This window comes from Phyllobacterium sp. K27, from assembly GCF_054796155.1.
The window spans coordinates 173,015-403,700 of sequence record NZ_JBTWND010000003.1 but is presented as its reverse complement, the minus strand read 5'-3'; the positions used below and the strand labels follow the sequence as shown (position 1 = coordinate 403,700).

198 protein-coding genes and 11 pseudogenes (1 of these 209 only partly in view) are annotated in these 230,686 nt (G+C 55.9%); 118 read left to right on the top strand and 91 right to left on the bottom strand.

All coding sequences use genetic code 11. The annotated features are described in order from the left end of the window. Positions 1–236 precede the first annotated feature (236 nt). From ACYJL1_RS19665 to ACYJL1_RS19635, 7 genes are all read right to left on the bottom strand, one after another. Positions 237–1,841 carry an ABC transporter ATP-binding protein gene (locus ACYJL1_RS19665; protein WP_460898615.1) on the bottom strand — a complete coding sequence of 535 codons (1,605 nt, stop codon included), beginning with the start codon at positions 1,839–1,841 and terminating at the stop codon, positions 237–239. 1 nt (position 1,842) lies between these two features. After that, on the bottom strand, positions 1,843–2,973 hold the full coding sequence (locus ACYJL1_RS19660) for an ABC transporter permease (RefSeq protein ID WP_460898613.1): 1,131 nt from the start codon (positions 2,971–2,973) through the stop codon (positions 1,843–1,845). Next, entirely contained in the window at positions 2,966–3,889 is a 924-nt protein-coding gene (gene oppB, locus ACYJL1_RS19655) for an oligopeptide ABC transporter permease OppB (protein ID WP_460898611.1), read from the bottom strand. Before oppB ends, ACYJL1_RS19660 begins: the two co-directional genes overlap by 8 nt. Before the next feature lie 552 nt (positions 3,890–4,441). Then, positions 4,442–6,040 (bottom strand): peptide ABC transporter substrate-binding protein, encoded by a 1,599-nt coding sequence (locus ACYJL1_RS19650; RefSeq protein ID WP_460898610.1) that lies wholly within the window; start codon positions 6,038–6,040, stop codon positions 4,442–4,444. A 233-nt stretch (positions 6,041–6,273) separates the two neighbouring features. Continuing rightward, a complete protein-coding gene (locus ACYJL1_RS19645) occupies positions 6,274–7,713 on the bottom strand; it encodes a cryptochrome/photolyase family protein (RefSeq protein WP_460898609.1) in 1,440 nt (479 codons plus the stop codon). Positions 7,714–7,718: 5 nt separating this feature from the next. Further along, entirely contained in the window at positions 7,719–9,347 is a 1,629-nt protein-coding gene (locus ACYJL1_RS19640; RefSeq protein WP_460898606.1) for a cisplatin damage response ATP-dependent DNA ligase, read from the bottom strand. After that, on the bottom strand, positions 9,347–10,387 hold the full coding sequence (locus ACYJL1_RS19635) for a ligase-associated DNA damage response exonuclease (RefSeq protein WP_460898604.1): 1,041 nt from the start codon (positions 10,385–10,387) through the stop codon (positions 9,347–9,349). Before ACYJL1_RS19635 ends, ACYJL1_RS19640 begins: the two co-directional genes overlap by 1 nt. A 452-nt stretch (positions 10,388–10,839) precedes the next feature. Here ACYJL1_RS19635 and ACYJL1_RS19630 point away from each other — a divergent pair, with 452 nt between their 5' ends. The 4 genes from ACYJL1_RS19630 (at position 10,840) to ACYJL1_RS19615 (ending at position 14,578) form a co-directional block, all read left to right on the top strand. Further along, positions 10,840–13,353: a ligase-associated DNA damage response DEXH box helicase gene (locus ACYJL1_RS19630; RefSeq protein ID WP_460898603.1), complete on the top strand. Its 2,514-nt coding sequence runs from the start codon at positions 10,840–10,842 to the stop codon at positions 13,351–13,353. Positions 13,354–13,376: 23 nt separating this feature from the next. Then, positions 13,377–13,523, top strand: coding sequence for a hypothetical protein (locus ACYJL1_RS19625; RefSeq protein ID WP_460898599.1), 147 nt, complete (start codon positions 13,377–13,379; stop codon positions 13,521–13,523). 117 nt (positions 13,524–13,640) lie between these two features. Next, positions 13,641–14,339 (top strand): ligase-associated DNA damage response endonuclease PdeM, encoded by a 699-nt coding sequence (pdeM, locus tag ACYJL1_RS19620; protein WP_460898598.1) that lies wholly within the window; start codon positions 13,641–13,643, stop codon positions 14,337–14,339. A 17-nt stretch (positions 14,340–14,356) separates the two neighbouring features. Continuing rightward, a complete protein-coding gene (locus ACYJL1_RS19615) occupies positions 14,357–14,578 on the top strand; it encodes a CopG family transcriptional regulator (protein WP_460898597.1) in 222 nt (73 codons plus the stop codon). Here ACYJL1_RS19615 and ACYJL1_RS19610 read toward each other — a convergent pair. The 3 genes and pseudogenes from ACYJL1_RS19610 to ACYJL1_RS19600 all read right to left on the bottom strand — a co-directional run bounded on the left by ACYJL1_RS19610 (position 14,575) and on the right by ACYJL1_RS19600 (position 17,670). Then, a complete protein-coding gene (locus ACYJL1_RS19610; protein WP_460898596.1) occupies positions 14,575–15,336 on the bottom strand; it encodes an ABC transporter permease in 762 nt (253 codons plus the stop codon). The two genes, ACYJL1_RS19615 and ACYJL1_RS19610, sit on opposite strands and share 4 nt — an antisense overlap. Then, positions 15,333–16,258, bottom strand: a pseudogene (locus ACYJL1_RS19605) (ABC transporter ATP-binding protein). The gene ACYJL1_RS19610 and the pseudogene ACYJL1_RS19605 overlap by 4 nt, the downstream one beginning before the upstream one ends. A gap of 191 nt (positions 16,259–16,449) precedes the next feature. Further along, on the bottom strand, positions 16,450–17,670 hold the full coding sequence (locus ACYJL1_RS19600) for an MFS transporter (protein WP_460898595.1): 1,221 nt from the start codon (positions 17,668–17,670) through the stop codon (positions 16,450–16,452). 275 nt (positions 17,671–17,945) lie between these two features. On the opposite strand from ACYJL1_RS19600, the gene ACYJL1_RS19595 reads away from it, so the two are divergent. After that, a complete protein-coding gene (locus tag ACYJL1_RS19595; protein ID WP_460898594.1) occupies positions 17,946–18,842 on the top strand; it encodes a bile acid:sodium symporter family protein in 897 nt (298 codons plus the stop codon). Between the two features lie 95 nt (positions 18,843–18,937). Beyond that, entirely contained in the window at positions 18,938–19,765 is an 828-nt protein-coding gene (locus tag ACYJL1_RS19590; RefSeq protein ID WP_460898593.1) for an AraC family transcriptional regulator, read from the top strand. An 8-nt stretch (positions 19,766–19,773) separates the two neighbouring features. On the opposite strand, the gene ACYJL1_RS19585 is transcribed toward ACYJL1_RS19590, so the two are convergent. The 7 genes from ACYJL1_RS19585 to hemP form a co-directional block, all read right to left on the bottom strand. Further along, a complete protein-coding gene (locus ACYJL1_RS19585; RefSeq protein WP_460898592.1) occupies positions 19,774–20,721 on the bottom strand; it encodes an NADP-dependent oxidoreductase in 948 nt (315 codons plus the stop codon). Positions 20,722–20,734: 13 nt separating this feature from the next. Further along, positions 20,735–24,511, bottom strand: a complete 3,777-nt coding sequence (gene metH / locus ACYJL1_RS19580) for a methionine synthase (protein ID WP_460898591.1) — start codon at positions 24,509–24,511, stop codon at positions 20,735–20,737. Between the two features lie 414 nt (positions 24,512–24,925). Beyond that, the gene (locus tag ACYJL1_RS19575; protein WP_460898590.1) at positions 24,926–25,717 is read right to left on the bottom strand and encodes a heme ABC transporter ATP-binding protein; all 792 of its coding nucleotides are present in this window, start codon (positions 25,715–25,717) and stop codon (positions 24,926–24,928) included. Between the two features lie 2 nt (positions 25,718–25,719). Then, positions 25,720–26,823: a FecCD family ABC transporter permease gene (locus tag ACYJL1_RS19570; protein WP_460898589.1), complete on the bottom strand. Its 1,104-nt coding sequence runs from the start codon at positions 26,821–26,823 to the stop codon at positions 25,720–25,722. A 14-nt stretch (positions 26,824–26,837) separates the two neighbouring features. After that, positions 26,838–27,725, bottom strand: a complete 888-nt coding sequence (locus ACYJL1_RS19565; protein WP_460898588.1) for a heme/hemin ABC transporter substrate-binding protein — start codon at positions 27,723–27,725, stop codon at positions 26,838–26,840. Position 27,726: 1 nt separating this feature from the next. Further along, positions 27,727–28,767, bottom strand: a complete 1,041-nt coding sequence (locus ACYJL1_RS19560) for a hemin-degrading factor (RefSeq protein WP_460898587.1) — start codon at positions 28,765–28,767, stop codon at positions 27,727–27,729. A 38-nt stretch (positions 28,768–28,805) separates the two neighbouring features. Continuing rightward, positions 28,806–28,961 carry a hemin uptake protein HemP gene (gene hemP / locus ACYJL1_RS19555; RefSeq protein ID WP_307276008.1) on the bottom strand — a complete coding sequence of 52 codons (156 nt, stop codon included), beginning with the start codon at positions 28,959–28,961 and terminating at the stop codon, positions 28,806–28,808. 213 nt (positions 28,962–29,174) lie between these two features. Between hemP and ACYJL1_RS19550 the strand changes: the two genes are divergently transcribed. Beyond that, entirely contained in the window at positions 29,175–29,651 is a 477-nt protein-coding gene (locus ACYJL1_RS19550; RefSeq protein ID WP_460898586.1) for a hypothetical protein, read from the top strand. A gap of 195 nt (positions 29,652–29,846) precedes the next feature. On the opposite strand, the gene ACYJL1_RS19545 is transcribed toward ACYJL1_RS19550, so the two are convergent. From ACYJL1_RS19545 to ACYJL1_RS19510, 8 genes are all read right to left on the bottom strand, one after another. Then, on the bottom strand, positions 29,847–30,800 hold the full coding sequence (locus tag ACYJL1_RS19545) for an IS110 family RNA-guided transposase (RefSeq protein WP_460896112.1): 954 nt from the start codon (positions 30,798–30,800) through the stop codon (positions 29,847–29,849). Between the two features lie 332 nt (positions 30,801–31,132). Next, positions 31,133–32,077: an ABC transporter substrate-binding protein gene (locus ACYJL1_RS19540; protein WP_460898585.1), complete on the bottom strand. Its 945-nt coding sequence runs from the start codon at positions 32,075–32,077 to the stop codon at positions 31,133–31,135. Between the two features lie 103 nt (positions 32,078–32,180). Then, the gene (locus ACYJL1_RS19535; protein WP_460898584.1) at positions 32,181–33,191 is read right to left on the bottom strand and encodes an ABC transporter permease; all 1,011 of its coding nucleotides are present in this window, start codon (positions 33,189–33,191) and stop codon (positions 32,181–32,183) included. Next, a complete protein-coding gene (locus ACYJL1_RS19530) occupies positions 33,188–34,738 on the bottom strand; it encodes a sugar ABC transporter ATP-binding protein (protein WP_460898583.1) in 1,551 nt (516 codons plus the stop codon). Before ACYJL1_RS19530 ends, ACYJL1_RS19535 begins: the two co-directional genes overlap by 4 nt. Beyond that, the gene (locus ACYJL1_RS19525; protein ID WP_460898582.1) at positions 34,738–35,910 is read right to left on the bottom strand and encodes a Gfo/Idh/MocA family protein; all 1,173 of its coding nucleotides are present in this window, start codon (positions 35,908–35,910) and stop codon (positions 34,738–34,740) included. Before ACYJL1_RS19525 ends, ACYJL1_RS19530 begins: the two co-directional genes overlap by 1 nt. A 12-nt stretch (positions 35,911–35,922) precedes the next feature. Beyond that, entirely contained in the window at positions 35,923–36,978 is a 1,056-nt protein-coding gene (locus ACYJL1_RS19520) for a sugar phosphate isomerase/epimerase family protein (protein ID WP_460898581.1), read from the bottom strand. Positions 36,979–37,008: 30 nt separating this feature from the next. Continuing rightward, complete coding sequence (locus ACYJL1_RS19515; protein WP_460899168.1) at positions 37,009–38,025, bottom strand: LacI family DNA-binding transcriptional regulator; 1,017 nt, start codon at positions 38,023–38,025, stop codon at positions 37,009–37,011. A gap of 194 nt (positions 38,026–38,219) precedes the next feature. Continuing rightward, positions 38,220–38,816, bottom strand: a complete 597-nt coding sequence (locus ACYJL1_RS19510) for a TetR/AcrR family transcriptional regulator (RefSeq protein ID WP_460898580.1) — start codon at positions 38,814–38,816, stop codon at positions 38,220–38,222. A gap of 141 nt (positions 38,817–38,957) precedes the next feature. Here ACYJL1_RS19510 and ACYJL1_RS19505 point away from each other — a divergent pair, with 141 nt between their 5' ends. After that, complete coding sequence (locus ACYJL1_RS19505) at positions 38,958–39,347, top strand: RidA family protein (RefSeq protein WP_460898579.1); 390 nt, start codon at positions 38,958–38,960, stop codon at positions 39,345–39,347. Between the two features lie 255 nt (positions 39,348–39,602). Here ACYJL1_RS19505 and ACYJL1_RS19500 read toward each other — a convergent pair whose 3' ends face one another. Then, positions 39,603–39,815 (bottom strand): hypothetical protein, encoded by a 213-nt coding sequence (locus ACYJL1_RS19500; protein WP_460898578.1) that lies wholly within the window; start codon positions 39,813–39,815, stop codon positions 39,603–39,605. A 252-nt stretch (positions 39,816–40,067) separates the two neighbouring features. Between ACYJL1_RS19500 and ACYJL1_RS19495 the strand changes: the two genes are divergently transcribed. Further along, the gene (locus ACYJL1_RS19495) at positions 40,068–41,051 is read left to right on the top strand and encodes a TerC family protein (protein WP_460898577.1); all 984 of its coding nucleotides are present in this window, start codon (positions 40,068–40,070) and stop codon (positions 41,049–41,051) included. 24 nt (positions 41,052–41,075) lie between these two features. Here the strand turns inward: ACYJL1_RS19495 and ACYJL1_RS19490 are convergent, their stop codons facing one another. Then, positions 41,076–44,768, bottom strand: coding sequence for a DUF4190 domain-containing protein (locus ACYJL1_RS19490; RefSeq protein ID WP_460898576.1), 3,693 nt, complete (start codon positions 44,766–44,768; stop codon positions 41,076–41,078). 147 nt (positions 44,769–44,915) lie between these two features. Then, positions 44,916–46,268, bottom strand: a complete 1,353-nt coding sequence (locus ACYJL1_RS19485) for a formimidoylglutamate deiminase (protein WP_460898575.1) — start codon at positions 46,266–46,268, stop codon at positions 44,916–44,918. A gap of 91 nt (positions 46,269–46,359) precedes the next feature. Between ACYJL1_RS19485 and hutI the strand changes: the two genes are divergently transcribed. From hutI to ACYJL1_RS19425, 12 genes are all read left to right on the top strand, one after another. Continuing rightward, a complete protein-coding gene (gene hutI, locus ACYJL1_RS19480; protein ID WP_460898574.1) occupies positions 46,360–47,613 on the top strand; it encodes an imidazolonepropionase in 1,254 nt (417 codons plus the stop codon). Beyond that, entirely contained in the window at positions 47,610–49,151 is a 1,542-nt protein-coding gene (gene hutH / locus ACYJL1_RS19475) for a histidine ammonia-lyase (protein WP_460898573.1), read from the top strand. The genes hutI and hutH overlap by 4 nt, the downstream gene beginning before the upstream one ends. A gap of 10 nt (positions 49,152–49,161) precedes the next feature. Next, entirely contained in the window at positions 49,162–49,971 is an 810-nt protein-coding gene (gene hutG / locus ACYJL1_RS19470) for an N-formylglutamate deformylase (protein WP_460898572.1), read from the top strand. Then, on the top strand, positions 49,964–51,634 hold the full coding sequence (gene hutU / locus ACYJL1_RS19465) for a urocanate hydratase (RefSeq protein ID WP_460898571.1): 1,671 nt from the start codon (positions 49,964–49,966) through the stop codon (positions 51,632–51,634). Before hutG ends, hutU begins: the two co-directional genes overlap by 8 nt. Beyond that, positions 51,634–52,215, top strand: a complete 582-nt coding sequence (locus tag ACYJL1_RS19460) for a HutD/Ves family protein (RefSeq protein WP_460898570.1) — start codon at positions 51,634–51,636, stop codon at positions 52,213–52,215. The genes hutU and ACYJL1_RS19460 overlap by 1 nt, the downstream gene beginning before the upstream one ends. 10 nt (positions 52,216–52,225) lie before the next feature. Further along, complete coding sequence (hutC, locus tag ACYJL1_RS19455; protein ID WP_460898569.1) at positions 52,226–52,975, top strand: histidine utilization repressor; 750 nt, start codon at positions 52,226–52,228, stop codon at positions 52,973–52,975. A 133-nt stretch (positions 52,976–53,108) separates the two neighbouring features. Beyond that, a complete protein-coding gene (locus ACYJL1_RS19450; protein WP_460898568.1) occupies positions 53,109–54,212 on the top strand; it encodes an ABC transporter ATP-binding protein in 1,104 nt (367 codons plus the stop codon). A gap of 76 nt (positions 54,213–54,288) precedes the next feature. Beyond that, positions 54,289–55,425 carry an ABC transporter substrate-binding protein gene (locus ACYJL1_RS19445; protein ID WP_460898567.1) on the top strand — a complete coding sequence of 379 codons (1,137 nt, stop codon included), beginning with the start codon at positions 54,289–54,291 and terminating at the stop codon, positions 55,423–55,425. A gap of 56 nt (positions 55,426–55,481) precedes the next feature. Then, on the top strand, positions 55,482–56,303 hold the full coding sequence (locus tag ACYJL1_RS19440; RefSeq protein WP_460898566.1) for an ABC transporter permease: 822 nt from the start codon (positions 55,482–55,484) through the stop codon (positions 56,301–56,303). After that, positions 56,300–57,112 carry an ABC transporter permease gene (locus ACYJL1_RS19435; RefSeq protein WP_460898565.1) on the top strand — a complete coding sequence of 271 codons (813 nt, stop codon included), beginning with the start codon at positions 56,300–56,302 and terminating at the stop codon, positions 57,110–57,112. Before ACYJL1_RS19440 ends, ACYJL1_RS19435 begins: the two co-directional genes overlap by 4 nt. 2 nt (positions 57,113–57,114) lie before the next feature. After that, the gene (locus ACYJL1_RS19430; protein WP_460898564.1) at positions 57,115–58,161 is read left to right on the top strand and encodes a LacI family DNA-binding transcriptional regulator; all 1,047 of its coding nucleotides are present in this window, start codon (positions 57,115–57,117) and stop codon (positions 58,159–58,161) included. A gap of 21 nt (positions 58,162–58,182) precedes the next feature. Continuing rightward, positions 58,183–58,956: a phosphodiesterase gene (locus ACYJL1_RS19425; protein WP_460898563.1), complete on the top strand. Its 774-nt coding sequence runs from the start codon at positions 58,183–58,185 to the stop codon at positions 58,954–58,956. Here the strand turns inward: ACYJL1_RS19425 and ACYJL1_RS19420 are convergent. Next, on the bottom strand, positions 58,950–59,375 hold the full coding sequence (locus ACYJL1_RS19420; RefSeq protein WP_460898562.1) for a helix-turn-helix domain-containing protein: 426 nt from the start codon (positions 59,373–59,375) through the stop codon (positions 58,950–58,952). The two genes, ACYJL1_RS19425 and ACYJL1_RS19420, sit on opposite strands and share 7 nt — an antisense overlap. A gap of 362 nt (positions 59,376–59,737) precedes the next feature. On the opposite strand from ACYJL1_RS19420, the gene ACYJL1_RS19415 reads away from it, so the two are divergent. The 11 genes and pseudogenes from ACYJL1_RS19415 to ACYJL1_RS19365 all read left to right on the top strand — a co-directional run bounded on the left by ACYJL1_RS19415 (position 59,738) and on the right by ACYJL1_RS19365 (position 69,972). Continuing rightward, complete coding sequence (locus ACYJL1_RS19415; protein ID WP_460899167.1) at positions 59,738–60,394, top strand: L,D-transpeptidase; 657 nt, start codon at positions 59,738–59,740, stop codon at positions 60,392–60,394. A gap of 78 nt (positions 60,395–60,472) precedes the next feature. After that, positions 60,473–61,669 carry an RHE_PE00001 family protein gene (locus tag ACYJL1_RS19410; RefSeq protein WP_460898561.1) on the top strand — a complete coding sequence of 399 codons (1,197 nt, stop codon included), beginning with the start codon at positions 60,473–60,475 and terminating at the stop codon, positions 61,667–61,669. A gap of 277 nt (positions 61,670–61,946) precedes the next feature. Next, positions 61,947–62,960, top strand: a complete 1,014-nt coding sequence (exbB, locus tag ACYJL1_RS19405; RefSeq protein WP_460898560.1) for a tonB-system energizer ExbB — start codon at positions 61,947–61,949, stop codon at positions 62,958–62,960. Positions 62,961–62,969: 9 nt separating this feature from the next. Continuing rightward, a complete protein-coding gene (exbD, locus tag ACYJL1_RS19400; protein ID WP_460898559.1) occupies positions 62,970–63,422 on the top strand; it encodes a TonB system transport protein ExbD in 453 nt (150 codons plus the stop codon). Further along, positions 63,423–64,262: an energy transducer TonB family protein gene (locus ACYJL1_RS19395; RefSeq protein ID WP_460898558.1), complete on the top strand. Its 840-nt coding sequence runs from the start codon at positions 63,423–63,425 to the stop codon at positions 64,260–64,262. Between the two features lie 66 nt (positions 64,263–64,328). Next, positions 64,329–65,129 (top strand): ATP-binding cassette domain-containing protein, encoded by an 801-nt coding sequence (locus tag ACYJL1_RS19390; RefSeq protein ID WP_460898557.1) that lies wholly within the window; start codon positions 64,329–64,331, stop codon positions 65,127–65,129. 94 nt (positions 65,130–65,223) lie between these two features. Next, positions 65,224–65,936, top strand: a pseudogene (locus ACYJL1_RS19385) (IS6 family transposase). 88 nt (positions 65,937–66,024) lie between these two features. Beyond that, positions 66,025–66,162 (top strand): annotated as a pseudogene (locus ACYJL1_RS19380) (IS6 family transposase); the annotation flags it as partial. Between the two features lie 631 nt (positions 66,163–66,793). After that, a complete protein-coding gene (locus ACYJL1_RS19375; RefSeq protein ID WP_460898556.1) occupies positions 66,794–69,346 on the top strand; it encodes an NAD-dependent epimerase/dehydratase family protein in 2,553 nt (850 codons plus the stop codon). Continuing rightward, positions 69,346–69,654, top strand: a pseudogene (locus ACYJL1_RS19370) (transposase family protein); the annotation flags it as partial. The gene ACYJL1_RS19375 and the pseudogene ACYJL1_RS19370, both read left to right, overlap by 1 nt. Before the next feature lie 87 nt (positions 69,655–69,741). Next, positions 69,742–69,972 carry a hypothetical protein gene (locus ACYJL1_RS19365; RefSeq protein ID WP_460899193.1) on the top strand — a complete coding sequence of 77 codons (231 nt, stop codon included), beginning with the start codon at positions 69,742–69,744 and terminating at the stop codon, positions 69,970–69,972. 282 nt (positions 69,973–70,254) lie between these two features. On the opposite strand, the gene ACYJL1_RS19360 is transcribed toward ACYJL1_RS19365, so the two are convergent. The 4 genes from ACYJL1_RS19360 to ACYJL1_RS19345 form a co-directional block, all read right to left on the bottom strand. Continuing rightward, complete coding sequence (locus ACYJL1_RS19360) at positions 70,255–70,578, bottom strand: hypothetical protein (protein WP_460898555.1); 324 nt, start codon at positions 70,576–70,578, stop codon at positions 70,255–70,257. Next, on the bottom strand, positions 70,550–70,822 hold the full coding sequence (locus ACYJL1_RS19355) for a hypothetical protein (RefSeq protein WP_460898554.1): 273 nt from the start codon (positions 70,820–70,822) through the stop codon (positions 70,550–70,552). The genes ACYJL1_RS19360 and ACYJL1_RS19355 overlap by 29 nt, the downstream gene beginning before the upstream one ends. Positions 70,823–70,964: 142 nt before the next feature. Continuing rightward, entirely contained in the window at positions 70,965–71,954 is a 990-nt protein-coding gene (locus tag ACYJL1_RS19350) for a helix-turn-helix transcriptional regulator (RefSeq protein ID WP_460898553.1), read from the bottom strand. Positions 71,955–72,126: 172 nt separating this feature from the next. Further along, entirely contained in the window at positions 72,127–72,384 is a 258-nt protein-coding gene (locus ACYJL1_RS19345; protein ID WP_460898552.1) for a hypothetical protein, read from the bottom strand. A gap of 356 nt (positions 72,385–72,740) precedes the next feature. Between ACYJL1_RS19345 and ACYJL1_RS19340 the strand changes: the two genes are divergently transcribed. From ACYJL1_RS19340 to rsgA, 3 genes are all read left to right on the top strand, one after another. After that, positions 72,741–74,030, top strand: coding sequence for an HlyD family secretion protein (locus ACYJL1_RS19340; RefSeq protein WP_460898551.1), 1,290 nt, complete (start codon positions 72,741–72,743; stop codon positions 74,028–74,030). Continuing rightward, entirely contained in the window at positions 74,027–76,135 is a 2,109-nt protein-coding gene (locus ACYJL1_RS19335) for a peptidase domain-containing ABC transporter (RefSeq protein ID WP_460898550.1), read from the top strand. Before ACYJL1_RS19340 ends, ACYJL1_RS19335 begins: the two co-directional genes overlap by 4 nt. A 685-nt stretch (positions 76,136–76,820) precedes the next feature. After that, complete coding sequence (gene rsgA / locus ACYJL1_RS19330; RefSeq protein ID WP_460898549.1) at positions 76,821–77,744, top strand: ribosome small subunit-dependent GTPase A; 924 nt, start codon at positions 76,821–76,823, stop codon at positions 77,742–77,744. Between the two features lie 55 nt (positions 77,745–77,799). Here the strand turns inward: rsgA and ACYJL1_RS19325 are convergent. After that, positions 77,800–78,171: pseudogene (locus ACYJL1_RS19325) on the bottom strand (DUF6880 family protein); the annotation flags it as partial. 60 nt (positions 78,172–78,231) lie between these two features. Between ACYJL1_RS19325 and ACYJL1_RS19320 the strand changes: the two are divergent. Together ACYJL1_RS19320 and ACYJL1_RS19315 are read left to right on the top strand one after the other, a co-directional pair. Continuing rightward, on the top strand, positions 78,232–78,945 hold the full coding sequence (locus ACYJL1_RS19320) for an IS6 family transposase (RefSeq protein WP_460899166.1): 714 nt from the start codon (positions 78,232–78,234) through the stop codon (positions 78,943–78,945). Between the two features lie 36 nt (positions 78,946–78,981). Continuing rightward, positions 78,982–79,332 carry a cytochrome b gene (locus ACYJL1_RS19315; protein ID WP_460899165.1) on the top strand — a complete coding sequence of 117 codons (351 nt, stop codon included), beginning with the start codon at positions 78,982–78,984 and terminating at the stop codon, positions 79,330–79,332. A gap of 122 nt (positions 79,333–79,454) precedes the next feature. Here ACYJL1_RS19315 and ACYJL1_RS19310 read toward each other — a convergent pair whose 3' ends face one another. Then, on the bottom strand, positions 79,455–80,096 hold the full coding sequence (locus tag ACYJL1_RS19310; protein WP_460898548.1) for a LysE family translocator: 642 nt from the start codon (positions 80,094–80,096) through the stop codon (positions 79,455–79,457). A 91-nt stretch (positions 80,097–80,187) separates the two neighbouring features. Then, positions 80,188–81,315 carry an LCP family protein gene (locus tag ACYJL1_RS19305; RefSeq protein WP_460898547.1) on the bottom strand — a complete coding sequence of 376 codons (1,128 nt, stop codon included), beginning with the start codon at positions 81,313–81,315 and terminating at the stop codon, positions 80,188–80,190. 232 nt (positions 81,316–81,547) lie between these two features. On the opposite strand from ACYJL1_RS19305, the gene ACYJL1_RS19300 reads away from it, so the two are divergent. From ACYJL1_RS19300 to ACYJL1_RS19285, 4 genes are all read left to right on the top strand, one after another. Next, a complete protein-coding gene (locus ACYJL1_RS19300) occupies positions 81,548–82,162 on the top strand; it encodes a flavodoxin family protein (protein WP_460898546.1) in 615 nt (204 codons plus the stop codon). Positions 82,163–82,314: 152 nt separating this feature from the next. Further along, positions 82,315–83,325, top strand: a complete 1,011-nt coding sequence (locus ACYJL1_RS19295) for a PAS domain S-box protein (protein ID WP_460898545.1) — start codon at positions 82,315–82,317, stop codon at positions 83,323–83,325. Between the two features lie 549 nt (positions 83,326–83,874). Next, entirely contained in the window at positions 83,875–84,126 is a 252-nt protein-coding gene (locus tag ACYJL1_RS19290; RefSeq protein WP_460898544.1) for an AbrB/MazE/SpoVT family DNA-binding domain-containing protein, read from the top strand. Continuing rightward, positions 84,123–84,521 (top strand): type II toxin-antitoxin system VapC family toxin, encoded by a 399-nt coding sequence (locus ACYJL1_RS19285; protein ID WP_460898543.1) that lies wholly within the window; start codon positions 84,123–84,125, stop codon positions 84,519–84,521. The genes ACYJL1_RS19290 and ACYJL1_RS19285 overlap by 4 nt, the downstream gene beginning before the upstream one ends. Before the next feature lie 277 nt (positions 84,522–84,798). Here ACYJL1_RS19285 and ACYJL1_RS19280 read toward each other — a convergent pair whose 3' ends face one another. The 7 genes from ACYJL1_RS19280 to ACYJL1_RS19250 all read right to left on the bottom strand — a co-directional run bounded on the left by ACYJL1_RS19280 (position 84,799) and on the right by ACYJL1_RS19250 (position 93,526). Further along, a complete protein-coding gene (locus ACYJL1_RS19280; RefSeq protein ID WP_460898542.1) occupies positions 84,799–86,619 on the bottom strand; it encodes an ABC transporter ATP-binding protein in 1,821 nt (606 codons plus the stop codon). A gap of 21 nt (positions 86,620–86,640) precedes the next feature. Beyond that, complete coding sequence (locus tag ACYJL1_RS19275; RefSeq protein WP_460898541.1) at positions 86,641–87,492, bottom strand: sulfite exporter TauE/SafE family protein; 852 nt, start codon at positions 87,490–87,492, stop codon at positions 86,641–86,643. Positions 87,493–87,546: 54 nt separating this feature from the next. Then, complete coding sequence (locus tag ACYJL1_RS19270) at positions 87,547–89,343, bottom strand: gamma-glutamyltransferase family protein (RefSeq protein WP_460898540.1); 1,797 nt, start codon at positions 89,341–89,343, stop codon at positions 87,547–87,549. A gap of 28 nt (positions 89,344–89,371) precedes the next feature. Next, positions 89,372–90,232 carry an ABC transporter permease gene (locus ACYJL1_RS19265; RefSeq protein ID WP_460898539.1) on the bottom strand — a complete coding sequence of 287 codons (861 nt, stop codon included), beginning with the start codon at positions 90,230–90,232 and terminating at the stop codon, positions 89,372–89,374. Beyond that, positions 90,229–91,176: an ABC transporter permease gene (locus tag ACYJL1_RS19260; RefSeq protein ID WP_460898538.1), complete on the bottom strand. Its 948-nt coding sequence runs from the start codon at positions 91,174–91,176 to the stop codon at positions 90,229–90,231. The genes ACYJL1_RS19265 and ACYJL1_RS19260 overlap by 4 nt, the downstream gene beginning before the upstream one ends. 72 nt (positions 91,177–91,248) lie before the next feature. Beyond that, complete coding sequence (locus ACYJL1_RS19255) at positions 91,249–92,751, bottom strand: ABC transporter substrate-binding protein (RefSeq protein WP_460898537.1); 1,503 nt, start codon at positions 92,749–92,751, stop codon at positions 91,249–91,251. 1 nt (position 92,752) lies between these two features. Further along, a complete protein-coding gene (locus ACYJL1_RS19250) occupies positions 92,753–93,526 on the bottom strand; it encodes a FadR/GntR family transcriptional regulator (protein ID WP_460898536.1) in 774 nt (257 codons plus the stop codon). 444 nt (positions 93,527–93,970) lie between these two features. Here ACYJL1_RS19250 and ACYJL1_RS19245 point away from each other — a divergent pair, with 444 nt between their 5' ends. The 8 genes from ACYJL1_RS19245 (at position 93,971) to ACYJL1_RS19210 (ending at position 103,846) form a co-directional block, all read left to right on the top strand. After that, the gene (locus tag ACYJL1_RS19245) at positions 93,971–95,539 is read left to right on the top strand and encodes an ABC transporter substrate-binding protein (RefSeq protein WP_460898535.1); all 1,569 of its coding nucleotides are present in this window, start codon (positions 93,971–93,973) and stop codon (positions 95,537–95,539) included. 88 nt (positions 95,540–95,627) lie between these two features. After that, the gene (locus ACYJL1_RS19240) at positions 95,628–97,187 is read left to right on the top strand and encodes an ABC transporter substrate-binding protein (RefSeq protein WP_460898534.1); all 1,560 of its coding nucleotides are present in this window, start codon (positions 95,628–95,630) and stop codon (positions 97,185–97,187) included. Between the two features lie 52 nt (positions 97,188–97,239). Further along, positions 97,240–98,208: an ABC transporter permease gene (locus ACYJL1_RS19235; protein WP_460898533.1), complete on the top strand. Its 969-nt coding sequence runs from the start codon at positions 97,240–97,242 to the stop codon at positions 98,206–98,208. 16 nt (positions 98,209–98,224) lie between these two features. Then, positions 98,225–99,184 (top strand): ABC transporter permease, encoded by a 960-nt coding sequence (locus ACYJL1_RS19230; protein WP_460898532.1) that lies wholly within the window; start codon positions 98,225–98,227, stop codon positions 99,182–99,184. 7 nt (positions 99,185–99,191) lie between these two features. Next, positions 99,192–100,385 (top strand): amidohydrolase family protein, encoded by a 1,194-nt coding sequence (locus tag ACYJL1_RS19225; protein WP_460898531.1) that lies wholly within the window; start codon positions 99,192–99,194, stop codon positions 100,383–100,385. Then, the gene (locus ACYJL1_RS19220; protein WP_460898530.1) at positions 100,382–101,875 is read left to right on the top strand and encodes an amidohydrolase family protein; all 1,494 of its coding nucleotides are present in this window, start codon (positions 100,382–100,384) and stop codon (positions 101,873–101,875) included. The genes ACYJL1_RS19225 and ACYJL1_RS19220 overlap by 4 nt, the downstream gene beginning before the upstream one ends. Continuing rightward, positions 101,868–102,854 (top strand): ABC transporter ATP-binding protein, encoded by a 987-nt coding sequence (locus ACYJL1_RS19215; RefSeq protein ID WP_460898529.1) that lies wholly within the window; start codon positions 101,868–101,870, stop codon positions 102,852–102,854. The genes ACYJL1_RS19220 and ACYJL1_RS19215 overlap by 8 nt, the downstream gene beginning before the upstream one ends. Beyond that, positions 102,851–103,846 (top strand): ABC transporter ATP-binding protein, encoded by a 996-nt coding sequence (locus ACYJL1_RS19210; protein WP_460898528.1) that lies wholly within the window; start codon positions 102,851–102,853, stop codon positions 103,844–103,846. The genes ACYJL1_RS19215 and ACYJL1_RS19210 overlap by 4 nt, the downstream gene beginning before the upstream one ends. A gap of 10 nt (positions 103,847–103,856) precedes the next feature. Here ACYJL1_RS19210 and ACYJL1_RS19205 read toward each other — a convergent pair whose 3' ends face one another. Continuing rightward, positions 103,857–104,534: a GntR family transcriptional regulator gene (locus tag ACYJL1_RS19205; RefSeq protein WP_460898527.1), complete on the bottom strand. Its 678-nt coding sequence runs from the start codon at positions 104,532–104,534 to the stop codon at positions 103,857–103,859. Positions 104,535–104,661: 127 nt separating this feature from the next. Between ACYJL1_RS19205 and ACYJL1_RS19200 the strand changes: the two genes are divergently transcribed. The 4 genes from ACYJL1_RS19200 (at position 104,662) to ACYJL1_RS19185 (ending at position 108,333) form a co-directional block, all read left to right on the top strand. Beyond that, complete coding sequence (locus ACYJL1_RS19200; RefSeq protein WP_460898526.1) at positions 104,662–105,291, top strand: flavin reductase family protein; 630 nt, start codon at positions 104,662–104,664, stop codon at positions 105,289–105,291. A 19-nt stretch (positions 105,292–105,310) separates the two neighbouring features. Next, entirely contained in the window at positions 105,311–106,051 is a 741-nt protein-coding gene (locus ACYJL1_RS19195; RefSeq protein ID WP_460898525.1) for an aspartate/glutamate racemase family protein, read from the top strand. A 672-nt stretch (positions 106,052–106,723) separates the two neighbouring features. Further along, a complete protein-coding gene (locus ACYJL1_RS19190; protein ID WP_460898524.1) occupies positions 106,724–107,101 on the top strand; it encodes a helix-turn-helix domain-containing protein in 378 nt (125 codons plus the stop codon). Continuing rightward, positions 107,101–108,333 carry a type II toxin-antitoxin system HipA family toxin gene (locus ACYJL1_RS19185; protein WP_460898523.1) on the top strand — a complete coding sequence of 411 codons (1,233 nt, stop codon included), beginning with the start codon at positions 107,101–107,103 and terminating at the stop codon, positions 108,331–108,333. The genes ACYJL1_RS19190 and ACYJL1_RS19185 overlap by 1 nt, the downstream gene beginning before the upstream one ends. A gap of 499 nt (positions 108,334–108,832) precedes the next feature. Here the strand turns inward: ACYJL1_RS19185 and ACYJL1_RS19180 are convergent, their stop codons facing one another. From ACYJL1_RS19180 to ACYJL1_RS19140, 9 genes are all read right to left on the bottom strand, one after another. Next, positions 108,833–109,156, bottom strand: coding sequence for a hypothetical protein (locus ACYJL1_RS19180; RefSeq protein WP_460898522.1), 324 nt, complete (start codon positions 109,154–109,156; stop codon positions 108,833–108,835). A gap of 250 nt (positions 109,157–109,406) precedes the next feature. Continuing rightward, on the bottom strand, positions 109,407–110,918 hold the full coding sequence (locus tag ACYJL1_RS19175) for an amidohydrolase family protein (RefSeq protein WP_460898521.1): 1,512 nt from the start codon (positions 110,916–110,918) through the stop codon (positions 109,407–109,409). Between the two features lie 63 nt (positions 110,919–110,981). Then, complete coding sequence (locus tag ACYJL1_RS19170; RefSeq protein WP_460898520.1) at positions 110,982–111,875, bottom strand: ABC transporter permease; 894 nt, start codon at positions 111,873–111,875, stop codon at positions 110,982–110,984. Continuing rightward, a complete protein-coding gene (locus ACYJL1_RS19165; RefSeq protein WP_460898519.1) occupies positions 111,860–112,906 on the bottom strand; it encodes an ABC transporter permease in 1,047 nt (348 codons plus the stop codon). Before ACYJL1_RS19165 ends, ACYJL1_RS19170 begins: the two co-directional genes overlap by 16 nt. Further along, positions 112,903–114,462, bottom strand: a complete 1,560-nt coding sequence (locus ACYJL1_RS19160; RefSeq protein WP_460898518.1) for an ABC transporter ATP-binding protein — start codon at positions 114,460–114,462, stop codon at positions 112,903–112,905. Before ACYJL1_RS19160 ends, ACYJL1_RS19165 begins: the two co-directional genes overlap by 4 nt. A gap of 22 nt (positions 114,463–114,484) precedes the next feature. Next, a complete protein-coding gene (locus tag ACYJL1_RS19155) occupies positions 114,485–115,552 on the bottom strand; it encodes a BMP family ABC transporter substrate-binding protein (protein WP_460898517.1) in 1,068 nt (355 codons plus the stop codon). 124 nt (positions 115,553–115,676) lie between these two features. Next, positions 115,677–115,997 carry an NIPSNAP family protein gene (locus ACYJL1_RS19150; protein WP_460898516.1) on the bottom strand — a complete coding sequence of 107 codons (321 nt, stop codon included), beginning with the start codon at positions 115,995–115,997 and terminating at the stop codon, positions 115,677–115,679. Beyond that, the gene (locus tag ACYJL1_RS19145) at positions 115,994–117,625 is read right to left on the bottom strand and encodes a GMC family oxidoreductase (protein ID WP_460898515.1); all 1,632 of its coding nucleotides are present in this window, start codon (positions 117,623–117,625) and stop codon (positions 115,994–115,996) included. The genes ACYJL1_RS19150 and ACYJL1_RS19145 overlap by 4 nt, the downstream gene beginning before the upstream one ends. Positions 117,626–117,627: 2 nt before the next feature. Next, on the bottom strand, positions 117,628–118,479 hold the full coding sequence (locus tag ACYJL1_RS19140; RefSeq protein ID WP_460898514.1) for a uracil-DNA glycosylase family protein: 852 nt from the start codon (positions 118,477–118,479) through the stop codon (positions 117,628–117,630). A gap of 222 nt (positions 118,480–118,701) precedes the next feature. On the opposite strand from ACYJL1_RS19140, the gene ACYJL1_RS19135 reads away from it, so the two are divergent. The 3 genes from ACYJL1_RS19135 to ACYJL1_RS19125 all read left to right on the top strand — a co-directional run bounded on the left by ACYJL1_RS19135 (position 118,702) and on the right by ACYJL1_RS19125 (position 120,135). Further along, on the top strand, positions 118,702–119,379 hold the full coding sequence (locus ACYJL1_RS19135) for a TetR family transcriptional regulator C-terminal domain-containing protein (protein ID WP_460898513.1): 678 nt from the start codon (positions 118,702–118,704) through the stop codon (positions 119,377–119,379). A gap of 220 nt (positions 119,380–119,599) precedes the next feature. Then, positions 119,600–119,860: a CopG family ribbon-helix-helix protein gene (locus tag ACYJL1_RS19130; RefSeq protein ID WP_460898512.1), complete on the top strand. Its 261-nt coding sequence runs from the start codon at positions 119,600–119,602 to the stop codon at positions 119,858–119,860. Continuing rightward, positions 119,860–120,135: a type II toxin-antitoxin system RelE/ParE family toxin gene (locus ACYJL1_RS19125; RefSeq protein ID WP_460898511.1), complete on the top strand. Its 276-nt coding sequence runs from the start codon at positions 119,860–119,862 to the stop codon at positions 120,133–120,135. The genes ACYJL1_RS19130 and ACYJL1_RS19125 overlap by 1 nt, the downstream gene beginning before the upstream one ends. A gap of 437 nt (positions 120,136–120,572) precedes the next feature. Here the strand turns inward: ACYJL1_RS19125 and ACYJL1_RS19120 are convergent, their stop codons facing one another. Further along, positions 120,573–120,836, bottom strand: a complete 264-nt coding sequence (locus tag ACYJL1_RS19120) for a DMT family transporter (protein WP_460899164.1) — start codon at positions 120,834–120,836, stop codon at positions 120,573–120,575. Positions 120,837–121,189: 353 nt separating this feature from the next. On the opposite strand from ACYJL1_RS19120, the pseudogene ACYJL1_RS19115 reads away from it, so the two are divergent. The 8 genes and pseudogenes from ACYJL1_RS19115 to ACYJL1_RS19080 all read left to right on the top strand — a co-directional run. Next, positions 121,190–121,379, top strand: a pseudogene (locus tag ACYJL1_RS19115) (IS6 family transposase); the annotation flags it as partial. Between the two features lie 226 nt (positions 121,380–121,605). Continuing rightward, entirely contained in the window at positions 121,606–123,231 is a 1,626-nt protein-coding gene (locus tag ACYJL1_RS19110; RefSeq protein ID WP_460898510.1) for an amidohydrolase, read from the top strand. Between the two features lie 70 nt (positions 123,232–123,301). Continuing rightward, on the top strand, positions 123,302–124,894 hold the full coding sequence (locus ACYJL1_RS19105) for an ABC transporter substrate-binding protein (protein WP_460898509.1): 1,593 nt from the start codon (positions 123,302–123,304) through the stop codon (positions 124,892–124,894). A gap of 84 nt (positions 124,895–124,978) precedes the next feature. Next, positions 124,979–125,914, top strand: coding sequence for an ABC transporter permease (locus ACYJL1_RS19100; protein WP_460898508.1), 936 nt, complete (start codon positions 124,979–124,981; stop codon positions 125,912–125,914). Positions 125,915–125,917: 3 nt separating this feature from the next. Further along, positions 125,918–126,739, top strand: a complete 822-nt coding sequence (locus tag ACYJL1_RS19095; RefSeq protein ID WP_460898507.1) for an ABC transporter permease — start codon at positions 125,918–125,920, stop codon at positions 126,737–126,739. After that, entirely contained in the window at positions 126,736–127,653 is a 918-nt protein-coding gene (locus tag ACYJL1_RS19090; protein WP_460898506.1) for an ABC transporter ATP-binding protein, read from the top strand. The genes ACYJL1_RS19095 and ACYJL1_RS19090 overlap by 4 nt, the downstream gene beginning before the upstream one ends. Beyond that, on the top strand, positions 127,650–128,600 hold the full coding sequence (locus ACYJL1_RS19085) for an ABC transporter ATP-binding protein (RefSeq protein WP_460898505.1): 951 nt from the start codon (positions 127,650–127,652) through the stop codon (positions 128,598–128,600). The genes ACYJL1_RS19090 and ACYJL1_RS19085 overlap by 4 nt, the downstream gene beginning before the upstream one ends. Positions 128,601–128,609: 9 nt before the next feature. Further along, positions 128,610–130,127, top strand: coding sequence for a M81 family metallopeptidase (locus ACYJL1_RS19080; RefSeq protein ID WP_460898504.1), 1,518 nt, complete (start codon positions 128,610–128,612; stop codon positions 130,125–130,127). A 190-nt stretch (positions 130,128–130,317) separates the two neighbouring features. Here the strand turns inward: ACYJL1_RS19080 and ACYJL1_RS19075 are convergent, their stop codons facing one another. Beyond that, entirely contained in the window at positions 130,318–130,821 is a 504-nt protein-coding gene (locus tag ACYJL1_RS19075; protein WP_460898503.1) for a GNAT family N-acetyltransferase, read from the bottom strand. A 375-nt stretch (positions 130,822–131,196) separates the two neighbouring features. Here ACYJL1_RS19075 and ACYJL1_RS19070 point away from each other — a divergent pair, with 375 nt between their 5' ends. The 4 genes from ACYJL1_RS19070 (at position 131,197) to ACYJL1_RS19055 (ending at position 133,959) form a co-directional block, all read left to right on the top strand. Then, positions 131,197–131,679, top strand: a complete 483-nt coding sequence (locus tag ACYJL1_RS19070; protein WP_460898502.1) for a nuclear transport factor 2 family protein — start codon at positions 131,197–131,199, stop codon at positions 131,677–131,679. A gap of 1,097 nt (positions 131,680–132,776) precedes the next feature. Then, positions 132,777–132,947 (top strand): hypothetical protein, encoded by a 171-nt coding sequence (locus tag ACYJL1_RS19065; protein ID WP_460898501.1) that lies wholly within the window; start codon positions 132,777–132,779, stop codon positions 132,945–132,947. Next, a complete protein-coding gene (gene xth, locus ACYJL1_RS19060) occupies positions 132,944–133,744 on the top strand; it encodes an exodeoxyribonuclease III (protein ID WP_460898500.1) in 801 nt (266 codons plus the stop codon). Before ACYJL1_RS19065 ends, xth begins: the two co-directional genes overlap by 4 nt. Then, positions 133,741–133,959 carry a hypothetical protein gene (locus ACYJL1_RS19055; protein WP_460898499.1) on the top strand — a complete coding sequence of 73 codons (219 nt, stop codon included), beginning with the start codon at positions 133,741–133,743 and terminating at the stop codon, positions 133,957–133,959. The genes xth and ACYJL1_RS19055 overlap by 4 nt, the downstream gene beginning before the upstream one ends. Positions 133,960–134,340: 381 nt before the next feature. On the opposite strand, the gene ACYJL1_RS19050 is transcribed toward ACYJL1_RS19055, so the two are convergent. From ACYJL1_RS19050 to ACYJL1_RS19020, 7 genes are all read right to left on the bottom strand, one after another. Further along, positions 134,341–135,582, bottom strand: coding sequence for an MFS transporter (locus ACYJL1_RS19050; protein ID WP_460898498.1), 1,242 nt, complete (start codon positions 135,580–135,582; stop codon positions 134,341–134,343). Positions 135,583–136,036: 454 nt separating this feature from the next. After that, complete coding sequence (locus ACYJL1_RS19045; protein WP_460898497.1) at positions 136,037–137,098, bottom strand: TRAP transporter substrate-binding protein; 1,062 nt, start codon at positions 137,096–137,098, stop codon at positions 136,037–136,039. 37 nt (positions 137,099–137,135) lie between these two features. Next, positions 137,136–138,425 (bottom strand): TRAP transporter large permease, encoded by a 1,290-nt coding sequence (locus tag ACYJL1_RS19040; RefSeq protein WP_460899163.1) that lies wholly within the window; start codon positions 138,423–138,425, stop codon positions 137,136–137,138. Continuing rightward, positions 138,425–139,015, bottom strand: coding sequence for a TRAP transporter small permease (locus ACYJL1_RS19035; RefSeq protein ID WP_460898496.1), 591 nt, complete (start codon positions 139,013–139,015; stop codon positions 138,425–138,427). The genes ACYJL1_RS19040 and ACYJL1_RS19035 overlap by 1 nt, the downstream gene beginning before the upstream one ends. 52 nt (positions 139,016–139,067) lie before the next feature. After that, positions 139,068–139,595, bottom strand: coding sequence for an NADH-dependent FMN reductase SmoA (smoA, locus tag ACYJL1_RS19030; protein ID WP_460898495.1), 528 nt, complete (start codon positions 139,593–139,595; stop codon positions 139,068–139,070). Next, positions 139,595–140,488 (bottom strand): aldo/keto reductase, encoded by an 894-nt coding sequence (locus ACYJL1_RS19025; RefSeq protein ID WP_460898494.1) that lies wholly within the window; start codon positions 140,486–140,488, stop codon positions 139,595–139,597. Before ACYJL1_RS19025 ends, smoA begins: the two co-directional genes overlap by 1 nt. Continuing rightward, the gene (locus ACYJL1_RS19020; protein WP_460898493.1) at positions 140,488–141,645 is read right to left on the bottom strand and encodes an LLM class flavin-dependent oxidoreductase; all 1,158 of its coding nucleotides are present in this window, start codon (positions 141,643–141,645) and stop codon (positions 140,488–140,490) included. Before ACYJL1_RS19020 ends, ACYJL1_RS19025 begins: the two co-directional genes overlap by 1 nt. A 105-nt stretch (positions 141,646–141,750) precedes the next feature. Here ACYJL1_RS19020 and ACYJL1_RS19015 point away from each other — a divergent pair, with 105 nt between their 5' ends. Further along, positions 141,751–142,455 (top strand): GntR family transcriptional regulator, encoded by a 705-nt coding sequence (locus tag ACYJL1_RS19015; protein ID WP_460899162.1) that lies wholly within the window; start codon positions 141,751–141,753, stop codon positions 142,453–142,455. 21 nt (positions 142,456–142,476) lie between these two features. Further along, a complete protein-coding gene (locus ACYJL1_RS19010) occupies positions 142,477–143,589 on the top strand; it encodes a Gfo/Idh/MocA family protein (protein WP_460898492.1) in 1,113 nt (370 codons plus the stop codon). A 351-nt stretch (positions 143,590–143,940) separates the two neighbouring features. On the opposite strand, the gene ACYJL1_RS19005 is transcribed toward ACYJL1_RS19010, so the two are convergent. After that, the gene (locus ACYJL1_RS19005) at positions 143,941–144,510 is read right to left on the bottom strand and encodes an NAD(P)H-dependent oxidoreductase (RefSeq protein ID WP_460898491.1); all 570 of its coding nucleotides are present in this window, start codon (positions 144,508–144,510) and stop codon (positions 143,941–143,943) included. 90 nt (positions 144,511–144,600) lie between these two features. Between ACYJL1_RS19005 and ACYJL1_RS19000 the strand changes: the two genes are divergently transcribed. Next, on the top strand, positions 144,601–145,488 hold the full coding sequence (locus tag ACYJL1_RS19000) for a LysR family transcriptional regulator (RefSeq protein WP_460898490.1): 888 nt from the start codon (positions 144,601–144,603) through the stop codon (positions 145,486–145,488). Positions 145,489–145,749: 261 nt separating this feature from the next. Here the strand turns inward: ACYJL1_RS19000 and ACYJL1_RS18995 are convergent. Together ACYJL1_RS18995 and ACYJL1_RS18990 are read right to left on the bottom strand one after the other, a co-directional pair. Then, positions 145,750–145,974: pseudogene (locus ACYJL1_RS18995) on the bottom strand (aldehyde dehydrogenase family protein); the annotation flags it as partial. A gap of 540 nt (positions 145,975–146,514) precedes the next feature. Further along, positions 146,515–147,417 carry a LysR family transcriptional regulator gene (locus tag ACYJL1_RS18990; protein WP_460898489.1) on the bottom strand — a complete coding sequence of 301 codons (903 nt, stop codon included), beginning with the start codon at positions 147,415–147,417 and terminating at the stop codon, positions 146,515–146,517. An 89-nt stretch (positions 147,418–147,506) separates the two neighbouring features. Here ACYJL1_RS18990 and ACYJL1_RS18985 point away from each other — a divergent pair, with 89 nt between their 5' ends. Then, positions 147,507–148,580, top strand: a complete 1,074-nt coding sequence (locus tag ACYJL1_RS18985; RefSeq protein WP_460898488.1) for an aldo/keto reductase — start codon at positions 147,507–147,509, stop codon at positions 148,578–148,580. A 350-nt stretch (positions 148,581–148,930) separates the two neighbouring features. On the opposite strand, the gene ACYJL1_RS18980 is transcribed toward ACYJL1_RS18985, so the two are convergent. Next, on the bottom strand, positions 148,931–150,382 hold the full coding sequence (locus ACYJL1_RS18980) for an N-acyl-D-amino-acid deacylase family protein (RefSeq protein WP_460898487.1): 1,452 nt from the start codon (positions 150,380–150,382) through the stop codon (positions 148,931–148,933). A gap of 128 nt (positions 150,383–150,510) precedes the next feature. Between ACYJL1_RS18980 and ACYJL1_RS18975 the strand changes: the two genes are divergently transcribed. The 14 genes and pseudogenes from ACYJL1_RS18975 (at position 150,511) to ACYJL1_RS18910 (ending at position 165,014) form a co-directional block, all read left to right on the top strand. Next, positions 150,511–151,407 carry a MurR/RpiR family transcriptional regulator gene (locus tag ACYJL1_RS18975; RefSeq protein WP_460898486.1) on the top strand — a complete coding sequence of 299 codons (897 nt, stop codon included), beginning with the start codon at positions 150,511–150,513 and terminating at the stop codon, positions 151,405–151,407. Beyond that, positions 151,408–152,994 carry an ABC transporter substrate-binding protein gene (locus ACYJL1_RS18970; protein WP_460898485.1) on the top strand — a complete coding sequence of 529 codons (1,587 nt, stop codon included), beginning with the start codon at positions 151,408–151,410 and terminating at the stop codon, positions 152,992–152,994. It abuts the gene before it with no gap. Between the two features lie 28 nt (positions 152,995–153,022). Further along, positions 153,023–153,952: an ABC transporter permease gene (locus ACYJL1_RS18965; protein ID WP_460898484.1), complete on the top strand. Its 930-nt coding sequence runs from the start codon at positions 153,023–153,025 to the stop codon at positions 153,950–153,952. Further along, on the top strand, positions 153,949–154,800 hold the full coding sequence (locus ACYJL1_RS18960; protein WP_460898483.1) for an ABC transporter permease: 852 nt from the start codon (positions 153,949–153,951) through the stop codon (positions 154,798–154,800). The genes ACYJL1_RS18965 and ACYJL1_RS18960 overlap by 4 nt, the downstream gene beginning before the upstream one ends. A 1-nt stretch (position 154,801) precedes the next feature. Continuing rightward, positions 154,802–155,764 carry an ABC transporter ATP-binding protein gene (locus tag ACYJL1_RS18955; RefSeq protein ID WP_460898482.1) on the top strand — a complete coding sequence of 321 codons (963 nt, stop codon included), beginning with the start codon at positions 154,802–154,804 and terminating at the stop codon, positions 155,762–155,764. Further along, positions 155,761–156,789: an oligopeptide/dipeptide ABC transporter ATP-binding protein gene (locus ACYJL1_RS18950; protein WP_460898481.1), complete on the top strand. Its 1,029-nt coding sequence runs from the start codon at positions 155,761–155,763 to the stop codon at positions 156,787–156,789. The genes ACYJL1_RS18955 and ACYJL1_RS18950 overlap by 4 nt, the downstream gene beginning before the upstream one ends. A 9-nt stretch (positions 156,790–156,798) precedes the next feature. After that, positions 156,799–157,607, top strand: a pseudogene (locus tag ACYJL1_RS18945) (M81 family metallopeptidase); the annotation flags it as partial. A gap of 102 nt (positions 157,608–157,709) precedes the next feature. Continuing rightward, positions 157,710–158,303: an MlrC C-terminal domain-containing protein gene (locus ACYJL1_RS18940; RefSeq protein WP_460899161.1), complete on the top strand. Its 594-nt coding sequence runs from the start codon at positions 157,710–157,712 to the stop codon at positions 158,301–158,303. Positions 158,304–158,354: 51 nt separating this feature from the next. Further along, entirely contained in the window at positions 158,355–159,599 is a 1,245-nt protein-coding gene (locus tag ACYJL1_RS18935) for an NAD(P)/FAD-dependent oxidoreductase (protein ID WP_460898480.1), read from the top strand. 630 nt (positions 159,600–160,229) lie between these two features. Further along, a complete protein-coding gene (locus ACYJL1_RS18930) occupies positions 160,230–160,937 on the top strand; it encodes a GntR family transcriptional regulator (protein WP_460898479.1) in 708 nt (235 codons plus the stop codon). Next, the gene (locus ACYJL1_RS18925) at positions 160,934–162,187 is read left to right on the top strand and encodes an AGE family epimerase/isomerase (RefSeq protein WP_460898478.1); all 1,254 of its coding nucleotides are present in this window, start codon (positions 160,934–160,936) and stop codon (positions 162,185–162,187) included. Before ACYJL1_RS18930 ends, ACYJL1_RS18925 begins: the two co-directional genes overlap by 4 nt. A 3-nt stretch (positions 162,188–162,190) precedes the next feature. Then, entirely contained in the window at positions 162,191–163,171 is a 981-nt protein-coding gene (locus tag ACYJL1_RS18920; protein WP_460898477.1) for a C4-dicarboxylate TRAP transporter substrate-binding protein, read from the top strand. A gap of 62 nt (positions 163,172–163,233) precedes the next feature. Then, the gene (locus ACYJL1_RS18915) at positions 163,234–163,728 is read left to right on the top strand and encodes a TRAP transporter small permease (RefSeq protein ID WP_460898476.1); all 495 of its coding nucleotides are present in this window, start codon (positions 163,234–163,236) and stop codon (positions 163,726–163,728) included. Continuing rightward, complete coding sequence (locus ACYJL1_RS18910; protein ID WP_460898475.1) at positions 163,725–165,014, top strand: TRAP transporter large permease; 1,290 nt, start codon at positions 163,725–163,727, stop codon at positions 165,012–165,014. The genes ACYJL1_RS18915 and ACYJL1_RS18910 overlap by 4 nt, the downstream gene beginning before the upstream one ends. 385 nt (positions 165,015–165,399) lie before the next feature. Here the strand turns inward: ACYJL1_RS18910 and ACYJL1_RS18905 are convergent, their stop codons facing one another. Both ACYJL1_RS18905 and ACYJL1_RS18900 read right to left on the bottom strand, forming a co-directional pair. Further along, positions 165,400–166,605 carry an HPP family protein gene (locus ACYJL1_RS18905; protein ID WP_460898474.1) on the bottom strand — a complete coding sequence of 402 codons (1,206 nt, stop codon included), beginning with the start codon at positions 166,603–166,605 and terminating at the stop codon, positions 165,400–165,402. Positions 166,606–166,964: 359 nt separating this feature from the next. Then, positions 166,965–167,132, bottom strand: a pseudogene (locus ACYJL1_RS18900) (Tn3 family transposase); the annotation flags it as partial. Between the two features lie 187 nt (positions 167,133–167,319). Here ACYJL1_RS18900 and ACYJL1_RS18895 point away from each other — a divergent pair. From ACYJL1_RS18895 to ACYJL1_RS18885, 3 genes are all read left to right on the top strand, one after another. Beyond that, the gene (locus ACYJL1_RS18895) at positions 167,320–167,574 is read left to right on the top strand and encodes a hypothetical protein (RefSeq protein WP_460898473.1); all 255 of its coding nucleotides are present in this window, start codon (positions 167,320–167,322) and stop codon (positions 167,572–167,574) included. An 11-nt stretch (positions 167,575–167,585) separates the two neighbouring features. Continuing rightward, complete coding sequence (locus tag ACYJL1_RS18890; protein WP_460898472.1) at positions 167,586–167,930, top strand: hypothetical protein; 345 nt, start codon at positions 167,586–167,588, stop codon at positions 167,928–167,930. 208 nt (positions 167,931–168,138) lie between these two features. Beyond that, positions 168,139–168,351 (top strand): type II toxin-antitoxin system RelE/ParE family toxin, encoded by a 213-nt coding sequence (locus tag ACYJL1_RS18885; protein ID WP_460898471.1) that lies wholly within the window; start codon positions 168,139–168,141, stop codon positions 168,349–168,351. Positions 168,352–168,388: 37 nt separating this feature from the next. On the opposite strand, the pseudogene ACYJL1_RS18880 reads toward ACYJL1_RS18885, so the two are convergent. From ACYJL1_RS18880 to ACYJL1_RS18870, 3 genes and pseudogenes are all read right to left on the bottom strand, one after another. Then, positions 168,389–168,517: pseudogene (locus ACYJL1_RS18880) on the bottom strand (IS6 family transposase); the annotation flags it as partial. 72 nt (positions 168,518–168,589) lie between these two features. After that, complete coding sequence (locus tag ACYJL1_RS18875) at positions 168,590–169,417, bottom strand: transporter substrate-binding domain-containing protein (protein ID WP_460898470.1); 828 nt, start codon at positions 169,415–169,417, stop codon at positions 168,590–168,592. 163 nt (positions 169,418–169,580) lie between these two features. Then, positions 169,581–170,510, bottom strand: a complete 930-nt coding sequence (locus ACYJL1_RS18870) for a LysR family transcriptional regulator (RefSeq protein ID WP_460898469.1) — start codon at positions 170,508–170,510, stop codon at positions 169,581–169,583. Between the two features lie 152 nt (positions 170,511–170,662). Here ACYJL1_RS18870 and ACYJL1_RS18865 point away from each other — a divergent pair, with 152 nt between their 5' ends. The 17 genes and pseudogenes from ACYJL1_RS18865 (at position 170,663) to ACYJL1_RS18785 (ending at position 188,264) form a co-directional block, all read left to right on the top strand. Beyond that, positions 170,663–171,838 (top strand): NAD(P)/FAD-dependent oxidoreductase, encoded by a 1,176-nt coding sequence (locus tag ACYJL1_RS18865; RefSeq protein WP_460898468.1) that lies wholly within the window; start codon positions 170,663–170,665, stop codon positions 171,836–171,838. Continuing rightward, positions 171,835–172,089, top strand: coding sequence for a 2Fe-2S iron-sulfur cluster-binding protein (locus tag ACYJL1_RS18860; protein ID WP_460898467.1), 255 nt, complete (start codon positions 171,835–171,837; stop codon positions 172,087–172,089). The genes ACYJL1_RS18865 and ACYJL1_RS18860 overlap by 4 nt, the downstream gene beginning before the upstream one ends. Then, positions 172,082–173,422: an FAD-dependent oxidoreductase gene (locus ACYJL1_RS18855; protein WP_460898466.1), complete on the top strand. Its 1,341-nt coding sequence runs from the start codon at positions 172,082–172,084 to the stop codon at positions 173,420–173,422. Before ACYJL1_RS18860 ends, ACYJL1_RS18855 begins: the two co-directional genes overlap by 8 nt. A 14-nt stretch (positions 173,423–173,436) precedes the next feature. Further along, complete coding sequence (locus ACYJL1_RS18850) at positions 173,437–174,837, top strand: aldehyde dehydrogenase family protein (protein ID WP_460898465.1); 1,401 nt, start codon at positions 173,437–173,439, stop codon at positions 174,835–174,837. An 11-nt stretch (positions 174,838–174,848) separates the two neighbouring features. Further along, complete coding sequence (locus ACYJL1_RS18845) at positions 174,849–175,592, top strand: dihydrodipicolinate reductase C-terminal domain-containing protein (RefSeq protein ID WP_460898464.1); 744 nt, start codon at positions 174,849–174,851, stop codon at positions 175,590–175,592. A 17-nt stretch (positions 175,593–175,609) separates the two neighbouring features. Beyond that, positions 175,610–176,533 carry a 4-hydroxy-tetrahydrodipicolinate synthase gene (gene dapA / locus ACYJL1_RS18840; RefSeq protein WP_460898463.1) on the top strand — a complete coding sequence of 308 codons (924 nt, stop codon included), beginning with the start codon at positions 175,610–175,612 and terminating at the stop codon, positions 176,531–176,533. 189 nt (positions 176,534–176,722) lie between these two features. After that, a complete protein-coding gene (locus tag ACYJL1_RS18835; RefSeq protein WP_460898462.1) occupies positions 176,723–177,388 on the top strand; it encodes an amino acid ABC transporter permease in 666 nt (221 codons plus the stop codon). Between the two features lie 18 nt (positions 177,389–177,406). After that, positions 177,407–178,180: an amino acid ABC transporter ATP-binding protein gene (locus ACYJL1_RS18830; RefSeq protein ID WP_460898461.1), complete on the top strand. Its 774-nt coding sequence runs from the start codon at positions 177,407–177,409 to the stop codon at positions 178,178–178,180. Between the two features lie 8 nt (positions 178,181–178,188). Continuing rightward, positions 178,189–179,265 carry a saccharopine dehydrogenase family protein gene (locus ACYJL1_RS18825; RefSeq protein ID WP_460898460.1) on the top strand — a complete coding sequence of 359 codons (1,077 nt, stop codon included), beginning with the start codon at positions 178,189–178,191 and terminating at the stop codon, positions 179,263–179,265. A 263-nt stretch (positions 179,266–179,528) separates the two neighbouring features. Then, positions 179,529–180,002 carry a trehalose-6-phosphate synthase gene (locus tag ACYJL1_RS18820; protein ID WP_460899160.1) on the top strand — a complete coding sequence of 158 codons (474 nt, stop codon included), beginning with the start codon at positions 179,529–179,531 and terminating at the stop codon, positions 180,000–180,002. An 88-nt stretch (positions 180,003–180,090) separates the two neighbouring features. Continuing rightward, positions 180,091–180,411 (top strand): annotated as a pseudogene (locus ACYJL1_RS18815) (HipA domain-containing protein); the annotation flags it as partial. 240 nt (positions 180,412–180,651) lie between these two features. Then, positions 180,652–181,239: a winged helix DNA-binding protein gene (locus tag ACYJL1_RS18810; RefSeq protein ID WP_460898459.1), complete on the top strand. Its 588-nt coding sequence runs from the start codon at positions 180,652–180,654 to the stop codon at positions 181,237–181,239. A gap of 10 nt (positions 181,240–181,249) precedes the next feature. Next, complete coding sequence (locus tag ACYJL1_RS18805) at positions 181,250–183,082, top strand: ABC transporter ATP-binding protein (protein WP_460898458.1); 1,833 nt, start codon at positions 181,250–181,252, stop codon at positions 183,080–183,082. Positions 183,083–183,123: 41 nt separating this feature from the next. Beyond that, the gene (locus ACYJL1_RS18800) at positions 183,124–184,659 is read left to right on the top strand and encodes an ABC transporter substrate-binding protein (RefSeq protein ID WP_460898457.1); all 1,536 of its coding nucleotides are present in this window, start codon (positions 183,124–183,126) and stop codon (positions 184,657–184,659) included. Positions 184,660–184,716: 57 nt separating this feature from the next. Beyond that, complete coding sequence (locus ACYJL1_RS18795) at positions 184,717–185,640, top strand: ABC transporter permease (protein ID WP_460898456.1); 924 nt, start codon at positions 184,717–184,719, stop codon at positions 185,638–185,640. Between the two features lie 4 nt (positions 185,641–185,644). Next, entirely contained in the window at positions 185,645–186,502 is an 858-nt protein-coding gene (locus ACYJL1_RS18790; protein WP_460898455.1) for an ABC transporter permease, read from the top strand. Between the two features lie 10 nt (positions 186,503–186,512). Further along, entirely contained in the window at positions 186,513–188,264 is a 1,752-nt protein-coding gene (locus tag ACYJL1_RS18785) for a M14 family metallopeptidase (RefSeq protein WP_460899159.1), read from the top strand. Positions 188,265–188,292: 28 nt separating this feature from the next. On the opposite strand, the gene ACYJL1_RS18780 is transcribed toward ACYJL1_RS18785, so the two are convergent. From ACYJL1_RS18780 to ACYJL1_RS18730, 11 genes are all read right to left on the bottom strand, one after another. Continuing rightward, on the bottom strand, positions 188,293–188,598 hold the full coding sequence (locus tag ACYJL1_RS18780) for a hypothetical protein (RefSeq protein ID WP_460898454.1): 306 nt from the start codon (positions 188,596–188,598) through the stop codon (positions 188,293–188,295). Positions 188,599–188,652: 54 nt separating this feature from the next. Next, positions 188,653–192,018: a type III effector HrpK domain-containing protein gene (locus tag ACYJL1_RS18775; RefSeq protein WP_460898453.1), complete on the bottom strand. Its 3,366-nt coding sequence runs from the start codon at positions 192,016–192,018 to the stop codon at positions 188,653–188,655. Positions 192,019–192,166: 148 nt separating this feature from the next. Further along, positions 192,167–193,033 carry a D-amino-acid transaminase gene (locus tag ACYJL1_RS18770; RefSeq protein ID WP_460898452.1) on the bottom strand — a complete coding sequence of 289 codons (867 nt, stop codon included), beginning with the start codon at positions 193,031–193,033 and terminating at the stop codon, positions 192,167–192,169. 47 nt (positions 193,034–193,080) lie between these two features. After that, the gene (locus ACYJL1_RS18765; RefSeq protein WP_460898451.1) at positions 193,081–193,899 is read right to left on the bottom strand and encodes a M55 family metallopeptidase; all 819 of its coding nucleotides are present in this window, start codon (positions 193,897–193,899) and stop codon (positions 193,081–193,083) included. Further along, positions 193,896–194,978: a DmpA family aminopeptidase gene (locus ACYJL1_RS18760; protein WP_460898450.1), complete on the bottom strand. Its 1,083-nt coding sequence runs from the start codon at positions 194,976–194,978 to the stop codon at positions 193,896–193,898. The genes ACYJL1_RS18765 and ACYJL1_RS18760 overlap by 4 nt, the downstream gene beginning before the upstream one ends. Positions 194,979–194,986: 8 nt before the next feature. Continuing rightward, entirely contained in the window at positions 194,987–195,886 is a 900-nt protein-coding gene (gene gsiD / locus ACYJL1_RS18755; RefSeq protein WP_460898449.1) for a glutathione ABC transporter permease GsiD, read from the bottom strand. A gap of 7 nt (positions 195,887–195,893) precedes the next feature. Next, on the bottom strand, positions 195,894–196,814 hold the full coding sequence (gene gsiC / locus ACYJL1_RS18750) for a glutathione ABC transporter permease GsiC (RefSeq protein ID WP_460898448.1): 921 nt from the start codon (positions 196,812–196,814) through the stop codon (positions 195,894–195,896). 84 nt (positions 196,815–196,898) lie between these two features. Next, positions 196,899–198,452, bottom strand: coding sequence for a glutathione ABC transporter substrate-binding protein GsiB (gsiB, locus tag ACYJL1_RS18745; protein WP_460898447.1), 1,554 nt, complete (start codon positions 198,450–198,452; stop codon positions 196,899–196,901). Between the two features lie 37 nt (positions 198,453–198,489). Further along, positions 198,490–200,391: a dipeptide ABC transporter ATP-binding protein gene (locus tag ACYJL1_RS18740; protein WP_460898446.1), complete on the bottom strand. Its 1,902-nt coding sequence runs from the start codon at positions 200,389–200,391 to the stop codon at positions 198,490–198,492. 16 nt (positions 200,392–200,407) lie between these two features. Next, complete coding sequence (locus ACYJL1_RS18735) at positions 200,408–201,379, bottom strand: isoaspartyl peptidase/L-asparaginase family protein (RefSeq protein WP_460898445.1); 972 nt, start codon at positions 201,377–201,379, stop codon at positions 200,408–200,410. Beyond that, positions 201,376–202,323, bottom strand: coding sequence for a MurR/RpiR family transcriptional regulator (locus tag ACYJL1_RS18730; protein WP_460898444.1), 948 nt, complete (start codon positions 202,321–202,323; stop codon positions 201,376–201,378). Before ACYJL1_RS18730 ends, ACYJL1_RS18735 begins: the two co-directional genes overlap by 4 nt. 378 nt (positions 202,324–202,701) lie before the next feature. Between ACYJL1_RS18730 and ACYJL1_RS18725 the strand changes: the two genes are divergently transcribed. Then, the gene (locus ACYJL1_RS18725; protein WP_460898443.1) at positions 202,702–204,315 is read left to right on the top strand and encodes an NTP transferase domain-containing protein; all 1,614 of its coding nucleotides are present in this window, start codon (positions 202,702–202,704) and stop codon (positions 204,313–204,315) included. Here the strand turns inward: ACYJL1_RS18725 and ACYJL1_RS18720 are convergent. Genes ACYJL1_RS18720 through ACYJL1_RS18710 form a run of 3 tightly spaced genes read right to left on the bottom strand, consistent with a single transcriptional unit; the run spans position 204,310 to position 207,588 of the window. Next, complete coding sequence (locus ACYJL1_RS18720; RefSeq protein WP_460898442.1) at positions 204,310–204,957, bottom strand: Isoquinoline 1-oxidoreductase subunit; 648 nt, start codon at positions 204,955–204,957, stop codon at positions 204,310–204,312. The genes ACYJL1_RS18725 and ACYJL1_RS18720 overlap by 6 nt on opposite strands. Positions 204,958–204,968: 11 nt before the next feature. Beyond that, complete coding sequence (locus ACYJL1_RS18715; protein ID WP_460898441.1) at positions 204,969–207,125, bottom strand: xanthine dehydrogenase family protein molybdopterin-binding subunit; 2,157 nt, start codon at positions 207,123–207,125, stop codon at positions 204,969–204,971. Positions 207,126–207,129: 4 nt separating this feature from the next. Further along, positions 207,130–207,588: a (2Fe-2S)-binding protein gene (locus ACYJL1_RS18710; RefSeq protein WP_460898440.1), complete on the bottom strand. Its 459-nt coding sequence runs from the start codon at positions 207,586–207,588 to the stop codon at positions 207,130–207,132. A 259-nt stretch (positions 207,589–207,847) separates the two neighbouring features. Here ACYJL1_RS18710 and ACYJL1_RS18705 point away from each other — a divergent pair, with 259 nt between their 5' ends. From ACYJL1_RS18705 to ACYJL1_RS18655, 11 genes are all read left to right on the top strand, one after another. Further along, on the top strand, positions 207,848–208,900 hold the full coding sequence (locus tag ACYJL1_RS18705) for a helix-turn-helix domain-containing protein (protein WP_460898439.1): 1,053 nt from the start codon (positions 207,848–207,850) through the stop codon (positions 208,898–208,900). Positions 208,901–209,338: 438 nt separating this feature from the next. Continuing rightward, a complete protein-coding gene (locus ACYJL1_RS18700) occupies positions 209,339–209,920 on the top strand; it encodes an outer membrane protein (RefSeq protein WP_460898438.1) in 582 nt (193 codons plus the stop codon). Between the two features lie 20 nt (positions 209,921–209,940). Next, on the top strand, positions 209,941–215,238 hold the full coding sequence (locus ACYJL1_RS18695; protein ID WP_460898437.1) for an autotransporter domain-containing protein: 5,298 nt from the start codon (positions 209,941–209,943) through the stop codon (positions 215,236–215,238). Positions 215,239–215,477: 239 nt separating this feature from the next. Next, positions 215,478–216,272 carry a DUF3100 domain-containing protein gene (locus tag ACYJL1_RS18690; protein WP_460899158.1) on the top strand — a complete coding sequence of 265 codons (795 nt, stop codon included), beginning with the start codon at positions 215,478–215,480 and terminating at the stop codon, positions 216,270–216,272. Between the two features lie 15 nt (positions 216,273–216,287). Further along, a complete protein-coding gene (locus ACYJL1_RS18685) occupies positions 216,288–216,803 on the top strand; it encodes a hypothetical protein (protein WP_460898436.1) in 516 nt (171 codons plus the stop codon). A gap of 61 nt (positions 216,804–216,864) precedes the next feature. Then, on the top strand, positions 216,865–218,025 hold the full coding sequence (locus ACYJL1_RS18680) for a M20 aminoacylase family protein (RefSeq protein ID WP_460898435.1): 1,161 nt from the start codon (positions 216,865–216,867) through the stop codon (positions 218,023–218,025). Positions 218,026–218,098: 73 nt separating this feature from the next. Next, positions 218,099–219,004, top strand: coding sequence for a LysR family transcriptional regulator (locus tag ACYJL1_RS18675; protein WP_460898434.1), 906 nt, complete (start codon positions 218,099–218,101; stop codon positions 219,002–219,004). 137 nt (positions 219,005–219,141) lie between these two features. Continuing rightward, complete coding sequence (locus ACYJL1_RS18670) at positions 219,142–220,032, top strand: NAD(P)-dependent oxidoreductase (RefSeq protein WP_460898433.1); 891 nt, start codon at positions 219,142–219,144, stop codon at positions 220,030–220,032. Between the two features lie 12 nt (positions 220,033–220,044). After that, positions 220,045–221,589, top strand: a complete 1,545-nt coding sequence (locus ACYJL1_RS18665) for an aldehyde dehydrogenase family protein (RefSeq protein ID WP_460898432.1) — start codon at positions 220,045–220,047, stop codon at positions 221,587–221,589. A 190-nt stretch (positions 221,590–221,779) separates the two neighbouring features. Next, complete coding sequence (locus ACYJL1_RS18660; RefSeq protein ID WP_460898431.1) at positions 221,780–223,927, top strand: TonB-dependent siderophore receptor; 2,148 nt, start codon at positions 221,780–221,782, stop codon at positions 223,925–223,927. Next, positions 223,927–225,189, top strand: coding sequence for an MFS transporter (locus tag ACYJL1_RS18655; protein ID WP_460898430.1), 1,263 nt, complete (start codon positions 223,927–223,929; stop codon positions 225,187–225,189). The genes ACYJL1_RS18660 and ACYJL1_RS18655 overlap by 1 nt, the downstream gene beginning before the upstream one ends. Here the strand turns inward: ACYJL1_RS18655 and ACYJL1_RS18650 are convergent. From ACYJL1_RS18650 to ACYJL1_RS18625, 6 genes are all read right to left on the bottom strand, one after another. Further along, positions 225,167–226,252, bottom strand: a complete 1,086-nt coding sequence (locus tag ACYJL1_RS18650) for an ABC transporter ATP-binding protein (RefSeq protein WP_460898429.1) — start codon at positions 226,250–226,252, stop codon at positions 225,167–225,169. The two genes, ACYJL1_RS18655 and ACYJL1_RS18650, sit on opposite strands and share 23 nt — an antisense overlap. Positions 226,253–226,263: 11 nt before the next feature. Then, a complete protein-coding gene (locus tag ACYJL1_RS18645) occupies positions 226,264–227,076 on the bottom strand; it encodes a carbohydrate ABC transporter permease (protein WP_460898428.1) in 813 nt (270 codons plus the stop codon). 10 nt (positions 227,077–227,086) lie between these two features. After that, the gene (locus ACYJL1_RS18640) at positions 227,087–227,989 is read right to left on the bottom strand and encodes a carbohydrate ABC transporter permease (RefSeq protein ID WP_460898427.1); all 903 of its coding nucleotides are present in this window, start codon (positions 227,987–227,989) and stop codon (positions 227,087–227,089) included. Between the two features lie 69 nt (positions 227,990–228,058). Further along, positions 228,059–229,267 (bottom strand): ABC transporter substrate-binding protein, encoded by a 1,209-nt coding sequence (locus ACYJL1_RS18635; protein ID WP_460898426.1) that lies wholly within the window; start codon positions 229,265–229,267, stop codon positions 228,059–228,061. 66 nt (positions 229,268–229,333) lie between these two features. After that, positions 229,334–230,230 (bottom strand): sugar phosphate isomerase/epimerase family protein, encoded by an 897-nt coding sequence (locus ACYJL1_RS18630; protein ID WP_460898425.1) that lies wholly within the window; start codon positions 230,228–230,230, stop codon positions 229,334–229,336. Between the two features lie 13 nt (positions 230,231–230,243). After that, positions 230,244–230,686 carry the 3' end of a Gfo/Idh/MocA family protein gene (locus tag ACYJL1_RS18625; RefSeq protein WP_460898424.1) on the bottom strand. 580 nt of this gene lie beyond the right edge of the window, so only the last 443 of its 1,023 coding nucleotides appear in the window; its start codon lies off the right edge, out of view; it ends in the stop codon at positions 230,244–230,246.

The window sequence follows — 230,686 nt, the reverse complement described above, 5'->3', positions numbered from 1 at the left end:
CAAACGAAGACTTGCCAAGTTCGAGCAACGTGCCAGATGCAGATCATGAATTTTCCGCATAACTCATGCCAAAAATGCAAAGCGCCCGCTTGCAGATACAAGCGGGCGCTTCAAAAGGGCTGACATCTGGAAATTGGGATTCACACAACTGCCAGCAACTGAAACACATGCGGCGGTTGCATTATTTCGGTAAAATTCGGCGGTTCTTCCGCCAAATTCCGGCCACTTGGTTTAAATCAATCGAGATCGAACGCAGCCCCTATGAGTGTTTTTGTATATTCGTGATGCGGGCTTTCGAAGATGTCGTCGGTGTGACCCTCCTCGACGATCTTGCCGTTCTTCATGACCACCACATAATCGGACATGGCTTTGATGACCGCCAGATCATGGCTGATGAAGATATAGGACAGGCCATGCTTTGCCTGAAGATCACGCAGCAGTTCGATGACTTGCCCCTGCACCGAGCGATCCAATGCGGATGTCGGCTCATCAAGGATGACGACTTTCGGCTTCAAAATGATGGCGCGGGCAATGGCGATGCGCTGGCGCTGTCCGCCGGAAAACTCGTGCGGATAGCGATTGCGCGCTGCGGGGTCCAATCCCACTTCCGTCAAGGCGGCAATTGCCCGTTTGTCGCGATCCGACCGGCTTAGTTGCGGCTCATGGATGAGCAGGCCTTCGGTGATGATTTCGCCAACAGTCTGCCTTGGTGAAAGTGAACCATAGGGATCCTGGAACACCAGCTGCAACTGTTTGCGCAATGGTCGCATCGCAGACCGGCCAAAGCTTGAAATGTTCTTGTCGGCGAAATGATAGTGACCACTGCTTGGCAAAAGACGCAACAGGGCCCGGCCCAAGGTAGACTTGCCCGAACCTGACTCGCCCACAACGCCAATAGTCTGACCTTCCTGCAAACGGATCGTGACACCATCGACGGCACGGAAAAGCGTATGAGCACTGGAGAGAAACCCTCCGCCTATTGCGAAGTCGACAGAAACATTTCGCCCTTCAAGAACGACAGGTGCAGTGTCTGCCGGTGGTTCCTTGCTGCCGCTGGGAACGGCAGCCAGAAGCATTTTGGTATAGTCTTCCTGCGGGCGTTCGAAGATATCCTCTACGGAACCATTTTCGACAACTTCACCTCTGCGCATCACGACCACACGTTCGGCAAAATGTTTCACAATGCCAAGATCATGGGTGATGAGCACGATAGCCATTCCGAACCGCTTTTGCAGATCGCGCAGCAGGTCCAGTATCTGAGCCTGAATTGTCACGTCGAGTGCAGTGGTGGGTTCGTCAGCGATCAAAAGGTCTGGCTCATTGGCAAGCGCCATAGCAATCATGACGCGCTGACGCTGACCTCCCGACATCTCGTGAGGATAAGAGTTGATGCGCCGCTCAGGATCAGGAATGCCGACGAGCTTGAGCAATTCCATGACGCGCACTTTTGCCTGCTTGAAGCTGATCCCTCTGTGATGAACGATAGGCTCCGCAATCTGCCGGCCAATCGTATAGAGGGGATCAAGCGAGGTCATGGGCTCCTGAAAGATCATCGTGATCTTCGAACCGCGGACCGTATTGAGCTCCTTGATCGGAAGCCCGATCAACTGCTTGCCGCGATATTCCGCCGAGCCGGTAACTTTGCCATTGGCAGCAAGCAATCCCATGATCCCCATCATGGTCTGACTTTTGCCGGAACCGGACTCGCCAACGACGGCAAGCGTTTCTCCAGCTTTGACGTCGAGGTCAATGCCCTTGACGGCATTCACATCGCCATCAGGTGTGGTGAAGTCTACTTTCAGTCCGCGAACGGACAATATGGTCTCATTCTTGTCCGTCATCTCAGCGGTCCTTCGGATCGAGTGCATCGCGCAGTCCATCGCCAATGAAGTTCAGCGAGAACAGTGTGACGACAAAGAAGATGGCGGGGAAAATCAGTAGCCAGGGTGCAGACTGCATCTTGTTGGCACCTTCGGAAATCAGCGCCCCCCAACTTGTCAAAGGCGCTTGTACGCCAAGACCGAGGAACGACAGAAAACTTTCCAGAAGGATAACTTTGGGTACCACTACTGTGACGAAAACGACGACGGGACCAATTGTATTGGGAATGATGTGACGGCGAATAATCTGCCAGTCAGTCAAGCCCAATGCCTGAGCCGCGCCTATGAATTCCCGGCGTTTCAAGGCCAGCGTCTGGCCCCGCACGATACGCGCCATGTCCAGCCACTCGACGGCACCAATGACGAGAAAGATTAGAATGAAACTTCGCCCGAAGAACACAACGAGCACAACGACAAGAAATACAAATGGCAGTGAATAGAGGATCTCGACAAGGCGCATCATAACATTGTCGACACGTCCGCCGAGATAACCGGATATTGCACCGTAAGTCACGCCGACTGCCAATGAGACCAAGCTCGCCAGAAAGCCTACGGCAAGAGATATCTGGCCGCCAAGCATGACACGGGCAAGCATGTCACGCCCGTTATTATCGGTACCGAACGGGAAATATTCGCGGTTGACATCGCCCGTCAATTTCAGCGTTGCGCCATCGTCTTCTGTGGCTGTGACCTGTGTATTTTCGAACTCATTGGCGCGGTCGAAATAGCGCGTTGAACGTGGGTCAATCGGCTTGTCGGAATGGATTGTTGCGGTGAATGTGTTGCCGTCTACAGCAAATTCGCGCAGCTCAACCCGGGCGCGACTTGCCACGCCCTTCATCACGTCCCCAAGACTGTCGGCCTTGGGAAGCGGTTCAATGCTTGGCGGCACCGCAACATAGGAGGAGAACACCTGATCATAGGTGTGGCTGATGACATAGGGTCCAAGGAACGAGAACACAGTAATCAGAAACAGCAGAACGGTGCCTGTCATCGCCGCTTTATTGCGACGGAAGCGCATGGCGGCGAGCTGAAACAGGCTGCGCCCTTTGGAATCTTCCGGTGGAATGATCGTTGCAGGAATATCAGTCATGACGAACCCTCGGATCGAGAAGGCCGTAGAGAATATCGACCACTAGGTTGAAGACGATGACAAAAATGGCAACGAGAACGACAGTTCCCATCACCAATGTGTAGTCACGATTAATGGCGCCGAGGACGAAGTAGCGTCCGACGCCGGGAATGGTGAAGATGCTTTCAACGACCGCAGACCCCGTAAGAAGTGCGGCAGCGCAAGGTGCCAGATATGAAACCACGGGAAGAAGAGCCCCGCGCATGGCATGGGTGATGACAACTGTTCGCGAGGGTAATCCATAAGCCTTGGCGGTTCGAATATGATCGGCATGCAACGCTTCAATCATGGAGCCGCGCGTCAATCGTGCGAAAACAGCAAGCTGGGGAAGCCCGAGCGTTATGACGGGCAATATCAGGAACGGCCAAGAGCCATCGCCCCACCCGCCTCCGGGCAGAAGCGAAAAGGTCAGTGAAAAAATCAGCAAAAGAACCGGACCGACAACAAAGTTCGGGACAGTAACGCCGGTTGTTGCAACCGACATGGTGAGAAAGTCAAAAAATGAATTCTGGCGCAAGGCTGCAAGGGTGCCGACGAGCACACCGCCAATGAGTGCGAAGAGAAGGGCAAAGCTCCCGAGCTTGATCGAATAGGGCAAGCCCTTGCCGATGAGTTCGGCAATCGTATTGTCCTTGTAGATATAGCTCGGTCCAAAATCGCCGGTCACGGCATTCTTCAGATAGTTGAGATACTGGTTCCATAATGGTTGATCCAGATGATAGGCCTTCATCAGGTTTTCCATCGTTGCCGGTGGCAATGGCCGCTCGAGATTGAATGGCCCTCCTGGTGCAAAGCGCATCAGGAAAAACGAAATGGTGACGACAATGAACAATGTCGGCACGGCACTCGCCAAACGGCGAAGGATGAAATGGAACATGGGGTTGCTCTCCAATCATGGACGCCATCCGTAAGCCGGATTGCGCACCAAGCTCTTATTCCGTGACGCTGAAATATTTGCTGAGGTGGTCGTTTGATCCGTTATCCACCCAGCCCTTGACCTTGTTTGACACCAGCCAAAGCTGTCCAAAATTCATCATGGCGTTGGAGCCGCTCCCAGCAACAGCGATCCAACAATGGCGGTTGTCAAAGTGAGTTTGGAAATGAACATAATGGGATAACTCCTGGTTCTGGTCGATCCATGCCCGTTTATCGATACGCTAAATCCCGTCGCATTGACGCAGTGCGTGGTTCGACAACTCACCATGAGGGAGGTGGTTGGTTGCAAAGCCTTTGCAGCGGCTCAAACCGGGCTCTCTGCAATCTTCAACCGTCCTCATGGTGAGCTTGTCGAACCACGCACTGCATCCTTGCCAATCCCCATATGAAATGAGGTGGCGGTCAAAGATATGCGGATTTAGGTTTTGTGGATTTGGCACGGACATCGGTAAGCGGATGTGGGTGACCGATGAGCCACCCACATTCAAGCTTCCTATTCGGCGATGCTCAGATATTTGCTCAAATGTTCGTTATTGGCGTTGTCACCCCAGCCCTTGACCTTATCTGACACGAGCCAGAGATAGGCATAGTTCATCAAGGGAGCAGTCGGTTGATCACGCGCGAGTAACGCTTCAGCTTCATGCAGGATTTTGGAACGTGCTGCCGGATCACGCTCTTGATAGGACTTCTTCATCAACGCATCAAATTCCGGATTTTCATAATGTCCGTAATTGAAGGTCTTGTTGGTGCTGACATTGAGGTTGAGGAAATTTTCCGCATCCGCATAATCGGCGACCCAGCCTGCGCGGGCGACGTTGAATTTGCCGCCTTCCTGCAGATAGGCGTAATGCGATGAGATATCGAGATTCATCAGCGTGACATTTGCGCCGAAGGTCTTCTTCCACATATCGGCAACGGCTGTTGCAACACGCTCATGGTTCGGATTGGTGTTGTAGCGGATTTCGATGTTAAGCGGCTTGCCGCCTTCACCATAGCCTGCCTCTTTCATCAGCTCGATGGCCTTGTCTTCACGATCAAGCTGGGACAGGTCGGCAAAGTCCGGTTTTTCCGGTTCGCCATAATTTTCAAGGCCGGGTGGCACCAATGCGTAGACGGGCAACGTTGCGCCGTTAAAAATCTCTGATGCGAGGAAATCTCGATCAACAGACATGGAAAGCGCCCGCCGCACACGGACATCATTAAAAGGTTCTACTCTTGAATCAAACGGATAGTAATAGGTTGAAAGAGCAGGCGTTACATGCACCTGATTGGCATTTGCCGCGCGCAGTCGCTCAAGCTGATCGGATGAGAAATTATAAACGAGGTCGAGTTCGCCTGCCTCGAAGCGACGGACATTGGCTGCCTGATCGTCGATTGGATAGAAGATTACCTTGTCGAGCTTGACATTGGCGGCGTCCCAATAATGCTCATTCTTGATCACAGTCAGATGATCGTTGGGCACATGCTCTGCGAGCTTGAACGCGCCATTGCCGACCAGCTTGCCCGGTTTGACGAAGTCTGCACCATTCTTCTCGAAGCTGGCCTTGTTGATGGGCAGCGCTGTCTGGTGCGAGAGCAATTCGATGAAGAATGGGGTTGCCTGTTCGAGGGTGATTTCAAGCGTTTTTTCATCAATGGACTTGACGCCAAGCTCTTCCAGCTTTGCTTCGCCCTTATTGACCTTCTGGGCATTCTTGATCGGATAGAGAATATTGGCATAGCCAGCGGCGGTCTTGGGGTCTTCGACGCGGCGCATGGAGAACACGAAGTCTTCAGCCGTTACCGGCGAGCCATCGGACCATTTTGCATCGGCGCGAATCTTGAATGTGTAAACGAGGCCATCATCCGAAACGGTCCAGCTTTCTGCTGCACCGGGAACAATCTTGCCATGGGCATCATAGACTGTGAGACCTTCATAAAGGTCTTTCACGATGAAGGCTTCAATATCGATGGAGGTTTGTGATTGATCGAGTGTTTGCGGTTCACCACTATTGCCGCGATGCAGCACTGCTTCAGCCAAAGCCGGGCTTGCGGCGAGCATGAGTGATCCAAGCAAAAGCGCGGTGCGGAAATTAAACTTCATCAGGGTCATTTCTTGTTCCTTCCCCTCTAAGAGAATTGTGAAGAGCTGAACAAATGCCAAAATTTGCTCCAAGGCAAGGAGGCTCTAATGCTTTCGGTGTAATATTTTGATCGAGTATAAGTGACGGTGACGTCAAAAAATATTGCACGATATGGACCCAAGGGCCTTTTTACGCCACTTTTGCGTGCGGTTGCGGCAATATTGGCGTGGCAACATTTTTTTTCGTTTATGTGGAAAACTTTTCAACGCGTGCGGGAATAGGCCTCCATAGCGCGTTTGCGGGCCACTCCATGCTCAACTATTGGACCGGGATAGTCGTTGTCCAACTCAATACTCGTCGATTGAAGGACAGAGCTTGGAGCGGTCCATGGTTTGTGCAGATACTTATCCGGTAGGTCTTTAAGCTCCGGGACAAAATGCCGGACATAATTCCCGTCGGGATCGAACTTCTCCCCCTGGAGGATAGGATTGAATATACGGAAATAGGGGGCAGCGTCCGCGCCTGATCCGGCAACCCATTGCCAACTGGCAGCATTGCTGGCCGGGTCGGCATCGACAAGCGTATCCCAGAACCATTTTTCGCCTTCCCGCCAATCAATGAGCAGGTGCTTTATCAGAAACGACGCAACAATCATCCGAACCCGGTTGTGCATCCAGCCCGTCTGCCAAAGCTGGCGCATGCCGGCATCGACGATGGGATAGCCGGTATTGCCGGTTTTCCATGCATCAAAATTCTTTGCGCTCTTGCTCCACCCAAAGCTATCGAAGCTTTTATTGAAATTAGCCTGATGCAAGTTGGGGTTGTTGAAGAGGAGGTGATAGGAAAACTCCCGCCAGCCCACCTCTTTTCTGAACGTCTCCAATCCGGCGCTGTGATCCCTTATTGCTGGTGATTTCGATGCATGCCAGATCTGAAATGGCGTGATTTCGCCATGGGCAAGATGCGGCGACAGGCGCGAAGTGCCCTCAATTCCGGGAAAATCCCGCTCGTTCTTGTAGGACGTGCCCCTGTTTTCTAGAAAGTCCGCGAGCTTTTGCTTCGCTCCTTCCTCACCGGGCGTCCAGTCATGTTGAAATGCCTTTGCCCAATCCGGCCTGGTTGGAAGCAATGCCCATTCCTCAACTTTGTCAGAGGAGACATCGCCGGCCCATGGTTTCAGTTCTGTTGGTGCAGGAACGGGATTGCGCGGCTCCGGACCCTCCAGGAAAGCCCGCCAGAAGGGCGTGAAAACGCGGTAATATCCGCCCGCTCCTGTTTTGAGTAAATAGGGCTCGTGTAACAGATGTCCGTCAAAGCTCTCTGCCGTCACGTTTTTCTCGAGCAACGCCGCCTTGAGCGCCGTATCGGTCTCGATGCCCGCTGGATCATATCGGCGGTTCCACAGGACCATATCAGCCTTGGTATGGCTTATAAGCTCACCGATAATGGTCTGGGGCCGGCCTTTTCGCAGGATCAGCTTTGCACCGATTACTTCAAGGGATTTGGCCAGTGATGTGAGGGAATGATGCAGCCACCATTGCCGGGCACCACCCAAGGGCCTTGCAGAGCTGGCTGTCTCCTCGTCCAGGATGAAGACTGGAATGACGGGCTTTCCGCTCTGCGATGCAGCATAAAGCGCACGATTATCCGCCAGCCGCAAATCATGACGGAACAGGACAATCACGGGGTTTTCGATTGCCATATGGTTCATCCTTCAATAGCCTGCGTATTGCGCAACATCGCTTCAAGCGTTTCCAGCCGGTCGGCCTCAATGGGCGGCTTGTCCCAACGCAGGCGTGATATGCGCGGGAAGCGCATGGCGACTCCAGCTTTGTGCCGTTTGGAACGGTTGAGACCTTCAAACGCAACCTCCAGTACAAGACCATGTTGCGGCTCTGCCCGCACAGAACGCACGGGGCCAAACCGCTCGGTGGTGTTATTGCGCACAAAGGCATCGAGCTGTTTCAATTCTTCATCGGTAAAGCCGAAATAGGCCTTGCCGACCGGCACCAGATGCGGATCTGCTTCGGGTCCGGTCCAGACCGCAAATGTATAATCGGAGTAATAGCTTGAACGCTTGCCGTGGCCCCTTTGGGCATAGACGAGTACGGCATCAATGATGAACGGATCGCGTTTCCATTTGAACCACGGGCCTTTCGGGCGACCGGGCACATAGGTGGATGAGCACTGCTTTAGCATCAGCCCCTCTATGATCGGATGCGGCGGCGTTTTGCGCAGCTCGGTCAGCTCTTCAAAGCGCTCATAGGGGATCAGAGGGGACAGATCGAACCGCGTGGGTTCAAGCTGTTTTACAAAGGCTTCAAGCCGTCTGCGACGTTCTTCGAATGGCAGAGTGCGAATGTCGTCCTTGCCATCGAAAAGCAGGTCATAGAGCCTGACAAATGCAGGGTAGCTTTCGAGTTGTTTGGTCGAGACGGTTTTGCGATTGAGTCGTTGCTGGAGATCGCCAAACGCACCGATCTCGATTGCGTTATCGACGCTTCGGGCCACCAGCAATTCGCCGTCAAGCGTGCCTTCAAATGTCATATAGTCGGCAATATCGGGAAAGGCATGGGAGATGTCATCGCCGGTGCGTGAGTAAATGCGGTGATGCCCGGCTTCGGATGTCAGCTGAACCCTGATACCATCCCATTTCCACTCGGCAACATAGTCATCGGCATTGATGCGTGAATAATCAGGCTCCTCCAACGGCGTGGAAAGCATGACAGGCCGGAACGGAGCTGCGGCCAGGCTTTCCGGTTTCTCGGCTGTCTTTTCCAGCCATGCAAAGAGCGGTTGATAGGGTGGGGCCAGTCCATGCCATAATTCTTCAATTTCGGTAATATCGACTTCCCCGAACTGGGCCAAGGACTGCTTTGCCAAGCGGGCGGATACGCCGATACGCAAGCCGCCTGTTACCAGTTTCAACAATGCGTAGCGCGCCGATGCATCAAGCTGGTCCAGCCATTTTTCCACCAGCCTGACGGCATCGCTCCGCGAAGCCCGTTCAAGAGATGTAACCACATCGCCAAGTGTAGGCACGCTATTGCTGCGCAAAGGCTCGTCGGTGGACCAGACGAGCGAAATGGTTTCTGCCAGGTCACCGACATAATCATAGGAATAGGCGAAAAGCTGCCCGTCCATGCGCTCTGCGATGAGGGTGCGCAACATGGCCGGTTTGACATTGGCGATATTCAGATCGCCAGTGATGGCAGCAAGCGCCAAACCACGATCAGGGTCCGGCGTATCGCGGAAATAGTCGGAAAGCAGGGTCAGTTTTCCATTGCGTGATGGCGTCAAGACGAGGCGGTCGAGAAGCGCGGCAAACTCTTCCATTAGTCACCTTCATCTTCGTAGCCGACAAGGTGGAGTGGTCGTGCTGCATATCCATTCAGCTCGCACCAACGAACCAAGGCCTCCTCGCGTCCATGCGTGACCCAGACCTGCAATGGATCAATCTCGACGATCGTCTCTGTCAGCTCATCCCAATCGCAATGATCGGAAAGAATGATGGGCAGTTCAACGCCACCTTGACGCGCGCGCTGGCGAATGCGCATCCAGCCGGAGGCAAAACAGGAAACAGGATCAGGGAAACGCCTTGCCCACCTGTCCTGAAAGGCCGATGGCGGCCCCACCACAATGGCACCGGCAAAGTCGGTTTCGCTGTCTTTTTCTATCGTTGCGGGGGCGAGCGGCCCGAGTTTTATACCTTGGCTCTCGTAATAGTCACAAAGCTTGGCCAGCGCTCCATGGATATAGATCGTCCGGTCATATCCTGCATCACGCAGCAGGCGGATGACGCGCTGCGCCTTGCCGAGCGCATAGGCACCCACGAGATGCGAGCGTTCCGGAAATTGCTCGACCGATTTGAGCAGCTTGGCTATTTCATCGCGGCTGTCCGGATGGCGAAAGACGGGCAATGCGAATGTTGCTTCGGTGATGAAAACGTCGCAAGCAATGGGCTCAAAGCTTAGGCATGTGGGGTCGGCGGCTCGCTTGTAGTCACCCGATGCGACGATACGCATGCCTTCTTTTTCAACGGCGATTTGGGCCGAACCCAGCACATGCCCGGCTGGATGAAAGCTGATGGCAACGCCATTGAGTTCGGTGGTTCTGCCAAGCTCCGCCACTTGCGTTTCGCCCGCAAAGTCCGGCCCATACCGCAGCGCCATAATGTCGAGCGTTTGCTGTGTCGCCATGACCTTGCGATGACCGGAACGCGCATGATCGGAGTGACCATGGGTGATAAGGGCTCGCTCAACTGGACGGACCGGATCAATGTAGAAATCTCCAACAGGCGAATAGAGACCAGCAGGCGTGGATCGCAGAAGTTCCTCGGGGCGGTTTAACAAGCAGCTTTCTCCATTCCATACCATGTTGCATTGCTGTTATGCGTGGTTCGCCCACGCTTGCAGTGATGCTGTGCGTGGTTCGCCCTTCGACAAGCTCAGGATGAGCTCACCATGAGGAAGGGAAGTTGATTGCAGGGAGCCTCTTACTGAGGAGTTTCAGGTAGTCTTTGCAATTCACAACCTTCCTCATGGTGAGCCCCGTCGAACCACGCATAGCGCTTTTGCCAAAGCATAGAACGAACATAGGGTGGATTTAGCTCCATGCAATCTTTGTAAGTGACCCACGATCTTGCATTGCTTCTGTGCGTGGTTCGACAAGCTCACCATGAGGGAAGTGATTTGATTGCATTGCGACAGCGTAGCCTTGGCTCCCTGCCATTTACACCCTTCCTCATGGTGAGCTTGTCGAACCACGCACAGCTTTCTTGCCAAAAGAAAACTTGGCGCATTGATTCTACAGCACTACATTCGCTGCAGTGAATATCAGCAACGCACCCATCGCCGAAACCGGCTCTGCTCTTTTGCCGACGCTTTTCCTGAACTGGTTTCAGAGCAAGGGCTGGTCCCCGCGTGCCCATCAGTTGGAATTGCTGGAAGAAGCGCAGGCGGGGCGTTCGGCCTTACTGATCGCTCCCACGGGTGCGGGTAAAACGCTGGCGGGTTTTCTTCCCTCGCTGGTCGATCTTGCCTACCGAGGCAAAAGCAATACGGCGAGCCGTGGCATCCACACGCTCTATATTTCGCCTTTGAAGGCGCTGGCTGTCGATATTCAGCGCAATCTTGCTAAACCTATCGAAGAGATGGGGCTTGGCATAAGGCTCGAAACCCGCACCGGCGACACGCCTGCCCATAAGCGCCAGCGGCAGAAGCTGGCCCCGCCCGACATTTTGCTGACGACGCCGGAGCAATTGGCCCTGCTCATTGCCGCCAAGGATGCAGGGCGGTTTTTCGAAGATTTGCGCTACGTTATTTTTGATGAGCTGCATTCGCTGGTAACCTCGAAACGCGGGCATCTTCTATCGCTGGGGCTTGCACGACTGCGCCGCCTGCAACCGGGATTGCAGACCATCGGCCTGTCGGCGACCGTCGCCGACCCTGACGAATTGCGCGGATGGCTTGTGCCGCAAACAGGGGGCTCGCCTTTGGCAAGCCTCGTCAAGGTCGAAGGCGGGGCCAAGCCGCATATCACAATTCTTCAGACGGAAGATCGTGTTCCCTGGGCAGGACATTCGGCCGTCTATGCATTGCCGGGCATTTATGAAGCGATCAAACAGCATGCGACGACACTGATCTTTGTCAATACGCGCAGTCAGGCGGAGCGCCTGTTCCATGATTTGTGGATGGCGAATGAAGATAATCTGGCGATTGCGCTGCATCATGGCTCACTTGATGTGAGCAAGCGGCGCAAGGTGGAACAGGCCATGGCCGCAAATGCCTTGCGCGCCGTGGTTGCAACTTCCACGCTCGATCTTGGCATTGACTGGGGCGATGTTGACCTGGTCATTCACGTAGGCGCACCAAAAGGCGCCAGTCGTCTCGCACAGCGGATCGGCCGTTCCAACCACCGGATGGACGAGCCATCGCGGGCAATACTGGTTCCGGCCAACCGCTTCGAGGTCATGGAATGTCAGGCGGCGCTTGATGCCAATTATATCGGTGCACAGGATACACCGGCTTTGGGTGAAGGGTCGCTGGATGTATTGGCCCAGCATGTGCTTGGCATGGCTTGCGCGGAGCCGTTTCAGGCGGATGACCTTTACGCGGAAATTACCACCGCCCTACCCTATGCCGCCCTGCCGCGCGATACATTTGACCGGATTGTCGATTTCGTTACGACAGGTGGGTATGCACTGAAAAGCTATGAACGGTTCGCAAAAATCCGGCAGACGGCGGATGGATCATGGCGCGTTACGCATCCACGGGTTGCACAGCAATATCGCCTGAACGTAGGCACGATCATAGAGGCGCCTTCGCTCAATGTACGGATGACCAGGCAGCGCGGAAAAGGCGGCAATGTGCGCGGCGGGCCTGTGCTTGGAAAAGTTGAAGAGCATTTTATCGAGGCGCTCAGCCCCGGCGATACATTCTTCTTTTCCGGTCGCGTGCTGCGCTTTGAAGGCATTCGTGAAAACGAATGTATTGTCTCCAAGGCGGATGGTTTTGACGCAAAGATACCGATTTATGCGGGAGGCAAGTTTCCGCTGACAACCTATCTGGCAGATCAGGTGCGCAACATTCTGGCCGATCCCGATCGCTGGGGCGCGCTGCCTGATCAGGTGAGCGATTGGCTGCGTATTCAGAAGGAGAAATCGGTGCTGCCGCAACCGGGAAGCCTTTTGGTGGAAACATTTCCACGCGGCGAGCGATCCTATATGGTGATTTACGCCTTTGAAGGCAGGCTGGCACACCAGACGCTTGGGATGCTTCTGACGCGGAGGCTGGAGCGGGCAAAGGCGCGTCCACTCGGATTTATCGCCACGGATTATGCGCTGTCGATATGGGGTTTGCGCGATATGGGCCGCATGTTCAAAAAGGGCGAACTGCCGCTCTCCGAGCTGTTCGATGAAGACATGCTTGGCGATGATCTGGAAGCCTGGCTTTCCGAAAGCTTCATGTTGAAACGAACCTTCCGCAACTGCGCGCTGATTTCCGGTCTCGTTGAGAAACGGCATCCCGGACAGGAAAAGACCGGGCGGCAGGTGACGGTTTCGACCGATCTGATTTACGATGTGCTGCGGGAACACGAGCCTGATCACATTCTCATTCAGGCGACCCGCGCCGATGCTGCGACCGGACTTCTGGACATTCGCCGTCTCAGCGATATGCTAGCCCGAATCAAGGGCCATATCGTCCATAAGGATCTGGACCAGATTTCGCCGCTAGCCGTTCCTGTAATGATGGAAATCGGCAAGGAACGTGTTCCGGGCGAAGCGCATGAAACCCTTTTGGAAGAAATTGTCGAAGAATTAGAGCAAGTTTTACGTATATAGAGTCATTCTGCCGGAGGGAATTTGTGGACAAGATCAAGGGATTTAGTGAGGCCGATGTTTATCCATCGGACGAAACTGAAGCCCGATGGAATTGGCCCGAATTCACCCGGCCCTTCGGGTTTCCGGCTGACGGCCAACCACTTTGTCAGGAAGCTTCGTCCGATGGATAAACATCGACCTCGCTACCTTCCGCGTGGATTGTCTCGTCATCCGAGAAACAGAATTGGCTCTATATACGTAAAATTTGCTCTAACCCGGGAAATGTCGGAACATTCATGAACCCGCAAATGACCAGAACATTTCCGCACGGGGCGGCCGAAATGGTTGTCGCCGGGCATAGATGCGTTTGCGACCCTTCCGGCGCGATGTATCTCGAAGATGAACGGATTCTTGTCGTGTCGGATTTGCATTTCGAGAAGGGCTCGTCCTTTGCGCGGCGCGGCATGATGCTGCCACCCTATGACACGGCAACGACACTTGCTGCCTTGGGAAAGGTCATCGGGCGTTATAATCCGGCCAGTGTCATCAGCCTTGGTGACAGTTTCCACGATGGAGAGGCGGCTGCGCGCCTGCCGGAGCAATATGCTGCGCAGCTTGGCTTGCTGATGGCGGGGCGCGAATGGGTGTGGATCACCGGCAACCATGACCCGGACCATCCTGCAGACCTGTCGGGAGAGACTTTTACCGAACTGGCTTTCGGCAATCTGATCTTCCGGCATGAACCTTCCAAACACCCCTGCCCCGGCGAGATTGCCGGACATCTGCATCCGGCGGCCAAAGTGGTGCGCCGCGGGCAAGCGGTGCAAAGACGCTGTTTTGTGAGCGACCGCTCCCGCATGATCATGCCGGCTTTCGGCGCTTATACGGGCGGCATGAACATTCTCGGGCGTCCGTTTCACGGGATTTTCGATGCGCAGGCGATCGTCGCCTATATGCTTGGCAGCAAGCGGGTCTATCCCATGACCGCCAAGGCGCTTTATATTTGAGATATTTTAGGTGACACATGCGAATAACGCTGACAATTGATGATGATGTGCTTTCCATTGCCAAAGAGTTGGCTGCGAGGCACCACAAGACTGTCGGAGAAGTGATATCAGTGCTTGCGCGGCATTCATTGCCAGCAAGTAGCACGCGCAATGGCGTGCCTTTGCTTGACGTAAAGAACAACACGCCAGTGACGATGAAATTCGTCAATGAGCTTTACGATGAACCGTCCTGCTCCTAGCTCTTCAATCGGTATCCTGTCTTGAAAATCCAGCGCAGGATCAGCATGCAGGCGATGAGGAAGGCTGCCGTCATGGCAAGACTCGTGCCGATATGGACATCGGACAGGCCATAAAAACTCCAGCGGAAGCCGCTGATCAGATAAACAACCGGATTGAACAGTGTCACAGTTCGCCAGAAGGGTGGCAGCATATCGATGGAGTAGAAGCTGCCGCCGAGGAATGTCAGCGGTGTGATAATCATCAGCGGTACGAGCTGCAGCTTTTCAAAGCCATCCGCCCATATGCCGATGATGAAACCGAACATGCTGAATGTAACCGCCGTCAGGACGAGGAACAGCAGCATGATGAATGGATGTTCGATGCGCAGCGGAACGAAGAGCGCCGCTGTGGCGAGAATGATCAGCCCCAGAATAATCGATTTTGTGGCCGCTGCCCCGACATAGGCAATGATAATCTCTACATAGGAAACCGGGGCAGACAGAAGCTCATAGATCGTGCCGACAAACTTCGGGAAATAAATGCCGAACGAGGCATTGGATATGCTCTGTGTGAGCAGCGACAGCATGATTAGGCCCGGCACGATGAATGCGCCATAGCTGACACCGCCGATCTCCGGGATACGTCCGCCAATGGCCGAGCCAAAAACGACAAAGTACAGGCTGGTCGATACAACAGGCGAAATAACGCTCTGCATGATCGTGCGCCATGTACGGTGCATTTCGAACAAATATATTGCTTTGACCGCATAGAGGTTCATTTGCGTTCTCTCACTAGGCTCACGAAGATTTCTTCAAGCGAGCTTTCTTTGGTCTGAATGTCATTGAAGCGGACAGATGCCTTGTCGAGGTCCTTGAGCAAGACGTAATGCCGGTCCTCTCTTTCTGCGTGTCGTAGGTGTAGATCAACTCGCCGCCATCCTGCGACAGTTCCAGACCGTACTTGGCCAGAGCTTCCGGGATATCCTGACGCTTCTCTGACAATTGCAGCCGCAACTGCTTCTTGCCCAAAGACCGCATCAGTTCATCCTTCTCTTCGATCAGGATGATTTCGCCGTGATTGATGACGCCGATACGGTCAGCCATCTGCTGCGCTTCTTCGATATAATGCGTGGTCAGGATGATGGTCACGCCGGATTCCCGCAATGCCCGCACCACATTCCACATGTCGCGGCGAAGCTCGACATCCACGCCCGCCGTCGGCTCGTCCAGAAACAGGATTTCCGGTTCATGCGACAATGCCTTGGCGATCATGACGCGGCGTTTCATGCCGCCCGAAAGCGTCATGATCTTGGAGTCTTTCTTTTCCCAGAGAGACAGTTCTTTCAAAATCTTTTCGATATGCGCCGGATTGGCAGGCTTGCCGAAGAGACCCCGGCTGAAACTGACGGTTGCCCATACGGTCTCAAAGGAATCTGTCGTCAACTCCTGCGGAACAAGGCCAATCTTGGTGCGGGAGGCCCTGTATTCCTTGATGATATCGTGACCATCGGCGAGAATAGTTCCCGATGTCGGATTGACGATACCGCAGATGATACTGATGAGCGTCGTCTTGCCCGCGCCATTTGGCCCAAGCAGGGCAAAGATCTCGCCGTGACGGATATCGAGATTGATATTCTTCAGCGCCTGAAACCCGGATTCATAGGTCTTGTTGAGGCTGGAAACAGAAATAGCTGATGACATGATTTGTATCCGGAAGGAAACTTTATGCGATTTGAACACGAACGTATGAATCAGATCGCCTGATGTGAGGCATCTTGGGAACGATGTTCCTTATATGGTGATGGAACGGGAATTTCAAACCACCCTGCTGACAAATGGCGTCAGGAGCGCAAAAGTGGAAAAGGGAAGCCCGCGAAGGCTTCCCCGTTTTCTTAGGCTTTAGCGGTTTCGCCCCGGACTTCCCGCATGCTCGGCAGGAAGATGGTGAGCAGCCCAAGGAAGGGCAGATAAGAACAAACCTGATACACAAAGTCGATGCCTTTGATATCGGCAACGAAACCGAGAACCGCCGCAGCGATGCCGGCCATGCCGAAAGCAAAGCCGAAGAAAATACCGGCAATCATTCCGACGCGACCTGGAACCAATTCCTGCGCAAACACGACGATTGCAGGAAAGGCGGAAGAAAGGATGAACCCGATGATGATAGTCAGCAGACCCGTCCAGAAGAGACTGGCATAAGGCATCATAAGGGTGAATGGCAGGACGCCAAGAATAGAGAACCAGATAACAGCCTTGGTACCGATCTTGTCGCCAATAGGCCCGCCGAGGACCGTGCCGACAGCGGCAGCACCGAGGAACAGAAACAGCATCATCTGAGACTGCTGAACCGTGATGCCGAATTTATGGATAACATAGAAGGTATAATAGCTGGAGATGCTGGCCAGATAGATATTCTTGGTGAAGACCAGCAAGGTCAGAATGATCAGCGAGGTGATAAGTTTGCCACGTGGGAGCGTTAACACCCGGCTTGCGGCGGCCTTGTTGGCATTGGCTGCACGGTAGCGCTGATACCAGTTGCCGACCTGATAGAGAATGATCATCCCGACCAATGCGGCGAGCGAGAACCACGCAATGCTCTTCTGGCCTTGCGGCAGGACGATGAAAGCCGCAAGCAGAGGGCCAAGCGCTGTTCCGAAATTTCCACCAACCTGAAAGAAGGATTGGGCCAAGCCATGACGTCCACCCGACGCAAGGCGTGCGACGCGCGATGCTTCCGGATGGAATATGGACGAGCCAATGCCGATGAATGCAGCGCCTACGAGCAGCATGACGTAATGCGTGGCAATGGAAAGGATGCCAAGACCAACAAGTGAGAACGCCATGCCTACAGGCAGAGAATAGGGCATGGGGTGCTTGTCTGTATAGGTGCCGACAACCGGTTGCAGGAGCGAAGCCGTGACCTGAAATGTCAGTGTCAGGAAACCGATCTGCTTGAAGTTCAGGCCGTAATTGTCTTTCAGCATCGGATAGATGGCTGCAAGAAGCGACTGCATCATATCATTGAGCAGATGGCAGAAGCTGACTGCGAAAATAACCGCAAAGACGGTTGTTTCAGCAGACGAACGCTGCGCGGGCATAGCTGTGTCGGTCATTAGATGAATCCATTGAAAATCGAGCGAGTAAACGCAGGTGGCAACGCTCTCACTCATCCTCTTATAGAAATTGTAAGAAACCTGCTTTCGTGGTTTGGTCCACTTCTTTCGTAAGTGGGCCAAATGCATCAGGATTAAACATGAAAGCGTACCGGGAGATACCCGTTGAAATCCAATTGGATTTGACGTTGAGTGGCTGCAGCTCGTTGGGGGAGCAATGAGCGATCGTTCCTGAAGCACATAAATTGTGACGGGGGAAGCAATTGGGGGGAACTATGGAAGATAGTCTGGCACTAACGATATTCCTGCCTGTGTCGCTGGGCATAATCATGCTTGGCCTTGGGTTGGCTCTGACATTGAAAGATTTTCACAATGTGCTCAAAGCGCCGAAAGCGGTTCTTGTCGCACTTGGTTGCCAGACGATCATACTTCCTGTCGCCTGTCTGGGCATTGTCTATCTGTTCAACCTCGAGCCTGCGCTCGCTGTTGGAATGATGCTGCTGGCGGCAAGCCCTGGCGGCACTTCCGCCAATCTCTACAGCCATCTGGCGGATGGGGACGTTGCGCTGAATATCTCTCTTACTGCAATCAATTCCGCACTTTCAATCATCACTTTGCCGCTGATTGTAAATTGGTCGCTGGCGCATTTCTTCTCGGAAGGACAAGCAATTCCGCTGCAATTTTCCAAAGTGATGCAGGTATTCATTATTGTGCTCGGGCCGGTGATCATCGGCATGTGGATTCGCCATCGCTATCCGGCTTTTGCCGACAGTATGGCCCGTCCCGTCAAGATATTGTCTCTGATATTTCTGATGGCGGTCGTATTTGTAGCGCTTGTACAGGAATGGGAAACGCTCCGGATCTGGGCGCCGATAGTCGGGCTTGCCGCCTTGGCTTTCAATGTCGTCAGTCTCGCTGTTGGTTATTTCGTGCCAAGGGCAGTAGGTATCGATAATCGCCAAGCGACCGCAATCGGTATGGAGATCGGTATTCACAATGGCACGCTTGCCATCGCCATAGCGCTTAGCCCGTTTCTTCTCAACAATCCGACAATGGCCGTGCCCGCAGCAATTTACGGGCTGATCGCCTTTGTTACCGCTGCTCTCTTCGGCTATTGGCTGAAGACGAGACACAAGGCTGCCGGAAAGGCGACCCTTGTTGATCATAGGTGAGCACGGCGATGTTGCACGAATTGTGAGGCATTTAGCAGTTGAGTCAGCTTCGCTTTCGTGGTTTGGTCCACTTCTTTCGTAAGTGGGCCAAATCCATGCGTTACAATACTTTTCCGGGTACAAGCTCTATCGGACTGGAGCTGGAAAGCCTGCATCAGCTCCGGTTGACTTGGCTCGATCAGGCGGATGGCGATGTTCTTGCACTTGCAACCGCATATCCGGCGGGACATCAGATCGCCCGGCATTACCACAACCAATCACAACTACTGCATGCGGTGACTGGCGTGGCAATGGTAACGACAAAATTCGGGCGCTGGATGGTTCCCCCGCACCATGCTCTATGGTTGCCAGCCGGGATTGAGCATGCAGTGGATATGTTTGGCGACGTGACGATGCACTCGATTTATGTGCGGCCAGAGGCTGTCGTTGGACTAAAGGAGCACCTCCATGTGGTGGGGCTGACGCCACTGATGGACAGCCTGATCCGGGAAGCCGTCAACTTGCCAGCAAATGCGGCTGCCAACACGCGCGCCGCATTTATGATGGGCTTGCTTTTGCATGAGATACCAAACCAGCCCGAACGGCCGTTGGGCTTGCCCTTTCCGGCTGATCGCCGTCTGGCGGCACTGTGTCATGATTTTCTCAAAAGCCCCTCGCCGCACACGAACATAGATCATTGGGCTGACGAGCTTGGTATGAGCAGGCGCACTTTCACCCGCATATTCAGGCGGGAAACAGGGATAAGCCTCTCCACCTGGCGGCAGCAGGCATGTCTGCTAGCCGCCCTGCCCCGCCTGACTGAGGGTGAACAGGTCACAAGTGTCGCGCTTGATCTGGGCTATAATAGCGTCCCGGCATTCACCACCATGTTCAAGCGTATGCTGGGGACTGCGCCCCGCAGCTATCTCTACAAACAGAGTTGAGGTTGCAGTCAACCGAACTTGATGAGTGTTTTGCCGGCAGAGCGACCCGCGCGGCTTTTCTCGATATTTTCAGGCACATCCTCAAGAGAGACGATCTGATCAATCGGGACTGTCAAACGACCTGCGGTCACATGATCGACAAGGCGGCGCAGAAGATCATGATCGGCGGACACCTCAAAGTTGCCGCCTTTGAGAGAGAGCCTTTGTAACTCTGAATCATCTGCCACAAAGGCTGTTGTAAAGGCGGTTCTGCCTTGTTTGACCTGTGCTGCAAGCGCGGAAAATTCAGCGGCATCGCTCATCAGGTCGATCAGCCCATCAATGCCATCAGGATAGAGTTGGCGCAGCTGTTCGGAGACAGGAGAGGCGGTGTGATCAATCGTGGCAATGGCACCGAACTCACTCATTTTGCCAGCTTTTGCAGCGCGAGCGGTGGCGATGACTTTCAACCCACGGGCGGCCGCCAATTGTACGGCAAAGGACCCAACGCCGCCGGTAGCACCGACGATGAGAACGGTCGATCCTTTTGGCAGATCGAGATTTTCAACCATCTGAAGCCCCGTCATCCCGGCAGTTGGAAGGGCCGCCGCCTGCAGCACGTCCAATCCATCAGGCAATTTTATCAGGAGGTTCGATGCAGGGACGCGGGCATATTCCGCGTAGGGGCCTTCGCCGAGCGGCATATGCAGAAACTGGCCAAATATCATATCCCCCACGGAAAAGCCGGTGACGTCCTCGCCGCAGGATTCGACGACACCAGCCGCGTCATTGCCCAAGATCAAGGGAAAAACATGTGGTGCCTTGCCTTTGAGGATGCCGTCCGCCACTTTCCAATCAAATGGATTGATCGCCGCTGCTGATATTTTGACCAGAAGTTGATCATTCTTGGCCTGCGGCTTTGGAACATCGACGAGTTCCACATGTCCGCCAAAAGCCTGGACGGCTGCTGCCCGCATGATAATCTCCAAACTATTCTGCCGCTAAAGTGCGGGGCTGCGGAACGTAGTTGAGAATTGGCCCAAGCCAGCGCTCAACATCTTCAATGGGCATGGACTTGCGCTGCGAATAATCCTCGACCTGATCGCGCTCTACCTTTGCAACGCCGAAATAATAGGATTCGGGATGCGCAAGGTAAATGCCGGAAACGGAAGAACCCGGCCACATGGCATAGCTTTCCGTTAATCGCACATTGATCTTTGCTTCTGCATCGAGAATGCGGAACAAAGTCTCCTTTTCCGTGTGATCCGGTTGCGCGGGATAGCCCGGAGCCGGACGGATGCCGCGATAAGGCTCGCCGATCAGCTCATCAGGGGCAAGTGCTTCATCGGGCGCGTAGCCCCAATATTCCTTGCGGACATTCTCGTGCATCAGCTCGGCAAAAGCCTCGGCAAAACGGTCAGCCAAAGCTTTGACAAGGATTGACGAATAGTCATCATTGGCGCGTTCGAAGCGCTCGGCAATGGCAATTTCCTCAATGCCCGCAGTGACAACGAAGGCACCCATATAATCCTGTTTGCCGCTATCGAGAGGGGCGACGAAATCGCTCAAGGCGACATTCGGGCGGCCGTCGCGCTTGGATAGCTGCTGACGCAGCGTATAGAAGGTTGCCAGATCTTCGTTTCTGTTCTCATCGGTAAAGACGCGAATATCATCGCCGACGGCGCCCGCTGGCCACATGCCAATAACGGCCTTCGGATTGAACCATTTTTCAGCAATGATCTTCTTGAGCATTGCCTGCGCATCGTCGAACAATTGCCGGGCAGCGGCTCCCTGTTTTTCATCGTCCAGAATGGCCGGATAACGTCCTTTCAACTCCCATGTCTGGAAGAAGGGCGTCCAGTCTATGTAGCGGGCGATTTCGGCCAGATCGTAATTCTCAAATATGCGGGTGCCGATGAAAGCCGGTTTTGGCGGCGTGTAAGCCGACCAATCAATCTTGTGGGCATTGGCCCGGGCTTTGGCCAGGGGCAATCGCTGCTTGTCAGCTTCATTGCGGGCATGCGCATCGGCAACTTTGGCATATTCGGCACGAATGGTGTCGATATAACCCGGCTTGATATCCTTGGATAAAAGGTTCGAAACAACACCAACCGCACGGCTCGCATCGGTCACATAGATTGTCTGCCCTTGATTGTAGCGGGGATCAATTTTCACAGCCGTATGCACGCGGCTGGTGGTTGCGCCGCCGATCAGCAATGGAATGTCAAACCCCTCGCGCTCCATTTCGGAGGCGACATGCACCATCTCGTCCAGCGAGGGAGTGATCAGGCCGGACAGGCCAATAATATCAACATTCTGCTCGCGTGCCGTTTGCAGGATTTTGGTTGCCGGAACCATCACGCCCAGATCAATGATCTCGTAATTGTTGCAGGCAAGTACAACGCCGACAATATTCTTGCCGATATCATGCACATCCCCCTTCACCGTTGCCATCAGCACTTTACCGGCGCTCTCGCGCTCACCTGTGCCACCATTGGCGAGCTTTTCCGCTTCCATGTAAGGAAGGAGCAAAGCAACAGCCTGCTTCATCACGCGGGCAGATTTTACCACCTGGGGCAAGAACATTTTTCCCGCACCGAAGAGGTCGCCAACGACATTCATTCCGGCCATCAATGGCCCTTCAATGACATGCAGCGGGCGTTCTGCCTCAAGACGGGCTTCCTCCGTATCCACATCGATGAACTCGGTGATGCCGTTGACAAGCGCATGTTCAATACGCTTGCCGACACTCCATTCGCGCCATGCAAGATCGCGTTCGCGCGCCTCCTTGCCAGCCGCGCCCTTATAGCGCTCTGCCAGATCAAGCAGGCGTTCTGTTCCATCGTCGCGCCGGTTAAGAACAACATCTTCGCAAGCCTCACGCAGTTCCGGATCGATGGATTCATAGACCGCCAACTGACCTGCATTGACGATACCCATATCCATGCCGACCTGAATGGCATGATAGAGGAACACCGCATGCATCGCCTCGCGCACCGGCTCATTGCCGCGGAATGAGAAGGAAAGATTGGAAATGCCGCCGGAGATGTGAACATGCGGCAAGGTTTCGGTGATCTGTTTGGTCGCCTCGATGAAGGCAACGCCATACCCATTATGTTCTTCGATCCCGGTTGCCACAGCAAAGACATTGGGATCAAACACGATGTCTTCCGGCGGGAAGCCGGCCTCTTTGGTCAAAAGTTCGTAGGCGCGGGTGCAGATTTCCACCTTGCGCTCCAGCGTATCGGCCTGTCCTTCCGTATCGAAGGCCATGACCACGACGGCAGCGCCATAGGCGCGTACTTTTTTCGCATAGGAGAGGAAGGCTTCCTCACCTTCCTTCATGGAAATGGAATTGACGAGGGGCTTGCCCTGCACGCATTTCAAACCTGCTTCGATAACATCCCATTTGGATGAATCGATCATCACGGGAACACGGGCAATGTCCGGTTCTGCCGCGATCAGGTTAAGGAACTCGATCATCGCTTTTTCGCTGTCGATCAAGCCCTCATCCATATTGATGTCGATGATCTGTGCGCCATTTGCCACTTGGTCGCGGGCGACGTCCAGAGCCGTCGCATAGTCGCCAGCGGTGATGAGCTTGCGGAATTTCGCCGAGCCGGTGATGTTGGTGCGCTCGCCCACATTGACGAAGGGAATATCCTTGGTCAGCGTGAAGGGTTCGAGACCCGATAAGCGCATGTGGGTTTCAATCTCGGGTATCTTCCGCGGCGGATACTTGCCCACAGCCTCGGCAATGGCCTTGATGTGTTCCGGTGTCGATCCACAGCACCCGCCGACCACATTAAGCAGCCCCTCGCGGGCGAAGCCTTCAAGCTGCGCTGCCATCGCCTCCGGACTTTCATCATACTGACCGAATTCGTTCGGGAGACCAGCATTGGGATAGGCGCAGACAAACGTGTCGGCTACGTTTGAAATTTCGGCCAGATGGGCGCGCATGGCATTGGCGCCCAGAGCACAATTGAGGCCGATGGTGAAGGGCTGCGCATGACGCACCGAATTCCAGAAGGCGGTGGGCGTTTGCCCTGAAAGCGTGCGTCCGGACAGATCGGTGATCGTGCCGGAAATCATGACCGGCAGGGTAATGCCTTTTTCTTCGAAGACCTCTTGGGTGGCGAAGATTGCCGCCTTGGCATTGAGCGTATCAAAAATTGTCTCAATCAGGATGATGTCCGCACCACCATCGATCAGGCCGCGAACCTGATCGGCATAGGCAATACGAAGATCGTCGAAGGTGACAGCGCGATAGCCGGGATTATTCACATCCGGAGACATGGAGGCGGTGCGATTTGTTGGACCGAGGGCACCGGCAACAAAGCGCTTGCGCCCATCCGTCTGTTCGGCTTTGAGCGCAGCGCGGCGCGCAAGCCTTGCACCATCCCGGTTCAACTCATAGACGACTTCCTCCATGCTGTAATCAGCCTGGGCGATGGTGGTCGAAGAGAATGTGTTGGTTTCCAGAATATCCGCACCGGCCATTGCATAGGCATAGTGAATATCTTCGATGGCTTGCGGTTGGGTGAGAATCAGAAGGTCGTTATTGCCCTGCAAATGGCAGGAGCAATCGCCAAAACGGTCACCGCGAAAGTCGTCCTCGTTGAGGCTGAGGCCTTGAATCTGCGTGCCCATAGCGCCGTCGAGAATCAAGATGCGTTCTTTCGCAGCCTGTGTCAGAGCCGCGAAAACTTCTCTGCCGTCCCGAGGAGCGCCCATGGGACCGAAGAGATTGTCAACCGCATTATTCATAACTCGATACGCCTCAAAACCACATTTAGATGAGGCTTAAGGTTCACATAAAGATATGTTTATGTCAACAAATCAATTCCGCAAGCGGCATGGAATGTCGTAGTTGGGCAGGGTCGTTTTCACCCGGGCTATGGAGAGTTTTACGTGGTTCGCCCTTCGACAAGCTCAGGAGCGGAAGAGGGCATGGATGTAATGCGTGGTTCGACGGGGCTCACCATGAGGAAGGTTGAGTTTGGCAGCGAGCCTAGTTTTGAGACGTGGCAGATATGATTTGCAACCCACCCACTTTCCTCATGGTGAGCCCCGTCGAACCACGCACAGCTTAGGGGCAACCAGCCCATCCCTAACGGTGAGCCCTCCTGAGCTTGTCGAAGGGCGAACCACGCACAGCACCAGTGCAATGTCGGTTAACTGTCAAATAGCGGCAGATTGAGGCAATATGAATGGCATCTGTCCGGCGGGAAGAACACCCACTTTGAGCGCGCATTCATAGACACGTAAAATGCGCTCATCCGTCAAGATGTCCTGCGGCGCTCCTACGCAATCCACATGGCCCTTATGCATGACGATGACACGATCAGCATACATGGAAGTCAAATTGAGGTCGTGCAGAATTGCGATAACACCGCCACCGCGTTTGGCAAAGGATTGCGCTATTTGCATTATGATCAGCTGATGCTTGATATCGAGACTTGAGACCGGCTCATCGAGAAAAAGAAAGCGCGGCTGGTTATCCAGTACCGGCTGCCAAACCTGGCATAGAACGCGCGCAAGCTGGACGCGCTGCTGCTCGCCGCCGGAAAGTTCCTGATAGAAACGGGCGCCGAATCCGGCGAGGTCAACCATTTCCAGTGCTTCATCAGGCAGATGCTCGACGCTCTTGGCTGTGCCAAGAGAGCGTCCGCTTGTCAGCCCAAGCTTGATGATTTCACGCACCGTGAACGGGAAAGCCAGCGAAGTGGATTGCGGCAGGACAGCGCGCATTGCCGCCATTTGCCAGAGCTTCAAATGTTTCAGGGAATGCCCGTTGATGGTGGCTGTCCCGCTATAGGGCAAATCACCGGAAAGAGCGCGCATTAGCGTTGTTTTCCCCGATCCGTTGGGGCCAACAATAACGGTGATCTCACCCGCCAGAGCATCAAAGCTTGCATTGTGCACGATTTGGGTCTTGCCCAGATGAATAGCTAAGTCTGAGACATGAATCATTGTCATAGATCCAGAATGCCGCGTTTGCGCAGCAATATCCAAAGAAAGACCGGAGCACCGACAGCAGCCGTGACGATGCCTATCGGCAGTTCTGCGGGCGCAACGATTGTCCGGCTGACAGCATCGGCCAAGAGCAGGAGGCTTGCTCCGAACAGTGCAGATGCGGGAAGAAGATAGCGGTGATCCGGCCCGATGACGAGCCGCAGCAAATGGGGAACAACCACGCCGACAAAGCCGATAACACCGCTTACAGCAACTGAAGCGCCGGTTGCTGCCGCAACGGCAATAATCGCTATGATCTTGAAGCGCTGCACCGGAATGCCGAGATGGCTGGCGGTCGCCTCGCCCAACGCAAGGCCATTGAGGCCACGTGCCAGAAAGGGTGATACGAGCAATGCAACCACGATGAATGGCGCTGTTGCAGCAACCTTCATCCAGCTTGCTCCAGCCAGCGATCCGAGTAGCCAGAACGTCAGATCGCGAAGCTGCCGGTCGTCGGCAATATAGGTGAGAACGCCCATATAGGCTGTCGCCATGGCACCAAGGGCAATACCTGCCAGAAGCATGGTGGCGATGGAGGTTTGTCCCCGCCGCGTCGCAACCATGTAAAGAATGAATGTGAATGCCAAGGCACTGGTAAAGGCGGCAAGCGGCAGCGCATAGAGGCCCAAAAGTGCAAGGACAGGAGCGAACACCGTGTTGCCGAGCACGATCACACTGAGTGCCCCAAGCCCGGCCCCGGAGGATACGCCGACAATGCCGGGATCAGCGAGGGGATTGCGGAAAAGCCCCTGCATGACAGCGCCAGAGACAGCAAGCGATGCGCCGATCAGCGAGCCAAGAATGACGCGGGGAAGGCGAATATCATAAATGATGATGCTGTCGCGCGCAGACAGGGCATCGGTGCCGCTATTGTCCGCTTGAAACCATGATCCGATAACAGAAACCACGGAGGCATCCGAGGCCCCGGCTGTAAGGCTGAACAGGAAGGTGACAGCGAACGCCACGCCCAGCAATGTAATGACGACCCTGGCCAGAAAGGATCGATCGCCATCGGCCCGGCCTTTCCTGCTGCCCTGTTGTGAACGCAGGGATGCAGGCTTCATGAGAATGGCCTCGCTCATTGGCTTACGGTGTCGCCATAGAACCGCTTGGACAAGTCGCGAACCGCGCTTGCTGTGCGCGGTCCAAATCCAAGCAGATATTGCCCGCCCATGCGTATGATCGCCTTGTTTTCACCAGCAGGTGTTGCGGCGATTGCCTTATTGGCAAGCAGTTCCGTGTCTATCGTCGCGTGGTTGTCACCGCGATCCATAACCAGAATGACATCAGGTTTTGCAGTCAGAATGCTTTCGTCGCTCAAGGCCTTGTAGCCGGTAAAGCCTTCAACAGCGTTCTCGGCACCTGCAAGTTTGATAATACCATTGGCAGCTGTCTGATCGCCTGCGGCCAGAATCTTGCCCCCTTGAATGCTGAGCACAAATAAAACCCGTTTACGGATTTTGATGTCCTTTGTTTCTGCCTGAGCAGCAGCAAGATCAGCCTCAACGTCATCAGAAAGCTTTTTGGCCTTATCATCGACACTGAGTGCTTTGCCGACGATCCGGATTTTTTCCGAAACGCTTGCGGCTGTGTAGTTTTCAGGAACGAAAACGAAAGGCACGCTGGCTTTCTTCAGAAGGTCAACGGCTTGTTCCGGTCCGCTCCCCTCCACGGCAATGATCGCCGTGGGATTGATCGAGAGCACGCCCTCCGGTGACAAAGCCCGCATATAGCCAACATCAGGAAGCGCGAACGCTTCCCTTGGATAGACGCTGGTTGTATCGCGCCCGACGAGACGGCCCTCTTCTCCGAGTGCATAAATGATCTCGGTGATTGAGCCGCCAATGGATACAACCCGGCTGGTATCAGGCAGAGGGCCTGCTACTTCCTCGGCAAATGCGTGGCTGGAAAGCGCTAGAATGCCGACCATTCCGGCAAGAGTCGCGAGCTTGAGAGACTTGGACATTCTATGCAGCCGCGCGCATCAGACGAGGCAGACTTTCCACGAGATTGCGCCAGTCAGGACGCTCATGGGAACCTTCATGACGCTTGCCGAAGAACTGGATAATCATCTCGCCTTCGGTTCCATAGGCTTCAAGGGAGGTGACATGACCATCTTTGGTTGGTTTGCGCACAGCCCAAAGCTCGGCAATATGGTCGGTCCGCAGATGTAAATGGAAGGTCTCATCCATGACATTGATCCAAGGCCCCATAGGCTTGACGTTCTGGATCGGTCCGGAGTGAATCTGAATGCAGCCGCGATTGCCAACAAAGCACATGATTGGCAGTTCTTCCTGCGCCGCATGATGCATCATAGCTGTCAGAGCATCATTATCCAGCTGCCAGGCATAATCCTGACCAATGATCTGAACGGCCTGATGCCGGGTCATTTCCAGCGAATTCAGGATGCCGAAAAATTCGTGCACATCCTTCATCCGGGTCCAGCGTTCGCGCAAGCTGGATGTGTCAAGTTCTTCAAGCTCCCGCTTTTTCTGCTCGGGCTTTGGCAGCTCGGTGGTCTCGATAGTCTGGGACTGGTCTTCCAATTTCAGCTTTGCCACCAAAGCTCGATAGGCTTCCAGATTGGAGGCCGGGCGCAGGTGAATCTTGTGAATGGCTTCGCCCGCGGCATCGAAGAATTGCAGGCTGCGGCGAATGACTTCACCATCTTCTTTTTCAACGGCAAAACCGTGGAGCCAGGATTTGGGAAACAGGCGCAGATCAATCTGCTCGCCAAGCATCATTGATGCATGTTTGCCGACGATGGGCTTGTCGTAGACACCGATCTTTTCATGAACGGCACTTTCATTGCGGGTAAGTGCCATGACTTCGCCAAGTGCTTCGATTTCCGTCAGGAATGTTTCAATCTGTGGTGTGATGCGGGTTGCACTGATACCGCAATAGGCGGCGACGAAATCAGCTTCGGATATGTTCAGTTGCTGCGCCAGATCGCGCTCGCGCATTTTGGGGTTGTCTGATCTTGCCTGACGGATCGCTTCGGGTGTCATTTTATTACCATTCGTAACGTTGGTGATCGAATACTCGGTCATTTATTCAAGATAAGTTTGCCTTGGCGGGTGATTTTCAAACGATAGAGAGAGCCGGCGTGTTCAATGCCAACTTCACTTGATCCGTCGAATAAAAGATCACTGCCGAACACGCGGATATCTGATTGTACGGGGCGGCTATAGTCTGCCCGCATGGGCGTCACGTTGGGAAGGCGAACCTGCAGATCGATGATTTGGCGTCGCGACATGGCAATGGCCTTTTCGTGCCTTTCTCAAAGAGGGCATGGTTGATCCAGAACCCCCTCATTTAAACTTGACTGTAAGCTTCATCTTTATTACTCAATGTAAAGAAGAGTCAATAAGTCATGTTTCAAAATTTGACAAAATGTGATCGGGGAATGGATGTCATGGCGCACAATACACAGGGCAATTTGACAAGATTTCTAGCGCGGCATTACTTTGGACTGATTGCCGCTACGGCGCTGCTTGTTCTTGCTGCATCAGATATTGCACCCGCGCAGGAAGCTGGCACGCAACCCGCTTTAACACTGGAATTGAATGCACTCCAGCCTTCGGAAAAAGGCTGCCGCCTGACCTTCGTCGTTACCAACAATCTGAGCGCAGCTTTGGACAATGTTGGGTTCGAGATTGCACTGTTCAATCAAGCCCAAGTCGTTGATCGGATCACCCTGCTGAATTTCAAGGAGCTGCCGCAGGGTAAAACCAAGGTCCGCCGCTTTGATCTCGGTGAACTTGATTGCACGAAGGTAACGCGTGTTCTGGTGAATGATTCAACTGAATGCACGGGGGCTGGAGTCGATCCCAAAGCCTGCATCCGACAGCTTATTGCAACTACAAAATCAGGCGTTCAGTTCGGAACTTGATATTGCACTGATGTACTGCGTGGTTCGCCCTTCGGCAAGCTCGGGAGGCGGAAGAGGGCATTGATCTAGTGCGTGGTTCGACGGGGCTCACCATGAGGAAGGTGGGTGAATTGCAAAGTCTACTTGCAACGTCTCAAAACCAGCTCCCTGCCAAATCTCTATCTTCCTCATGGTGAGCAACTGTGTTTATCGTTGTCATGTTTTGGCCTTGTTGGTCCATGGCGTGTCGGTTTTGATGATTGCGTTCAGGGTGACGATGAGCTTTCGCATGATGGCGACCATTGCCACCTTGAATGGTTTTCCCGCGGCCCTGAGCTTTTGATAGAAGCATGCCAGCGGCTGGCTTTTGGCCCGGATGATGGAAAGCGAAGCCATGTAGAGGGTTTTCCTGATGTGCGAACGCCCGCCCTGACACCTGCCGCTTTTGCGCGTGAGGCCGGATTGGCGCGGATGGGGTGCTACACCTGCCAGACTTGCCGCCTCCCGGCTGGAAAGTGCTCCCAGTTCAGGCATGGAGCCGATCAGTTCGGCGGCAAGAACCGGGCCTGCTCCGGGGACGGAGCGGATGCGGCAGGCCTTGTGCCCGACCTGTTCATCTGCCTTGATGGCGCTGGCAATGGAAGCCTCCAGCTGTTTCTTGATCCTGGCCTGTGTTTCGACAAGCATGGCAATGGCCGCCTTTGCGTCCGGGCTGGCCATACGGCTCATGAAGCTCTTCAACTCACTTTGCATGACGATAAGCCGGCGGCGCAGTGCAGTTAACTCCTTGATTGTGCTTTGCTGTCTGGTGCGTGCCACCGGCATGCGGTGGGCAACGGCAAGTGCCAGCGCCTCGCCAATGGCCCGGGCGTCAAGCCGGTCTGTCTTGGCACGCTTGCCTTTGAGGCGGGCAAAAGCGCGAATGTCGGATGGATGCAGGCACCAGACAGGCAGGCCTGCCTCACTCAAACAGATCAGAAGACAGTCCTCATAACCGCCCGTCGCTTCGCAGCCAAAGGCAATGCCCTCAGCCGAACCGATCCGGTGCAGCAATTGGTCAATCCCTTCAGGGCTATTGACCACCCGCAGCTCCAACCCATCGGGCAAACAATGAATGTCGAGGTGATCCTTGCTCACATCGATGCCGACAAAACGATCAAAATGTGTCATGATGAAATTCCCTGGCTTGTCATACGGGGTCGATGCCCCTTGCAACTGTTCGGGTGTCATCGAAGGACAGGGCCTTGCTCACCATCGGACTTCACAGTCCTCCCGTCGAAACGGCATCCTGTCCAGCGGTCCACGTGGTATGTAAGACACGTGGACCGCTTCACTATAACACCATCACAACAGACAAGCCCCGTCGAACCACGCAAAACGCTATTGCAACAGGACAGCAACTGCCAAGCCCCACCAATTTGCCGCCCGGTTTTACGTCAGGAATTGCCATAAAGAAAAGGCCCATGAGGGCCTTTTCAAGTTTCACATTCATGTGCGTTTGATCAGAACGGTGAATCCGGGAAATAGAATTCAGCGGCATTGTCTTTGGTGACAAGCGTTGCATCGAGAATATAGCTGCCGCGCACGGGAACCTGATCGTAGAAATGGGCAACGGTTAGTTCCATTGCAGTTGCAACCATTGAAGGTGGATAAAGAACATTGATTGGTGTCATTTCGTCACCATCAGCAACGCGCTTGATCATTTCCTTCATACCGGCACCACCGATAACCATTTTAATGTCGGTACGCTTTGCCTGGCTGATGGCTTCAAGAACGCCAACGGCCATATCGTCATCCTGGCACCATACGGCGTCGATCTTCGGGAACTTGGTCAGATAGTCCTGCATCACCTTGAATGCATCGTCGCGCGACCAGTTGCCGAACTGCTTGTCGAGAACCTTGATGCCGCTTCCTGCAATGGCTTCGTCGAAGCCCTTCTGGCGCTCTTCATCAATGACGATTGGAAGACCGCGAATAACAACAACATCACCGGTGCCCAATGTGTCCTTGAGGTAGTTGCCTGCAACGCGGCCAAGCTCCGGATTGTTACCGGCAACATATAGATCCTGCACTGTTGGATCGGACAGCGCGCGGTCAACAACCGTGACGAAAATGCCCTTCTCCTTGACCTGGCGAAGTGGATCGGTCAGCTCATCGGAATTGTGCGGCAGGGTTACCAGAGCATCCATGCCTTGCGTGGTCAGATCTTCCAGTGCATTGGCCTGCGAAGCACCGTCTGGCGAGGTCTTCACAGTGATCTTCAGGCCAGGATGCGCCTTTTCAAGCAATTTGGCAGCACGTTCCGCGTGATAGACAACACCGCCCGTCCAGCCATGATCTGCCGCCGGAATTGACACGGCAATATTGACCTGTTTGTCTTGAGCGTAGGCGAAGGTCATTGTCGAAGCGAGTGCCGCTCCCACCAGACCTATCATGAGTTTACGCATTTGTTCTCTCCCAATTTTTCGTTCGGGCCTTGATTTCGGCTCGGTGGGTGGCCCCTTTTCCCCCGTCCCGTCTCAAGAGGCAGCCTCCCGCCCCTATTCTTAATTACTTCTTCTTTTGCAGCGTCCGTTGAACGAGCATTGCAATGATAATGATCGTGCCCTGAACAGCGCCGATCAGATATTCGCTGACGATGTTGGACAGCACCATGATATTGCCGACGATCTCGAGCATGAAAGCACCGCAAATCGTGCCCCAGATACGCCCGACGCCGCCGCGCAATGCCGTGCCGCCGATAACGACCGCCGTGATCGCCTGCAACTCCCACAACATGCCTGTCGTCGTCGTTGCCGCACCAAGGCGCGGAATATAGACGATAACGGCGATGGCCACGCAAATGCCTTGCAGCATATAGGTCAGGGCGCGCACACGGTTGACGTGGATGCCGGAATATTTCGCTACGTCCTCATTGGAGCCAACGGCGATGACGTGCCTGCCGAAGGATGTTTTGTAGAGAATGAAAGCGCCCAGAATTCCGACAATGGCGATGATCCAGACAGGAATGGGCAGCCCGAGAAATGAACCGGTGTAAACCGGCCTGAACAGGGCGCGCATTGAAGTGGACTTCATGGCGATGGAACCGCCATCGGCCAGCCAGACCGTGACTGACCGGAAAATCGCCATGGTTCCGAGCGTCACAATAAAGGGCTCGATCTTGCCAAGGGTAATGATGGTGCCATTGAGCAAGCCAGCCAATGCACCCACGCCGATTGCGACGACCACGCCCACGCAGAGCATCGCCATGTCGCCGTCAATCGCCGCTGAGTTGAGAAACAACAGCATGACACCGGCAACAAGCGCAGCCATGGAACCGACCGACAAGTCAAGGCCGCCAGCCGAGATGACAAAGGTTGCGCCGACGGCGATGATCGCGATGAAAGACGATCTGGTCAGCACGTTGAGCAGATTGTCTATCGATAGAAAGTTCGGATTGATGAACGCACCAAGGACGAACAGCGCAGCGAGCGCAAGGAAAGGGGCAACGGCTGTCATGTCGAGATCAGCCAGTTTGCGGAAAGCACCGCGTGTGTCGGTATTTGTTGATGTATCGCTCATGCGTTCCCCGCAGTATAAAGCTCTGCTTCGTTGATCTTGACGCCTGTGGCGTGGACGACGATTTCTTCTTCAGTCATTGCCTCCCCTGTCACCTCGCCGACAATGCGTGATGACCGCATGACAAGGATGCGATGGCAAATGCCGATCAATTCCTGCATCTCGGATGAAATGACGATGACGGATTTGCCTGCCTTGGCGAGCTCGGCAATGAACTTGTAAATCTGTTCCTTGGTGCCGATGTCGATGCCGCGTGTCGGCTCGTCGATGATGACAACACTCGGCTCCAGAAGCATCATCTTGGCCAGCAACAGTTTCTGCTGGTTGCCGCCTGAAAGCTGCCCGGCCAGAAGATCACGGCGGCGGGCGCGAATATCGAAATCGGTAATCGCCTTATCGAGGCTTTGGTCCTCGCGCGTGCGCTCGATCAGCGGGCCTTTTGTAAACTTGCCCAGCGTTGCCAATGTGAGATTGGTCCGCAAATCCTGCGCCAGCAAAAGACCTTTGCCTTTGCGATCTTCACTCAAATACACAATGCCCGCTGCCATGCTGTCGCGCACCGTGTGAAACTTGACGGGCTTGCCATTGAGTTCAACTGTGCCGCTGGCAGCGCGCAGCCCGACAACGCCTTCGAGCAGTTCCGTGCGGCCTGCGCCGATCAGACCGGCAAAGCCAAGAATTTCGCCTTTTCGCAGCGTAAAGGACGCATCATTGGCATAGCCCGGAACATTGAAATTCCTGACATCAAGCACAGTCTGGTGAGCAGCCGTGTCCTCGCGTTCGGGGTAAAGCTTTGACATATCGCGGCCGACCATCAAGCGCGCCATATCGACAGGCTGCAATTCAGAGGCGTTACGGGTTGCAATGAGCTTACCATCACGCAAGACCGTGATGCGATCTGCAATTGCCCCCACTTCGGGCAGTCGATGCGAGATGTACAAAATGGCAACGCCCTTGTCGCGCAGATCGCGAATAACTTTAAGCAGCGCTTCGGTTTCGATAGGGGTAAGCGAAGCTGTCGGCTCATCGAAAATGACAACCCGGTGCGGCACCTGCAAGGCCCGGGCGATCTGTACCAATTGGCGCCGCGCAATGGAAAGCCGGGAGATTGGCGTCGTAGGATCGATATCGGCGCCAAGGCTGCGGACTGCCTCCGCCGATTGCCGGTTCATTTCGCGGTCATTGACCATAAGGCCACGCTTCAGCTCACGCCCCATGAAGATGTTCTGGGCAACCGTCAGGTCCGGCGCGAGCAGGATTTCCTGATGCACCAGAACCAGCCCGCGATGCTCTGCATCAACAGGTCCGGCAAAGCTGACCGGCTCACCATCAATGGCAACTGTGCCACGCGTCGGCTTGAGATGTCCGCTGAGCAGTTTCATCAGCGTGGACTTGCCAGCACCATTTTCGCCGATGATCGCATGAACCTCGCCGGGCCTGATTGTCAGGCTGATATCGGTCAGCACTTCGACAGGTCCAAACGCCTTGGCAATGCCTCGCGCTTCCAGTACGGGCACGTTTGAGGCGTTCAAAGGTTTGTTTGTTTCCATCACACCTTCGTCCAAACGCCGCCAGCCTTTGAAGACTTGACTGCCGCCTCGATGAACTCCATGCCTGCCAGCCCGTCCTGAACGGTCGGATAAATCACATCCTTGGGCTGCTTCTTGCCGCTTCGCGCTGCGAGAATGGCCTGAGCTGCTTCCGTATAGATATTGGCGAAGCCCTCAAGATAACCTTCCGGGTGCCCGCCGGGAACACGGGTGACGCGGGCTGCTTCCGGCGATGCGCCTGCGCCGCCGCGCGTCAGCAATTGCTTGGGTTTGCCGAAGGGCGTGTACCAGAGGTAATTCGGATCGGCCTGCGTCCATTCCAGACCACCCTTGGTTCCATATACGCGCAGCTTCAAACCGTTCTCATTGCCCGGAGCAACCTGGCTTGCCCAGATCATGCCCTTGGCACCGCCATCAAAGCGCATAAGAATTTGCACGTCATCGTCAAGAACGCGCCCTTCGCCAAAGCTTGTCAATTCAGCGCAAAGCTGCTTGAGCTTCAAGCCGGATACGAAGCAGGCGAGATTATAGGCATGTGTGCCAATATCGCCGATAGCGCCGCCAGCACCGGAACGCTTGGGATCCACCCGCCACTCAGCCTGTTTCGAGCCGGAACTTTCCGTCTTCTCGGTCATCCAGTCTTGCGGATATTCGGCCTGCACAACGCGAATGGTGCCAAGAAGTCCCTTTTCCACCATGGCGCGCGCCTGCCGCATCATGGGGTAACCGGTGTAATTATGGGTAACCACGAAAAGCTTGCCGGTCTTGTCGACCAGAGAGACAAGTTCCTTCGCTTCCTTGACTGTTGTGGTCAGCGGCTTGTCACAGATGACGTGAATACCAGCTTTGAGAAAAGCCTTTGCCGCCGGCGCATGCATATGATTGGGCGTGACAATCGAAACGGCTTCAATGCCATCAGGACGCTTGGCTTCGGCCTTGGCCATTTCTTCAAAGGATGTGTAGGCACGATCATCGGCAATGCCGAGCTCGCGGGCTGACGCCTTGGCGCGTGCGGGGTCAGAGGAGAGTGCGCCTGCGACCAGCTCAAACTGGTCATCCATACGCAGCGCGATGCGGTGGACCGCGCCGATAAATGCGCCCTGCCCGCCGCCGACCATGCCGATGCGAATGCGCTTGTTTGAGGACTTTTCTTTTGATGCTCCAATGGCCATTGCTCTACCCTCTTACTTCAAGCCAAGAATACGGCGATTGGCCGCGTCGTCGGTACCGGATCCGGCAAAATCATCAAATGCCCGCTCGGTCACGCGGATCAGATGAGCGTCGATGAATTGGGCCCCTTCGCGTGCGCCATCTTCAGGATGTTTCAGGGCGCATTCCCACTCCAGAACTGCCCAGCCATCAAAATCATAGGCGGTCAGTTTTGAAAAGACTGCTCCGAAATCAACCTGTCCGTCACCAAGGGAGCGGAAGCGTCCGGCACGGTTTACCCAGGACTGGAAACCGCCATAGACGCCTTGCCGCCCTGTCGGGTTGAACTCGGCGTCCTTCACATGGAAGGCTTTGATGCGTTCATGATAGATGTCGATATAGTCAAGATAATCGAGCTGCTGCAGCACGAAATGAGAAGGATCATAAAGCAGATTGGCACGGGAATGGTTCTTCACCCGTTCAAGAAACATCTCATAGGTTATGCCATCATGCAGATCTTCGCCGGGATGAATCTCATAGGCGGCATCGACACCCTGTTCATCAAAGTAATCGAGGATAGGTGTCCAACGTTTCGCCAGCTCATCAAACGCCGCTTCAACCAGCCCTGCCGGGCGTTGTGGAAAGGGATAAAGGAACGGCCATGCCAGCGCGCCGGAAAATGTAGGTACGGTTTTGAGGCCCAGATGTTTCGACGCACGCGCCGCGCGCTTCAGCTGATCAACGGCCCATTCCTGACGTGCGGTTGGGTTGCCGTGCACTTCCGGCGCGGCAAAGCCATCCATGAGCTCATCATAAACAGGATGAACGGCAACAAGCTGGCCTTGGAGGTGCGTGGCAAGCTCGGTGATCGTCAGTCCGTGGGATGCCGCTGTGCCGGCGATCTCATCGCAATAGTCCTTGGAGTCGGACGCTTTTTTCAGATCAATGAGACGCCCGTCCCAGGCGGGAATCTGGATGCCCTGATAGCCATGGCCAGCAGCCCAGCCACACATTGCGTCCAGCGTGTTGAATGGTGCTTCGTCGCCCGCGAACTGTGCGAGAAAAATGGCTGGTCCTTTGATCGTCTTCATGTGCATTCCTCCAATTCCAAAATGTAGACTTCAGGGCATGTTATCCCTGAGAAAGATATCGATGCGGATATGCTCCTGTCCCGAAACAATGGGTCGGCCTTCTTTGAGGGCGGTCAGGATACGTGCGGCGCTGCGGGCCATGTGACCCACATCCTGATTCAGAATTGCGTCGATTGTGCCGCGCACAAGGTGGCGACGTGTTGAAGAGGTCAATTCGTGGGCGACAAAAATCATGTCAGATGCGCGGTTTGTTGCCTCCAGTGCGGCAATGACGCCAGCCTGCCCGCCCCCCGCATTATAGATCGCAACCAAATCTGGATGATCCTGCAACAATGACTTCGTGACCGCTTCTACCCGCGCATTTTCATCGCGCGCCTCACGAACAGGCAGAACTTCCAGATTGGGATATTCGCGTGACAGGACTTGTTCGAAACCAAACTGTCGCTCGACATGATCGCGCAATGCCAACGAACCGGCAATCATGCCGACCTTGCCCTTGCGCGGCCCCACGAAGCGGCCGATCAGCGATGCGGCGGTGCGACCGGCGGCAAAATTGTCGATGCCGACATAATGCGCCCGCCGTGAGTTGGGCACATCAGATACAAGCGTCAGGACAACGACGCCGGAGTCAGCCAGAGCATTGATTGCTTCGGTGACGGCGGGATGATCCAGCGCGACAACAGCCACCCCATCAATCCCCTTGGGAAGTTTCTCCAAGGCGGCGGCAAGTGCTTCGCCGTCGAAGGTATCGACATATTGGATGGTCAGGCGCACCCGCTCCTGCAATTGACGTTCGCGCGTGGCGCGAAACTCGGCAGCAAGGGCCTGCATGAACTCATTTTCGCCTGTGGGGAGAATGATGCGGAAATCATAGTCACGTCCACGAGCCAGCCGTGAAGCATGTTGATCGGGAAGAAAGCCAAGCTGTTTGATAGCCGCATTGACGCGCTGGATAGTGCGCGCGTGCACACCTATCCTCCCGTTTACCACGCGATCAACCGTTGCAAGACTGACACCGGCTTCTCGGGCGACGTCTTCAAGCGTCATTTTCACCACGAGAATTCTCCTCCAGCTGATATACTAGTTCAGCCAAATGAGGTGTGCAACTCTTTTTGAGCTTTTTTGATGGGAATTCCTCTGGGCGTGCTCCTGAAATGGATAGTGGCGGGCCCGATTGATTGGCATGTCATTACGGTAGTTGTGACAAGTTTGTTGAATTTCTCAGCCTGACAACGGAGAAATTATTTCATTGGCTGCATGAGCAAGCCCGTAGCCAATGAGCGAAAGGCCTCGACTGCTTTCGCAAGTATGTTTTCCTTTTCATTGCTGGCGGCAATCCAGAGGGCAGCATTCAGCGCGGCACCATTGAGAAGCCGTGCGACGGCTTCGGCGTCCAGAGGCTTCAGGATGCCCACAAGGATCAACTGCTCGACGGTTTCCCTTGTCGCCTGTAGGCAATTGCTTTGGCTGGGCCATTGAGAGGGATCGCCGAGCACTGCCGGTCCATCAAGGAGAACGATACGTTGCACCTCCGGATCAAGTGCCATTTCGATATAGGCCGTGCCCTCCGCCAATAATCCATGCCACGCATCGCTGGCTTGTGAACCGATAGCTTTGGCACGAGAGGCCATTTCGGAGTCGATTTGATTGACCACTGCCGCCAACAGGCCCCGCTTGTCACCGAAATTATGATATAGCGCACCCCTCGTGAGCCCCACTTCAGCAGTCAACTCGTCCATGGACGCAGCGACATAACCCTTTTCCGCAAAGGCTCGTCTGGCCGCTTCAATCAGTTTGATCCGATTTTCTTCCATGGATTCGACACGACGCTTGACCATTTTTCCTCCATTTTGAAATACGCGGCGTATATGAAATTGACATACGCAAAGTCTTCTGCTAACCCAGATACGTCACGTATATGAAAAATGGCGGCTTGTGAAGCATCGCTCTTGCCTGTCGCCTTGATGAAAGAGAGCATAATGACAAAGCGCGAAGCAATCTTCCCCGCCAGGCGGCAGGACCTTTACGAAAAGCACACCTATTCGGCTGCAATTCGATCCGGAGACCTGTTATTTGTATCAGGGCAAGTTGGGAGCCGCCCTGACGGAACCCCGGAACCTGATTTTGCAAAGCAGGTTCAACTCGCATTTGACAATTTGAAGGCAACGCTGGAAGCGGGTGGCTGCACTTTTGATGATATTGTGGACGTGACAACATTTCACACTGATTCTGAAAATCAGTTTGAAACCGTGATGGCGGTGAAGCAGAAAACCTTTGCCACCAAGCCATATCCGAACTGGACTGCGATTGGTGTAAACTGGCTGGCTGGCTTTGATTTTGAGATCAAAGTGATTGCCCGCATACCTTGAACCAGAGCGCCCCTCCGAACCAGTGGACTGGTGGAGGGGCAATCTCTGCGCACGAAACGCGGGTCTGCTCTGCGAGGATCATACCATTGAACAATCATGCCTCACGCGCGTTCTAGAACGGGACACCCCGCATATTGAGGTGAGCAGTGGAAGAGGCAGTTCAGGCGTTTGATCTGAAGCGAATACTGATAGGCGATTTGCCGCTGCCTTTTCTCGCGGAAATCTTCGTAAGAACAACGATAACTGGCTTACGTATCAGGCTTTCCGCTCGATCTGGCCGTCCTTCAATTCGAAAACGCCATTCTGGCCACCTTGGCGATCAAAATCACGCGATAGATCGCTCCAGTAGCCGAGAAACATTTTACAGCTTGTGCAGTGAATTGAACTTGCGCCAGTAAGATCATCTGGAAGATCGAGATAGATCGTGCCGCATTTCTTACAGTCGAGTTTATGATTCAAGCGTTCCATGATGCCCTCAAGACGACCAGCCGCCATAGTTTCAATATAGACCTGTCATATTGGAACGGAAAGGGCTGCGAGGAACTTATGGCCAAGTGCGGCAGAACCAAGGTAAAAAATCACAGCTTTACCCTTGAATCGAGAACTGCGGGCGCTTAAGTCTTGGCCAACCCGCTGGTCCGGGCCCCTCTGGCAAGTGCCCCGGCGAACTTGTGATGTCGGACCGTTTTCCGACAACGCACGCCGGTGGAGAAATCTATCTTGGAAATCCCCTTTTTATTCATCGATTGGCTGGGTAAGCCAGTCTGGATGTGGCTGGGCTTTTTTGCCCTGGTCCTTGCCATCCTCTCATTCGATCTTGGAGTATTGCACAAGGAAAACAAGGAGATAAGCATCTCCGGAAGTTTGAAGCTATCGGCTCTCTATGTTTCGCTCGGCCTCGCCTTTGGCGGTTGGATCTGGTGGTATATAGGCGCCGATGCCGGTATGGCCTACATAACGGGCTTCGTTGTTGAGAAGACCCTCGCGCTGGATAATGTTTTTGTCATCGCTTTGATTTTCTCCTTCTTCGCAGTCCCCCGTCTCTACCAGCACCGTGTTCTGTTCTGGGGTATTCTCGGTGTCATCGTGCTGCGTGCCATCATGATAGGTGTCGGCGCGACTTTGGTCGCCGAATTCGCGTGGGTGCTCTATATATTTGCGGCATTCCTGATTTTCACGGGCCTGAAAATGCTGGTCATGGAGGAATCCGAACCGGACATTGGCAATAATGCGCTGGTCCGCTTCATGCGCCGCCGTTTCAATGTGACCGAGACCCATCATGGCGAGCATTTCTTTGTGCGTCAGGCGGACCCAAAGACCGGCAAACTGGTCTGGTTCATAACGCCGCTGTTCATGGCCCTCGTCCTGATCGAGATTGCGGATGTGATCTTCGCCGTTGACTCGGTGCCGGCAATCTTTGCCATCACCACCGATCCATTCCTGGTCTACACCTCCAATATCTTTGCCATTCTCGGTCTTCGCGCGCTTTATTTCGCGCTCGCAGCGATGATTCATCGCTTCCGCTATCTCAAGCCTGCGCTCGCTCTGGTCCTGATTTTCATCGGCTCGAAGGTTTTCGTTGCCGATTTGCTTGGCCTCGAAAAGTTCCCTGCGGCCCTGTCGCTCGGCGTCACCTTTGCGATCATCGCCAGTGGCGTGGTCTGGAGTCTGGTCAAAACCCGCAAGGACGAAGTGGAAGCCTGACGGGCGACCAAATCCAGGTGGGGGCTATGCCCCCACTTCCTTACGGATATCATCCAGATCATTATAATCGTCAGTCCTGCCGAAGATCTCGTCCATTTTGTCGGCGATCTCCTTGCTGAACTTTCCTTCCGGGTGCGCAATTTCATAAAGACCCGTCAGATAGTCAATGATGGAATCGCGCGTTTTACGATCTGAGTCATCGCCGGCGGATGAATTTATAATCTGCTTCACGCCGTCTTTGACGAAGATCACGCGCCCGTCATCAAGCAATTCAATCGAGGCTACATCGACGCGGTCGACATCTTCCTTGAAATCTTTAAACGTGCCGGGGATGCCCCCATCGCCAAAGAGTGGCAGGCCTGAGGGATCACTGTCCAGTCCCAGCTCAATCCTGAGAGCGTCCAGATCATTATACTTATCTGATTTGTCGTGAAGGGACGTGATCTTGTCGATGAGATCCTTGTCGCGGCCACCATCTTTTTGGGTGATGATGTAAAGGTCTTTCAGATAATCGAAAATAGCAGATGCGTCCTTGTCAGAAAGGCTGCCATTGTCGTTCTTGTCCAATTGCCACCGCTTGCCATCCTTGACGAAGAATATGGCATCGCTGTTGGTGGGGTCCAGTTCGATTGAGCCTATGTCTACCCGGTCAATATCCTCCTTGAAGTCGGAGAATGTGCCTGCCTTGCCCTCCCTGCCAAGCAGCGGAGCCTTGGAACTGTCCAATGCGCGTTTCAGGTAATCAATGTCATTGTGACGATCGGACTCATCATGCAGCTTGGTAATCCTGTCGATGATTTCCTGATCGCGTTTGCCGCCCGGATGCGAGATTTCATAAAGGTCATTCAGATAATCGATGATCTTCAACCGTTCTTTTTCACTGGCCTTATCGCCAATGATCGGATCAATCACCTGCTTGACTCCATCCTTTGTGAAGATCACGCGGCCATCTTCAGCCAGTTCGATTGAACCGACATCCACCCGGTCGATATCTTCCTTGAAATCACCGAATTTTCCGGGTTTGCCATCATCGCCGAAGCGTGGCAGGCCCGATGGATCGGGACTTCCTTCGCCAATGCCGGACTTGTGATCCTTGTCCCAATCCCTGAACCAGTCATCGGATATCTTGCCGTGTTTATCGACATATTTGGTGAAATCTTCATACTGTTCCGGCCTTGCCTCCCACATTGGCTTGTCTTCCGGATAAAGGTCATAATATCGGTTGGAGCCGTGATAGTAATTGTAATTGTAGCGCGAATGGCTGGTGTAATTGAGCTTGTCGCCCCAATTGTCCTCCGTAACGCCCAATGTGCTCCAATCATTGAAGTCCTGGCGAACCTCATCGGCTTTTCGCTCCTGTTTCTGCCTGGCGATCACGCCTGTGACTATGGCGGCGATTGCGCCAAAGCCCACCCCTGCAATTCCCAGAACGCCAGAGGCTATGCCCAAAGCCGCAGCGGTCGCAGGTCCGGCGATCATGCTGGCCAAACTCGTGCCCGCCATACCGGCAATGCTTATGCCGCCCATGAGCTGCATCGTCGCAGCCGCATATTCACTGGGCAGAGCGTCAGGATTCTTGCGCAACTTGTCGATGGACATGCCGCCAAGCGCCAGATCGAGTACACCGCCAGCAACATCAGCCATGCCGCCGACCGTGCCTAAAATGGTTCCGACCAGTCTGAGCTTGCTGGGATTGTCAAGACTGTCGGGATCCAGTCCCATACTGCTCACACGGTCATCCACCATTCCCATGAGGCTTGACCGGCGTTCACCTTCGAAATTGTCAAGAATGTCCAAATAGTGGGCGTTGGACTCCGTTGTTACCTTTGTTATCCGCTCATTGGGATCGGACATGACCACTTCGACACTGATATCGGTCGTGTTCGGCGTCCGATCGCTGGTGCTGCCCTTACCCTCAGCAATATTATCGAAATATGTTTCGAAGCGGCCAGCCCAATCTCCGCTCGATTCGCCAAGATCCAGTTCCGGCAGGCGGCCAGAAATCGCACTGCGCTGTTCATCAAGCGAAGCCAGTTCAATATCCTGCGATCCGGCGACAGATGCAGGCTTGTCCGCATCAGGAAACAGCTCCAGATATTTTTCTCTCAGTTGGGTATTCTTTTCCAGACCCAACATGGTGGCCGTGCCAGGCTTGCCGAACAAGGTTGCGAGCGTTTGCGTCAAGGCAGGCATGGTTGCAACGCCGATCAGAAGTCCGCGTGCAGCGCCCATCCTCTCTTCAACCGTATCGCCCATATTCTTGTTGAGCGTGTAGATAGCCGCTGTTGTGGCCAGAATGCCGCCGATAGCCGGGAGGACACCATTCTTCATGCTGGCCTGCAGGAGTGCTGCTGCGCCATTGCGTGTTCCTGTCGGGATATCCGCATTATTGGCTTTCAGCACCTGAGATATGCGTGAAGACACATCCTTGATGTCAAAGCTGCCCTTCGACTTGAAGGAGTCGAGAATCGAATTGGTGGCAATCTTGACGGCAGCCTTGTAACTTTCGAGCCCTTTCTTGACATCGTCCGGCAGCTCGGCCTTGCCATCCTTCAGATAGTTTTGAACTGCCCTGTCGGCAAAGGTGATCCCGAAAATGCTGGAGAATGTGCCCTGCAGGCCCATCTGCACCTGATCACTGACGGCCGTTTTCAGAGCTTCATCGGAAAACTTGCCGCTCTCAACGATGCTGGTGATCTCATCGACCAGCCCCTTGTCAAGGATCTGGTTTCTGATCTGGGTGGCCTTTTCGGTGTCCAGATAATCCAGTGACTTCAGATCATTGGCGAATCTGGTCTTGGCACCATCGCTGTCCATCGATTTGAGCATATCCGTATATTCCGGGCTGCTCATGGTCTTGTAGATATTGTTTACCAGACTCTTCTTGTCTTCAATTTTGGCAACGGTGTCCTTCATGAGCTTGTCAACGCCGTCGACGACCTGCTCGTTCTTGGAAACTTCCGCAAGTTTTTTGGAAATCTCCTCCTCTTTCAGTAGGCCATAAATGCTGGCCTGATCCATGACGACGGTATCGGGAAGGTAGGAAGTGCTGGCCGTGCCGAATATTCCTTCGCCCGTTTCATTGGGCAGATATTGATAACCGCCGACCAGTGCTGCTTTGGCTTGCAGAAGTTCAAAATACTGGCGGCGTGGATCCTTGATATCCAGCTTGCCCCATTCCTTTTTCATCTTGTCATTGAACAACTCGCCTACTGTCTTGCCATCTTCAGTGGTCTTGGCGTTCATAAAGTCTGTCGCTTCTGAATCCGCGACCTTGATATCAATATTGTTATCGGTCTTGCTGATCTCTGTACCGGCGATTTTATTTTCAAGTACGGAGAATTTGAACGGGGTCAGATGCGCCGATACGGCATAGGTCTTCCCCTCATAGTCGTAGGTTATTGTGGTGGTATCGACCCGTTTTGGTTTCAGATTATTGATCGGCGGCAGGCCATTCTTCTCCTCAACGACTGTCCATTTTTTATCTTTGGCTGTTGCACGGAAGTCCTCTGCGCCTGTCGGATCGTCAGACTTTTCTTTCAAAATCTGCACCGGAGGCTTCCCATCGAAAGCATGCAATGTCAGCGGTGTCGGCTTTTCGGAATTTTTGGGAGGCGCAGCTTTGTTTGATGCTGCTGTTACTGCACGGTCGAATTCGTGCGATGAAGTGGGGACGGACTTGTCAGGATTTTTGGACGCAATACCTTGAACAGCCATATCGTAACCTCCCTTACGTTGAGCTCATTCAAGTGTAGTGAATATTTGCCCAGCAGCCAAGCAAATATTCACTGAGGGTTCAATCTATTGTTTTGGCAGATTTTTAAGCCGTAAATCATTCAGGAGGCGTAGCTGATTGCAGGCTTGCTACGGATGTTCCGAAACAAGCTCCGTCATGGCTTTGCGGAACTTATGCTCGATCTGAGCGCGATGCCTGTGGCGGCCATGTTCAACCTGCTTGACGCCCGCGACCCAGGTGGAGTTCACTTTCGCGCCATTGGCAAAGATCCAGGAGTCCAGCGCAAGGTCACCGGAAAAGATATCCGGCGTCAGCGGCTGGATGCTGGTGAAATCTGCGGGCTTGCCAATGGCAAGACCTGTCTCGACCCCGAGGGCAATTCCACCGCCACTGACAGCGTGGTCAAACAGGGCCCTGCCCGTTGACCCGCCCGCCGGTGCAAGCACGTTGCGCGATCGATGTGCCAGACGCTGCGAATATTCCAGCTGACGCAGCTCGTCGGCAATGCCTATGAGAACATTTGAATCAGAACCAATGCCGAAGCGCCCGCCCGCTTGCATAAACAATTCTGCTGAAAATGTTCCGTCGCCCAGATTGGCTTCCGTGATCGGGCACAGACCGGCAATCGCGCCACTGCGCGCCATGGCCTGTGTTTCATCATCTGTCATATGCGTTGCGTGAATAAGGCACCAGCTTTCATCAAGATCGGCATTTTGCAGCAGCCACTCGACCGGGCGGCTACCCGACCAGGCGATGCAATCTTCCACTTCCTTGACCTGTTCGGCGACATGAATGTGTTTCGGATTTCGTCCGGCGATGGCTGTCACGGCTGCGAGTTCGTCCGGGGTTACTGCCCGCAGACTGTGCGGCGCTACCCCGACTTTGCCATGAGGCAAGGCTTTGACCGCGCGCTGGCATCCGGCATGGAGCTTTTCATAAGCCTCCAGCGTGTTGATAAACCGGCGCTGTCCCTCTGAGGGAGCCGCACCACCAAATGTGGAATGCGCATAGAAAACGGGTAAGAGGGTGAGTCCGATGCCGGTCAAGCTTGCAGCAGCTGCTATACGCTCGGCCATCTCCGCGATGTTTGCGTAAGGCCGCCCGTCAATATCATGGTGGAGGTAGTGAAACTCACCAACGCGGGTGAAGCCCGCTTCCAGCATTTCCATGTATAGTTGTGCAGCCACCGCTTCCATCTGCTCAGGCGTCATTGTCAGGGCGAAGCGATACATGACATTGCGCCAGCTCCAGAAGCTGTCGGCACCGGGGCCGCGGCTTTCGGCGAGTCCCGCCATTCCGCGCTGAAAGGCGTGGCTGTGAAGATTTGGCATGCCGGGGAGAAGAATCGAATGGCGTTCATCGCCCGCAAGCGGGGTGCTGTCCGGCTGCATGTCGGTAATACCGGCCGCCTCAAAGCTTATGCGGACGTTCCGCTGCCAGCCGGAAGGCGTCAGTGCAGCCTGTGCAAAGATGTGCGTCAATGGTGAATCCTCCCGAAGCGACAGAAAAACCGTTTGCGTTGATCTCAATTATGTCTATACATATTGGCAGGAGAAGAAAAGGCGTAAGCTCATGGGTGGAAATTTTATTTCAGACGAAACGACAGCTCCGCATGCGGGTGCTGAGGTGTGGCGCAATATGCGGCTCGTTACCTGCCAGCATGATGCGACCACCATCATCGATCAAGCGGCAATCCTCGTAAAGCATGGGCGCGTTGTTTTTGCGGGTGCCGAAGCGGAACTTCCAGCTGAAGCGGAAGCGGCCACATCCTTTGACCTTGAGGGTAAATTGGTGACGCCATCGCTGGTCGATTGCCATACGCATCTTGTCTATGGCGGCAACCGCGCGCGGGAATTTGAGATGCGGCTTGAAGGGGCAAGCTACGAAGATGTGGCGCGAGCAGGCGGCGGCATTGTTTCCTCGGTCAAGGCAACCAATGCGTTAAGCGAAGAGGAGTTGATCGCGCAAAGCCTGCCGCGTCTGGATACGCTGCTGGCCGAGGGCATTTCGACCATTGAAATCAAATCAGGCTATGGGCTTAATATTGAAGCCGAGTTGAAAATGCTGCGTGTTGCGCGCCGTCTGGCGACCATGCGGCCGGTGCGCATCCACACCAGCTATCTTGCTGCCCATGCGGTGCCGCTTGAATATCGTGGCCGCGCCGATGATTATATTTCCGACATTGTATTGCCAGGTCTGGAAGCTGCAAAGGCTGAAGGGTTGGTCGATGCAGTTGATGGATTTTGCGAAGGCATTGCGTTTTCTCCGGCGCAGATAGCCCGTGTTTTTGACAAGGCAAAAGCGCTTGGCCTGCCTGTCAAACTCCATGCAGAGCAACTCTCCAATCTCGGCGGCGCCAAGCTTGCGGCGTCCTATGGCGCACTTTCCGCCGACCATCTCGAATATCTTGATGAAGAGGGCGCGAAGGCCATGGCCAGCGCCGGAACGGTCGCTGTCCTGTTGCCGGGGGCCTTCTACACTTTGCGCGAGGAGCAAGCCCCACCTGTCAAATTATTGCGTGAGGCGGGGGTCCACATTGCCGTAGCCACGGACTGCAATCCCGGCACATCGCCGCTCACTTCGTTGCTGATGACGATGAATATGGCGTGCACGCTTTTCCGCCTGACAGTCGATGAGGCACTTTGCGGTGCAACACGTGAGGCGGCGCGTGCGCTTGGCATATTGAATGAAACGGGCACGATCGAAGCGGGGAAGTCAGCGGATTTCGCGGTCTGGAATGCGACGACCCCGGCCGAGCTTGTCTATCGTATCGGATTCAACCCTCTCCATATGCGCATATTTCGGGGACAAAGGATTAGTCAATGACCATCATACTGCATCCGGGCAAAGTTTCGCTCAGCACACTTGAGACGATTTACTGGCAAGGCGTTCCGGTAAAGCTCGATCCTTCATACCATACCGGGATTGAGGCTGCCGCACAGCGTATTGCTGAAATTGCCGATGGCAATGTCCCTGTTTACGGGATCAATACGGGCTTCGGGAAACTGGCTTCCATCAGGATCGATGCCGCTGACGTCGGAACGCTCCAGCGCAATCTTATTCTTTCGCACTGCTGCGGTGTCGGCAATGCCCTGCCGGAGAATATTGTTCGCCTGATCATGGCTTTGAAGCTGATATCGCTTGGACGCGGCGCATCCGGCGTGCGTTTCGAGTTGATCATGCTCATTGAAGCAATGCTGGAAAAGGGCGTTATCCCAGTCATTCCGGAAAAGGGTTCTGTCGGCGCATCCGGCGATCTGGCACCCTTGGCGCATATGGCGGCGGCGATGATCGGTGAAGGCGATGTTGTCTTTGATGGCGCGCAAATGCCTGCTGGCGAGGGTCTTGCCAAGGCTGGTCTCAAGCCGGTTGTGCTTGCGGCCAAGGAAGGACTTGCCCTGATCAATGGCACGCAAGTCTCCACCGCGCTGGCTTTGGCGGGGTTGTTCCGCGCCCATCGGGCCGGACAATCGGCTCTGATTACAGGTGCCCTGTCGACTGATGCAGCGATGGGGTCTTCTGCGCCTTTCCATGCGGACATACATTCACTTCGGGGCCATCGCGGCCAGATCGACACGGGCGCGGCATTGCGGCGCCTGCTCGAAAATTCGCCTATCCGCGAGAGCCATATTGAGGGCGATGAGCGGGTTCAGGACCCCTATTGCATCCGCTGTCAGCCGCAGGTTGACGGTGCCTGTCTTGACCTGCTGCGAATGGCAGCGCGCACGCTGGAAATCGAAGCCAATGCGGTCACGGACAATCCACTGGTCTTAAGCGATGGCTCGGTTGTTTCAGGCGGTAATTTCCATGCCGAGCCTGTGGCTTTTGCCGCTGACCAGATTGCGCTTGCCATTTGTGAAATCGGATCGATTGCCCAGCGCCGCATCGCATTGCTGGTCGATCCCACATTGAGCTATGGCCTGCCGGCCTTTCTTGCCCGCAAGCCGGGTTTGAACTCCGGCCTGATGATTGCGGAAGTCACGTCTGCGGCCTTGATGTCGGAGAACAAGCAAATGTCCCATCCGGCCTCTGTCGACTCAACACCCACATCGGCCAATCAGGAAGACCATGTTTCGATGGCCTGCCATGGTGCACGGCGTTTGTTGCAGATGACGGATAATCTGTTTTCGATTATCGGGATTGAAGCCCTGACTGCCGCGCAGGGAATTGACCTGCGGGCCCCACTCCAGACCAGTCCGGAACTCACGCGCGCGCATAGCGTTATTCGAGCAGCGGTGCCTACATTGGACGAGGATCGCTATATGGCTCCCGATCTGAAGGCTGTTTCAGATGTGGTTGCTTCCGGCAAGCTGAACGCCGCGATCTCATCCGACATCCTGCCGCTGCTTGATACAAGCTTGTGAGGATCGGTCAATGAGCGCTGTTGAAGTAAAACAAGGGACATCCCCGATCATTCTCGGTTTTCCGCATACCGGCACGGACGTGCCCGCGGATATTCATGCGCGGCTTAACGAGAATGGCCAGATGCTGGCGGATACGGACTGGCATATTGATCGGCTTTACGATGGTCTGCTGCCGAATGTCACCACAGTTCGCGCGGCATTCCATCGATACGTCATCGACGCCAATCGCGATCCTGATGGGAACAGTCTTTATCCGGGCCAGAACACGACGTCTTTGGTTCCGGAAACGGACTTTGATGGTAAGCCGATCTGGCACGACGAACAACAACCCACGCCAGATGATATCAAGCTGAGGCTGGAGGCCTTTCATCGTCCCTATCATGATGCACTGGCAGCAGAAATCAAACGGGTTCATGAACTGCATGGGCTGTGCATTCTTTACGATTGTCATTCGATACGCTCGCACATTCCCTTTCTGTTTCAGGGCAAATTGCCGGATTTCAATATCGGTACAAATGAGGGCAAAAGCTGCTCACCGGAAATTGCTTCGGCAGTGGGACGTATAGCCTTTGCCGCTTCCGGTTATGACGCCGTTATCAATGGTCGCTTCAAGGGCGGCTGGACAACGCGGCACTATGGCGAGCCGGAGAAAAACACCCACGCCATACAGATGGAGCTGACGCAATCATCGCACCTTGCGAGCGAGGCCCTGCCCTTCGACTATGATGAAGCCAAGGCGGAGAAGCTGCGCAAGCATCTCAAAGAAATTCTCGAAATTCTTGAACAGACCGCAATCAAATTGGGAAGCAGATATGAATAATCCAAGGCATAATATCCGCGAAATCCGCAGCCCTCGCGGCAATGAACTCAATGCAAAATCGTGGATGACCGAAGCGCCCTTGCGCATGTTGATGAACAATCTGGACCCGGATGTTGCAGAAAATCCGAATGAGCTGGTTGTCTATGGTGGCATAGGCCGCGCTGCCCGCACATGGGATGATTTTGACAAGATTGTCGCCACCTTGAAAACGCTGAATGAAGACGAGACGCTGCTGGTGCAATCCGGCAAGCCCGTCGGTGTGTTCAAGACGCATTCAAATGCGCCGCGGGTACTGATTGCGAATTCCAATCTGGTGCCGCATTGGGCGACATGGGATCATTTCAATGAACTGGATAAGAAGGGTCTGGCCATGTATGGCCAGATGACTGCCGGTTCATGGATTTATATTGGCACGCAAGGCATCGTTCAGGGCACCTATGAAACCTTCGTCGAGGCAGGCCGCCAGCATTATGGCGGTAGCCTCAAGGGCAAATGGATATTGACCGGCGGGCTGGGCGGCATGGGCGGCGCACAGCCGCTTGCTGCTGTCATGGCAGGGGCTTGCTGCCTTGCTGTCGAATGCAACCCGGACTCAATCGATTTCCGCCTGCGCACCCGCTATGTCGATGCGAAAGCTGAAACGCTGGATGAAGCATTGGAAATGATTGAACGCTGGACCAAGGCTGGCGAAGCGAAATCAGTTGGCCTTCTTGGCAATGCCGCGGAAGTATTACCGGAGCTGGTTCGTCGCGGCGTGCGTCCGGATATCGTGACCGATCAGACCTCGGCGCATGACCCGATCAATGGTTATCTTCCCAAGGGTTGGACCATGGCTGAATGGCGGGCCAAGCGCGAGAGCGATCCGAAAGCCGTTGAAAAAGCCGCCCGCGCCTCCATGCGTGAGCATGTTGAAGCGATGATTGCTTTCTGGGAACAGGGCATTCCCACGCTCGACTATGGCAATAATATTCGTCAGGTGGCCAAGGATGAAGGGCTGGAAAATGCTTTCGCATTTCCTGGCTTTGTGCCTGCCTATATTCGCCCCTTGTTCTGCCGTGGTATTGGCCCCTTCCGCTGGGCCGCGCTTTCCGGCGATCCGGAGGATATTTACAAGACGGATGCCAAGGTCAAGGAACTGACACCCGGCAACACACATTTGCATAACTGGCTCGACATGGCGCGTGATCGTATCGCCTTCCAAGGCTTGCCAGCGCGTATCTGCTGGGTGGGTTTGGGGGATCGGGACCGGCTTGGTCTGGCTTTCAACGAGATGGTGCGCACGGGCGAGTTGAAAGCGCCGATCGTTATCGGTCGTGATCATCTTGACTCCGGCTCTGTTGCTTCTCCAAACCGGGAAACGGAAGCGATGAAGGACGGTTCGGATGCGGTGTCGGATTGGCCGCTGTTGAATGCGCTTCTTAACACCGCATCGGGTGCAACATGGGTGTCGCTGCACCATGGCGGCGGTGTGGGCATGGGCTTCTCGCAACATTCCGGCATGGTGATCTGCTGTGACGGTACGGACGACGCTGCGGAGCGCATCAAGCGGGTTCTGTGGAACGATCCGGCGACCGGCGTCATGCGTCATGCCGATGCGGGCTATGACATAGCGCTCGATTGCGCCAAGGAAAAAGGCCTCAATCTGCCGGGCATATTGGGCTGATGCATATTCTTCGGGCCAGTGATCACAAGCATATGCCGTGGAAAAACGGCGGCGGCGTTACGACAGAGCTTGCCGTCGCTCCCGCTGGGGCAGAGGTCAGTGAATTTCATTGGCGCGTCAGTATGGCCACTGTCGCTTCGGATGGACCGTTCTCCTCGTTTGAGAATATTGATCGCATCCTTACCGTTCTGGATGGTGCGGGCATGGATCTCGACGTGGCGGGAATGGCACCCGTTCGCCTGACGGATACCTCTGCGCCTTTTTCGTTTCCCGGCGATGTTGCCACATCCGCCAGACTTGTATCGGGCGCGATCACTGATCTCAATGTCATGACCCGGCGCGGTGAGTGGCATGCGACAGTGGAGCGACTGGGAGTAAATGAGCCGTGCTTTGTAAGAGCGGGTCCCGGTGTCGGCATTGTTTTTTGCACTGAAGGCAATCTGGAGCTTGCCGATCAATCGGTGCTCAACAAACATGATGCGTTGTTTGTCGGTGAAGCAGATGATAAGGCCACGATCGCTGTCACGGGTATTGCGGATATTGTGATAATCCGTCTATCGCAAAATCAGCCAGTTCTTTAACGAGGCCGTTTTGAACAAGGTCACCCTCCCCTCATCTGTTGAACCTGACCAATCCAAAGGTCAGCTGTCCGCGCGTATTCGCAGCGATATTGAGCGGCGCATACTTTCGGGGGAATGGGCGCCGGGATATCGCATTCCGATAGAGCGCGAACTGATGGACACTTATGGTTGTGCGCGCATGACCGTAAACAAGGCGCTTGTCGCGCTGGCGTCATCAGGATTGATAGAGCGCCGTCGTCGTGCCGGAAGCTTCGTTTCGCAGCCGCTCGTTCAATCCGCCGTCATTGAAATTTCCGACGTCAAAGCCGAGGTCGAAGCCATCGGTCAGGTCTACAGGCTGGAGGTTCTCTCGCGACGTCAGCGTACCAGCACGGCGGCGGATATGAAGCGTCTCGACGTCCAGACCCCTCGCCCGGTTCTCGCTGTGCTGTGCCGACATCTGGCAGGTCGCCGCGTGCATGCATTTGAGGACCGGCTTATTGATCTGGTGAGTGTGCCGCATGCCAGTGACATTGCCTTTGAAAATGTTCCGCCCGGAACCTGGCTTCGCGAGCATGTGCCGTGGTCGGAAGCGGAGAACCGCATTAACGCTTTGAATGCCGATGCGGCCTTGTCCTCTCATCTGGGGATCAAGGAAGGCGCTGCCTGTTTGCAGGTCGAGCGTTCGACATGGCGCGGGACGCAGCCCATTACAGCCGTGCGCATGTACTATCCCGGCGACAGCTATCGCTTGATCGCGCATTTTAGCCCCAAAGGTTAGGGTTCTGACCCTGACCTTTGAACCTGCTGTTTCACATTCATTTTTTAGCGTGTGAAAATTTTGCTTGTCATCCCGCTGTTATAAACAGACAGTACAAAGAAAAAATTGCGCAGCTGTGCAATAGGGGATGAAAATGGACGGGCAGGCTTTTCTGAAAGTGGCTGGAATGAGCGTCGGCTATGGTCCGACGACTGTTCTGGATAATCTTGATCTCGACATTGCGAAGGGCGAATTTGTTGCTCTGCTGGGTTCGTCCGGCTGCGGCAAGACAACTTTGCTGCGCACGATTGCCGGATTTGCAAAGCCGTTTTCCGGAAGGATCGAAGTTGCCGGACGTAACGTAACGGAGCTTCCGCCTGACAAACGCGGCATGGCTCTTGTGTTCCAGTCCTACGCGCTGTGGCCTCACATGACTGTGGCGCAGAATATCGGTTACGGCCTGAAGCTTCAAAAGCGCACGCGCGAAACCATTAACAGTCGCGTTGCCGAGATGCAGGAACTGCTGGGGCTGTCGGATCTGGGCAATCGCAAGCCGGGCCAACTTTCGGGCGGCCAGCGCCAGCGCGTCGCCCTTGGCAGAGCTTTGGCGATTGACCCGGAAATTCTCCTGCTTGATGAGCCATTGTCAAATCTCGACGCGCGCATTCGCCTGACTGTCCGCCATGAAATTCGCGTCCTGCAAAAGCGACTTGGCATCACTGCCGTCCATGTGACGCATGACCGTGAAGAAGCCATGGTCATGGCTGACCGTATCGTCATCATGAATGCAGGACAGATTGAACAGCAGGGGCCGCCCGAGGAAGTTTATAACAAACCGGCCTCACCCTTCGTTGCAGCCTTTATGGGGGCGGAGAATCTTCTGCCCATGCAGGCGCGCGTGCAAGGGGACGTGATCGAACTGGCGGAAGGCGCCTATAACCAGACCTCGGTTACGTCACGCTCCGGTCGCCCCTTGGCGACTGGTCCTGTGGAATTGCGGTTCCGTGCTGAAGCTGCCCGACTGGCGCGCATTCAGGACACCGCCATGCAAGGCACCGGCCATCTTGAACTGCGGGGGCAGATCGCGAGTGTGAGCTATCCTGGGGGGCATTGGCGCCATGCCGTGCAGCTTGGAGACCGCGAAATACTTGTCGATGCGGATACGCCCTTCAATCAGGGTGAAACGGTAAAAGTGCATATACCGGCAGACTCACTCTTTATCTTCAATACCTCAACAAATACGGCAAAAATATCATAAAAGCGAAGCCAAACCATGCTTAGCTTCTGCTGTGTCTTATACCGATAAATTAACCATCTTGCTCAGGGAGTTACATATGAAAACGATTATACAGGCTTCTCTCATTCTGGGACTGGCGACTGGCCCGGCTGTCGCTGCGGATCTGACCGTTTTGACAGCAGGCGACCAGAACATGGTCGACTATATTAATGATTATCTCGGGCCGCTCTTTGAAAAGGAAAACCCGGGTACGACAGTTCGGGTTGTGGGCACAGGTCCGGGCGATGCTGGCTCACAGAAGATCGTTGAGCGCTTCGATGCGCAATCAAAGGCCAATGTTGAAAAGTGGGACGCGGATGTTGCCGTTGTCCACGAAAAATTTGCCGGACCAATGGTGAAGGATGGCTATCTGGAATCTTACCGTTCCAAAATTCCTTCAGGCGAGATGGTGACAAGCGAAAAGGCAAAAATGGCGCTTGGCTCCAATGTCGATGGCTATGTCATGCCCATGTTCTCCAGCCAGACGGCAATCGCCTATAATCCAGCGCTCATCCCGACGCCGCCAAAGAGCTATGAGGAGCTTGTCACCTGGGCAAAGGAGAACCCGAAGCAGTTCGGTTATAACGGGATCAAGGGTGGCGCTTCCGGTGTCAGCTTTGTCATGGGCTGGATCTACGCCTTCGGCGACGGCGATGCGACCAAGCTGATGAATGGGCCGTTCGATGAGGCTGAAACCAAAAAATGGGACAAGGCGTTTGCCGGTCTGAAGGATTTCACGACGAACGCAACCCTTACGCCGGGTAATGCCGGTACTCTGGACATGCTGAGCCGCGGTGAAATAGCCATGGGGCCGGTATGGGTGGACATGTTCTATTCCTGGCAGGCAGATGGCAAATTGCCTCCGGAAATGAAGCTCTTCCTGCCTGCACCCGGCATGCCTGGCCAACCAATGCACTATGTCATTCCGGCAAAAAGCCCGAACACTGAATTGGCCGAAAAGTTCGTTGCGCTCGCAACCAGCCCGAAGGTGCAGGCAGAAGGCATTGTTAAGCGCTTCAACTGGTATCCGGGCATTGATGCCAAGTTTGTGCAGCCGGAGCTGGACAAGGCCAGCTGGGACAAGCTCTTTGTCGATATCTCACCGGAGGATCTTGCAACCAAAGCCAAGCCTTTCCCGATTGCCCCTTATAACTCGGCAATTCTTGAGGCCTATGAGAAGAACGTAGCCAACTGATCGAACTGGGGCCGTCGTTACGATGGCCCCTCCCCTTTCCTATGCAGGTAATAGCCATGCGGAAAAACCTCCTCGCCATACTTCTCGTCCTGCCAGCGCTGGTGATGATAGTGCTGTTCTTTATCGTGCCGCTGATTGCATCCATTTTTGGTGCGTTCGAGGTGGGCGATGCCTGGGGGTTGGGGAATTTCCGTAAATCGTTCGAGCTTTATTCGAGCGACATGATCTTCACGGTGGTTATTGTCACCGTTTCGACGGCTTTGATCGGTATGTTTTCCATAGCAATCGGCGGATATCTGACGCTTGGGGAGAACCCGCGCGCTGTCGCCATCCTGCGCTGGCTTTATCGTTGGCCCATGTTCATTCCCTTTATCGTTGTCGGGCAGATACTGCGCACGTTTCTCGCTAAAAATGGCCTGATGAATAACATTCTCGTCAGTCTTGGCTTGCTAACTCCGCTGCAAACGGTCGGTTACCTTGACTGGCGCGGAATTGTGATTGCTTTCGTCTGGAAGCAGACGCCTTTCGTTACGTTACTGGTGGCTGGAGCCATGGCCTCGTTGGATAGGAGCACCATCGAGGCAGCGCGCAACTTGGGTGCGTCACGCCTTCGCATACTCATTGAGATTGTTCTTCCCCAGATCGCCGGGACGCTGCTGGTCGGGCTGATCCTCTCCTTCGTCACCATGATGTCGGTGCTTTCCGTTCCTCTGATGATCAATGCGCAGTCTCCCACCATGCTGACCGCCGATATCGCGTTCCGGATCAATGCCCATGGTGATTATGGCGTGGCCAATGCGCTGGGCATGATATCACTGATCCTGACGATGGGCGTCGCTCTGATATATCTGAGGCAGACGATGAAGGAGCGTTCATGATGGCACGCTTTGATCTTTGGTGGCTGCCGCGCGCGGTAATTCTGGGGCTTTTGGCCTTCATCATTTTTGGTCCATTGAGCAATCTGCTGCTTTGGACGGTTGCCGAGAAATGGTACTTTCCTCACATGCTGCCGCTGGAATACGGCTTCAGCTTTTGGGAGCGAGTATTCTCGCCGCGCGGTAATGCCATGAGTTCTCTGGCCACCAGCATCCTCGTCGCTTCCCTTACAGTCGTTGTGTCACTGGCATTGGCTATCCCGGCAGCCTATGCCCTATCGCGCCTGAAACTGCCGTTTCGCGGCCTGATCCTGCTCGCTTTCCTCATTCCGCAAGCCTTCCCTAACCTTCCCGTCTACGTCAATATTGCCCGGTTCTTCTATCAGATCGGGTTGAATGGCACGATTGCCGGTGTGGTGATGGTGCATGTGACACATGGATTGGTGTATGCGGTGTGGATTGCGACTGCGGCATTTTCTGCGGTTCAAATTGATCTCGAAGAAGCCGCACGATCGATTGGCGCCGGACCATTGCGTGCTTTTCGTGACATAACGCTCCCCCTCGCCGCCCCGGGGCTTCTGGCGAGCGCAATCTTTGTATTCCTTGAATCTCTGGACGAGTTTACCGGCAGCTATTTTGTCGGCGCGCCTGATGTGAATACCCTGCCGCTTTTGCTTTATACTGCAAGCTCGGGAGGAAATTATCAGATTGCTTCCATAACAGCCTTGCTGTTGCTCATACCATCAATAGGTTTCATGCTGGTGGTAGAGCGATTCTTGCGCGCCGACGTGCTTTCGAAAGTTGGACATTGAAAATGACATCCAAAAAGAAAACCTTCGAGAAGGAAAGCAATCAGTATGTGAGTGCATTGCAGGTTGCAAAGCGCGCCGGTGTTTCGCGTTCTGCCGTCTCCAGAGCATTTACACCGGGAGCCAGCGTTTCCGCCAAGAAGCGTGAGAAGATTCTGGAAGCGGCGGAAGCCCTTGGCTATCAGGTCAATGATCTGGCGCGCGGTCTGCTGGCCCGTAAAAGCCGGCTTGTCGGCCTTGTCGTAACAAATCCTGAATTGGGTTATCGCTCCCATCTCGTTGCCGCATTGACCAAGGCTCTGATCCATCGTGGAAGCGTACCTATCGTCATCAATACCGGTCGTACAGAAGAAGAACTGACGGCGGCTCAAAAGACCTTGTTCGGCTATCGTGCCGAGGCAACCATCATATTGTCAGGATCGCCCCCCTCCTCCTTCGTTGAACTGGCCAGCCGCAACGGCCAGCCGCTTATCGTGCTCGGTCGGTCGGAAACAGGTGCCGACGATGTTAATATTGATAATGAAGGCGCTGGACGCGCCGCAGCCCGTTTCTTTCTGGATAGCGGCCTGAAGAACTTGGCTTTTGCGGCCACGCAAGTGCGGACACCCACTACGATCGAAAGGGAATTCGGATTTCGCGACGAGGCCGAGAAGCACGGCGCCACCGTACTGGCTGGGAACGGCAACAATTCAGACTATCAAGGCGGGCAGGATGCAGCACGACAATTGTTCGGTGGGAGTACACGGCCGGACGCCGTGTTTTGCGTGAATGATCTTGTTGCCTTCGGTTTGATTGATTACGTCCGCCACAACACCAAACTTTCCATACCAGACGATCTTTCAGTCATCGGATTTGATGATATTCCCGAAGCTGCCTGGGATGCCTATAACCTTACGACATTCCGACAGGACGCTGCCATCATGGCCCAGCATGCTGTTTCACTCTTGGAAAAGCGTGAAGCAGACCCCGATCGCCCGCCTGCGCATGAGCGGCTTGCCACGAACCTGATCTTGCGTGGAAGCGCGCGTTTGCCGGCCAAACATCGTTCGTAGAGATCCAAGGCAACAAAACCAATGAAAATCATTCAAGTGACCGACCTGCACCTCGTCAAGCCGGGTGAACTGCTTTGCGGTCTGGATCCTCTGAACAGGCTTGAAAGATGCATTGATAACATCAATGCGCATCACCCCAATGCGGATTTGGTAATTTTCACCGGTGACCTGAGCGATACCGGCGGGGAAGACACCTATCAAGCGCTTGCGCATGAACTGAAAAAACTGGTGGTTCCTTATCGCCTGATGCTGGGAAATCATGATGATCGGGAACTCTTCTTGAAGGCTTTCCCCTCCGTCGTTCCGCAAGATGGCTTTGTTCAAAGCGTGGTCGACACCCATGAGGGACGATTAATCCTGCTGGACACGCTGGAGACGGGAAAAACAGAAGGTCGGCTAGACGGTACACGGTTGGCTTGGCTGAAACAGCAATTGGATGCTGCGAAAGCTGAACCGGTTTATATTTTCACGCATCATCCACCCTTTCCTATCCATATGCCTCACCTCGACCCAATCGGCCTTATTGAAGCTGATGCAGTTTTTGCGCTTCTGAAGGAACATGGAAATGTCCGGCATGTTTTTGCCGGTCATGCCCATCGCCCTGTTGCTGGCAGTTGGCGGGGCATTCCTGTGAGTGTGTTACGTGGCACCAATCACCAAACAGCGCTTGGATTCGCACCAGACAGAGTTGCCGTGACGCACGAGCCGCCTGCATATGGGGTGATCTTTATTGATCGCGAGACAGTGATAGTCCACGCGCACGATTTCCTCGATACATCGGCAGCATATTACTGATTTGTTTCTGCTGGCGCGGTAGCATTGGCTCTGCCTTGCCGTATCTCCTGCGAAGGCGTGCGGGAGTGAAATCTGCGATACAATTTCGAAAAACGCGCCGGGTTGGAGAACTGAAACCGAGCCGCAACGTGCCTGACAGATAGCGCTTCACCATTCAGGATCATTTCGCGGGCAAGGGCGATGCGCTTTTGCTGCAAGACCTGCGTCGGCGTTGCGGCATAGGTCTTGCTGAAAAGGCGCTGCAATGCCCGCACATTAACCCCGGCAGCCTCTGCTATATCCGTTGCCGCAATGGGGTTCGACAGGTTTTCCAACATGAATGTTTCCGCCAGGGCGAGGGGGCTGTGTTCGGCCTTTTGCGCGCTTGCCGTATCGGCAACGACTATTTTGGCCTGTGAGAGAGCAACAGAAGAAGACATGATCGAAACTTTTAGAATATGGGTTGTGGGTGCAATCGGTAGTTGTTGTGCAAAAAAATGAACTCTTGAATAGCAGTATGTACTAGCGCAGTTGTTTTTGGATTGAAATTGGACCTTTGGCTAATGATTTGCGGGTGCGTTGACAGCTGACAACCGAAGCAACTTTCAAAGGTTGGCGTTGACAGCTGTCAACTGATCAGGGCGCGATGCGTTCACCCTTTGTAAACCACATTTCCTTACAATTTAAGAAATTGCATTCATTGTAAGCGAGTACGATCTTGTCCCAGCGTTCCAAGGCAATTCCATCCAATTTGTCTGTTCCAGCCATTTCACGGCGACACTTGCTGCTGGGTTTCGGCTCAATGGCCGCCCTCAGTGCTTCGGGTTGCACGCAAACATCGTTTGGTTTGTCGGAAATGAATATTGATCCCATCTCCACAAGCGGTGTGCGTCCGCAAATCAGCATCGATAAGACGGTTACTGTTCCGGATGTTATGTATGCGGCGGTGCAGGAGGGGCCGTATTACCTTCCTGCAGTGCCCTATCAAAAAGTGCCAGCCCAATTCCGCAGGCAAGTCGTTGTCGACCCCACCGGTGAACAGCCTGGAACAATCGTCGTGCATCTACAGCAACGGTTCCTCTATCTCGTTCAGCCTGGCGGTGATGCAATCCGTTATGGCGTAGGCATTGGCAAGGAGGGTTTCCTCTGGAATGGGCGCGCGAATATCCAGTACAAGAAGGAATGGCCGCGCTGGACGCCGCCCCGTGAAATGATCCAACGCAAGCCGGAGCTGATAAAATATCAGAATGGGCAGGAGCCGGGGCCGGATAATCCTCTGGGCGCGCGTGCTTTGTATATCTTCAAAGACGGAGCGGATACGGGCTATCGCATCCACGGCTCGCCGGAATGGTGGTCGATCGGACAGGCCATGTCTTCGGGTTGCGTCCGGCTTATCAATCAGGATATAATAGATTTGTACAATCGTGTACCCGGCAAGGCGACTGTCGTTGTTGTTTAATGCTGCTGGCACGATCAGATCGAAGAGAAGCTAAAGCCCTACTATCTTCCGCTTTACCAATCATCTACCATGATAACAATGGTTTATGATTCTACGCACTTATCCATCAATGATCTATTCCGCCCGGTCGTTGCTGCCGAGGATGCCTTGGCACGGCTCGACGAAAGGATTGCGCGAAAAAGCGATCTGAATGAATCCTCCCGTCGTTCCGGAGGCGGCCTGATGCGAGAGAACGAAGGCTGGATTGCGCGATCGCATTTCATGGAAGCGTGCAACGCCCTGTGGCTTGCCGGTGAACTTGTGCATGTGGAAGATCTGGTTCTTCACGATGCTCGCATGGATATAAGAACACCGACGCACGAGTTGACGCGGGCACATAACATCTTGCGCATCCGACGGCAGATTGCTTCAAACCCGCCTGCCTGGGCGTTAAGCGCCAAGGGCATTGCAAGTCTGAGAGGGCGTTGGTTCAACGATCCGGTCGCGCCCGGAATTGTTCCTGAGCCAGCCGAAAAGCCAGAAGTCTCGAGTGACACCAAAACAGAGGCCGAGAGTGCATTTGAGGATGAACTCGCGCGCTTTGATGCGCTGCTCGAGCGGACCAGCCATAGGTTGTTGGTTCCGGCAAGCGCTCCCGCCCGTGTGAGAGGGGAGGGGGCGCTGGAGAGACAATCTGTTTCCGAGGATGTAACTTCCGATGGCGATCCCCTGGTTTATGATCCCGATTGGGGCGAGGATGAACGGATTGGACGATGGCTGGCCGTGCACGACATGACACGCGATCTGCCACCGCTTTTGGCTGCGGCATTGTTATGGGATGCATGGGAGGACATTGAGCCGCTTCAGCACCAGCATTGGCTTGGGCCCATGCTGGTTTCTGCAATGCTACGGGAACGCAGTAAAACCAGATCGCACCTTGCGGCGTTTAATTCCGGCCTGCGCAACGTGCCGCGAGACCGTCGCCGCGCCAAAGATCGGGGAACCCGTCTCATCGCATTTCTTGGAGCAGTTGAGGCTGCCAGCATTGCGAACCTCAAGGAAATAGAGCGATTGGGGCTCGCCAGAATACAGATGGAACGCAAATTGAAGGATAGACGCTCAACATCCAGCTTGCCGGGAATGATTGACCTTGCACTGTCCCGGCCTATGATCTCCGCAGGTCTGGTCGCCAAGGAATTGAAGGTCTCGCAGCGCGGCGCTCTCAATCTTATCGCGGAACTCGACCTGCGGGAGATGACAGGTCGCGGACGCTATCGCGCCTGGGGCATTATCTGATTTCTACTCAGCGCAACCAAATTGCATCCTGAGCTTGCAATTTTTCCGCCAAATTTTGCGATTCTTCGGCATTTTCCTTGATGTTTGGTTCACATCGTCCCGGCTGATTGTTTTTTCAGATATGCAAGCAATCCTTTGCGGTGAGGATTGATTTTCGCCAGATAATACTTGATTATTAAAGTCATAAATATTAAGCCGCCCATGCGATTGCGCTCCGCGCATAAACCCGTTCGGCAATCGGGACGAGCCGCAGAGACAAAAACAAGGATACCCGGAGATGCGAGCAATGACCAAGATGCGTATACCATCAGGCTCAATATTGTATGGTCTGAGAGCCGTCGCTCTTGGTCTGGCAATGATCGGTCTCCTCCCATCGATCTCAACAGCTCAGGAAAATCCGGCACCGATAGAATCTCCCGCGCAGCAACAATCACAACAACCTGCTACAACTCAGCCCGCAACGCCGGCTGTCGTGCCTTCTCCGTCCATGCAGGCAACCCCACCGGCGGGCACTGCCGCACCAGCGGCCGCGTCAACCGCTCCGGCAACCGATGCCGAGGCGACATTGCCGCACAATCTTTCGCCATGGGGCATGTTCATGGCCGCCGACTGGGTGGTCAAGGGCGTCATGATCGGCCTGGCTTTTGCCTCGCTGGTCACATGGACAGTCTGGCTGGCAAAGTCCCTCGAACTCGCCGGAGCAAGAATGCGCGCCTATCGCGCTCTCGATGCCATTGGCAATGCGCGAACCCTTCAGGATGCCGAGCGTACGCTTGAGGGCCGGGGAGGGCCGGGTGCATTGCTGGTCAATGCCGCACGCGAGGAAGTCCGTCTTTCCCAGGAGACGCAAGCCCACACAAATGCCGATGGTTTGAAGGAGCGTGTCTCGTCGCGTCTGTCACGCATTGAGGCGCAAGCAGGCCGCCGCATGAGCCGCGGCACGGGCGTGCTTGCGACCATCGGTTCAACCGCGCCCTTCGTTGGCCTTTTCGGGACGGTGTGGGGTATTATGAACTCCTTCATCGGCATTTCCCAATCACAGACGACCAATCTTGCCATTGTTGCACCGGGCATTGCCGAGGCGCTTCTGGCAACCGCTATGGGTCTGGTTGCGGCTATTCCGGCGGTTGTCATCTATAACGTCTTTGCACGCTCGATCACCGGCTACCGGCAGCTGCTCGCAGACGCTTCGGCAGGCGTCGAGCGGCTGGTCAGCCGCGATGTTGACTTTGCCTGCGTGCCTTCGGCTGCCACAGCGGCAAGGCAACTTCGTCATGCAGCTGCCGAATAGGAGCGAAAAATGGCTGGCGGTATCAGGCACAATATTTCCGACGACGAATTGCAGGAAAATCACGAAATCAACGTGACACCGTTTATCGATGTCATGCTGGTCCTGCTCATTATTTTCATGGTCGCTGCGCCATTGGCGACGGTTGATATCAATGTTGATCTGCCAGCCTCGACCGCGACACCCGCGCCGCGGCCGGATCAGCAGATTTTTCTGACGCTCAAGCAAGACAAGACAATCGCTATCGGCAATGACACATTATCTGCGGATATGCTTGGCAGCTTTGTTGATCAGCAGACCAAGGGCGATAAGGAAACCCGCCTTTTTCTGAGAGCAGACAAGGCTGTCGACTACGGCTCGCTCATGGACCTGATGAACAATCTGCGCTCCAACGGCTATCTCAAGATCGCACTGGTCGGTCTTGAAAGCGCGCCGCTCGCTGCGCCCGGCGGAAACGCACAGTAAATGACTGGCCAGCCAAGCATCCTCCTGGGCGGACTGCTGCACCCCAATTGGCGTGAGGTCGGGCGCTGGACAATCGCCGGCATTGTTGTTGTCGGTGTCCATGCTGGTGCGGCTATGGCAATTCACACCTACCAACCGGAAGATGAGGGCGGCGACATTGCCGCTCCGATCATGATCAACATGGAGCCCATGCCGGCACCTGTTGTTGCTGAGCCGGTAAAGAATGAGCCCGCAATCGAGCCGGAGCCGATTGAACCGGAAGTTGTGGAACAGGAAGCGGCAACACCAGAAGTGGAGCCGGAGCCGCAGATTGAACCTGTCGAAGAGGTGGCTGAGGCTGAACCGGAACCCGAAGAGGTCGAGCCACTCGAAGAGCAGACGGAAGAGCTTGTTGAGCTGCCAAAGGTTGAAGTGCCTCTGCCGGTGGTGCGCCCTGTGCAGGAGAAACCGAAAAAGCCTGTAGAGAAAAAGATCGTCCGCAAGGTTGAAAAGCCTGTGGTTGCCAAGAAGGTGCGCGACAAGCCTGTTGAGGAGAAGCGGCAGGCTGCTCCAAGCGCGGCTTCGGCGCGTCAGGCGGAAAGATGGCAATCGCGGGTTCAAGCCTATCTCGCACGGCGCGCAAAACGCGCCAAAGCGGATGGAACCGGGACGGTAACTGTCAGGTTTGTCGTTTCACGTTCCGGCGACATTGTCGCATCAAGCGTCGTTGGAAGCTCCGGATCGAGTCAGCTGGACCAAAGTGTGCTCAATACCGTTCGCAATGCATCGCCGGTGCCCTCTGCTCCAGCTGAAGTAGCAGTCTCTCGGCAGAGCTTCACTGTGCCCTTCCGTATTCAATAGTGATGAGCCGCCGAATAAATATTTCCAAGGAATTTTCAATGATCGAAAATCGCCAGGCCAAACAAGATGCAGCTGGCCTCGCCTGACATGAGCGAGGCTTTGCTGGAGCTGGGCGATGTGAGCTTCGCCGTCGAGTCGCGAATATTGTTGCAGCCCCTTTCGCTCAAGTTGCAGTCACGCCGCGTCACGGGCCTTATCGGTCATAATGGTTCGGGGAAATCGACGCTGGTGAAGATTCTTGCCCGGCAGCAGCCACCGAGTTCCGGCACCGTCCTGTTTGAGGGCAAGGCCATTGAAGAGTGGGGCGCTCGACCCTTTGCGCGCAAGGTTGCTTATCTTCCGCAATATACGCCGCAGGCTGATGGCATGCTGGTCAAGGAACTGGTGGCCTTGGGTCGTTATCCTTGGCATGGCGCGCTCGGCCGCTTTGGCAAACAGGATCGCGAGAAGGTCGAGGAAGCCATTGAGCTGACCGATATTGGCGGCTTTGCCGATCGTCTGGTCGATACGCTTTCCGGCGGCGAACGCCAGCGCGTCTGGCTGGCAATGCTGGTTGCTCAGGATGCGGAATGGTTGCTGCTTGACGAGCCAATCTCCGCATTGGACGTTGCCCATCAGGTTGAAATCCTGTCGCTGGTGCATCGACTGTCACGCCAGAAGGGTCTTGGTGTTGTGGTCGTTCTGCACGATGTGAATATGGCCGCGCGTTATTGCGATGAAATCATCGCGCTGCATTCCGGCAAGTTGATCGCTCGCGGTACGCCTGATGAAATCATGACATCGGAAAGCCTTGGTGCAATTTATGGCATCGACATGGATGTCATCCGACACCCGTCGTCAGGCGTGCCGGTCAGCTTTGTAAGATAAGGTTCCTTACCAGCTTTATTGCAGCCCTCAAATGTAAGTCGCAGGTAGCGTCAGGTTAACGGAATAGTCTGGATCGATTTGATATTCGATGGCTATGACCGAACCCCAGCCTGCTCATTTTCGACGTCACCGCTTTCCCGCCGAGATAATCGCCCATGCGGTCTGGCTCTATTACCGGTTTCCGCTCAGCTTTCGCGACATCGAAGATCTACTGGCCGAGCGCGGTATTGAGGTTTCGTTCCAGACCGTCTCGGAATGGGCTGCAAAGTTTGGCCTAAATTCGCCCACCAACTCCGTCGGCGCTCGCGAGGCCACTTTGCTGACAAATGGCAGCTTGATGAAATGGTGGTGACGATCAAGGGAAAGAAATACTGGCTCTGGCGCGCCGTTGATGCCAATGGCTACGTCCTCGATGCCTTGTTGCAAAGCCGGAGAAACAAACGTGCAGCCCTGCGGCTGATGCGCAAGCTACTCAAAGGCCAGGGCATCTCGCCACGGGTCATGGTCACCGACAAGCTGCGGTCCTACGCTGCAGCGAAGGCGGAACTGCTGCCGGGCGTCGAGCATCGATCCCACAGGGGCATCAACAACCGAACAGAGAATTCACATCTTCCCGTGCGACGACGGGAGCGGCGGATGATGCGGTTCAAGTCGACCCGGCAATGCCAGCGTTTCGTCTCAGTCCATGGCCAGATCGCCAATCTCTTCCTTCTTCACCGCAAACATCTCTCCGCCGCAGATCATCGAAAACTTCGCTCCCACGCGATCGCAACATGGCAAGACATCGACATGGCGATCAGCGCATGAAAGACGGCCTACGGGAAGAAGTGCGCCCGGTCCCAGATTAAGGCGACGCCACCTGGCCCAATTCAAATCGCCCGGCCAAGCACAGCTCTTTTTGTCTGTCCACGATCAAGTCCAAACCGTATTTCGCCCTCGCCGCCACAAACTATCCGCCCCAGCATATCGGCAATCTCGCTCGGATGCTCACAGCATTTGGGACGGCATCACCTGTGAGTTGAAGGCCGTTTGACCAGACGTGTGGAGCTCCTTTTCGGCAAAAACCGATAAGTTGACGATTCCCCATATTTTTCCCTTACCTGCAAACATCAGGAATGCGGCTTGAACGTTCTGCACGGCGCGGCCGCCTTCTGGGCAAACCGCGGCGTGTTCCGATGCAGACCGGCAAGCATTGTAGCCTTCAGGCAAAATTGGCCAATGTCAATGAAGGCTGAGCATTCGATGTGGTAGTGATCATCCTCAATAAGAATTTGAAAACGTGCCAACGTCGAATTCGGAGTTTGCAAGGAGGCCAGCTTGGCTGGCCGACCTTGACACTTACGGTTATCATTGCTCTGTCTTTCTCCGCCATCTCCCTGCAATAAACTCATGCCAGCGAATTCTCCGACATGCAGACGGTCACGATTTCCGTCTACTCGCTTGATCCTGGAAGATCGAATGATGGCCTGTCGTGGAGCGGTCTACCAACGCCCCGACTATGCGGTTATGCGAAGGCAGGCGCGGGTCTGCAAGCCTCGCGACAAATGAAGCCGGGGTTGAGGTTGCATTTTGCGCATCACAGGAACCTAAAGTGATTCCGGGGGTTGTTCTGGTTGAGAACAAATCAGCCGGACGACAAGCGACCTTTACGCGCGGAGGATCCGATGGAGAGGCTTGAAAAACCCGTTATAGTCGTAACCGGGTCGAGCGGGTATTTGGGGTCTGCTGTGGTGCGGAGGCTGCATGAGCGCTACCGAGTCGTCGGACTTGACCGGCATTCGCCGCCCCACCCGCCGCACCAGGCCGAATGCGTCTGTTTCGATATCACCGATCAGGCGAGCGTCGACAAGGCGCTCGCCCGCGTGCGCCTTGCCTATGGCGACCGCATCGCCGCCTGCGTTCACCTCGCCGCCTACTTCGACCTGACGGGGGAGGAAAGCGGCGCCTATGATGCGGTGACGGTAGAGGGGACCAAGCGTCTCCTGGCGGGACTCCAAGAGTTCGAGCTGGAGCAGTTCGTCTTTGCCTCGACCATGCTCGCCCACGCCCCAACCGAGCCGGGGCGACCGATCGCGGAGGATCATCCCTTCGACGCGAAGCTGCCCTATCGCGCCTCGAAGATCCGCACTGAAGCCATGTTGCGCGCGGAGCGGGGCAAGGAGAAGCTTGTGCTGATGCGTCCCGCCGGCGTCTATGACGACGCCGGCCGTTCGACATTCCTCGCGCATCAGATCGCCCGCATCTACGAGCGGCGGTTCAGCGGCAAGGTCTATCCCGGAGACCTGGCACGAGGGCAGGCCTTCCTGCATCTCGAAGACCTGCTCGATGCGGTGGAGCGGATCGTCGACCGGCGCTCCGACCTCCCGGACGTTCTGCCGGTGCTGCTGGGCGAGGAGAAGCCCGTGCCCTTCGGCGAACTCCAGCGCCTGATCGGCCGGGAACTGCACGGCGAAGACTGGATCACCTGGAATGTTCCGCCCCGATTGGCCAAGTTGGGAGCCTGGATCGAGAACCGGGTTTTCGGGGAGAACGCGTTTATCCGCGCCTGGATGGTGGACATCTCCAGCGATCATTACGAGCTCGACCTCACGGCCGCCAAGGAGCACCTCGGATGGACGCCGCGGCACAGCCTGCCCGACGACGTACCCCGCATCCTTCAGCGGCTGAAGGACGACCCCTTCGGCTGGTATCGCAGCAACGGCCTGAATGCTGCCCGCGTCTCGGCAGCGAAGGTCGAGAAGGCCGCCGCCGGGAACGAGGCTGACGAGGCGCCGCCCCCGGCCGAGCAAGACGCAGCAAACCGTGAGCACGCGGCTCACATGCGGCAGATGCATTTCTCGATGCTCTGGGTGCACTGGCTGGTCATGGGGCTGGGGTTCTGGCTCGCCACCGCGCCGTCGGTTTTCGGCACCTTCGGCCAGACCGAATTCAGCGCTGCCGTCCTGCGCGTGACAGAAGATCGCGGCCTCTGGGCCGCCGAAACGCGCAGCTGGCTAACGGCTTGGAACAACGTCTTCACCGGACTGCTCATCATGGTCTTCGCCGCCCTTTCGCTCCGCCCGGGTATGGGCTGGGCGCAATGGGCGAATGCCGCGCTTGGCGTCTGGCTTTTGGCCGCACCGCTGGTCTTCTGGACGCCGGATGTGGCGGTATATGCCAACGACACGCTGATCGGCGCGCTGGTGATCGCGCTGGCTATCCTGATCCCGATGATGCCCGGTATGTCGCGCGAAGGGATGATAGACGACAGTGACATCCCGCCGGGCTGGACCTATTGCCCCTCGACCTATGTCCAGCGCCTACCGATCATCGCACTGGGTGCGGTGGGCTTTGTCCTGTCGCGCATCCTTACGGCCTATCAGCTTGGCCACACTGACGGGGTATGGGAGCCGTTCTTCTCCTCGCCCTCGGCACTCAACGGCACCGAATACATCATCACCTCCGAGGTTTCGAAGGCTTGGCCCGTGGCCGACGGAGGGCTTGGCGCCATGAGCTACATGTTCGAGATCCTAATGGGCGTCATGGGAAGCCGCCTGCGCTGGCGCACCATGCCATGGATGGTGGCGCTCTTCGGATTGGTGGTGGGGCCGCTCGGCGTCGTAAGCATCTATTTCATCATCATCCAGCCGATCGCCATCGGTACGTATTGCACGATCTGCCTCATGGCAGCGCTGGCGATGCTGATCATGATTCCCTTTTCGCTCGACGAAATTGTGGCGATGCTCCAGTTCATGGTCTGGAATACCAGGCGCGGCCGACCCTTCTGGCGCGCCTTCTTTCGAGGCGACGCGCTGCCCGGCAGCCGGACGGGTGGAGAGATGAGCTTCGACGCGGGACCCATGGAAAGCTTCCGGCAGAGCGCACGCGGCGTCACCGTGCCTTGGACCCTGGGGCTGAGCGCCGGGATCGGCGCTTTCCTGATGCTCGCGCGGGCGGTCCTCGGCAATGATGCGGTCCTCGCGAATAGCGATCACCTCATGGGTGCGCTGGTGCTGACCACTGCCGTTATCGCCTGGTCCGAGGTGGCGCGGCCGCTGAGATTTCTCAACGTTCTCTTCGGCTTGTGGCTGATCGTCGCGCCGTTCATTCTGGACGGCGGAACCATTGCGGGAAGCGTTGTCGGGATGGCTCTTGGAGTTGCCTTGATTCCGCTGAGCCTGCCGCTCGGACGCCGCAGCAAGGAGCACTATGGAAGTTGGGACAGATACATCGACTGATGAGGCATCTCCATGCTGAGCATGGTTCTTCCTCACTTTGTGTGGTTAATAGATCCTTAACGTCGCAGTTGCTATCCACGGTGATGCGCACGAAATCAAAATGGTCACCCGGCCCAAGCGTCAACGTTCTGGGCATCTCTCTCGAAAGCGAAGCAAGTTGGGTTGTTTCCGCGGTTGCCAAACCAATCGGAATTTGCCCAGATTGCAGAACGCGAAGCCGTCATAGGCACGGTTGGCGCAAGCGCACTCTTCAAGACTTGCCGGTTCAGGGCCAAGTTGTGAAAGTTCAGCTCGCACTGAATCGGTGGCAATGTAGAGACTTGGGATGTCAGCGTCGAACGTTCACCGATCGGCTTCCCGAGATTGCTTCACCCCATTCGCGGCGAACCGCACGGATGGCGGCGGTTGTAGACATGATCGGCCACAGCATGGGCGGCCGCCCCGCTGAATATCTGATGGGCCGGCTTGGAATGCCCATTAGCGATGACACGATCCTTCGCCAGATTAAACGAAGGGCTTCCACACATAGTACAGGATTGAAAGATGCCACCAGCAATATTCCTGATTTGATGCTTGCTGATCCGACCGAGGTGCGATCGGCGGCATCCGTGACCGTATCAGTTTAACGGAAAGTATCATAATATCAGTCGTTTTACGCAAACGATGAAGACTCATCCTTCGATGCATACTCACAATGAAGCACTTTAATGTCTGGATATATATGGCCTCCTTCCGGAGGGAAGAGACCATATAAGAAAGTGAATACGAGTCCCGGCAGGGTATTGCTTGGGGTGCCGGGACTCGCGGCCCGGAAAGGTATTCGGGCAACTTGATTGATAAAGTGAGTCGACCTGTCTTGCAGTTCAATTAGTGCAACCTTCGGACACATCGCGATAGCAACGATGTTTTTACGGATCGGGTTGATCGAATATTTCCTGCTTGATGCCGATCATGAGACGGAGCAGGCGTATTGTGTTGGCCGCTTCGAGCATTATCCCGTTAATTTCAATTGCATATTTGAATTCGATACCATCTGCGAATTGGTCGAGCTGACAGGCGATATCAAGATCATCGTCACTTGCCATTACTCCCGAAAAGGCGATGAGCGCGCGATAATAGCGGATAGCAGCGGCCGCCTCGCGAAGGAGTGCCTGCTTCTCACTGGTCGATAAAAACAGCGTATCGTTCGCCGATCTTACCAGATCACGGTTGAGGCCGTCCCGAACCTGCATGGCTACGCCCTGTTCGTCCGGTCAATTGAAATATGATCGTCGGTGGCCCGTCGCTCCACCCCTCGGCTTGAGCAGGTCTGCTCCAGGCAATCACGTCGGCATGTTCTTCCGCCAATTTCCGGGCACTGCGAAGGGCGCGTTCCTCGCACTCAAACTGCATGGGATCAAAGGCAGGGACGAATTCCCCGGTTTCCGTACGATTGAATGCCAGAACAACGACAAGATGGGTGGGTTTGGTCATCATAATTCTCTATCTCCACCGAGATGGCGCATCAACCCTTCGCAGTGCAATTGATCTCTGCTCTTCATAAACAATCTATGGCAGGGAGACTAGCTGGTTTTAACGTATTCGCTGCACGCTTCGGAACGGCATTCCTGGTAGAGTTTTACGTGCTCTTTTCATGAAACCGCATCATGGTGTAGGGCGTCATACCGTATGCCTGTCGATAGAGCGACGAGAAGCGGCCGGGACTGGAAAACCGGAAATGCATGGCAAGATCGGAAACATTGCGTATGCTGCCGCTCACAATGGCTTCATGGGCTGCGGATAGTCTATATTCGCACAGCACATGCATCGGGCTCTTGTCGGTGTATTCCTTGAACATGCGCTGGAGCGCGCGAACACTGCAACCGGCTACCTCGGCAACTTCATCAATGGTGATTGCATTATGAATGTTTTCGCGCACGAAGCTTTCGGCGCGCAGCACATAGCGCGGCTTGATACGGTGCTCCGGTGTCCTGTTCGCGCCGGTGGGATTATCGGGCTTTGTTATGATGAGCTTGGCCAAGAGCAGCCGCTCATAAACATTGGCAAGGGTCGGACGGTTGGCGTTCGTTGCGGTGCCGATGTCTTCGCTGACATGGCATAGGGTCTGGTAAAGGGCTGACGCGCTGCCGGTGCGGAAATCATAAAGTGGCGCAAAGCCGAGGTTTTGAAAATATGGCCGGCGCATAACGCGCTCGAAATAGTCACGCAACGTTGTTACAGGTACGCGATATGCGACCCAGGAGCTACCCGGCTGCAGCTTGATTCTCAGACCAGGATGATCGATGACGCTCGTCGCGGTGCCTGCCGTCACGCTTTGTATCTTGCGCTTCCTAGCGTCGATGAGATCAAGCGCACCCATGAGAACAAAGATGAAACTGAATGTCGAAGAGGCACCCTTCGAACTGATACTCAGGTGGCCATTCGCCTCGCCGTATAGAATGGAGGTCTGTTCGAATTCGCAAATGTCTCGTTTAAAGGCGTGTTGCCCGGTATCCATGGAGTGGGCCAACCAACGCCATTTTTCATCAATGGCTTCAGCATGCTCTATGGAATCATGCGTTAAAGGTGATGATCCGTTATTTGCCAGAGCTGCGCAATAATCGTCCATATTTGCCCCACGAAAACAACTGGTGATTATAAAATTCAAGAGAACCCTAATGGTTAGTTAAGGTGAGTATTTTCTGCCGCTGTTACGGGGTTCGATCCTGCTTTAAATAAGCCATCAACAAATACGATGGCCCAAAACGGGTTTGGGACATCGTTTGTTTTTTCAGTCCTGATCAACCCAATAGAGATCCCAGAACAAGGCCAGGTGTCGTTGCGATCCCTGTGTAGGCACCGGCAACCAGCTCGGCAGCTCCCTGGCCAAGATGAGCCCCGCCCTGGATGAACGTTGCAAAGGCTTCAGCGAATGACACGCCTCCATCGGTTCCGCCTGGCAGGCCAGGGATTCCTGGAAGCCCGGGTAGTCCAAGAAGGCCGCCGGCGACACTGTCGATTTCAACGTCGCTTAGAGCGCGAAGCGTAGTTTGTTCCATAGTAGTCATCCTCTCTCCATTGAGTATAAATTACTTGTACAACGTCAAAAAATTTATACGTCGGAATTCCATTGTCAATGTACTTCAAATTGTTTCAGAAAAAATTCACATTACTTTAGACAAAAAACGACATTTACTAGCAATTATTTATCAAAATATAATTCAAATATTTTAACAAGTAATATTATTCAATGTAATATTTTTGTGTATTGCCGATATGCGGCTGTTTAATGCAGTTATCAATATAATATTCCCATATTTTAGAAGAAAATCTTGCCGCGGCAGAGCTGATTTTTTGAAGAATGACGGAATGCAGATCTTGAATTCGAAGAATGTAATGTCCTCATGAGGCCTGGGTGAACAGTAATACTCCGTTGTTTCGACCTGAATCACTTGAAGCTAAACGTCTGGCCTGGCTGGGTAGACCAACCATCTTACAAAATATTCCAACAATCCTCACAGCTTTGGTATCCATCGTCATGGTAATCGCCACAGTGTTGTTTCTCGTGTTCGGACAGTACACAAGGCGTGTAAGGGTATCGGGCACCATCCTGCCGATCGAGGGCCTGACACGTATCGTAGCGCCGGGTTCGGGCTGGGTTACTGAACAACTCGCCAAGGAAGGAAGCCGGGTCCAGAAAGGCGATACTCTGTATGTCATAGGCCTCGACAGCACGACATCGGTTGGAAATACTCAAGGCGCGATCAATGAACTCCTTCGCAAAAAGCGTGACCAGTTTCGCACAGAAATCGAGCGCCGCCGGGCAATGGATGTCAAGGACAAGGATAATCTTGAGAGCCGGAAGAATGACCTCGATCGCGAACGCAGCCAGATCGACTTTCAAATTGATCTCCTTGAAGATCACGTGCGTACGTTGAAACAATATGCGGATAATCAGCGCGATCTTCTTTCACGTGGTGTTTCGGTTTCGATCGAATATGAAAGCCGAATGCAGGCCCATATGAGCCAGCAATCACAGCTCGAAAGCTTGAAACGGGAGCGCATCCAACTAGAAGCCCGGTGGCAGGAGACTGTCAACCAGATCATCGGATTCGACCTTCGTTCGGCATCTGCGATCGGAGATTTGCAACGTCAAATTACGGACGTCGAACAACAGATTGCAGAAGGGGAGGCGCGCCGCGAGCTTCGTACCATTGCCCCAAGAAGCGGGACGATAACGTCTGTCATCACTCAAGCTGGTCAGACAGTTTCTGCCGGAACGCCATTGCTTACCATTCTGCCCGACGATGCCAAGCTTGAAGCGCAACTATTGGCTCCAAACCACGCTATAGGCTTTCTTCGAAAAGGCGCGCGCGTGTTGCTACGGTATGAGGCATTTCCCTATCAGAAGTTTGGCCAATATCCGGGGATCGTTTCTGTGATCTCGCGAGCAGCTCTCAGGCAGGATGAAGCAGAGCTTCTGCTTGCCGGAAGTAGCCAGTCGCAGACCGCGTCCGCTCTCTACCGTGTTACCGTAACACCCGAAACGTCCAGCGTCCTGGCTTATGGGCGCAAGGAACCATTACAAGCCGGCATGCAGGTTGAAGCACATATTCTGGCAGAAACACGTCCACTTTATCAATGGATTCTCGAGCCTTTATATGGGCTTCGCGGAGCCTTCATTTCCACCAAGGCGGCTCAATGATGTCCTTGAATCTTCCCCAGCGTCTGCTTGGTGGTCTTGTCTCGCGCACCCCGATCATATTGCAGACCGAAGCTGCCGAATGCGGGCTGGCATGTCTTGCAATGATCGCAGGTCATCATGGGCATATTCTTGATATGCCCGCTGTGAGACGCCGATTTTCGACATCGCTCAAAGGCATGACGCTGCGTGATCTATTGGCGGTTGGCAATAAATTGGAACTGGCCACCAGGGCGTTGCGGCTTGAGCTTGCGGATCTGCGTCAATTACGGCTGCCTTGCATACTCCATTGGGATCACAATCACTTCGTTGTTCTCATCAAGGCCGGGGCCAATTCGATAACGATCCATGACCCTGCAGTCGGCCGGCGAAATCTGCCGCTGGCCGAGGTTTCACGGCGGTTTACCGGCGTTGCTCTTGAAGCGTGGCCCACAGAACGATTCACCGCGAAGAACGAGCGTGTAAGCATCCGCATATTTGAACTTGTAAAGAACACTATTGGTATCAGACGGGCCGCCACGCAGATTTTTGCTATTTCGCTCCTCCTGGAAGCGGCCACAATCGCCATGCCCATCGGATTTCAGCTGGTTATCGATGAAGTGGTCGTGGCAGCGGATTATGATCTTCTAACTCTCATTGCGCTCGGCTTTGCACTTATATTGATCCTGCAGGCTTTCGGCAGCTTTGTAAGATCGTGGTCGACAATGCTGATTGGTTCCAGCCTGGCATTACAGTGGAAGGCCAGCCTTTTCGACCATCTGATGCGCCTGCCGTTTCCCTTCTTTGAAAAACGTCACGTGGGCGATGTTGTATCTCGCTTCGGTTCGCTTGATTCTGTGCAGCGCACACTGACGACAAGCGCCATTGTCGCAATTCTCGACGGCCTTATGTCGATCGGGCTTATGGTGATGATGTGGTTCTATGGGGGCTGGCTATTGGCCATCTCTGCTGTTGCCACAGCGCTTTATGTCCTTTTGAGATTATTGGCATATTCGACCTATCGGGGACTGTCGGAAGAAGCCATCGTCTATTCTGCACAGGAGAGCTCCCATTTCATGGAAAGCGTACGCGGCATCGCCAGCCTCAAGGTGCTCAATCTTGAAGAACGCCGACGCAGCGTTTGGATCAACCACCTCGTTGATCGCATCAATGCAGAACTGCGTGTGCAAAAGTTCGATATTGTCTTTCAAACTGCCAGTCGGCTGCTTTTTGGGGCAGACCGTATTTTCATTGTTTATTTTGGAGCCCGGGCTGTCCTTGGAGGGGATATGTCGGTTGGAATGCTGCTTGCATTCCTGGCTTATAAAGATCAACTGACCGCCCGCATCGACAACTTCATCAATTCGACATTGCAACTCCGGATGCTTTCACTCCACGGAGAACGCATTGCCGACATTGCATTGGCTGCTCCGGAGGAACGCCCGCCAAATATTGTTCCATTGCAAAAAGAATCGCAACTCGAGAAAGCCGGTCGATTGAACGTTGAGAATGTCAGCTTTCGTTATTCGGACAATGAGCCAGAGGTCTTGTCCCATCTGAACATAAGAATAGAGGCTGGTGAGTGCGTTGGTATTGCCGGACCGTCCGGCTCCGGCAAAACCACTTTTCTCAAGATACTTGCCGGTCTCATTGTGCCGACGGAGGGGCGCGTTTCTATTGATGGCACTCCTCTATCCACAATAGGGCCTGCAGCATACCGGAATAGAATTGGTTGTGTTCTTCAGGATGATCGTATGTTTGCCGGCTCTATTGCAGAAAATATTTGTGGATTTGACCCGGCACCCGATGCTGCCCGACTACAGGCAAGTGCAGTGTTTGCGGCTGTTCATGCCGAAATTCTCGCCATGCCCATGGGCTATGAAACATTGGTTGGCGACATGGGAAACACTCTGTCCGGCGGCCAGCAACAACGTATCATCCTCGCGCGCGCGCTCTACCGGCAACCGTCTGTTCTTCTGCTGGATGAAGCGACCAGCCATCTTGACCCGGCAAACGAAGCCGTGATCAACGCCGCCATAGGTCAACTGCCCATTACACGCATCGTAATCGCCCACAGGCCTTCCACACTTGCGATGACAGATCGAATAATCGAGTTCGGGGCTTCTTAGCCGCCCCGGCAACCATAGATTAGCCGGGTTTACGCATTGGGGGTAATGCAATGAATGATAATGACAACGAGAAAGAATGGTCAGGTTACCGGGCTTTTGCGGTCTACAGTGCCGTATTCTTTATCGGCATCACTATTGCGGCTGTTATTCGCTGGCTCTTGCGTTAACAGTTTTGCCCTGCCACATAGTTTAGGCAGAAATCTGTGCCAACTGCGCAAAGTGGCGCGATGCGCGGATATGAAATCGAACGCACTCCGATCCCAGGTTTGTTGGTTATGCCTGCGATTGAAGACTTTTCGGGCAAGAGTTTAATGGGGCATTGTAGACATTATCGCTACAATCGAAAACGCTTCAGATTCGCCCATTATCGGCATTTTCAAACGAAGGTTTTCTCGTGCCTACAAATTTGTACAAGCGTGCTATGTTTCGAACGCACGGGCAAATTTCACGTCGCAAAGCTTGTGCATCGCGTCGGATTGTCGATCCTTTCAAGTCGAGCCCAACTTAACTGCGCGCGCCGTCTGTCGCAGTTCACTGAACTCATTTTTCAAAAGGTATATTCAATGTACGCCACACGTGCCCGCCGTGCAGAAACGTGATCAACGAAACAGATACACTGGAAGGTCTGGGATGGTCAGATTTCTTCCAAAGCCAACTCGAACCCCATGACATAGATTGCGTACCTATGCGCATTTCCAAAGTTCATCGCGCGCGTCTGGTTGCAATATCGCCCACCGGGTCGGTTAACCTCATTCCTTCGGCTCAAACCAACACTGCGGATTTTGCGGTGGGAGATTGGGTGCTGATTCGTCCGGAAGATAACTCAGTGCAACGCTTGCTGGTCCGAAAAACTTTGATCTCACGTCAAAGAGGAGAAGGTGGGCCCAATCAACTTGCTGCTGCCAATGTCGACACGCTTTTTATCGTCACCTCATGCAACGATGATTTCAACTCGGCCCGCCTTGAACGATACCTTGCTATGGCGAATGAATCCGGGGCTGATCCGGTTATCATCCTGACAAAAGCCGATACCGTGGCAGATGCCCGAAAATATGAGGAGCAAGCAGCTCTGTTACAGCGTGAGCTGCCTGTTGTAGTACTCGACGGGCGTTCGCCAGACTGTGTAGACACCTTGGCGGTTTGGTGCGGGCCGGGGCAGACAGTAGCACTGGTCGGTTCGTCAGGTGTCGGTAAATCAACGCTCGTAAATGCATTGATCGGCGGTAGTGCGCCCCAGCTGACCGGCGACATACGTGAACACGATGGAAAGGGCCGCCACACCACTACTTCGCGGTCTCTGCATTCCATTGAGGGGGGCGGTTGGGTAATTGATACGCCGGGAATTCGCACGCTCAATGTCAGCGATGTGAGCTACGGAATCGATATGCTCTTTGCTGAAATCACGGAGCTTGCCCCTCTTTGCCGGTTTCGAAATTGTACTCATTCTCATGAACCGGGTTGCGCGGTACAGGCGGGGGTGAATGCAGGCACTATCGATCCTGAACGTCTGACACGCTGGCGAAAACTCCAGGTAGAAAATGCTGCAAACACTCCTGCACCGAGTCAGTCAAGGGGCGGCGGTGAGAAACCGAACCGTAAAAATCGATGACACATTGAAACGTATGAAAATGTCGCGATACGTGCGTCTCACATCGGAATGATTGTCAGGACCTGCGTATTTTCCAAAATTTGCTTCTCGCCTGATACCGTGTTTTCAGTTTTGCAACGTAAGTGTGATGAGGTTCGATTGAGCCATAGTCGATAATACCCGCCGATATTGTCTGAAGGTCGCTCAATTGACGTGCTGCATTCCTGTATCGTGCTGCTCGACTCCAAACTAGGGCAAAGTTGATCATGGCCCGGAGCGCTATAGTTGCAGCCACTGGAAAACTGTTCCGGAGCGTGTCTGCGGCACGACTTAAAAGTTCATAGTCTTCACCGTTCAAATCTTTCTCTCTAGAAATTACGAGCCGCGCAGCTTTTTCCAGATTGGGCCAAGTCAAAAGAAAACGCAGCGCCTGATGGGCGTCGGGATAAGCCGCAACGGTAGCGTCGGGTTAACGGAATAGTCTGGATCGATTTGATATTCGATGGCTATGACCGAACCCCAGCCTGCTCATTTTCGACGTCACCGCTTTCCCGCCGAAATAATCGCCCATGCGGTCTGGCTCTATTACCGGTTTCCGCTCAGCTTTCGCGACATCGAAGATCTACTGGCCGAGCGCGGTATTGAGGTTTCGTTCCAGACCGTCTCGGAATGGGCTGCAAAGTTTGGCCTTAAATTCGCCCACCAACTCCGTCGGCGCTCGCGAGGCCACTTTGCTGACAAATGGCAGCTTGATGAAATGGTGGTGACGATCAAGGGAAAGAAATACTGGCTCTGGCGCGCCGTTGATGCCAATGGCTACGTCCTCGATGCCTTGTTGCAAAGCCGGAGAAACAAACGTGCAGCCCTGCGGCTGATGCGCAAGCTACTCAAAGGCCAGGGCATCTCGCCACGGGTCATGGTCACCGACAAGCTGCGGTCCTACGCTGCAGCGAAGGCGGAACTGCTGCCGGGCGTCGAGCATCGATCCCACAGGGGCATCAACAACCGAACAGAGAATTCACATCTTCCCGTGCGACGACGGGAGCGGCGGATGATGCGGTTCAAGTCGACCCGGCAATGCCAGCGTTTCGTCTCAGTCCATGGCCAGATCGCCAATCTCTTCCTTCTTCACCGCAAACATCTCTCCGCCGCAGATCATCGAAAACTTCGCTCCCACGCGATCGCAACATGGCAAGACATCGACATGGCGATCAGCGCATGAAAGACGGCCTACGGGAAGAAGTGCGCCCGGTCCCAGATTAAGGCGACGCCACCTGTAGCGCATTATTGGGTCGGTATCGCAATTCTATTTCTGGTCGCTACCCGCGTCGTGGTGCGCCTCATTCAAGGTGCTCCAACGCCTGCAGGATCTTACGGCGTCTTAACCTATCTAGCCAGAACAACACATTTTTTATTTTATCTTTTGCTTGTTGCGATACCTGTCACAGGGCTGTTGACAATTTATGTGTCAGATAGCTTTGGAGATATTCATGGGCTTGGCAAACCAGCTTTCATTGTGCTGATCGTCCTGCATGCGACCGGAGCGCTGTTCCACCAGTTCGTTCTGAAGGATGGCACGCTCCGGCGCATGTTCATTCCAGCACGATGATTGATGATAGTCCAGTTGTGTTGGGGGCTTCCCTCTCCGCCGAGAAATATTGTGTTCCATGACCGGCGCCATTCATGGCATTGAGGTGGATATTGTGCGCCACCCATCGTAAGGCGTGCCGCTCATATCTTGCGGTTAAAGGCCTCGATAATAAGTTTGATGCCCAGAAAGCCCATGACTGTTCCTGCCGTATAATCAAGCCATTTTTTCAGGCGGCCATATAGTGCGCGCATGCGGAAACCGGAAAACGCCAAGGCGACGATCGAATACCATCCTGCTTCGACAAGGAACAGAGAAACCGGAATTGCAAAAAGCAGCCATTTGACGGGATCGGCGGGCAGCACCGCAGCAAAGATACTGGCGTAGAAGATGGAGGTTTTCGGATTGCTGAGCTGGGTAAGCAATCCGACGAAAAACGCGCGTTGCACCGTTATTTCTTTGGTGCTGCGCACGGCTTTACCCGTATCCAAAGGCGCTGAGGCACTTCGGCAAATACGATAGGCCATATAGAGCAGATAGCTGCCGCCGATTATTTTAAACGCCAGGTAAAGCCATTCAAACTGCATCAGCAGCGCTGTAAGCCCCAGCACTGCCAATGAGGCGAAGATCAATCCCCCCACACCCATGCCCAACGCGGAGGCGAGACCATGGGCGCGCGAGCTGGAAAGAGCTATGCGCGAGACCAGCACGAAACTTGGGCCGGGACTCATGGCACCAACCGCCATTGCCGCGACGATACTGACGAGAACTGCAAGGGCGTCCATAAATCTCCTCCAAGCTTCTTGGCGCACACCATCATAACGCTGTGAGGCGGTGGCTTGTCAATTCAGAATTACCAGGCCCTAAGTCCTGCTCCTAGGGGCAGGGGAAATGCGCTGGCCGTGTGTTGGTCAGCGCTGGCGCTGCGACATTACTTTCCTGCCCGGGCTTTTGTTCCGAGGGAGGCGTTATTGCCGGTTGGGATTGTTTGAGGTCGTTCCGGTTGAACGGCTGTTCCTCGGCAATGGAACGGAACAGGCGTTTAGAGGGACCATCCAGCAGTTCAACCCGGCCGGGATAATTGGGGGAATCGCGCCATGGTGTTGTCAAAAAACGGATATTGTCGGACGATATCACGCGAACGGCGAGCGCCAGTTTTATCATCAGCGCGGGCGTAAATTCCGGGTCAGTGGTGACAGATTTGCTGACAATGTTCAGGAAGTTGATCACTCTGCCGGGATTCAACAACATGCCGCCGCCCATGACCTTATTGCCCAAGGCGGACAGAAAGTGTTGCTGGCGCTGGATGCGCCCTATATCGGTTCCGTTGCTCAGGCCATGACGCACCCGCACATATCCGAGTGCCTGTTCGCCACGCAGAACCTGTAAACCGGATGGCAGGTCGAGCGGAAGATAGGTGTCGTGGATTGGTTCGGGGATACAAACCTCCACCCCACCGGCAGCATCCACCAGCATTTTGAAGCCGGTGAAATCGACTATGGCAAAGTGATCGATATGGATGCCGGTAAGTGTCTCAATGGTTTTCCAGATGCAACCAATACCTCCGGCACTGAATGACGAATTGATGATGCCGCGCTGCGCCCTTTGTCCCGGCAAGCCGTTGCGCGGGATGCATCCGGGTAGCCGAACCCGCAAATCCCGCGGGAAGCTGATGATTGCCAGTTCATTCCGCTCAGCTGGCAGGTGCGCCAACATGATTGTATCGGAGCGCTCGCCAAAACGGGCGGCATCGCTTCCCTCTCGCCGGTCGGAGCCGACCAGAAGAATATTGATTGCGGACGGTGATGCTTTGGCGGGACGGTTGTCACCCAGTTCATCGGGGGTGACTTTGATGTGTCTGACGTTGGAGATCATTGTGAAATATGTGACGCCAACACCAAGGGCCATGAACAATGGAAGGGCAGCAGCAATCAGGATCGACCAGAAGATCCAGCGGGGCATCCGCTTCGGCGGTTTCTTTCCAGAGGGAGATTCATCGGTCAAATTGATTGCCCATGCAGTGGTATAGCCTTGAGCATTACGATACATCGGGATGTTGCAAGTGTAATCCCCAATCTAGCGCTTGGCCTCTCTTGATATTGTATAGCATAAATGCGGGTGGGTGATCGTTTTGCCAGCGAAGCTCTTGTTTTTGCCAAGGATAAATTGAACTAGTCCGGAACCTTGAACCGTGTGGGCGGTTTCTTTTCAAACAACCACCAAAAGGTTCTGAATTATGACGCTCAAAGCACTTGCCATTAATTGCACGCTGAAGGTCGATGGACAGTCATCGACGCAAAAGATGATTGATCTGATTGCTGAAGCCTTTGAGGCGTTTGGTGTTCAAACGTCCTCTATTCGTCTTGCCGAATTCAACGTTAAACCGGGGGTGAAATCCGATGAGGGCGAATTGGATGACTGGCCCTCCATAAGAAAAAGGCTTCTAGAATCCGACATACTTATTCTTGGTACACCGATCTGGATGGGGCAGCCCTCGAGTGTTTGCAAGCGTGCGCTCGAACGCATGGATGCCTTCCTCAACGAAACGGATGATCAGGGCCGTATGCTCACCTATGGCAAGGTTGCGACCGTGGCTGTGGTTGGAAATGAAGATGGCGCGCATCATGTTTCTGCCGAACTTTATCAGGCTTTGAATGATGTGGGTTTCTCTCTTGCGCCAAATGCCGTGGCTTACTGGGTGGGGGAAGCCATGGGCAGCGTGAACTTTGTGGATTTGACGAAGGTGCCCGATACCATTGTCAATACGGTAGCGATGATGGCACGAAACACCGCACATCTCGCCAATAATCTAAAGACCAATACCTATCCGGGCGAGAAATCCAGGACATAACCGGCTTGTCCCGTCTCGCGGGATACCAAGGGTTTCATGGTGGCTCACCATGAAACAATAAGTGCTGTTGCTAATGCAAGGGCAGTTGATAGTGTACCGCAGCCAACGCCACGCAGCGCCTATGCTGGCTAAATCTAATGGAGACCTACTACGTGAGTGCGGATGAAAATCACCAGCTGGTAGCCGCCAGGTTGGCTGCCATTGTCGATAGTTCGTTCGATGCAATTGTCAGCAAGGATTTGAACAGTATCATTACCAGCTGGAACCCGGCGGCCGAACACCTTTTCGGCTACAAGGCGGACGAGGTATTAGGCAAGAGTATTCGCATTCTGATTCCCGAGAGCCATCAGAGTGAAGAAGATGACATCATTTCCCGTGTCCGGGCCGGTGAGGTGGTTCAAAGCTTTGAAACTCTTCGTGTCAGAAAAGACGGTTCATTCGTTCCCGTCTCGCTGACTGTTTCACCCATCAAAGACGATCACGGCACGATTGTCGGCGCTTCGAAAATTGCGCGTGACATCACTGCTTCGCGCGATAATGAGCGGCGCATACGGCTCTTGCTTCGCGAAGTTAATCATCGCGTGAAAAACCAGTACGCGGTTATGATGTCCATCATCAGGGAAACCGCCAAGCGAACGCAGAGTGTGGAAGAGTTCCAACGCCAGATCAATGAACGCATAGCATCGCTTGCCAGCTCGCATGACGTGCTGGTTTCAACCGACTGGAAAGGCGGCGATCTGAAAACCTTGATAAACGATCAACTGCGACCGTTTAAGCATGATGGACTTATAACGGTTGCAGGACCTCCATTGGTGCTTGGAGCATCCGCCGTATTGCATATCGGCATGGCAATGCATGAGTTGGCGACGAACTCCGCAAAATATGGCGTGCTGGCGTCTTCGCTGGGAAAGATCACCATTTCCTGGACGATTGACAGCAGCGGGGACGAAGAACTTTTAAAACTCCGGTGGGACGAAACAAACAACGGGCCCGCTGTTAAAATAGATCACAAATCCGGCTTTGGATATGTCGTGTTGCAGCGCGCTACACCGCTGGCGCTGCGTGGCAGTGCCCACATTACCGTGACTGATGAACGTCGCATGTGGGAGCTTGTTGCCCCGTTGAAAGAATGCGTTTCCGATCTGGCGGATCATGATCTTTAGTCCGCCAGACCGGTTGTTAGACAGAAGGGGATAAGGATCAACCTATTGCTTCGCGAGCGAATCTATTATTAAAGGATAAGCTCTTTTCCTTGCGGCGAAACGTCCAACGCGGCAAATGTGGTCATGGCAGCCTCCAATAATGTTGCACATCGCAGTATGCACCAAAACGTGAAGAGAGCGCTGCCGCGATTACCTCATGTTTCCACCGAAGATCGGGCCTATGACGCTCAGCTCATCGAACTGAAAGCTGCGGGCTGTCATGCTATTACGAGGAACACGGATCTGGTGCATCTCGCACTCGCCCGGTTGGCACGGCTGACCGCATGCCAGTTGTAAGGTTCTGACACTGTCAGCCCGAGGCTGCGATCTAGAGCATTTTCGGCAAAACGGAGTCGCCTTCAATGCTCTATCTCTTTGTTTTTACGCAATTCCGGACGCAAAACCGGTTCCCACTTTTGCTGGAATTGCTCTAACATCACCGCATTCTTGATTCAGCTTGTAAGTAATGAGAATTTCAATTACTATCTATCCTACAAAAGGAGATCTCCCATGACTTTACTAGCGGTAACGATGAAAGGGCAGGTCACGCTAAAGCGGGACTTACTACAACACCTTGGCATCAAGCCGGGCGAACGGATCGAGTTTGACAAGCTGCCGGGCGGTGAGCTTCGGGTGAAGGCGGCGAGGCCAACGGGCACCATTGACAGTTTCATCGGTCGACACGCAGGTAAGGTCAAGAAGCTGATGACGATTGAAGAAATGAACGAGATTGCCGCCTCCGGTTGGGCAGGGGAAAAATGAAAATTTCTGTCGATACAAACGTATTGGCTCGAGCGGTTTTGCAGGATGATGCAAAGCAAGGCCGCGCTGCCCGCAAGCTGCTAAAAGGAGCTTCCCTGATCGCGGTGTCCTTGCCCTGCTTGTGTGAGTTGGTTTGGATATTGCGCCGGGGTGCGAAGCTGTCGAAAGAAGATGTATCCGTGACAATCCGCGATTTGCTGGATACTGAAAATGTCGTGATGAACCGACCCGCTGTTGAGGCTGGGCTTGCGGTCCACGAGGCTGGCGGCGATTTCGCGGACGGCATCATGGCCTATGAGGGCAATTGGTTGGGGGGCGAAACCTTCGTCTCATTCGATAAACAGGCGGTCGAACTGTTAACACAACAAGGCGAGGCGGCGAGGCTCTTGTCCTGAGCGACCAACCTTCACCACATTCCCCGCAGCAAATTCACATCATCAGCTCACCGCCAACTTCGCCAGGCTGTCATGCACGCATGGCCCGAAGTCGCATACCTCAAAAACGCTTATTCAAGAGATCAAAGACCGAAACGGATCTAAACGAAAGTTAAGGTAACTGTGCCAGCCGCTATCTGTCGCCGAAAATCCGCGTCTTCGTGGATTTTATGGCCGACAATTTATTCGCCGGTTAAGAGCCGGAAAACAGCACCGATATAAGCAATGGAGTGGGCAATCAACTCCACTCTGTTCCCCATTCCTGCACCATATGATCAGGCCCTATCTGTTTGAACTGGCGGATCGGAACCTGATAATCCACGGCACGGATCGGGCTCTTCAATTCGTCATTGACCAACCGTTTTTTTCCGGCGCGCCGGCTTGGATCGGCCATTGGCACCGCAGAGAGCAACCTGCGGGTATAGGGATGCTGCGGATTGCCAAACACGCTGGCACGCGTTCCAATCTCGACAATCTCGCCGAGATACATCACCGCCACCCTATGGCTGATCCGTTCGACTACCGCCATATCATGGGAAATGAAGAGGAAGGCCAGTTTCAGCCTTTCCTGTAGGTCCAGCATCAGATTCACCACCTGCGCCTTGATCGAAACATCGAGCGCGGAAACGGCCTCATCGGCAATGATGAGTTGCGGTCCCAATGACAGGGCGCGGGCGATGCATATGCGCTGGCGCTGGCCACCGGAGAACTCGTGCGGATAGCGGTCATAAACATCACCGCTCATACCGACACTATGCAAAAGTTCGCTCACGCGTTCGCGGGCACGTTTTGGCGTTTCCGTGCCATGGGCAATCATTGGTTCGGCTATGCTCTCGCCAATGCGCATGCGCGGGTTGAGGCTGGCATAGGGGTCCTGAAAGATCATCTGCATACGCTTGCGCATGTCTCGAAAGGAAGATTTTTCGATGCTCAGAATGTCGTCCCCGGCAAGCCGGATTGACCCGCTGGTCGGCGTGGTCAGCCGGACAATAGAGCGGCCTGTGGTTGACTTGCCGCAGCCGGACTCGCCAACCAGAGCAAGCGTTTCGCCGGGATATATATTGAACGAGACATTCTCGACCGCATGCACGCGGCCAGCCAGCCCACGCAAGACGCCTTTGCGGATGTCGAAATATTTGGTCAGGTTTTTTACTTCGAGAATTGGCTTTGTAGCCTCAACCGTATCAATGCCCTCTGGCGGCTCAGCTGCAATACCTGTCTGCTGATCGACCAGGGGAAAGCGAAGCGGCCGGACCTTGCCGATCATCGACCCGAGCTTTGGTACGGCAGACAAAAGCGAGCGCGTATAGGCATGCTGCGGATTGGCAAAAATATCGGCGGTATCGCCGGTTTCGACTACATCGCCGCGCAGCATGACAATGGTGCGGTCGGCAATTTCGGCGACCACGCCCATATCATGCGTAATAAAGAGAACGGCCATGCCTTCCTCTTCCTGCAAATCACGGATGAGCTCAAGAATTTGAGCCTGAATGGTCACATCCAGCGCAGTGGTGGGCTCGTCGGCGATCAGGAGCTTTGGCTTGCACGCCAGCGCCATGGCGATCATGACGCGCTGGCGCATGCCACCGGAAAGCCGGTGCGGATAGTCGTTGGTGCGCGATTTTGCTGAAGGGATGCGCACACGCTCCAGAAGCCGGATGACTTCAGCCTCGGCTTCGGTCAGGCTCATATTGCGATGGCGCATCAAGGCTTCAGCGATCTGAAATCCAATGGTCAGGCTCGGATTGAGACTGGTCATCGGCTCCTGAAAGATCATGGCAATTTCGTTGCCACGCACATTGCGCATTTCTTTCTCGGGCAAGTCGAGAAGCGAGCGCCCCGCCAATGCAATACTGCCTTCAACCTTGCTGTTGCCGCCAGGCAGCAATCGCATGATCGACAGTGCGGTCATGCTCTTGCCTGAACCGGATTCACCGACAATAGCCACTGTCGTCTTTGGTGCGATGTCGAACGAGATGTCGCGAATGACCGGCGTCCATACCCTGTCATTATAAAAGGAGGTGCGCAGCTTGGTGACAGAAAGAATGGGGGGCGTCATCTTGTATCTCTCATCTGAAACTTAAAACAGCACGCTGGCAAGGAAGCGAAGGCAGATCAGCAGAAGGAAAATGCCGAAGGCTATCTCCAGCTTTGATTTGGACCAGGAATGCGCAAGCCTGACCCCGAGCGGGGCAGTCAGGACCGTGGTTGGAATGAAAAGGGCAAGCCCCAGCAAGGAAACAAAGCCGATGGCGACCGGGAATTGCAGCGCGACGACATCTGGAAACTGCGACGCGCGGGGCCAGCCTGCATACATATAGCCAAGTGTTCCGGGGATTGAGATCAGTATGCCGAGACCCGACGAGGTAGCGACCGCCTGGTGGATCGGGCGGCCATAAAACGTCATGAACAGATTTGATAATTGCCCGCCGCCAATGCCCATCAGAGACGACAGAATGCCGATCAAAAGCCCGTAGCTGCGCATGAGCCAACCTGCCGGAAGGTCATCGGCAATACGCCACTGATCATTGCCGAACAGCAAGCGGATGGCGGAGACACCGGCGACCACGACAAACACAATCTTGAAGAGGTCAGCGGGCGCATAGCGGGCGACAAAACTGCCAAGAACGACGCCGAGGACCACGGGAACAGCCCATTGGCGGAGGATTGTCATATCAACTGCGCCCTTGGCCTTGTGCGCGTAAAAGGAACGCAGAGAGGTCGGAATGATGATGGCCAGAGAGGTGCCGATGCATAGTGGCATGCGCACTTCTTCCGGTACGTCCATGAAGCGGAACAGCTCGTAAAGAACCGGAACGGCGACAGCCCCGCCACCAACGCCAAACAGACCGGCAAGCAAGCCGGTCACCGCGCCCGCCACCAGCAGGCCGACCACCAAAAAGGACAACTCAAACAGAGGAATGCCAAACATATTCTATGCCTTTCACTAAAGGCCGCCCGGTTGCGATGGCCGGGCGGTAAATCCTCAACGTCCGATTGCGTAGGCCTGCATAAGGCGCGGCGTAGCGGCTGCCCGCAAAATGCCATCCGGTTCCCGCTCGGCGGCGGTCAACCGACCGACTGACCATTGCGGAACGATCTCAACATCATGGCCGCGTGCCTTGAGCGCATCGATGGTTTCACGGCCAAAGCTCTCTTCGACGACGAGGCGACCCGGGATCGCCTCTCGCGGATAGAAGGAGGAGGGGAAATGCATGGTGTGGAACAAAGGCAGGTCAATGCTTTCCTGCAAGTTGAGACCATGATGGACCCGGCGCAGGAACATCGCCAGTTGCCACTGGTCCTGCTGATCGCCGCCCGGCGTTCCGAAAACCAGACGCGGCTTTCCTTCATAGTGAGCCAGCGAAGGGGTCAATGTTGTGCGCGGGCGCTTGAGCGGCGCCATGCTGGCTGGAAGTCCCGGTTCCAGCCAGAACATTTGCGCGCGCGTGTTGAGCGCAAAGCCAAGCTCGGGAATGATCGGCGATGATTGCAGCCATCCGCCCGATGGCGTGGCGGAGACCATGTTGCCCCATTTGTCGATGACGTCGATATGAACCGTGTCGCCACGCTTTTCAGTGCGCAAATGCGCCATGGTCGGCTCACCTGCGCCCGGTCCAATATCGCCGCTGGCACCGGCATAACGCACCTGCGACATTGCCGTCTTGAGCTGTGTCTCAAAACCCGGAATCGTGCCGGGCCGTAACTCTATCGATGCTTCGTTTGTGATGAGCGCACGTCGCTGATCGCTATAAGCGTCAGACAGCAGCGCTTCCATCGGAACATCAACAAAATCCGGATCGCCGTAATAAACCTCACGGTCAGCGAAGGCGAGTTTCATGGCTTCCGTTACAGTGTGTATGAACTCGGCGCTGTCCGGCTTCATGGCAGCGATATCAAGCTTTTTGAGGAGCGCCAATGTTTGCAGGAATACCGGTCCTTGTCCCCAAGGCCCTGTCTTGGCAACAGTCCAGCCATGATAGTCATAGGTCAGAGGGGTTTCATATGTTGCGCTCCAACGCGCCATGTCGTCGCCGGTCAAGAGGCCCTTATGGCGACGCCCGCTGGTGTCCATGGCTTCGGTCTGGCGGCAGAAACGGTCAATCGCTTCTGCCACAAAGCCACGATAAAAGGCATCGCGTGCCTTTTCGATCATCGCTTCGCGATTGCCGCCTGCTGCCTCCGCCTCATCGACAATGCGCTGATAGCTATCGGCAAGGACAGGATTGCAAAACAGTTTTTTCGCTTCCGGAGCCTTGCCGCCGGGCAGCCAGGTCGCCGCCGATGTTGGCCACTCCTTGGCAAAGAATTCCGCATTGTCCTTGATCGTATTGGCAACACGCGGCAGCAGCGGATGCCCGTGCCGAGCATAATGGATCGCAGGTTCCATCACATCCCGCAGCTTCATGGAGCCGTGATCACGCAGAAGAACCATCCATGCGTCAAACGCGCCGGGCACAACGGCGGCCAGAAGCCCGGAACCGGGGACGAGATCAAGATCCAGCGCCTTGTAAGCGTCGATGGTTGCGGCTTGCGGGGTAACGCCTTGTCCGCACAGGACTTCGGTCTTTTGTGTCCGGGCCGAATAGAGAATGATCGGCACTTCGCCCGAAGGCCCGACTAGATGCGGCTCTACAATCTGCAGCACAAAGCCAGCGGCGACCGCAGCATCGAAGGCATTGCCGCCGCGTTCCAGCATGGCCATACCGGCAGCTGACGCGAGCCAGTGCGTGGAGGTCACAACACCAAAGGTGCCCAAAATTTCCGGTCTCGTTGTAAACATATTTGTCATTCCTGCTACGTATGGATGTTTAGTATTCACGCGGGTCGATTGCGTCGCGCAGGCCATCGCCAAGAAGGTTGAAACCCAAAACGGCGAGGAAGATCGCGGCCCCCGGCCACAGCGACATCCAGGGCGCCTGCGAGATGAAATTCTTGGCGGTGTTCAGCATGGAACCCCAGGAAGGGTTGGGTGGTTGTTGGCCAAGTCCGAGGAAAGACAGGCTGGCCTCTGCGATGATGGCCGCGGCTATCGTCAGCGTAGCCTGTACAATGACCGGAGGAATTGAGTTCGGCAGGATGTAGCGCAGGATAATGCGCGGGTGCCGCAGGCCAATGACCTGTGCTGCCTCGACATACTCTTCCGCCTTGACCGAGAGAACCTGTCCTCTTGTGAGGCGGGCAAAGATCGGCGCGGCTGACAGGCCAATGGCGATCATCGCATTGGTCAGGCTGGCACCCAGAAATGCCGCGAGCGAAATTGCGAAAATGAGGAAGGGAATGGCCAGCATTGCATCGACCAGACGCGAAATGATACCATCAATCCAGCCACCGAAATATCCCGCAAGCAGGCCAAATGGCACGCCGACGATGACGGCAATCACCACGGATACGCCGCCCGCCATCAAGGATGCGCGAGCGCCATAGATCATACGCGAGAAAATATCGCGCCCCAGCTCATCCGTTCCTAGCCAGAATTGGGCAGAAGGCGGCTTGCGTATCGTGGTGAAACTCGTCTGAAAAGGATCATAGGGCGCAATCAAGGGAGCAAAGACCGCGAGCACGACGAAGACACCGACAATGATAGCCCCGGCAACGGCCGCCTTGTTGCGTGTGAATTTAGATAATTGGCGGCCGAAAGGACTATGGCGAACGGAGGTGACGGCACTCATGTGGCATCTCTCAGGCGTGGATTGACGACGATATAGAGAATGTCGGCGAGGAGGTTCATCAGGATGAATCCGACGGCGGTGCAAAGCACCACACCCTGCACCACGGCATAATCACGGGTGAATACGGCATCGACGATCAATTTGCCAAAGCCGGGAATGGTAAATATCTGTTCGGTCAGGACAGCACCGGCGAGCAATTCGCCAAACAGCAGCGTCGAGAGCGTGATGATCGGAACCAACGCATTTTTCAGCGCATGGCGCAGAATTACGGTCTTTTCATTCAAGCCCTTGGCGCGGGCTGTTCGCACATAATCGGAGCGCAGCACGCCGAGCATGGCTGATCTGGTGTGGCGCATCAGAACGCCCGCCAGTCCCGTTCCCAGAACGAAAGCGGGCATTATCATCGTGCGCAGGTTCTGGCCGAGATCTTCAAGCGGGGAGGTGTAGCCGGAGGCGGGGAGCAATTGCCATTGCACCGAGACCAGCAGAATGAGCATAAGACCAAGCCAGAAATTGGGAATCGAAAGACCGGACAAGGCCACGACATTGATTGCGTAATCCGTGGCCGTGCCTTTGCGTATGGCAGAAATAATGCCGGCGGGCACGCCGATGATAAAGGCTATGACCATGGCGAACGCCGCCAGCTGGATGGTGACCGGCAGCTTCTGCGCAATCAGGCTGAGGACTGGCTGCTCGGTACGCAGCGAGATGCCCAGATCGCCCCGCAAAATTTGTCCGAGCCAGGCGAAATACTGAACCGGGATCGGATCATTGAGATGATACTTCTCCTGTAGATAGGCAATGGTCTGCGGATCGCGGTCCTCGCCAGCCATGGTGAGAATTGGATCGCCGGGAAGAAGTTTCTGCATACCGAATACGATAATGGAAACGAGAAGCAGCGTGGGCAGGACGACGATGCATCGTCTGAAAACAATCTCGATCATGGGGAAACACTTTAAAGCTGGAAACGGAAGGGCAAGGGAGCGCCACGGATTGGCCACTCCCCACCACGAAAATCAGCCCTCGGACGAAACGCCTTTGAGGCGGATCATGCCATCGGGATAAGCAGTGAAACCCTTCACATTGGCCCGCGCTGCAAATGGCCATGGCTGATAGTAGAGATAGACGATGGGCAGTTCGTCCTGGGTAATTTCCTGAACCTGATCATAAAGAGCCTTCCGCTTGGCCGGATCTGTCAGGCTGCGGGCCTCTTCAAGCAGGGCATCGGCCTTTTCACTGCAAAAATGCGCGTCGTTGAGATTGCCCTTGCAGCTGACAAATGGGTGAATATTGCCATCCGGATCGGCACGGCCTGACCAACCGCTCTGGCCCGCTTCAAAGGACCCATCCTTCAGCGCCGATTGCAGCGCGGCAAACTCTGTCGGGCGCAGCGAGATGTCAAAACCGGCCTCGGCGGACATTGCCTGGATCAGCTCATAGATTTGCTGGGAAGCGGTATTGTTGCCAAAGGCGATTTCGAGTTTGACGCGCTCATGGCCAGCTTCGGCCAATAGCGCCTTGGCCTTGGCGACATCACGCTGGCGGCTTTCGAACTTCTTGTCATAAGCAAAGCTGGTTGGTGGAAACGGCTGGTAGGCAGGCTGGAAGATGCCTTGGCCAACGACATCATTAATGACGTTGCGGTCGATGGACAGTTCAAACGCCTGACGGATGCGTTTGTCATGCCCGATCGGAAATGTATCCTTGTCGCCCTTCTTCATGTTGAAGGTCAAAGCCTGATAGCCGGTTCCGGTAACTGGATAGAATGCCAGATTGGAATCGCCCTTCACAGCTTCAATATCCGAGGGGGCGATACGCTCAATGAGATCAAGATCGCCCGAGCGCAGATTTGCCAGACGCACTGTCGAATCCGAGATCGGAATGAAGGTAAGCTTGTCGTAGTTGAAGTTCTCTGCATCCCAATAATCCGGGAATTTTTCCAGAACGATGCGGTCGTTCTGGATACGCTCGACAAATTTATACGGTCCGGAACAGACAGGGTTTTCGCCAAAGTCGCCACCCTCGAAAGCTTTGGGTGACAGGATCATGCCAGCACGATCCGAGAGCTGCGACAAGAGTGATGCGTCGGGCTTGACCAGCTTGATCACGAGCGTCGTTGCATCAACAACCTCTACGGAATCGATCGAGGCAACTTCGCTCTTGCGCAGCGATTCCGGCAATGTCTTGGCGCGCTCCAGATTGGCCTTCACCGCAGCAGCGTCAATCGTCGTGCCGTCATGAAATTTGCCGTTGTCGCGCAGTTTGACGGTAAGCGCCTTGCCATCTTCCGACCATGACCATTCCCTGGCCAGTTGCGGCTGGATTTCGAGCTTTTCATTGATGTCAAAAAGCTTGTCGCACAGGGAGGTGAAGACGATGCGTCCGACGAAAGTTCTGGCGCGATGCGGATCCAGAACATCCGCATCGTCCTGCAGACCTATGCGCAGGTCAGCGGCAAAGGCCGCGGAGGCCGAACCAACAATGGCGGCGGTTAAAAGGAGTTTCTTTATGCAGTTCATTTTATTCCCTCTTTAGTTGAACTTTTTTACTGCTGATTTCATCATCGGGCGCTGAGTCCCAAACTGGCGGCACACTGTCTGTAAGCTGCATGGCTTCGATCACCGCGCTGCGAATGGAAACCAGATGCCTGCGCATGGCAGCTTCTGCCTCGGCGGGATCGAAACGGCGAATAGCTTCGATCACGGCGTCGTGCTGCTCTACAGAAAGCGTGGTGCGACCAGAGGACCGCGTCCGTTCACGAAAGTGGCGCCAGGCATCGTTTTGGCGGATCTGGTCAATCATGCCCATGAAAAGGATAAAAAGCTGATTACCGGCCGACTCTGCGATCTTGCGATGAAAAGCCCCGTCCCAAAGCTCCCAGGAATCAATGTCTGTCGCATCCTTTGCCTTGGACGCCAATCTTTCCAGTTGTTGGATCAGAACGGGTGTGGCCTTGGTGGCAGCCATGCGAGCAAGCACCGGCTCGATTTCAATGCGCACCTCCATCACTTCAAGCGGATTGGTGAATTCTGCCAGATTGCTGACGCGGAGCGTGCTTGAGACCTGTTGTGAACCGGCAAAGGTTCCTTTCCCTTGCTGACGCCATATGAGGCCTTCATCTTCCAGAACTTCGAGCGCCCGGCGAAGAGCACGCCGCCCGACGCCGATTTCCTCAGCCAATTCCCGCTCAGGGGGGAGGCGGAGTTCCCCACCCAATGGAACAGAGCTCAACAGTGTGCGCAGCCGCTCAAGAGCGTGCCCGGAATTTGCAGCAGGTTTGGCACGAATGGACATGGAAACCCTAGAAAGCGGATCAATATTGGCAATGGTTCACTATGTGAGAGATAGAGCTTGGCGCTAAAACAAAAGTTTAGGGGAAGATTTTTGAAGCCAAGCGTAGTTTCGCACATTATTGAGCGTAATTAACAACAAAGCATGACGCAACCAATTTCTTTTATGGTTCACTTTATTAACAGCCCGCAAGGACGGTTTCATATGCCAGATTGTTGGATCGGAATTATCCTGCTCCCAACACGTTGCTTGGCGACCTGAGGCCTTTGCCTCGAAGGTTCGCCGCGTCCTGCTTTCAGAGGCGACAACCTCTTTGCTGAAATTGGTGCCAATCCTACGTAAAATTGTCGACAATATCGTTGACAAAGAGAAATCCTTATGGCCCTATGCTGTCAATAAAAGCGCGGTCAAGCTTGCAAAAGGCACTCGCGGAAGAGGGAAACATTGATGATGAGAATGCGAAAATCCGCCCTGGTGGCAATGACATCAATTCTGTTGTTTGGAGCGTCCGCAGAGGCGGCGACGCTTAAATGGGCGGGGCAGCGGGATATATTCTCCGTTGACCCATACTCCTACGGCTCGACCTCAAATCTCGCTTTTCTCAATCACATTTACGAAGGCCTGGTGCGCTACACGCCGGAATTTGAAGTTGTGCCGGCATTGGCCACAGAGTGGGAGCTGATGGACAATAAATATTGGCGCTTCAAGCTGCGCCAAGGCGTAAAGTTTCACGATGGATCAGATTTTGATGCCGACGACGTCATCGCTTCTCTGAAGCGGGTCAGCGCCCCGTCTTCTCCCTTGCGAGGGAATATTCCGCTTTATGTCGGCTCGAAGAAGGTCGATCAGTACACGGTCGATATCGAGGTTTCAGCGCCATCGCCGCTGTTTCTCAATGATATGACAAATATCTTCATGTTCGATGCGCAATGGCTCGTCGATAACAAGAGCGAACAACCCACCGATGTCGGTGCTCAGGTTGAGGGTTATACAACCTATCACGCCAATGGAACCGGGCCCTTCAAGCTGGAAAGCCGTGTGCCGGACAGCAAGACGACACTTGTCGTGAATGAAGGCTGGTGGGACGAGAAGAAGCATAATCTCGACCGTATTGAATTTACCCCAATTACATCGGCGGCAACGCGTGTTGCCGCTCTCCTGTCCGGCGAAGTTGATCTCGTCGATGCGGCACCTATTCAAGACATTAGCCGCCTTGAAGCAACGCAGGGCATAAAAGTCGACAAGCGTTCGGACTTGCGCACGATTTCCATCGCATTCAACCGCAAGGAAAGGCTGGCTGATGGCCGGGAAAACCCTTTCAATGATTTGCGGGTCCGGCAGGCATTTGACCACGCGATTGATCGGAACCTGATCAACAAGAAGGTGATGCGCGGACTGGCGCATCCAGCCGGGGCATTGGTTGCGCCTGAAATACCCGGTTATGACGCCAAACTTGATGAGCCAGCAAAGTATGATCCGGAACTGTCGCGCAAGCTGCTTGCTGAAGCCGGGCAGACTGATCTCGCCTTTACCTATCTTTGCATGAACGACGAAAGTGTAAACGAGGAGGACGTTTGCTCAGGTGTTGTCAACATGCTGAGCCGGGCCGGCTTCAAGCCGACGCTTGATATTGGGCCGCGTGCGGTGCAGACGCCCAAGCGCTCAAGCGGCAAGTCCGATGTCTATATGGTCGGCTGGGCAAATGAACCTACACTTGATGCCTATTCGATTCTGGTTCAGGTGCTGTCCACCCGCAATGGTGCTGATGGCGTGGCCAATTACGGCGGCTGGTCCTATCCCGAACTCGACAAAATGGTGAAAGACGCGGCCAAAGAGCAGGATCGCGAAAAGCGGTTGGCCATTGAAACCGCGGCGCTGAAGCTTGCCAAGGATGAGGCAATCATGATCCCGCTGCATCAGCAGCCCATGGCATGGGTCACCAACAACAAGATCGAGAGTGTCGTCATCCGGGCTGATAACAAGCCACGGCATTGGCTGACGCGCATGACCGAATGATCGGTAGCGCCTTGAGCGCTATCAGATAACCAAGGAAAGACCTCCGTTCAAGGAGGCGACCAACGTCCAGAAGCGGAGCACAACCAAAATGTTTAAGCGACTAGGCCTTGCGGCCACAGTGGCATTGGGTCTCATTTTACCCGCCCATGCCGAAACTCTCAAATGGGGCGCGCCCCGTGATATCTACTCGCTCGATCCCTATTCCTACGGGGATAGCTATACCATTGCCTTCCTGAACCATGTTTATGAAGGCCTCGTCAGATATGACGCGAAATTGCAGATCGAGCCTGCCCTGGCAACCTCATGGGAAGTTGTCTCGGACTCTATCTGGCGATTCCACCTGCGTCAGGGTGTCAAATTCCATAATGGCGCCGACTTTACATCCGCAGATGTACTGGCTTCACTCACGCGTGTCAGCGATCAGACATCGCCCCTGCGCGGCAATCTGCCAGCTTATAAATCGGCCAAGGTTGTTGATGATTACACGATTGATATCGAGTTGACTGGACCTTACCCGCTGCTCCTTAACGACCTTACCAATATTCACGTCTTTGACGAGACATGGCTGACCGAAAACAATTCGCTGAAGCCGACCGATGTAGGTGCAAAGCTTGAAGGTTATGCGACTTATCATGCCAATGGCACCGGCCCTTTCATTGTCGAGAGCCGGGTGCCTGACAGCAAGACCATTTTGGTGAAGAATGCGCAGTGGTGGGACAAGTCCGAAAGCAATGTTGACCGCATCGAGTTTACGCCCATCGTGTCGGCGGCAACCCGGGTAGCGGCATTGCTGTCAGAAGAGATAAATTTCACCGACAATGCGCCGTCGCAGGACATACCTCGTCTCGCGGCCCAGCCCGGCCTCAAGGTCATGGAGCGTACCGATCTGCGCACCGTGATGATCGGGTTCAACCGCAAGGAAAAACTCGATAACGGCGCTGAAAACAAGTTCAACGATCTACGCGTGCGGCAGGCATTCGCGCATGCGCTTGATCCGCAATTGATCCAGAAGCGCGTCATGCGGGGCAAGTCGCGAACCGCCGGGGCGATCATCGCGCCGGAGATTCCAGGCTATACCGAAGCGCTTGACAAGCCGGTGGCGTTCGATCCGGAACTATCCAAAAAGCTTCTGGCAGAAGCCGGTGCGACAGACCTGCCTTTCACGTTCGTCTGCACCACTGATGCTTATGTCAATGAGGAAGAACTGTGCCAGGGTATGATCAACATGCTCAGCCGTGGCGGTTTCAAACCCCAGCTCGATATTGCGCCAGCGGCCGCACAAACGCCAAAGCGCGCAAATGGCAAGGCGGACGTCTATCTGATCGGCTGGGCCAATGAGCCAATGCTCGACAGCTATTCCATCCTGCTCCAGATGATCCAGACCAAGACGGACAATGCCGGGGTCTTCAATTGGGGTGGATGGACTTATCCTGAAATAGACAAGCTTATTGTTCAGGCATCGACGCAAATGGACAGGAACAAGCGGCTGGAACTTCAGACCAAGGCCCTGCAAATGGTCAAGGACGAGATCATAATGCTTCCTCTCCATCAGCAGCCCATGGCTTGGGTCATGACGGACAATATTGATCGCATCGTCCAGCTGGCGGACAACAAGCCCCGTCATTGGCTGACACATATCGCCAAATAGGTTTGGCGGTCGGCTTCGTCAGCGGCGAGGCCGACAGACTTAGGAGCGCTACATGCTGGTTTTTATTGTGAGGCGTTTGGGAAACGCAATTCTGGTTATGCTCGCAGTAGCCATGCTGGCCTTCCTGATTTTCCGGCTCGCCGGTGACCCGGTGGAGTTGATGGCGAACGAACAGATGACGCAGGCAGACCGGAACGAGCTGCGCGAGCGGCTTGGTCTCAATGATGGTTTGCCAACGCAATATGTTCGCTTCGTCGTCAATGCGGCACAGGGAAATTTCGGGATTTCCTACCGCAATGGACAGGATGTCCTGACACTGATTGCCGACCGTTTTCCAGCAACGCTTGAGCTTGTGCTGGTGGCAACGCTGATCTCCCTCGTGCTGGGAATCCCGCTTGGCGTGCTGACAGCAATCAAGCGTGGTAAATGGTACACTGAAGGATTGCAGTTTCTGTCAATCGTCGGTGTATCATTGCCCAGTTTTGTTGTCGGTATTCTGCTTATCCTGGTCTTTTCCGTCAGCATGGGCTGGCTGCCCGCTTTCGGGCGCGGTGATGTGGTCAAGCTTGGCTGGTGGTCGACAGGGTTTTTGACTTCATCGGGGCGTTTGGCGCTTATCCTGCCATCAATCGCGTTGTCGCTTTATCAAATCACGCTCATCATGCGGCTGGTGCGTGCCGAAATGCTGGAAGTGCTTCGCTCTGACTTTGTGAAGTTTGCGCGGGCGAGGGGTATTCCGCGCTGGCGGATCTATTTCCGCCACGCATTGCGAAACTGCCTGATGCCCGTTGTCACGATGACCGCCATGAATATCGGCTCTTTGATTGCTTTCGCCTTGATCACCGAGACGGTATTCCAGTGGCCGGGCATGGGCATGTTGTTTATCCAGGCGGTGACATTCATCGATATACCGGTCATGGCCGCATATCTGTGCATTATTTCTTTCATTTTCGTTGTTCTGAACATGCTGGTGGATATTGCTTATGCAGTGATTGATCCCCGCTTGCGCAGTGCGCGCTAGAGCAAGGGCCGGATCAATGACTGTTGATGTATCCAAGCCACCCAAACTGCCAAGACCAGCACGGCCACCTCTGCTGCGGCGTATGCGTAATAGCGACCTGTGGTGGTCGTTCAAGCATAGCAAGGTTGCAATTGCCGGTGCGGTGATCTTGGCAATTCTCATCCTTACGGCCGTTTTTGCACCGCTTATCGCCATGCAAAATCCTTATGACGGCGCGCAACTCGATATGTGGAAAGCTGAACTTCCGCCCTATTGGCAGGAAGGTGGCGAATGGCCCTATCTGCTTGGAACCGATACGCAGGGCCGAGATATGCTTTCTGCGATTTTGTACGGGACACGCATTTCCATTTTTATCGGCATTGCCTCCGTCGCGCTGTCATTGCTGATCGGCATGAGCGCTGGACTGGTTGCCGGTTACTTTGAAGGGTTCATTGACAATCTTCTGATGCGCATTGGCGATATCACGCTGTCTATTCCCACGATTCTTGTTGCCATTCTGGTTTCTACGGTGGTGAGACAGATGCTGCCGGCAAATTTTCGTGAGATGGGCGCCTCAGCCGTTCTGGTCTTTGCTATCGCCCTGGCTGCGTGGGTCCAATATGCAAGAACAGTACGCGCCCAGACGATTGTGGAATGCGGCAAGGACTATGTGCATGCGGCGCGGCTGATCAAAGTTCCCGCCCGCCGGATCATGGCAAAACATATTCTCCCAAATACGCTGACGCCTGTCCTCGTCGCCGCAACCCTGAATTTCGGCATGGCTATTTTGACGGAAGCGACGCTCTCTTTTCTGGGTATCGGTATGCCGCCAAGCCAGCCATCGCTTGGCACACTGATCCGCATTGGCAACCAGTTCCTGTTTTCCGGTTCGTGGTGGATCGTGCTCTTCCCGGTGCTTCAGCTGTGCCTGCTTGTCGTTGCAGTTAATCTGATCGGCGACTGGTTGCGCGACGCCCTGAATCCAAAATTGAGGTAGATGATTTATGACCGACTTACTGCTGCGCAATGTGCGACCCATGGCTGGCGAGAATTGCGATATTCTGATCGAGAGTGGCAGGATTTCCGATTTCGGTCGCTTTGAGCCCAAACCCGGCATGCCGGTGGAAGACGGTGGCAATGCCATCGTGGTTCCTGGGCTGATTGATGCCCATACCCATCTCGACAAGACCACATGGGGCATGCCCTGGCATGTGAACAATCGGGCCGCGATCCTGCGCGAGCGTATCGACTTTGAACGGGAACATCGCAGCGATATCGGAATTGACCCGCATCGCCAATCCATGCGTCATGCGATCGGACTGGCGGCTCACGGTGCAACGCATATACGCAGCCATGTCGATATTGATCCCACGCACGGACTTTCCATCGTGGAAGGCGTTTGGGAAACACGCGAAAAACTACGCGATATTATCGACATCGAGATTGTCGCATTTCCGCAATCCGGCCTCATGGTTATGCCCGGCACCAAGGAACTGCTTGATGAAGCGCTTGCACAGGGCTGCGAGGTTCTCGGCGGGATTGATCCTTGCGGTATTGACCGCGATCCGAAGGGTCAGCTGGACACAATATTTGCACTGGCAGTCAAGCATCAGCGGCCGATCGACATCCACCTGCATGAAACCGGCGATCTTGGCGCCTTCACGATGGAGCTGATTTTCGAGCGCATTCGTGCCAATGGCATGCAAGGGAAGGTGGCGATAAGCCATGCTTTTGCGCTCGGCATGAATGATTATCTGCGCGTGGGCAAACTGATAGAGGAGCTTGCCGCTCTGGATGTGGCAATCCTTACGACCGGTGCACCGTCGGCGACCGTGCCCTCGGTCATGAGGCTCAAGGAAGCGGGCATTCGAGTTGGTGGCGGATGCGATGGCATTCGGGATACCTGGGGACCCTGGGGTCAGCCCGATATGCTTGACCGTGCCAAGATCATCGGCATGAAAAACGGAATGCGGAAGGATCACGAGCTGGAACATCTCCTGCACATTGTCTCGCAGGGTGGGGCCGATGTCATGCGGATCGAAGGGTATGGCCTGAAAGCCGGATGCAATGCGGACCTGACATTGCTGACGGGCGAAACGCTGGCCCACGCCGTTGTCGACGTTGCGCCGCGCCCATTGGTCATCAAACGCGGGCGCGTTACAGCCCGCGCGGGTCAAGCCATCATGGAAATGCCATGACAGGCAATCCGGAGAATTTGCAACTCGGTGTCAGATCCAGCGGCAGGACATTGCTGACTGCCGATTGGGTGCTTGGACACCGCGACGGAACACATCGCCTCTTCCGCAAGGGAGAAGTTGTGTTTGAAGACGGCCAAGTGGTGTTCGTTGGCCACGACTTTTCGGGCGAGGTGGCGCGCCGTGCTGATTTTGGCAAGGCGTTGATCAGTCCGGGCCTGATTGATCTGGATGCATTGTCTGATTTGGATACGACTATTCTGGGCATCGACAATCATCCCGGCTGGGCCAAAGGCCGTGTGTGGCCGCGCTCTTATGTCGAAGCCGGTCCCTATGAAATGTATACGCCGGAGGAATTGGCCTTTCAGAAGCGGTTTGCCTTCGGGCAATTGCTTTTGAACGGCATAACGACGGCGGCTCCCATCGCCTCGCTTTTTTATCGCGAATGGGGCGAAACAGTTGCCGAATTCGAAGCGGCGGCAGATGCGGCAGGCGAGATGGGTCTGCGCGTCTATCTCAGCCCTGCCTATCGTTCCGGTGGAATGGTGCTTGAAAGTCCCGGCCAGATCGTGCCCGTCTTTGATGAAGAACGCGGTCTGCGCGGTCTGGATGATGCAATCCGGTTCATCGCGGATCAGTCGGGGCGTCATGATGATCTCGTCAGGGGAATGCTGGCACCGGACCGGGTGGAGACCTGCACAATCGGATTGCTGGAACGCACGGACGCTGCCGCGCGGGAACTCGGCTGCAAGATACGCCTGCATATGGCGCAGGGCATAATGGAAGTCGATACGGTGCGGGCGCTGCACGCAATGACTGCACCCGCCTGGCTTGCCAAGCACAAGCTGCTCAGCGAGCGGCTGATTGCGCCGCATGCGACGAACGCAACCCTGGAAGATTTGCGCCTCTATGCCGAGAGCGGTGTTTCAATTGTTCACTGTCCGCTGGTATCGGCCCGAGGTGGAAACACGCTCAATTCTTTCTCGGCCTGTCGCAGCCGCGGCATCAATATCGCGATGGGCACCGACACGGCGCCAGCGGATATGCTGATGAACCTTTTGGCGGGTTTGATCACCTCCCGCATCAATGATGGCGTGCCGGACCGTGTGCGCTGTGCGGATCTTTTCGACGCGGCCACCCTTGGCGGCGCAAAGGCATTAGGCAGAACAGATATCGGCCAGCTATCGGCGGGTGCGCGCGCGGATATTGCCGTGTTTGCCCTTGATGATGTGATCATGACACCGGCAATTGACCCGATCACAACGCTTGTTACAGGCGGATCTGGCAAGGTGACACGCGCTACTTTCGTGGACGGACGGCTTTCAATGCTTGGCGGCAAGGTTGCGGGTATCGACATGAAGTCCGCCCAGCTACAGGCGCAGGAACAGTTTGACCGCCTTGTCGGGAAGTATCCCGAGCGAAGCTGGGCGCACCCGCCGCTATCTGAAATCTTCCCTTCCAGCTATCCAATGGAGAGCAGCGCAAATGGGTGAAGCAGCTAACCAACTCATTCTTGACGTACGCAACCTCAAGGTGGAATTTCCCGGTCGCCACGGCACTGTTACTGCGCTTTCGGATGTCAGCCTGAATATCCGGGCCGGCGAAATCCTTGGTGTGGTTGGCGAGTCCGGTGCAGGAAAGTCGATGACCGGTCTGGCAATATTGGGGCTGCTGGAGCGTCCCGGTCATATCAGCGGCGGCGAAATCTGGCTTGAACAACGGCGGATCGATACCCTCAACGATTATGAGATGGAGAAGATCAGGGGACGGAAGATCGGGGCGATCTTTCAGGATCCGCTGACCTCGCTCAACCCATTGTTCACCGTTGGCGCGCAATTGAGTGAAACAATCCGCCAACATCTGGATATGAACAAGGCACAGGCGAAAGCCCGGGCGATCGAGCTTCTGGGTGAGGTCGGTATTCCGTCACCTTCCGAGCGCGTCGATCATTATCCGCATCAGTTTTCCGGTGGCATGCGGCAAAGGGTGGTCATCGCCTTGGCGCTCGCTGCATCGCCCCGGCTGATCATCGCCGATGAGCCGACAACGGCGCTTGATGTTTCCATTCAGGCACAGATCATCTCTTTGTTGCGCAGGCTGTGCAAGGAAAAGCAAACCGCGATTATGCTTGTCACCCACGATATGGGCGTCATTGCAGAAGCGGCGGATCGGGTAGCTGTCATGTATGCCGGCAGACTGATCGAGGTCGGTCCGGTGGAACAAGTGCTGCACGCATCAAAACATCCCTATACGAGGGGTCTTATGGCTTCCATTCCAGCACTCGCTGCCAGGGTGGAGCGCCTCAACCAGATCGATGGCTCGATGCCCCGGCTTGATGCCATTCCTGATGGCTGCGCGTTTAATCCACGCTGCACATCTGCTGGGCCGCGTTGTGTTCACGAACAGCCTGAACTCATGCCGGTCGGCGCCGGGGCCAGCGCCTGTTGGCTTAACGCGGGAGGAGTCGCATGACAGATACTCAACAAAGAATGCCGGCTTTCACTGCCGAGCGTCTTATCAAGACATTCGATGTTTCAGCGCCTTGGCTCAGCCGTGTCCTGGATCGGAAGCCGCGCCAATATCTCCATGCCGTCAACGACATCAGTTTTACTGTCCCGTCCGGTGGATGTCTGAGCATTGTCGGCGAAAGTGGTTGCGGCAAATCCACAGTAGCACGCCTGGTGACGGGGCTGCACAAGCCCAGCAGCGGCGAACTGCGCTTTGCCCCAGGCGCAAAAGGGGCTCCGCTGTCCGTGCAGATGATTTTCCAGGACCCCTATGCATCACTCAATCCACGCTGGCGCGTCAAAAATATTGTCGCCGAACCAATACGTGAATTGAAACTGCTTAAGACACGGGGCGAGATTGCAGAACGTGTTGAGGAACTGCTTCAGACTGTTGGCCTGTCGATCTCGGATGGCGAAAAGTTTCCGCATGAGTTTTCCGGCGGGCAACGCCAGCGGATTTCCATCGCGCGTGCCCTCGCCAGCGAACCGGAATTTCTTGTTTGCGATGAACCGACCTCTGCGCTCGATGTGTCGGTACGGGCTCAGGTTCTCAACCTTATGCGGAAACTGCAGGACGAACTCGGCCTGACATACCTGTTCATCAGTCACGATATGAGTGTCGTCCGGCACATGTCGGACCGGATTGCTGTGATGTATCTCGGGCGGATCGTGGAAGAGGGCGATACGGAAAAGCTCTTTGCCGATCCGCGCCATCCTTACACCCAGCTTTTGTTGCAGACGATCCCGAATGTGCAGAACCCGAACCGAAATCGAGCGCCCGCCAGTGGAGAAGTGCCCAGCCCGCTCAAACCGCCATCAGGCTGCACGTTTCATCCCCGCTGCCCCATTGCAACAAAGCGATGCTCAGTGGAGATTCCGGAAGTCCGCATGTTGAACAATGGCACCCGCATCGCTTGTCATCTGGTTGATGAACGAGCAGCCAATGTAGCGGCATGAGAAAGATCGTTTATGCCAGTGCCGAGCGAAGGTCATGGGGCTGGTCGCGAATCTCGCTCAGATCAAGCTCGGTTTCAACATGTTCCAGATGATGCTCCATGAGCCTTGTCGCGGTTGCGGGGTCACCTTTGGCAATCGCTTCAACGATTTCCGCATGCTCGTCCGGACCGCAATTGAAGCGGTTGGTGTTGCGGTAGACCGCAGTGATCAACGAGCTTCTGGAAATCAGATCGCGCATGGTCGCAAAGAGGAAATCGGAACCGGCGACTTCGGCAAGCAGCAAGTGAAAGCCGCCGGACAGTTTGATGATATCGGTCGTAATATTGTGCGCGTTGGCAGTTCTTTCCTTGGCAACGTGGGTTCGTAGCCGTGTCACATTTACCTTGGAGATGGATTTGCAAAGCCGGTCCACGATGCACCGCTCGACAGCTCGCCGCACAAAGAATACGTCGCGCGCTTCCTCTACCGATGGCTGGCATACAAAGGCGCCGCGATTGGGAATGATCGTGACAAGACCGTCGCGCTCCAGCCCGGCAAGAGCCTGGCGAACGCGCGCGCGGCTGACATCAAAAATGGCTGCAAGTTGCCCTTCTTTAAGCTGTACGCCTGGCCGCAATCGCCGTTCGGCAATGGAAAGCCAAATCCGTTCAACGATATCCTGTGCAGAAACCCCTGTTTGTTCAGTCATTCGCGCGTCTCCCAATCGACACAGACAATCGCGATCAGACGAAAAATGTCAACTTATTTTGTCTGCATAATTGTAGACAATTACTACCAATAATTGTACACGATAATAGAATATGCGGGAGGTTGCAATGCAGTTTGATTTTACGAAGTTGGAACCGGACAGCCGGTATCGCCTCCTGACCAACTTTATCGGCCCGCGACCCATTGCGCTTGTGACCACCCGCTCGCAGGCTGGACACAGCAATGCGGCGCCCATGAGCTTTTTCAATGTTTTCTCCCATGATCCGCCGATTGTTGTTCTCGGGGTACAACCGCGTCAATCCGGTGAAGAAAAAGACACGATGGTCAATATCCGGCGCACGGGTGAATTCGTCATCAATATGGTCGACATGGCCATCGCCCGGCAAATGCTTGTTTGCGGTCTGGGCTTTGATAGCGAGATCGATGAACTGGAAATGGCAGGTCTGAAAGCGGCGAAGTGTGCCAAGATAGATGCCAATTATGTGGCGAATGCGCCATGTGCTCTGGAATGCCGCGTGGAACGCCTGATCGAATATCCGCGCCGGGTGCTCATTCTGGGCGAGGTCGTTCACATGCATGTTCGCCGCGATTGTCTCGACGCCGAAGGGCGTTACGTCAATCCTGAGGCCTATCAGCCTATCGCTCGCCTCCATGCTGACAACTATATTACATCTGATCGACAGTTCGTTCTCGAACCCCCGTCAATCTCCGATTTCATTAAATCCCGGCGCGGCTGACGCGATGAAGGACTCGATCATGCATATTTGTCTTGTTAATCCAAACTCTACAGCCTCGATGACTGCTCAGGTTCTTGACAGTGCAATGCGGGTCGCCAATCCAACCACGCATATTACTGCGGTTAACCCGCTGGATACGCCAGTCAGCATCGAAGGTGGCACTGACGAGGCAATGGCGGTTCCGAGCATGCTGTCGGAGATTCTTAAAGGTGAAGCACTGGGTGTCGACGCCTATGTTATTGCGTGTTTTGACGATCCGGGCCTGCATGCGGCGCGGGAAATAGCGCGCGGTCCCGTTATCGGTATCTGTCAGGCTGCTGTACAAGTCGCAATGACCATCAGCCGCAGGTTCACAGTCATTACAACTTTGCCCCGCTCCATTCCTATCATTGAAGATCTGGTGTCCGCTTACGGCGCGGATCGTCATTGCCGCAATGTTCGCGCGATCGATCTGCCCGTGCTCGGAGTGGACAGTGATCCTGCCGAAGCAGAGCGGCTTTTGATGATACAAATTCATAAGGCGAAGCTGGAGGATCGCGCCGAAGCGATTGTGCTTGGTTGTGCAGGCATGTCCGCATTATGCGAGCGGCTAAGCGCTGCGACCGGTGTGACAGTCATTGACGGTGTTACCGCTGCAGTCAAACTCGCCGAGGCGCTGGTGGGAGCAGGCTATGCAACCTCAAAGGTGAACGCCTACGACTTCCCCCGCGTCAAGGCGCCGTCGCAAGTCAAGGTCATCGAACAGGCCTTAAACAGGTAACCGGGCATTTCTTGGCATCGATCGCAGTATACCCTTGTCTCGCTGCCGGCCTTCTTGTTACGCAAAAACGGACCGCGTCAATTGTAGGGTGCCCAGCACTGTTCATGCGGACCGGAATGGGTTGGAAGGTATCGTCGCATGCACGGTGCGTTCGATACTGTGAGAAACACCATTCAAAATTTGCCGCAGTCAACCGATGGGTCATCAGCGCTGGATGAGACAAAATTCGATCGACAATCACGCCGGTGGCAAAGGCGGCGGGGACCAGATTCCCGGTAAAAGCGGCAACAACGACCTGACGATGCCACGATATCCGTTGAGTGGTGAACGTCACGAACCACGACAAAACCGTGGCGGTGGTGACTTCTTGTACGATGCCGGTTGCTGTCGGCATGCAAAAGACTATCAGGAACGAACTTGGCAAATACCGCCCTCGCAATTAGCTCGTCACCATTCGCATCCATTCGGCGCCTGATTACGCAAGCCTTCCACGGTTGCTCTTTGAAATCTTCCGCCCTCTCTCACACGTAGGAGGGCGGCCAACGCCCATGGAGTTTATCAGGCTCCAACATGCCCCTGTATCCGCTCTATTGCGCGAAGCTCTTGTCGATTCAGTAATTGGTCATATATAAAGCAATATAGGCTTATAATTGTCGTATCTGGATTATTGTTATGGGATCACCGAAATCAATCTCTGTCCTCAGAAGGCTTGGACACGACATCCGTGGCGCTCGTCTGCGGCGCGGTATCGCTGTGGCCGATCTGGCGGTGCGCGCGGGCACGTCGCCGAGCACAGTCGCGCGCTTGGAAAAGGGGGATACCGGTGTCGGGATCGGTACGCTGGCGGATATCCTGGTTGTGCTTGGTCTTGTCGACCGGCTGGCTGATCTGATTGACATCCGCAAAGACGATCTGGGTCTGGCATTAGTCGCTGAGCGGCAACCGCGCCGTGGACGATCATTTGCGACCACACTGCGCAGGCAGAAGGCCAAGGGTGAAAGGACACAGGATGATACGGATGTTGTCGATCCGGACGGTGCTTCATTCTGATGCCTGACTTCAACGCCCATGTCGTTCTCGGCGAGAGTCTGACACCGGTTGGTCAGCTGCGGTTCACGCAGGCCGGGCCGCGCCAGTTCTCGACCTTCGCCTATGACCCCGCCTGGATCGAGAACTCCCGCGCTTTTGCCGTACAGCCAGCCTTTCCCCTTGAAGCTGGGCCATTTTACACATCTGGTCAGCCCGGAAACATGCGAGACGCGCTGGCCGGGGTCTTCGCCGACGCCGCACCGGATAGCTGGGGCCGCAGGCTTCTCGAGCGGGCCTATGGTAATGGTCTTTCCGAATTCGAATATCTGACCCTGTCCGATGATACTTGCCGGCAGGGAGCTCTGCGATTTCTCGACGATGCAGGGCAAATCATCCGGGGCGGAGCGTCGGACGTAGTTCCGCGTCTGCTCGACCTGCAGGCGATCACCGCCATCGCGCGGGCGTATGAGCAGGGCAAAGATATTTCCTCCGATGAGATGCAGGTGCTCGCCGGAGCGGGCGGTTCCGGCGGTGCCCGCCCCAAAGCCAATGTCTACGATGGCGAGACGCTTTGGCTTGCCAAGTTCACCTCGGTTCACGACCAACAGCCAATCGAATGCGTCGAGGTTGCAACGCTCCGCCTGGCCCGAGCCTGTGGCATCCGCACACCGGAGGTCAGGCTGGAACTGGCCGATACGCCATATCCGGTCGCTCTGATCCAGCGCTTTGATCGGCGCGGAACTGCCCGTATTCCCTATATCTCGGCGCGTACTGCTTTGGGGAAGACTGGAACCGAGCTCGGTTCCTATACGGAGATCATCGACTTTATGCGGGCAAATGCTGCTAACCCACAGGCCGATTTCCGGGAACTCTTTCTGCGCCTGATCTTCACGATCCTCGTGTCAAACAAGGACGACCACCTGAAGAACCACGGCTTTCTCTATGTGGGAGCCGGCCGCTGGCGATTGTCTCCGGTTTTCGATGTGAATCCTGCGCCGGATCGCAATCCGCATCTTGAAACGGCGATCCTTGAGGGCGACGTGCATGATCGGTCTATCCGTTTGGCCCTCGAAGCGTGCGAGTTCTTTGATATCGCCGAAGCAGAAGCTCGTCGGATGATCCGCGAGACGGCGCTGCGCATTTCCAATGATTGGCGAGAGGGGCTTCGACGGGTGGGCGTCTCGGGTACTCTAGCGCGCGAATACGAAGCCGCCTTCGTCAATGAGCAAACTGACGTCGCTCTTGCAGTATAAGTGTCAGATATGCGTTATTTACTGAATTAATCAATCATATATGACATATTGGGTTTCTTGATTCAAGGCAGTGTTTGGCGCACACGCGCGCTGTCCAGGGCTTCTTTTTCAGGTGCTCGACGAAACGCGTATACATGGTAATTGGAAGTCAACAGTCTGCTCGTTGGGAGTCTATGTGTGGAAATCCGGAGCTTGCGGGCAGCCAAGGCGTCCTGCTGGATTACCAGGAAAGTGGCCAACCTCGCGTCGGTCTCGCGTATTGCGGCAAGTATGACAATGATCCACTGGCTGGTTGGGAAACAAACAAGTTCACATAATGGCGGCAGAACATGACACCGAGATTTGGTGCAGTTGAACGATTCAAGGAAACGTGAAACTGCTTCAGCCAATCGGCGTCACGCGTCGAATTCTCGCAGCAGTTTTTCGCTTTTCTCGACAGGTGTCTGGAAGCGGGAAATCGAAAATACCGCAAGATCGACGGACGGGGTCTGATCGCAGATCATTTGCGCCAGGCACTCGCCCACTGCAGGCGCGATCTGAAATCCGCCGCCACTTGCGCCAAACGCGTGAAAGAGACCCGGCGGGCCGGGCTGCGACCTATCATGGCAGATTGCGCGAGCTCCTCCTTGAAGAAGGATCGGACCACGCAAATGGTTTCGACCTCGCGGATCTGGAAAGCGTGTGCTCCGATCTGATGGAACTGCGCGATCGGCTTATGAAACTTCCCAGCGTGAAGTAGCAGCGCCGGCAGGGCATCAATGACCGCGACTCGCCGTCCAGCTTCAGTTGCTTGCCGCCAGAATAAATTTTCATGCAATTCCAATTAGTTAAATAATCTTAATAATAGAGTGGAAGTAGGGAGGCATCGGCTGCAATAGCGTAGTTTTAGGGGTGATTTGCGCGGCCAATCCCCTCCGGTTCTCACTTTCTCTGGACTGACGGTCTCCCACCAGCTGGCTTTTCGCGCTGCTTTGTTCTCATGAGATTCAGAAGACCAACCTGAACGCGGTTCCGAAGTGATGTAAAGTGCTTTTGGCATGCCGCCGGCAGAATGATGGCGTTGTAATGCAGACTCATGCGCCGGGATGTCCGGTATAGCGGTTCATGCCGATATCTATAGACGTGGCGCGTCGATGGATTTCGGCCATAGTGGAGTGGAAGACTGCGTTGCGTGCCTCCAGTTCAGCATGCGCGGCGAGGTGCGCCGGGACAAGTTCACGGATCTCGGCCAGTATCGCAGCTTCGTTGATTAGTTGCAGGTGGCCCGCATTGAAAACAACCTGTCCTGCAACCATCACCATTTCAATCGAAGAACCATTTTCTGTATAGACAAGCTGCTTCGCGATATCGTTGAGGGGCGTGAAGCCGAGTGTCGTGAGGTCAAGGATCAGCAGATCAGCGGCTTTGCCGATTTCGAGCGAACCGGTCACATTCTCCAGCATGGCACTGCGTGCCCCGCCGATCGTCGCCATGGTGAGAATCTCGTCAGCCCGGATCCACTGATCATGATCCGGGCCGGAGACGCTGTGGATCAGCCCGGCCACCCGCATGACGTCGAAGATGCGAGCAGTGTCATTCGACGAAACGCCATCGGTTCCAAGACCAATGGCTACGCCCGCATTCATCAGGCGGCGAATGGGAGCAATCCCTGCCCCAAGTTTTTGGTTAGAAATGGCATTATGGGCAATTGAGCATCCGGCATCGCCCATAATTTCCATGTCGTTCTGACTTACCCAAACAGAATGGGCGATTGTCGTGTTGCGCGACATCACGCCGAGATCACGCATATAGCCGATCAAGCTCTTGCCGTAGCTTTGATGCCCGGTTACGGCCTGTGTCTTGGTTTCCAGTATATGCGTGTGCAACGGCACGCCCATCTCGACAGCCAGCGCATGGCAAGCCTGCAGCAAGTCCGGGGTGCAGCGTTGCGGCGCCGAGGGTGCGATCATGAAGTTGAGCCGACCGGCCTTGCCATGCAGTGACGCAAATGCGGAACGGCAATAATCGATATAGGCCTCGGCTGACATGGGCGGGCCGAAGTCAAGCTTTTCCTGCAGATGGCGGGGCATGATCTCGCGGGCGAAGGGCAAGGCGTCCAATGTGTGCACGTTCATGGCCGCGCTCGACACATTGGCGCGAATACCTGCGTCCTCATAGGCCCTGAAGACTGTTGATAGCCGTGAGAGATCATGCACCGGCGGATCGAAGAAATCGTCGCAAATCGTTGTAACGCCATTGCGCAGCGAGTCCATGGCAAGAAGAAGGCTGCGCAGGTAAAGCAACCTGTCATTGATGACCGGCCCCATCAATAATGGGTAGGCGTAGAGCAACCAGATTTCCAACGGCATGCCTTCATAGCGCCCGCGAAAAAACGTTTCGCTCGAATGGGTATGCGCATTGATGAGACCCGGCATGACGAGACGGTTTTGGCCGTTGATAAGGGTGGCACTCGGATTGGCAACGAGATTTTGGCCGATGGCAGCGATGCGCCTATCCTCAATCAGAATGTCGCCTTCGAACGGCTTGCTTCCGTTCTGAGGACACATCGTCAAAAGGGTGGCATTCTTGATTAGCGTCTGGGGCATGGGCGTGTCCTATTCGTCGTGTCGTCGCGCCAGGTCCGATGTGGAGCGACGCGAAGCCGGTGTCTATTGATCGCGTAGCTCGCCGAAGCCGCTGGCAGCTTTGGTACCTCCACGCAGGTGCGTGCTGAGCCAGATGCCGAGAACAGTGGCCAAATAGGGCAAAGCGAGCAGCAGGTCATGGGGAACACGGTCGCCGAAAGCCAGCTGAGCCCTGATGCCGAGTGCGCCAACAATGGCAAAGAACATGGCTGCCAGAGCTGCTCCGACAGGATGCCCAGCCCCGAATATGACCGCAGCAAACCCCATGAAGCCCCGGCCGGCGGTCATGTTTTGAGCGAAAATCTGAAGGCTGCCTGCAGCAAGCTCTGCACCCGCCAGTGCACAAAGCACGCCGCCGACCATCAATGCAATGAGGCGCATGACGGCCGGATTGACACCGACACTGCGCGCGGCAAAAGGGTGCTCGCCAGCAGCGGCCAGACGCAGGCCGAAACGGGTACGGCGCAATATCACCCACATTGCCAAGACGATTGCAGGCATGATCAACACGAGGATCGACAAAGACCCGAATGATCCAAAAGCGGAGCCGATGCGTGGCAAGCCGAATGGCGCGCTCACGGCCGCCTGCGTGCCGAATATGGATTGCACGGCGAGTGCTGTGCCGCCCAGCCCCAAACCTGTCAGCCCCAGCCCCGCGATAATCTGGTTGGCCTTGAGCTTCTCCACTACAAACCAGAACAGGATTGATCCAAGCACGCAGACGATAATTGCCCCCAGAAGGGCGAGCCAGATCGATTGTGTTAGCACAATGCCAAGAATGGTCGTGCAGGCGCCAGCGATCATCAGACCTTCAAGGCCAAGATGCCAGACGCCTGTTCGTTGAGCAATCACACCGGCAAGTGTTACGTAAATCAAAGGAGTGCCTGAGCGCAGGATGGCGATTACGAAGTCTTCCATATCCGTCCTCCGATTTTCGCTATCCGGTCGACGGCACTGGATTTTGCGGTGATGAAAAGAGCGATGGCTGCGTTGATGATGTCAATTGCCGAAGAGGGCAGACCAGCCATAATGGGCAGGTAGAGAGCGGCAGACGCAAGCCCGCCAAAGAAAAGTGCCACGAAGGCCGTGCCGACAACCGAGAAGTTGGCAACGAGCGCGATAAGAATCGCGGTGAAACCGTGACCGGGCAGGAACCCCCCGGTCAGCCGTCCATTTGGCCCCATGAATTCGATAGTTCCCGCAAGACCGGCAAGCGCGCCACTGAGGAGAAAACTTGCGAGCCCTATGCGCCATGTTCTTGCGCCCTGCCACTCGACCATTGTCGGGTTGCGACCAGCGAGGCCTGAGAGTACGCCAAAGGCAGTTCGATTGACCAGAAACCACATCGCAAGACCGACGATAACAGCGATGATAATGATCGTCGGAGATAGTCCAAGTGAGTCACTGATCCGGTAGTCACTCGCAATTGGCCGACTTGATGCCTGCTGTCCGGTTCCTGATGGATCTTTAAGAGGGCCGGCCGTGACATAGAGCAGGATAAGACCTGCGATAAAATTTCCCATAAGGGTAGTGATCACTTCGTCAGCACCCGATTTCAGCCGCAGAAGTCCTGGCCAAAGTGCCCACAGCGCACCGCCTGTCATGCCTGCAAGGAAGCAGGCCGTGAGAAGGATAGGTGCCCATACGCCATTGAGCCATTCCGCCATGAAAGCGGCTGCGATGGCTCCCATGTAGAACTGGCCCTGAGCACCGATATTGAAATAGCCTGCTCGAAAGGAGACAGCGACGCCCACAGCGGTGATGAACAGCGGAAGTCCCCAGCGAAGTATCTGTTGCAGTGCGCCGGGTCTGAGGAAGGCGCCATCAGCGATAGACTGGAACATCAAGGAAGCTGAATAGCCAGCGGCCTGAAAGATGATGCCGCAAAGCGCAAGACCCAGCACGATGAAGATCAGCGCACGGAAAACGGTTGCGAACCGATCGATCATCTCAGCACTCCTGTCATGGCTGCGCCGACTGCGGCAAGATCATAGGGGGGACGGAATTCGGCGACGATGCGCCCGGACAGCATGACAATGATGCGATCCGAAATATCGAAGATTTCGTCAAGATCCGACGAGATGAACAATAAACCACAACCACGCGCTCGCGCATTGCGCATCGAGTCCCATACAAAGGAGGTCGCGCCGATATCCAGACCACGTGTGGGCTGCGCCGCGAGAATAAGACGAGCGTCTTCATCCATCTCGCGCGACAGGATGACCTTCTGGGCGTTTCCGCCCGATAAGGAACCCGCACGCTGACTGACGTCGGAATAGCGGACATCCCATTGCTTGAGGGCGCTATCGCATTGCTTGCGAATTGCAGAGGGGTTGATGGTGGATAAAAGCGGTGTCTGAAGAAGACTTCGTGCGGACCAATTTTCCCAAAGGGAACTTGTCATGCTAAGCCCTTCTACATTCCGCTCAAAGGGAATGACGCGCAGCCCGATCGCCCGTCTTGCGGCGAGCGGGGCTCCTGTCACATTCGTTCTGTCGATGGAAATGTCGCCGTTGACGACATCCGCCAATGCTGAAATTGCGCGCACCAGCGTCCTTTGTCCATTTCCCTCAATGCCCGCAACACCGATAATTTCTCCAGGATGAATGTCGAGGGTGATCCCATCGAGCGCAGGGCCTTCGGGGTCGGGTCGCGTGGAAACGTTACGCATCTTGAGGACCGGCGCCGCAATGATGTCCGCTTGCTTTCCGGCATGCGAGATCAGCGCTGTTCCGGTCAAAGCGGCTGTGTCTTCCGGGTTGAGATTGCGGGCAGCAGCTGGCCCGATGATAAGCTCTGCCAGCCGGTTCGCATCAATCCCATTGCTGGCAAGAGGTCCATCAACGAGCTTGCCGCCACGCAGAACCGTGACGGTATCTGCAATTGCCAGAACTTCTCGAATTTTGTGCAGGATAAGGATCACGGTCACGCCGCGCTCCTTGAGATGTCTCACTCGTTCGAAAAGCTTGTCGGCACCTTCGGGAGCCAGAACGGCGGTGGGTTCATCCAGAATGAGCAGCTTTGCGTCCGAAACGAGAGCTCTTGCGATTTCAACCCCTTGCTGGGTCTCAACCGGCAGGTCGCGAATGCGCTGCTTTGCACTCACCTTCACGTCCAGCGCGTCGAGGTGGAGCTGCCACCGCTTTTCAAGTTTTGCCTTTGTAAAGAACCTTCCACCTTCCGCGCCGAACTGCATTGCTTCAGCGACCGTGAAGGAAGGCGGTAGCGCGAAGCTCTGGTGGACGAGTTCAACACCTGAACGCCGGGCATCCCTGACGTTGCCGCCCGCAAGCGGGCAACCGTCGATCTCGATCTGACCCGATGCAGGGCGAACCAGACCGGCCAGGACGCGGGCAAACGTCGTCTTGCCCGCGCCATTTTGGCCGACTACGGCGTGGATCATACCACGTTCGAAAACGGCTCCGACATTAGACAGCGCGAGGACATGGCCGTAGCGAACGGTCACGTCGCGGCATTCAAATATTGGGGGGCTAAGTTTTGTCATCGCGGCATGATCCAGTCGAAGCTCAGAGCTTTGTATCGAACGGAACCTTCAACGATCCGTCGAGAATTGCTGCTCGTGCCGCTGCAATCTCAGGCTCTACTTCCTTTGCCTTGGCAACAATGTCAGCCGGCCCCTGTTCGGCGAAGAGCGGCGACGGGATGAAGTCAATAACGCCTGTTCCCAAACCGGTATGCTCATGGATTCCGCCAGCAAATTCGCTGCCAAATGCCTTCTTTACCTCGTTATAGAGCGAGGTTCCAAAGTCGAGGCCGACGATTGAAATCACGGATTTGGGACCCTGCGGGAATTGAGCAGGATCAAGGACACTCACCAAACGGCCTTCCGTCTCTTTTGCTGCGGCAATGATACCGAAATCTGTTGCTGCGGCATCAGTCTGGATGAAGTCAATGCCACTTGAATACATCTGTGTAGCAATCTCCTGACCCTTTGCCGGATCTTGAAAAGATCCTGCAAAGGCGATTTTGACCGATGCATCCGGACGCACGGACAAGGCACCTGACTTGAATGCATTATAGTCGGCATTGATTGGCGGAATGGATACGCCCCCGATGAAGCCAAGCTTGCCCGACTTGCTCACACGCGCGGCAAAAATGCCGGAGAGATAACAGCCGAGATAGTAATCATAGGACACTGTCACGACATTGGGGATTGCTGGCTCGAAAGGATCAGCGAAAAGTTGAATCCACTTTGTCTCGGGGTAGGAAGGAGCAAGCGCTTTGAAGGGTTCCGCCACCTCATTGAAGGTCGAAACAATCACTGCCGCGCCAGCATCGCCGAGAGTGCGGAAAATGGTCTCATAGGTCGCTGGGTCCTGAGCGTATACGGCGCGATATTGGAAGCCCAACTCTTTGGAGAGTTGTGTGAGCTTGGCAATCATGGAGTCCACTGGACCGGCATCACCCGCCGCTTGCGTGTGCACAAGCGCAACGAGACCGCTTGCAGCGCGTGCAGTGGCTATCAATTGACCACCTGTAATTGTAAGGGCGGCCAATCCTGCCGAGGCCTTGAGTAGTGTGCGACGGCCGACAGGCCGGTGCAGCATATTCATTTCATTTGAAGTCTTTGTCATGTTCCCATTTCCTTGCTCTGGAGGTTGTATATCAGCAACTTCTTATTGGGGCGGCTTCGTTTGCCGCCCGGTCGTCATCGGGGTCCAAGATTGTGGACCCTTCTCACTTCAGACATCCCCCGTCTCAGGCGCCGGGAGAAAATGGTGCCGGATTCATAATCATCACGTCCTGACTCTGAATGGCATCGAGAGACCAGACCCCGGAGATGAATGCCTGCCAGTCCGGGTCAGCATACATGGCTGCCCGCCTTGCCTCCCGGTCGGCAAGACTGTCATAACGCCACATCAGAACTGTTGTGTGCAGGTGGCCGATCTCGCTGACATAAAGGCCGAGGAATGTGTTGAGGTGCCGCCTCTGGATCGGCAGGCCCTCGGTCTCGTATTTTTTCAGCCAGCCGTCGACTGTTCCAGGGCGGAATGTATAGGTGCGATGTTCAACGATCATATGGATGGCTCCTTGAGAATGAATTCAGCGGCCCGCTCCCCGATCATGATCGCCGGGGCATTTGTGTTGCCGCTTGAAATGATTGGCATGATCGAAGCGTCAGCAACGCGCAGGCCCTTTATGCCGTGAACTTTCAATCGAGAGTCGACGACGGCCATTTGGTCACTGCCCATTTTGCAGGTGCCGACCGGGTGGAACGTCGTCATGGCATTGGCACGCAGCCACTTGATCATTTCCGCGTCGCTTTCGACGGCGGGACCTGGAGCAAGTTCTTTGCCGCGATATTTATCGAAAGCTGTCTGCCTGATGATGTCCCGCGTCATGCGGATCGCATTGATCATCGTTTGAATATCAAATTCTGTTTGCAGATAGTTCGCGGTGATGCGTGGCCTGTCCATAGGATCGGCCGAGCGCAGTCTGATCTCCCCGCGGCTCTCTGGATTGACTGGCCCGACGCGCAATGAAAAGCCGTGATTGGCCTCCACACGCTCTTTCTTGAATGGATTTGGAAAATGCAGGTTCGCGGTTTTTTCGAGAGCTGGCATGAAGTGAAGCTGGATGTCGGGTGCAACCAGGTCTTGACGCGATTTGACGAAGGCTCCGGCTTCATAGGGAAACGTCGTCGCGATTCCTTTCCCGAACAGCATGCCCTGGATCACCGACCAGGTAAGCTTGTCGGCGCGCAGGTCCGAATAGAGTGTGACCGGCTCCCGGCACTCATAGGACATGACACAATCGACATGATCCTGAAGGTTTTTGCCTACACCGGGAAGGTCTTGGACGACCGGAATATTGTGTTGTGCGAGTTCGTCTGCAGTGCCGATCCCAGAAAGCATGAGAATCTGCGGTGAGTTGACGACACCGGCAGACAGGATCACCTCACGGTCTGCAAAGACCTGCGAAATATTGCCCTTTCGATTGAACTCGACGCCGATAGCCCGGCCATTCTCGATCAGGACGCGCCGTGTATGAGCGCGTGAGATAATTGTCAGGTTCGGGCGTTTCTTTGCCGGGCGCAGGAAGGCATAGGCCGCCGAGCAGCGTTTGCCCTTGGCTATGGTGAAGTCATAGCGACCGAAACCTTCCTGTTCGTCGCCGTTGAAATCGTCATTGAGAGGAAATCCCGCTTGTCCGCCTGCCTCGTTGAAAACGTCCAGCAGGCTGTTCCAGCCGCGTGCCCGGCAGACCGTTAGTTCGCCTTTGGAATTGTGGTAAGCGCCATTGCGTTGCACGTGGCTCTCGGAACGGAGGAAGGCGGGCAATACTTCATCGTATGACCATCCCGTTGCGCCAATCTGCGCCCAGCGATCATAGTCGTGGCGGTTTCCGCGAACATATATCATGCCATTGATGGTGGATGTTCCGCCGAGCACCTTGCCGCGAGGCCAATAGAGGGAGCGTCCGTTCAGATGCGGCTCCGGTTCGGTGTGGTAGTGCCAGTTATAGATGCCCGAATGAAATAGCTTGCCCATAAGCATGGGCAGCCGAAACAACGGGTTGAGATCCCGTCCGCCCGCCTCAAGCAAAAGCACTTTGTTGGAGGGATCGGCGGATAAGCGGTTTGCCAGGACGCAGCCTGCCGAGCCGGCGCCTATGATTATGAAATCGAATGTTTTCGTTGCCGCCATGGTTACCACGCGATGGGACGGGCGCCCATCTCCTTCAGAGAGTCGTTGCAAAGAATGAATGGATTGGGTTTGGAAAGGACGGCTTCAGCATGGGCGGGATGATTGCGCAGAATGCAGCGAAGATTCCCACTGGCCGACTCGTCAATGCCAGCGTCTGCCAGCGCGTCCGCGGAGGCGCCACCGAACCCAATGAAAACCAGTGGCTTGCCCCGGGAGGCGAGCGCGCGCAGGGTTTCCACGATCAGTGGATGCCAGAGTCGCAGATGGCCCTTCGTCTGATGCTCATCCATATTCACTTTGAAACGGGTCAGTGTCAGCGAGGCATTCAGGAGCAGAACGCCATTTGAGACCCAGCGGTCCGCTATAGCGGATGGATGTTCGATGTCGATTGCACCGCTTTCCATGGCGGTAAGTGTCTTCGGCCAGTCTTCGAAGCTGCGGGCGTATGATAGATCGCCCGTTCGCGCTGCCACGATCATCTGCATATAGGCCCGAATGCTCTTGGAGAACATCTTGTTAAGTTCGTGCCAACCCGCAAGATTCCCAGCCTCAAAGGCCCGTCCGGTAGCAAAACCCGGTTCGGGGTAGGGGTCCTGACCCAGAATGACACAATGAATATCGTGCGGAGTAATACCGTCAAATGCCCTCAGGCAGTGCGCGCCGGGAGGCATTCCCGGAAAATGCTTGCCGAAACGAACGGGGAAAATCGGCTCCCAGACTTCAAGCTCGAGTTCGGGCGCTATCGCTTCAATGTCAGGCCCCGCATGCCCGATCAGCGCGCGCCATGGTGCAGTCAGATCGGCGGACCAATCTGACAGAAATTCCTCCATGGCGGCCTTTAACAATATTGGCATTCCCGCGTCCCCCGACTGGCCGACTCTGGCAGGTCTTTTCGAGAACCTGACCATTTTGTCAGCTTTTCATGAAAAAACTTGACCAAATTGTCAACTTCTTTTTTAGTGGCGCCACGATTCTTTACGGACCATTCAATGGGACAGACGTACCTCCGAAGCGAAAAGGAGTGTTGACGTGGGCGATTATTCAGACAAAACCTTATGGGAAATAACGGGATACCAATGGCAGAAGAACTTAGCGCAACTCATGCCGCCGCCGAAAAAGGGCTTACAGCGCAGGCCGCGTCGGATGAGCCGATCAGAGCACGTAATGTGCTCAAGATCTTGACTGCCGCTGTCGAGATATTCTCGCGCAAAGGTCTTGATGGGGCCCGCATCGTTGAAATCGCCAAGGCTTCGGGTCTGCCCAAGGGCAATGTCTATTATTATTTCTCGTCCAAAGAGGAAATCTACAACGCTGCCATAGATCACCTGATCCATAGTTGGGATGATGCGTTCCGGCATATTTCTGCCGATCGTGAGCCCGGCGATGCGATCGAGGCCTATGTGCGCGCAAAGCTGGACAATGCCAGGGAGAACGCCGCGGAGACGCGCCTTTTCGCAAATGAGATATTGCAGGGAGCTGAACACCTTTCGGTTGCAGCACGCGATCACATGCGAACTGTTACGTCCGAAAAGGCGAAGGTAATCGATGCATGGGCAGCGGCTGGAAAGATCAAGAAACTCGATGCGCGCCACCTGTTCATTCTGTTGTGGTCAGTGACGCAATTCTATGCCGAATTCGAGGCACTGGCCTGCGATGCGCTCAATGTCAGCGAACTAACAGCAGTGGACTATGACATGGCTGCAAAGACGATCACGCAGACGGTATTGGGGGGGCTTCTGACCCGACCGTCATGATGATTCAGTAAAGGCAAGATGGTCTGCCATCAGTTGACGCGGCCATTCTTTCCGGTTGCGCCGATTTTCCCTTTGAAATCAAAAGCGTAGCATTTTTACAGGCGCAGCGCCGAAACTTTCCCGCTGTCAAAGAATAAATTTGTAAGCAATTTCAATTGCATGTATTTTGCATAATCGCTGTTAATCAGTATGATTATATTTGATTAACAATGAGGCGTTTATGGAAACCAAAGTAATCACGGCACATGTGCCACTGCCTCTCGCTCAGAAGGTGGATGAATTGGCCGGTCGACTTGATCGTTCGCGTGGCTGGATTGTAAAGCAGGCCTTGTCAGCATGGATCGACCAAGAAGAAGAACGGCATCAACTGACGCTTGAAGCGCTTGCCGACGTGGATGCCCGCAACGTCATTGACCATCATGCAGTCCGGACCTGGGCAGCAAGCCTTGATACAGAAAAGCCGCTGCCCTTTCCGCGTTGATGCAAATCGACTGGACCATAGCAGCGTTGTCCGATCTGGCGCGGCTCTACGATTTCCTGCAGCCGCTCAATCCCAATGCGGCTGCCCGAACGGTGCAATTGCTTACTGCCGCGCCAGAGCAATTATTGCTCCATCCACGCCTCGGCGAGGAACTGGAAGAATTTCAACCTCGCGAAATTCGCCGTATCCTCGTTGGCCGGTATGAGATGCGCTATGAAATTCAAAGTAACTCGATTTATATCTTACGGATCTGGCACACGCGCGAGGATCGATAGCGGAGTCTCCACATTATTGGATCTGTCGCGTAGTCGCCTACGATCCTGGGCAGGTAGTTCGGGATAGGACTGGTTAGGACCTATCGCTCCCTTTGCGGACAAGCCTGGTCGCACTTCGGTGCTAGGTTAGCCTCTGCGTAGACTCAATCCCAATCTCAACCACCGCATTGCTGCTGCTGGAAACAGCTCGGCCTCGCCACGCCCCCATCCGCACGCATATGCCACCCTGCGACGAGGCGAGATCACTTGGCCGGACCCGTCACCGCCAAGCACATTGGACCGAGCGCACTGACGGAGGTGTAGCATCGCTTGCTCAAAGCCACGAGAACCGCGAAATCCCAAGGTAATCTCAGTTCCAACTAACGGCCATCATTGTCAAAATCTTCCTTGTGTTGACGTCTTCGCATTTTTAAAGACCCATAAGTGTCGAAGGGTTCTTACGCCGCACCACTGAGGCGCAGACCGACGACACCACCGACAACGAGAAGAATGCCGAGGGTCTTCTTCCAGTTGAGCGTTTGACCGAAGAACAGCACGCCCAGAACGACGATCCCGACGCCGGCCGCTGAGGTCCAGATGGCGTAACCCACGCCGACATCGAAGGTGAGAAGGGCAAGGCTGAGGAAGAACGTGGCGACAGCCCCGCTGAGCCTGATCCTACGAGCGGCCCGAGAGCACATTAAAAACCGCTGGCACGACATTGCGCGCCTCGTCCAGTTGTCTGCGGACGCTGGCATCGGGGCAGCCTTTCCCGCGTTTGCCGCCAGTATTTTTGAGAAGGGTATAGACGCCGGCTTCGGACCTGAGGAGCATTGCGCAATCGTAAAAATTCTCGGAGCGGCATAGCGTCATTGCAGATCGTCGAGGCTCTCCTCCGGAGACCTTAGGCCGATGCAACCGGCGCCGGGAAGGGCGATGCGAGCGTGGCTCCCCTTTGCCAGCGTTTCACTCGAAGGTGATCGGATTGCGGGTATCAGTCAATCTGGTTATTCGATTCTGCCGTATCGCTTCGCAATCTCTGCGACCGTATTCTTGCTGATAGCAAGATCATGGGCATCAGCTGATCCGACAGCGTGAGAGGATCATGAAACGCTTCAAGTCAGCGAGGCACCTTCAATGCTTCGTTTTCATCCACGACCCGATCACAATCTCATTCATATTCCCAGCCACGACATCCCAGCCATCATCGCGAGCTTCGAGCAATTGCCATGAGAAAATGGCACCAGGTCGCATGCCTGCGCTGAAGGTTGGCTTCGAAGCGTTAAGTTTACAATGCCGAATTTCCGCATACGATTGACACAAGCAAAACTATCTAGCTTACTGAGCAGACGTAACGGCGGGGATGGTGTGGAGGCCTCCATCGATGCGTTTGTGAGATATGCACGAGGACTCGCCTGCTCGGCGACCGATCAGCACTTTTCGTCAAACAAAGCTGAAGACTCTTTTCAGGCGTGGGGGAATAAAATCAATATGAGTTCCGTAGATAAGGCCGATCTCGTTTTGCATAGTGGCAAAATTTGGACTGGCTACGGCAATCCGATTGCGGAGGCAATTTCGGTCCTTGGCAACAAGGTGCTGGCCAGCGGGTCGAACACCGACATCAAGGCGTCGATCGGCCCGGATACCAGGGTAGTCGATCTGGCCGGGCGTTTTGCCATGCCCGGTCTGAATGATGCGCATCTGCACCTGATCTCGACGGGGCTCTTGCGCAGCAAGGTCGATGCGACACCGGATGCTGTGCCGACCCGCAGCATGCTGCTTGCCGCTCTTCAGGCGCGTGCCGCCGAAACGCCCAAGGGAGAATGGGTGACTGCGCGCGGATTTGACCAGACCCGTTATCCCGACGGCCGGATGCCCACGGCAAGGGAATTGGACGCGGCTTTGCCCGATCATCCGGTGTCGGTTACGCGTGCCTGCGGCCACGTCACGGTCGTCAATTCGCTGGCGCTGGCGCTGGCGAAGATCGATATTGATACCCCCGATCCGGATGGTGGGCTCATCGGGCGGGAAGCCGGAGAACTGACCGGAATGCTCGCGGAGAACGCCCAGAATCTCGTCTATAATATCCAGCCAACGCCTTCTCTTGCCGATATTGTCAGCGCTATCGAGACGGGCGGCCGTCACCTGCTGCAGTTCGGCATTACTTCCTGCATGGATGCGGCTGTCGGCCAGGTCGATGGGATGACCGAGATCGAGGCCTATCGGCAGGCCGAGGGTAGCGGCCGACTGCCCGTCCGGGTCTGGGCGACGCTGCTGGGTGATCCCGGTTCATCCATCGTTGAGCCATGCCATGCCATGGGACTCGTCACCGGCAGCGGTAGCGACATGTTCCGTATTGGCGGCGTGAAGATATTCACGGACGGCTCGGCGGGCGGGCGAACGGCCTGGATGCGCCGGCCCTATGTCGGCCAGCCCGACAATTTCGGTATTCAGATGCTGCCTGACGCCCAGTTGTTCGAACTGGTCGATCGCTATGCCGCGTTGGGCTACACGCTGGTCTGTCACGGCATCGGCGACGCGGCCATCGATCAGCTCGTACACGCCTATGAGCGCGTGCGTGCAGCTAATCCGCAACACACGAGCCGTCACCGGATCGAGCATTGCGGCTATGTCGATGATGCAATCAACAAGCGCATGTTGCAGGCGGGCGTTCTGCCCGCGCCGCAGCAGGCCTTCATCTACGATTTTGGCGACGCCTACGTCTCTGTTCTCGGAACCGAGCGCGGATTGGGCTCCTATCCGATTGGGACCTGGGATCGTCTGGGAATGAGGCCGTCCACCGGCAGCGATTCGCCGGTCTGTTCGCCCAATCCCTTCCCGGACCTTTATGCCATGCTGACGCGCAAGACGCACAAGGGCACGGTGATGGACGCGTCCGAAATACTGACGTACGAACAGGCTTTGCGCGTCTATACCGAAAATGGTGCCTATTCTCAGGGGGCGGAAAAGCTCAAAGGTCGGCTGGAGCCGGGTATGCTGGCAGACATCGCTGTGTTTTCGAGCGATCTCCTGACGGCCGAGCCTGAAAAAATACTGCGGCAGACCCACTGCGAGATCACGATCCTGGACGGGCGTATCGTCTATGACAGAGGTTGAGTCGTTCGTTAAGGCGAGTCCGGGTCCAACAGGAAGACAAGTAAAGAAACCACACAGGGAGGAAACTAGGATGTGGACACGATTTGGCCTGATAGCGGTGCTCGCGCTCGGAACGGCGAGCGCTGCGCTGGCGCAGAACACGCCTCCGAAAGACGGCGGGAGATTCGTTTACGTCGCGCCCTACGGCAATTCCATCACGTCGCTCGACATAACGGCGACACCGCATACGCAAGACGAGATCGTCGCAAAAGCGATCAATCGCTCGCTCTACGAATGGAACCCTGAAAGCGGCAAACCCGAACTTGCTCTGGCAGAATCGGTAGAGAAGTCGGCAGATGGCAAAACCTATACATACAAGCTCCGGGATGCGGCCTTTCACAACGGCGATAAATTCGACGCCGATGATTTGATCTGGTCCTACAACCGTCTGGCCAACCCCAAGAAGGCGCTGCCAGGTGCCGAGCAGATACTGCAGATCGCCGGCGTCGCCGAATTTCAGGCAGGCAAAGCCGATCATATTTCAGGGCTGAAGAAAATCGATGACAAAACGGTCCAGATCACCTTCATCAACCTGGCCGAGCCGGGCTGGAACCTGATGTCAAACTTTGCGCCGATCTATTCCAAGGACTATCCGGAAGATCAACTCCCTTCCAAGCCGAACGGCCTCGGCCCATTCAAGCTCGCCAACTACGTTCCAGGTTCGAAGATCGAGCTGGAAAAGTTCGACGACTATTACGAAGACGGCAAGCCCCATATAGACACGCTCGCCATCATGCTGATGGGGGAAGCGTCGGCTCGTGACGTCGCCTTCCGCAATGGCGAAATCGACACCAACGTTCTCGGACCTGTGCAATATGAAGCTTATGGCGAGGATCCGGCGCTAAAGGACCACGTCCTCGAAGTGGCGGAAGTCTATACCCGCAATATCGGCTTCAATCCGAACGTCGAAGCATTCAAAGACAAGCGCGTCCGGCAAGCGATCAACTATGCGATCAACAAGGATCTGATTGTCGAGAAGCTGCTGAAAAACAAGGCTTATCCCGCAGTCTCGTGGCTGCCGATTTCATCGCCTGCATTCGACAAGGATGCCGAACCCTATGCTTATGATCCGGAAAAGGCTAAGGAACTGCTGAAGGAAGCGGGATACGAAACCGGCCTGAAGTTCTCGGTCACCGCGACCTCGAATGAAAGCTGGGGCGTGCCGATCGTCGAGGCGGTCATCCCGATGCTGGCAAAGGTGGGCGTCGAAGTCACAACAGATCCTGTGGAAAGCTCGGTTCTGTCCGACAAGATCTTGTCCGACGCTTTTGAAGCCTATATCTGGTCGAACTCGTCAGGTCCTGATCCGCTGAAGTACTTGACCTGTTTTTATTCGAAAACCCCACAGACCGCCTGCAACTACGTCAAGTTTTCCAATGCCGATTTTGACAAGTTGATCGACCAGGCGGGCAACGAAACCGATCCGGCCAAGCAGAACGAATTGCTCAAGCAGGCAAACAACCTATTGCAGGAAGAGGCGCCGATCTGGTTCTTCAACTACAACAAGGCCGTGATGGCCTATCAACCGTGGGTTCACGGTTTAAAGGCCAACGCCATGGAACTGGCGATCCAGGACTACGAAGACATCTGGATCGACGACAGTGCACCCGCATCGCGCAAGTAGCGCGTAACTTGATTGGCGGGCGCGACCGACATATGCGGTCCCGCCCCCCTCACGGCGCCCGCCCATTGGAGACAGAACCCGCTTATGTTGCGCTTCATTTTTCGTCGCACGCTGCAGATGATACCGACCTTATTGGCGGTCGTCCTGATCATCTTTGTGATATTCAGCGTGGTTCCGGGCAGCTTCATATCAAGTTTAATGGCTGAAGGGCGCAACGCCACGAACGCGGATGTTATGGCGCATCTGAATGCACAGTTCGGGCTGGACAAACCTCTGCCTGTCCGTTTGTGGGACTATCTGTGGGGCCTGGCGCATTTCGACCTTGGAATTTCCTACCGGACCCGCGAGCCGGTGTGGAACGTGATCGAGCCACGGCTCTGGCCCTCAATGAAACTCGCACTGGCAGCCATGAGCTTTGCCGCAGGCATCGGTATTCCTCTGGGGTTTATCGCTGCGCTGAAGCCGGGCAGCTTGTTCGATACCGGCACGATGATGGTGGCGGTTTCGGGCCTGTCGGTTCCTGAATTCTGGCTTGGCTTGCTTCTGATGTATGTCTTCGCGCTGCAACTCGGCCTGTTGCCGAGCTTCGGCTATCAGGCCGGCAGCATCCTCTACGTCATATTGCCCGCCATCGCCCTCGGGGTATCGCCAATGGCACTTTTGGCGCGAACGACCCGCGCGGGCGTACTAGACGTGATGAACGCCGATTTCGTGCGCACTGCGCGCGCCAAGGGGTTGTCCGAACCGCGTCTGGTGCGCGCCCACGTGATCCGTAATGTGCTGGTCCTGATCCTGACCACGCTTGGCCTTCAGATCGGTTCGCTTATGGGGCAGGCGATCGTGATCGAGAAGCTGTTTTCCTGGCCAGGGGTTGGATCGCTTCTGGTCGATAGTGTATCGGCGCGTGACATTCCCGTGGTCCAAGGCACTGTCATCGTGATTGTGTTATGGTTCCTGGTCATCAACATGCTGGTCGATATCGCCTATGCGGTAATTGACCCGCGCATCAAGGTGGCTTGATCTATGAGGCTGCGCTTCAATTTAATCCTGGGACTAGTGCTGGCGTTACTCGTGGTCGTCGCGGCTATCAGCGCCAGCTGGATCGCCCCGTACGATCCCATATTCGACGCCGACCTGATGAATTCCGAGATGCCGCCGAGTTGGGATTATCTTTTAGGCACGGACGGACAGGGCCGCGATGTCTTTTCCCGCGTCCTCTATGGCGCAAGAGTATCGCTCACCGTGGGTCTTGTCTCTCAGTTGATCAATTCGTTCATCGGTACGGCACTCGGCGTTTCGGCCGGCTATTTCGGTGGCTGGTGGGACGATTTGGTGAACGGGCTGACCAATGTCATGCTGGCAATTCCGTCTCTGGTGTTCGCGCTCGCCATCATGGCAGTGCTGGGACCGGGCTTGCCAAGCCTTCTGATCGCGCTGGGCCTGACCAATTGGTCCTGGACCTGCCGCATCGCCCGCAGTGCCACGCTGTCGCTCAAGAACCAGGGCTTCGTGCAGGCCGCCAGGGCGGCGGGCTTCGGCGACATCAACATTATGCGCACGCAGATACTGCCGAACATCCTTGGTCCGGTCCTGGTCATCGCGACGCTCGGCATCGGCGGTGCGGTTCTGGCGGAGGCGGCGCTGTCCTTCCTCGGGGTCGGCATCCGTCCGCCGCAGCCGAGCTGGGGCAACATGCTGACTGATGCACGCGACCTGATCCGCACCGCCCCCTGGGCCTCAGTGTTCCCCGGCCTCGCGATCTTCGCCACGGTTCTTGGCTTCAATCTGCTCGGCGACGGGCTGCGCGACATGCTCGACCCCCATATGAGGACCCGGAAGGCATGAGCGTGATTCTTCCCGATCCGGTCCTGTCGGTGCGCGATCTGCGCATCGGCATCGGCATGCGGCACCAAATCCTGCATGGCGTCTCGTTCGACATCCTGCCTGGGGAAACCTACGGACTTGTCGGCGAGTCCGGCTCGGGAAAAAGCATCACCGGCCTGTCGGTAATGGGGCTGCTGAAGCGTCCACTTGGCGTAACCGGCGGCTCGATCCTCTTTCGGGACCACGACGTATTGAAGCTTGGCAGCCGCGCTAGGCGCCGCCTGCGCGGCGACCGTATGGCGATGGTCTTTCAAGAACCAATGACGGCGCTCAATCCGCTGATGACGATTGGCCGGCAGATCGCGGAAATGTTTGTCATTCACCGGGGCCTGGGGTGGCCGGATGCACGCAGGAAAGCCGTCGAGGCGCTGGAAAGCGTTCGCGTGCCGTCGCCCGCGGAGCGCGCCCGGTCCTACCCTCATCAACTTTCTGGAGGGATGCGCCAGCGCGTCATGGTTGCGATTGCGCTGGCCTGCCGTCCGGACCTTTTGATTGCAGACGAGCCGACGACTGCGCTTGATGTAACGGTACAGGCAGGCGTTCTGGAATTGATCGCTGAGCTTTGCACGGCCGAGGGAACAGCAGTGCTGTTGGTCAGCCACGATCTGGGTGTGATCGCCAATATGTGCCAACGCGTCGGCGTCATGGATCAAGGGCGGCTGGTTGAGGAACAGGATACCAGGGCCCTCTTTGAAAATCCGATGCATCCTTACACCAAGGGCCTGCTCGCAGCGCGCCCGCGTCTGGGCTCGCGAACGCTCGGCGAACGCGGTCGTTTGACCGAACTTGACCAGATCGTGACCGACGAGGAGCGTGGGCGAGACGTGCCGACGCTGACCACGCAGCGCGGCCTCCATCGGGAGGGGACCGCATGAGCACGCCCTTCCTGGAAATCCGCGATCTCAACGTCCATTTTTCACTGCCGCGCCAATCGCTTTTCGGACCGAAGCGGACACTGCGCGCCGTTCGGGGAGTTAACCTGACCCTGAACGAAGGAGAATGCCTGTCCATCGTCGGCGAATCCGGTTGCGGAAAATCCACCACCGCGCTGACCGTGATGGGCCTGCAAATGCAGACCTCGGGAGACATACTGTTCAAGGGAAATCCGTTGACGGGACCAGGCGCGCCCGGCAGAAAGGATCGAGCCCGTATCGCGCAGATGGTGTTCCAGGACCCCTATGCGTCCTTGAACCCGCGCCAGACCATCGGCGGTATGCTGTCCTCGCAGCTTGCCTTGCATGGTATCGCCAAGGGCCGCGAGGCCAGCCACCGCGTCGCCGAAATGCTGACGCGCGTTGGTCTGACACCGGATCATGCAAATCGTTATCCACACGAATTCTCGGGCGGGCAGCGCCAACGCATAGGGATTGCGCGGGCGTTGATGCTGGATCCGAAAATTCTGGTGTTGGACGAGCCGGTGTCGGCGCTGGATGTGTCCATCCAGGCGCAGATCATCAACCTGCTCATGGATCTGCAGGAAACGCTGGGTTTGAGCTATATCATGATTTCCCACGATCTGAGTGTGGTCGAGCATGTCAGCGACAGGGTCGCTGTGATGTATTTCGGCCAGGTGGTGGAGGAAGGCGACTGGCATTCGATTTTCAGCCACCCGACACACCCCTATACTCGTCGTCTTGTCGGCTCCGTTCCCGATCCGGATGCGGCCCTGACCGACAAGCGTGCCTTGCCGGAAGCTGCCTCCGTCCCCAACGCGACGCGCTTTTCGCCCGACATATCGCGTCGCCCGACGCCTGACGAAGATCCCGAGCCAAGCGAGCTTGTCCAGATTGGCAGCAACCACCGTGTCCGTCTTGCGCTATAGAGAGTTCCAATGAGGCTTACCGTCCTGACCGCCGAATTCATGCACGAGAGCAATACGTTCTCGCGCTGCCGAACCGACCTGCCGCAGTTCGAGGTAAACGCCCTGCACTACGGCGACGAGGCGATCCGCGTCCGACGTAACGCCAACACCGAACTAGCCGGGTTCATGGATGTGGCGGAGCGGGCGGGTTGGAACGTCGTTCACGCGATTTCGGCACACGCCGTACCCGGCGGCCGCGTAACGAAGGTGGCCTATTATCATATCGCCGGTGTTATTTTGGAGGCGGCGCGTTCGAACAAGAGCCGTCTCGACGGCGTGCTTCTCGGCCTTCACGGCTCGATGGTCCCGGATTTCTGCGATGACGGAGAAGGCTATCTACTGGGCCTCCTACGGACTGAGCTTGGCGCGGAGATTCCCATTGCGGTGACGCTCGACCTTCATGCCATGGTGTCCGAAGACATGGTCCGGGACGCGCAGATCCTTGTCTCATACAAGACCTATCCGCATGTGGACATGCGGAAGACCGGTGCGCATGCCGCCCGTATACTGGATCGCGCAATGAGGGGTGAAATCGCGCCGCGAACCGTCAGGGCGCATGTGCCGATGCTGGACGAAGCAAACTCCGGCCGCACCGACATTCCCGAAACGCTGGCGCTTTATGAACGTGCACGCGAGGCAGAGGCCGAGGGCTTGCTCGCGGTTTCCGTCAATTGCGGTTTCACGGGAGCGGATGTGGTTTGCGTCGGACCAACAGTGCTTGCGACCTATGACAGCCGAAATCCGGAAGCCGAGTCGTGCGCACGGCTTAGGGCGGAGGAACTTGCAGACCAGATCTGGAAAGGCCGGACCAAGAAGCGCACTCTTTTCATCGAAGTCGACGAGGCCGCCGCCGAGGCGCTTGCCTGGCGCGGCGACCAGCCGCTCGTTATCGCCGATTATGCAGATAATCCGGGCGCCGGCTCCTATGGCGACTCCACCGCGCTCTTGAAGGGCCTGCTTGATGTGGGGGTCAAAGGTGCCGTGTTCGCGCCGATGGTCGACGCCGAGGCAGCGGCGGAACTGCACCGTCACAGGCAAGGCGAAACCGTGAAGGTGACGTTGGGCGGCAAGGGTGACGCCAATTTCGGCGGTGGTCCGCTGACGGTGACAGGTGTGCTGTCCAGACTTTCGGACGGCGCCTATGTCGGCGACGGACCTATACAGGGCGGCCTTAGCCATAGTTTCGGACCCACCGCCGTAATCGAAGTTGACGGGATCGAAGTCCTGGTCGTTTCAGAAGCGCAACAGATGGTCGATCTTCAGCAATTGCGCGCTTTCGGAATAGAACCAACAGATCGCCGCGTGTTAGTTCTTAAGTCGATGCAGCATTTCAGAGCGGCATTTGAGCCGATAGCGGGCAGGATCATTATCTGCGATGCGGGCGCGCTGGCAACGCCGCGAGCGGAACGACGTCTCTATACCCGCACGCCGCGCCCACTCTGGCCGCTCGACAAGGACTTCGAGCGCGTCATACCTCTAGTCTCGTGACCCAATCTGTAGATGGCAAGTTTAAGGCACCAAGAACCATTCGGTGTACGGAAAAAATTCCTGTTCGCGGCAACGTCGGCGATATAGCATTGAAAATGTCACTACGTCCGTGACCGAGGTATTTACACGTGCAACCCGAAAACTGTCGACTGACGCAGCAACAACCCGCTCTGGCGCCCAGGTCTCTGCATCAGAAAACCAGGATCATGCCAACCCGTCTGTTGGGATCGAGACCTTTTTCAGCTTCGGAAGCGAGAATGTCCTGCAGGCGAGGCGAGCATTTCGACCTATCGAGGAGCTGGAACCCCAGCGATGCGTAAAATGGAGCATTGAACGGCGCAAACCGATCCGTCGTCAGCGTTGATCCAATCAGTCTCTTCGAGCGTCCCTCACAAAGCAGCGTCTCCATCAGCTTCCGACCCACTCCCTTCCTTTGCCAAAGAGGATGAACATCCATCTCGCCGATGTGTAGCCAGCCCTCTGTGACGTATCCGCCGCAGTAACCGACTGGCACATTATCCTGATCATAGGCTGAATAAAGTAAACCATCGTCAAGGTACTGCTTCAATTCATCCTGGCTGCTTGCCGAAGGTTCGCCGCTTACAGCATTTACGCTGCGCAGCGTCTCAAATGACGCCCGTTCGATCGCTTGCAGAGCAACGAAATCGTTATGGGTTGCCCGTCTGATTAACATTTCCGTTCGACCTCTTGCCAGTTTTTTAGATTGTGGCATCCCTTGTGCGGACAGGGAAGTCTCCCTTCGAGCCGACCGCACTGGGGATCTTCATAACGCCTCTACATGGGACCTTAGCTTTTGGTTGTAGGCGGTCTGCGTTAGAAAATCGTTCACGAACGCATCTTTGTCTACTTTGCCAAATCCGACCGAACGGCTCTTATTCTGCCCCTTACAAAAATGGCCGTTGCAACACTGTCGTACAAACTCGAGTTCTCATGACAGCAACGTGGATCCCCCCTCAGTCATCAGCATGATTGTTCGCTATGCGCGGTGCTCGGCTTGCTGCGATCACAGGCAATTGTGTGCAAATGCTGCTCGGTAAGTGTTCACGCTATGGTTTGGCATGATCTTGACGCTCGTTGGCACTTTCGCCCGTTGCCGTTTCAGATTGACGTACGGCATAACGCAGCCAACCAAACCGGAGCAGAAATGGCCATGTCGAATACAGAACTTCTAAGAGCAGTGCAAATCTATTTCGATGCCCTGTATACCTGCGACTTAGTTTTGTTTGACCAAGTTTTCGATAAACACTGCAGTCTTTTTGATGCCGACGAAGGGGTGATCGCGGTTGATACCATTGCCCGGTACCGCAACGTCATCGCCAAACGGATTCCACCATCAAGCAAGGGACAGATACGGGAAGACGAAATTATTATGATCGACTGGTTATCGAAAGTCTCTGCTCTCGTCAAAGTCAGGCTGCGCATCCATCAAAATGTTTTTCTCGATCATCTCTGTTTCGTCAAGGGAGTCGAGGGTTGGCGCATTGTCGCCAAAGTTTGGCATCTCGAAAGTGTCAGAGATCCAGCATTATAAGCGACGGCAAGGCTCAGCTGGGTCGGGCATTTGGTTCGACCCTGTCGTTGTACATCGCTGATTGTGAAAGGTCCAAATGAGCGATAGCTGGCGATATCGTGGTCACGCCGGCCAATGTGGCACACCGATTTAGAATCCCACTCCGGCCGCCGTTGGATCGACATTCGCGCCAATCCGTATTTAGGACGGCGTGGTTGTAGAACAATATTCGTTGGTCAGGCGTGACAACCTGACAGCGCTGCTGAAATCACTATTTGTTACCCCTCGATGCCCGAGGTGCGGGCGATGAAACACTCTGCTCTGATCCACAACATCTGGAGGAAGTTCAGGAGTTCAGGTCGACTCCCCACCTCGGGCTTCGCTCGGAAAGCAACTGGATTACTGCGGCTGATCAAACATCATGTCTCGTATAAAGATCCACTGTGAGCATAATGAGCAAGGCCTCCGCCGATAGTTATTGCACTCTATGGAAGAACTAAGAGGGTGTTTGGAATTAAGGTTTTTCCAGGCGATTGAGCACGAGCCGGTCGTTACTGCCTGAGAAGGAGCCAGACCAACGCCTGCGAAGGATATCAGCTCAACCAATAGGCAGAAGTGGCGGCGCTGCACCCGCTCAAAAAATGATTGGGCGAAATACTTGCGTCGAATTGCCTGGCCTCTTGATTCGTCAACGATTTTTGTTTTGGCAACTTATCTGCTCCTAAAACAACCCTTTCAAGTAAGCTTGACGCTCCGATACGATTTGAAACAAAAAGGGAACGTCAACAATTTTTGGAGGCATGAAGTCCTGTTTAACGCGAGCCGGAGAGGTCCGGGAACGATGTCACACGCCTTCAATCCTCGGGTTATTGAGGAGTTGAGCGACCGTATCGCTCACCTTGTAGGTAGCACTGAAAAAAGGCCATCGTGCTGTCCGTCGGTGTTCGCGAGATGGATGATCGTTTGCCAGGAGGCGGCCTGCCTTACGGAGCTCTCCATGAGATCGCTGGTGGCGGCCGGCACGGTTGTCGGAGCGGCAGCCGCAAGGCCCGTTGGCACCAATCTGAAACTTTTCGGGGTCTGGAGGGTTTTAGCTGCATAAATCTTTGGAGATCATCATGTCCACGTGCGAACTCATCGATACCGGCACCGACAAACGCTACCTCCGGCGCGACGAAGAGGGCAAGTTCAAGGAATCCGTTGACGTCGGCCGATCCCACTCTGCCGACAAGCGTCACCAGGCGAAGAACGACGCCAAGCCCGGCGAGAGCGACCAAAAGTCCAAGTGAAAATCGCGACCTACAACGTCAATGGCGTCAACGGCCGCCTCCACGTCCTGCTCCGGTGGCTGGACGAGACGAAGCCGAACGTTGTCGTTCTCCAGGAGCTGAAGGCGCCGGATGCGAAATTTCCTGCCAAAGCCATCGAAGCTGCCGGCTATGGTGCGGTCTGGCATGGACAACAATCCTGGAATGGCGTCGCCATCCTGGCGAGGGGCCAGAAGCCGCACCTCACACGGAAAGGTCTTCCGGGAGAGCCAGAGGATGAACAGAGCCGGTTTATCGAGGCCATCGTGGACGGCGTGGTGGTTGGCGGACTTTATCTTCCGAACGGCAATCCCTATCCCGGCCCGAAGTTCGACTACAAACTCCGTTGGTTTCGGCGTCTACATGAGTATGCCGCCGAATTGCTGGACCTTGAAGTACCCGTGGTCCTGGTCGGCGACTACAATGTCATGCCGACGGAATTGGACGTCTACAAGCCGGAACGCTGGACGGACGATGCCCTGTTCCGCATTGAAGTTCGAGAAGCCTTCCGAGATCTGGTTGATCAAGGCTGGACAGATGCACTGCGAGAGATGCATCCCGGAGCGCGCATCTACACGTTCTGGGACTATTTCAGGAATGCCTATGGACGGGACGCCGGCTTGAGGCTCGACCATTTCCTGCTCAGTCCCGACCTTGCCGAGCGACTGAAAAAGGCTGAGGTAGACAAGCATGTCCGCGGCTGGGAGCACACCAGCGATCACGCGCCAGTCTGGATCGAACTATCAGACAAACAGGTCAAACGGAGGAAAACGAAGTGATTGATGACTGGCGCGACGAATTTCGAAGCGGTCTGGCGAACCTGGTCGATCAGGCGGTCGTTTCCGGATTCAGGCAGGCCGATGTCTTCAAAGCCATGATCGAAGAAATAGAGCGTTCGCGGATTGCGAATGAACGTGATCCCGATCCTGCAGACGATGTGTCGGAAGAGGCAGTCGAAGAGCCGGCAAACGATTGGCCCGCCGCAGGTGCCTGAGTAAGCCGCGCTGCAGAATTGTCTTGAGAAACACCTTCGAATAACGGGGTCGGCGGTTCAATTTTGTTCAAGGCATTTGAAGTGAGATTTCCAATGCGTCAATTACTCGTCTTTGCGGCAGCTGAACTAACGCCATCAATGACGAGTTCCGACTGTCCGCTTCGGCGACACTCAACAGGAAAGCGGACATCGAAGTTTTTGCCAACGGAGTCTGAGTAGGGCTCACACGGGTTATTGATCATCGCAAAAGCACGCCGGAAAGGTCCAACTTTTGCAAAAGAGATTTGCGGCGAGAATCCTCGGACGCTTTCGGGAAAACCAACGTGCCGCAGAAGTCAGAATATTCGCGACGATCCGTCAAAGTCAGCCCTTGACGGCAGCTTATGCAATGGCCGGTTCACCTGGCAGAGCACGTAATCCCGGCACTGGTGAAACCAGGATGATGAGAAACTGGATCAAAAACCCACACGTTGCCACGAATAGACAAGCCGCAACGCCGAAATAGGTCGCCACCAGGGCGCCGATTGCGGCCCCAAGTGGTCTTGAACCATAAGTGGCTGTCATGATGAGGGCCGAAACGCGACCAAGCATAGCGTTGGGCGTAACCGCTTGGCGTAGCGTCATCGTCGTGATGGTCCACAGGATTGGTCCGATTCCAAACAGGAAAAAACTGACACATACCAACCAGAATGAGGGAAACCACAGAGTTAGCAGCATGATGCAGGCTCCACAAAATCCTCCGAGCGGCCCCAGAACAATCATGGCACCAATCGAGAGGCGCCGGGCGAGGATGGGCACGATCAAGGCTCCTACAATCATGCCGACGCCATCAACTCCCAACGCAATGCCAACCTGAGTTGCACTCATGCCCAGATTCTGGACAGCATAGGCAACATAGACAGCCATCAGAACCACCCACGCGGTATTGAAGAAAATCGCAGTCAACAGGATCGGAAGCAAGAACTTGTGATGTGCAACGAATGCTGCTCCTTCCTTCAGGTCTTGTAGCGGATTGCTGAAAGGGCGTGACGTTACATTGTCTTTTGGGATGTTTGCCAGGTACAGCGCCGCCAGAATGGAAAGTACGGTTGCAAGCACATAGGCAGTAGAGGCGCCGGTCCAACCGACCAATGCCCCGCCGAGAGCTGGGCCAGCGGCAAAAGCGGCGCTGCGCACCAACTCAAGCCAGCGATTCGCATCGCCAAGTCGTGCACGGGGTACAATTAAGGGAATAATCGCGGGAGCCGCCACGCTGTAACAAACCGTCCCGATAGCCCCGATGAAGCCGAGGACCGCGAGCAGCGGTACATTCAGCAGCCCAAATGTCAAAAGCAGCACAATTACCATAAGTGAAAGACTGCGCAGAACCTCCGATCCCAGCATCAACGTTCTGCGCGAGGCGCGATCAACTGCCAGCCCGGCCGGAATTGAGAGCAACAAAAAGGGAAGGGTTTGTGCCATTTGCAGCCAGCCTGTTTCAACCGGTCCCGCACCAAGCAACAAAACGGCAGCCAAGGGAGCGGTTGCCAATGCGATCTGTTCGGAAAACTGTGCAAAGAGATTCGACCAACCAATGCGTCTGAATGCAGAGGGTAGCGGAACAGTCTGAAAGGAGTGGGACATGGATATCCTCAAGTTGAATGCATGAGGACACATGACCTGATCTACAGAGCCGCAAGCCACCCGTTTCTTGCGGTTAAATTCTCTTTGTCGCAAATCTTCCACAAACTGTCTAAAAACCCGGAGTAGGCGTCGACGATATGCATGAGTTCGATGCGATGTCCAGGGTCGTTTACTTGCTTCCGTACATGTCCCTCCAGTGGCTGGTCGGAAACGACTGTGAACCCGGCGCTCTCTAATTGACAGAAGCATTGCCGGAGCGCCGTAGTGCTCGGACACGAGGGATGCCGCAAGCGATACCATCACAGCTATGGAGGGCCGGGAAAGATGGTGCGAAGGTATGCGGGAAAAATGGTCTTCACCATCTGGTCGCGGGCGGCAGGTTCGGTCGTGAGGTTCTGGGTGTCCTGATTATGGCGGGAGGGCGGCGCGGGTTTTTCCGTACCACCCCGGTTTCTCAGTTGAGATCGGCGGCGCGCTGGGTGTTGACCGTCTTCTGCGCTTCGCTGACGGCCGACCCGAAGAGGTCAAAGACTTCCTGTCCGCGCGTTACATTGCCCTTGAACCACTCGAAGACCGGTTCGACGGCTGCCTTGAACTCCGCCTTCTCGCCATCAGTGGGAACGTAGACCTCGCCGCCAGCCTTGGCGAATTCGGCATAGGCACCGATCTCCTTGCGCTTGGGGCTGGCGAACGTCGCCTGCTGGAGGGCTGCGAACCCGTCAATCACGATCTTGCGCTGGTCTTCGCTCAGTTCGAGGAAGCGGTTGTTGGACATCCACCAGAAGGCGCCCATGTAGCTGTGGCCGTCCAGTGTCAGGTACTTGAGGCCTGCATCCGGAAACTTCATGCTCATGATGTCGGTGATGCCGTTGGCGGTTCCTTCCACAACGCCGGTCTGCAGCGAGGTGAAGAGTTCCGGCCACGGAATGGGCGTCGGCGCGGCACCCACGGCGGTGGTGATCTTCTGCGGCAGGTCGGCCGGAACCGTGCGCATCTTCAATCCATTGAGGTCGGCAGACGTTTTGACGGTCCGTTGTGTATTGGCATAGTTGCGCCAGCCGCCGGTATTGCCGATCGTCATGAGACGGATCGTGTTGTCACTGTCTTCAAGCGCCATGTCCCGCAGCTTCCGGGTGAAGTCGCCTTCCAGAACTGCCTCGGCCACGCGGTCGTCGCTCATCAGGTAGGGCAGGTCGAGAACCTGGATATAGGGGAACAGACCGGCTGCGCCGCCGGAGGTTGAGATATAGATGTCGATGGAGCCGTCTCCAACGCCCTGAAGGCACTCCTCGCCGGTCGCGCAGAGCTGCGTTCCGATGAAGAGTTCGACCGCGATTGCGCCATTGGATGCGTTCTCGATGTAGTTCTTGAAGACCACGAGGCCATCGTAGTCCTCGTCGTTCTCGTTGGAATTGGCGCTCGCCCGCAGGGTGATGTCGGCGGCATGCGCCAGCGTCGTTGCAGCCATCACCAGCGAACTGGCGACCAGAAGTGTTTTCATCAGATGTTTGAGCATTTTGTTCCTCCCTTATGTCTCAATCTCTTGTTTCGGTTCAATCGATAAACCCTGCCAGACGGGGAACCGTCAGGCTTATTGCGGGGAAATAGGTAATCAGGAAAATGGCCACCACCTCGACCAGCAGGAACGGAAGCGTCGCGCGGGCGATCGTCTCGACCCTCAGGCCCGAGACGGAGGAGGTGACGAAAAGCACGAGCCCCATGGGTGGCGTCAAAAGACCGACGGTCAGGTTGACCGCCATGATGATGGCGAAATGGACCGGATCGACGCCGAGCGATGTGAAGATCGGCCCGAGGATGGGTCCGAGAATGATGATCGCCGGGCCGGCATCCAGAAACATGCCGACGATGAACAGCAGGAGGTTGATCAGCAGCAGCAGGATCAGCGGATTGTCCGACAGTGTCAGGATGAAGGCTGCCAGCATTTCCGGCGTGTGCGCGAGGCTGGCGACAGTCTTGAAGGCCATCGCCGCGCCGACGAGCAGCAGGACGACGGCCGACGTCATGCCGGCGCGGATCAGGATGTCGGGCATGTCGCCGGCGCGAAGGCTGCGCAGCACGAATACTCCGATCAGCGCCGCATAGCCCGCGGCGATCGCGGAGGCTTCGGTGGGGGTGAAAATGCCGCCGAGAATGCCGCCCATGATGATGACCGGGGTCATCAGCGGCCAGAAGGCCTTGAGGCTGGCATCGCCGCGCTCCTTCCAGCTTGAGCGCTGGGTGGCCGGCGGCAGGTTCTCCCGGTTTGCCAGCAGGCGTACGACCACCATCAGACTGACGCCGATGAGGATGCCCGGCACGATGCCGGCCAGGAAGAGGGCGGCGACGCTCTCGCCCATGACATAGGCGTAGATGATCATGATGCCCGACGGCGGAATGATCGGCCCGATGATCGAGGACGCGGCCGTGACGGCCGCGGCAAAGCGGCGCGAATATCCCTGCTTTTCCATGGCCGGGATGAGCATGGAGCCGAGCGCCGAGACATCGGCGACCGCGGAGCCCGAGAGGCCGGCAAAGAGCATCGACGACAGGATATTGACATGGGCAAGGCCGCCGCGCAGATGCCCGATGACGGCCTGCGAGAATTCGACCAGCCGGAGGGTGATGCCGGCCCTGTTCATCAGTTCGCCGGCCAGCATGAAGAACGGAATAGCCATCAGCGGGAAGCTGTCCATGCCGTTATAGACATTGCGGTAGAGCAGCACGATGTCGCGCTCCTGGCCGTTCAGCCAGAGCAGGATGGCGGGTGCGGCGATGAGGCCGAACATGACCGGCAGGCCGAGCATCAGGAAAACGAGGAAAAGCGGCAGGAACAGTCCCAGCATCATTCAGCCCCCAGGGTGGTGCTCATCGGAATCGGAAGCAGTCGCGATGCGGCGCCGAAGAGGCTTGCGACGCACCGCAGGATCAGTTCGATGTTCACGGCAAACATCACGGTCACGCCGGTTGCCAGCGATGCCATCATCCAGCTTCGCGGCACCTTCATCCATTGCGCTAGGTCGAGCGACACGGGGATGCTGAGGGACGGCATGGTGAAGCGTCCGCCAAGTCCTGTTACCTCGTTCCAGCCGATGCGCAGGCCCCACCACAGGACCACTGCGGATATGAGGAGAAGAACAAGGTTGAGGATGGCTGCAGGCAATCTCGGAAGAACGGAGACGATCAGCTCGATGCTGACGAAGCCGCCGCGGCGGAAGGCCGTCGGCGCCATCAGGCCCGTCATCCAGAGCATCAGGAAGCGGGAAAGCTCCTCCGTCCACGGCAGGGCGTTGCCCAGGGCGTAGCGGAAGAGAACCTGAACGAGGATGACGATGACCATGACGCCAAGGCAGGCGCCGCCGAGCCACCGGCCGATCGTCAACAGGGTGGCATTCACTCTGCCAAGAAGTCCGGCAGCCGCCAGAAGTATGTCCATATAGTCCTCCCGGGCGCATCCGGCTTCTCCTCCGAAGCTGGATGTGCCAGCCTCATGCCATCTGAGCGAAGCGTCCGAAGCTCCCCTTCGAAAAGCAGAGCGGTTCACCCTCCCGGTGTGCCGCCCGCAGGACACGTCCGAGAAGGATCGTGTGGTCGCCGGCATCATAGCGGTCGGCGCGCGCGCATTCGAAGCGGGCCAGCGTGCCCCTGATCACCGGCACGCCTTCGGAATTTTCCTGCCATTCGATGCCGTCGAAACCGCGTCCGCCGCGTGTGAAGCGAGCGCTGAGTTCGTTCTGGTCGGCGCTCAGGACGTGGATGACGAAATGGTCTGCGGCCGTGAACAGTCCATGACGGCTGGAACTCTTGGCCGGTGACCACAGGACCAGGGGCGGATCAAGGGAGACGGAGGCGAAACTGTTGACGGTCATGCCCGAGGGACCCTCCGGCCCGGACACGGTGACGACCGTGACACCTGTCGTGAAACTGCCGAGTGCGTTGCGCAGCGACCGGGCGTTGGTCGGTTCGGGTATGAAGAGATGTTCACTGTTCGAAGTGGCAATATTGGCAGCCATCATCACGCGACCTCCTGTCCTGTCGCCAGAGTGTAGAGTTCAAACCAGGTTTCCCGGTCCATCTCGATCCTCGCCGCCTCCGCGATCCGCGCGATGCGATCGAGCGTGTTGGTGCCGAGAACCGGTAGGATCCGCGCCGGATGACGCAGCAGCCAGGCAACTGCGGCCGCTCCCGCATCCGTTCCGAATGTGGCGCCGAGCCTTTCCAGCGCGGCGATCAATTCGCCGTTCGATGCCGAAAAGAGCGTTCCGCCGCCGAGTGGTGACCAGGCCATCGGCGGGACCTTCCGTTCCTGCAGAAAGGCCAGATCCCCGTTGGTGAAGGCTTCGGTGGCAACCAGGCTCATTTCGATCTGGTTGGTCGCAAGCCGCGTCTGCATGGCCGATTGCAGCAGCGAGAAATCGAAGGGCCGGAAATTCGAGACGCCGACGGCTCTGACCTTGCCGGAGGCGACCAGCGCATCGAGCGCCGAACCGGTCTCCTCGGCATCGATCAGCGGATCGGGGCGATGGATCAGGAGCAGATCGACATGATCGGTCGCCATGTCGCGCAGCGAAGCCTCGACGGAGGCCGTGATGTGGGTACGGGTCGTGTCGTAGTGCTTGACGCGCGCGCTCGCATGTCGGCCGGCCGGCGCGATGATCCCGCATTTGGTGACGATCTCGATCCGCTCGCGCAGATGCGGTGCCGCGCGAAGGGCGCCGCCGAGAATGGCCTCGGCGGTATAGCCACCGTAGATGTCCGCCTGGTCGATCGTGGTGATGCCCTGTTCGAGGCAGCGCTCGATCTTCGCCTGAACATGTGCCGGCGACGTGTCGGCATCATCGCCGATGCGCCACATGCCGTAGACGAGGCGGCTCAGACTCAGGTCGGGGGAAAGGGAAATGCGGTCCATCAGCGGCGAACTCCTTTGCCAAGCGGGGTTGCCGGCGTTTCATCGGGAACGCGGCCGTATTCGTGCGGGAGAGAGCAGGTCTTGAGCTGAGGCAGAACCTTCGTGCCAAAATGCCCAGCCTCGTCGAGATGTGGGTATCCGGACAGGATGAACGCGCGGATGCCCATTTTCCGGTAGGCTTCCAGCTCGCTGAGGATGCGATCGGTGGAGCCGACGAGGGCCGCGCCGCAGCCGGAACGGGCCCGGCCGACACCGGTCCACAAGTTCGGCTCGATATATCCGAACTGGTCGGCAAGTTCGCGGGCGCGGGCCTGATGCGCGACGCCGAGCGAAATGCTGTCATGGGCCCGGTCGCGAATGAGCTTGCCATATTCGTCGTCGAGCCGGGAGACGAGATGCTCGGCATATTCGCGGGCTTCCTGTTCCGTGTCGCGCACCACCATGTGGACGCGCAGGCCATAGTCGAGCGTGCGGCTATGGGCCTCGGCGCGCGCGTGGGCGGCCTTCATACGGCCGGCAAGGGCCTCGCGGGTTTCCGGCCACATCAGGTAGACGTCGCATTGCGCGCCGCACAGTTCGAGTGCGTCGGGAGAATAGCCGCCGAAATAGAGAAGCGGGCCGCCATTCTGCTGGTAGGGCCTTGCCGGGTCGGTGGAAACGCCCGTGAAATTGTAGATCTCGCCGTCGTGATCGATCGTGTCGCGGGTCCAGGCCTGACGCAGGATTTCCACCACTTCATGGCTGCGCCGGTAGCGATAGGCGCTGTCGGCGGTCTCGCCGGGAAAATCCGAACTGATGACGTTGAGCGTCAGGCGGCCCTTGAGCATGTGGTCGAGCGTGGCGACTGTGCGCGCCAGCATGATCGGCTGCATCTCGCCGCAGCGTATGGCGGCCAGGAAGTTGATGTCGCTGGTCAGCGGCGCGCAGCCGGCAACGAAGCTCAGCGTGTCCTGTCCGACCTGGTAGGAGGACGGGCAGAGAATGTTGCGGAAGCCATGCTTCTCCGCCGTTTTCACGATGTCGGAGCAATGCTCGAAGCTTGAGCGCAGCGCGCCGTCAGGGACGCCGAGATAGGCGTAGTCATCCGAGCAGAGCGCTGCGAACCACGAAACTTCCGCGGCGTCCAGGTCCGCCGATGTCACAGGGACGATGCTCATAAATCTCCTCCGGTGCTGCAATTTCCTCTTGCCTATCATTCGCATTGATGTAGATCAATGGTGTATCAATTTTTTCTGCGCAGCGTCGCGACGGTTTCGGAGCCCATGAATCAAACGAACGGAAGTCTGCCAATCTATCTCCAGATCACGGAGCTCCTGGTGCGCGATATTGCGGCCGGCCGGCTGATCGACGGGGAAAAGCTAGCGCCGGAGCGGGACATGGCGGAAAAACTGGGCATCGCTGTCGGGACATTGCGCAAGTCGCTTGCCGAATTGCAGGCGCGCGGGCTTCTGGAGCGGGTTCAGGGCTCGGGCAATTACGTGCGCGCGATCAGCGATCCGCAGAGCGTCTATTCGTTGTTCCGGCTGGAGCTTCTGGGCGGCGGCGGCCTGCCGACGGCGGAAGTCCTCGATGTCGCCCGGCTGGAAAAGCCGGCGGAGCTGCCGGAATTTGGCACGTCCGCACAGGGGCACCGGATCCGCCGTATCCGGCGGCTGAGCGGAAAGATCGCCGCGCTGGAGGAAATCTGGCTGGACGGTTCCTTTGCCGATGTAGTGACGCGCGAGGATCTTTCGGAATCGCTCTACCTTTACTACCGGACGCGGCTTGGCCTGTGGATCGCGCGGGCCGAAGACCAGGTCTATCTGGACAGCGTGCCCGACTGGGCGCCCGAGGTCTTCGCCAAGCGGCCGGGCGCCCCCATCACCCATGTCCTGCGCATCAGCTATTCTCAGGACGGAACGCGGGCCGAAGTATCCCGCACTTGGTTCGATCACGATGTCGCGCGCTATGTGACGCGGCTCAAGTAGAGAGCAGAGAGGAAGACGGTCTTGACACCCAGTTACGGCATTATCGGTTGCGGCATGATGGGGCAGGAGCACCTGCGCAACATCGCATTGCTGCCAGAGGCATCGGTCGCCGCGATTTTCGAGCCGGACCCCGCCATGCGGGCGCTGGCCGCCGAAAATGCGCCGGGTGCCCTGCTGGCGGACAGCATCGAGGCGCTTCTTTCGGTGCCGGAGGTGAACTGCCTGCTGATAGCCAGCCCCAACCATCTCCATGTGCCGCAGATGGAGGCGATTGCGCGGATCCGGCCGCTGCCGGTCCTGGTGGAAAAGCCGCTCTTCACGGCACCTGCCGATGCGGCGAAGCTGGAAGCATTGCGCCGCGTTTATCCGGCACCCATCTGGGTGGCGATGGAATACCGCTACATGCCGCCAGTGGCGCGCCTCATCAAAGAGGCGGATGCCGCGACCGGCGGCATCCGGATGCTGACCATCCGCGAGCATCGCTTTCCCTTCCTCAGCAAGGTCGGCGACTGGAACCGGTTCAACCGCAATACGGGCGGCACGCTGGTCGAGAAATGCTGCCACTTCTTCGACCTGATGCGCCATATCCTGCAATCGGATCCCGTCCGGGTCATGGCGTCCGGTGGCCAGGCGGTCAATCACCTCGACGAGCGCATCGGCAACGAGCGGCCGGACATCTGGGACAATGCCTATGTCATCATCGACTTCCAGTCAGGCGCCCGCGCAATGCTCGAACTGTGCATGTTTGCGGAAGGCGCGCGCTATCAGGAGGAAATTTCCGCGATCGGGCCGAAGGGCAAGATAGAGTGCCTGGTTCCGGGGCCGGGCCGCTTCTGGCCAGAGCACCTCGGAGAGCCGCCGGTCGCACAGGTGATTGTCTCGCCACGCGCGCCGAAGGGGCCCAAAATGGTGGAAATCCCCGTCGATCCGCGGCTGCTCGATGCGGGCGATCACAACGGATCGACCTTCTACCAGCAGCTCCGCTTCCAGCGCGTGGTCATGGGATTGCAGGACGTCGAGGTCACGCTCGACGACGGCTGGTGGGCCGCGGCAATCGGCATGGCAGCCCAGAAATCCGCCATGACCGGGCGCGCAGTGGACTTTGACAGTCAGTGTTACAAGATGGCTATCTGATCGTTAATTCAGTGTATTTAGGCCACCACCGATGGCCGAACGACACGGGTGACCTTCCGAAATTCTGGGAGGGGGAAACTGCCGGAAGAAGAGCCGCCCGAGGAGCTACAATTCTTGTGGCCGGTGCATCTGCAGGTTCTTCTTCTGGCCAGTGCTCAGGCGATGTTCCGCGGAACGGCGCTTTGCCAAAGTTATTCCGGGAATGATCAAGGTGCGCCTTATTGTTCCTGTCTTGGGACAGATACCTGAACTGTCCGAACAGCCCAGCAGGCAGCAGTCGAGAAGAGAAGGTGAACCACCCCGGCGTACCAAGGGGAAGGTCAACGAAGGTGTCATGTATCTTTTCCATGCTCAGGCCGCCTTCTCTGCGGAGGTGGTACGGATCCAGTCACGCAGGGCAGCATCGTAGTCGTTGGCTGCGGCCTCAAGCTCAGGAGGTGTCAGCTTGTCCGCCTTATAAAGCACAAACGGCTTTCCCCAGAGCAAACCGCATCGGTGCGCCGTGGCTTGCAACGGCGCGAAGAGTTCATTCATGGGGAACATGTTGCGGCCGCCAAAGCGATAGGCGTCGGGACTGTTACCTGCCGTTGCAGCGATCATGAGCTGCGTTCCCTGCAGACGGCGCCCCTCTGACTCGTAGACGAGGTAGAACATCCGTGTGAGGACGGCATCCTGCCAAGCCTTCAAAAGAGGCGGCGTCGAATACCATTGGACCGGGAATTGCAGCACGAGATGGTCTGCGGTCAGGAGTCTTGCCGCCTCTCCCTCGCCATCTCGAACCATGTCGATGCCCGTGGGGTAGGCGGCATACATGTCGACAACCTCTGTAGCAGGCCCGGCGGCGGCAGCACGAGCTAGCGCTGCATTGGCCTTGGAACCGGGCAAATTCGGGTGAAATAGAAGAACAAGGGTTTTGGACATGACCGTCTCCTGCATGGATGGATGCAGCTACGATAGGGCACACAAAAAGATCATTCCAATCGATATCTTATATAGTCTATTATCCGTACCATGAATTTACGGTCGGTCGATCTCAACCTTCTGGTGATCTTGGATGCTCTGCTGGATGAAGCCCATGTCAGCCGCGCTGCCGACAGGTTGGGGCTGTCGCAACCTGCAACGTCAGCGGCGCTACAACGCTGTCGTCATCTGCTCCAGGACGATCTCCTTGAACGCGGACGCGGCACGATGCGTTTGACGCCCAAAGCAGCGTCACTGCGTGCGCCTTTGAAGTCTCTGCTGGCGGGCGTGGCTGATTTAGTCGATCCCTCGGAGGTTTCTCTCCCCGACATCCGACAGACGCTTCGGATTGCCATGGCTGATTATCCGGCACTGTTCGTCATCGGCCCCCTGCTCAAGAACTTGCGAGATACTGCACCGGGTATCGATCTCGTGATTCAACCGTGGCAAGGAGCCGAAGCGATTAAAGCCGCTCTTCTCGACGGCATTAGCGACATCGCCATTTCTGTGTTTCCCGATATAGACGAGGATATCCACCGTGAGGAACTGTTGACGGAGCATTACGTCGTGGCGATGCGTCCGGGTCACCCTTGCGCCGGCAGCTTCAACCTCGAAAGGTGGCTCAACTATCCGCATATCCTTGTATCCGGGCGTGGAGATCAGCGCAGCCCCATAGATGCTGAACTTGCTAAAGTAGGTCGTTCGCGACGTGTAGGTCTCGTGGTGCCCACATTCCAGATGGTGCCTGACCTGCTGCGAACTTCAGACATGGTTGCCATGCTCCCCTCACGTGTCGTGCCTCCAAGCGGAGAATTGAAGACTTTCCCGACACCAATCCCCTTCAGCAGCTTCACTCTGCACCTCGCCTGGCACCGACGCCGGGTGAATGATGCAGGGCTACAGCATGTGGCCAAGTTGCTGACAAACCTGCTGCGATGATGGTGATCGCCCTTTCAGTGCGGCCAAGCCCGAATCTGGCTTATGGCGCTGGGCAAGTGCGAGCTTCCGCCTCAGAAGGCTCGCAAAGTTTAGGCCGTTACGCCTGCCGACAGCCGCCATGGCGAATTGATAGCGAGTAAGCCTCGGATGCTCAGCCGGGGTTATAAGTGAAACGTTACACGGGTCACTCGGCACTGGTTGTCTCTGATCTGGATCACAGACAACCAGTGCCGGGAAACCGCCAGCGATCTCGCGACTTCCTCAGCGTAAGGCAAAAGGGTTGCTCGGAACCTCGTTAGAGGTCGATATCCAAACGCTCTTTGTCTCCAGAAATTCGTAGATTGATTTCAAGCCGCTCTCACGGCCAATACCCGATTTCTTCATCCCGCCAAAAGGCATCATATAGCTGACTGCGCGGTATGTGTTGACCCATACCATTCCCGCTTTCAACGCTTTCGTCATCCGGATTGCCCGGCCTATATCCTTGTCCACACGAAAACCTCACCGGTATAGGGATTAAAGCTTTCAAACCATTCTCCGCCGTCAGAATCATAGTTGTTTCCGCCGATAAAGAGCTGACATTTTTGCATTTTGTCCTGTCAATTGCTGGCTGATCTGCTGTTGCCGGCCATCATCAGAATGCGGCCTCGTAGATCGCCAAGGCATCTTTTTCGGCCAGTTGCGAGCTTGACGCCAGTTCCATAAGTCCGGTCGTGATCGAGACTAGGTCCTATTGAATGATCGGGCGCCAGATACACAGTTCGATTCCCGTCAGGACAAGGAATACCAGGTTCAAACCACCGCTGCTCACACCGGATACCAGACGATAGCGACTGAAAAACCAGTTAAGGAGGGCGAGGTGGAGTACGCTAAAGACTTAGATTGCGGCTGGATCATCGTACACCTCAAGGACATCTAGGTCATTATTTCCATAATGGAGAGCACCAAAATTGAGTTAGCCTCTATCAACAACTCCTGTAGATGCCGACCACTTAGGTGCAGAGCGGACGCGATCAATATCTCACTTCAACGTGAGGCTATTTGCCGTTGTACGAGTTCGATCAGCGCGCGCAATGCTGGTGAAGCCTGACGCCTGCTCGGATAGTAGAGGTAAAAGCCGGGAAAACGCGGTGCCCAACCCTTGAGGATCAACTGGAGGCGACCCGCAGCCACCTCGTGCTTCACCTGGTCCTCCAATAGGTAAGCCACACCCAATCCAGCTACGGCGGTTTGAACCAGAACCTGCGTGTCGTTGACAACGATCGGTCCATCCACCGCGATCTCGAACTCTTTGCCATCTCGCTCGAATTCCCAACGGTAGATATTGTGGGTGGTCGGGCCGCGATAATTGAAACAGCGATGATGCCTTAAATCATACGGCGTTTCGGGTGTTCCCATCCGCTCAAGATAGGCGGGCGCTGCTACACACATCAGGCGTTGGGGTCCACTGATGGGCAGGGCGACCATATCTGCATGCAGTTTCTCGCCGAGGCGGACGCCTGCATCATATCCCCCCGACACAATATCGATGAGCCCTTCCTCAACCGTTATGTCCAGTATCAATTCCGGATGAGCATTCAGCAATGGCGCCAACAGCGGTGCCAGATAGTGGGAAAGGGCAATCTGAGTAGTGTTTATACGCAAGGTTCCCGCAATAACGCCGCGTGAAGACACGACATCACTGATGGTCGCATCAAGATCGGCAAGAATCGGACGCAGTTTCTGGATGAGGCTTTCACCCGGCGCGCTCAGGCTGACGCTACGCGTCGTCCGATTGACCAGTGTTACTCCCAAGCGGGCTTCAAGTTTTGCTATTGTCTGGCTCAGAGCAGATGCTGACATGCCAAGATGCGCGCTGGCGCGGCGAAAACTGCGGTGCTCTGAAAGCATGGCAAAGGCGCGCAATTCTGCATAATCCGATCCCCGCATTATATCTCCATTGCTTAATGACCTATAGAGATAATACACGATTATCAAATCAATGGAATGCGTCAGTATAGATCCGAAAGGAGACTGACATGACACTTGCACTTGATCATTATCGCCTGCTTGGCCGCTCTGGCCTGCGGGTTTCGCCTATAGCGCTGGGTACAATGACTTTTGGCACCGACTGGGGCTGGGGCACAGAAGAAGCCGACGCGCGCCGCATTTTCGATGCATACGTCGCTCGGGGTGGTAATTTCATCGACAGCGCCAATCGTTACACCGAAGGCACCTCTGAACGCTTTGTCGGGAACTTTGCCAAGGGACGCCGCGACCAGCTCGTTATAGCGACAAAGTACACTTTGCCCATGCGCCCAGGCGACCCAAACTCCGGCGGCAATCATCGCAAGTCTATGGTTCGCTCGGTGGAAGAGAGCCTGAAAAGGCTCGGTGCGGATTATATCGATCTTCTTTATTTGCACGCATGGGATTTCACTACGCCGGTTGAGGAGGTGTTGCGCGGCCTGGATGATCTCGTGAGATCCGGCAAGGTGCTTTATACCGGGGTTTCGGATATTCCCGCGTGGCAGGTATCACGCATGCAGGCTATTGCAGATCTGCGCGGGTGGACGCCACTTGTCGCATTGCAAGTGGAGTACAACCTGATCGAACGGACCTCCGAGAGTGATCTCACTCCGATGGCGCAGGAGATGGGCCTTGGCGTTATACCATGGTCACCATTGGCAAGCGGTGTTCTTGCCGGAAAATATTCAAAGGCCGACCTTGGCAGGATTCCGCGAGGGTCTGCGGCAGAAGGCACGCGCAGAGACGTTGCGGTGGGCAATGGTTCCCTGACCGAGCGGGGGCTTGCAATTGCCGATGTGGTAAAGAAGATTGCCGGAGAAACCGGTAACACACCATCACAGGTCGCACTTGCATGGACATTGCTCAATCCAGCAGTGACAGCACCTTTGATCGGTGCACGGACATTGCAGCAGCTTGAAGAAAATCTCGGCGCTTTGAATGTGGTTCTGGATGAGGAACATCGCCAAAAGTTGGAACAAACAAGTTCAATTGATCTCGGCTTTCCACATGAATTCCTTGCCCGCCCGATGACGCAAGCCATTATGACAGGCGGGTTAAAAATTGACCGCCGGATTAATAGCTAGGTGGTGTTTTCCGGCATGGATGGGGCATGTCTTATAATACAGACCTATCTGTTGCTACGATGATTTACGGGATTTGGATCGCCTCTGAACCGGTCGACCTTTCAATGCTGGCCCTTCGCCCATTACGAGGGCACCAGTATTCTGAGATGTGCGAAATGCTGTTTCAATATGCGCTTGACTGACCAGCGAACGGACAGTCATTCAGTGTTATCTTCAGTTAAGGAGGGAGGGAGAGATGCAATCCAGGCTGTTCGTTACCTCCTTAACTATTCCAAAAAAAGCGGCCGGGGACGCATTCCATGCGTTCTGTTTGGCGCCAGATACTCATCAATAATGATAAGAGACGGGCACTATATTTGACGGCGAATGACCTGGCCACTTCTGCCCGGGAAACCCTTGCCGATATTCGAGTAAGCAATCTTGCCATTGACGAAAACTGTTTCAAGGCCCATTGCAGCGGCGATCGGCTTTTCAAACGTAGCTACATCCGCGATCAGAGACGGGTCGAACACCACCAGGTCTGCAAAATAGCCTACCGCGAGCTGGCCTCGATCTTTCAGGCGGAATTTTGCCGCAGGCAAGCTCGTCATCTTGCGCACTGCTTCCTCCAGCGAAAACAGCCCGACATCCCGTGAATAGTGGCCGAGCACCCTGGGGAATGTGCCCCACAAACGCGGGTGCGGATGCTGGTCGTGGGGGATTCCGTCAGAACCGATCATCACCAAGGGGTTGCTAAGGATGCGCCGGACGTCGTCTTCATGCATATCAAAATAGACGGCGCCAGCCGGCATAAGCCGAGCGCTGGCCTCTTGCTGACTTATGCCCCACTCTTTGGCGATGTCGACAAGGTCGCGCGCTGCCATCTCGGGGTGGGTTGTGGACCACGTTACCATCACGCGAATGCTCTCATCCACCCATTCTGGGAGCAGGATCGTTGAGCAAGCTGCATAGGGATATACGTCCACCCCAACCTCTTGCCGGCTTGCTGCGGCTTCAATTGCCTGCAAGGTCTGGACACTTCGTCCCCAGTTCTTCCTGCCCGCGCATTTGTGATGCGACACAATAACCGGAACGTCGGCTCGACGACCGGTCTCAAACGTCTCTTCGAGCGATTCCATGACGAAATCATCTTCATCGCGCATATGGGTGGTATAGACGCCACCCGCCAACGCCACTTCGCGGGCCAGAGGTACCACTTCGTCGATCTCGGCTGCACGGGCCGGAGGATAGTAGAGGCCGGACGACAGTCCTATGGCCCCGTCTTCCAGGGCCAAAACCAAGGTCTTTCGCATTTGTTCGATTTCTGACTCATTCGCAGGTCGATCGAGATCGTCCATCACCGCTACGCGCAAGGACGAGTGGCCGACGAGGGCGGCGACATTGATCGCTGGCGACGCGGTCTCCACAGCGTTGAAATAGTCAGCCATGCGGTTGAAGCGAAAATCGCTAGTGCCGCCGAGCAGGTTCAAAGGCTGAGGTGGCTCCCGGCCACCCAGAAGTAACGGTGCAAGGCTGATGCCGCAATTACCGACAATCACCGTCGTGACACCCTGACTTACCTTGGGGGTCATCCGGGGATCGTCCAGAACCAGGCGATCATCATGTGTGTGAACGTCGATGAAACCCGGACTGATCGCCCGTCCGCCCAGGTCCAAGCTTTCGTTGCCCAGCAGGGTGTCTTTGTCACCGATGCCCGTAATTCTATCGCCCGTTATGCCGATTTCACCCTGGAAGCCGGGGGTCCCGGTGCCGTTAATGATCAATGCATTCCTCAGTACAAGGTCGTGTGTGGTGGTGAACATCGGTTGGGCACCTTCAATTGTATCGTTGCGTGGAAATGTAAGAAAATAAAAATCAATTGACAATAGTTTAATAAACTAACAAATTCTCCATACTCAAAATCGATGAAGGGTGCCAGTTGCAAAAGCGTTTGATTGAATATCTGGCCTCCTCGGAAGCCAGCAAATCCGAGAAAGCGATCGGCAGCTACATGCTTGCGAACATGAATGGCATCCCTTTCGAAACAGCGGCATCGCTGGCTGAAAAAGTGGGAGTCAGCGAGCCAATGATCGGGCGTTTCTGCCGTTCCTTGGGCTACCCACACTTCAAGGCGTTCAAGGAAGTCCTGAGGGAAGATATAGGTGATCGACCGTGGTTGATCGGGGACCGCCTTCAGCAGTTCCGCGAACGCAACAAAAACGGGCGCGACGAGCTCGCGCACAGCCTGGACCTCGAGATCGCGGGTTTGGTAGCAATCTATGAGATGGCACGATCCTCGTCATGGAAGCGGGCTGTTGAACTTTTGTCCCGTTCGTCTGAGGTTTATGCTGCGGGCTTTCAGACGGAACGTGGTGTTGCGCAAATATTTGTCAATCAACTGCAGTATCTGCGCCCGGGTGTTCGTCTCCTGGACCTCGCTGCCGGTAATTTTTCCGAGCTGCTCCTGGCCGATGCCGGAAAGTCCTGTGTCGTCATTTTTGAGATGCGGCGCTATTCGAGACTTGCCCCGCTATTGGCCCAGCATGCCAGAGCGGCCGGTATACCGGTCATACTGGTTACCGATGAGTTCTGTACCTGGGGGCGGGAAGTGGCTGACGAAATGTTCGTCGTGCCCACGCAGTTCAACCTGTTTTGGGATTCGAACTCCCTGATGGTCAGTCTCACCAATCTGCTCATCAACGGTGTGTTCGCGGCTCTGGGCACAACGGTCGAGGACCGGATGAACCGCACCTCCGAGTTGTACAGTAATTTTACCGGATATGTGGGCGACCCGAGCGGTCCGAAAAGCCTTTCAAACGCATTATCAAAAAGAAAAAAGGGGAAATAAATGAAACATATTCGCAATCTACTCACGGGCACGGCATTGCTCGCCTCAATGGGCGGCTTTTCCGGCGCGTTACTAACCACAGCGCAGGCGCAAGAAGCCACCTTCGTCATTGCCTCGTCCGCCGTTGGTGCGCCTAGCTACTATCCGCTTAAAGCAACGATGCTGAACGTTTCCAATTATCTCATTTATGACCGTCTGGTCGAGCAAGACGAAAAACAGCAGTTCCATCCCCATCTGGCCGAATCCTGGGAATCGGCCGCCGATGGGATGAGCTGGGTTTTCAAACTCAAGCAGGGCGTCAAATTTCATGACGGCGAACCCTTCAATGCCCAGACAATCGTGGATTGGCTGCCCCTTTTTCAGGGGACAGAAAACCAGTTCATGGTCAATGCCATCGAAAAAGTTGAAGTCATCGATGACCATACTGTCAAGTTGGTAATGAAACAGCCTGATCCGAATGTGCTGTTCAACTTCGCCAGCGTATTTATGGGAGTTCCGAGTCCCAAGGCAATCAAGGAACTGGGAGATAGTTACGGCATTACCGGCGCCGTCGGAACAGGGCCCTACAAGCTCGAGAGCTTTGCTGTCGGCCAAGAAACAGTCCTGAGTCGCAACGATGACTACACATGGGGATCCGATCTGTCGCAGAACAAGGGACCTGCCAAGATCAAAACTCTGACGATGCGGGAAATTCCCGAGCAATCAACGGCCTTCCTTGAGCTGAAGACCGGCGGCATAGATCTGCTTTACGACGTGCAAACCGATTTCTTGCCGCAGATCGGTGCCACAGCAAATCTGGCAACGCTCAACCTTCCTGGACTCGTCGTCATGTATATGCCGATAAACACCAGCGTCGAGCCGTTCACCGACGTGCGCGTCCGTGAGGCAACGGCACTGGCTGTCAATCAGAAGGAAATACTGGATAACATCTTCCACGGCGTCGGTACCGAGGCCCACAACTTCCTGATCAGCTCGTTGGCTGAAGCCAATGTCGATCCGAAATTCAATGTCTCCTATGATGTCGAGAAAGCCAAAGCCCTCCTGGACGAGGCGGGATGGAAAATGGCGTCCGACGGCATCAGGGTGAAGGATGGAAAGCCACTCTCCGTCACACTCTGGACCCAGGGCGATACCGAGTTCAAGCGGGTGTCAGAGGCTGTTCAGGCGCAGCTCAAAGCGATCGGTATGAAGGCCGAGATCACGATCTACGATTCTAGTACCATTCGCGATCTCTATAAAAAGAACGCACATCAGCTCGCGGTACGCAGCTACGACTGGACCAATGCCGACATCCTCGATTGGTTCTTCAGCGCCCAGCGTCTGGGTTATCCCAATATTTCGATGTGGAATGATGCACGATCAGAAGAACTGAACAAGAAGGCGATGACTCAATCCCGCACGTGGGAGGAACGAGTTGCAAATTTCACAACCTACCACGAGTACATCCTCTCCCAGTGGCTTTTTGCGCCGATTTATCAGCCGGTGCAGAACATTAGCTACAACAAGGAGCGGCTTTCCATGCCCGACCAAATTCGTGGTCCAGGCCTGAGAGGGCAAACCATCCTCGATATGAACATCGTTCAATAGAGTGTGATGGGAGCGGGGGAAGAAGTACATGTTTGCATTTACCGTGAAGCGCTTGCTACTGCTTCTCCCGGTGTTTTTCGCCGTCTCGCTGACGATTTTTCTCATCGTCCATCTCGTTCCGGGCGATCCGATCGACAACCTGTTACGCATAGGCGCGACGCCACAACAACGAGCGGAACTTGTGGCAAAATATGGACTTGATAAGCCGCTTCTCCAACAATATGGAATCTGGGTCGTCAAACTTTTCCGTGGCGATCTTGGCGAGGCGATCGTGCTTCGACGCCCGGTGGCGACCTTGATAGGTCAGAACCTGCCCTACAGCCTTACACTCGGAAGTCTGGCGCTGTTGTTTTCAACATTGGTCGGTATCACAGCAGGTGCTTTCGCTGCAGTCCACAGGGATAGTCTGGCCGACCGTGGCATTATGGGTTCCGTACTTCTGGGCTCTACAGTTCCAGGTTTCTGGATCGGCCTCCTTCTGATCCTTGTTTTTGCTGTTCAACTCGGGTGGTTTCCGGTTTCCGGCGCGCGCAGTTGGGATGCGCTCGTCCTGCCGGTGCTCACGATTGGGCTTGGCGGAACAGCCCTGATTGCCCGTGTGACGCGCGTCGCCATGATCGATATTTCACAAAAGGATTTCATTCTTCTGCTGCACGCCAAGGGCCTCCCGAATTGGCGCATACAGATATTCCATATCCTGCGGCATGCGCTGATTCCGGTCATTACAGTTCTGGCGCTGCGCATCGGCTGGGTTTTGGGTGGTGCAGTCACAGTTGAATTCGTCTTCGCCCGTCCGGGTCTGGGCACCCTTCTCATCAAAGCGTTGAACCAGCGTGATTACCCCCTCGTGCAGGGGTGCCTGCTCATGCTTGCAATTGCCGTAATGCTTGGAACGCTTGTTGGAGATTTGCTTCAGGCCGCGATGGATCCACGCTCAAGGGACGCAATGAAATCATGACATTCAACAAAGATAACACTCTTTGCCGCGTGGTATCTTCGCCAAGCGGTGCAATCTCTACACTGTTTCTTGGGGCAATCATATTCACAGCACTGTGCGCAGACTGGATCGCGCCCTATCCATACGATATCCAGAACCTTCCGATTGCAAATATGGCTCCATCGGCATCACACTGGCTTGGCACTGACGAGTTTGGACGGGATGTTTTCTCGCGCATTATTTACGGCGCCCGGACTTCGTTGAAAGTCAGCGTTGTGGCCATATCGGTTTCGGTTTGCGTGGGCATGTTTCTGGGTGCCATGAGCGGCTATCTGGGAGGCGCATTCGACCGCGTGGTTACCGCCGTTGTCGACCTGACATGGTCGTTTCCGGAAATACTGATTGCCCTGATCTTTGTTGCAATTGTCGGTGCAGGAACGTACTCCACAATGATGGCCATAGGCATAGCCTATCTTGCCCAATTCACCCGGCTTACGCGTGCACAAATACTCAGTTTGAAAAACGAGACCTATGTCGAGGCCACTGTCAGCCTTGGTGCGGGCCCGTGCCATGTCGTGTTTGGTCACCTGCTGCCCAATGCAATGCCCCCCATTATTGTCGCTGCAATGCTTGCTACGGGAGACGGTATTATCCTGGAAGCCACTCTGGGCTTTTTTGGCCTCGGCGCCCAGCCTCCGGTTCCCAGTTGGGGTGGCATGATGAGCAATGGTACGGCGCAGATGTTTACTGCGCCGTGGATCATCATTTTCCCCGGTTTGACGGTGGCGCTGGTGGTGATCGCGATCAATATGCTCGGAGACAGTCTGATTCGCGCGCTTGATATCCGCACTCAGGTAAGGTCAGCTTGATATGCCGCTCCTCTCGGTCGATAATCTGTCCATTTCCATTGGCGAAGTAAACCCTCTGAACGGCATCAGCTTTGCCATCGACAAGGGCGAAATTCTTGGCATCGTGGGCGAATCCGGTTCTGGCAAATCCCTTACCGCCCTGACTGTAATGGGACTTCTGCCGCTTAGCCGGGGGAGGGTTCGCAGCGGATCGATCGTCTTCGATGGCATCCAGTTGACCACGTTGCCCGAGCCTGCATACCGAAAGCTCCGGGGCTGCCGGATTGCCTTTATCGCGCAGAATCCGATGACATCGCTCGACCCGGTCATGTCAGTCGGCAACCAGATTGATCAGGTTCTGCGGCTCCATTTGAAAATGACGCGCAAAGCAGCCCGGCAGCGCAGTATCGAACTTCTTTCCCAGCTTCGTATCTCCGAAGCGGCTGAAGTCTGCAACCTGTACCCCCACCAGTTGTCAGGCGGCATGAAGCAGCGCATCGTCATAGCGATGGCGCTTGCTGCGGACCCTGACCTGATTATCGCCGACGAACCAACAACAGCCCTCGACGTAACCGTCCAGGCCCAGATCATTGAGTTGATGGTGCAGCTTGTGCGGCAACGCGGCATGGCTTTGATGCTCATTACGCACGATATGGGCGTCATTGCGCAGGCCTGCGATCACGTCGTCGTGCTCTATGCAGGTCGAGTGGCCGAAAGCAACGGCGTCCACGCCATATTCACCCAGCAAAATCATCCTTATACGCAAGCGTTGATTCAATGTATTCCACGTCCGGACATGGCGCGAGGCAGCCTCAAGGGCATTCCGGGAAGTGTCCCCAGCGTTGCTTCATATGACGCGGGATGTCGCTTTCACCCCCGTTGTGCGATAGCCGCTGACATTTGCCACACCACAACTCCTTCGCTGACAAAAACTTCTGGTGGAGGCCTCGTCGCCTGCCACTTCAGCCCGGGAGTACAGGGATGACTGACGCTCGCTCGCCCGCCTTGGTTTCGCTTGTCGGTCTCAACCGAATGTTTGGCGGCAGTCGCCGTCTTTTTAGCAAGCCGCGCACGATGTATGCCGTCAGCGATGTCTCGCTTCAGATCGAGCGTGGCAGTGTAACCGGCGTAGTGGGCGAATCCGGATGCGGAAAGTCTACTCTTGCGCGTCTGGCCCTGCGACTGATTGATCCGACCTCCGGCAGCGTGATGTTCGAGGGCATCGATGTCAGCACACTGCCGCCGAAGGCGATGCGGCGCATGCGGCAGCGCATGCAGATGGTTTTCCAGGATCCCTACTCGTCAATCGATCCCCGCTACCGGTTGCGCGATGCCCTCATCGAGCCATTTCGCCTGCAAGGTATCAAAATGTCCAAAGCAGAATCGGATGCCAAGGTTGCGGAACTTCTGTTGATGGTTGGCCTCAGCCCGGAGCTGGCTCACAGCTATCCGCACCAACTGTCCGGTGGTCAAAAGCAGCGGGCCGGCATTGCACGCGCCCTTGCCCTTCAGCCAGACTTTCTGGTTCTCGACGAGCCGACAGCTTCGCTGGATGTTTCGATACAGGCCCAGATCGTCGGCTTGCTGGAAAAACTGAAGGAAGATCTTGGTCTTACCTATCTCTTCATTTCCCATGATCTCGGGCTCGTCCGATATTTTTCGGACACGGTCGTGGTGATGTATCTTGGTCGCGTGGTTGAACAGATGCCGGACTCCAAGGCCATGCCACGCCATCCCTATACAAAAGCGCTTCTCGACAGCACATTCGAGCCGGATCCAAAGTTGCGACGGCTGGTCGCGCCTCCGGTGGGCGAAATTCCCAGTTCCTTCGATCTTCCGCCAGGATGCGCTTACTCTTCACGCTGTCCCTATGCTCAGGACCGCTGTACGCAAGAGCGCCCGCAACTCCTCCCACATGTTGAGCGCAGCGATGAACCCACCAATGCGGCTTTACCTGCGAAGGTGCATCCCGTCGCCTGTCATTTTCCGTTGTCGCCCAATGTCATCTAAGGAACAAACATGCCCTTCCAGGTTCTGACCGCAGAGTTCAAGCACGAGTCCAACACCTTCAACCGAAATCTGACGGGCTATCAAGCATTTAGCGACAAGTTCCTGTACTTCGGCGATGAAGCCATCGCCAGGCGTTGCGATGCCAACACAGAGCTGGCGGGGTTTCGTGACTGCGCACAAAAGTTCGGCTGGAAACTCGAGCATGTATTGAGCACCACGGCTGAGCCGTCCGGGCCTGTTACCAGGGAGGCTTTCGATCGGCTCGCAGGCCACATTATTGAAGCGCGAAAAAGAACAGGAACAGCATTTCAGGTGTGCTGCTGGGATTGCATGGCGCAATGGTGACTGAGTTTTGCGAGGACGGCGAGGGTGAGCTGCTTTCGCGGCTGCGTGCCGTGCTTGGCCCGGACATCCCGGTGGCAATTACACTCGATCTTCATGCAAATGTCACGCCGAGAATGTGCGAGCTCGCCAACATCATCGTGTCCTACAAGACCTATCCTCATGTCGACATGCGCGAGAGGGCAAGGCAGGCGGGACAGATCCTGCAAAGGACCATGCTGGGCGAAATCAGGCCTCACACCATCCGGGCACACCGTCCCATGCTTGACGAGGCAAGCACCGGTCGCACCGATGTCGGCCCGATGATCGGATGGGTAGCGCGGGCAGTAAAATATGAAGAGCAACCCGATGTCTTTGCCGTTAGCGTCAACGCGGGTTTCGGTAGCGCCGATATATCGGATGTCGGGCCCACGGTCTTGGTTACCTTTCAGGGTTCGGACCCCGCTCACCGGACGTTTGCAGAGGGTATCGCCGACGAAATTTGGGAGGGACGGCACCAGTCCTACAATACCTATTATTCCGTCGAACGCGCAGCAGCCATATGCAAGGAACATCGACATCCAGACAAGCCGATCATTGTGGCAGACTATGCCGATAATCCGGGCGGCGGCGGTTATGGAGATTCGACCGAACTGTTGCGCGCGCTTCTCCAAGCGAAGGTCGAGAACGCCTGCTTCGGTCCCCTGCTTGATGTGGAGGCAGCGCACGAACTTGCGGGATGCACAATCGGTGAGACGGTGACGATGAAGATCGGAGGAAAGACTGATCCTCGGTTCGGCGGTGGGCCACTGAGGCTGACCGGAACGTTGATGCTGGTCAGTGATGGCCTATTCACCGGCAGTGGCCCGATGATTGGTGGATTGCAGCTCAGTTTCGGTACGTCGGCCGTGTTACGTGTTGAAGGTATCGACATACTGATCGTTACTCGTGTGACGCAGATGCTGGACCTTCAGCAATTCGCCGCGTTCGGGATCGATCCGACACGAAAGTCGGTTGTTGCGCTCAAATCCATGCAGCATTTTCGGGCTGCCTTCGAGCCGATCGCCGATAAGGTGATCGTGTGTGACAGTGGTGCACTGTGCACATTACAGCTCGACAAGCTTCCCTATCGGAATGTGCCGCGACCCATCTTTCCGCTCGATAGAACCATGGAATATGTCGCTGGCTCGTGACGTGTAATTGGTGCTGTCAGCCGCTTTACTGGTTCTTTTTAGGAAACGATTTTGATTATTGATAGTGATGTTATCGTGCTCGGAGCCGGAATTGTGGGCGTTTCCACCGCCCTGCATCTACAGGCCAGGGGGCGTACGGTGACCCTCGTTGATCGCAGAGGTGTCGGCGAGGAAACCAGCTACGGAAATGCTGGTCTTATCGAACGTTCCAGCGTCATTCCATATGCATTTCCTCGCCATATACCGACCCTTTTACGTTTGGCTCTAAACCGCTCGTCGGACGTACGTTATCATTGGAATCATCTGCCGCGCATCGCACCCTGGCTGTTCCAATACTGGCGCAACTCTTCACCGAAACAATTGGCTGCCCTCGCACGGGACATGCTGCCCTTGATCGAGCAAAGCGTCAGCGAGCATCAATCCCTGTTAAAGGACGCGGGCGTTACTCATCTTGCCCGCGCGACAGGATGGCTGGAAATATGCCGCTTGCCGCGAAATCTTGCGGCATCGACACAGGAGGCTGAGCGCCTGGGCGAATATGGATTGCGCTACGACATTCTGGATAGCCGTCAGCTCCGGGAACTGGAACCTGAGCTGAGTCCAGACCTTGCGGGCGCTGTTCATTGGCGCGATCCAGTTACTGTCTCAAGCCCGGGCGATGTCACAAAAGCCTATGGTGCACTGTTCGTGAAGCGCGGAGGATTGGTGCTCAATGCCGACGCGCGAAATCTGCGACAGTCCAACGGACGATGGTGCCTTGCGACAGATCGCGGTGACGTCCAGGCGCAGCACGCTGTAGTCGCGCTCGGGGCGTGGTCGACGGATGTTGCGAAGCCGCTTGGATACTCTTTTCCAATGGCGGTAAAGCGCGGTTACCATATGCATTTCCGACCATCCCGGGAGGCTGCCCTTGCCATTCCTGTCGTGTGTGAGGAAGGAGGCTTCGTTCTTTCGCCGATGCGCGACGGAATTCGGCTGACGACGGGCGTCGAGCTGGCCGCTCGCGATTCCGCGCCTACGCCCGTTCAACTGCACAAAGCCGAGGCGATCGCAAGAACGATGTTCCCATTAGGCGAGCGCGTAGACGATCAGCCTTGGCTGGGCGTGCGGCCATGTCTGCCCGATATGAAGCCAGTTATAGGACCAGCCGGAAACCATGGAGGCTTGTGGTTCAACTTCGGCCATGCCCATCACGGATTTACCCTTGGACCCGTCAGTGGACGTTTGCTGGCCGAGCAGATGACGGGAGAAGTGCCTTTGACGGATCTTTCACCATACCGCTGGGATCGTTTTTGAGGGCCGCTACGGTGACACCGCGGCGACATGACGAAGCTTGCGCGCCTCGTTGGCGCTTTGATAAGCCAGTTCTCAATAAGAGCTTCATTCGTTCCACATGTAAATTTTTCGAAGCGGTTGCTCGAACTCACTTTTCAAGGCGTACTACTGAGTAGGTTGCCACAATAGGCTTTTAATCGGGGTTGTAGATCTTCAGGCTACAATCAAAAACGCTCCAGAATCGCCCCTTATCGGCATTTTCAAAGGAAGGATTTCTGGCAACTTCCGGTATCACACAAATGCCGAATTCCGATGAGGGCGTGGCAAGATTTCAGGTCACTCGCGTGTTCGTTTCGATTCGTCATGCGAGGAAAATGCATATCAGCGTGGAAACTATAGTGCGCTGAATGCTAGCGCCGGGCCGACTTTCCCAAGTGAAACGTCACTAACCGATGAGGACACCTCTTGCCGCAGTCAGCCAAGACGATCCCGTCAACCATAAAGCTGGCGCGATCGGATACGAGAAACGCCACAATCTCGGTAGCGTCAGCCCCGGCGATCGGCGCGCCCTTACCGTGCTAGGTCAAACGACGACTCATTGTTGACTAGTATGGAAGTGTGAAGGTATATAATTTAATGGGGGAGATCGTTATGTCGTCGTTTCTATCGCAAGGCCAAGAACTGGAGCGCAGTGCGGCTGTAGGGCCGCAACTGCACCGTCTGTTGCGCGAAAAGATCATTCGGGGCGACCTGCCGCCGGGAACTCGTGTCTCCGAAACAGAATTCGCTGCGGCCTTTTCCGTCTCGCGCCAGCCGGTGCGCGAAGCCTTCATCAAGCTTGCGAAAGAAGGTCTCGTAGCGGTTTTGCCCCAGCGCGGAACCTTTGTGACTCGTATTTCCGTTCCCGCCGTGATGACCGCCCGCTTCATCCGCGAGGCGGTGGAAGCCGATATCGTTCGCTGCGTCGCCGAAACGGCAGATGCCAGCGTCCTTGCCGCGCTCGATGCCCAGCTTTCCCTACAACGCGCCGTGCGGGACGGAGCCGACCCCTCGGTCTTCATGCGGCTCGACGAAGAGTTCCACCGCATGCTTGCCGAGTTCGCGGGCCAGCGCAACGTATGGGATTACCTCGAGGGACTGAAAACGCAGATGAATCGTGTGCGCCACATCAGTGCGCGCCAATTTGCGCTGGACAAGCTCATATCGCAGCACACGGCTGTCGTTGAAGCGATTCGAAACGGTGATGCCGCGCTAGCCGAGGATGGCATGCGTGTGCATCTGCGCGAAATTATCCTGGACCTGCCCGACATCGTTCGAGCCGTTCCGAGCTTTTTCGAAAATGCGGAGGGCATCCTTTGACGGCTTTATCCGATCCTCTTGAGCCGATTGCTTCCTCCCCTGCATACCCCTCGAATCATGGCGCGCAGGAGTGGGCGGCCTGGTTCTGGCAGGCATTCCTACCCGGATGGATTGCGCGTGCATCCGACCCAGCAAACGGTGGTTTCTTTGACACTCTCAATGCGCAGGGTGCACCGGTCGCAGATGCGCCCAAGACCGTGCTCGCCCAGGCTCGCCTGCTGTTCACGTTCTCCCATGTGGCTTTGCTGTCTGGTGACACTGCAATGCGGGCAGCGGCCCGATCTGCCCATGCGTTTTTGCGGCATTTTCGCAAGGCGTCAGGTCTCTATCGTCATGCTGTGACGAGGGACGGGCGTCCTACCGGCACGCCCCATGACACCGTCGCGCGCAGCTACGACCAAAGCTTCGTCATTTTGGCGCTCGCCACCTGGGGAAGACTGGCGCCCAGTGCTGAAACGGCAGCGGAAATGGAGGCCTGCTGGCAGGCAATTGAGGGCCACCTCCACGATCCTGCGTCCGGGCTGCTTCTGGAGAACGACAGCGTTGTTGAACCGTCGGCGCCCGAAGCGCCTCCGCGTGCGCAGAATCCGCACATGCATCTTTATGAGGCCGCGCTACAGGCTTTCGAGATGACGGGCGAGACCCGATGGATGGAGCGGGCGACACATGTCCGCGACACTGCCTTGCATTTCTTTCTCGACCGACAGAGTGGCACGATCGTCGAATTCCTGTCGCCCGACCTGCAGCCCCTACCGGAGCCGGACGGAAAGCGGCGTGAGATCGGCCATCAGTGCGAATGGGCCTGGCTTTTGGACCGGGAAGCCCATCTGGGCAGCGATGCGGCCATGCGCGCTACGGCGGCTTCACTTATGGCATTCGCGCTTCGGCACGGGTTTGCCGAAAACGGCTTGATGCACGGTGCCGCCTACGATGCGGCGGCAACTGACGGAACATGGCGGGAGGAACGCTTTCTCCTCTGGCCGCAGACGGAAGCAATCAAGGCATATGTCGCGCGCCACCTCAACGGCGACGCGCAAGCCGGCGCGAATGCGCAGGCGCTGCTGACTCTGATATTCGTCCGCTACTTCGCCGGGCGCCCGGCTTTCGTAAACCAGCTTGACGCAACCGGCGCAGTGCTCTGGCCCGATGCACTGAGCCGCCTGCTTTACCACCTTGTCCTTGCGCTGACCGAGGGCGCAGGCGCAGGCCTTTGGCCTGGACCAACCCGGATACCAAATGGAGGAGTATAATACATGTTCAATCTGAAGACACTTAGCCTTGCTGCTGCACTACTCGCCTCGACCGGTGCAGGCGCTTTCGCGGACGTGAAGTTTGCCTTGTCCACGTCGCAGAACGCGCTGGACCCGTTGGCGATGGCGATGGAAGTCGCGGCTACCCGCATCGAGGAGCGCTCCAAGGGCGCGATAACCGTTACCGTCTATCCGTCCTCGCAGCTCGGGTCGGACAACGACGTGCTCGAGCAGATCCGCAATGGCGCAGCCGTTGCCGTGCTGGTCGATGCGGGCCGCCTTGCACCCTTCAAGAAGGAACTCGGCATTCTCACCGCGCCCTATCTCGTCGACGATTACAAGCAGTATGCAGCAATTACAGCATCGCCGGTCTACGGTGAATGGATCGAGGATCTCGCGTCCTCGTCGGGTATCCGCCTGCTGAACTACAACTGGTTCCAGGGCACCCGCCAGATGTTCACCAAAAATCCCGTCACCAAGCCGGAAGACCTGAAAGGTGTTCGCGTCCGCACGATCGACGCGCCGGGCTGGCTGGCAACAATCAATGCACTTGGCGCTACAGCCGTTCCTCTACCCTGGTCCGAGGTTTACTCGGCTCTTCAGCTTGGAGCGATCGACGGTGCCGAAGCGCAGTTAACCGGTGCCTATGGCATCAAGCTTCATGAAGTCACCAAGAACCTTGCCTTCGTCGGCCACGTCCAACTTCTGACCGGGTTGGCAACCTCGGAAGCTTGGTTCAAGTCGCTCTCGCCGGAGCACCAGGCCATAATCACCGAGGAGTTGGCGAAGGCTGGTGAGGAAGCATCTGCCGGGACGGTCGCTAAAATCGACACCGTGTTGGCGGATATGAAGGCGGCGGGCGTGGTGATCAACGAGGTGAATGTTGATGACTTCAAGGCGCTCGTGCCGGGCGTTTATGCCGAACTCGACCTTGAGGAGGCCCGTGACGCACTGAAGCCCTTCATTGATGCGGCAAAGCCTTGAAAGTTTAAAGGAAGGCGCGGCCATGCTGCGCCTTCTTGTTAATGCGCCAAACGGAGCCGAACATGTGGAAAATTCTTGACCGAACTGAGGAGATGCTGGCCGTCGCCTTCCTCACCGGGACCGTTCTCGCGGTCCTTTTGGGAGCGATCGGCCGTGCAGCCGGCGTTCCAATACCTGCCGGCCCGGAGATCGCACAACTTCTTCTGATCTGGACGTGCATGTTCGGCGCAGATCTCATCATGAGACGTGGCGAACACATCCGCATTTCGGCGTTGCCCGACTTGTTGCCACCCCGCGGCCGCCGGGTGCTTCATCTCCTATGCGTCGTCAGTATGATCCTCTTCCTCAGCTATTCCGGCTGGCTGGGCTGGCATCTCGCCATATCCAACTGGGCGCGCGAGATGGGGGCGTCGGGGCTGTCCTATGGCTGGGTAACACTTGCTCTGCCGGTAGGCTGCGCCCTGATGATCGTCTCACTCTGCCGACGCATTGTCGAATATGGTCTCCTTCTTGCCATAGAACCTGAAACCGCTGAAGGCAGGGAGCAACTGTTGTGATTTCCTTTTTGCTCCTCTGCCTTGCACTCGGCTTCATGGTTGTCGGGATGCCGGTGGCCTTTTCCATCGGTGTGGCCAGCCTCATCTATTTCCTTCTGCCATCCACCTTCATGCCAGATACGACCGCGGTTCAGCGCATTGTCGCAGCAAGCCAGTCCTTCCCGCTGCTGGCCGTGCCACTCTTCATTCTCGTCGGCCACCTTATGAACGGTTCGGGAATAACGCCGCGGATGCTGATACTCGCCACCACACTGGCTGGCTGGATGCGCGGCGGGCTTGCGCAAACCAGCCTCCTGCTCTCCGCGCTCATGGGTGGCATCTCCGGCTCGGCTGTCGCCGACGCCGCGATGCAGTCCCGCGTGCTAGGCGAGCCGATGATCAAGCAAGGTTATTCGCGTGGCTTCACAGGGGCGCTTCTGTCTGTCGGCGGCCTGATCACCGCGACAATCCCTCCAAGCCTCGGCCTGATCCTCTACGGCTTCCTGGGCGAGGTTTCAATTGGCCGTCTCTTCATCGCAGGCATCGTGCCCGGCGTAATGCTGGCGATCGCCCTGATGATTGCTACGGCGTGGATTGCGCGGCGACGCGGCTACCAGCCTATCAATGAACGACTGCCGACATTCCGCGAGGTGATCGCCGCCGTTCGCGAAAGCTTCTGGGCTATTCTCTTCCCTATCTGGCTGATCGTCGGCATCCGCTTCGGCATCTTCACACCTTCCGAGGCTGGAGCATTTGCAGTGGCCTATGCGATCGTGGTCGGCGCGTTCATATATCGTCAGCTCAGTTGGGCCGCCATCATCGACGCTCTGCTTCTCAGCGTGCGCGACATCGGCATGATCATGCTGATCATCCTGTTTTCGGGCGCCTTCGGTTACGTTATTACCTTCGAGCGCGTTCCGCAGACACTTGCCGAATTGACGCTCGGGCTGTTCTCCAGCCAGGCCATGCTCCTGTTCGCCATCTCAGCCTTCCTGCTCGTCTTCGGCATGCTCGTCGAGGCGACTGTAATCGTGATGCTGCTAACACCCATCCTGGTGCCCGTCATCACCGCGGCAGGTATCGACCCGGTGCATTTCGGTCTCGTCATGATGACGCTGGTCACCTTTGGCGGAATGACACCGCCCGTCGGCGTTTCCATGTTCACCGTCTGCGGCATCCTCAAATGCTCATACAAGGAGTACACGATCGAGATGGTTCCGTTGGCGGTCGCGGTCCTTGCCGTCGTTGTTATCATGATCCTGTTTCCGGATGCTGTGATGTTCCTGCCACGCGCCATGATGGGGTGACGTGTAATGCCTCATCCCGATTGTCTGAGCGGCAGGCGCGATTGCAGCCGCCTTTACCGGCGAGGCCACATTTCTCTGAAGGGCGTCGGGCCATTTGATTTCCACTGACCGCCAGATTCCGCAACAAGCGTGCTCGGCAGGCGTGGCGCGACGGGAAGAAGGCTTCGGCGGTCGATGTTGTGTGGCAGGTTTTCTGCCGTGCCGTGCTCGGCCGGCTCTAATGATGCAAGACCTGCATATTCTGGTACCAAACACGGCGGATCAACTAAATTCGCCTGCAATAGGCGATTTTACAATGTTACCAGTTCAATGCCGGATGGCACGCGCAGCTCTTGGCCTCAAAATCGCGGAACTCGCAGAGCTGGCTTGCCGATAATCCAGCAAGCTAGGCCGCTCGGCTGTCATTGCTCAAATTCACGACCTGAACGTCCGCAGAACCCGTTTGCCGTTCCTGAAACAGTGCTGCAATCAGGTCTGATTGCGTGACGATCCCAACGACACGGTTGTCGGCATCAACGATGGGAATGTGATGCAGGCCCATGTCTGCCATTGACGGCACGAGCTTGGCTATCATGGTTTCGGGCGTGACGGACTGGACCTGGCTTGTCATTATTTCGGCCACCGTATGCTTGGTCTTGCGCGTCAGTCGAAACCTGTTCCCGCTCCGGACGCGCCGATCGAGGTGAGGGCGTCCGTCATCGGCGAGAAGCGATGCCTGCATGAAGTCGGTCTGGGTGATTATGCCGACCAGCTTGCCATCCGGCGCAGTGACGGGAAGTGCTTTGACCCGGTGATTGATCAGAAGCTTCCAGGCGTCACGAAGGTCTGTTTCGGGGCGTACGGTTGCAACGTCCCTTGACATGATCCGGCCGCAGGTGATTTCACCGGACCGCCTCTGGTAGGCGCGGATCTGGGCCCGATGCAACAGGACGTCGAGTTCGTCCGGGCTCACATTGACGATCTCGTCATACTGAGCCAGCACGTCCTGCAGATCGCCGGGGACAAATCCTAACCGGGCCGTAGGGGGCAAGTCTGCCGTTTTGTGAATATTGGCTGGGGTAGCCGGTGCAAGATGAGGGTAACGGCGCCCCGTCAAATTGTTGAACAAGAGCGCCGAGAGCAGCAACAGCAGGGAATTGAGGCCGACCGGCCACAGGATGAAGCTGTATCCCTCGGCGTGCAAGGCCGGACCACCGAGCACGGCTGTCAATGCGATGGCCCCGCTTGGGGGATGGAGACAACCCATCAGCAGCATCAGGCCTATGGCGACAGAAACCGCCAGCGCCGATGCAATGATCGGGTCTGGCACAACGAGTGCGAATGAAACGCCGACAAATGCGGATACGACATTGCCACCGAGTATCGACCAGGGCTGTGCCAATGGGCTTGTTGGAGCTGCAAAAAGCAGCACTGCCGATGCACCCATGGGAGCGATCAGGAGAGGAAGATTGACGTCTGGGCCCAGCGCAAGCTTGCTCACGATACCTGTTATTGTGATGCCGACCAGTGCACCAAAACATGCCCGGAAGCGTTCAAGGTTGCTGGTCGGCGCAATCGCAGGAATTAAGCGCTTGAGAGTGCTCCAGGGCATCGTGAAATTATCCGTCTGTTGAATTGATTGCAAACAGGTAGCGCCTGAAGCCTAACGTGTGCCTAAATGTGTAGCAGTTGGCTTATATTTTAGGCAACGAATAAGTTTTCTCATAAGGTATAAACTGCAGAACAGAGTTCCGCTTTTATCGGTATAGGAGGCAGCTTTTTCTGGCGAGGCGGCATCAGGCCAACAAAACCGATGCGGTAGCTCTGCTGAGACACCAGCATGGGATATGCGGGAAGCTGTTTGGTGTGTCTTGGAATTGGCGAGGCGACCAGGCTAGCGTACAGCTTTGGCTGCTGGCTCGGATTGGGAGACGCTCCCAATTTCTTGAGGATTGTCGATTGTGCAACTCATCTTGTGGTGATCGAGGCAGCGAGATGCAGTAATTCATCCCAGTATTTCAGAATGAGATCAATATTGAGGACCGCGCCAATATGCTCCTTGAGCACGGGATAGGTTTCAGGCTTTTCGAATGGGTAGCATTTCCGTCTTTTTAGGTCTCGTAGTCGCGGGGAGATTACATTAGAGATAACAATAGGGGCGATGATAGCTGGATTATAGTTGTGATTGGTGGATGTGTTGCACCCGCAGCAAGAGATTCTCGGTTTTTTTGGGTGAATGCAAGCACTGGGCAGTTGAGCCCATCAGCAGCTAACACCTACATACCGGTCCTCAGCGTAACCGACAGAGCCAGCGAATCTTTCCGACATGAGCGTCATTATGGTTTCCGCCATCGGCTCAGAAACGATGTGGGCGGCTTGGCACGCGAAATGCGGAGTCATCCTTGCCATTATCGGCCTTGGTTATTGGTTAAAAAGCTCTCCCAACACGAATATTGAAGCCGGAGGGGGCGAGAGGGAAACGGTGCGACTCGATTGCCGATTTGATTTGGAACAGAATCGAACTGATTTCCACGCCAGGATGCCATATTTATCTGATAATCGCGCAATGGTTTTGAGATAAATGAGCATAAAATGACTTCGTCCCCCAGACCGCCAGACATCATCGACGGCAAGGCCGTCAAAAGTCTTGTCGATGCACACGCGATACGGGGTGCTGTCGTGCTCGGCCAACCCGGAGGCTTTGCCATCCTCGTGAAATACGGCACCAATGAGCGAGCTATTGCAGCGCAACGCTCGCGGACCATGCGCATCTGGCGAAATTTGACCACCGCTGCCGCCTATGTGCGCGACGAATTGGGGGGTCCACGTTTTGAGATCGATATGGTTGACCATGATCCGGCCGCCGTGGAACGCAAGCGCCCCGATACCGCAGAACGGCAGCGTCAAATGCACGAAGCGATGGAGCACGACGCATAGTTCCGGGCTGAAGCGCAAAAGACGTTGGATGGCATCGCGGATGGTACCGTTGGCGTCCCCTCCGATGACGAACACCGAAGCCGCTGGCAGAAGAAACGTGATGAGTAGTTGGCTCGCACCGGACGTGCCGGATGACACGGCTGGTCTGGTCAGAGGACGCCGAAACTGATCTTGACGCCATCATAGATACATCACTCGCGATGAGGTAATGGCGGCGATCGATGTGTGTGATGAAATCGAGAGCCAGGTCGAGCGCTTGCGAGATCTCCCATTCTTCGGCCGTGAAGGTCGGTTGCAGGGTACGCGCGAGTTGGTCGTTACGGGCCCGCCGTTCATTGTCATCTATACTGTAGGCGAGGCTGTCGTTCTGGTGCGCGTGCTGCACGGGGCGCAGCAGTGGTCGAAGAAAGGCAAGGATTGATGCCAGATCCGGATGATTACAACGCGATTGATAAGGTCCCACACTCGAGGAGCATCTCTTCAACCGTGCGCAGGGGTAACGGAAACCGGAAGTACAACCACACCGCGTGAGCGATGATCAGGGGTGGGAAACGGTGACGTTTATAGCTGACGGCAGGCTGGCTCATCACTCCTGTCTATGCCAAGGACGATGATCAAGAGTTAACCTGACAAAGTCCTGTCGACTGCCCCCCGAGATACTAGCCGCCGAAGCCAAAGCCCACCGGCATGTCGGTGAGGGTAATGCCATAAGTCTCCAGGCTCTTCAGGATCCAGGTCTGGTTGTTGCCAATGCGGCGATTGTATTCGGCCCAGGCGGAAACAAAGCTCTTGAAGGTTTCGTCAGCACCGTAGTTCAGGGCAATGACCGAAGGTGTGGACAGGACCGGTGTCGGAACCTTGACGGCGCCGATCGTCGGCGCTTTCTTGGAAATCACCAGACCGTTTAGCATGGTGTTGACCAGAGCGTCGGCTTTGCCAGTCGTTACGGCAACAATCGCCTCGTCGCGGGTCTTGAAGCGCAGGATATTGGCCCTGGACAGGTATTGCTGGGTTATTAGGTCCTGAGCGGAGCCGAGGTCGACGGCAAATGTATATTTTGGGTCGTTGAGTTCAGTCCAACTCTTGCCCTCCAGCTCCGCCTTAGCCGAGATCAGTACGAAACTGTTGTAGTAGGTCGGGTCCGAGAAGGAGACAGATATGGCGCGGACCGGTGTCGCCGTAACCGCAAAGGCCATATCAACCTTGCCGCTCTGCACGTCGAGGATAGCGTTGGCCCAGCTGGATTCGACCACTTCGAGCTTCACATCGAGCGTCTTGGCGATATCATTCGCCATGTCGAGCACGAAACCCTCCCATTTGCCAGTGCGAGGATCCTTGCTGAAATACGGGGTCTCGTTGAGGATCGCTGGAATGCGTAGCACCCCGCTGGCGCGGATGTCATCGATGGTTCTGGCCAACGCCGCTGTGCCAGTCAGCAGCGAAAGCCCAACTGCCGCCACCCCGCAGATTTTCGAAAGCATATTCATCTTCTCGTTCTCCATTGTGCCCCGGAATCTCTTGATGGCCATCTCCCCGCATACCGAGGATCTCGCACGTGGGCATATCGGCCGAACACCAGCCTATCCGCGAATTGATCGGGAACAATGCTAGAGAGTCCGAGCCACTTATCGGCTTTTTTATATGTCTCGATCACAACGGTGGCACGGAGAGCTCGTTGCTGCGCGGCGGATCAAGCACGGGTCCGACCAGCTCGTGGCGACAGTCCTCAAACAATTGCTGCACCATGGGATGCTTTTGCAGGAAGCCCGCATTGCCAAAATACACACGCACTTCCGGCAGATTAGTAAGCTTGGCACTGCGGATCGACACATCTTCCGGGCCAACGCACCAGGAAGGAATGATCGAGAAGCCAAGACCTTCCTCCACGCAACGCTTGACGCTGGAACTGCCGGAGGTAGAAACAGCAGGCTGTATGACGGCACTGTCCCGGCCAAGGAAATCCACAGCCAGGTTTCGAAGCGTCTGCCCTGGCTCGTAGGTTATGAAGGGGCGGCCGTTGGCCCAGCTAGGGATATCCTGTTGCTCGGGCGGCTCACCCCAAGCCTGCGGATAGACCAGGCTCAAACGGTAGCTACCGAGCAATCGTTGTGGCACAACCGGGTCGCCGAAATAGCGTTCCGAAATGCAAACGTCGAGGCTGCCGTTCTTGACGAGTTCGGCCAACACAGTATCGCGCTCGCAGACGGCAAATTCCATTTCAGGAAATGTCTCGCGAAACCGCGAAAGAACCCTCGGGAACAGATAGAAGAAAATCGCCTGGGGCATGCCGACGCGCAGCGACGATCGCTGGTTCTCAATAAGCTTGGTCAGCCTCTCCAGCATGATGTCGAGTTCGGGATGGAGCAGGCTGTAAAGCGTCTGCCCGCGCGGGGTGAGCGATATCCGTTTGGCACCCTGCTCGGAATCAATTAGCTTTCCCTGCAGGATCTGCTCCAGCCGCCGGACATGGTTGGCAGCCGACTGATAGCTCAGGTTGAGATCGCGTGCCGCACCAGAAAACGAACCGTGTCGCGCCACCTGGTAGAAGGTCTGAATAAGTGTGAGGCTGATCTTGGCCATGTCGTTGGTCTCCCTCCATTCTGTGTTAAAGGGTCGGGGCTCTTTAGCGGATACAAATTTCGTGAACAAGCAAGGCCGTCATCTTGTATCGACGGTCAAGTCCCGCCGCCGTCATTATTGGTAGACAACCAACAAGACCGGCTTCGAAAATCATGCAGTCCCGCCCCCCGTCCAGCGCCATCGTCATAGGTTCCGGTATCGTCGGAGCCGCAACGGCCTATTTCCTGGCTGCGCGTCATATCGCCGTTCGACTGATCGACGCGTCGGCGCCGGCTGCCGAAGCAACGGGTGCCGCAGACGGTGCCGTCTCGGTTGCCAGCAAACGACCGGGGCCCATGATGACGGCGGCCCTCAAGGGTGTCAGGCTCTACGGAGAACTGGCGGATGCGGGTCTGTTTGCCGGTGCCTTCAAGCGTCGCTCGACGTTCATCGTTGCGGTATCAGATGAGGAGTGTACAGTCCTCGAAGCCCACTCGGCCGCACTCGGCAACGCTGGCGTCAGTGTCGAGATGCTGTCGCAAGCCGACCTGCGCCAGGCCTTCCCTGTCCTCTCGCCACAGGCGAAAATGGCGATCGAGGTGCACGGCGAGGGCCATGCCATTGGCTACCAAATCGTTCACAAACTGTTAACCGCAACCGGCATTGCAGTCGACCGGGATACGCGGGTTGAAGGACTTCGATTCGAAGAAGGTGGCAGACGCATCATCGGGGTAGTGACGAGCCGCGGTTGCCTGACCGCTGAGGCGGTGGTGATTGCTGCCGGCAACGGGTCGGGGGAACTACTTGGCCTCTCCGGTGTGCTTACGCCGCGCAAGGGCCAATTGCTGGTGACGGAACGGGCGCCGGCCCTTAACGCCGCCATGCCCGGCGCAATCATGTCTGGCCGCTACCTGCTCAGTAAGGGAAGCCAAAAAGCCGGTCATGCGCCGCCGCAACGCGGTCTGGGACTGGTCATCGACCCGCTCGTCACCGGCCAATTTCTGATCGGCGGCACGCGCGAGGATTTCGGCGATCGTGCGACCAACGACATTGATGCGATCTCGCGAATCCTCGTCGAAGCCGTGGCGCTCGTCCCGGGTCTTGCCGACTACAGACTGCTAAGGAGCTTTGCGGGGGTGCGTACCGCCGTCATTGACGGCCTGCCACTGGTCGGGCGTATCCCCTACCTCGAGAACGCCTATGTCGCAACCGGCTTTGAGGGCGACGGCATCTGCCTTGGCCCGGTAACCGGCAAGTCGATCGTCCAGCTGATCTGCGGCGAGGAACCGGAGATAGATCTGGCGCCTTTCGATCCGGCCCGTTTCGCTGGCTATGGAGCAGTCGTATGACAGCACAAATCTTCGATTGGATGGGGCATGGCATTCCCTTCCGCACAGGGGAAAGCATCGCAGCAGCCTTGGAGGCGGCCGGCATCAGGACCTTCGGCCCCGACGCTGTGGGCCAACAGACCCGCTATTTCTGCGGCATCGGCGCCTGCCAGTGCTGTCTGGTGCGCGTCGACGGGGTCCCTCGGGAAGCATGCATTACCCCAGCAAATGCTGGATTGCATGTCGAAGCACTGGAGCGAAACCATGATTAATCCCGATGTCATCATCATAGGCGGCGGACCGGCCGGGCTTGCGGCAGCAACCGAAGTTGCGCGTTCCGGCTATACGGTGGAGGTGGTCGAACAGCGTGAAACCCTCGGCGGCGCAGTACATCGCCAGCCGATCGAAGGCGTTTTACCCATCAACCAGGCAGCCGGCCCTACGGCGCGCTGGCGCACAATCGCAGAGGCCTTTTCGACGGCGCGCATCCCGGTGCGCTATGCATCTGTCTTCCTCGGCGTCGATGGCGACGGAAGGGTGCTGATCGAAGACCGCCGGGCAAAACGGGTCGAGCATATCAGGCCCAAGGCCGTCATCGTCGCAACCGGCGCAGTCGAGAACATCTATCCTCGGCCCGGCTGGCAGTTGGCCGGGGTTTCCACGGCAGGCGGATTGCAGGTGATGATGAAGGAAACCGGACGAGCACTTGAGGGCCGTGTCCTGCTCGTCGGCAGTGGGCCACTGCTGATCGCGGTTGCAGCGCAGATGGCGCGGCTCGGCAATCCGCCGGCAGCGATTGTCGAGGCGGGCGATCCGCTGCGACGCGTCAAACCAGGGATCGCGATGCTCGGCCATGCCGTACTCTTGCGCGAAGCTGTGAACTATCTCAAAGAAATCGTCCTCAGGCGTATTCCCTGGTTGCGCGGAACGCAGCTCGTCGCAATCGAGCAAGACGGCCCAAGCCTTCAGGCTCTCGTGCGGCGCAGCGACGGCCGCGAGCAGCTGATCGCGGTTGATCGCATCGGCCTGCATGACGGCATTCGTCCCAACGATTTCGGTCTGCCGAACGAAACGACCGAACTGACGTCATCAGGACCTTTGATCCTATGGGCTGGAGATTGCAGGCAGGCACTTGGCGCCTTCGCCGCCGAGGCGGACGGGCGACGCGCGGGCCGCCAGGTCGTTGATATCCTATCGGAGAATCGAGACCGTGCAGGCCATGACCAGGCGGTCGAGCGCGCCCGCATGGCGCAAGCGACCCTGGCGGCCCTGTTTGCTCCCGTCCTTGGAGCCCCTCAGCTCTCATCCTTGCCGGACGAAACCATCCTTTGCCGCTGCGAGGGCAAAACGGTCGGCGATCTGCGCCGGCTTTGCAACCGGGCGGACCGGCTGACGGGCCGGGAAATCAAGCACAACGGCCGCTTTGCCATGGGTGCCTGCCAGGGGCGATTTTGCGCAGCCAATACTGCGGCGCTGATGGCTGAGTTAAATCCCGGCGCTCCCCTGCCATCGACCGAGGACCTGACCGGCCGACGCTGGCCGCTACGTCCGGTTTCAATCGCGGCTCTGGCCGGCGCCATCCCAATAAACAGTGAAAACAAATGACGAGGTTTAACGCCATGACGCAACCCCAGCGCCTGACCCATGAGACGACAAACGCAATTTTGGTCTACAACCCCTTCGATGGCGCGCCGGTCGGAGAAGTAGCAACGAGCACATCCGCGGAAATCACTGCGGCCGTCATGCGCGCCAAGGTCGCCCAGCGGGAGTTTCGCTGCTCGACGCCGGCGGTGCGCCGCTCCATGCTGAATGGCCTGGCCGTGGAGATCGCCGCCGATGCCGAGAGCTTGGCGCGCCTCATTTCCAACGAGATGGGCAAGACGATTCGCGAGGCTCGCAACGAGGTGCGACGTGCCCAGAACACGCTGAAGCTCTCTGGTGACGCCGCGACCTTCCTCGACGGCGAGGCCCTGCACTGTGCAATCGTCGAGGACGGCGCAGATCGACTGGCGACGATCACCTATGAGCCGGTCGGTGTTGTCGGCGCCATCACGCCGTTCAACTATCCGCTCAACCTGCTCTGCCACAAGCTCGGCCCGGCGATCGCCGCCGGAAACGCCGTGGTCGCCAAACCGTCCCCAAAGGCACCTCTTGCCGCGGCGCGGCTGTGTCAACTGGCGCTGAAGGCCGGCTGGCCGGCCGACCTGTTCCAGGTTGTGCATGGCGCGGGGGAGGTTGCCCTGTCACTTGCCCGGTCAGCGATTGACCTTTTGTCCTTTACAGGCGGCCCGGGTGCCGGTCTCGCCCTCAAGAACGCCAGCGGGCTCATTCGCTGCCTCATGGAACTGGGGGGCAACGACCCGCTGTTCGTGCTTCCGGATGCAGACCTCGACAAGGCAGTCGCCACCACCATTGGCCACCGCTTCGAGATTGCCGGGCAAAGCTGTGCGGCGGTCAAGAAGCTTTATCTGCACCAGGACATAGAGAAAACCTTCACCGACAAGCTGCTCGTCGCCGTCGCTGCCGTCGCGTTCGGTGATCCATCGAAAGACTACACCGACATGGGGACGGTGATCGACCTTGCCGCGGCAAACACCGTCGCCGAGCGCGTCAATGCCAGCGTTTCCAGCCATGGCGGCAAGCTGTTGACCGGAGGCACCCATGACGGCACCGTCTTTGCTCCGACCGTCATCTCGCAGGTTGCGGTCGACGCGCCTGTCATCGCCGACGAGACGTTCGGCCCGATCATTGCGATCCGCAGTTTCACCGACCCCCGCGAGGCGATCGCAGAGGTCAATGCCGGAGCCTATGGGCTACAGGCAGGCGTCTTCACGAATGATCACGCGCTGATCAAGACCTTTTCACGCGACCTGCTCGTCGGGGGTGTGATGATCAACGAAGGTCCCGACTTCCGTGCCGAGCACGTACCCTTCGGTGGGGTCAAGCGTTCGGGCATCGGTCGCGAGGGCGTCCGCATCACGTTGCGCGAAATGTCCGAGACGAAGGTAGTGATCGATTGAGGAGTCAAGCCATGCGTATCGCCGTTGTGGGAGCGTCGGGCCGGGTGGGAACCCGGCTTGTCGAACTGATTCTTGCCAATCCGGGGCTGGAACTGGCAGCTGCCCTGGTCTCCCCCAGCTCCAGGCTCTCGGGAACGCCGGTCGCCGGTGGCAGCATTGAATACCGTCCAGCGGAGGCGGCGTTAAAGAACCGTTGCGACGTGATGATCGACTTTTCCACGCCGGCTGGAAGCCTGGCATTGCAGGAAGATATCGGCACGAAGACTATCCCGACGATAATCGGCACCACGGGCTTTACGCCTGAGGAGGACGAACGGCTCACCTCCTTCGGGGTCCATCGCCCTTTGCTGATCAGCAACAATTTCGCCCATGGGTTCGAGGCATTCCGGCGCGCGGCTGTTGAATTCGCCCAGCGCATGCCCGATGCCGATGCGATTGTCGGCGAAACCTACCATATCCGCAAGAAAGCGGAACCGTCCGGCACCTCACGCTTGCTGGCGCTTCAGGTGTTCGAGGCGCGAAGCCGCGCTATGGGTTTTGCGGCGCCTGAACCGGCGATCGTCGTCAAGCGCGAGGGAGACACGGTCGGCGCCAGCGAAGTCCGCTTCCACATGGACTCGGTCGAGGCCGTCTTCACCTACCGCGTCCACACGCTCGCAGCCTATGCCGAAGGGGCCATCGCCGCTGCCCAATGGCTGGTTGCTAAACCGCGTCCCGCCGGCCGCTACGCCTTGGCGGACAGCATGAACGACTGATGATAATAGAGAGGAACATGATCATGCAAAACATTAGTAACCGCTTCAACGGCGTATTCACCGCCCTCATCACACCCTTCAAGGACGGTGCTATCGATACCGCAGCATTTGACGCACTGGTGGAGCGCCAGATTGGCGCCGGCGTCGCCGGCCTTGTTCCGGTCGGCACAACGGGGGAAGCAGCGACGCTTTCGGACGAAGAGGCCGATGGGCTGATCGCGCGGACCGTGAAGCTTGCCGCAGGGCGCGTCCTGGTTATGGCGGGTGCCGGCGCGAACGACACGAAGAAGACGATCGAAAAAGTAAGGCGCGCCGAACAGGCCGGCGCCGACGCCGTGCTGATCGTCACGCCCTACTACAACAGACCAACGCAGGCAGGCATCATCGCGCACTACGGCGCAGCGGCGGGGTCAACCTCGCTGCCGGTCATGCTCTATTCGGTCCCCGCGCGCTGCGGTGTAGAGATAGCATCCGACACCTGCGCGATCCTGCTTGAGCGGCACGACAACATTATCGCGATCAAGGAGGCCGGCGGATCGGCCACCAGGGTCACCCAACTGCGCGCCGCCTGTGGCGATAAGCTGATCATCCATTCCGGCGACGACGGCCTGACCTTACCCTTCCTGTCACTCGGCGCTGTCGGCGTCACCAGCGTCGTTGCCAATGTCGCGCCGCGCGAAATGGTCCAACTGGTAGAAGCCTGGAACAGGGGCGACACGACCCGTGCTCTGGCACTGCATGAACTGATCGCCGAACTCACCGACGGCATGTTCATCGAATCCAATCCCGGGCCAGTCAAAGCAGCGCTGGCGCTGACCAACCTCGCCGGGCCGGAAATGCGCCTGCCGATGGTTCCGGTCTCGTCGGCCAACCGCGAGCGGCTCGCCGGTATTCTCGGACGCTTCACCTCAGCCTCAGCTGCCTTCCAAGAAATGCGGTAAGCGACGGCATCAGCTTTGCATTGTCCTTGACAAACGGGCGTAGGACTATCAGCCGTCGGCTCCCGGTCCGACTTGAAACCGACACAAGATCAGGGGAACAAAAATGAAAAACAGAACTGTCGGGAATCTGTGTCCAGGAAACGGGCATCATCCGTCTTGCCCAGCGGACAAGACCGCAAGAGGTGGGCGATGAGTTACAACTGGGACTTCCATTCCGTATGGCAATACTGGGACCTCTTTTTATGGGGCCTGTGGCTCACCGTCGTCTATACTTTTGGCTCCATTCTCTTCGGTGTGCTGATCGGCCTCCTTACTTGCGCTGCACGGCTTTCCGGCTGGCGGATCTTTTCCGCTATCGCCCGGGTCTACCAGGAGATCTTTCGCTGCACGCCTCTTTTGGTCCAGCTTTTGTGGTTCTATTATGCATTTCCGTTGCTCGTCGGCGGCTCGATTGACAATCGCGTCGCGGCAATGCTCACGCTGTCGCTTTACGTCGGTGCCTTCTATGCGGAGATCTTTCGCGGCGGTATCGTGTCGATTGACAAGGGGCAGCGAGAAGCAGCCGCGGCCATTGGCATGAGTTCCTGGCAGTCAATGACACGGATCATCCTGCCACAGGCGATGAAGCGCGTGCTGCCGTCTTTCATTAATCAGTCGGTTATCCAGTTCAAGAACACGTCGCTGGTCTCCGTCATCTCGGTCGCCGACCTTGCCTATATGGCGGCGGTGGTCAACGGCCAGACCTACCGGCCGCTCGAATCCTACACTCTTATGGCTGGCCTCTACATTGCCATACTGTTGCCTATCACCCAGGCAGCGGATTGGATCGAACGTCGCCTCAGGGTCAGTGACTAACTGAACGGATCCAATGACATGACACAGAACTTAAAAGCCAATGCACCCGTCATCGAAGCGGTCGGACTGCGCAAGAGCTACGGCTCGCTCGAAGTCCTCAATGGACTGGATCTAAGTCTCGAGCGCGGCGAGGTCGTGGCTCTGATCGGTCCTTCCGGATCGGGCAAATCGACCTTCATCCGCTGCCTCAATATGATGGAAATCCCAACTGCTGGTACGATCCGCTTTCGCCAAAAGACCGTCGTTGATCGGTTTTACGACAAGGGTGACGAGATCGGTATCGGCACGCTTCGCCGCCATGTTGGTATGGTGTTCCAACACTTCAACCTCTTCCCGCACAAGACGGTATTGCAGAATGTGACGGAAGGCCCGATCGTGGTGTGCAAGCGGCCCAAGCGGGAGGCGGAGGAATTTGCCATGGATTTGCTCGCCCAAGTGGGGCTGTCCGACAAGCACGCCGCCTATCCGAACCATCTTTCCGGCGGCCAGAAACAGCGCGTGGCGATCGCCCGTGCACTCGCCATGGAGCCCGAAGTGCTGCTGCTCGACGAGGTAACCAGCGCGCTCGATCCGGAGTTGGTAGGTGAGGTTCTGGCCGTCATCCGCGGTTTGGCCGACAAGGGCATGACGATGGCAATCGTTACCCATGAGATGGCCTTTGCTGCTGATGTTGCGAGCCGTGTCCTCTTCCTCGACCTGGGTGTGATCGCCGAAACGGGTACAGCCGAATCCGTGATCCTCAATCCGCAAAATCCCCGCCTTCAAGGGTTCGTTGCGCGGTTCAAAGGCTGAGCGTTGCCATGGACAAGCTAAAAGTCAGCATATTCGGCGCCGGCGAAATCGGCTCGGCGCTCGCCCTGGCCCTGTCGGCAAGCGATGACTTCGCCGTGCAGGTCATCGATCGTTCGGAGAATGCACTCGATCGCCTGCGATCAATGAATATCAGGGCAGATCTGCGAGCCTTTGGACACAGCCAGGACCTGTCCGGACTGCTGTCAGGACAGGATGTCGCGGTCGCAGCGGTGCCTGTCGTCTCCATCAACGAGATCGCAGGCGCGGCTGCGCGGAAAAATGTGCACTACCTCGACTTTTCCTGTCCCGGACCGCAGACGCGGGCTCTCCTCGCGCCACTCGCCGAACATCGCGCCGTCTTCAACGGATGTGGGGTCTCACCAGGGATAATCGGCAATGTCGCCTGCCGACTTCTGGAAGAATTCGCCCCGGTTACTGACCTTACCATCCGGGTCGGCGCCATACCCCGCTATCCGACCAACCGCCTTGGCTATGGCCAGATCTGGAATGTCGACGGACTTATCGATGAGTATACGCGTCCGAGCGCCGCCATTCGCGATGGGAGAGAAGTCAGCCTGTCTCCGCTCGAAAGCTATGGTCAGCTAAGTATCGATGGTGTGACCTATGAGGAATTTATCACATCGGGCGGGATCGTAGATCTTTCCATGTTTTCCGGATCGTCGCCGAAAAACGTCACTTTCAAGACGATCCGTTACCCCGGCCACCTCGACTATATACGGTTCCTTCTCGATGACCTTGGGCTTTGCACGCGTCGTGACATGCTGCGGTCACTGCTTTGCAACGGATTGCCGGTCATCGAGGACGACATCCTGCTCCTGGTTGTGACCGCACGGGGCCATCGCGGCCGTCAACCCACCGAACGCACGGTTTGCCATCGGTTCGCCCCGAATCGGCAACTGGGACCCTTCAACGCGCTTACCTCGGTTGCAACCGGCTATGCTGCCAGCCTGCTTTCGATGCTCCACAATGGGAAAATACCAGCAAAGGGATCTATCGCCCACCACCGCATCGATATCGAAGCGTTGCTGTCAGGCCCGTTCCTCAAGCCGCTCCTTGAGTCATAGCGAAACCGCGTCAATTCTTGCGCGAGACGGCCCATACTTCGCCCGCTAAATCACTCAGCCCGCATATCGGCCACGCTGTAGCAATGGCTCGCCTGATCGGCGTTCCGTATCGGGTCAGTCTTCGTTCTGATGGTGAAAAGGCTGCGCGAAAAGGGGCAAAACCATTGTGGGTTCTTATGTTGTTTATACTTTCGATAGCATAAGCAATATTATTTTGAAGCGTCGACCGAAAGGAGGAAGCCCATGTCGAGCAGCATGGATCAATTACCACGATCTCGCTTTCCCGGACCAAGAAGGGTTATTCCAAGTATTATCTCGGATACGCCAATGGTGTGCTGTGGCCGCTTCATTACCGGCTTGATCTCGTTCAGTATCGGTCTTCGCATTTTTCCGGTTGTAACCGCGTCAATCGCAAGTTTGCCGCCGCGTTGATGCCTTACCTGAAGCTCGATGACACCATTTGGGTTCAAGATTACCATCTCATCACATTTGCCAGAAGTCTGCGAAATCTTGGCTGTCGGCAGCGGATCGGATTTTTCCTGCATATCCCGTTTCCGCCGCCCGAAATTCTTGACAATGGAGACGTCCGTATCGGCCAGAACGATCAAGGACGAACGTTTCCCGATCGGCATGGACGTCGAAGCGTTCGCAGAAATGTCACAGCGCATAACAGAGGATGTCGCAGTCGACACCAAGCGCCGCGAGGTGTTGGGGCGAAAGCAGGTTATCGGTGTTGATCGTCTCGATTATTCCAAGGATTTGCCGTCACGCGTCAAAGCATTCGGCCGGGTGCTTGCCAAGTATCCGGAGAGCGCCACCGAAGGCTTCACCTATTGGTTCATGAAGTTCGATGGCATATCGAATAATCGCGACAAGGAACTGGCGGACCCGCAAGGGTTCGGCCTGATCGAATACGGTTTCTATCTTCTCGCCATCGATGCCGGTATCGACATGAGCGAATGCCGAATCCACGAGGAGGGTGGTCGGTCGCATTTCATGACGCGGCGGTTCGATCGTAATGCAGGTGGCGAGAAGCTGCAAGTGCAATCACTCGCAGCGTTACGTCATTACGACTTCAATGCGGCCGGTGCCTATTCCTGCGAACGCGCTCCTTTCCAGCCCCAACAGACAGAGGTCGGCATCGGTTGCGCCATTCTCAAGAGAATGCTGGCGTGTGGGTGCCCCGGAGTCCGTCCGCAGACCTCATCGCAGATTGACCTGCGCCAAATGTCCGATCGATGCACCGCGCCGTTTTCCACCACACTCACTATACGTCCTCTGCTGGCTTGCCACATTTGTAAGCATGCTCAAATGATAGACAAAACCGTCATTGACAATATATCGATAAAATGATGATATAAAATCGTTAAAGAGGAGGTGAGTGCAATGACGGCCGGGCCGAAGGATAAGGAAGCAGCAGAGGTCAAGCAGTTTGCGAAAGCGCTGCCAAAGCACCTCAAACCTGTTGCATCGATCGGGCCCATCGTGTCTTCAGCGCATCTTGCCGATGGCGGTTCGCCGGGACTTTCCGAAGTTGAGTATGGTTTGATCCTTGCCTCCCATGCCTTTTCACGCTGGATGGTTCGATGCATGGCTGCTGCAGGACTACCGGGGCTTTCAGCAACAGAAATTCTTATTCTGCACTCGGTGCGTCATCGTGATCGGGAAAAGAAGTTGGCAGATATCTGTCTGGTTCTTGATATTGAAGACACCCACATTGCCACTTACGCTATTCGCAAACTGGAAACTGCCGGATTGGTCACGACCGGCAAAATTGCCAAAGAAAAAACCATCAAAATTACGGACAAAGGCGCTGATGCCTGTGCGCGTTATGCCCAGATACGAGAGCGGTTGTTCGTAGCATCAACGATCAATGCGCGTCCTGCAGAAGAGACTCTTTCGCAGATCGCGGCAGTCTTGCGGTTCCTTTCAGGCGCCTATGACCAGGCGGCGCGCGCCGCCACCACGCTTTGAGGATTCTCGTTTGACCGCTTCCAGTTTTTCTCCGCTTCTGACTGTAGACAAGCTTTCAGTTGAGTTTGGTTCATCACGCGTCGTCAACGAGTTGAGTTTCTCAGTCAGTGCAGGACGCACGCTGACGATTGTCGGCGAATCCGGATCAGGCAAGTCGGTGACATCTCTGTCGGTGATGCGTTTGGCGGATATGATGGGCGGGACGTTTCCTACCGGCAAGATCATATTTGAGAGCGGCAATGGTCTGATCGATCTGACGACTGCCACACAGAAAGCCATGCGGAGCATTCGCGGCAAAGAGATCGCCATGATCTTTCAAGAGCCGATGACATCCCTCAACCCGGTTTTCACCATTGGTAATCAGATTGCCGAAGTGCTGATGTTGCACGAAGGCATGACCAAGACTGTAGCACTTGCTGAAGCGAAGCGATTACTGGACATGGTGCGGCTGCCAGATGCGGTTGAACTGCTTGGCCGTTACCCGCATCAATTGTCTGGCGGCATGCGCCAACGTGTGATGATAGCCATGGCGCTCGCTTGTCGGCCAAGGCTACTCATAGCTGACGAACCCACCACTGCTCTCGATGTGACGATTCAGGCGCAGATATTGACCATCATCCGTGAGCTGCAAAGCGAGCTTGGCATGGCGGTTATATTCATCACGCATGACATGGGTGTGGTTGCCGAGATGGCGGATGATGTCGTCGTCATGTGGAAGGGCAACAAGGTTGAGGAAGGGCCGGTTTCTCAGATATTTTCCAGCCCCAAACATCCTTATACACAAACACTTTTGGCCGCAGTCCCCAGGCTTGGCAGCATGACAGGGCATGATTTGCCCAAACGCTTGCCCTTGACTGTTATGGACGGCGAGACGCCGCGTTTGGTTGGAACGGAGCACTTGCAGGATACTGCCCGATATGATGCGCCGCCTGTCATATCAGTGCGCGATCTCGTAACCCGTTTCGATATCAAAAAGGGCATCTTTGGCGGTGTTACGCACAGAGTGCACGCAGTCGAAAAGGTCAGCTTCGATATTCACCCCGGTGAAACGCTCGCTCTCGTAGGCGAGTCTGGTTCGGGAAAATCGACGATAGGTCGGACGATCCAGCAGTTGCAACGGGAAACGTCGGGTACGATCCTGTTCAATGGGATTCCCGTTTCGGCCATGAATCGCGCTGAGAAGCAACGACTGCGACAGGAAATCCAGTATATTTTCCAAGACCCTTTTGCTTCGCTTGATCCACGCAAAACCGTTGGCTTCTCGATAGCAGAACCGATCTGCACTCATGGCCTGATTGATGGCAGCAAGGGCATTCACAAGCGGGTCGACGAATTGCTGGAGCGGGTTGGGCTGACCAGCGCCCACGCAACACGCTATCCCCACGAATTCTCAGGCGGACAACGGCAAAGAATCTGTATCGCCCGTGCTTTGGCCTCCAATCCGAAACTCATTGTTGCAGACGAGGCACTTTCGGCATTGGATGTTTCCATTCAAGCGCAAATTCTCAACCTCTTCATGGAATTGCAGGAGCAACAGGGCCTCGCCTATCTCTTCATCAGCCACGATATGGCGGTTGTCGAAAAGATGAGCCACCGGGTTGCTGTTCTTTATCTCGGACAGGTTGTGGAGATCGGCACAAGACGGCAGATTTTTGAGACGCCGGCGCATGCCTATACACAACGCCTTCTGTCTGCGGTTCCGGTGGCAGACCCTTCGCGCACCCGCAACCGCGCCATGCTGGAAGGTGAGATACCGAGCCCCATCCGGCGCGCCGATGAGGAACCATTGATTTTCACGCACAAAGAAATTGCGCCCGGCCATTTCGTTGCCGGGGCAATTTAAAGCCGTTTTGACCAAACTGATTTGCAAGAGGAGCAAACACAATGACAAAGAAAAAAAGGGGAATTCACGCAGCGTTTCTGGCGCTTGGCCTCGCCGGATTTGCGCTGGCTGCGACACCTTCCTGGGCCAATGGAACGCTGACGATTTCGTCGCCTCAGGACCCTGGAAGTTGGGATCCGATTGATACGTTTCTCGTCAACTGGGCGTCTGTCGGAACAAATATCTATGACGGCCTGACCTATCGCGGTCCCGATCTGAAACTGGTTCCCGGGCTTGCAACCGCATGGGAAGAACTGGACGAAGGCAAACGCATCCGGTTTACCTTGCGCGAAGGCGTGAAGTTTCACAATGGCGAGCCGTTCAATGCCGAAGCGGTGAAATTTACCTTTGATCGTCTGCTCGGTGAAGAGGGCAAAAAGGGTCCGCAGCGCTCCAATTACGTTGCAATAGAGAAGGTTGAGATTGTCGACGAGAAGACCGTTGATTTCCATCTTTCCGCTCCAGACCCCGTGCTTCTCACCAAACTTGCAGGATATGGCGCGATGATCGTGCCGCCCAAATATATTCAGGAAAAGGGCGATGATTATTTCAACGCTCACCCGGTCGGAACAGGACCTTTCAAGTTCGTTTCCTACGAACCGAAAATTGCTATCAAGCTGGAAGCTTTTGCTGATCACTGGGGAGGTGCGCCGAAAATTTCAAATCTGGATTATCGCTTCATTGCCGAACCCGCAACAGCGGTCGCGGAATTGCAGGCCGGACGTGTCGATCTGGTCATCCCGCCTACAATCCCCGTTGGCATGATCCCCACCATTCAGGCGGACTCGAAGCTTGAGGTGGTCAGCACTGCCGGTCCCACAGTCTATGCGCTGCGCTTCAACACGAAAAGCGGGCCGACGGCAGACGAAAGGGTGCGCAAGGCATTGATCCTCGGCATTGACCGCAATGCCATTATCCAGTCGATCCTTGGCGGAGAGGCGGAACCGATCGCCAGCTTTCAGGGTTCTTTGTCTTTCGGCAATGACCCGGAAATGAAGCCACTTCCTTATGATCCGGAGCAAGCCAAAGCGCTGTTGAAGGAAGCGGGTGTTGCTGCCGGTACGACGTTACAGATCGATGTGCGGGGTAATGACGCGACATTCAATGAAGTGTCGCAAGCGATTGCCAGTTACCTGCAGATCATCGGCATTAACGTTACAATTAAAGCTTATGAAACCAACGTTCTTCTGAACGACATTATTCCGGCCGGGAAGACGGGCGCCATGTTCCAACAGTCTTGGGGTGGCTGGACGCTCGATTACGACAATACCGCTTACTCAATGTACCATTCGGGTGAAAAGTGGAATCCCTATGACAGTGATCCAAAGCTCGATGCCATGCTGGAATCGCAGCGCTCCATCACGGACCGGGCGAAACGCGAAGAAATTCTCAAGTCGATTGCGCATTATACAGCCGACAGAGCGTTGGAAATCCCACTGTATAATTTCAACGCGATCTTTGGCGTGAGCAAACGCGTGAAGAACTTCACACCTGTCCCGGACAGCCGCTTGCGGCTCACGGATGTCACTGTCGAGTAACAACATTTGCCTGTCATCGCGTTTGTGATGGCAGGCAATCTACCTAAGGATTGAGACTTGGCTGCTTTCCTCGTCAAACGTCTGTTGCAGGCCGTGTTTGTCGTTATTGTTGTAACGCTGACCGTGGCCTTTGCAATCAGGCTCACCGGTGATCCCGCATTGATGCTGACCCAGGGCGCGGGGAGCGTGACTGAAGCAGATCTCGCACGCATTCGCGAGGCTTTGGGGCTGAATCAGCCATTTCTTGTGCAGTATTTCAACTTTCTCAAGGGGCTGTTTACGCTGGATTTTGGTCGCAGCTTTCTCGGTGGTACACAGGTTTCCACTTTGATCGCGGCAGCATTGCCGGCAACATTGCTACTCGCCTTCTCCTCATTGATTGTCTCAATCCTCATCTCGATACCGCTCGGTATCAAAGCTGCGACGTCGCGTGGAACTTGGCCCGATCAGCTCATTCGGATTGTTTCTCTTGTCGGCCTGTCATTTCCAAACTTCTGGCTGGCTTTGATGCTTGTGCTGCTCTTTGCGATCAATCTGAAATGGTTGCCGCCAAGCGGCATGAGTGGATTGGAAAGCTTCATCATGCCAGCTTTGACGATGGGAATTATTCTGACGGCAACGAATGTGCGGCTGGTGCGAACCACCATGCTCGAAACACTCAATTCACAGTATATTATGGTGGCCCGTGCCAAGGGGCTGAGCGAAAATGTTGTGCTTTACAAACATGCACTGCGCAATTGCGCAATTCCATTGATTACCTATTTCGGCCTGCAGTTCGGGGCTCTGCTTGGTGGTATTGTCGTCGTCGAACGGGTGTTCAACTGGCCGGGTCTCGGCACATTGGCTTTCGATGCAGTAGGTGGCCGCGACTATCCGGTTCTGCAAGCGGTTATTACTGTGCTGTCGCTGTTGATCATTGGTGTGAACTTAATCGTTGACATAGCTTATGGCCTTGTCGATCCGCGTATCAGGACGGAGTAGAGCCATGTCTTCAGTAACTGGTTCCAGCTCCCGCTTCTCTCGTTTCCGCAGCTTCGAGTTCATTCTCGGTGCTGTTCTGGCCGGCGGGATGTGTCTGGCCGTGATTTTCTCCAGCTACATCTTTCCAGGCGGCGCGGAGAAGATCGATTTGATGGCGCGTCTGCTGCCGCCATTTACCAAATGGGTTCACCCGCTGGGTACCGACCCGTTAGGGCGCGACGTCCTGGCTCGCGTGATTACGGGGGGGAAAATCTCGCTGCAAGTCGGCTTCATATCGGTTGCCGGTGCCGTTGTGATCGGGGTGATCATGGGATTGGTCGCGGGCTATTATCGCGGCTTCTGGGACATGATCCTGATGCGCTTTGCCGATGTTCAGCTGGCAATGCCCTTCATTTTGCTTGCAATCACATTCATCGCTATTGCGGGCGGCGGTCTCACCAATATGATCATTCTGCTGATTGTGTCGCAATGGGTCCAATATGCGCGTCTTGTTCGTGGCTCGGTCCTGTCACTTCGCGACAGGGAGTTTATTTTGTCAGCGCGGGCAATAGGTGTGCGAGACTACCGGATATTGTTGCAGCACTTGCTGCCCAACCTTCTTGGACCCGTCATCGTATTGATGACGCTCAATGTCGCCACCAATATCCTGCTTGAAAGCAGCCTGACCTTTCTCGGGCTTGGCGTTGATCCACTTATCCCAAGCTGGGGCGGTATGTTGGCCGATGGCCGCACCTATCTCCAGAATGCGTGGTGGGTGAGCGTTTTTCCCGGCCTTGCCATCCTGCTGACCGTGCTTGGTCTTAACCTCCTGGGTGACTGGTTGCGTGACAGCCTTGATCCCACGGGCCGAACATCGCGATAGTGAACAAGCCATGACATTGATTTACAACGGCAGCGTTGATCGTACTGTGGATCAGCTCCTGGCGACCTATGGCAAGGAAACCGCGCGGGGTATGCGACTGGAGGCATGGTCGTTTGACGATGCCCCAAACCGGCGGGCAACGGAGGCAAAACTTCGAGAATTTGGCGTGGATGCAAAATTGCGCTCTGCCTACAAGCCGCTCTTGCATTTCTTCCTTGAAGAAGTGGATCTGGTTGATGTGAAAAGCATTGTAATCGGCTATCCCGTGCATGAATTCTGCCCCCATAACCGCTTTTTACTTGAGAGCTACCCTCTCGCCGCTTTGACGGGAACGGCTGAAATCGCATTTGAAATCGGTAGAATCGATGACTTCGTCTACGACGTTACAATGGTCTACAAGGATGGTCGCAAAGTAGAACACGCGATATTTGCACCGAACCGCACTCATACTGATTTTATTGGAGAAACGCTGGTTTCTCCTACCGGCTGGGTCAGACTCAATGGTGAACCGGAAGGAACGCGCGTCGAGACTGATTATGAGGTGTTGTTCCATACAGCAATGCGAATGATTGCGGAATATGACTGGGGGAACAGCGAGCCTTACTTTGAGGAACTCAATATTCGCGCGTCCCTGCCAGTAGCAGATCAGACATTGCCTGTTGGCGAAGAAATTATCAGTCTGCGCGAGGCGCTGCACGAAGACCTCTATTTCTCGCTATTGGAAGTCTTTCAGAAGAAATCCGGCCGACCACTCGGCGACAGGGGATTGCAGCCGGGTCAGATCATTCCGGAAATTACCTTGAGTACAGATTCGCTCATTACGCTTGAAATCGAGACCGTTCCTTTGAACACGGTCCAGCGGGACGGTGAGTTGCAGCCAATGGCAACAGCATCGTCTCCCATTTCGTTTTCGCAAGTAAGCAGTGAACTGGCGAAAATCGGGGGAGATGCGTTCAAAGCCTATTCGCGTGCGGGAAGGGTGGTCGAAGCCCGATATCGCCGCGGTTCTGATGCCGCCATGATGATCAGCGGTGGCCAACATCCGAACGAAACAACCGGTATTGTTGGCGTGTTACGGGCAGCGCAGGAGCTTAGCCTTCGCCCCGGCGCTCATTTCACTGTCTCGCCCTTGGAAAACCCCGATGGCTACGCCGTTCATCGGCGCTTATGTTTAGACAATCCGCTTCATATGCATCACGCTGCCCGCTATACCGCGCTTGGTGATGATCTGGAGTACCGCACTGGCACTGATCTATATGAGAAGGCCATTCGCCTAGAAGCTGAGCGTATCAGTAAAGCACGGCTCCATGTTAATTTGCACGGCTATCCGGCCCATGAATGGACCCGCCCGATGTCTGGCTATGTGCCGCGCGGTTTTTCGATGTGGACTTTGCCGAAGGGTTTCTTCCTTATCATGCGTTACCGGGATGGATGGGAAGAACCGGCGGAGCGTCTGATCGATGCTGTGACACAGCGCCTGACGGCAGTTCCAGGACTAACGGAACTCAATGACAGGCAAATCAGGCTTTACGAAATTCATGCTGGCGAAACAGGTTTTCGAATTATCAACGGGTTTCCGTGTTTGATCTCCATGGACAATCGTCATGCCGTTCCACTGACACTGATCACTGAATATCCCGACGAAACCATTTATGATGAGGCTTTCATAGCTGGCCATACAGCACAGATGCAAACAGTTCTGGCAGCCTATGATGCGTTACAGACTTGTGTCCTGCCGAAAGCTGTTGCCCCGTCCGTTTAAGCGATAAAAGGCGGATTGCACCCTGGCGCTATCCGAATGAGCCGGAGCATTCCATACAGGGCTCACTTTGGGATCGGTCTGCACCTGTGAACTGTGATCTGGCCGTGTTGATAAAGAAGGTCGTGACCGGCCGCCCGCGCGCTTTGCCGGAATGAACGACCCGGCCCACGACCAGTTCTGCGTCGATCAATCTGCGAAGAAGCAAACTGATGGATACGGGGTGCAGCGACAATCGATCTGCCAATTGTTTGCGGGTAAGCCCATCGGTATTTTCCAGAGCTTCCAGGCATTCAAGGAACCGACCGCGATGCAGGGTATGTGCTACGCTCAACATTCTTCTCATTACATTGATAGAAATCACACTGGGGCGGCGGGATTTATTCTTTTCCTACGACCCGATTGTCGGGCCGTCGTCATAGCCGGGCCAATCCTCGTCTGGAATATCGGAGGTGTCGCCGTACGGGACGCCATCAATCTCGTATTTTGTTAGATAACTGCCGAGCAATGTGCCAAAATTATCGGCTCTCGTTTGCTGTTTGCCCTCTTCAATCAGGCCCGGCAACAGCATGGCTATGGCACCCACGCCAGCAGCGGCCAGCCCAAGCACACCGGCTGCTCCGGCAATTGGAAGTGTTCTCAGGACGCTTGGCGCGAATAATCCCAAACCGCCTTCTACAGCCGAAGCAAGACCGGCAAGCGCCCCGAGGGAGCCTGCGGTGATGCTGATACCGCCGCCAACCGTGTCACCCTTGCGGATCGACTGAACACCATCGAATATACCATAGGCACCGGCGACAATACTGGCGAGACCGCCAATGCCCTTGGCGGCATTTTCCGCACGGGTCCAATTGTCAGTCAGTTTTTTGAAGTTATCCTCGGACAGTTTGCCGATTCTCTTGCCGATGGCGGTGTCAGGATGTTTGTCGGCTACGTTATTCAGATATGTCTTCCACGCCTTGATGCCGCCTTCAGTCAGGAGCGTCGCGGTCAGCACCGAGCCGGTGGTTATGTCGACTTTCTGCCGGTCGGTCGGATTTCCGCCACTCTGAATGCCTTTGGAGATCGTGACACCGGCCATGAAAAGACCGCTGACACCATGCAGAACGCCCTTGTCGGCTGCCGCCTTGGCCGAGGGGTTCAACCAGGTCGGGCCAAGCTCGGCGAGCGATTTGGTTCCCTGACGCAGCACATCCCAACTGCCTCGGAAACCGGTCAGAATCTGGTCGGCTGTGGCAACCGTTCCATTCTCGTTGACCAATAATTCCGGATTATCCTTGCTGATCTGCTCGAGGTAGGACTTTACTTTCTCTTCGTCCAATTGATCGCCGCCATCCACGCCGAACGCTCGCTTCAGATCATCGAAAGAGGCATTCTTGAATGCATTGTCCTGCGCAATATTGGAGAAGTTTTCGTTCAGTTTGGTATCGAACGTCCCAGTAAATTCAGGGTCGAGCGCAGCATTGTAAAGCGCAATTTCCGTGCTGAATGCGCTTGCTGCTTCCTCAAACGTATTGTCCTTGAGCAGTTCCTTCAGGCGATCGCCGGATACGAGCGATTTCTCGTAGAAATTCTGGAAATCATCCTTATGTTTGGAATTGTTGACGGCTTTTTGAATCTCACCCGGCTTGTCGATCCCCAATGTTTCCTGGAACAGTTTTGCCGAGCCGTAGAATTCGGCGAGCGCTCCCTGCTGATCGGTTTTGCCGTCCTTGGTATTCGTTTCCCACAGCTTGTCGAGGGCCTTGCCGGACTTGATGTCGTCGTCATAGGTTTTCTGCAGGGCGTCCTTTAAACCCTTGTTCTCTTTCAGCAGCTCGGTCATTTGCTTGGCGCTGTTTTCGTTGAGGTATTTTACCACCTCGGGGTCCTTCTCAAGGATATTGATCCGCTCATTGAGGTCCTTGAGCACTTCCTGCGGGTCCGGATGAGTACGAGCCCGGTTGGCGATGCTGACCTTTGAATAGTCATCCTTCCACATGCCCGACTCGGCACCCTTTATGATCAGTTGCTGGGCGGTCAACAATTCCTGGAGGGCGGCGGCTTTTTCTTCCTTCGAATGCTTGTCGGGGTTTTCGAACAGGTCCTTGTTCAACTTGCTGGTGTCGGTGCCGTCCACCACATTTCCATTGGTGACACCGGACAGGAAGGTGATAGCCGATGCAGCATCCTTTGGAGCCTGTTTTGAAAGCCAGTTCTTCACATCATCCTTGCTGAGATCGCCATCAGGCTTGAACTTCAGCGGATCTTTGGCGGTCTCGATCTTATCGAATGCGCCCGGCTGCGACCAGAAATTGAGCGCCTCTTTGAAATCGTCGCTGATCTGCGGATTTTCATCCTTGTATTTCTTGAGGTCGTCAGCAGTCAGACGGTCGCCAGCGCCGGTTTTTCCCTTGATCGCATCGTAGTTTTGTTCAAGGAGAGCGGCATATTTGGCGATGGTCTTGGACGTATCGTCGGCGTCAGGATTTGCCTTCAGGAAGTCTTTATAACTGCCGATATCCTCGGGTTTCGTCACATCTTTTATAACGTCAAAACCATATTTGCCGAAATCCTGGAGACGTCCTGCCTCCGTACCATGCTTTGCTTCGCCGCTCTTGGTGAAACCGTCAATGCTGGTATTGGAGACGTCGCTTCCGGAGAGGGCGTTTCCCTTGTCGTCATACATTGTGACGCGATCAAGGATCTGGCTCGCTCTATATGCAGCATTGGCGTCTTTTTCAAAATCACCAACGCGTTCCTTCAGCATATCCTTGACGCCGCTCTGGTTTCCCAGATTGGCGAGCAGCGGCGAATCTCCAATGATGTCCTGCGCCGAACGCTTGTCGCTTTCGGGCAATTCCCATTTTATGCCGACTTTCTCGGCCTGCTCACGGGCTTCCTTGTTGTCGCCGACAGACGACAAGTCACTGAGTTCGCCCTTGAGGTTCGAAAAGCCGTATTTACCAAAATCCTGCAGGCGGCCGGCTTCAGTGCCATGCTTCGCTTCACCGCTCTTGGTAAAGCCGTCAATGCGTTCATTATTGACATCCTTGCCGGCGATCCTGTCTCCCGTCTGGTCAAACTGCTTGACGTGCTGAAGCACCTGCACGGCCCGGTATGCAGCATTGGCGTCTTTTTCAAAATCACCAACACGTTCCTTCAGCATATCCTTGACGCCGCTCTGGTTTCCCAGATTGGCGAGCAGCGGCGAATCTCCAATGATGTCCTGCGCCGAACGCTTGTCGCTTTCGGGCAATTCCCATTTTATACCGACTTTCTCGGCCTGCTCACGGGCTTCCTTGTTGTCGCCAACAGACGACACGTCATTGAGTTCGCCCTTGAGGTTCGAAAAGCCGTACTTACCAAAATCCTGCAGGCGCCCGGCTTCCGTGCCATGCTTCGCATCGCCGCCCTTGGTAAAGCCGTCAATGCGTCCATTATCGACATCCTTGCCGGCAACCCTGTCGCCGCTCTCGTCAAACCGCTCGACGTGTTCAAGCACTTGCACTGCCCGGAACGCAGCATCGGCATCTGTTTGGATATTGCCGCCAACCCGCTCCTCCAGCATATCCCTGACGCCACTCTGGTTGCCGAGATCGCGTAACAGACGCGTATCGTTGATAATGTCCTGCGCCGAGCGATTATCGCCCTTCGGCCGCTCCCAGATTATGCCCGCATCTTTGGCGGATTTCTGAGCCTGTTCCCACTTATCAACTGTTTCAGGATCTACGGTGGCCAAGTTTGAACGGTTAACCGGTGCGCCGACTTTCGACATATGACACGCCTTTCCTGTCTCTGTGACGGTTAGGGTCCTGCTACTGAGGGTTGTGTCTAGCTTAAACGCTCCTCTGTGAAGTGCATGTGACAGGCAGTGCGGATTATTGGCGGTCTCTGCCGATCATGGTCTTTGACCCGGGAAATGATCAGCGGGTTTCGAGCAGCGTTTCGATATAGAGTTCGCGCAATTGCATGGCCAGCGGGCCGGGCTTGCCATCACCAATGGGTTGACCGTCAATGGAGATCACGGGCATGACGATGGTGGAGGCGCTGGTAAAGAAGGCTTCGCGCGCCTGTAGCACTTCCTCCACCGTGAAAGTGCGTTCGACGAATGTCAGGTTCTTTTCCTTGACCAGACGCAAGATCGCACGGCGTGTCACACCGGGCAGAACCGCATGGGAGAGGGGACGTGAGACGATTTCGCCAGCTTGCGTAACGATGAAGGCTGTCGATGACGCTCCTTCGGTGACGAAGCCGTCAGCGACCATCCAGGCCTCATTGGCACCGGCTGCGGCTGCTTCCCGCTTGGCCAATACCTGTGCCAGCAGCGAGGTCGACTTGATATCGCACCTTGCCCAACGCATGTCGGGTACCGTGATGACCTCAGCGCCTTTGGAGAGGGCTGCATTGGTCCGCACCGACTTTGCCTGCGTAAACATCACGACAGTCGGTTTCAGATCAGCAGGGCTGAGGAAATCGCGCTCGGAGACGCCACGTGTCACCTCAATATAGATCAGCCCTTCGGTCAGGCCATTGCGCGTCACCAGTTCGTGCTGGATCGCCGTCCATTCCTCCAGTGAATGCGGATTGGGAATTTCGATCTCGCGCAGGGAGCGATCGAGACGCTGCAGATGCGCCTCATTGTCGGCCAGACGGCCTTCGATCAATGCCGTCACCTCATAGATGCCGTCACCAAACAGAAACCCGCGATCCATCACCGGAACGGATGCTGTCTCGATGGGAAGGAATGCGCCATTGATGTAGACGACGCGGGACGGGGATACATCTGCCATGGGAAAGACTTTCTTTTCGTTGGTGAGGTGAAGGAGCTGCCTTAGGATTATCGTAGCGCTGCGGACATTGCCGACAGGCAATTGATAATGCGTACCGCTGCCTCGACCGTCGGCGTGTGAAAACTGATCTCGTCGCCAGAAAGTCGGTTAAGATCAGGCCATTGGCAAAACAGATCAGCCAATGCTGGCGTCTGAACCCGGATATGCACCTGGATAGGCCCCGGTATGTTGAATGGCTGCGCTGCTTCCGGCCGGTTGAGCGCCTCTTTCATTCCGTTCCGGATCGCCTCGCGAGCATGAACCGGAGACAGGCTGGTTCCGCTGTTGCAGCCATGGGCGCGTTTGGTTTCCACGAAGACGGTGCGTGGGAAGAGGTCGCGATTTTCAGCAATGAATACGTCGTCGCCACTGGCCAGTATGACGGGAACGCCATACTCGCCGGCCAGAGCCCCGTAAATGCCTGCCTCGCCGAGTTCCATCCCGTTGAACGCGATACTGGCAAAGGCAAAGCTGTTGATGGTGTGGGCGAGAATGCCGCGACCATGCGCCCGCGAATGATATCCGATCAGGCACACGGCGCTCACGTCCTGTTCGATGCCCGCCATCATGCTCAGATAACGCGGCTTTCCCTGCACCACCAGGGCGCGGGGATCGAGCAGATCAGCAGGCATATTGCGGAAGGCTGAATGGGAATCATTGACCAGAACCTGTTTTGCACCCGCATCAAAGGCACCGGCAATGGCGGCATTGGCCTCCTGCGTCATTAAAAGGCGTGCGCGTTCATATTCACTATGGCCGGGGCGGGTCTGTTCGGTGTGATAGACGCCGGCAACGCCTTCTATATCGACGGAGATGAGAATTTTCACTGTGGTTGCTCCGGGTGAGTCGTTATGTAGTCGGACATCAGATCAAGAAATGCCTGCCTTCGGTGCCCCATGCGTCCAACCACCGTTTCAGCGTGCCACAGCGAATGAATGATCGCCTGTTCAACGCTATCGGCTACAGCCTGAAACAGCGGGTCAAGCAACGCCTCGTGCAGCATTGCGACATTCGGCATGGAACACGCTGGATCCTGCGGCAAGGTATAGGCGGTGGAGAAGGCAAGCGCGATATCCCCGCTGCCATGACCGAATACCGAGCCCGTGCGCGCCAATCCCGCGCCAGCGCGCATCGAAAGGCGGCGCAGCTGACGCGCGTCGAGGGGCGCATCGGTGGCGATGAGAAGAATGATGGAGCCCTTTTCCGGTTCGCCGGTTTCATTCGCGGAAGCGGCTGCCAACCTGTCAGCGAGGAGCGGACCGATTGGGCGGCCAGCGAGGATCAACTGTGACGGTCTTCCGAAATTCGACAAAACCAGCGCGCCGACAGTGTATTTTGAACCGTTTGCAATCAGCGCGTGGCGCGATGCACTGCCGATACCGCCCTTGAGGCCGAAACTCGACATGCCGCGTCCGGCACCTACCGAACCTTGTGAAAAAGCAGGGCCCGCTGCGGCACAGGCGCTGAGATAGTGCTCCTCGGTGACGGCCATCGCCTGAATGTCGTTCAGATAGAAGTCATTGCACTCGAAGACGAGCGGATTGACGGTCGGCAATTTTTGCCCGCATTGCGGATTGGCCGCAATGCATTGACGGATTTGCGCCTGCGCGACGCTCGGGACGCTAAAGGTGTTGGTAAGCGCGATGGGCGTTTCCAGAACGCCCAGCTCCGCCACCTGCATAAGACCGATGCTCTTACCAAAACCATTCAATATTGTAACCGCAGCCGGGACCCGATCGCGATAGATATCTCCCGAGTGTGGACGCACCACGGTTACACCGGTCTGGATCGGGCCTTCGGCCAGTGTCGCATGACCGACATGGATGCCCGCCACGTCTGTAATAGCATTGCGCGGGCCAGCGGCCAGCGCGCCAATATGTGGTGGAGTAATGGCGGACCCTTTCACATGGCCTCCTATGTACGGTCTATCTTGGGATCAAGCGCATCGCGCAGCCCGTCTCCGAGCAGATTGAAAGCCAACACGGTGAAGAAAATGGCGAGGCTGGGAAAGAGCGCCACATGCGGTGCATTGACCATGTCGGCACGGGCATCATTGAGCATGGCGCCCCATTCCGGCGTTGGAGGTTGCGCGCCCATGCCGAGGAAGGACAGGCTGGCAGCGGTGATGATGGAGGTGCCCAGACGCATTGTGAAATAGACAACAATAGAGGAGATCGTTCCAGGCAGGATGTGACGCACGAGAATGGTCCAGTCCGATGCGCCAATGCTCTTGACCGCCTCGATATAGGTCATGTGCTTGAGCACCAGCGTATTGCCGCGCACGAGGCGGGCAAAGGCCGGCACCGAGAACACCGACACAGCAACCACCACATTGATCATGGAACTGCCGAGAATGGCAACGACACCGATTGCCAGAAGAATGCCGGGAAAGGCGAACAATACGTCGGAAATCCGCATGACGATACGGTCCCACCAGCCCTCATAATAGCCTGCGAGCAATCCGAGCGTGGTGCCTATCAACCCGCCGAGAGCCACCGACAACAGGCCGGTTGCCAGCGAAATGCGCGCGCCCACCAGGATTCGGCTGAAGATATCGCGGCCGAGGGGGTCTACTCCGAGCCAATGCGACCAGGAAGGTCTGGCATTGATTTGATCGTAGTCGAAATAATTCTCTGCATCGTAAGGTGCAATCACCGGCGCGAACACCGCGACGACGACCAGCAACGCCACGAAGGCGAGTGCTCCGAGCGCCACCGGCTGTTTGCGGAACTTGCGCCAGAATTCGCTCCAGGGCGTGCGCACGGGTTCCGCTTCGGTTACGGCGGCGGGGTCGAGTGAAATGGTTTGCGTCATCGTCGGCTCACTTGTAGCGGATGGTTGGGTTGATGAGGCCGTAAAGCACATCCACGATGAGATTGATCAGGATGAATTCCAGCGAGAACAGAAGTACCAGCGCTTGGATCACGGGATAGTCACGCTGATTGACGGCATCGACGAGAAGGCGTCCGAGCCCTGGCCAGTTGAAGACAGCTTCGACAACGATTGACCCGCCAAGCAGGAAACCAAATTGCAGGCCCATCATGGTGACGACCGGGATCAACGCATTGCGCAGGCAATGCTTGGCGATGACGACGCGCTCGTTCAGACCTTTTGCCCGTGCGGTGCGTACGAAGTCTTCCTGGATCACATCGACAAAGGAGGCACGCGTGAAGCGCGCCATGACGGCAGCCACTGCCGCGCCTAGTGTCAGTGATGGCAGAATGTAGTTTTTCCAGCTATCGGCACCGACGGTGGGCAGCCAGCCGAGTTGAACAGAGAAAACCTGCATCAGAAGCATTCCCAGCGCAAAGGCTGGAAAAGAAATTCCCGATACCGCCAGCGTCATGCCGATCCGGTCCGGCCACTGGTTGCGATAGACTGCCGACATAATGCCGATACCCATACCGAAGGCTACAGCCCAGATCATGCTGGTCAAGGTGAGCAGCAGCGTCGGCATGAAACGCTCGGCGATCTCGGTTGAAACCGGACGGCGCGTGCGTATCGAATGGCCAAAATCGCCCTGCAACATATTGCCGAAATAGGTAATGAACTGTTCGGGCAAAGGCCGGTCCAGCCCCAATTCGCTGCGTACCAGCGCCACGGTCTGCTCGTCGGCGTCCTGTCCTGCCGCAAGCCGCGCCGGATCACCCGGAAGCATATGCACGAACAGGAATACGAGCACCGAAACAATCAACAGCGTGGGAAGCAAGCCAGTCAGCCGTTTCAGAAAATAATAGAGCATGGACCAACAACCGATCTGTACAATGAGTGGACAGGAGCCCGGCGCGCATCATCCAATCGATGCGCGCCAGGCAGTAGGATGACGTTACTCGGAAACGGCTATCTCGCTTGCCTCGATGTTGCCATCAGGCATTGCATAGACGCCGGACAGGCGCTTGGAGGTGGCGTAGAGATTTTTCTCTACAACCAGCGGGGCCCAAGGTGCGTCCTTCATGATTTCTTCCTGTGCCTTGCGGTACAAGTCAGTCTTCTCATCATCCTTGACCGATTTCAGCGCGTCGGCGATGTAACCATCGACGGTCTTGTTGCTGTAATAAGCCGTGTTGTTGAGCTTCGGCGGCCAGGCTTCAGTGGCCAGCAGCGGGCGCAGCGCCCAATCGGCCTCACCAGTCGAGGACGACCAGCCGGCATAGTACATGCGAACCTTGGCGGTCTGTGGGTCCGGCGCTGACTGAACCCATTCCGTCCGCTGGCCGGGCTCCAGGGCCTGAATCTGCACCTTGATGCCGACCTGAGCAAGCTGCTGCTGGAGGAACTGAATCGTTTTTTGCGAGGTTGTCGTGGTGTAGGCGCTCCAGATGAGGGATTCGAAACCATCGGGATAGCCAGCTTCCTTCAGAAGCTCCCGTGCCTTGGCCGGATCATAGGGCCAGGGGTCCATCTTATGGGCATAGAGAACGCCCTGCGGCACGATACCCTGCGCTGGCTCAGCAAAGCCATTAAAGGCCACTTTAGCAAGTGCTTCCTTGTTGATGGCGTAGTTGATCGCCTGGCGTACACGGATATCATCGAAAGGCTTGTGCAGCGTATTGAAGCTGAGATAGCGCTCGATAATCGAGGGGCCAACCGTCACGGTCAGCTTGTCATTGGCCTTCAATGCGTTGACCTGTTCATAGGGCAGGGGAAAGGCGAAATCGGCCTCTCCCGTCTGGAGCATGGCAGCGCGCGTATTGTTCTCAAGTACTGGCTTCCAGGTCACGTTGTCGACCTTCGGATAGCCTTCCTGCCAATAATCATCGAATTTCTTTACTTTGACAAAATCCGTCTGTTTCCATTCCACAAAGGTGAAGGGGCCGGTGCCGACGGGATGGAACGCGATATCCTTGTTGCCGTATTTGGCAAGTGCAGCCGGTGAGATAATTGCCGCTGAAGCGTGGGCCAACGAATTGATGAAGGGCCCGAAAGGCTCCTTCAGTGTGATGCGCAGTTCAAAGGGAGAAATCGCCTCCACCTTGTCAATGCGGTTGAACTGGTTGAAGCGGGCCAGCTTGTTTTCGGGGTTCATGACGCGTTCCAGCGTCACCTTGACGGCTTCCGCGTTGAAATGGGTACCGTCATGGAATTTGACGCCTTCCCGCAGCTTGAAGTTATAGACGAGGCCGTTATCGGAAACAGTGGAGCTTACGGCCAGGACCGGACGCACCTTCAGGTCTTTATCGAACTCGAACAGGCCCTGGTAGAACGACTTGGTGACAGCGGTGGTCAGGGTCGTATTGGTATTATAGGGATCAAGCGTTTCGGGTTGGCCGCCGATGGCCAAAACGACATTGCCCGCAGCAAGCGCCGGTCCGGCGCTGAGCGCTGTCAGGGCGAGAAGACCCAAGGCCAGTTTTCGGCCTCGGTAGAGTAGAGTTTTCATTGTATGGTTCCCTCTGTTGTTGATGGTTGAGTTTAGGTCAGAGTCCAAAGACGCCGACGGGGTGACGGGCGACGAAGTGGCCGGGGCCGATCTCCACGAGAGGCTCTACTCGCGGCTCGTCGCCAAGTGCACGCATTGGGCTGGGAAGCTCCTCCGCCATCAGCTCACGGCGCAGATGGCGGCGTGCCGGATCAGTAACCGGAACGGCTGCCATGAGCTTGCGCGTATAGGGATGCTGTGGATTTTCGAAGATCGCGCTGCGCGGCCCGATCTCGACGATCTGGCCAAGATACATGACCGCTACGCGATGGCTGATACGCTCGACGACCGCCATGTCGTGCGAAATAAACAGATAGGCGACGCCCAGTTCGCGCTGCAAATCGAGCATCAGATTGACAATCTGCGCCTGGATCGAGACATCCAGCGCCGAGACCGCCTCATCGGCAATCACCACTTTGGGATTGAGCGCCAGCGCGCGGGCAATGGCGATGCGCTGACGCTGGCCGCCGGAAAACTCATGGGGATAGCGTTGGGCATGGGAAGGCGGCAGGCCGACCTTCTCCAACAGCCATTCGACCCGCTCCCGGGCCTTGGAACCGCTGGCGATACCATGCACCAGAAGCGGCTCCATGATGGAGAAGCCAACCGTGACGCGCGGGTCGAGTGAAGCGAACGGGTCTTGAAAAATGAACTGGATGTTGCGTCGTAGTTCGCGCAATTGGTTTTTCGGCAAGTCGAGAACGTTGCGGCCGTCAAATTCAATCGCACCGCTCTGGCTGTTGACGAGACGAAGGAGCGAGCGGCCCGTGGTGGATTTGCCGCAGCCGGATTCTCCAACCAGCGACAGCGTTTCTCCGGGGTAAAGATCGAAACTGACACGTTCGACCGCATGAACCCGCCGCCTGACGCGATTGAAGAAACCGCCATGTATGTCAAAGCGCGTTACCAGATCTTTCACACGCAGGATCGGCGCTGCATCCGGCTTCACTGTATCTTGCGGTGACGCTTCCTCGGCGGGAGCATCGGTTTGCGTGTATAGTAGGTCGAACTTGCGCGGCAGGTCCATCCCTGTCATCGCGCCGAGCCGGGGCACAGCCGAAAGAAGTGCGCGGGTATAGGGGTGGTGCGGCGCTGAAAACACCGATTCAGAGGGACCTTCCTCCACTTTGTCGCCGCGGCGCATCACCAGAACGCGGTCCGCGACCTCGGCGACGACGCCCATATCGTGCGTGATAAACACCACGCCCATTTTCATCTCGTCCTGCAGGATGCGGATCAATTGCAGGATCTGCGCCTGAATGGTCACATCGAGCGCAGTCGTCGGTTCGTCGGCGATGAGCAGCGAAGGCTTGCAGGAGAGTGCCATTGCGATCATCACACGCTGGCGCATTCCACCCGAAAGCTGATGTGGATAACGACCGAGCACGTTGCGCGCCTCAGGAATGCGCACCAGGTCCAGCATGCGCAAGGCCTCGGCACGGGCCTGGCTGGTGTTCATGCCCTGATGCACCCGGATTGCCTCGGCGATCTGGTCGCCAGCGGTAAAAACCGGGTTGAGCGATGTCATCGGCTCCTGAAAGATCATGGCGATATCGGCACCGCGAATGGAACGCATCGTCGCATTCCCTGCCTGTGCCAAATCCAGAACTGCACCAGAACGACGGCGAAACAACATGCTTCCCGCATTGATGCGACCGCCGCCATGTTCCACGAGGCGCATCAGGGCGAGGGAGGTCACAGACTTGCCGGACCCGGATTCGCCGACGATCGCCAGGGTTTCGCCATGCGCGACGTTAAAGGAGAGATCCCGCACTGCGGTAACAGTGCGCTCCGATGTGGAAAAGCGCACCGACAGACCATTGACCTCCAGTACCTGTTCCGCAGCCAGAACAGACAGATTAACTGGAAGGGGGGCGGTTAAGCTTGCGGAAGACGACATGGATAATCCCACTCGATCAGGACGGGGAAGCATCGGAGGGATGCTCAAAGATTGCTGTATGGGGGACTTCGCCGACGCGGGCATAACCGCGATACATCCCCTCTGTGTTGAAGCGTAGCGAGACATTGCCTGCCGCATCGACCGCGACAAGGCCGCCACTCCCGCCGACGCCAGGCAGTCGCTCCATCACGATCTGACCCGCCGCTTCGTCCAGTGTCGCACCCCCATAGGCCATGCGTGCACAAAGATCATGGCTGGCAGCGATGCGGATGAACGCCTCGCCGGTGCCTGTGCACGATATCGCCGCAGTGCGATTATCGGCGTAGGTACCAGCACCGATCAGCGCCGAGTCACTGATGCGTCCCGGCCGTTTGTTGGTCATTCCGCCCGTGGAGGTGGCAGCTGCCAGATTGCCGTGAGCGTCGAGCGCGACAGCCCCCACCGTGCCGAACTTCTTGTCTTCATTGAGAGGCGCGCCGCCATCATGATCGAGAACGGTTGTTGTCGTGCCCTGGACACGGCGAAGCTGCTCGCGCCGGAACGCGGTGGAGAAATACTGTGGATCCACCATCTCCAGGCCTAATTCACGGGCGAGCTCTTCCGCGCCATTGCCGCTCATCAACACATGTTCGCCATGTTCCAACACCGCGCGCGCCGCAAGTATTGGGTTGCGTATATGGCTGACGCCAGCAACCGCGCCAGCGCGCAATGTTGCTCCGTCCATCACCGCAGCGTCGAGCTCATGGGTGGCGGTGCGTGTGAATACCGAACCGTGGCCGGCATTGAACAGCGGATTGTCCTCCAGCCGTCGGACCGCGATCCCGACCACGTCGAGAGCGGTCGCCCCATCGCTCAGCGCCTGCTGCGCTTCGACAAGAATTTGGGTGAGTGCTGCATGATAGGCCGCTTCCTGGGTCGGCTCGATAGCGGCGCGGGTGAGGGTGCCGGCGCCGCCATGAATGGCGATTACGGGTTGGATCAGGGTCATTTCAATTCCTCGCGGGATGGGGCAGCGCTGTCCCGCCCTTTGGCGGTCGGCCCTTCAGTGACGGGGCGCAATCTGCCGGAGTGGTTGCCATGAAACCAGGGAAGCACAGCTTCGGTGAGTTGCTCGGCAGCCTCGACCGATCGCCCCGAGGCGTGGGCAACGGCACTGCCAAGCGCCTCTATCAATGCCAGGGCGCAGGCATCTGAACTTGCGTGATACTGGCTGTCCGTATTTGCATAAAGCGCGATGCTCGACAGCGACGCGATGGGAGAATTGGCATTATCGGTCAGCGACAGAACGGCTGCACCTGCTTCATGGGCGCGCCGTGCCAGCAGCACTGTATCGGAAAAATAACGCGGAAAGGCGATCGGGATCACCAGATCATCGGGCCTCAAACGGTGAATGGCCCGCGCGGCATAGGACGATCCTTCCATACTGGCGAGCAATTGCACATTCTCGCAATGCAGTTCCAGACTACGCAAAAGCAGACCACCAAGCCAGCTGCTGCTGCCAAAGCCGAAGATGAACACGCGCCGCGCACCGAGAATGGCTTTGACGGCGCGCGCGCACTCCTGCTTGTCCAGCCCCTGACGTGTCCTTTCGATGTTGCCGGCCATATCGGCGAGCGCTGCGGTAAAGACATCACCCGCGTCGGCCGACTGGCCCAGCTTGCTGCGCAGCTTTTCTACCGGCGCCAGTGCAGTCTCGAACCCGAGTACAAGTGTCGAACGAAACTCCGCATACCCGTCAAAGTCGAGTGCCCGAGCAAAGCGGTTGGCGGTGGCAACCGAGACGCCGGTCACGGATGCCAGTTCATCGATGGGCATGGCGGCAACCCGCAACGGATGATCGAGTACATAATCGGCGATCTGGCGATGCGATGGCGAAAGCGCGGCGCGCGCAATGCGTTGCGCTATAGTGGGATTGCCGGGGAGCGTTGCCATCGATTTCCAGTTCCGCCTCGCATACGCCTGTTGTTCAAGCGTATGACCAATTATTTTCATTTTGAAAGTACAAACGATATTTTTTTATCATATGCAAGTGAGCTCGATCATTATCTGTGCATAAAGATTGGTATGATTACTATTTAGGCGGATAGTTTTGAGGTAGCTGAGGAGGCTGGCTTCGTCATTTTAAATGAATGGAATCAATGCCATATCGAGCGCCGGGCGGAGATGTATTGAAATCGCTCGGGTAAATTCCCTACGATGGCTCTGTCCCAGGATTCCCGGCAACCAGACATCGGTTTTTCGCTTGTCGTTTGGGTGTGTGCGGCGTACCTGATAGTCGTAACTTTCAGATGTAGCTTCGGAAACCGCTGGATGATTTTTGGTGAAACATCTCTTGATCATGCATTGGGAGCAATACTTGCCCACACTGTTCAGGCCGGGTCACTGAAGTTCCGAAAAGGCCATCTTCTTTGCAAGCAGGATATAGAGGACCTGCGCGCTGCGGGCATGGTCCATGTGACTGTTGCCCGTCTGGAAGAAGGCGATCTTGCCGAAAATGACGCTGCAAGCGAAATCTCGCAGGCTTTGCAATTTTCCGGCGCCTGTGCAGGACCGGCATCGATGGGGCGGGTGAACTTCTATGCGGATGAGCCAGGACTGGTTATCGTCAATGCGGATCTGATCAATGCCGTCAATTCGGTTGACAGCTCCGTGACGATAGCGACGGTCAAGCCATTCGAGCGCGTCAAAAAAGGCCAGATGATTGCGACCATCAAGATTATTCCTCTTGCCATCACCAAGGTGGTGATGGATGCGATCGCCGGTCTTGGTTCCGACGGAACTGCGTTCCGTGTGCAGAGCTTCACGGGCGGGCGCGTCGGTCTGATACAAACGACTCTGCCTTCACTCAAGATCACCGTGATGGACAAGACACGCCGAATGACGGAGCAACGCATCCTGGCAAATCGCGGCCTGCTGACCGATGAGCTGCGGCCGGCACATTTGGAGCGACCGCTTTCGCAAGCTATTCGCGAACTATATGAGTCCAACGATATTATACTTATTTTTGGAGCCTCGGCTGTGGCCGATAAAAGCGATGTCTTGCCATCGGCAATTATCGAGGCGGGTGGAACGGTTCACCACATCGGTATGCCGGTCGACCCCGGCAATTTGCTTGTTCTGGCAGAGCTTGGCGGAAAACCGGTTATTGGCGCTCCCGGATGTGCACGCAGCCCGAAAGAGAACGGCTTTGATTGGGTCCTTAACCGTCTCATGGCCGGTCTGCCGGTCGTCAGGCATGATATTGTCACCATGGGTGTCGGCGGCTTGCTGATGGAAATTCCGGCACGCCCGCAATTGCGCGATCCCCTTCCTGAAAAAGCACCCGCCCAGGTTGCTATCGCCCTGCTTGCCGCCGGCCAGTCGTCTCGCATGATGGGTGCAAACAAACTGCTCGCTACATTTGACGGCGTGCCGCTGATCCGCCGTTCTGCCATTGCTGCCATCGAAGCAGAGGGTAGTCCGGTGATTGCCGTGCTCGGTCATATGGCTGATCAATGCCGGGATGCACTGAAGGGGCTGGATGTCGTTATTGCCCACAATGGCGATTTTGCAAGCGGCCTTGCATCATCGCTGCAATGTGCAATTCGGCATGTGCCATCCATGGCCGAGGGAGTTCTGATCATGCTGGCTGATATGCCGGCTCTGTCGGCTGAACATCTGCAGCGATTGGTGCGGGAATTTCAAAATGCAGGCGGTCAATCCATTGTCAGGGCGACATTCGCTGGAAAGCGCGGCAACCCTGCCATTCTGCCGCGCGTTCTTTTTGACGAAGTATTCACATTGACGGGGGATGTCGGCGCGCGGCATCTGATCGAACGCGAAGACGTGCCAGTTATCGATGTGGAACTCGGCGAAGCCGCAGTTCTGGATGTCGATACGCGCGATGTGCTGCACGCTACAGGCGGGGTCCTCCCAACTCTATGACGGGCAGGCGGCGCCTGTGTTCGCCCACGCCTTTATCAACTCGCCGAATGCTTCCTGTGTTCCGGGGACCGGTTCACGACCATCGCCAGGCTTCCAGCCCCAACCAACCAGATCATCATGGGCCATGTGCTCCACTATTTCGTCGAGTGATTTGCCACCATTGCGTTGCGGATCCTTTATCTGCGCGCATATGGCTCCCAGAGATTTGCCTTCCCAGGCCATTTCGATCGGCGCCAGATGCCAGTTGGGATTGCCGGGAATGCTTTTGATGGTTTCCGCCTGACCGATGACCGGCGCATTTTCCAAGCCATGGCAGGTGGTGCACATCATTCCCGGCACGCCCATACCGGCTTCACCGCGGGTAACCGGCGGTTGATGCGGCTGCATGGAAGTGTTTTGCAGTGGTCGGTCAGTTGCCGGGTGGCAATTGACGCATCGCGGATGCTGAATGACCTTGCCAGCCTCTTCAAACAGTGCAACCGAGCGTTGCTTCTCGTCGGAGATTGATTGAAAGGACGATGCCGGTTTCAAATCGGCGGATGCGGGTGCCGGTTTATCCTGTGCAAATGAAATGGAAACAGCGATGACCGCATTGATAACAAGGCACACAGATATCGATGTGAACGTAAGATTGCGTATCATTCGGCGTCCCCTTAAGCGGAAAGAACATTGACGATTGGCAAACGCCGAACCGGGCTGTTGGTCAGCCGCCGCCATGCATTGGCGACTGCCGGACCCACAGGCGGAACGCCGGGTTCCCCGACGCCCGTCGGTGGCTCACCGGAGGGAATGATCGCAACGTCGACAGCCGGCATTTCATTGATGCGCAAGGAGCGGTAGTCGTGAAAGTTCGACTGGATGATCTTGCCACCCTGGCCGAGGGTAACGGCATCGAACAGGATGGCACCGAGGCCGTATCCAATGCCGCCCTCCATCTGAGCCTTGATGACATTGGGATTGATAGCAATACCGCAGTCAACGGCGCACCATACTTTGTGCACCCGGGGGGCACCCTCTTCTCCGACGGACACTTCGACGATCTGGGCCACATAGCTGCCGAAACTCTTGACGACGGCGACGCCGCGCTGGCGTCCGTCCGCAACAGGAGAGCCCCAATCGGCCATTTCCGCGACCTTCTTCAAGGTCGCCATGTGCCGGGGTTCCTTTTCAAGAAGTGCCAATCGCCCTTCGACAGGATCCTTGCCGATCCTCTCAAGCAATTCATCAACAAATGTTTCGACGGCAAACCCGGTATGGGTATGGCCGACCGAGCGCCACCAAAGCGGTGGCACCACCAGCGTGGTGTTATGCGACATGACACGCAGGTTGGGTATATCATAGGGCAGGTTGGATGCCCCCTCGACCGATGTCTCGTCGAGATCCGCTTTGGCCATGATTGATTGACCGACGATCGTCTGATCCCATCCGACAATTCTGCCGTCAGTATCCACAGCACCGCGCATCTTGTGGACATACATAGGTCGGTAGAAACCGCCGCGAATATCGTCTTCGCGTGTCCACATATGTTTGAGCGGGCGGCTGCCATCAGTGGCTCCGAAGACGGTTGCAGCCTCTTGCATATAAGGAGAGCCGAACTGGGCTTTCCGGCCGAAGCTGCCGCCGGTAATCTGGGTGTTTATCCGAACTTGTTCCGGGTCCAGTCCAAGAACCTTCGCAGCTGTAGTCTTGTCCATTCCCGGAAACTGCGCACCGGTATAGATATCGACAGAACCATCAGCAGCTTTGATGAATACGGCATCGAGCGGTTCCATCGGGGCATGTGCAAGGAAGGGGAAAGCAAGCACGGCTTCCATGCTTTGCACGCCTTGGTCGGCAAAGGCCTTATCGACATCACCATTATTGGTCGCCTGAAGACCCTTTTCGGCAAAAAGTTTTTCATAATCCGCAGTCAGCTGGTCACTGGAGCGGGTCTCTGCCTGGGTAAGGTCCCATTCGATCTTGAGCGCCGCACGGCCCTTGAGTGCCGCAAAGGTATTGTCCGCATAGACAGCAACACCCTGAGGAATCTGCTTGATGTCAACGACGCCCTGCACTTTCCGGGCTTGCGTATCATCAAATGATTTTACCGTTGCTCCGAAATGGTCCGGATGGGCCACTGTCGCATACAACATGTTGTCAGCACTTACATCCAGCGTAAAAACGGCCTTGCCGTTGGTCTTGCTGACTGTATCGAGCTTCGGAAGCTCCTGTCCGATAAGGACAAAGTCCTTCGGGTCCTTCAACCTGGGTTCGGCAGGCGGCGTTTGGGTTGCAGCTTTGCTGGCGAATGCGCCAAAACCACTTTCCCTGGACGAGGCTGCATGTTTGATCCGGCCTTTCTCGACCGTGATCTCGCCGGCAGGGACCTTCCATTCATCCGCTGCGGCGGCGACCAGCATGGCACGTGCCGTGGCGCCAGCCTTGCGAAGCTGCTCGTAGGAATTGGCAATTGACGTGGAACCACCTGTGCCCTGTATGCCAAACATGAGGTTGGCATAGACCTTGTCATCCGCCGGGGAGTGCACGGCCCGCATCTGGCTCCAATCGGCGTCGAGCTCTTCTGCCACTATGGTAGCAAGACCAGTGAACGGACCCTGACCGAACTCGATATGCTTGGACAAAACCGTCACTGTATCGTCGGTGCCGATTTTGACGAATGCATTCATTGGCGACAATGCGCCATCGCCGCCTGCCTGAACGCCTTGTGATGCATTGGCGGAGAAGATTCTCGGGGCAAGGACAAAGCCTATGATGAGGCCAGCGCCTGCCAGAAACGAGCGGCGTGTGCTTGTAATCGAGTGCAATGTCATGGCCTTAACCTTCCATCGTATCGGCGGCGTTGTGGATCGCCTGCCGGATGCGGTGATAGGTGGCGCAGCGACAGATATTGCCCGCCATAGCGCCGTCGATATCTTCATCAGTCGGCTTGGGTGTCATTTGCAGCAGCGACACGGCAGACATGATCTGCCCGGATTGACAGTAGCCGCACTGGGGCACATCGATTGCAACCCAGGCTTTCTGGATGGCCTCGGCCTCCTTGCCTTCGATGCCCTCGATTGTAACAACCTCTGATCCTTCAACGGTTGCAATCGGTGTAATGCAACTGCGGCGCGTCGTGCCGTCCAGATGAACAGTGCAGGCGCCGCATTGAGCTATGCCGCAACCATATTTTGTACCGGTGAGATTTTCGAAATCGCGCAGGACCCAAAGTAACGGAGTGTCGGGATCTCCGTCGAAAGTTCGTTCCTGGCCGTTCAGTTTGAAGGTGATCATTTGGATATTCCGCATCTGGCTGCGCACGCGAATGGTGCTGGCTTGATCAGGGAGCAATGATTGGGCGAGCCTAGCATAAAAAGTCGATCCGCCAATTCATTTCGGCGTGAACGGCCAATTTTTCCCGGCACAAATCCTTCCCATTTGCCTCCAAATCCTGTGTGCCTGACCCAGAATTAGCTGAAGTTTTCGCAACTGGTATAAATGGACAAGCCAGTCTACAAGTGAATCACTTATGACATTTTCGGTCGCGATAGGTATGAAAATTCAACTGGACGAAGCGGGCATGATGCGAACGAAGCCGGACCGGTCAGTCCTTCTGTTCAACATCGATACGCGTCCTCTCTCCCAGAAAAAGGCACTGGAATTCTGGGAAGAATCGGCCGGTTCCCTCTACGATTTTTACATTACTGAACCGAACAGATTCTTCACCCACGGTTGTACGTTCCGCTTCGGGGACATCCTGTTGACTTACTGCGCGAGTGTAGGGCAGAAGCTCAGCCGCTCCAGCTATCGCATTGGTACGGACGGTTTTGATCACTTCGAAGTGCAATTCTTTATGGAAGGCCTGTGGCGGCGACAGGATGGTCTTCTGGAAGCGCAGGCCGGAGCGGGAGATCTGATCGTTCACGATACAGCACAGGCTCATGCAGGGGCCGCGTCAGATTTTTCCAACATCACCCTCTTCGTGCCCCGCCCCTTGCTCGCACCATTATTGAACCGGCCGGACGAGCAGAACATGCGGGTTATAGATGGCCGTGATCCTCTGGTAAGCCTGCTTCGCAATCACATCAACAATCTGTTCCGCGCTCTGCCTGTGCTTGATGCGATGCAAGCTGCATCAATGGTTTCTCCCACGGTAGAACTCATTGCCGCCACTCTCAATGGCGCCCCGCGAGAAGATGTCTCACGCGGTATTGCCGCTGCGCAGTTCAATGACATCTGCCGGTATATCGATGCGCATGTCCTGGAGCCGGATATCTCGCCGGAACGGCTAGCCGGCTTGTTCGGCATATCGCTCCGCAAACTTGCATATCTTTTTTCCGCAGAAGGTGGGGTTGCTTCTTATATTCAAAGACGACGTCTTCATCTGGCCCGCCAGGCGCTCCGCGACAGGGGACAGGCCCACAAGTCGATTGCCGATATCAGTCAGCAGCATGGCTTTCCCTACGCACAGAATTTTACGCGTGCCTTCTATCGTGCCTATGGCATGACGCCTCGCGAAGCCCGTGCTGTCGCCCAGAGAAGCTGGCTCGCCGGAGCAAGCGAATCGCTCAGCTGGTTCCATCGAGCCTCTCGTTGGGGACTATGACAGGAATGGCTGGTTTGCGTGACGGGAGCATTCTGGCCGGTGAATTATGCGCATCCTGATAGATTGAATGATCGCGCTGCACCAAGCTCTATCTTCCTCTCGATATTTTGTTTTCCTTGCCCCACCAATAATACGGCTGGCGTTTCCGTCCCTGCCTTTCAGCAGGCCACGGTGATTGCTGTGTGACCAAAGAGCTTTTCGCAAAGTAGAGCAACGGGGATGAGTAGGTGGGAGCGGGGAGAAATACTGTCGGGACTGGTGGGAGGGGCGCATCTCGTGTGCATGGGTACATTTCTTCCCCCAGACGTCAGCACAGCCGAAACGACTTCGAGCTCTCGGAAAGACTATCACTTCATTCAATTCCCATTCACCTCGACATCGGAGTACGACACCGTGAGAACATTCCTCCTTTCCACCACTATTGTACTGAGCGCGTCGATGGCAATGGCCGCCGATGTAACCCTCGACAACTCTGCGCCGCCCCCGATTTCAGAAGCGTCCTTTACCTGGTCCGGCGCATATATCGGGGTTCAGGGCGGAGGTGGCTGGGCCAACGGTGAGTTCTCCGGTTTTGGCATCAACGGATCCGAAGACGCCAATGGGGGCACGCTCGGCGGCTTCGCTGGTTATAATTATCAGTTCGATAATCATCTGGTGGTCGGCATCGAAGCCGACCTGGAATACAATTGGAATGAGCAGCAAGTTTTCGGCGCTGATTTCGGTACCGATTGGGCTGGATCGGTGCGCGGCCGTGTCGGTTATGCCTTCGATCAGGCGCTGATCTATGCCGCGGCCGGCTGGGCAACAACACGCGGTTATGTGGAGGTGCCGGGCCTTGGCAAGGAGGAAAAGACCTTCAACGGCTACACGATCGGTGCCGGTCTGGACTACGCGTTCACCAACCAGATCTTTGGTCGTGTTGATTACCGTTATAATGACTATGGAGACAAGGATATTCAGGGCATCAATGTCGATGTCGACCAACACGCGGTCAAGGTTGGCCTGGGCGTCAAATTCTAGTTCCCGGCGGCACAAGCAAGATGATCAACCCTGTATTCAAATGTACCGCTGCGGCCAAGCGTTCCTGGCCGCTTCTGGCAACCACCGCTCTTGTGTCCTGCCTTGCCGGGTTGGCAACCACCGTTTCCGCACAGGCACAAAGTGTCATGACGTCGGGAGACGTAAATCCCTCGCCCGCGACATCACCCGTCTGGAATGTTGGGGGTGTTCTCAATGTCGGCGATTCCGGTGCCGGAGCGCTGACGGTGGAAGGCGGGGGGATTGTCACCAGCACGTACGGCCAGATTGGCGTCCAGGCCGGTGGCGAGGGTACGGTGACGGTGAGGGGCTCTGGCTCGGGCTGGTTGAGTAACAGCAGCATATATGTAGGCTTTTTCGGAACAGGCACGCTTAATATCGAGGATGGCGGCGTCGTCAGCAACGTCCAAAGCGGATATATCGGCAATAATCCAGGCTCAACTGGCGCGGTGACAGTGACCGGGGCCGGATCGACCTGGGAAAATACCAATTATCTCTCCGTAGGATATATGGGAAGTGGTGCACTCAATATTGCGAATGGCGGTAAGGTCACAAACAATTTTGGCTATATAGGTGCGAACCTAGGCTCCATCGGAAAGGTGTCCGTATCCGGTAGCGGCTCTCATTGGGAAAATAGTGGCGGGCTGGTTATCGGCCAAGTGGCTGAAGGTACATTATCAATTGAGGATGGCGGTGTTGTCAGCAACACGACAGGTGATATCGGCTTCAGCCCGGGCTCGATTGGCAAGGTAACGGTGACCGGCGACGATTCAGCGTGGACAAACGACAAATTTCTTGTTGTCGGCAATTACGGGACTGGCACACTGACCGTCGCGCAGGGCGGTACAGTCAGCAGTGAGGGCGGCAGCATCGGTGTTCAGGCCGGTTCCACTGGCACGGTGACGGTGAAGGATGCCGGCTCGGCATGGACCATGGTCGACGATCTCGTAATCGGCAGTGGTGGCATGGGCACGCTGTCTGTCGAGGCAGGTGGCACGGTCAATAATGGATTCGGTTATGTTGGTACAGGTGCCGGTGCCGAAGGGCATGTCAACGTCACTGGCGCTGGTTCACAATGGACCAGCGCGCATAGTCTTTTTGTTGGAGATGCTGGAGGCAGTGGCGCGCTTCTGATCGAAGATGGTGGCACAGTCACCAATGGCTACGGGGTCATCGGCAGCGGTACCGGCACTGGCACCAATGGTGCAGTCGTTGTGACTGGCGAAAACTCCATGTGGTCCAATTTGGGTGACCTCAATCTTGGCAACTCAGGCACGGGGACGCTATTAATCGAGCAGGGCGGAACAGTGGTTACCGGTAGAGCCGGTTTTGTCGGCTACGGTACTGATGGCTTTGGCAAAGTAACAGTTTCAGGAGAGGGAACATCGTGGTCCAGTTCTCTGGACGTTTTCGTCGGCGTTTTTGGCAAGGGTGAGCTGGAGATAAAGGGCGGCAGCAGTGTATCCAGCTTCGATGGGATTGTGGGCGACTTTGCCGGCTCAAACGGCACGGTGAATGTCAATGGTGTTGGTTCGTCCTGGACCATGAGAAATGTGCTCGAGGTCGGCAATACCGGAGAAGGTACACTGAACATTGAGGATGGCGGTGTGATCACCAGTGTGGTGGGCTGGATCGGGGACAATCCCGGCTCTTCCGGAACGGTGATGGTGATGGGTACAGGCTCCGCCTGGACGATCGGGCACAGCCTTGGTGTCGGTTATATGGGTGCTGCCAATCTGACCGTTGCCAATGGTGGCAGAGTCGGGAGTGGGGCTGGTTATATCGGAGCCAGTGCAGGCTCTGCCGGTACGGTAGCGGTGACAGGCGCGGGTTCGTTCTGGTCCAATTCCGGTAATCTCTATCTCGGTCTTTCAGGCGCCGGCACGCTCACCGTCTCGAACAGCGGTACGGTTTCGGCATCGCAGATTACGATCGCCGCCAATCCTGGCAGCACAGGTACATTGAATATCGGTGCCGCTGCTGGTCAGCCGGCGATTGCCGGTGGTACGCTGAACACGTCCGAAGTCCGGTTTGGAGCTGGCGACGGCACACTGCACTTCAATCATACCGGAACCGACTACGAATTTGCGCCTGCGATTATCGGTTCAGGCCCGGTCAGCGTGAGTGCTGGCACGACACGGCTTTTGGCAGATAGTTCGAGCTTTGCCGGACCTGTGTCGATTGCGGGCGGTCACCTGCTGGTCGATGGCAGCCTAGGTAATGATACCAGCGCGGTCAGCGTCACCCAGGGTGGTCGGCTGGGCGGTATGGGCGCAATTGGCGGGGCAGTGACAATCGCAGATGGCACCCTGATTGGCGTTCAGGGCCAGACTTTGTCGATGGACAGCCTGACGCTCAGCAACAACTCGACCGTCGATGTGACCCTCGGCACTTCGGGCGATAGCGGACTTTTCAATGTGACCGGCGACCTGACGCTGGATGGGACACTTACCATCACCGACGCTGGTGGCTTCGGGGCCGGCGTCTATCGGCTGATCGACTATGGCGGCGTGTTTGTAGATCGCGGCCTTTCCATTGGCGCAACGCCAGATGGTGTTAGTGCCAACGATGTTTTGATCCAGACTGCCGCTGCCGGCTCTGTCAATCTGGTCTCGACGGCGGGGGCAGAGCTTGGCTTCTGGGATGGCGGCAACACCGCGCTGCATGACAATGGCAGCGTCGATGGCGGTGCCGGAACCTGGCGTGAAGACGGGCGCAACTGGACGGGCATGGATGGAAGCTTGAATGGTTCGTTCCGGCCGAAGCCGACCTTTGCGATCTTTCAGGGCGCGACCGGCACGGTGACCGTGGACGCCAGTGCCGGGCCCATCAGCGCAACCGGCATGCAGTTCGTGACCGACGGATACCGCATCGAAGGAGATGCGATCGCACTGGCCGGGGCAGGCAGCGAAAGTATCATCCGTGTCGGCGATGGTACGCAGCAGGGTAATGGTGTCTCAGCCACGATCGCGGCGGGCCTTACTGGAAATGGCAGGCTTGTCAAAACAGATAACGGTACGCTGATCCTGTCGGGTGACAACAGCTATACCGGCGGCACGGAATTGCGCGGTGGAACGCTTGAGATTGCCTCAGATAGCGCGTTCGGGGCGGCACATAGCGATATTGTCTTTTCCGGGGGCGTTCTATCCAGCACCGCCGACCTGACAAGCGCCCGCAATATCTCGATCACGGGTTCATCCAATGCCGCCTTTGTTGTTTCGCAGGATACAAAGGCAAGTTTCTCGGGTTCGATCACGGGCATGACCGATCTGGTCAAATCGGGAAAGGGCACCCTGGTGCTCACCGGCACCAATGACTATCGCGAGACGATTGTTCGTGAAGGAACGCTCATCGGCAATGCAGGCTCGATCAGGGGCAATCTTGCCAATGCCGCGACAGCGGTCTTTAACCAAAGCTCTGATGCCCGTTTCGCCGGGGATATAGGCGGGCTTTTGGGCGCGAGCGGTCAAATGATCAAGCGTGGTTCCGGAACCCTGACGCTTGATGGGGTCTCGGCACTTGACTGGAGCATTGAAGAAGGCGGAATTGTTTCCGCCGCTGACCGCTTCGGCGGCGATCTGGATCTTGCCGCAGGCTCCCGCTTTACCTTCGACCAGAGCTATGACGGGGCCTACCATGGTACGATCTCGGGAACGGGCAATCTCAACCTTACTGGCGGTGGCAGGATAGAACTGAGCGGCGATAATTTCGGGTTTGCCGGGATGACGGAAGTCACCAATACAACACTGATCGTCAACGAAGACCTTGGTGGTTCGGCACTCATCGGCGCTGAGGGCCGGTTGCAGGGTTCCGGCAAGATCGGCTCGGGCGCAGGATCAAGGGTGACGCTGGCGTCCGGCTCCACATTGGCACCGGGCAATTCCATCGGTGCTATGACGGTTGATGGCGATCTCATTCTTGAGGCCGGGTCGCGCTACGAGGTGGAGGTTGCGCCCGGCGGACCGGAGAGCGATCTGATCAAGGTGACCGGATCGGCCACGCTGGAAGGCGGCACTGTCGCCCATATCGGAATGACCGGCACCTATGACCCAGCCAGGACCTATACAATCCTGAGTGCTGGTGATGGAGTGCGTGGCGTCTTTGGCGATGTTACATCTGACTTTGCCTTTCTTGACCCGACACTCGGCTACAGCGGGCAAGACGTGACACTGACGCTCGCCCGCAATGACATCGCCTTTGTGCAAGCCGCCGAGACACGCAACCAGAGGGCTGCTGCCCAAGGACTCGACAGCCTGAGCATCGGCAACGATCTTTATGACAAAGTCGTCCAACTCGATGAAATCACCGCCCGTTCGGCGTTCGACCAGCTTTCCGGCGAGATACATGCTTCAGTTATGACGGGCCTGATCGAGGATTCCCGTCACATCCGCAATACTGCCAATGATCGATTGCGCACGGTCTTCGAGGGTGTCGGCGTTTCAGCCACGTCACGCCCGGTGCTGGCCCCCAGCCTTCCCGCCGCAGCTTTTTGGGGAACCGGGTTCGGCTCTTGGGGAGCGACCGACAGTGACGGCAATGCTGCCGCTCTTGATCGTTCGACCGGCGGGTTTGTCGGTGGTCTTGACGGCATGATAACCGATACATGGCGGCTCGGACTTCTGGCGGGCTACAGCCATTCCTCCTTCACTGCCGATAATCGCGCCTCGTCCGCTTCCAGCGACAACTACCATGTCGGGCTTTACGCCGGTTCCAGATGGGCCGACTTAAGCTTCCGTTCCGGCCTCGCCTATAGCTGGCATGATATCGACACCAGCCGTGCCGTTGGCTTTACCGGATTTGCCGACCGCCCTTCTGCAACATATAGCGCTGACACCTTCCAGGCCTTCGGCGAACTCGCGTATGGCATTGATGCGCAGGTCGCCCGGCTGGAGCCATTCGTCAATCTAGCCCATGTGCGAGTTGATACTGACAACTATCGAGAAAAGGGTGGGGCAGCCGCTCTCACCGCGTCCGGGCAGGCAACCGATACGACCTTTACCACAATAGGCCTTCGTACCGAGAGGAATGTGAAGGTCGGCGATATGCGCATCAGCCTCACCGGCATGCTCGGCTGGCGGCATGCCTTTGGCGATAAAACGCCCACCGCCAGCCATGCCTTCGTCGGTTCCGACGCGTTCACTGTCGCAGGCAATCCCATCTCACGGGATGCTCTTGTCCTTGATGCTGGCGTCGGACTCGACCTCACATCTGAGGCGCGTCTTGCCATCTCCTACCAGGGGCAGTTCGGTAACGGCGCGCGCGATCACGGGTTCAATGCAAAATTCGGTATCAGATTCTAATCGTCCGGCATTGAGTATGCAGTCCAGATTCTTCCAACCATAAACAAGTGCACGTCGCTATCAGTTGCGCTTGCCGCAGTATAAGAAGCCTTTGAGTCGTGAGTCCTGTGTTGCGATGACAGCAACGCAGTGTTGCGTCATGGGTGGCTGGAAGAGGAAGGTAAACTCTTCATATTAGCGCAAAGAGTAAATGGGGCAGAAATTGGGAGAGCTACGTGACGGGGTATAATGTTTTTGCGATGCGACATATTTGGTTGCATGCGTTCGTACTGGGTATCATTCTTGTTTCGGAATTGATCGGGATCCAGAAAGTTTCAATCGGTATCGGTGCGGTTATTTTTCTGCCAATGCTCTATGCATTTACGCTGGGCGTGGTGCTCAATCCGAATATTCTGAAGGCAACCGGCAAAGTACTGAAGTCAGATTCGGTCAAACTGTCCGGCACGATGATCACCATTGCCATTATGCCATTCATCGCGAAATTCGGCACCACTGTCGGGCCGCAGATCGAAAAGATCATTGCCGCCGGTCCGGCGCTTATTTTGCAGGAACTGGGCAATCTGGGAACCATCGCGGTGGCGTTTCCCATAGCGGTATTTGTGTTGCGCATGGGCCGCGAGACGGTTGGCGCGACCTATTCAATTGACCGCGAGCCCAATCTGGCGCTGATCGCTGACAAATTTGGCCTTGATAGTCCGGAAGGCGCCGGAGCGATGGGCGTTTATGCAACCGGAACGCTGATCGGCACATTCATTTTCGCACTGCTGCCACCCATTGTGCACAGTTTTGGTCTGTTCGATTTCCGTGCGCTTGCCATGTCTTGCGGCGTTGGCTCGGGCAGTATGCTTGCTGCTTGTACCGGCGGTCTTGTCGGTGCGGTGCCTGAGCAGAAGGATCTGATCCTTGCACTGGCTGCGGCGAGTAACATTCTGACTTATGCAACGGGTCTTTATGTGGGCGTGTTCGTGGCATTGCCGCTGACGGAATGGCTCTACAAAAAATGCCGTCCCGAAGCCTATCGTGATGCGGCTTGAGGAAGGGGACAAAAGATGACTTCGAATACTGTTAAAAAGACGGTTGATAGCCTGACTCTGTCTGTCGATTCGACTGACGAACGCAAGGTCAAGATCGGCGAAAACGCCCTTCTTTTGATTATCGCCTGTTTTCTCGGGTTGATCGCCAATTGGGTTGCTACCGGCATTCATCCAGTGCAGGCACTGCCGGGCATGGCCATTCTCTATGCGGCGTCAATCGCCGGACTGATGCTTGCCCGCTTCATGCCTTTCTACCTGCCAAGCGTGGCATGGATTTCGCTGATCGCAATCATAATCACCATCCCTGGCGTTCCAGGTTCCGATTATGTGGTCGCCAAAGTTGGCGATCTGAATTTCCTGGCGCTGGCTACTCCGGCACTGGCTTATGGCGGTCTGGCATTGACGAGTAAGGAGTTCGCGATTGCGCGTCACTCCGGTTGGAAGATTGTGCTGATCGCCATTTGCGTAATGATTGGCACTTATCTTGGTTCTGTGATCGTGGCTGATTTGATACTGCGTATTACGGGCTAGAGTTCCGCATGGCGGGTGCTGGTTCAGCATCCGCCATGGGTTTTCCAGAAAGGACTTTCCGATGTCTGATTTTTTGAGCGAAGCGGATATTGCAGAAGCTCTTGCATGGCGCCATCACCTGCATCGCCATCCGGAACTGGGCTTTGAAGAACACGACACCGCTGCTTTCATCGCACACAAGCTTCAGGAATGGGGTTTTACAGTCAGGGCCGGTTATGCACGCACCGGCGTAGTGGGAAGCCTTTCGCGTGGGAGTTCCACGCGTTCTATTGGTATTCGCGCCGATATGGATGCATTGCCGATTTTGGAAAAAAGTGGTGTGACTTACGCATCGCAGACCGCTGGCAAGATGCATGCCTGCGGGCATGACGGCCATGTCAGCATGGCGCTTGCCGCAGCCAAAGCGGTGAGCAAAACTGATTTTGACGGTACAGTTCATTTCGTTTTCCAGCCTGCTGAGGAAAATGAAGGCGGAGGCCGTGAAATGGTGCGCGAGGGCCTGTTCAACGACTTCCCGATGGATGCGATTTACGGGCTTCACAACTGGCCAGCACTGGATGTCGGCACTTGCGTTGCGCGCGATGACGCGATGATGGCGGCTTTTGGGGTCTTCGAGATCGAAGTGACAGGTAAAGGCGCCCATGGCGCGATGCCGCATGAGGGCGTTGATCCTGTGGTGGCGGCAGCGCAAATCGTTTCAGCCTTGCAGACCATTGCCAGCCGAAATGTGTCGCCGCTGGAATCAGCAGTTGTTTCGGTTACGCAGATGCATGGCGGCGATGCCTGGAATGTCATTCCGGAAACCATGATCATTCGCGGCACCACGCGCTGGTTTCTGGCCGAAGTCGGCAAGACCATTGCGGAGCGTATGCAAACAATCGCCACATCTGTTGCCAATGCCTTTGGGTGTACGGCGAGCCTTCATTATGAGGAGCGCTATCCGTCCACGATCAACACGGCTGAAAACGCGGCGTTCATTCGCAAAATCGCGCAATCACCTGAGTTGGGCTTGAGCGTGGTCGATGTCGCGCCCAGCATGGCGGCGGAAGATTTTGCATTCATGCTTGAGGAAAAGCCCGGCTGTTATTTTTGGCTTGGGTCGCGTCGCGATGGGAAAAATCCGGGACTGCATTCGCCCTATTTCGACTTCAACGATGCGATCCTGCCGATCGGCGCAAACTTCTGGATCAAGCTGGTGAAAACGGCGCTTGCACCTGCCTAGAGCCCTAGGCTTTAGGTGTTGCCAAATTTGCATCGTTTCTTGACTGGTGATGCTGGCTAAGCAACATAGTCTCATGGAGACACTGGACGCTAAAGAGTTGCGCACATTCATGGCCGTCGTCCGGATCGGGTCGATCCGAGGCGGGGCAGAACATATGAATGTTGCACCATCCGTTGTCAGTCGGCAGATCGCCGATACGGAGCGATCCATTGGTTTGGCGCTGTTTGAGCGCACCGCGCGTGGAATGATCCTCACTGAAGCGGGCGAACTTGTGCTGGAGCACAGCAAGCGGGTGATTGAGGAAAGCAACCTGCTGGCCGAGCAGCTTGGCCTGCTCAAAGGTGTCCAGCAAAGACGGGTTCGCATCCGTTGCGGCGAGGGCTTTCTGGCCGACATTCTCCAATATGGTCTGGGGACGTTCGTTACTCTCCATCCTGAAGTTCAATATGAGCTGGAGCTTGATAGTAGTGAAGGCGTGCTCGACAGTATCGCAAATGGTGACGCTGATATCGGCGTTGCGTATAATCCCCTGATTGATACGCGCTTGCGTTCGCTTGCCATTTCACGCCAGCCGCTATGCGTGGTGACCAAGCCTGGCCATCCTCTCGTTGACAAGGACAATCTGTCTCTGGCCGATTGTGTTGGAATACCCAACGCGCTTTTGAGCAAAGGCCACGGCATCACGCAACTCGTCGCGCGGGTGGCCGCCGATAGCGGTTTTACCCTTGCCCCTCTTGTCGAAACATCGTCTGTCGATGTTCTGAGGCGATTTGTGATTGCCGGTCTTGGCATATCTTTCCTGCCACGATTTGCAGTTTCAACCGAACTGGAACGCGGTGTCGTTGTGGTTCGGGAATTGTCAGATCCTCTGCTTGCCGATGCCAGCGCTCACCTGATGGTGCGTGCGCGCCGCCGTTTGCCTTTATCGGTCGAGCGGCTTGGAAATTTTCTGGCCGCCAACATGGCTGCATTCCGCTAGACATTTTCGCATGTTGCTCCGGCGGTAACACTGTGTTGCCGCTAAACCAGCTATGCGTGATTCCACTTTGGTGCGAGCTTCCTTTTCAGCAAATTGCGATCCCATGTTCGCAGGGATTTGACGGAGGAGTGCCCATAATGGTGGAAGAAACCAAATTCACGGTTGGCGTGGTCGGTCTTGGCAGCATGGGCCTTGGCATGGCGCACACTTTGGCATCGAAGGGATTCACCACACTGGGTTTTGACCTTTCAGCAGAGCGCAAGACATTGGCTGAAAAAGCGAATGTTAAACCGACCGATACGCTCGACCCGCTTTTTGAAAAGGCCGATTTTCTCGTCTTTTCATTGCCGACCGCGCGCGATGTGGAAAACACGGTCAATCAATATAGTCATCTGCTGGATGCGGCGGGCGGTCGTCGCGTGATTATCGTCGATACCTCCACTTCGGAGCCAGATGTCAGCCGCGCTCTGGCTGCGAAACTCGATGCGATGGGGCATGGGTTTCTTGATGCGCCGGTGAGCGGAGGTCCCGCTGGTGCCGCTTCCGGTGCGCTTACCATGATGATTGGCGGCACCGATGCCGATCTCGCGCTTGCGCGCCCGGTGATCGAAGCCATGTCGGCCAAGGCTTTGCATGTTGGCCCAAGTGGAGCGGGCAATGTTGCCAAGCTCGTCAATAATATGCTTGCCGCTGCCCATATGGTAACAACCAGTGAAGCGCTCAAAATGGCATTGGCTGCTGGTATCAGCCCGGAATCAGCATTGCGCGTGTTGAATGCCGCATCGGGCAAGTCGATGATCAGCGAAGTGCATTTCCCCACATGGGTGATGAATGAACGCTTCGATAGCGGTTTTTCGATGGGGCTGATGCGCAAGGATGTGCGTCTGGCACAGGAAATGGCGACTCGGACCGGTGCTGAAAATCCGCTGACCTCGGTGGTGGCGAAGCTATGGGCGCAAGCCGATCATCTAAAAGATAGCGACGACTTTACCCGCATGGGTGCGTTCCGGCCTGAACCCTCGAACTAAAGAGATAGTGCGATGACAAATCCAGTTGATTCAAATGCGCGGGCAGCGCGTATCGCTGAAATTTACAAGACGTTTTTCACCGGTGGCGAAATCGGCAGTTTCGTCAATGGGGAGATAATGATTGGCAGCGGTCACGACCAAAACCTCACCGACCCGGCAACAGGCAAGGTTTTTGCTTCGTTCAAGGACGCCGATCAGTCGATCATCGATGCGGCGATGGATAGTGCCTCGCGCGCCCAGCGCCAATGGATGGCGCTGACCGCTTCCGGACGTGGCCGCGTGATGAACGAAATCGCCCGGCGTATTCGTGAACATGCGCCATTGATCGCCGAGATTGAAAGCCGTTCTGCGGGCCGTCCGATCCGCGATATCCGTGGTGAGGCTGTACGTGTTGCCGAGATGTTCGAATATTATGCCGGCTGGTGCGACAAGATTTATGGCGATGTCATTCCGGTACCGAGCAGCCATCTCAATTATACGCGTCATGAGCCGATTGGTGTGGTCTCGCAAATCACGCCATGGAACGCGCCACTGTTTACCGGCGGCTGGCAGATCGCACCGGCAATCTGTGCAGGCAATGCAGTTGTCATCAAACCATCGGAGCTGACACCGCTTTCGACATTGATCCTGGGCTTGATGTGCGAGCAGGGTGGCGCGCCGCGGGGCCTCGTCAATGTGATTGCGGGCCAGGGACTGACTGCCGGACAGGCGATGGTTTCGCATCCGCGCACCGGACTGGTGGTCTTTGTTGGCTCGGCACAGGCTGGTTCGGCCATCGCGGCCACAGCTGCAAAGAACGTCATTCCCTGCATTTTGGAACTGGGCGGCAAGTCGGGCAATATCGTGTTTCCTGATGCCAATATTGATCGCGCGATTATCGGTGCCCAGTCGGCGATCTTCAGCGGAGCAGGCCAGAGCTGTGTTTCAGGTTCGCGCCTGCTGGTGCATCGCTCCATTCATCAGCAGTTTGTCGAACGCTATGCAGATGCAGCAAGCCGTATTGTTGTGGGCGATCCTTACGACGACAATTCCCATATCGGTCCGATCAACAATGAACGGCAGTGGTCGAAGATTGACCAGATGGTGCGTGAAGGCGTGGCCGATGGTGCAATGCTAGCCACCGGCGGCAAGAAGCCGGAAGCTCTCGACGCCAGCGGTGGCTATTATTATGCGCCCACGATTCTGGATCAGGTCGATCCGGCAATGACAATCGCCAAGGAAGAAGTGTTTGGCCCGGTCGTCGCCGTTATGGCGTTTGAGGACGAAGACGAGGCAATCGCTCTTGCCAATGACAATCCATACGGCTTGGCCGGTGCTGTATGGACCGAGAATGTCGCGCGGGCGCATCGGATTGCTGCACAGGTGCGGGCAGGTACATTCTGGATCAATGGCTATAAGACAATTTCGGTGATGTCGCCATTCGGTGGCTTTGGGCGTAGCGGTTATGGCCGCTCCAGTGGCAAGGATGCCTTGATGGCTTACACTCAAGCCAAAAGTGTCTGGGTGGAAACCGCCGAGAGCCCCGCCGTCACATTCGGTTATTCGCCTGAGGCGTAGGGCAAGAATGCCCAACTGAGACATCTGAACCTAACCTTGAAAAAAGTATACAAATTTACTCCACTTATTGTTGCAAACTCATCCGGCTTGGCCTAACCAAAAGGTGAGTGTGAGGATCAAGATATGTGATCCTCTTACGTAGACAGGCGATGCGAAGCGCTCGTGAGACGTGAATGAGTGAAGGGTTCAGATGACAGAGACGAACGACAAGACGGGATGCGGCGGGTTTGCATCGGTCGCTCTCGGCAGCATGTTGCTGCTTGCCTATAATGGCATGGCGCAGGCACAGACAACGGGGGCAGCGCCCGGAACGAAACCTGCCGCCAATGGTTCCATCGTGCTTGAGACGATCGTGATTGATGGTGGAGCCGATGGTGTCAAAGGCATCGTCGAATCGGATGGTTATGTAGCCAAGTCTGGTCGAACCGCCACGAAAACCGATACACCTGTGGCGCAGGCACCGGTTTCGCTGTCAACGGTGACCCAGAAGCAATTGCAGGACATCAAGCCGCAAAATCTTGTTGAGGCTCTCAATTATACGCCGGGCGTACGTGGCGGCCTGTTTGGTGCCGAACCAAGATTCGATTCCTTCAAGATTCGCGGCATTGATCTCACCTATACGGGCGTGTTTCGCGATGGCTTGCGCCAGATCAGCAGCCCCAACGGGCTGTTTCGGCTTGAACCCTACGGCCTGGAGGCGATCACGACACTGAAGGGCCCGGCGGCTTCGATTTATGGGGCAAGCAGTTCGGGCGGTATTGTCGACGTCGTTTCAAAAAGGCCGACGGAGGAAAGACTGCGTGAGGTCGAGATTCAGTACGGTTCTTATGGCCGGGTTCAGGGCGCCTTTGATTTTTCCGGGCCCGTCAATGACGACAATACGCTTCTCTATCGCCTGACCGGCGTTGCCCGTGATGCGCGACGTGAGATTGATGCGATCAAGGACGACCGGCTGTTCATAGCGCCCGCCTTGACATGGCAGCCGGATGACGGCACCAAGCTGACCGTTCTCGGCGAATATATGGACAGCACCACCGGCGGGACATGGGGCTACGTGAACAAATACGGCCCCGGCGGCACATCGATAGGCGCGACACCCGAATATGGCGGCGATGGCCGGTTTAACGATTTCAGCCAGAAGCAATGGCGCATCGGTTATGAACTGGAACAGTCTCTTACCGATTCAGTGACACTCTACCACAAGCTGCGCTACTCCGACCTGTCCATGCGGCAGGAGTGGGTCTTCGAGGACTTTCCCGGTATCGGCTATGAGGACAATAGCGGCCTGGCGGCGGATACCTATCTGAAGAGCGATTTCGACACCGGAGCACTCCAGCATCAACTGGTTACCGGTATTGACTACAGCTATATGAAATATACCGCCCGGCAGGGGAGTGGGCCGGACAATTTTACCGACGATCACACCTACGTTCCGGAAATCACCTATGAGGAGATGCAGCGGCAGCGGTCCATCGGCGTTTATGCTCAGGACCAGATTGCCTATGATGCCTGGCGACTGACGGTTGGAGTGCGCCATGACTGGGTAGACAGCGAATATACGCCCGGCGACGCCAGCTATGCACGCGACGACAGCGAAACGACCGCACGCGTTGCGCTTGCCTATGTTACGCCGTTCGGATTGACGCCCTATGTCAGCTACGGCACATCATTTGTCTCCAACCCCGGCGTTATCCAGACCGTGGGCAGCGTTGCACAGCAGGCGCGGCCGACATTGGGCGAGCAGGTGGAAGCCGGTGTAAAATATGCCGTGCCTGACACCAATATCCTGCTGACCGCTGCGGTCTTCAACATCGACCAGAAAAATGCCTCGGTTTATGAAACCTCGTCGGGCACCAATCTCCTCAGGCAGCTCGATCTCAAATCCCGCGGTTTCGAGCTTGAAGCAACGGCGTCGCTGGACAATGGGCTGAGCTTTATTGCCTCTTATTCCTACAATGATGTCGAGATAACCCGGCTGACACCGGAAACGGAAGGCAAGACACTCAATTCCTCTCCTTATCACATGGCCTCGCTCTGGGTGAATTATGACTTCCAGGAGGGGTTGCTCGACGGGTTGGGGGTTGGTGCAGGTGTGCGCTACGTCGGCTCGAGTTTCGGAGATAATGTCCATACGCCTGTTCTCGACAACAAGGCTCGCACCTTCGTCGATGCATCCATCCGCTATGATTTCGGCAAGCTGGATCCCAGCTTTGAAAATGTGCGCTTGCAGGTCAATGCGACCAATCTGCTGAACGAGGTCAAACAGATCTGTACCACGGGCTTTTGCTATTTCGATGAAGGCAGGAAAGTCGTCGCCAGCATGCGGTATCGCTTCTGATGGGAGGGGATCGCGCGCCAGCCACCAATCCCTCGCCGATCCTGGTCTTTGTCGCAGTTGGCGGCCTCTATGTTGCCCAGAGCGTCATTGGCGGGTTGACGATGCTGGGGCTTCCCGCTGTGCTGCGGGATCAGGGCTTGCCGCTCGACCAGATCGGGCTTTTGTACCTGACGGTCCTGCCGTGGGCGGCGAAATTCCTCTGGTCGCCCTATGTGGAGCGTTTCAGGCTGCCGCCGGTTGGGCGCAATCGATCGCAATTGATCGTCCTTGTTGGCGGAATTCTGTGCGCTGCCGGTCTTGCTTCCATGGGTCTGACCGGACCGTCGCCTCTGGTGCCGGTGCTGTTCTGCCTGACATTCATCGCTTTCGTGACCTCTACGGTGGATATAGCCTGCGACGGCTATGCCGTGGAGTCGCTGGCAAAGAAACATCATGGCTGGGGAAACGCCGCGCAGGTAGGCGGCGCCTATCTCGGTTCCGCAATCGGAGCGGGATTGTTCCTCGTCCTTGTTGACAAGATGGGTTGGAGTCCTGCGGTCTATATCATGGCGCTCCTCGTGCTTGTTCTCGGCATGCCCTTTATTTTCGGCCCGCCTGCACGTGCGAGCGTCGAGATTCGCGATCATACGCCATCGCTGATGGTGGCGCTCAGGCGCTCCCGGGTCCGAAAAGGACTTCTGATCGCGGCGATTTACGTTGCAGCACAAAAATGGGGCCTGTCCATGCTCGGCCCGTTTCTCATAGACTATGGTTTCGATCTTGCGACGATAGGAGTTCTGAACGGGCTGGGAAGCATGCTGGTCGGTTTCGGCGGGGCTCTTCTTGGCGGCGCACTTGTGCGAGTATGGGGGGCGAGCTTTGTGCTGATCCTGACGATTCTTTTACAGGCCAGTCTGCTTTTCGCCTTCGCGTTTTTCAATTTCGATGGGAGCGTGTCCAAGCCCGTCGTCATCGCGATTGCCATTGCGAGTTCCTCCGGAGTAATGTCTGTCGGTTTCGTTGCCCTCTATTCCCAGTTCATGGGCTGGTCTGACCCGAAACAGGCTGGCGTCGACTTTACGCTCTTCCAGTGTATGGACGGGATGGTCAGCATGATCGGCGGTCTTGGCGCTGGCTGGATTGCAGAGCACCTCGGCTACACGATCTTCTTTTCGATCGCAGCGGGGATTGCTGTTGCGGCTGCACCAGCAATATTCTGGTTGATGAGTAAAGGCAGTGTGGCTTTACCAACGCGTTCCATTAGGTCGTCTGGGGTGGTGTGATAGCCAATTCTGTTTCGTGGTCGAACAGATGGATATTGTCCGCAGAGATATGCAGGCGGACTTTTTCACCCTTGCTGTTTGCGGGTCTGCCGCTATGGGCCATAATCACCGGCTGGGAGGCAACATCAAGCACGACGAAAGTCATGCTGCCGGTTGATTCAATGCCTGTTACGACCGCTTCAAGTTCCACGCTGTTCAAACCCGCCTCCAGCGAGAGATGCTCGGGCCGCAAGCCGATCCACAGCTTCCGGCCCGGCTCTGCATGGCGGTCTAGCCTGATAGACTGCGTGTGGTCCTTGTCGAATACAATCTGTCTGTCGTCTCTGGCCGTGGCAGGCAGGAAGTTCATGGCAGGCGAGCCGATGAATCCGGCAACAAATTTGTTGGCCGGATGGTCGTAAAGATCCAGAGGGCTACCCTGCTGTTCAACCACGCCGGATCGCATCACCACGACATGATCTGCCATGGTCATAGCCTCGACCTGATCATGGGTCACATATACGGATGTCGCCTGCAACCGCTCATGAAGCTTGCGGATTTCTCCGCGCATATGAACGCGCAAGGCCGCATCGAGATTGGAGAGCGGCTCATCGAAGAGAAAGACCTTGGGGTTGCGGACGATGGCCCGGCCCATAGCTACGCGTTGACGTTGACCGCCCGACAGTGCCTTGGGCAAACGGTCAAGAAGACCACCAAGCCCCAAAGTTTCGGCAGCCTCTCGGGTGCGTTCCGAAATTTCATCCTTGGGACGGCGTTTCAACCGCATCGAATAGTTCATATTGCGTTCGACATCCATATGCGGATAGAGCGCGTATGATTGGAAAACCATGGCGACATCACGTTCGCGCGGTGGTTTGCCGATAACGCTTGTTCCGGCAATACGAACATCGCCGGAGCTGATTTTTTCAAGCCCGGCAAGGGTGCGCAGCAATGTCGACTTGCCGCAACCCGATGGCCCGACCAAGGCCACGAACGAGCCTTGTTTGATGGCGATGTTGATGTCCTTGAGTGCATGGAACCCGACATAATGCTTGTTCAGGTGGTCGATCTCGATCTGGAGCATGGTGGTTGACCTCACTTGAGCGCGCCGGCGGTGAGACCGCTGACGATACGTCGTTGCAACAGCATGAATGCGATAAGGATCGGCGTCACATAAATCGCCGCATAAGTCATAATGCCGTTCCAGTCATTGGCCTCCGGTCCCATAAAGGTCTGCAAACCTACGGTTGCGGTCTGTAGTTCGTTCTTGGCGATCAGCGAGCGCGCGTAGACATATTCTCCAAAGGATTGCAGAAAGATCAGCACGGAGGTGATCAGGATACCGTTGCGCGCCAAGGGCAGCATGATGCTGAAAAAGGCGCCGATGCGCGATGACCCGTCGACAAGCGCTGCCTCTTCCAGTTCACGCGGAAGCTGCACGAAGGTTGCGCGGCAAAGCACGATATAAAGAGGGAGCATCTTGGCCGCCTGCGCGAGAATAACAGCAAATCTTGGGGTGGCGAGAAGCCCGATCTGATTGAACATCACGAATATAGGCGTCACCATCAAGGATGAGGGCAGGACCTGCATCATGAGGATCGCAAACAAAGCGATATCCATCCAGACATTGCGCACCCGCGCCAGCACATAGGCGCACCCCGTTCCCAGCATTGTCACCAGAAATGTCACGCCCACGGCGATCAAAAGCGAATTCCAGATATAGCGGCCCATATCGCGGTTCTTCCAGATATTCAGGAAGTTCCACTGCGGATCGCTCGGCCAGAAGCCTGGCGGATAGCGGAAGATTTCATTGCTGCCTTTAAAGGCGGTCAGATACATCCAGTAAAGCGGAAAGAGGTAAATGGCCGTAACACACAGGCCGATGACGAGGAGGATCGTACGTTTCATCTTTCCTGTCCTAATAGCTGTGTTCGTGACGGGTCGAGCGGACATAGACCGCTGCAACCAGAATAACGAAAATGATCATGAGGACGGAGACGGCGCTGCCGAGCGAGATTTCATAGGTCTGGAAGGAAAGCTGCCAGGACCAGTATTGTGCCACATTGGAACTGTCTGCCGGACCACCCTGCGTCAGTGCGGCGATCAGATCGAATTGCTGCAAAGTAAAGATGACGCCGAGCGAAATGACTGCGCCAAGCTGGGCGCGCATCAAGGGCAGCGTGATCGACCTGAAGCGCTCGAAGGGGCCGGCACCATCGAGCTCCGCGGCCTCGTAGACGTCGCGTGGTATGCTTGCAAGCCCGACCGAAAGAAGCAGCATATTGAAGGGAATGCCTAACCAGACATTGGCAATGATAACAGCATAGAGGGAAAAATCCGGGTCGGAGAGCCAAAAGATGCGCTCATCCGCAAGGCCAAGCGTTGTGAGCATGTAGTTGATGACGCCGAAATCACCAGCGAAAAGCCATTTCCAGATGGCGCCGACGACAAGTGCGGGCATGATCCATCCGGCCAGGAAAAGGCCTCGCAGATAGGTAGCACCGGGAAAATCCTGCTGGAAAAACAAAGCCAGTCCAAACCCGATGGACAGTTGGAATACAATCGACAGCACGACGAACTTTAATGTGTTCCAGAAAACGGAACCCGCAATGGGCTGCGAGAAAATATCGTAATAGTTTTGCAGGCCGACGAAAGGCCGGCTGAAGGACGTGATCGTGAACATATCCACGGTCTGCAGTGACATGATGATATTGTAGATAATCGGAAAAGCCGAGAAGGTGATCAGATAAACGAGGGCTAGCCCGAGCAGCAGGATATCAAAACCGCTGCCATCCCGGATGGTTCTCATAATGCCTTGCATAGCGTCCTCCGCTCGCCGCCGAATAAATGAGCTTCGCTCTTCCGCATGAAGGAAAGAGCGAAGACGAATCTATTTGCTCAAAATGCTGTCGATCTGCGTTTGCGCGGTATCGAGCGCCGTTTTTGCATCGCTTTTCTTGGTCAGCGATGACTGGATTGCGGTGTAAATGGCTTTGGAAATCTTTGGCCATTCGGGATGCGGTCCGCGATTGCGCGCATATTGCATGCTCTCTTCGAAGACCTTGTAAATGGCAGGCGTGTTTGGGTTATTGGATTTGATATTTGCTGCTGGCAGGAAGCCGAAACGGTTCCACACATCAGGCATTTTGCCATACAGGAATTCGAGCAGAATGAACGCTTCTTTCGGGTGGTCGCTGTTGGCAAGAATGACGTTGTCGCCTTCGCCCAAGGCGGATGCGCGCGTTGCGCCTTGCTGTGGTACGGGGAGCAAAGCCGCCCGATAGTCGAACTTGGCATCGCGGCTCATGCGGGGTAACTCCCAAGGGCCGGAGATCGCCATGGCTGCGTTGCCGGAGTTGAACGTGCCGGTTGAGTCATACTGGCCGCGGATCAGAGTGTCCGGCGAGGCAAGTTTTTCATCAAGCAGCTTGCCCCAAAAGTCGAGGACCTTGACGCCACCTTCAGTGTTCACCTTGTTGTAGTCACCGCCTGCCATTTGCAACCATGGCAGAAACTGGAAAGTGCCTTCCTCGGTGGCCACGGCCGAAAATGCCAGACCATAGACATTCTTGGCCGGGTCGCTCAGTTTCTTGGCGGCATCGTAAAGCTCATCCCAAGTTTTTGGCGGATTGTCGGGATCAAGCCCCTTGGCCTTGAACATGTCGGCATTGTAATAAAGCGCAAGCGTGTTTGCGCCGCGCGGGACACCATAGATCTTTCCATCCCATGTGACGGAGGAAAGAGGTCCGGGGAAAATTTCCTCCTTCTTGATGACTTTCGATTCATCGAGCATCGACGTTAGATCAAGCAGCAATCCGCGTGAGGCAAAAAGAGCAACTTCGGGATTGTCGATATAGGTCACATCAGGAGACTCGCCCGTGGCCGTTGCCCGCGCCAGATCATTGACCATATCGCGGAACTGCACTGTCTTGAGGTTCAGCTTGATGTCAGGATGGGATTTTTCAAACTCGTCCTTCACCAAATACATATATTGATCTGGGCGATCGATGGTCCAAACATCCAGGGTCACCGGCTCGGCCCCGGCTGCGCCGGTCATGAGCAGGGATGCGGCTGTTATCCATTTTAGAATAGGCTTCATTGCTTCCTCCTCTAGGGGTGGTCCGGCTGCCCTGCTTCTTGCTTGGCAGGATTGGCCGGGTTGATTTCAGGGGTTGGCGACGTAAGAACCGCCGCGGCTCTGTTTGAGATAATTGAGCGAATGGACCTGACCTGTCATTTCCAGTTCATCGCGATATACCGGGTCATGCCAACCTTCGATGTCGATGGAGCCCGACCAGCCTGCAAGCCGCAATTCAGAAATGACATCCACCCAATTTGTGTCACCGAAGCCTGGCGAGCGCATGAAGACGAACTTTTCCTTGCCGAAAATTCCGTGCTCGCGAATGACTTCCCAGCGGATCGTCGCATCCTTGCCGTGTACGTGAAATATCTTCGACGCCCATTTGCGGATTTGCGGCAACGGGTCGATCAGATAGACCATCTGGTGGCAGGGCTCCCACTCAAGTCCGATATTGTCAGCCGGTACTTCGTTGAAAATCATTTCCCACGCATCCGGATTGTGCGCGATATTCCAGTCGCCGCTTGCCCAATTGCCATCCATGGCGCAGTTTTCAAAGGCAAGTTTCACACCTTTGTCGGCGGCGCGCTTTGCCAATTCGGTCCAGACCTTTTTGTACTGCGGCAGGCTTTCCTCGATCGGTTTTCCACGAACACGTCCGGTAAATCCAGCAATGGTGGTTGCGCCGAAATGGTGAGCATTGTCGATCAATGCTTCCCAGCCCTTGAGCGTCTCCTGATCTATCTCCGTGTCTTCCAGCGGATTGCCAAACATGCCCAGCGTTGAAATTGTTACATCGGCGTCACCGATCGCGTCTTTCAATTGCGCCGCCAGTGTTGGCAGATCCTTGTTCATCACCTGCCAGAAAAAGGGCTCAATGCTCTCGAAACCATGCGGCAATATGTTTTTCACATAGGCCGCAGGATCGGGCGCATTGCCCTTGATCATTGTACCGATGCGGATGGCTGTAGCTGGATTGTTCAATTTTCACATTCCTTCAGATTGTGATTTCGAGGCGCCGCCCGGACTCGGCGCTATCGATAGCGCCGAACACCATGGCAAGGCTTTTGATATTTTCTTTTCCAGCCGTTTCCGGTTGGTGACCACCGCGGGTCGCCGCGATAAAGTCCTGCATCACTCCGAGGTGACCGCCGACGCGGTCAGACGTGTCGAGGGGAGGTATCTCGACTGCGGCCACCTCGGAAAACAGGCCGTCTTTGCCGGAGGTGACGGCTTCGGCCCGTATGTCATCATGTCCATCCCAGACAATTGATCCTTTGCTGCCAACGATGCGCCATTCGCTTTCCCAACTTGTGCGCATGCCGTCCGCACACCAACTGCCGCGATAGGTGAATACGGCTCCATTGGAGAATTCGAAAATGGCGGTGGCAGATGATCCCTGGCTGTACCAGGAATTGCCGGGCTCCCATTCGTGCGCAT

Coding starts and splice junctions, on each gene's coding strand:
- ACYJL1_RS19665 (WP_460898615.1), bottom strand. CDS start 1,841: ATGACGGACAAGAATGAGACCATATTGTCCGTTCGCGGACTGAAAGTA.
- ACYJL1_RS19660 (WP_460898613.1), bottom strand. CDS start 2,973: ATGACTGATATTCCTGCAACGATCATTCCACCGGAAGATTCCAAAGGG.
- oppB (WP_460898611.1), bottom strand. CDS start 3,889: ATGTTCCATTTCATCCTTCGCCGTTTGGCGAGTGCCGTGCCGACATTG.
- ACYJL1_RS19650 (WP_460898610.1), bottom strand. CDS start 6,040: ATGACCCTGATGAAGTTTAATTTCCGCACCGCGCTTTTGCTTGGATCA.
- ACYJL1_RS19645 (WP_460898609.1), bottom strand. CDS start 7,713: ATGGCAATCGAAAACCCCGTGATTGTCCTGTTCCGTCATGATTTGCGG.
- ACYJL1_RS19640 (WP_460898606.1), bottom strand. CDS start 9,347: ATGGAAGAGTTTGCCGCGCTTCTCGACCGCCTCGTCTTGACGCCATCA.
- ACYJL1_RS19635 (WP_460898604.1), bottom strand. CDS start 10,387: ATGGTATGGAATGGAGAAAGCTGCTTGTTAAACCGCCCCGAGGAACTT.
- pdeM (WP_460898598.1), top strand. CDS start 13,641: ATGACCAGAACATTTCCGCACGGGGCGGCCGAAATGGTTGTCGCCGGG.
- ACYJL1_RS19615 (WP_460898597.1), top strand. CDS start 14,357: ATGCGAATAACGCTGACAATTGATGATGATGTGCTTTCCATTGCCAAA.
- ACYJL1_RS19610 (WP_460898596.1), bottom strand. CDS start 15,336: ATGAACCTCTATGCGGTCAAAGCAATATATTTGTTCGAAATGCACCGT.
- ACYJL1_RS19600 (WP_460898595.1), bottom strand. CDS start 17,670: ATGACCGACACAGCTATGCCCGCGCAGCGTTCGTCTGCTGAAACAACC.
- ACYJL1_RS19595 (WP_460898594.1), top strand. CDS start 17,946: ATGGAAGATAGTCTGGCACTAACGATATTCCTGCCTGTGTCGCTGGGC.
- ACYJL1_RS19590 (WP_460898593.1), top strand. CDS start 18,938: ATGCGTTACAATACTTTTCCGGGTACAAGCTCTATCGGACTGGAGCTG.
- ACYJL1_RS19585 (WP_460898592.1), bottom strand. CDS start 20,721: ATGCGGGCAGCAGCCGTCCAGGCTTTTGGCGGACATGTGGAACTCGTC.
- metH (WP_460898591.1), bottom strand. CDS start 24,511: ATGAATAATGCGGTTGACAATCTCTTCGGTCCCATGGGCGCTCCTCGG.
- ACYJL1_RS19575 (WP_460898590.1), bottom strand. CDS start 25,717: ATGATTCATGTCTCAGACTTAGCTATTCATCTGGGCAAGACCCAAATC.
- ACYJL1_RS19570 (WP_460898589.1), bottom strand. CDS start 26,823: ATGAAGCCTGCATCCCTGCGTTCACAACAGGGCAGCAGGAAAGGCCGG.
- ACYJL1_RS19565 (WP_460898588.1), bottom strand. CDS start 27,725: ATGTCCAAGTCTCTCAAGCTCGCGACTCTTGCCGGAATGGTCGGCATT.
- ACYJL1_RS19560 (WP_460898587.1), bottom strand. CDS start 28,767: ATGACACCCGAAGCGATCCGTCAGGCAAGATCAGACAACCCCAAAATG.
- hemP (WP_307276008.1), bottom strand. CDS start 28,961: ATGCGGGCAGACTATAGCCGCCCCGTACAATCAGATATCCGCGTGTTC.
- ACYJL1_RS19550 (WP_460898586.1), top strand. CDS start 29,175: ATGGCGCACAATACACAGGGCAATTTGACAAGATTTCTAGCGCGGCAT.
- ACYJL1_RS19545 (WP_460896112.1), bottom strand. CDS start 30,800: ATGACACATTTTGATCGTTTTGTCGGCATCGATGTGAGCAAGGATCAC.
- ACYJL1_RS19540 (WP_460898585.1), bottom strand. CDS start 32,077: ATGCGTAAACTCATGATAGGTCTGGTGGGAGCGGCACTCGCTTCGACA.
- ACYJL1_RS19535 (WP_460898584.1), bottom strand. CDS start 33,191: ATGAGCGATACATCAACAAATACCGACACACGCGGTGCTTTCCGCAAA.
- ACYJL1_RS19530 (WP_460898583.1), bottom strand. CDS start 34,738: ATGGAAACAAACAAACCTTTGAACGCCTCAAACGTGCCCGTACTGGAA.
- ACYJL1_RS19525 (WP_460898582.1), bottom strand. CDS start 35,910: ATGGCCATTGGAGCATCAAAAGAAAAGTCCTCAAACAAGCGCATTCGC.
- ACYJL1_RS19520 (WP_460898581.1), bottom strand. CDS start 36,978: ATGAAGACGATCAAAGGACCAGCCATTTTTCTCGCACAGTTCGCGGGC.
- ACYJL1_RS19515 (WP_460899168.1), bottom strand. CDS start 38,025: ATGACGCTTGAAGACGTCGCCCGAGAAGCCGGTGTCAGTCTTGCAACG.
- ACYJL1_RS19510 (WP_460898580.1), bottom strand. CDS start 38,816: ATGGTCAAGCGTCGTGTCGAATCCATGGAAGAAAATCGGATCAAACTG.
- ACYJL1_RS19505 (WP_460898579.1), top strand. CDS start 38,958: ATGACAAAGCGCGAAGCAATCTTCCCCGCCAGGCGGCAGGACCTTTAC.
- ACYJL1_RS19500 (WP_460898578.1), bottom strand. CDS start 39,815: ATGGAACGCTTGAATCATAAACTCGACTGTAAGAAATGCGGCACGATC.
- ACYJL1_RS19490 (WP_460898576.1), bottom strand. CDS start 44,768: ATGGCTGTTCAAGGTATTGCGTCCAAAAATCCTGACAAGTCCGTCCCC.
- hutI (WP_460898574.1), top strand. CDS start 46,360: ATGGGTGGAAATTTTATTTCAGACGAAACGACAGCTCCGCATGCGGGT.
- hutH (WP_460898573.1), top strand. CDS start 47,610: ATGACCATCATACTGCATCCGGGCAAAGTTTCGCTCAGCACACTTGAG.
- hutG (WP_460898572.1), top strand. CDS start 49,162: ATGAGCGCTGTTGAAGTAAAACAAGGGACATCCCCGATCATTCTCGGT.
- hutU (WP_460898571.1), top strand. CDS start 49,964: ATGAATAATCCAAGGCATAATATCCGCGAAATCCGCAGCCCTCGCGGC.
- ACYJL1_RS19460 (WP_460898570.1), top strand. CDS start 51,634: ATGCATATTCTTCGGGCCAGTGATCACAAGCATATGCCGTGGAAAAAC.
- ACYJL1_RS19450 (WP_460898568.1), top strand. CDS start 53,109: ATGGACGGGCAGGCTTTTCTGAAAGTGGCTGGAATGAGCGTCGGCTAT.
- ACYJL1_RS19445 (WP_460898567.1), top strand. CDS start 54,289: ATGAAAACGATTATACAGGCTTCTCTCATTCTGGGACTGGCGACTGGC.
- ACYJL1_RS19440 (WP_460898566.1), top strand. CDS start 55,482: ATGCGGAAAAACCTCCTCGCCATACTTCTCGTCCTGCCAGCGCTGGTG.
- ACYJL1_RS19435 (WP_460898565.1), top strand. CDS start 56,300: ATGATGGCACGCTTTGATCTTTGGTGGCTGCCGCGCGCGGTAATTCTG.
- ACYJL1_RS19430 (WP_460898564.1), top strand. CDS start 57,115: ATGACATCCAAAAAGAAAACCTTCGAGAAGGAAAGCAATCAGTATGTG.
- ACYJL1_RS19425 (WP_460898563.1), top strand. CDS start 58,183: ATGAAAATCATTCAAGTGACCGACCTGCACCTCGTCAAGCCGGGTGAA.
- ACYJL1_RS19420 (WP_460898562.1), bottom strand. CDS start 59,375: ATGTCTTCTTCTGTTGCTCTCTCACAGGCCAAAATAGTCGTTGCCGAT.
- ACYJL1_RS19415 (WP_460899167.1), top strand. CDS start 59,738: ATGGCCGCCCTCAGTGCTTCGGGTTGCACGCAAACATCGTTTGGTTTG.
- ACYJL1_RS19410 (WP_460898561.1), top strand. CDS start 60,473: ATGGTTTATGATTCTACGCACTTATCCATCAATGATCTATTCCGCCCG.
- exbB (WP_460898560.1), top strand. CDS start 61,947: ATGCGAGCAATGACCAAGATGCGTATACCATCAGGCTCAATATTGTAT.
- exbD (WP_460898559.1), top strand. CDS start 62,970: ATGGCTGGCGGTATCAGGCACAATATTTCCGACGACGAATTGCAGGAA.
- ACYJL1_RS19395 (WP_460898558.1), top strand. CDS start 63,423: ATGACTGGCCAGCCAAGCATCCTCCTGGGCGGACTGCTGCACCCCAAT.
- ACYJL1_RS19390 (WP_460898557.1), top strand. CDS start 64,329: ATGCAGCTGGCCTCGCCTGACATGAGCGAGGCTTTGCTGGAGCTGGGC.
- ACYJL1_RS19375 (WP_460898556.1), top strand. CDS start 66,794: ATGGAGAGGCTTGAAAAACCCGTTATAGTCGTAACCGGGTCGAGCGGG.
- ACYJL1_RS19365 (WP_460899193.1), top strand. CDS start 69,742: ATGGCGGCGGTTGTAGACATGATCGGCCACAGCATGGGCGGCCGCCCC.
- ACYJL1_RS19360 (WP_460898555.1), bottom strand. CDS start 70,578: ATGCAGGTTCGGGACGGCCTCAACCGTGATCTGGTAAGATCGGCGAAC.
- ACYJL1_RS19355 (WP_460898554.1), bottom strand. CDS start 70,822: ATGATGACCAAACCCACCCATCTTGTCGTTGTTCTGGCATTCAATCGT.
- ACYJL1_RS19350 (WP_460898553.1), bottom strand. CDS start 71,954: ATGGACGATTATTGCGCAGCTCTGGCAAATAACGGATCATCACCTTTA.
- ACYJL1_RS19345 (WP_460898552.1), bottom strand. CDS start 72,384: ATGGAACAAACTACGCTTCGCGCTCTAAGCGACGTTGAAATCGACAGT.
- ACYJL1_RS19335 (WP_460898550.1), top strand. CDS start 74,027: ATGATGTCCTTGAATCTTCCCCAGCGTCTGCTTGGTGGTCTTGTCTCG.
- rsgA (WP_460898549.1), top strand. CDS start 76,821: ATGCGCATTTCCAAAGTTCATCGCGCGCGTCTGGTTGCAATATCGCCC.
- ACYJL1_RS19320 (WP_460899166.1), top strand. CDS start 78,232: ATGACCGAACCCCAGCCTGCTCATTTTCGACGTCACCGCTTTCCCGCC.
- ACYJL1_RS19310 (WP_460898548.1), bottom strand. CDS start 80,096: ATGGACGCCCTTGCAGTTCTCGTCAGTATCGTCGCGGCAATGGCGGTT.
- ACYJL1_RS19300 (WP_460898546.1), top strand. CDS start 81,548: ATGACGCTCAAAGCACTTGCCATTAATTGCACGCTGAAGGTCGATGGA.
- ACYJL1_RS19290 (WP_460898544.1), top strand. CDS start 83,875: ATGACTTTACTAGCGGTAACGATGAAAGGGCAGGTCACGCTAAAGCGG.
- ACYJL1_RS19285 (WP_460898543.1), top strand. CDS start 84,123: ATGAAAATTTCTGTCGATACAAACGTATTGGCTCGAGCGGTTTTGCAG.
- ACYJL1_RS19280 (WP_460898542.1), bottom strand. CDS start 86,619: ATGACGCCCCCCATTCTTTCTGTCACCAAGCTGCGCACCTCCTTTTAT.
- ACYJL1_RS19275 (WP_460898541.1), bottom strand. CDS start 87,492: ATGTTTGGCATTCCTCTGTTTGAGTTGTCCTTTTTGGTGGTCGGCCTG.
- ACYJL1_RS19270 (WP_460898540.1), bottom strand. CDS start 89,343: ATGTTTACAACGAGACCGGAAATTTTGGGCACCTTTGGTGTTGTGACC.
- ACYJL1_RS19265 (WP_460898539.1), bottom strand. CDS start 90,232: ATGAGTGCCGTCACCTCCGTTCGCCATAGTCCTTTCGGCCGCCAATTA.
- ACYJL1_RS19260 (WP_460898538.1), bottom strand. CDS start 91,176: ATGATCGAGATTGTTTTCAGACGATGCATCGTCGTCCTGCCCACGCTG.
- ACYJL1_RS19255 (WP_460898537.1), bottom strand. CDS start 92,751: ATGAACTGCATAAAGAAACTCCTTTTAACCGCCGCCATTGTTGGTTCG.
- ACYJL1_RS19250 (WP_460898536.1), bottom strand. CDS start 93,526: ATGTCCATTCGTGCCAAACCTGCTGCAAATTCCGGGCACGCTCTTGAG.
- ACYJL1_RS19245 (WP_460898535.1), top strand. CDS start 93,971: ATGATGAGAATGCGAAAATCCGCCCTGGTGGCAATGACATCAATTCTG.
- ACYJL1_RS19240 (WP_460898534.1), top strand. CDS start 95,628: ATGTTTAAGCGACTAGGCCTTGCGGCCACAGTGGCATTGGGTCTCATT.
- ACYJL1_RS19235 (WP_460898533.1), top strand. CDS start 97,240: ATGCTGGTTTTTATTGTGAGGCGTTTGGGAAACGCAATTCTGGTTATG.
- ACYJL1_RS19230 (WP_460898532.1), top strand. CDS start 98,225: ATGACTGTTGATGTATCCAAGCCACCCAAACTGCCAAGACCAGCACGG.
- ACYJL1_RS19225 (WP_460898531.1), top strand. CDS start 99,192: ATGACCGACTTACTGCTGCGCAATGTGCGACCCATGGCTGGCGAGAAT.
- ACYJL1_RS19220 (WP_460898530.1), top strand. CDS start 100,382: ATGACAGGCAATCCGGAGAATTTGCAACTCGGTGTCAGATCCAGCGGC.
- ACYJL1_RS19215 (WP_460898529.1), top strand. CDS start 101,868: ATGGGTGAAGCAGCTAACCAACTCATTCTTGACGTACGCAACCTCAAG.
- ACYJL1_RS19210 (WP_460898528.1), top strand. CDS start 102,851: ATGACAGATACTCAACAAAGAATGCCGGCTTTCACTGCCGAGCGTCTT.
- ACYJL1_RS19205 (WP_460898527.1), bottom strand. CDS start 104,534: ATGACTGAACAAACAGGGGTTTCTGCACAGGATATCGTTGAACGGATT.
- ACYJL1_RS19200 (WP_460898526.1), top strand. CDS start 104,662: ATGCAGTTTGATTTTACGAAGTTGGAACCGGACAGCCGGTATCGCCTC.
- ACYJL1_RS19195 (WP_460898525.1), top strand. CDS start 105,311: ATGCATATTTGTCTTGTTAATCCAAACTCTACAGCCTCGATGACTGCT.
- ACYJL1_RS19190 (WP_460898524.1), top strand. CDS start 106,724: ATGGGATCACCGAAATCAATCTCTGTCCTCAGAAGGCTTGGACACGAC.
- ACYJL1_RS19185 (WP_460898523.1), top strand. CDS start 107,101: ATGCCTGACTTCAACGCCCATGTCGTTCTCGGCGAGAGTCTGACACCG.
- ACYJL1_RS19175 (WP_460898521.1), bottom strand. CDS start 110,918: ATGCCCCAGACGCTAATCAAGAATGCCACCCTTTTGACGATGTGTCCT.
- ACYJL1_RS19170 (WP_460898520.1), bottom strand. CDS start 111,875: ATGGAAGACTTCGTAATCGCCATCCTGCGCTCAGGCACTCCTTTGATT.
- ACYJL1_RS19165 (WP_460898519.1), bottom strand. CDS start 112,906: ATGATCGATCGGTTCGCAACCGTTTTCCGTGCGCTGATCTTCATCGTG.
- ACYJL1_RS19160 (WP_460898518.1), bottom strand. CDS start 114,462: ATGACAAAACTTAGCCCCCCAATATTTGAATGCCGCGACGTGACCGTT.
- ACYJL1_RS19155 (WP_460898517.1), bottom strand. CDS start 115,552: ATGACAAAGACTTCAAATGAAATGAATATGCTGCACCGGCCTGTCGGC.
- ACYJL1_RS19150 (WP_460898516.1), bottom strand. CDS start 115,997: ATGATCGTTGAACATCGCACCTATACATTCCGCCCTGGAACAGTCGAC.
- ACYJL1_RS19145 (WP_460898515.1), bottom strand. CDS start 117,625: ATGGCGGCAACGAAAACATTCGATTTCATAATCATAGGCGCCGGCTCG.
- ACYJL1_RS19140 (WP_460898514.1), bottom strand. CDS start 118,479: ATGCCAATATTGTTAAAGGCCGCCATGGAGGAATTTCTGTCAGATTGG.
- ACYJL1_RS19135 (WP_460898513.1), top strand. CDS start 118,702: ATGGCAGAAGAACTTAGCGCAACTCATGCCGCCGCCGAAAAAGGGCTT.
- ACYJL1_RS19130 (WP_460898512.1), top strand. CDS start 119,600: ATGGAAACCAAAGTAATCACGGCACATGTGCCACTGCCTCTCGCTCAG.
- ACYJL1_RS19125 (WP_460898511.1), top strand. CDS start 119,860: ATGCAAATCGACTGGACCATAGCAGCGTTGTCCGATCTGGCGCGGCTC.
- ACYJL1_RS19120 (WP_460899164.1), bottom strand. CDS start 120,836: ATGTCGTGCCAGCGGTTTTTAATGTGCTCTCGGGCCGCTCGTAGGATC.
- ACYJL1_RS19110 (WP_460898510.1), top strand. CDS start 121,606: ATGAGTTCCGTAGATAAGGCCGATCTCGTTTTGCATAGTGGCAAAATT.
- ACYJL1_RS19105 (WP_460898509.1), top strand. CDS start 123,302: ATGTGGACACGATTTGGCCTGATAGCGGTGCTCGCGCTCGGAACGGCG.
- ACYJL1_RS19100 (WP_460898508.1), top strand. CDS start 124,979: ATGTTGCGCTTCATTTTTCGTCGCACGCTGCAGATGATACCGACCTTA.
- ACYJL1_RS19095 (WP_460898507.1), top strand. CDS start 125,918: ATGAGGCTGCGCTTCAATTTAATCCTGGGACTAGTGCTGGCGTTACTC.
- ACYJL1_RS19090 (WP_460898506.1), top strand. CDS start 126,736: ATGAGCGTGATTCTTCCCGATCCGGTCCTGTCGGTGCGCGATCTGCGC.
- ACYJL1_RS19085 (WP_460898505.1), top strand. CDS start 127,650: ATGAGCACGCCCTTCCTGGAAATCCGCGATCTCAACGTCCATTTTTCA.
- ACYJL1_RS19080 (WP_460898504.1), top strand. CDS start 128,610: ATGAGGCTTACCGTCCTGACCGCCGAATTCATGCACGAGAGCAATACG.
- ACYJL1_RS19075 (WP_460898503.1), bottom strand. CDS start 130,821: ATGTTAATCAGACGGGCAACCCATAACGATTTCGTTGCTCTGCAAGCG.
- ACYJL1_RS19070 (WP_460898502.1), top strand. CDS start 131,197: ATGGTTTGGCATGATCTTGACGCTCGTTGGCACTTTCGCCCGTTGCCG.
- ACYJL1_RS19065 (WP_460898501.1), top strand. CDS start 132,777: ATGTCCACGTGCGAACTCATCGATACCGGCACCGACAAACGCTACCTC.
- ACYJL1_RS19050 (WP_460898498.1), bottom strand. CDS start 135,582: ATGTCCCACTCCTTTCAGACTGTTCCGCTACCCTCTGCATTCAGACGC.
- ACYJL1_RS19045 (WP_460898497.1), bottom strand. CDS start 137,098: ATGCTCAAACATCTGATGAAAACACTTCTGGTCGCCAGTTCGCTGGTG.
- ACYJL1_RS19040 (WP_460899163.1), bottom strand. CDS start 138,425: ATGCTGGGACTGTTCCTGCCGCTTTTCCTCGTTTTCCTGATGCTCGGC.
- ACYJL1_RS19035 (WP_460898496.1), bottom strand. CDS start 139,015: ATGGACATACTTCTGGCGGCTGCCGGACTTCTTGGCAGAGTGAATGCC.
- smoA (WP_460898495.1), bottom strand. CDS start 139,595: ATGATGGCTGCCAATATTGCCACTTCGAACAGTGAACATCTCTTCATA.
- ACYJL1_RS19025 (WP_460898494.1), bottom strand. CDS start 140,488: ATGGACCGCATTTCCCTTTCCCCCGACCTGAGTCTGAGCCGCCTCGTC.
- ACYJL1_RS19020 (WP_460898493.1), bottom strand. CDS start 141,645: ATGAGCATCGTCCCTGTGACATCGGCGGACCTGGACGCCGCGGAAGTT.
- ACYJL1_RS19015 (WP_460899162.1), top strand. CDS start 141,751: ATGAATCAAACGAACGGAAGTCTGCCAATCTATCTCCAGATCACGGAG.
- ACYJL1_RS19005 (WP_460898491.1), bottom strand. CDS start 144,510: ATGTCCAAAACCCTTGTTCTTCTATTTCACCCGAATTTGCCCGGTTCC.
- ACYJL1_RS19000 (WP_460898490.1), top strand. CDS start 144,601: ATGAATTTACGGTCGGTCGATCTCAACCTTCTGGTGATCTTGGATGCT.
- ACYJL1_RS18990 (WP_460898489.1), bottom strand. CDS start 147,417: ATGCGGGGATCGGATTATGCAGAATTGCGCGCCTTTGCCATGCTTTCA.
- ACYJL1_RS18985 (WP_460898488.1), top strand. CDS start 147,507: ATGACACTTGCACTTGATCATTATCGCCTGCTTGGCCGCTCTGGCCTG.
- ACYJL1_RS18980 (WP_460898487.1), bottom strand. CDS start 150,382: ATGTTCACCACCACACACGACCTTGTACTGAGGAATGCATTGATCATT.
- ACYJL1_RS18970 (WP_460898485.1), top strand. CDS start 151,408: ATGAAACATATTCGCAATCTACTCACGGGCACGGCATTGCTCGCCTCA.
- ACYJL1_RS18965 (WP_460898484.1), top strand. CDS start 153,023: ATGTTTGCATTTACCGTGAAGCGCTTGCTACTGCTTCTCCCGGTGTTT.
- ACYJL1_RS18960 (WP_460898483.1), top strand. CDS start 153,949: ATGACATTCAACAAAGATAACACTCTTTGCCGCGTGGTATCTTCGCCA.
- ACYJL1_RS18955 (WP_460898482.1), top strand. CDS start 154,802: ATGCCGCTCCTCTCGGTCGATAATCTGTCCATTTCCATTGGCGAAGTA.
- ACYJL1_RS18950 (WP_460898481.1), top strand. CDS start 155,761: ATGACTGACGCTCGCTCGCCCGCCTTGGTTTCGCTTGTCGGTCTCAAC.
- ACYJL1_RS18930 (WP_460898479.1), top strand. CDS start 160,230: ATGTCGTCGTTTCTATCGCAAGGCCAAGAACTGGAGCGCAGTGCGGCT.
- ACYJL1_RS18920 (WP_460898477.1), top strand. CDS start 162,191: ATGTTCAATCTGAAGACACTTAGCCTTGCTGCTGCACTACTCGCCTCG.
- ACYJL1_RS18915 (WP_460898476.1), top strand. CDS start 163,234: ATGTGGAAAATTCTTGACCGAACTGAGGAGATGCTGGCCGTCGCCTTC.
- ACYJL1_RS18905 (WP_460898474.1), bottom strand. CDS start 166,605: ATGCCCTGGAGCACTCTCAAGCGCTTAATTCCTGCGATTGCGCCGACC.
- ACYJL1_RS18895 (WP_460898473.1), top strand. CDS start 167,320: ATGAGCGTCATTATGGTTTCCGCCATCGGCTCAGAAACGATGTGGGCG.
- ACYJL1_RS18890 (WP_460898472.1), top strand. CDS start 167,586: ATGACTTCGTCCCCCAGACCGCCAGACATCATCGACGGCAAGGCCGTC.
- ACYJL1_RS18885 (WP_460898471.1), top strand. CDS start 168,139: ATGGCGGCGATCGATGTGTGTGATGAAATCGAGAGCCAGGTCGAGCGC.
- ACYJL1_RS18875 (WP_460898470.1), bottom strand. CDS start 169,417: ATGAATATGCTTTCGAAAATCTGCGGGGTGGCGGCAGTTGGGCTTTCG.
- ACYJL1_RS18870 (WP_460898469.1), bottom strand. CDS start 170,510: ATGGCCAAGATCAGCCTCACACTTATTCAGACCTTCTACCAGGTGGCG.
- ACYJL1_RS18865 (WP_460898468.1), top strand. CDS start 170,663: ATGCAGTCCCGCCCCCCGTCCAGCGCCATCGTCATAGGTTCCGGTATC.
- ACYJL1_RS18860 (WP_460898467.1), top strand. CDS start 171,835: ATGACAGCACAAATCTTCGATTGGATGGGGCATGGCATTCCCTTCCGC.
- ACYJL1_RS18855 (WP_460898466.1), top strand. CDS start 172,082: ATGATTAATCCCGATGTCATCATCATAGGCGGCGGACCGGCCGGGCTT.
- ACYJL1_RS18850 (WP_460898465.1), top strand. CDS start 173,437: ATGACGCAACCCCAGCGCCTGACCCATGAGACGACAAACGCAATTTTG.
- ACYJL1_RS18845 (WP_460898464.1), top strand. CDS start 174,849: ATGCGTATCGCCGTTGTGGGAGCGTCGGGCCGGGTGGGAACCCGGCTT.
- dapA (WP_460898463.1), top strand. CDS start 175,610: ATGATCATGCAAAACATTAGTAACCGCTTCAACGGCGTATTCACCGCC.
- ACYJL1_RS18835 (WP_460898462.1), top strand. CDS start 176,723: ATGAGTTACAACTGGGACTTCCATTCCGTATGGCAATACTGGGACCTC.
- ACYJL1_RS18830 (WP_460898461.1), top strand. CDS start 177,407: ATGACACAGAACTTAAAAGCCAATGCACCCGTCATCGAAGCGGTCGGA.
- ACYJL1_RS18825 (WP_460898460.1), top strand. CDS start 178,189: ATGGACAAGCTAAAAGTCAGCATATTCGGCGCCGGCGAAATCGGCTCG.
- ACYJL1_RS18810 (WP_460898459.1), top strand. CDS start 180,652: ATGACGGCCGGGCCGAAGGATAAGGAAGCAGCAGAGGTCAAGCAGTTT.
- ACYJL1_RS18800 (WP_460898457.1), top strand. CDS start 183,124: ATGACAAAGAAAAAAAGGGGAATTCACGCAGCGTTTCTGGCGCTTGGC.
- ACYJL1_RS18790 (WP_460898455.1), top strand. CDS start 185,645: ATGTCTTCAGTAACTGGTTCCAGCTCCCGCTTCTCTCGTTTCCGCAGC.
- ACYJL1_RS18785 (WP_460899159.1), top strand. CDS start 186,513: ATGACATTGATTTACAACGGCAGCGTTGATCGTACTGTGGATCAGCTC.
- ACYJL1_RS18780 (WP_460898454.1), bottom strand. CDS start 188,598: ATGTTGAGCGTAGCACATACCCTGCATCGCGGTCGGTTCCTTGAATGC.
- ACYJL1_RS18775 (WP_460898453.1), bottom strand. CDS start 192,018: ATGTCGAAAGTCGGCGCACCGGTTAACCGTTCAAACTTGGCCACCGTA.
- ACYJL1_RS18770 (WP_460898452.1), bottom strand. CDS start 193,033: ATGGCAGATGTATCCCCGTCCCGCGTCGTCTACATCAATGGCGCATTC.
- gsiD (WP_460898449.1), bottom strand. CDS start 195,886: ATGACGCAAACCATTTCACTCGACCCCGCCGCCGTAACCGAAGCGGAA.
- gsiC (WP_460898448.1), bottom strand. CDS start 196,814: ATGCTCTATTATTTTCTGAAACGGCTGACTGGCTTGCTTCCCACGCTG.
- gsiB (WP_460898447.1), bottom strand. CDS start 198,452: ATGAAAACTCTACTCTACCGAGGCCGAAAACTGGCCTTGGGTCTTCTC.
- ACYJL1_RS18740 (WP_460898446.1), bottom strand. CDS start 200,391: ATGTCGTCTTCCGCAAGCTTAACCGCCCCCCTTCCAGTTAATCTGTCT.
- ACYJL1_RS18735 (WP_460898445.1), bottom strand. CDS start 201,379: ATGACCCTGATCCAACCCGTAATCGCCATTCATGGCGGCGCCGGCACC.
- ACYJL1_RS18730 (WP_460898444.1), bottom strand. CDS start 202,323: ATGGCAACGCTCCCCGGCAATCCCACTATAGCGCAACGCATTGCGCGC.
- ACYJL1_RS18725 (WP_460898443.1), top strand. CDS start 202,702: ATGATTTTTGGTGAAACATCTCTTGATCATGCATTGGGAGCAATACTT.
- ACYJL1_RS18720 (WP_460898442.1), bottom strand. CDS start 204,957: ATGATACGCAATCTTACGTTCACATCGATATCTGTGTGCCTTGTTATC.
- ACYJL1_RS18715 (WP_460898441.1), bottom strand. CDS start 207,125: ATGACATTGCACTCGATTACAAGCACACGCCGCTCGTTTCTGGCAGGC.
- ACYJL1_RS18710 (WP_460898440.1), bottom strand. CDS start 207,588: ATGATCACCTTCAAACTGAACGGCCAGGAACGAACTTTCGACGGAGAT.
- ACYJL1_RS18705 (WP_460898439.1), top strand. CDS start 207,848: ATGAAAATTCAACTGGACGAAGCGGGCATGATGCGAACGAAGCCGGAC.
- ACYJL1_RS18700 (WP_460898438.1), top strand. CDS start 209,339: ATGGCAATGGCCGCCGATGTAACCCTCGACAACTCTGCGCCGCCCCCG.
- ACYJL1_RS18695 (WP_460898437.1), top strand. CDS start 209,941: ATGATCAACCCTGTATTCAAATGTACCGCTGCGGCCAAGCGTTCCTGG.
- ACYJL1_RS18690 (WP_460899158.1), top strand. CDS start 215,478: ATGCGACATATTTGGTTGCATGCGTTCGTACTGGGTATCATTCTTGTT.
- ACYJL1_RS18685 (WP_460898436.1), top strand. CDS start 216,288: ATGACTTCGAATACTGTTAAAAAGACGGTTGATAGCCTGACTCTGTCT.
- ACYJL1_RS18680 (WP_460898435.1), top strand. CDS start 216,865: ATGTCTGATTTTTTGAGCGAAGCGGATATTGCAGAAGCTCTTGCATGG.
- ACYJL1_RS18675 (WP_460898434.1), top strand. CDS start 218,099: ATGGAGACACTGGACGCTAAAGAGTTGCGCACATTCATGGCCGTCGTC.
- ACYJL1_RS18670 (WP_460898433.1), top strand. CDS start 219,142: ATGGTGGAAGAAACCAAATTCACGGTTGGCGTGGTCGGTCTTGGCAGC.
- ACYJL1_RS18665 (WP_460898432.1), top strand. CDS start 220,045: ATGACAAATCCAGTTGATTCAAATGCGCGGGCAGCGCGTATCGCTGAA.
- ACYJL1_RS18660 (WP_460898431.1), top strand. CDS start 221,780: ATGACAGAGACGAACGACAAGACGGGATGCGGCGGGTTTGCATCGGTC.
- ACYJL1_RS18655 (WP_460898430.1), top strand. CDS start 223,927: ATGGGAGGGGATCGCGCGCCAGCCACCAATCCCTCGCCGATCCTGGTC.
- ACYJL1_RS18650 (WP_460898429.1), bottom strand. CDS start 226,252: ATGCTCCAGATCGAGATCGACCACCTGAACAAGCATTATGTCGGGTTC.
- ACYJL1_RS18645 (WP_460898428.1), bottom strand. CDS start 227,076: ATGAAACGTACGATCCTCCTCGTCATCGGCCTGTGTGTTACGGCCATT.
- ACYJL1_RS18640 (WP_460898427.1), bottom strand. CDS start 227,989: ATGCAAGGCATTATGAGAACCATCCGGGATGGCAGCGGTTTTGATATC.
- ACYJL1_RS18635 (WP_460898426.1), bottom strand. CDS start 229,267: ATGAAGCCTATTCTAAAATGGATAACAGCCGCATCCCTGCTCATGACC.